Genomic DNA, 169,830 nt, shown 5'->3' on the forward strand with positions numbered 1-169,830 from the left:
CAGGCTTCGTTAGTGCCAATATCGCTAATATAAAAATTAACTCGCGCATATTGAAAATCACCTTTATTAACCACTTTTAAGCGATCGTAAAAGCCATCGTACGACATTACAAACTCTCTAGCAGAGGCATTTAATGCGGTAACACTCAGTAGTGTTAACGACAGTGCTGTCATTATATTTAATACACTTTTATTCATCAAAGTAGGCTCTATTTTGGTTAATCATAGTGTTTAGCTCTTCTATATACGCTTCACCACGCTCTGAATACGACATTAAACCCTGAGTTAATAATGTTGCTGCTATGGGTTGTTGTTCTAAGCGTAGGTTTTCGCGAATAGATCGCAGCTCTTTATAAGCATTATGGGTGTTTATATTTTTAAAGTAAGAACTAACCGCAGCACGCACCGACTTAAACGCAGCCACTTCATGTGCAGCACCGGTATCGCGTCTACCAGGGACCATACCGCAGCCTTTTGAATAACACCACTGGCCAAAAAAGTTCAGGCCAATACGTGCAAATCGCGATGTTCCCCACGCAGACTCATTAGCAGCTTGCATTAGGGCTAGTTCTTTAGGGATCACGTCTACACGGCGAAGTGCTTGTTTAAGCGTAAAGCTATCTATTGTTGTGGGTAGGTCGTACGACTTTAATATTTTAACAATATCATTGCTTTGTTTTTCATCTAACGGTAAGTCGTTTTCAAGCATCATTCGAGCAATTTCTAAATTAGCGCGTTGTTGTAAAATCTTTTTATTTTCGGCTTCTACATGCGGTTTAATAAAGTTAAAAAATGCCCGCTTTTTATCTTTTACATCCGCAAACTCAGAAAACTTTGGTAGCGTTACACTGTGCAGCGGTTTTTCTTTTTTCTTTTGCTTTTTAGATTGCTCTGAACTTGTTTGCTCATCTGAACCACTCTCGTCACTTTGTAAAAAAGGAAACGCCAGTGCCCAAATAAAAAGTGCGGCTAATATAAACTTTATAATGTTTTTTAACATGTACTCTCTCAATAAAACTTTAAATTATGTATGGGTAATGCACATACATACGAAGCGTTATTATACCTAAGCCACTTTATAAAGGCGAACTTTCACTAACTGCGCAAATACCGTACAACGTGTGCACTCGCAATTTATAGTTCATGGGTATATTCTAACGTTATTAACTAATTACGAGTCAGTAGTATGGACAAACAGTGGCAAAGCCGAATTATAGAACAATATAAACACCGCCCTAATGATAATCGCTCACCGTGGCAGGTTGATCGCTCACGTATTATTCATGCTGCTGCGTTTAGGCGTCTGCAAGCTAAAACCCAAATTATGGGTATTGGCTTAAACGACTTTTACCGTACTCGCCTTACTCACTCATTAGAAGTGTCGCAAATTGGCACCGGCATACTGCGCCATTTAAAAGTACAACACAGCGACTTTAGCCATTTTCCGTCAACCGGATTACTAGAAACCCTATGCTTAGCCCACGACATTGGCCACCCGCCGTTTGGTCATGGCGGCGAAATTGCACTTAATTATATGATGCGCGATCACGGTGGTTTTGAAGGCAACGCGCAAACGCTGCGTATTGTTGCCAAGCTTGAACCATACAGCGACGGCCATGGTATGAACCTTACCCGCCGCACCTTATTGGGCTTTATAAAATACCCTGCATTTATAAATAAGCTTTGGCACACTATTCCTAAAGTAAACCCTGAGCGTGCATTTATTAAAGCAGACGATTGGCGACCAGCTAAAGGCTTATATAACGACGATGCGGCTATATTCAATTGGATAGTAGAGCCCTTGAGTCAAAACGATAAAAGCTTGTTAAGTAACCACACGGTAATAGATAAGTACCGCGCTAAAACCAGCTATAAGTCGCTCGATAGCGCCATAATGGAGCACGCCGACGATATAGCCTATGCGGTACACGACCTAGAAGATGCCATAGCCACCAAAGTACTTACTCTTGATGATTGGCAAACCCATGCTTTACCACAACTGCAGGCGCTTAACTTTAGCTGGTTAAACGATATGCTTGAATCACTCACTTTACGACTGTTTTCAAAGCATGATTTTGAGCGCAAAGATGCCATAGGCGAACTGGTTAATACCTTTATCATTCATATTCATTTAGATGTGCAAAACGAAGCGTTCGAATGCCCTATTTTAAAATACACAGCCAAGCTAGAAACTCAGTACGAGAGTGTACTGCAAATACTTAAACACTTTGTGTTTCAGCGCTTAATTCGCAACCCTAAAATGCAACAAATTGAGTTTAAAGGGCAAAACCTACTGATTGAATTATTTACCGCTTTTGCCAGCGATCCGCTGCGGTTATTACCCGAAACCACGCAAGCCCAGTACATAGAGGCGCAAAAACAAAACCAAGGTATGCGTATTATTTGCGATTACCTCAGTGGTATGAGTGATGAATACGCCTATAAAACCTATCAACGGCTGTTTTCACCCGTTCAATAATGAGTGGCTTTTAAACGATTAATAAAAAACCGAGTAAGTTTATTTACTCGGTTTTTTTGTGGTTACTTCACTTTGAAAAAGTCGTAATTAAAGAGACTTAACTCCCATGTTATAAAGCGTAAAGCCATACATATCGGCGTACAAATCAATAATTTTACTCGTTGGTGTGCCTGCACCATGTCCGGCGTTTGTTTCAATACGAATAAGCGTAGGGTTTGTACCCGCTTGTTTAGCTTGTAACTGCGCAGCAAATTTAAATGAGTGCGAAGGCACTACCCTATCGTCATGATCTCCTGTTGTTATCATAGTCGCAGGGTATTCTATGCCCGCTTTTACATTATGCAGCGGTGAGTAGTTTTTTATGTAAGTAAACATTTCTTTGCTTTGCTCACTGGTTCCATAATCGTACGCCCAGCCTGCGCCTGCAGTAAATGTATGGTAACGCAGCATATCGAGTACGCCTACAGCCGGCAGCGCCACTTGAAATAAATCAGGTCGCTGGGTCATAACTGCGCCTACCAATAAGCCACCATTTGAGCCGCCACGCAGAGCTAAGCGCTGTTTAGATGTGTACTTTTTGCTTTGTAAATACTCAGCTGCGGCAATAAAGTCATCAAATACATTTTGTTTTTGTAATTTAGTGCCCGCATTGTGCCACTCTTTCCCGTACTCACCACCACCGCGAATATTGGCCACCGCATACACACCACCTTGTTCAAGCCAAGCGGCAGTGGTTGGGCTAAAGCTTGGCGTTAAGCTAATATTAAAACCACCATAACCATATAAAATAGTTGGGTTTGAACCATCTAACTTTATACCGTTTTTGTAGGTAATTATCATAGGTACTTTAGTGCCGTCTTTTGAGTTATAAAACACTTGCTCAGAGGTGTAATCGTCACTATTAAAATCAACGCCAGATTTACGATAAACACCCGACTCCCCTGTAGTTACATCAAACGTATAGGTCGTTCCTGGGGTTTTGTAATTGGTAAAAGAGTAATACAGCGTTGTTTGCTCTTTTTTGCCACTAAAGCCACCCGCTGTGCCCACACCCGGCAAGGTAATATCGCGAATTAGCTCTCCCTTTTTGTTGTACTGTTTCACTTTTGAAATAGCATCAACCATGTAATTTGCAAAAAAGGTATCACCGCCTTTAGTAAGCTTTAATACATTTTCGGTTTCGGGAATAAAGTCCTGCCAGTTTTGCGGACCAGGATCAGCTGCATCTACCGTTACTACTTTTTGATTTGGGGCATTTAAGTTAGTCACTAAAAACAGCTTACTGCCTTCGTTATCAATAACCGATGTATCTGAGTCTGTGTTTCCTACAATAGTCACAAACTCGCTATTTTTTTGAGTTAAGTCTTTAATAAATAGCTTATTACCCGAAGTAGAAGTACTGGCAGAAATAAGTAAAAAACGGCCATCATGCGTTACATCTGCTCCTACATAACGATGTTTTTGCTCATCGGTTGCGCCAAATACCAGCTTATCGGTTGCTTGATCTGATCCTAAGGTGTGATAGTACACTTTATGTTGATCGGTTTTAGCCGACAACTCACTGCCTTCAGGTTTATCGTAGCTAGAATAATAAAAACCCTCGTTGCCTAACCAATCTATGCCACTAAATTTCACATCAACTAAAGCCTGTTCCACTTGCTCTTTAGTTTGCGTGTCTATAATAATAATTTTGCGCCAATCACTGCCGCCTTCCGATATTTGATACGCCAGTAATGAGCCATCTTTTGAAAACGACAGCCCCGACATAGACGTAGTGCCATCGTCGCTAAATTTGTTTGGATCTAAAAACACCTCAACGTCACCGCCCTCTTTACTGCGGTATAAAACATACTGGTTTTGCAGGCCATCGTTTTTATAAAAGTAAGTGTAATCGCCCTCGGTAAAGGGAGCGCCTATTTTTTCGTAGTTCATTAACTTTTCAAGACGCTGCTTTAACTTATCGCGATAAGGAATTTGCTCTAAATACGAAAAGGTTACCTTGTTTTGTGCTTTAACCCAATTGGCAGTCTCTGCGCTCATATCATCTTCTAACCAGCGATATGGGTCGGCCAGTGTTTCGCCAAAGTAGTTATCTACTACATCACCCTTTTTAGTTACAGGGTAGTTTACTGAATTTGCTTGGCTCATGGGTGCTTTAGCTTCTTTATTAGTTGCGGTATTTGTTGGCTCTGAGCAGCCGCTAAGTGCTACAAGAACAGCACATGCTAGGGTTTGTTTAAACATTTATCTCTCCATTATTATTGGTTTTTAATAGTAGGCCTAAGTTATTAACTTTAAGCAAGTTTGTCTAGCTAGATACGTTCAATACCACTTGTCGCTGTAAACAAGTGTAAATTTAGGCTTTAATAAGATTACGCAGCATAAATAAGAGCAATACATGCCCAGCCATAAATTTAATAGCTTTAAAGCATTTTACCCCTACTACTTAACAGAGCACCGCAACATTACGTGCCGACGCTTGCACTTTATTGGCAGCACTTTAGTGCTTTTTGTTATTGGCGTAGCGGTGCTTAAATCGCAATACCGTTTATTGTGGTTGTTACCAGTAATTGGCTATGGTTTTGCCTGGGTTGGGCATTTCTTTTTTGAAAAAAACAGACCCGCTACCTTCAAGCACCCTTTTTACAGTTTGTGGGGCGACTGGGTTATGTTTAAAGATATGCTCATTGGAAAAATAAAGTGGTGAACTATAGCTAACTTAAACTCTAGATAATAAATTCCTATTATTAATCCCTCACTTTCAAGTAAACATTATGTTTATTGAATGTTATTCAATTGACTGCCTTTGCTGCTTAGGTATATGTTAAAAGCTGTAATTTTAATTAGCTCAGTTGTTACTGCAAATTTAACTGAACTAATTTACTGCGTTTTTGAATGAGGGAATCAACATGAATAATAAATTATTATTAAAACTGCAAAAATCAACGCCACTGACTGTGTGTGCGCTAAGCGTATCGGCGGCATTACTGGGCTCTATGTACGCATCTGCTGCTGAGCAAGACACCCAAGCCGAGGCAAATATTGAACAAATTAGTGTTATTGGCTCGCGCCGACTAGGCCGAACTGTAGAGGACAGCCCAGTTCCAATTGATATTATTGGTGCCGATTCGCTTAAAAACTCAGGTCAAACCGAAACCAACGCCCTGCTTAGTAGCTTACTGCCTAGCTTTAACTTTCCGCAAGCATCACTTACCGATGGTAGTGACCATGTGCGCCCAGCTCAACTGCGTGGTTTAGCACCCGATCATACCTTAGTCCTTGTTAATGGTAAGCGCCGCCATAGTAATGCACTACTTAATTTAAATGGCTCAACGGGTCGAGGCTCATCATCGGTTGATTTAAATGCTATTCCGGCCAATGCTATTGCCCGAATTGAGGTACTGCGTGATGGCGCTGCTGCGCAGTATGGATCCGACGCAATAGCCGGGGTTATTAATATTGTACTTAAAAGTGCCAGTAGTGGCGGTTCTGTATCGGCTATATATGGCGCAAACATGACCGAAATGGATGGCGTGCCTGAACTTAAATCGGTATCAGAAGATGCCAATGGTAATTTAGCCTTTAACGAAGGGAGCGACCGTTCATTAACCGATGGTCAAACGTTAACACTGCAAGGCAATATGGGATTTGAGCTAGGCGATAACGGTTTTTTAAATATATCTACCGAATATCGCGATCGTCATTCAACCAATCGCTCTGACTACGACCAACGTGAAAACTACGCTCGTTTAGATGATGGCTCCGTAAATGGCGCACTCGATCCACGCGAGTTAACCTGGGATCGCTACAATCATAATTTTGGTAATGGTAATGTAGAAGACTTTTCTGTTTTTTATAACTCAGGATATGAGCTAACAAATAACGCTGAACTGTATTCTTTTGGCTCTTATAGTAAACGCGAAGGCGAAGGTGGAGGTTTTTACCGCCTCGCACAAGATGATCGTAACGTCACCGATATTTACCCCGACGGCTTTTTACCGGTTATCACCTCTGATATAAATGACTTTTCTCTCGCATTGGGTGTTAAAGGCTTTGTGAGTGAGTGGAATTACGATGTATCTGCCGTATACGGGCTAGATGACTTTGAATTTGGTGTAATAGATAGCGTAAATACCTCGTATGGGCCAAGCAGCCAAACACGTTTTGATGCCGGTACACTTACCTACGACCAACTTACGCTTAATGTTGATTTTAGCCGCGAGGTTGATGTCGACTTTTTAGCCAGCGGCTTAAACATTGCTGTAGGTGCTGAGTACCGCCGCGAAGGCTACGAAATTCAAGCAGGCGAAGAAGCCTCTTATGCCCAAGGCACATTTGGCCCTGGTGGTGCAGTAACCGATCCAGTGAACGGCCCATTTGGTTCAGCAGGCTCGCAAGTGTTCCCTGGCTTTACCCCTGAATCGGCAAGCGATAACAGCCGCCATAATGTAAGCTTATACGTAGATTTAGAAGCCTACATTACCGACAACTGGAACTTAAGCGTTGCAGCGCGTTACGAAGATTACTCTGACTTTGGTGATACCTTAAACGGTAAAATTGCCACACGTTATACACTAACCGAAGATTTAGCGCTGCGCGCCTCAGTATCAACCGGTTTTAGAGCGCCTTCGCTACAGCAACAACATTTTACTTCAGTTGCTACTGTATTTGTTGATGGTGAACCCACACAAACCGGTACTTTTGCACCCAGCAGTAACGTTGCAAAAGCACTCGGATCACCTGGCCTAGATGCCGAAGAAGCCACCAACTATGGAATAGGCTTTACTTGGTCAACCGACTTTAATTTCAGCTTATCGGTAGATTACTATCAAATACTTATTGATGACCGTATTGTACTGTCGAATAACTTATCTGGCGCTGCTATTGCCGATTTACTCGAAGGTACAGGGGCTAATCAAGGACGATTTTTCTTAAACGCTATTGATAGTAAAACTCGCGGTGTTGATGTGGTTGCTTCATATAACCTAATTACAGATAACTACGGCGATGTAGCATTTAATTTAGGCTTTAACTATGGCAAAAACCAAGTAACAGACATTATTGCCCCACCTGCAGAGCTGCAAGGCGCTGGGTTTGATCAAGACAACTTATTTTCTGGTAACGAACTACGTCGCTTTGAAGTAAGTACCCCGCGTAATAAATATAACTTAAGCGCGGTTTGGACTATGGATGATTGGCGCGCCACCTTACGAAATACTCGCTACGGCGAAACCCAAGATCCATCGGATATTGCACAGCGTAACGAAGTTTTAAAACCTAAATGGATCACCGATTTAGATGTAGCCTACGCAGTAACTGACAATGTATCGGTAAGCTTAGGTGCTAATAATATTTTTGATGTATACCCAGATCCAACCCGCGACCTAGTTGATGACGTAACTACATTCTCACGCTTATTTTCGTACTCAAGCTTTTCGCCATTTGGTTTTAATGGCCGCTACGTTTACGGCAAAATAGAAATGAGATTTTAATCCGCTAAGGTGTAAAGCTATTTAACCTAAGCGCTAATTAAATAGCAAAAATACAAAAGCCACCTAATTAAAGTTAATTAGGTGGCTTTTTAGTGGGTTAAATTAAAAACTAAATTTTAGTTAACCAACCGTGTGTATCTGCAGTTTTACCCCATTGAATATCGTTCAATGCTTGGCGCAGGCGCGCCGTAGTTGGGCCAGCTTCGCCGTTACCAACTTGGTATTCTTTATCATTATGAATAAACGTGCCCACTGGTGTTAATACTGCCGCAGTACCCGAAAGTGCTGCTTCAGTGCCCGGTTTAGCTGCGCGCTCTAAAAGCTCAGTAACGCTAAAGTTGCGCTCGCTTACCGTCATACCTAAGTCTTTAGCTATGGTTAAAATACTATTACGGGTAACGCCATGTAAAAACGTGCTATCGAGCGCTTTAGTAATAATTTCGTTGCCATCAATTAAAATAAAGTTAGCTGCACCGGTTTCTTGTACGTCGCCGCCTGGACAAAATAAAATTTGATCAGCCTGATGCTTAGTACGTGCTGCTGAAATTGGTCCTAGTGCACTGGCGTAGTTGCCACCACTTTTTATCATGCCCATGTGCGGCGCACAGCGCATACCATCTTCTTCAAGTAATACGCGCAGTGCCGTTGCACCGCCACTAAAGTAATCACCTACTGGCGATAACAAGGTATATAGCAATGAGCTCATTGAAGGCGCAGCGGCTTTACCAATTGCGGCCTCAGTACCAATATGCGTTGGGCGAATATACATAGAGCCCGGTGGTAAAGGCGTTTCATCTGCATATTGGCGCACAATATCAATAATCATGGTTTTTAGCATCTCGCCATCAACACTTGGTAAACTAAGCAATTCTGAACTCTGCTGCATGCGCGCAATGTTTGCATCCATTCTAAAAATATAGACTGAGCCATCTTCATGGCGAAAGGCTTTTAAGCCTTCAAAACATGTGCTTGAATAATGTAAAACGTGAGCGCCAGGATGCAGTTCAAGCTTATCAGAAGGGACAATTGAGCTTTCGCTCCATTTATTATCAGAAAAACGAGCTTGAATCATCTGCGGCATAAACACAGTACCAAATGCGGCCATTTTAATCTCTCTTGTGTGGTCTATTTTTCTCCATTGTATGACAACCAACTACTACTTAACCATAGCAAAACAGCCTGTTTTTAAATTAATTAGAAGAGTTTTTTGCATGTAGTGGTGGTTATTTAATCAAAAAAGCCATTTACAACACTTTAATGCAATAATCAGCTAACGCCTTTACGCTAACCGATTATTTAATGCAGGCATTACCGTTACAGCTACTTTATTAATCATTATTTAAAAGAATACCGAAATATACGCTTTAACACCGAGGCATATTGACTAAAAAACCCTCCCGTATTGTAGGCAATGCCTTGTTTTTGCAATACTGCTTGTACTTGCGGTGCCACTTCTTGATAACGCGACGAAGGCATATCTGGAAACAAGTGATGCTCAATTTGAAAACTCAAATGCCCGGTTAATACATGAAACCAACGCGGCCCTTTAATATTTGACGAGCCCAATACTTGGCGGTAATACCACTGCCCTTGGCTTTCGTTTACACAGTCTTGTTCTTTAAAGGTTTCGGTTTGCTCAGTAAAGTGACCACAAAATATTATGGTCGACGTCCATAAGTTACGGATTAAATTTGCCACTAAGTTACCCGTTAATACCCACAAAAATAATGGTCCAGCAAGTAGCGGAAATATCACATAGTCTTTAATTAATTGGCGCGCGCCTTTACTAAAAAAGCGCTGTTTTAAGGTGCTATGCAACACGGCACCATCGCGGTGTGGCTTCTTTTTACCTATAAACACGCGCTCGCCTGCCAGTTCGTGATACGACACTCCCCATTGAAACAACACACTTAAATTTAAATAGGTTATAAATTGCCACGTGTTTTTTAAACGCCATTTAAAATCGTCACTTAACCTTAATAAGCCATAACCAAAATCGCGGTCTTTACCTATAATATTGGTGTATGTGTGGTGCTCAAAGTTATGCACTCGGTGCCAACTTTGTCCATCGCAGGCTATGTCCCATTCATAGTTTTGTGAATTAAGTTGCTTGTCGTTCATCCAATCGTACTGGCCATGCATTACATTGTGGCCAATTTCCATATTATCTAAAATTTTAGCAAGGGCGAGTAACAGCACACCCACAACCCACAGTAATGGCACAATAAAACCAAGCATAAGTAAAATACGCCCGCTCCATTCGCATACTCGCTGTTTACGTACAACAGCGCGAATATAATCAGCATCTTGCTGGCCTACTTTGCCAAGAGTATCCATTTTTATGGCATTTAATTCTTTTTCTAATTGCTCAAAGTTAATGGTTTTCATAATTGTAGCTCCAAATCACTTACCGCTTGGCTTACGCAAAGTTGAATTAACTGCTCGCCGCTATCACTTAATTCACCGGTTTTTAAATTGCGTACCACGCCCGACTTTTTAATACATTGGCACTGATGGCAAATACCAATGCCGCAACCACGTTTAACGGGTAGCTTTTTTTCTTCAAACTGAGTTAGCAAAACATCGTTGCCCAATACCACATGCGCGCCACTGTTAATTTTTACATTAAATTGGCTGTCGTCTTTTAAGCTTGGCAACGCTAAACCAAATGCCTCTTGGTAGTAATTTAAATCATGCTTTTTAGCAAAGTCACTCACCGTTTGCATAAAGGCTGCAGGGCCACAGCAATAAATATCGGGGTTTTCCCATGGTTTAATATTGCAGGTTATATCGCTTGATTGCTCGCGCGTTAATAATAAAAACGAAAAATGCGCAAACTGCGCCGCCAGTTCACTCAGCTCATCAACACATTGATGCTCAGTTACTTTTGCGTAATACACTAACAACACCTTTTGCGTGGTTTGGCTTAGGTAATCATCAAGCATAGCCAGCATGGGGGTAATGCCCGACCCACCAGCAATAAAAGTGGCCGGTGTATGTGTGTTTTTAAATACAAAGTCGCCATTTGGCGCAGAAATACTGCACCACAAACCCGCTTTTAAGGTGTTATTTAGTAAGCCTGTAAAGCGCCCTTGTGGATTCGTTTTGATTAGTAAACGCACTAAGCCTGTGTTTTTAAATTGCTGAGCGCTTGAAGCCACAGTAAAAACACGCGTTAATAATCGCCCGTTAATTTCAAGGGTTAAACTTATATGCTGCCCAGCAGTATGCTTAGGCCATTGCTTACTTGGTTTAAGTTGCACACTTAAAAAATTGCCATTAAGGGTAACTGCGTCAACTACTTGGGCTCTATATTGCCCTGCGCGCCATGCGGGTTTAAACACCTGCATAATTGGCTCTATATAACTGGCAAAACTTTGATGGTGTAAAAACCATTTTGAAAATTGATCTAATATTTGCATGATCATAAGCACTTAATTCTCTATTGCGATTCAAAACACTTTAGGCTTACACGTGTGCGCCCAAACTTTCAGCGCACAAGTGTACGCTCAATATTTGTGATTTCAACCCTGTTAGAGTAATTATTCAATATTTAGCTGCAGGACTAATTTATACTTTAATAATCGATTTTCCACGCGGTATCGTATGTATACTCAATCAAGCAAATACATTAAAAGTAATTAAGAGAGTAAGCATGTTTTCGATATTTAAACCAGATCCAAGCAAAAAACTACGCAAAGAGTACGACGCAAAATTAGAGCAAGGCATGCAGGCACAGCGTAAAGGCGATATTAAAAGCTACGCTATGTTAAGCGCCGAGGCCGAAAAAATTTGGAGTGAAATAGAAAAAACAAACGCTAAAAAGTAATATACTTCTTAGCGTTGAAGAAAGATTATTACAAATCGTTTTTAGGCTGTTTTAGCTGCTTGTCGTGTACTTTAGAAAGCACTAACAGCGAGCAAATAGCACCTAATAGTGCTAATCCCATATCTGATTGGGTATCCCACACGTAACCTTGGGTGCCTAAAAACGCTTCGGCATTTTCGCTGCTCAACAATGCCACCCACCACTCTAGTAGCTCATAAAAAGCACTAAAGGCTAAGCATATCGAAATAATAAACGTAATGAGCCACCCTTTGCCATTAACTGCATTTTTACGCAGTAAAATTTCGCGTGCTAATAATGCAGGTACAAAGCCCTGAAAAAAATGCCCTACTTTGTCGTAGTTATTGCGCTCACTGCCAAATAAATTATCGAATAGCGGTACTTCAGCATAGGTGTAATGGCCGCCTACCATCAACACAATACAATGCGCTAGAATAAACCAATATAAAATAGGGGTTAACTTAAATTGTTTATAGGTGCCAAGCATAATTACCACACCAATAATGGCTGGTAGCACTTCTAAAAACCAAGTAAATTGATCTTTTGGGTTTATGCCCGACCAGATCAGCACGCTAAAAAATAATCCGAGCCATATATACTTTATTATCATTTTTATACTCAACTATAGCTTTCTTGAATTTTGGTATTATTTAAAGTTAACTTTAGCTGTTAAACGGTTAAATAAACGCGGAAAAAAGCGTTTAATGGTAGGAGCCCAACCACTTAAGCCTTGGCCAACAATCACTTCATCTTTTTTGCTATTAATAGCGTTAATCATTTTTGATGCGGCTACTTTAACATCCATGCCATTTTCTATAGCTTGCTCAGATTTATTTTGTGCAACACCTTGCGGGTTTAATGAGTTGTGCGCAATCGCGGTTTTTATAAAACCTGGGCAAATTGTTAAACAATGAATGTTATGCTCTTTTACTTCTGCGCGCAGGCAATCCATAAACCCCACCACAGCAAATTTAGTGCCTGAGTAACCGGTTCTTAGTTTAGAGCCTACCTTTCCTGCCACACTACTTATAGCTACAACCGAGCCACTTTTTCTTGCAACCATAGAGGGCAGTACCGCTTTAGTTAATGCCACTAAACCAAAATAGTTAACCTCCATTAATTGGCGGTACACTTTAAAGTCGTTTTCTAAAAATAAGCTACGCTGCGATATGCCACCGTTATTAATTAAAATATCGATTGCGGGCAACTCATTTATTGCCGCGGTAACTTTACTTAATACTTCTTCGGGCTTTGCTAAATCGAGTGGCAATATTAAATGCCCTTCTCCTTTTAGTTCAGCCTTAAGCGCTGTCAGTTTTTCAACATTACGCGCCGATAAAATAACGCTAGCACCTAGCTCTGCAAACTGTATTGCCAGCTCCTTACCTATGCCCGATGACGCACCGGTGATCCACACTGTTTTATTATTATAATTCATACTTTGTTACCGTATTTTTATGCTTTAGTTACAGCACGTTAGTTATTGTGTTTATGGCTTGGTTGGGCCAGCAATGTCGGTTACTTGCTGCTCTAGCTTTTTATAACAGCCCAACATAAATAATAGCTCTGCAGTTACATACAAAGGGCCAATAATAAGCCCCGATATATCATCTATAAACGCGGGTTTTTTACCTTCAAAATAGTGGCCAGCAAACTGTAAAATCCAACCAAATACAAACAGCCCTACACTAATCGTTAACCAAGGAGTAAATGCCATGGCTGCAATAGGTTGCGCGCCCACAAGTAATATAGTTAATAGCACAGCCATAATAAGGCCCAACGACACACTCAACATTAAATAATACACAACTGATACAAATACAATAAGTTGTCCGCCATCTATAACAAGGCCTCCCAACGGAATCTGAATGCGCGTCAATAAACACAATACGGCAAATACAATGAGCGGAATGCCTAACAGGTGGGTGAGTACATTGCGTTTTGAGCGGTGATAAAGCCCGTAGTTACCTAGTTGCTGCTGCAGGGTTTTCATTAGTAATCCTTGTTTATTTTTGTTATAAGTTTTACCTTAGCAAAAGTAAGCACAATAACAATGTAAACTATTCAATATTATGTAAATTAAATAAGTGCAGAAATTATTTTTCCCGGCTCATGCTGAGGTTTCATATCCATTCGATCGCGCCCTTGTTGGTATTCTTGCTCAAGCATTTTTTCAAGTTCGTTAATTTTATCTGCAATTACATCAAGATCAGCGCCTTGCGCTTGTAACTCTTTAGTCAGCTCCTCTATTGCCGCTTTTAGCTCGTCTATTTTGTCTTTATTTACACCTAAACGCTGATAAACAAGCGCTTCTTGGGCTTTTTCTAAAAATGATTGCTCTTTAGGGGCTGAGTTTATGCCTTTAACATCACTTGTTTTTTCATCAATGGGGGGATTGATTGCCGCAACTTCGCTTGGGCTTGCCGCTTTATTTACACTAGGGGAATTATAGTTACTGTATTGATTTTTAAACGTTATTGTTGTCATTAGCTCAAACCCATTGTTGCGTTACAAGCTATGCAGCAATTTTAGTTCCAACTAAGTAAAAAAGCCCTAACAAAATCTAAACTTAAACCTTACTTAGCTTTATTTAAAATAAAAGCAAAATAATAAATAGTTAGAGCTAAGTATTATGGGTGTTTTTATAACCATGTATTGATAGCAATATAACTATTATAAGTAGTTATATTGCAACATAACGACTGCTTATTTAATTTAAGTTTTAGGTTCTAAATGTAATCTATGGAGTTCATTACGCACCCATTTTGTATCAAGGTAGTGCTCTAAATTAGCTTGGGCAAACTTTAAAAAGCTGCGCGCTGCGTGCGAAATGTGTCTGTCGGTACGCATTACAAAGTACCATTGGCTGGCTATATCGGTGTCGATCACATGCAGTTTTGTATAGCTATTATCACCTTTTGGTAAAACATGATGCGACAGCAAGCTAATTCCCATACCCGACGACACTGCAACCCGTATGGCTTCGTTACTCGCCATTTTAACGCCGTCGCTAAGTACTAAGCCCCTACTTTGTAGCTCACTTTCAAATAGCATACGTGTGGCAGAACCATTTTCACGCAGTAAAAATCGATATGGCATTAAGTCCGCCAACGTTACGTTTTTTTTATTCAATAGAGGATGATTATTAGGCACTATAAATTCTAATGGATTATGTAAAAACCGAGCAGCTTGGGCTTGCTCTAACGATGGTGGGTGGCTAAAAACGTAAATGTCGTCTTCTCCACGCTCAAAGCGAGCTAATACCTCTTCGCGATTGCCAATTTCCAGCGGTAACTCTACATGCGGATGCAAATTACTATAAGGGCCGAGTAATTTAGGCAAAATATATTGCGCCGTATTTACCATGGCAATTTTACATCTCCCTCGCTCGCCTCCACGTAATTCAGCTAAAAAATCTTGGTAATCTTCAAAATGAGCAAACACCTGCTTGCAGGTTCTAAATAGCTCAAGGCCAGCCTCGGTTACCTGTAACTTTTGCTGTTGCATAGTTATTAGTGGCTCTCCTATTTCTTCTTGTAAGCGTTTTATTTGCAGTGAAACAGTAGGTTGCGTTAAATAAAGCTGCCTTGCTGTTTCACTTAACGAACGGGTTTTTACTACACTCATAAACACTTCTAGTAATCTAAACGATATATGCCTTAAATCCATACCCACCTCATAGATAGTTATCTATATATAACCACTGTTCATTTTATTATTTACTATACAAAGTTTTCTCTACAATAGCGCCACTTAATTTTACAGCTAGGAAACACCGTGCCCGATATTGTTGTTATGTTTTTTATATTAGGTTTAATCGCCGGACTTATACACTCTGATCTTGCTATACCCAAAGCCACTTACGAAACCCTAAGCTTACTGCTAATGCTTACTATTGGTTTAAAAGGCGGTATGGTTTTACACGGTAATTTAAATTGGCAGCTACTCCCAGAAATGGGGGCAATTATGCTGCTTGGGGGGCTTATTCCTTTAATGCTATACCCTATTTTAAAGTACGTTATTACACTTTCTCATGCTAATAGTGCCAGTATTGCGGCGCATTATGGCTCTGTTAGTGCGGGTACATTTGCTGTTGCGCTTGCCTACGCAGAATCGTCTAGTTTGGTTGTAGGCGCTGAAGTAACTTTATATTTAGTGATGCTAGAACTGCCGGCTATTATTGTTGGCCTGCTAATATATAGAAAATTTAATAAAGAAAGTGCGCCAACTAAAAAGCTGTCTTTAAAAGCGGTTTGGCACGAAGCACTAACCAATAAAAGCGTTATTTTACTCGTTGGCGGTGTAATTATTGGCATAATGTACGGCACGCAACAAGGTAGCCAAGTTACCAGCTTATTAACTAACGGCTTTAAGGTTGTACTGGCATTATTTTTACTTGAAATGGGTTTAACCGCCGCGCAAACTTTGCGCCCTGTGCCTTGGCATCATTGGAAGTTAGCTTTATTTGCTATTATTACCCCTTTATTTTTGGGCACGCTTGGCGTAGCAGTCGGTACACTTTTACACCTTGAAATGGGCTCAATTGTAGTTTTAGGTAGCCTAGTTGCCAGTGCCTCATACATTGCAGCGCCTGCAGCAATAAAAGCCGCCATTCCAGAAGCCAATATTGGCCTTGCTATGCTCTGCTCTTTAGGTATTACTTTTCCGTTTAATGTTTTAATAGGTATTGGTTTGTATCATCAATTAGCGCTGCTAATGCAGTAATCAAAGGTTTAATTTTAAACTCACCTGCATAAATTAAAACCGCTCATTTACAACACATAAAAGTAATCGTTTTAACGGCTGTTACTTTTATTTGTTGTGCCGCCACTGTTTAAAACTTAAAAACACTTACTAACAGTTTGCTCAATGGCTTAAATTTATTGCTCTTATCGCATTAAACCAAACAAATAAAATAACAAAAATCATACAATTTAAATACGTTTAAAACACAAACACGCCGCAATTGTGCGCTTATTTTACGTAATTGTGCAGTTAAAAATTTATTTTCATTGATTAATAAAAAATCACTTTACTTCCTTTCAAAAGAGTCCTACATTCGCCGCAAAATCAACCAACAATAAATAATCGCCTTAAAACAGAGTCGGTAAACAGCGTTTATTTATGACCTTAAAATCGGATAATTCTAATGATAGAATTCGTTGCTACTAGCAAGTCAAATAACCCGTTAGCACCTGTTATCGGTTTGTCTTTTTTTGCTATAGCTTCTGGCTTTTTAATGAGCCTGATCCCGCTATCGCTATCGGCATTTAAACTCGATGTAGATCTTGCCCCATGGCTAGCGAGTGTATTTTATTTTGGCTTACTTATTGGCGCTACATGCATTGAACGCATAGTAGTAAAAATAGGCCACAGGTTTGCTTTTATTTTATTTCTTAGTTTATTAATTTTAAGTGTTCTTGCTCAGCTAGTTATGCCTAAAGCTGGGGTTTGGTTAATGGCGCGTTTTGTTGCCGGTATGGCCGTTGCAGGTGTATTTGTGGTGGTTGAATCGTGGTTATTAATGACCAACACGCCTAAAGCTCGTGCTAAACGTTTAGGCCTTTACATGACCTCGCTTTATGGCGGCAGCGCAGTAGGCCAACTTGCTATAGCACCGCTAGGCACGGTAGGTGCTGTGCCCTACTTATTTGTAGTTGGTTTATTATTGCTAGCAATTTTAGCACCGTTATTAATTACATCAGGCCAACCAGATAGCCAAGAACTACAAAAACTGCCATTAAAAGAAATTAAAACCCTTAGCCGCCCAGCAATATTAGGTTGCTTAGCGTCGGGGCTATTACTGGGGCCAATTTACGGATTAATGCCTGTATATATCGCAGCACAAAGCGAGCAAGCTCAATATACAGGTTTGTTAATGGCAATTATTATTCTTGGCGGCATGTTAGTACAGCCACTTGTAAGTTACTTATCTACTCGTATGGGTAAAAACTTACTCATGGCAATGTTTTGCTTTTTAGGTGCAGCAAGCGTGTTAGGTATATTGCAAACAACCAGCTTTAGCGGCTTAGTTGTTAGCTATTTAGTGTTAGGGGCAGCAAGTTTTGCACTTTACCCTATTGCCATTACGCTCGCCTGCGACTCTTTGCCTATGGCTAAAATTGTATCAGCAACCGAAATCATGCTTTTAAGCTACAGCCTAGGCTCTGTGCTAGGCCCAATGCTTGCAGCTAACTTCTCTGATGCAAGCGATGGTATTTTACTTTATTTAGGCGGCTGCTTAGCCACCACCTGTATTTACATGCTAATTAAAAGCATGAAAGACATTCCAACAGGCAGTACACCCGTTGCAGGCTAAGCTAGCAACCACATAAATTAGTAATACAAAAATGCCGCTCAGTAAAATGAGCGGCATTTTTTGTTGTTCACAATTAATAATAATACTTTATAAAGGCATCGCCCTTTTTAATCTTTGCTATTTAATGCTTCTTATAAAGATAGCTCTTGTTTAGCGCGCGTTAAGTTATGTGATACAAGTGCGTTTTTATTAAGCTGCACTGCCTCGTATAAATCAGCGATTGCAGCAGTCTCGTTATTTGCTTTTAAACGTGCAACACCACGGTTACTTAACGCGTACGATGTAAGCTGGCGTAGTTTAAATTTAGAGCCTTGTGCATTATTTAATAGTGCTATTGCTTGTGTACATACGGCTTCAGCTTCTGCGTAATTTTTTGACTTAACGTTAAGCGCACAGCTGTTAAACGACTGTTCTAATTGCTGTGGTGCAGTTGCGGTTTCAATAACCATTAATTTGTAATCACTTTGCTCAGCCATTGCAGCAGCTGAACATGTAAGTAGTGAGCTAAGAGCGATAGTTTTGATAAGTGTTAATTTCATGGTCATAGTCCTATTAGTTAAGTCGTGCTTATTGCCGACAACTGAACTTTAGAGAATTAACACAAAATCGACAAACGATTAAAATAAACTCAATAGGTGAATAAAACTAACCTATAGACTTTAGTCTAGTGATGATTCATTAATTTACTCTCATATAATTTATCTAGTTGTCGTAGCCCCTCTACTTACTTTTTGCTTCACTTATGCTTAAAAAGCAAGCACATCATTTTTCACCCAAAACTATAAACTCCCCCGCCCATATGCCATAATCTAAATAATTCATAATTTTAGTAACTTGGCGCTATTTTTTGCGCTTTAAAGTTAACTACTCAAGGTTTTACGCATGGCATATCAAGAGCAAAATCAAGCAACAATCTATTGGCACGACTACGAGACTTGGGGGGCTAGTCCGCAAAAGGATAAGCCGAGCCAGTTTGCGGGTGTTCGTACCGATCTTGATTTGAATATTATTGGTGAGCCGCTTATTGAATACTGTAAACCGCAGGCGGATTACTTGCCGCATCCTGAGGCGTGTTTAATTACCGGTATTACGCCACAAGTGGCGATGAAAAAAGGCTTGGTTGAGGCTGAATTTATAGCAAAAATTCATGCACAATTTAGTGTGCCAAATACCTGTGTTGCCGGTTATAACAGTATTCGCTTTGATGACGAAGTAAGCCGTTATAGCTTTTATCGTAACTTTTACGACCCGTACGAGCGCGAATATAAAAACAACAATAGTCGCTGGGACATTATTGATTTAGTGCGTGCTTGTTATGCACTGCGCCCAGAGGGCATTGAATGGCCGTTAAAAGAAGACGGTAGCCCAAGCTTTAAGTTAGAGCATTTAACCGTTGCCAACGGTATTGAACACGCTGCGGCGCACGATGCACTGTCCGATGTAACCGCTACTATTGCACTGGCTAAACTAATAAAAGACAAGCAGCCAAAGCTGTATAACTTCTTTTTTAGTTTACGTGGTAAAAAAGCCTTAGCTGAGTTGGTTGATGTATTTAACATGACCCCGCTTGTACATACCAGCTCACGCATTCCAGCAACGCAAGGCTGTACTAGCTGGGTTGCACCTATGAGCTTTCATCCGGTAAATAAAAATGCCGTAATTTGTTTTGATTTAACCCAAAGCCCACAAGTACTTATTGATTTAAGTGTTGAGCAATTACGTAAACGTTTATATACCAAGCGTATTGATTTAGCTGAAGACGAATTACCCGTAGGGTTAAAACTAGTGCATTTAAACAAGTGCCCTATTTTAGCACCTGCTAAAACGTTATTACCTGAAAATGCAGCGCGTTTAGGCATTGACCGCGAGCAATGTTTAAAAAACTTGGCGGTGTTAAAAGCCAATAGCGAGTTGCGCGATAAAGTAACTGAGGTGTTTAACGAACAAGGCGATTACAGCGCCACAACTAACGTTGACTATTTACTTTACGATGGGTTTACTAGCCATGCTGATAAAGCTAAATTTGCGATTATTCGCGATGCAAAACCCGAAGACTTAGCCGATTTAAAACTCGATTTTGAAAATAAAAAGTTTAATACTTTATTGTTTAGATACCGCGCTCGTAACTGGCCGCAAACGCTTAACCAGCAAGAGCTGGATCAATGGCGTCAGTATTGTCAAAACAAGTTAATGCACGGGGAAGATCAACCCTCAATTAACGCTCAAGACTTTATGATCACACTTGAAAATTTAGCCCATGAGCACGACGACAGTGAAAAAAACCTAACCATTTTAAAAGCCTTATATAACTACGCACAAAGCATGTAGCTTGCTTTAAGTTTATTGGTACAAGGCATACAAAAACGCGACGCTTTATAACTAAAGCGTCGCGTTTTTTGTTTTAAGTAAATGAGAAGACATAAAACCAACAATGATCTTTTTAGATCTATCACTTCCTCTAAAAGCGCAGCGCCTCTTAACCTCTTGGTGAATAAATCACTTTACGGGCTTTGCACATCACGCAAGCTTGGCGTCTACAACGATATACTCAAGGTAAACGTTATTTTTTATGCTGTGCTTCAATGCGTGCAAGTAAGCTTGATGTATCGTAGCGGCCACCGCCTAATGCTTGCACGTCGGCGTAGTACCCATCTACTGTGGCTGTCATTGCTAGCGTTGCGCCGTTATTTTTAGCCTCATTAAGCGCTATGCCTAAGTCTTTACGCATCCAATCAACTGCAAAACCAAAGTCGTATTCCCCTGCCCACATGGTTTTGTAACGGTTTTCCATTTGCCACGAACCGGCTGCGCCTTTAGAAATAGTTTCTATTACTTTTTCACCATCAAGCCCTGCTTGTTTTGCAAAATGTAAGCCTTCGGCTAAGCCCTGTACTGCACCCGCAATACAAATTTGATTAACCATTTTACATAATTGCCCTGAGCCTACGCCACCTAACAATTGGCTAAAACGACTAAATGCCGTCATAACAGGCTGCACTTTGGCAAATACAGCTTCGCTGCCACCAGCCATTACCGTAAGCACGCCATTTTCGGCGCCAGCTTGGCCACCCGATACTGGCGCGTCAATAAAGTCGACTTTTAATAACGCTGCTTTTGCTGCCACTTCGCGTGCCACAGTTGCTGAAGTAGTAGTATGATCGACCAAAATACTGCCCGCTTTAATACCGGCTAATACCCCATTTTCGCCATATACTACCGAGCGTAAATCGTCGTCGTTACCCACACACATAAATACAATGTCGGCATCGTTTACAGCTTCGCGTGGAGAGGCTGCAAAGCTGCCGCTAAATTCGTTAGCCCACTTTTGAGCTTTAGCTTGAGTACGGTTATAAACGCACACACTGTGCCCTGCTTTTGCTAAATGCCCCGCCATTGGGTAACCCATTACGCCTAAACCTATAAATGCTACTTTCATTGACATAAAAATGACCTATTAAACTGATAACTTAAAAACCATGCCTGATTATGTCAATCGGTTGATAAAAAAGCGAATGAAGTCTTTATAAAGTTTATTTAATAGGAATTTAAGTAGGTGATCTATGGATAGTATTTATCAATTTAATGCAGAATGCTGTAACAAGGCGCTTTTTTCTTTTAAGCAGTTAAAAGGCAAAACGCTACTTATTGTAAATATTGCCAGTGAATGTCATTTTTCGGCGCAGTTAACCGCTTTAGAAAAACTGTATCAGCAGTATAAAAGCAGTGGATTTACCATTTTAGCGTTTCCGTGCAATCAATTTGGCCAAAAGGAGCCGCTTGATAATTTAGCCATTAACAGCTTTTATCAAGCGCAATTTAATACTACATTTGAAATATTTGCCAAAGTAATGGTAAACGGCCCAGAAGCTCACCCCTTGTTTAATTACTTAAAACTGCACACCAGAGGTATTTCGCAAGGACGAGTAATAAAGTGGAACTTCACTAAATTTTTAATTAATTCGCAAGGCCAACTTGTTTCTCGTTATGCGCCGCGCACCAAGCCAGAAACATTAAAGCAGGCAATTGAAAATCAGTTATTGCTAACAGCTAAATAACAAAGCAAAACGAGAGCAAAAGCTCCCGTTTTATTTATAACGTGCAGTAATGCTTAACTACTAAATGCCACATTGGCAAATACCAAGGTCATTAATATTGGGCAAACAAAACGTATGTACTGAGCAAACCAGTAATGCGCGCCGCTAGTTGCTTGGTGTAATTTGTTACCGCGCTGCCATAACCAGCCCACTGTAACAAAGTAAAACAGCCCCATTAACGGTAATTGGTACTGGGTAAATACCATAATAACCAAGCCAAATAACCAATCAAAATTAAGTATTATTAAGCTGGCAAACACTAGCACTACGCCACTAACCAGCCACGTAGCTTTAGTGCGATCAACGCCGTGGTTTTCGACTAAAAACGCCACCGGAATTTCGGTGGTTGATATAGTAGAAGTAACCGAGGCTATCGACATTAATACAAAAAACAATAAACCAACCAATAAGCCAATATCGCCCATGGTGCTGAATAACGCTGGTAAAATGGCAAAAATAAGCTGCCCTTCGCCAATTAATTTACCGTTACTAAACACTTCTACGCCGTTGTGCTGCGCCACATAAATAGCAGGCACAATAAGTAAACCAGCTAAAAAGGCCACACTGGTATCGAGTAGTGCTACGCTGGCAGTCAGTTTTGGTAAGTTAGCACCGGGTTTTAAATACGAGCCGTAAATCATCATACAGCCCACACCTAGCGATAAGGAGAAAAAGGCTTGCCCCATAGCTGCAATAATTAAGTTAGGGTCGAGTATTTGGCTAAAATCAGGTATTAAATACGCTGCAAAGCCATCACTTGCACCATCTAGCGTTGCAATATAAATAATTAAACCAATTAGCAATACTAGTAGCACCGGCATTAAACGCCGTGACCAGGTTTCAATACCCGATTTAACCCCTTTTAAAATAATACTCGCGGTTAAAATAAGCATAAGTGGGGTAAACACAAAATTACGCAGCGCAGAGTCGCTGTGTAAAAATTCGCTAGCGCCGCTAAAGCCTAAAAATGTAGTTACGGGTTCAATAGCATACGACAGCATCCACCCCGCCACTATTGAATAAAAGCTAAGCATTACAATAGCGCCGCCAAGGCCAATATAACCTGCAGCCGCGCCTACTTTAGGGGCTTTATTTTGCCATGCTTGCCTAAGTGCTTTTACCGGATTAGCTTGGGCGTAATACCCTAAATACAGCTCGGTATATAAAGCCGGCAAAGCAAGTAAAAATATAACAATAAAGTAAACCAGTAAAAAAGCACCGCCACCATGATTAGCAGCCTGCGTAGGAAAACCCCATATATTACCTAGACCTACCGCTGCGCCAGCGGCGGCCAATACAAAACCAAGTCGACTTTGAAAACCATCACGCACTTGTGTCATACACCTACAAATCTGTTATTATTTTAGCTGTTGTGAATTAAACCATATTTCATCGCGCCTTAGTAATAAAAATGTACCTAGCGCGCACAACAACTAACAACCGCTCACTATATGTTCAGCTTATGCATACAAGCAGGTAATCGGTATTAAATTTATTATTATTTTGAGCGTTTATGAGTTCACTTTACTTTAAAAACACCCTGCAAATTAATCAGCCTTTTAGTAACAATAAAAGCCCTATTTTATTGTTTGACGCTAAAACGCTCGATATAAGCCAATATAATTTGCCTGATTATTTAAGCCCTTTTGAGCTACAAATAATAAACCGCCGTAAAAGTGTATCGGCCAAGCAAGAATATTTAGCCACGCGATTATTACTTAAGTATTTAGTTATAACCTCGCACCCTAATATGGCGGGCATTAAGCCGTGTAATATAAGTTCAGAGTTTAACCTACAAACAAGTAAATTAGCGCTACACATTAATAACAGCCACACCGTTATTAATACCTGTATATCGCATTCTAATGGTTTTGTTGGCGCTGCACTTAACCCTACAAAAGCCCAGTTTGGTTTCGATATTGAAAAAATAAGCACAAAGCGCCCATTTGAAAAGCTCGCAAAGCATTTTTATCATACCGATGAAATTGCGCTGATCACCAAGCCTGCTAATGCAGAGGATCAAGCTAAACACTTTTTTAGAATTTGGACCTTAAAAGAAGCGCTCGCTAAAGCCACTAGCCGCCCTATTGCCAAGTTGCTAAGCCCTAATGTGTTTACTGAATTAACTTGCGCGCAGCTTAATGCCAGCAGTGCTGTGGTGGGTAAGTTTGATATAAGTGTAGTGAGCGAAAAAAGCACTGACTGGCAGTGCTCTCTTATTAATTTAGCTGTATTAGGCCGCGCAATCGCTCTCTAATAGTCGGCTATGAATAGCTTGCACTACGTTGTCGGATTCGCCTTGCTCGACCAAAAAGCACAAGTTATGCTTACTTGCACCGTGGCAAATTAGCCGTATATTAAAGTCACTTAATACCTGCATTAAGTTCATTTCATGCTGACGTAACTGTATTTCTGAGCCAATAAGCGCCACTAAAGTTAAGTTATTTTCTACCGATACATGGCAAAACTCAGCAAGTTTATCTAAACACCCCTGATCAAGCTCTGGGCGCGATGCATTAGGCGCGTTATCAAGCGTTATTGCTACGCTAATTTCAGAGGTGGTCACTAAATCTACCGAAATATTAAACTCACTTAAAATAGTAAATACTCGTGCTAAAAAGCCACTAGCTAATAGCATTTCTGGGCTTTTAAGAGTAAGTAATATTTGGTTTTTGCGTTGTGTTACTGCGCGGATTCCTGGCAGTTGCGACTTTTCACGCTCAATCCAAGTACCACCACGCTCAGGTTCACGGCTCGACCCTACAAACACATTAATATGGCTGCGGCTGGCGGGTAAAATAGTTGCCGGATGCAATACTTTTGCACCAAAGGTAGCCATTTCGGCAGCTTCATCAAAACTGAGGCGTGCAATAGGCGTGGCTTTTACGCATAAACGCGGATCGGTACTAAAAATACCCACTACGTCAGTCCAAATATGTACACTTTTGGCATGAATAGCCTCGGCCAATAATGCCGCGCTGTAGTCTGATCCACCGCGCCCTAAAGTGGTCGTTTGGCCGTGCTCGTCGCTGCCAATAAAGCCCTGTGTAACAATTACTTGATCGTCTAACAGCGGAATAAGTAATGCGCTTGCTGCTTGTGCAGTAGCTGCAACATTAGGAGTTGCTTTACCAAATTGACTGTCGGTTTTAAGCACTTGACGCACGTCAAAGCGTATTGCATTTAAACCTTTTGAGCGCAGCACTTGGGTAAATAAATAAGTTGATAATCGCTCGCCAAAACTTAATAGCTCGTCATGTAGCGCTTTTGTTTGTAACGTTTGGCTGGCTAGTTTTTCAAATGCCGCTAACGTCTGGGCAAAGCCCTGCTCTAAATCGGTATCTAAACTCAATTCAGCTAAAATAGCCTGCTGAATCGCTAGCACACCGTTAATATGCGCTTGGCGCTCATCTTCGCTAAGGCTGCTATTGCACAGCTCAACTAAATGATTAGTGACTCCTGCGCTGGCGCTTAGTGCAACAATACGCACGCTTTTATCTGCTACTATTATTTTACTACTGTGATCCATAGCTGCAAAGTTAGCTACGCTGGTGCCGCCAAATTTAGCAACGGTATAATTTGATTTGTTGCCTAATACTACATGTGGCACTGATTGGGTTGTCATTTCGTCTCCTTTCACGGCATCCAAACCGTAATAAAACAAGAAGAACTTGGCAGCAAATATAAGGTAAGAAAATTCACTGCCAGAAGCTCTCCACCTATATTGGTGACAGTTTTGAGGATTCAGCCCCATAAACCGAAAAACAACGACGACGACGTGTTATTTTTCTCGGCGAGTACTTCCCTCTTTAATGCTCAACGGCGTTCGTCACCTCACATTAAATACCTAAGTATCGCACCTCTTCTGAATGTTGTATTAATGGCTATTTCAGCAATCACTAATAAAACAAAACCCCAGCAATATATTGAAAAGCTCAATACTTTACTGGGGCTTTGAAAGTTATCGTTTAGACATCTAGCTGTCAAGCACTTTAATAACTAATATTAAACAAAACCAGCCATAAAATAGGAGCCGGTATAGCCTACGGTGTAACAAATTAATAAATAAAACGACAAACGTAAGTAGTTCATAAAGGTCAGTTCTTTAACTTTACTCATGGCAATAATACCCGCCGCTGAGCCTATAATTAACATAGAGCCCCCTACGCCTGTGGCATAGGTAAACGACAGCCAATGCTGTTGTGTCATTACTATATCTGCTTTTAATAACGCGGCTGTAAGTGGTACGTTATCAACGCCTGCCGACAATATACCCATTAAATAGTTTGCGTATTCAGGTGCCATTATTGTGTACAGGTCGCTAAAGTGGCTTAACATACCAACTTCTTTTAGCGCTCCTACCAGTAATAATACACCTACAAAAAACAACAAGGTGTCGTATTCTATTTCACGAATGAAATCTATCATGTCTTTGTTTATGTCTTTTTTGCGCATTAAAAATTGCGCTACTAAAAACATCATAGACAAACCAAACAAAAAGGTAAGCAATGGCGGTACACTGTATAAAACACTCAGTGTTAAGGTAGCAATAACCGTAGATAAGAAGATAACTGCAATTGTAATATCGGTTTTTTCAATGCGTTTTTGCTTCGTTTTAGTAAAGTCGAGCTGGCCATTTAAGCCAATTGACAACAGTGCGGCTAACAGCATCACACTTACAAATGCTGGCCCAATTAACAATAACAAATTGCTAATAGTTACTTTGCCATCTAAAAATATCATTAACGTGGTTACATCGCCGGTAATTAACGACACACCACCGGAGTTAACCGCAAAGATAATCAGCGTGGCGTATCTAATTAGCTTTTTGGCTTCAAGTTTTAATGATAAAACCACCGCTAAAGATATAAGCGTAGCGGTTACGTTATCGGAAATAGAAGAGAATATAAATGCAAAAACACCAACCAAAAACATTAACTTACGTTCGCTAATTCGTTTTGGCATAATCCGGTTAACAATATTTTCGATAAACCCTTTTGAGTTTAAATAGGCAACAAAGGTCATTGCCGCCATTAAAAACAACCATAAGGAGGCAATTTCTAAAATATTATGATTAAGGAGTGATTGAATCGTATCAGGGCTTTGCCCATTAATAGGGAAGATAAAAGAGATAATCCAGCAGAGCGTACCAAAAAAAAGTGTCGTTTTAGCTTTGTTTACGTGGATTATATCCTCAATAACGATCAGCAAAAATGCAATCGCTATTAAAGTCAGGATAATAGAGGAAACCATGATAATTGAACAACCTTTGGAATAATGTAAAAATTGAACCTATGAAGAAAATAGAGCCGCACATTTCGTGTGCCTATTTTCGGTGCGGATGTTATCACTATGACCTGGTAAAAACTATTATTAAATCGTTGTAAAAACGAATACCATATAGCTATCAGCGCTATTAAAATTACGAATAACTAGCTTATTTAGCTACTTATTTAACAACATACTAGGATGTATAAACGCCTTATGATCCCAGCTAAAAAGCTATTAAATACCCTTAGCGAACATTGGGGGGTGCTAGAGCTATTATTTAAACGTTTTAAAATGGCCGACTTTAGTATTAAAGATTTGCAAAATGCCATTAAACAAAAACAACCTACATGGCATAACGAGCGTATTTATAAAGAAACTAATCGCTTGTTAAATCAAGATATTATAATTCCTTTAGCGAAATCTTCGCAGCTTGAAATAAACCGTGCCATTGCCGACTTTGCTACATTTTTACTGCAAGAAGAACATTTAGGTTTAGCACAAGAAATTAGCGTATTAGTAGAGGATTTAGCCCGCCTTGGCGATCGCTTAGCTAACGCGGGCGAAGTGGAAGACTTTGACGACTTACGCCGTTTTAGCCGTATTATGGATGATCGGGTGCGCAAAATAATGAAACTGTACGCACACAACGAAAACGCCATTTTAAATATTGTTGAGCAAGCTAAATCTAATAACGCGGTGCAATCGCTGCAAAAGCGTTATAAAGCGGTAATAGAAGCGTTTGACGAATACATAGAGCCAATGCTAGAAATGGTTGATATTCGAGGCGATTTTCATGCCTGCTTTAACCTTATAGAGCAGCAAATTAGTACACAAATACAACATATTGAGCAATCGGGTAAAGCATATACCGACAAACGCATGCTAGAGCAATTACGTACCCGTATTCTCGAAATGCATTTAATCGGCCGCGAAAGCCTGCGTAAAAGTGCCGACATGCTTATGCCACTGCGTGAAGAACTACGCCGTAATAACTTAATTACCCGCCAAGCTGCAAAAGTGCTTGGGTTAGTGCGTAAAAATGGCGTAGACAACATGCTAACTGCGGTGCAACCGCATTTTGTGAGCGACGCACAGCGTTACTCGCTGGGGCAACAACGCCATATAGTTGCCTATATGGCAAGTTTGGTTGAGTTTGAGCATCAAGAATATCAATTGCCTGATCAGCAAGATGTACCGCCTTTTCAAACGCCAAATATTCCCGATTACAACGATGTTAAAAGCAGCTTTGCAAAACGCTTCAATACAAAACGTAAAAAGCCGCAACCATTGCTGCAATTTTTAGACGAAAGTTACCCCGATTTAGATGCCGAAGAAATGCTGTTTTTGTATCAAAAATTAGTAAGTGACAACGAGCTTGAAAAAAGCCAAAGCGATGAAAAAGCGCGCTTTAAAATTGCCGGTCAGTATTTTTCTCTTTATCCCTATAATTCACAGCCGCAAACACCTAGTAAGGCAGATGAGTAATCACCATGACACAAATAAACTTAAACGAGCTTACCCACTTACAAGCAATTAATAAAAAATTAGTGGCGGGTTATCATATTTGCGAACAAGACAACCTAATGTGGCAAGAGCTGGATCAAAACATAGACGCGTACAGCGCGCTATTTAGCGCCCTAGGTAATGAGCTAAAACACGACAGCCGTGGCTTTTATTACTTTAGCAGCGACGAAAGTACACCCAATATGGGCAAAATATCCCGTGCTATTGCGCTCACTATTTATATTTTAATTGAGCACTACGCCAACACCGGCAAAGACCCAATGCGCGCCTTGTTCGACGAAGTAAACGATTTAGAGTTAATGCAAACCTTAGTGCAAATTAACAAACACTTGTTTGATCAACTAGAGATATTTTCGGGTTCAGATCTGCGCAAAGACGTGTACCTGCGCATGGTACGCTTAGGTTTGGCACGCGAAGTAGAAGCAGGCTTTATGCTACAAGCCCCTATCCATCGCTATATAGATGCCTTAATGGAAGTAAACGAAGAAACCTACCTAACAGAGGACGAGGAATGAAAAATTTATACGGACTAAGTAAACTCGCCCTACTCAATACCGCAGGTTACGCAAAGTGTGTGATCCCGCTGGATAAAAGCAGCTCTATTTGCGCGCCCAACAATACGGGTAAAAGCTCAGTAATAAATGCCCTGCAATTTCCGCTTATTAACGATTTACGCCTAACCGAATGGGATGGCCACGATTTAGACGAAACCCGAAAGTTTTATTTTTCGTCAGATCAATCCTACATTTTGCTTGAAGCAAATTTGCCCCATGGCTCAGTAGTGATTGGTGTAGCGGGTTTGGGGAAAATTGCCGGTTATGCGCATCAATATTTTTGCTACCAAGGCAAGCTTGATTTAGAGCAGTACACCCAAGGTAAAACCATTATTAAATACACTAAGCTGTTCAGCCATTTAAAACAGCTTGGTTACAACCCCATAGAGCTAAAAGCGCAAGAACTAAACGCCCTACTCACCGGCGGCGCAACCCCGTTTGACGACGAGATCAACTTAAAAATGATCCCGCTTAATAACGTTCAAGATTCGACTATTTATAAAGAAATATTTCGCCGTATTCTTAACTTACATAAACTCGGTGCCGCCGATGTAAAACGCTTTATGCTACGTGTATTTGAGCGCCACATGTCTAACTCTAAGGTCGACTTTTATGAAGTGTGGCGTCGCTCGTTCGATAAAGTAAACCGCAGTAAACGTGAATTGCACGCCCTTGAATCGATGCAAGAGCCCATAGCGGCGCTTGAGTCGATGCTAGAGAACCAAACCGTTCTAAAAGGTAAATTAGCGGCTTATGCTCCAAAAATTGACCAAGCACTCATTGATTTTGACAACTACCAAGAGTCGCAACTAGAAGAGCTAGCAATAGCACTTGAAAACATAGAACACGAAAAACACGAGTTTGAACAAAAGCAAAGTTTGTACGTACAGCAGTCGCGCGATATAGAGCGCAGGCAAACGCAAATAGAGCAATGGTTTTTAGATTTTAACGCACTTAAAAACGAATTTGAACTGGTTAACAAAGCCACGCTTAAAACGAGCCTTACCCAGTTAAAGCAAGACTACGAGTCGCTTTCACACTCTATTACCAGCGCACAAGGGCAAAGCCTGCATACACTTGACTACCGTATTAGCGAAACCCAAAAACAAATTAAGAGCTTAAAGCTACAACTTAAAAACTTGGAGTTTAATTTATTTACCCGCATGCGCGAAGAGCTGTCGTTAAAAGAAGTGGAAGAAATTTCGCGCATTTTAAACCCCGACATGCTCTCGTTTGCAACCACCAGCAATGGCGACATAAGCATTGATGACGAAGACGCATTTAGTGCGTTTTTATCGCACTTAAGCGAAAACGTAAAAGGCGGCGTGCTTAGCTTACCTGGCGCGAGTATTAAGCTTAAAAAGCTCTCCCCTGTACAAATGCAAAGCGGCGAAAATAAAGAGCAGCTAACCGCTCAATTAAGTGCCCTTGAGCATGCTTTAAAAGAGTTTAAGCAACAGCACGATGTAGCTGCAAATGTGGCCGATAAGCAAAAAGAAAAAGACACCTTGTACGATGAACTAATGAGCGCCGAGGCCGCCCTTAAACGTTTAGAGCAGTTTGACACTATGCTGCAATCGGCTGAAGCACAAACCATGCTAAAAGAGCAGTTGTTAGCTGAGCGCGATCAGGTTGACGACTACCTACAAGACATTCAAAAAAATAGCGGCTCAATTAGCGACAGACGCTCAATTATTAAATCAAAACAGGCGCAAATTAATCGCCAATCAGATCGTCTGCGCCAAGTGAAAAGCGAACGAATTGATCACACGCTTGATTTATACAGCGGCAAAGTTACCCCTTACATGATAGAGGTAACAATAGACTTTGATAATTTAAGCGACCTAGTGCACCACTTTAATAAAGACTGCCAAGAGCTGCGTAACTTTGAGATAAACGTACGCAATACCTATTTGCATATTTATAATGCCGGTATTACCAAGTTTGATAACGAAAACGATGAGTTTAGTAAGTATCAAAAACTCATTAGTGCGTTTCATAACATTGATAACGAACGCGATGCCGTTGAGCGTCAAGGCCGTGTGGCCCTAACAGAAGTAGCCGCAACCATTAAAGGCCTACGCGAAGATTTAGACCGCCTGCGCCGCGAAATGAACAGCTTTAATAAAGGCATTAGCCAGCATCGTATTTCGAACCTGCAAGCATTTAAAATTAATGTAATACCGCGCAAAATGTTAGTTGATAGTATAGATACTATAATTAGTACCTCGCATCAGTTTGAGCAAGGGGACACGCTGGATTTACTCAGCCAAGAACCGTATAGCGAAAGCGCAGTAAACGAGGCGAAAGATCATTTAATTAAGCTCGCCTCCGACAAAGCTGGCCTTACCCTCACCGATTTATTTGATATTCGTTTTGAAGTAGTCAATCGCGCAGGCGATACCGAACACTTTGACAAAATAGACTCGGCGGGTTCAAACGGTACGCGCATAACTATTAAGTTATTATGTGGTATGTTGTTTATTCGCTATTTGTTAAGCTCACAAGAACAAAATTTATACCGTATACCTATATACATAGATGAAGCCGCCGACATTGATCCGCAAAATCAAAAGGCAATTATTGAAACCGCACTTAGCTTTGGCTTCGTCCCTATATTTGCCTCAGTTAAACCACAAACAAGCTGCGATTATATTGTGCCAATTCGCTCAGTTAAAGACGGTGCACAAAACTGGGTAGACGAAAAAGACTGGATAGAAGTTGAACATTAAGTAATTAATCAATGGTTCAGCTATAGCAGCTAAACTGTTGTTAAGCGCTTAAATATCACACTGCCTAACAATGTGTGTTATTTTATAAAAAAGATTAGGAGTAAACTGTATGAAAAATATTTTTATTGTAGCCGCACTTGCGTTTTTAACTGCTTGTACGCAAACCGCAGATTGGGATTACGACAAGTCAGCAAACTTTGCTAACTATAAAACGTTTGCGTGGGTAGAAAATGCAGATTTAACAAAAGACACCAATAATTATCAAATTAATGCGTTAATGGAAAAACGTGTACGCAGCGCAATAAGCAGTGAGCTTAATCAAAAAATGGGCATGAGCTTAGCCGATCCTGCTCAAGCAGACGTGCTGGTAAACTACCATGCATCGGTAGATAAAGAGCTAGACGTAAGTTCTTTTAATATTGGCTACGGCGCTCGTTGGAGCTCGTGGGGTTTAGGGTATCAAAACGATATATCTGCTCGTGAATACGAAGTAGGTACTTTAGTTATTGATATTATTGACCGTGAATCAAACCAGTTAGTATGGCGCGGCGCTGAAGATGGTCGATTAAAGAAAAACCAATCTCCTGAGCAACGTGAACTGTCGGTTAGAAAAACAGTCGCTAAAATTTTAAATAACTTCCCGCCACAAAAGTAGCGGCAGGTTTTAAAGCACATAAAAAGCTCACAATTTGTGAGCTTTTTTGTGGCTGAATGTTTTTTATTAAAGTTTTACTATAGCCACAGAGCTTACTGATGAGAGAAACAGTTGCTCTTAGCATAATTGATATAGCAGACTTTAACTTTATTTCGATTTATATTTATGTAATAACTCAGGTGGGATATGACAATAGTCATCGGGAAAATTAGTTAACCGGTCTTGGTGCTCTGCATCGCTGGGAACATAATTGGTTAGCAACTGAACTTGTACCACTATTTTATCTGCATCAGCGCGTTGATTTATATAGTCGTTTGCAATTGTTAAGTGACATTGCTGTTTACTATAAATAGCACTACGGTATTTTAAACCAACATCGTTACCCTGCTTATTAACACTGTAAGGGTCAATAATCTCAAAAAAGTATTCAATCAGTTTATAGAGTGTCACGGCTGTTATATCAAAGGTTACTTTCACGCACTCGGCATAACCGTCGTATTCACCTTGTGTATTATTATTTGTGCCATTAGCTCGCCCAGCCTCAGTGGTAACAACGCCGGGTAAGTACTTAATAAACTCTTGTACCCCCCAAAGGCAGCCTCCGGCAAAGTAAATACTTTCTAGATGCAAATTTTCGCTTGTTTGTACTGTGCTCATAAAATCAATTACCCTACTTTACGAATGATTATCAAATGCAATTTTTTAAGATTAATATACAATACCAAGCCAAATTACAATTATTTGACTACTTTATCACGCCTTAACAGGCGTGTTTCGGATTTAATTGTTAGCACAATTACATATACAAAAATGAGAAAAACATGAATCGTGCCCCGCGCCTTATATTACCCGTATTATTACCTACATTGCTATGCAGTGTTACTGACTTTGCCTACGCTGAAGTGCAAACTAAAAATGCCACTGCAATAGAGCAAATAACGGTTGAAGCCTCCCCTACTGCAAATAAAGAACCCGTGGGCACTTTCGACTCACCGGTTTCTAATTTAGAGTATGATCCGCGTGTTGATGTGCAATCGCGTAATATGGCCGAAGCACAAGCAGATGTAACCATTCGTGGTGGTATTTTCGAAAATACTGGTTTTAGGGTTGGCAGCGCCACTTTGTTCGATCCGCAGTCGGGACATTATTTTGCCGAAATTCCTATAGCGCCGCAAATGCTACGTGGCCCAGCTATATTCACCGCAGCAGATAATGCACTTTATGGCGTTAACAGTTCAGTTGGTACAGTATCGTTTGCTTGGAAGCCAATTAGTACAGGTGGTAGCGTGTCACTTGGGGTTGGTAGCAATGATTTTAATTTACAAAGCCTGCATGCGGGCGTGAATATACCATTGGATGGTATTACCAATTGGCAGCTGGGTGTGGAAGGCGAGTTTTCTCACTCACAAAGTGATGGCTCTATTGATTATGGCGATCATGACTTTACCCGCGCCTCAAGCCGTGTTCAATTAGTGGGGCCAGACTCACAAACCGATCTGTTTTTTGGCTCTCAAGAAAAATTTTTTGGTTGGCCAAATTTGTATACTCCTTTTGGGGTTAACGAAACTGAAGATCTTAAAACTCAGCTATTTATGCTCAACCATAAGCAAAACTATAGCGCCGAGAGCTCGTTTGAAGTATCTACATATTATCGTAAACACGAGGATCACTATGTGTATTCTCGTGAAAACCCAATGTCGTTCGAAGCGTTTCATCAAACCGACGTTAAATCACTAGCACTTTCAGGGCGCCATGCGTACAGCACGTCTTTTGCTCTCAATTATTCTGCGCAATTTATTAATGATTCGATTGAATCGACCACGCTTGAAAATAATTTTACCTCACGTAATTATTATAAAGTAAGTGTGCTGCCAGAGTACCAAATGGCACTTGAGAGCGATCAACACCTTACTATTCGCCTTGGTGCGGCTTTTGACGATACCAATCGTGACGATTCTGAAATTTCACTTATTGGTGATATAACTTTAAATACACAAAATAGCGACGGCACTGAGCGCACTGTTTATTTATCGTATGCACAGGCAAGCCAAGTAGCAGGCTATACCGCAATTGGCGGCAGTGACACTGGCGGTTTGTTTAGAAGTAACTATAACCTTGAGCGCGAAAGTACTAAAAACCTCGAGCTGGGCTTATTATTAGAACGACAAAGTTGGCGCTTTAACTCTGCTGTTTTTTATCGCCAAGATGATAACTTAACCGATTGGACTTATAGTTTTGATGCCACTTCTGCCCGCTTTGCCAATCCGGTAGATATTAATACCTCGGGGGTTGAGTTTCTTGCAACTAAGCATTTTGATAACGCAGAAATTATTGCCAGTTATAGCTTTTTAAAAAAATCAGAGAATTATGGCGCAGCCGATATAGATGCCAGCTTTTACGCATTAAACTACCCAGACCATAGGCTAACCCTTGCGGCTATTTGGAACCCAACAGATATTTTAGAGTTTCGTATAGATAACGAGTGGCGCAAACAACATGAAAATACGCTGCGCAGTGGCGATGATGATGCGTTATTTACTCATTTAACCTTAAAAATAATGCCGCCGCAGATTAAAAACTTATTTATTACATTGGCCGCAGATAACCTGTGGAATGAATCGTTTCAAGAGATCCCGGGCACTCCTGGACGTGGCGAGCAATATACGCTAAGCGCAACGTATAGCTGGTAGCCCACTTCACAAGCAAGCTTATTATTTACCAGGTGGTTGTAGATGATAGGCTTGCTCAGGTCAACTCCTCAAGCTCAGTAATAAGCGCTAAAGCCTGCGCATTAGTTGTACCGCATACATCTAATGTGGCGCTAAAATCGCTGCATACTTTTGGCCGACTGGCGTCGCCAAATAACTTACATAAATTACGCTCATCTAGCTGAATACAACGCTCTCCGGCCTTTTTACCGTTTGGCATTCCTGGAATGGGCGAGCTAATACTTGGCGCAATACAACATGCCCCACAGCCTAACCGACACGCCATAGGCTGTGTTTTCATAATAACCTCTGTTTAAATGCATTTGCTTATTAGTAATCTAGTTGATGCTACACACACGATATTAACGCTTAGCGTTTTGTAAAATTAAAGCCCAGCCTAGCTCACTAAAATATTGATTTTTTAACGGGCTAATATTTTAACACGAATTACGATAAATAATGGCGCTACTCATTTAATTAAAACTTTGCAGCAACCCGTTACATCAAACAATTAAGGCACATACTAATAACACAACACACTTAGTGACATAGCAGCGACTATGTTATTATATTGGCTAATTATCTTGTTAAAAACTTCATTATTATATTGCCCATGCCAAATATTGCTACTTGCTTTACGCCATTTTCAGCGCCTGTAAATCACATGGCGCTGCCAGAAAAATTTACTTTTCCTTTTTACTATGAGCCTAAAGCAATTGCTGTAGCAGCAACCGAGCAGTTGCAACAACAGCTCGAAACACAGTTAGAGTACTTGGCAAACCCAGCTAATAATGAAGAGTCGGGTAAAATGTTTGGCGTACTCGTGGTGCAAAATAATCAGCAACAGCTTGGTTATTTAGCCGCTTACTCGGGGCAACTTGAGGGCGTAAGCAGTAAAATTAACTTTGTACCTGCCGTGGCCGATATGCAGCTACACGATGCTGAGTATTTAGCACAAAGCAGCATTATTAATAATATTAACGCCCAAATTGAGCAGCTAGAAAATAGTGAGCAATTTAGCACTCTTAATAACGCATTTAACCAAGCCAATGCCACTTATCAGCAGCAGTTAGAAGCGCAGCAAGCGGTAATGCAAGTTAGCCGCCGAATGCGTAAACAACAACGCACTGATGCAAGCACTCAGTTATCCCCAACTGACTTTGAGCAGCTAAAAATTCAGTTAGCGGGGCAAAGTATTGTCGAAAAAAAGCAACTACAAGCACTAAAGCAGCAATGGCAAAGTAAACTCGACACCCTGCAGCAAGCTCTAAATAATATTACTGATGAAATTGCACACTTAAAAAAACGTCGTAAAACACTTTCTAAAAGCTTACAAAAAAAGCTGTTTGCGCAATACCAATTTTTAAATGCTAATAACGAAACTAAAGATCTAAACGCTATTTTTGCACCCTTGCCTGAGCATACGCCACCAGCAGGCGCAGGAGATTGCGCCGCGCCTAAGTTATTGCAATATGCGTATCAACATAATTTAAAACCTTTAGCTTTGGCAGAATTTTGGTGGGGCGCTGCGCCTAAATCAGCTATTAGGCATCATAAACATTACTATCCGTCTTGTTATAGTAAATGCCAACCCATTTTAGGGCATATGCTCAAAGGCTTACATGTAGAAGAAAATCCATTATTGATCAACCCTGCTATTGGTAAAGATTTAACTATTATTTACCAAGATCAGGACATATTAGTGATCAATAAACCTGCTGAATTTTTGTCCGTTCCTGGGGTTAATATTGAAGACTCGGTTTATTTGCGCATTAAAACACAATTTCCACACGCTACCGGCCCGCTCATTGTGCATCGCTTAGATATGTCAACGTCAGGGTTATTAATTATTGCACTCAATAAAAGAGCGCATAAAGCCCTGCAAAAACAGTTTATAGAGCGTACCATAGAAAAACGTTACGTTGCTTTAGTTGCCGGAAATGTAGTTCAAAACAGTGGCACAATTGATTTACCTCTGCGCTTAGATTTTGATGACAAACCGCGCCAATTAGTGTGTTATCAACACGGTAAAGCATCCCTTACTACTTGGCAGGTGTTAGAGCGAAAAGATAATATTACCCGTTTGCACCTTTACCCTAAAACGGGGCGTACGCACCAGCTAAGAGTACATTGCGCGCACAAGTTAGGCTTAAATATGCCCATAGTTGGTGATGATCACTACGGTGAAAAAGCTAATAGATTACATTTACATGCCGAGTACTTATCGTTTTGCCACCCGATTAATCATCAGCAGTTAGAGTTTGAAGTAGCGCCCGACTTTTAAAAATGGTCGAGCCTAGGCCCATTGACTTCTTATTGTTTAAATTTGCTCTCAGGGTGTTTTGTTTAAACGCCTTGGGAGAATACCTGCAGCGTAATTTCTTTCACCACAGGTGCTACCGATAAAACCAGTAACGCCGACATAGTATAATTAAAGTAGCGTCTATAACGTTCAGACTTTAATACTTGCTTTAATAATGTACCAAAAAACAACCATACTCCTGCACACGGAAAAGCAACCAACAAAAACGTCAGCGCTAATGTAAAACTTTGCCCGTAATAACCTGCGCCAACGGTTGTAAACGCCGCAATAGCACCAGTGGCTACAACCCATGCTTTACCATTTACCCACTGAAATAGTGCTCCTTTTATAAAAGTAAGCGGCTTGGTTTGACTGTTTGTTGAGTTTACACTGCCAGATTTAGCAATAAGCCATGCTAAATACAGCAAGTACAGTGTTCCTAAGCACTTAATAATTAAATGCAAATTAGGGAACAACGCAAATAATTGCCCAAAGCCTAAGCCTATCAGTAGTATCATTAAGGCAAAACCAATACAGATCCCCGTAAGTAAAGGTAGGCTTTTTCGCACGCCAAAATTTACCCCTGAGGTCATAAGCATGATGTTATTTGGCCCAGGAGTGACCGAAGCTGATACAGCAAAAAATACGGTTGCAACTAAATAATCCATAAGCACACCTTATTAAAAGTCCTTTATTTAAATTTAACTGCCCGACTTAATATTTACCACCTTAAGCTAAAGCCTTATATTTATACCCTACACTTAAAATTATCAAGCGTAAATAAATGGCTAGTCCAATACACTTTTATCAATAATACCTTTGGCAATTAACTGTTTTAAAATTGTGCGGCATTTTTCACGGCACACATCGCGCAGTAAACGCACCGCGGGAGTAATCGACTGCCTGCTTGGGCAAATAAGCCATAACTCACCGCTAACATGTTGATAATTTGGCATCACCGTAACCACCCTATCGGCCAGTAAATCATCTGCTATATCGAGCGCTGACTTAACCGCCAGCCCCTTACCTGCAACGCACCAGCGCCTAACTAAATCGCCATCGTTAGAGGCACGCTTACCTTGCATTTTAACTTTAAACTTACTTTGCCCGTCGGTAAATTCCCAGCTGTTATTTATAATGTCTTGTAGTTGATAAAACATGCCCTGATGACGATTCAATTCGTCTGGGTGATTGGGGCTACCATGTGCTATTAAGTATTCTTTAGTGGCGCAAAGGAGCCGTGGTACATTACAAATTTTAAAACCATACATATTAGTATCGCTCGGAGATCCATAACGCAGCGCTATATCGACCGAATCACGATAAAAATCAACGTTACTGTCGCTTATATGCGTTCTTAAACTGAGTTTAGGATAATTATCCATAAGCTCATCAATCCAGGGGATCACTAAATTACGCCCAAAATCTGATGATAGTGCAACGCGCAGCTCTCCCTCAATTTCATCATGTTCGCCTTTGAGGTTTTGTTTTGCTTGCTCTAGCACTGCAAGTGCTTGCTCACACTGAGGAATGTAACGCTCACCCGCTGCCGAAAGGCGTAAGTGGCGTGTTGTTCTTATAAACAGCTCACTGCCAAGGGCTAACTCTACACGTTTAATGGCAGCACTCGCGGTTGCGGTGCGCATATCGCATTTTGCTGCGGCTAAAGTAATGCTTCTAAATTCTGCAACTTTTAAAATAAGTTTAAGATCGTCTATCTGCATATTATCTATTTTTATTTGATAATGTTTCAATTATTATGCTGTTTATTTTTCACAAAGCAAAGCGTATATTAGCTGCCATTCGCACTAAGCACTTATTACTCTAACCAATCGTTAATTTTTATCTGTTAAGTATGATTGTTTTAAAGTTAAATTTACCCGGAGAAAACCATGACTCACCCTATTATTAGCGATTTAGAAAAACGCCACACGGCCAAACATTATGATGCAGCTAAACGTATTAGCGATCACGACCTTAACGTAATTTATGAAGCTATGCGTTTATCGCCTTCATCAATTAACTCACAACCGTGGAAGTTTATTGTTATTGAGTCTGATCAAGCTAAGCAACGTTTTCATGACAGCTTTGCAAATATGTTTCAGTTTAATCAAAAGCACGCAAAAACAGCATCGCATATTGTGCTTTTTGCTCACAAAACTAACTATACCCGTGATGATTACGCACACGTTATAGACACAGATATTAAAAATGGTCGCACGCAAAGCGAAAACCGTGAACAAGCTTTTGGCGCGTTTGCGTTTGTAGATATGAATACCGATGAGCAAGGCAATAATGCAACTTGGACTAAAGCGCAAACTTACATTGCACTTGGTAATACCATGCACGCAGCTGCTCGTTTAGGCATTGACTCTACCCCAATGGAAGGCGTAGATGCGCAGTTACTTGGTGAAATTTTTGCGAAAGAATTAGATGGTTACGTATGTGATGTCGCATTAGCGCTGGGCTATCACGATAGCGCTGAGGACTATAATGCTAAGTTACCTAAATCGCGTTTAGACGCTGAGCAAGTAATTCAGGTTTTATAATCGCGTTCATCGCCCGTTTTTAATAATTTAAACCCCTGTTTAATTAAATTAAACAGGGGTTTTTTATTGCAGTTAACTTACTTTTTGTTGTGCAATTTGAATGTACTGCACTAAATCCTCTATCGATACCACTGGCATATTATGCTTATTTGCATAACCGCTCACCTCAGGTAAACGCGCCATTGAGCCATCGGGGTTAGTTAGCTCGCAAATAACGCCGAACGGCTTTAAACCCGCAAGTTGCATTAAATCTACAGATGCTTCGGTATGACCACGGCGTACCAGTACTCCACCCGTTTTAGCTTTTAAGCCAAATACATGCCCTGGGCGCGATAAATCCTCAGGTTTAGCATTGTCGGCTGTGGCGGCTTTAATCGTTGTAACTCTATCGGCTGCAGAAACGCCAGTAGTTACGCCCTCTTTGGCCTCAATGGTTATGGTGTAAGCGGTATTGTTTTGACTGGTGTTATGAGTAACCATTTGCGGTAGGTCGAGCTGTTTTATGCGCTCCTCCCCCATGCATAAACACACAATGCCGCTGCCTTCGCGGATCATCTCAGCCATTTGGGCGGTGGTTAAATGCTCGGCTGAAAATACAAAGTCACCTTCGTTTTCACGGTTTTCGTCATCAACAACCAATACGCCTTGGCCTTGCTGTAGTGCGGTAATGGCATTTTCGACGCGCGTTAACGGCTCGCCAAATTGAGTAAGTAGAGACTGAATCATCATTATATTCCTGATTAAAAATAAATAGATTCAGGACACTGAAAGGATCGATAAAATAAACTCTAAAAGCATTAAAGTATAAGTACCAACAATAACTTAAATTAAAAAACATAAATAGCACACAGCCAAAAACCACGCACTATTAACGCTATATTAAGCCATATTCTCTTTCATCCGGACTGTAACCGTCGGCTCTGGCATCTCACCAGATCTGCTGACCTTTGATATTATATAAAACAACAAAGCGCTCGCGGGCTTATTTAAACACTACAAATGTAATTAAAATAGTGAATTAAACATACCGCCGGTGGGGAATTTCGCCCCGCCCTGAGAATGTACTTAAATAACGAATTATAAAAGCCAGCTTATTATACCCCTGTACCGGCACGTTATTCAAAGCCAATTAAGAGAGCGACGTATTTAATGACGCTTTTATTACTCTGCCTTCGTTTATATCGGCAATTAATGTGCAAGTAGCACCGTTAATTAAATTTAAGTTAGGTGCAATATGGCCTATATCTGCATCTATAATAACCGGAAACATACAGCCCCCAAGCGCTACATTTAATGCGTGGCGATAGTCAAATTCGGGGTTTTTGCCTTGTGTAATTTCACTGCGGCCGATAATTATGCCGTTAATGTCGTCAAATATACCGGCTAGTTTTAACGACAGTAAAAATCGCGCTACAGTAGTGGGGGTTAACTCTGAATTTTCTAAGTATAAAATTAGCCCTTCGGGCGCGCTGTGCTTTTTAAATTCATGCAGGTCTAAAAATGGTGAATCGAGTAATAAACCCACGGTATCTAGGCAGCCTCCAAATAAACGCCCCGACATTTCGATTGTACGCTGATCAAAGTAATTTAAGCATTGCCACTGAGTCGTCTCGGTATAATTAAATAAAGCTTCTGGGTGCTGTGCATAATCGGGGGCTACTTTTTGATAATGTGTTGATGGTGCCTGTGTAAACTCACTATTTGCTTCATAACTTAGGGTTTCAAATATTTGTAAGCAATACGGGCTTTTTTCGTTTGGGTGCAATTGCATTAAATTGGCACTATGCAGCGTTGCCCATTGGCATTTAGCAGTGAGTGCACAGGCTACAGTACTCACATCTGAAAACCCCACAAGCCATTTGGGTTTAGCCTGTTTAATAGCATTAAAATCAAGTTGCGGCAGTATTTCCATCGCAAGTTCGCCACCAAAGGGAGGCATAATTGCATCAATACTATCGTCAACTAAAAAGCCCATTAACTGCTCTGCATGGGCTTTGGTAGCTAATTCTGCTGTTGCTTCGCTGCGCCGTAAAAACGCCCCCTCAATTACTTCATAGCCACGCTGTTTTAAACCGTTTATTACACTCTCTAAACGAGCATGATATTTAGCCGCGATCCCTTCTGAAAGCGAACACACCGCAATTTTAGAACCTACTTTTAAAGGTGCCGGGTAAAGTATATTAGCCATTATTTATCCTTATTTGAGAGGACGTTAAACCGTATTGCTCCATATCAGCATAGATCAAATTGATGGCAGATGAATAACCTAAAGAAATTTTAGTTAAAAGTAATTGGTAGAGGGGGAAATGTGCAAGAATAAATTCAAACTAAGTTTTGCGCTAATTACTGAGTGTTAAGTGATTAGCGCAAAACATATAAACCTAAAATTTTTGATTTAACCAATTTCTAAAAAATAGTTAACTACGGTAAAGTAAATCCACATCCCCGATATATCAACAATTGATGCCAATACAGGGCTCACTAATACCGCGGGGTCTAGCTTAAGTGCCCGCGCTAAAATAGGTAATAACCCCCCTAGCGTAGTAGAAATAGTTACCTGAATAAACAATGCCACTGCGATGGCCATCGCAATTATATTTAAATCGAACCCACCGGCAGATTTAACATCGCTAAAAAATAAGATGCGAATAACCATTACGCCCGCCACCGCTAACGCAAGACACACTGCAATTTGGCTTTCTTTAAGAAACACAGCAAACCATTGTCTTTTTTTCAGCTCGCCTGTTGCTAACGCCCGTATTACCAAAGTAGCCGCTTGTGAGCCTGTGTTACCGCCCGCAGCCGCAATAACCGGCATGTACACTGCCAACAATACTAACTGGCTTAATGTGTCTTCGTATTGAGTAATAATTAACCCAGACACTATACCTAATAACGCTAATACTATGATCCAGCCAATACGCTGCTGCACATGCCCCAGTGCCGAGGTATTTAAATAACTTTGCGCTGTTTCAACTTCTGAGTGAATAAAACCCAACTGATGCGCATAGTGTCGAGCGAGTTTGTCGTAACCGTCTTTTTCTAAACGACTTATTAAGTCTTGTACATAAGTAATTGAACAGTGCTGTAAAATAGCAACCGCTTCTTCAACATCCATTATTGTTAATAAGTGCACTTGTTTATTATAGCTGTGCGCTAAAAACACTTTTCTAGCCGCCCCTATTTCTGCTTGAGAAAAGTGTGGGTTATTTTCTACGTAGTTTTTGCTCATTACCGTCATGGCGAATCTCCCGATTGGCTAATGCTAGGCTAATTGTATTTTATTTAAATTAATAACATGGCGTTCAAACAGTTAAAACTACTGCTTAGCTAATAGCCATTAATTAGGAGTAAAACACATTAGCATAAGGTAACGACCATCAAATAATGAAACTATATGACTGATTAAAATACCAGCGTACTAGTAACTATAATCAGCACTTTAATAAGGCTAATTTCATTATTTATATCTAGGTGTCTGAGAGAAGAAAAATAGGAAAGAATAAAATTACTCTACCGCTTAGGTAGATTTATAGAAGATAAATACCAATACGGGTTATTTTTCTGCCCTCAATCTAGAGGGATGGTCGGTATCGTTCATAAATATCTCCGAGTAAACTGCTTAATTTGCAGCCTGTATATGGTAACAAAGTAAAATTTTTAAGGCCAATTTATAAGGGCTGTTTTAACACTTTTAAACACTTTAAAACAAAAAAGCCAGTGTATTAATACACTGGCTTTTATTTACACGTAAAGTGAGTTATTAAATATACTCAACCTCGATGATTTCGTATTCAACAGTGCCTTTAGGGGTTTCAATGTTCACAGCATCATCTGCTTGCTTACCAATTAAACCTCGTGCGATCGGTGAATTAACCGAAATACGATTATCTTTAATACTTGCTTCGTCATCACCAACAATCTGGTATTTAACTTCAACATCAGTTTCAACGTTGACAATAGTAACTGTTGTACCAAAAATAACTTTGCCGGTATTAGGCATTTTAGTTACATCAATTATTTGTACATTTGAAAGCTTAGCTTCAATTTCTTGAATTCGGCCTTCACAAAAACCCTGTTGCTCACGCGCAGCGTGATACTCAGCATTCTCTTTTAAGTCACCATGCTCTCGTGCAACTGCAATATCGCTGACGATTTTAGGACGGGTAACTGTTTTTAATTCGGTAAGTTCTTTGCGCAGTAAATCTGCACCACGAACTGTCATCGGAATTGTTTGCATACTTTTTCTCACTTAATCCCAAGGCCGCAATTTAACGGCCTTGGCACATTTCCTTAGTTCAATCGCAGGTGTAGTTCTTGAACTGACGTCACCTTCCCACGGTCATCTGCTTGGTTTGCTGTACAGTTTGCAAACGCCGCATTTAAGGTCGTAGTATAGTTGGTTTTGTGCTGTAAAGCACCACGACGTAACACCTTCGAATCTTCAATCGCTTGGCGACCTTCTGTGGTATTAACAATATAGCTATACTCGCCACTTTTGATTCTATCAAGAATGTGCGGGCGCCCTTCAAATACTTTATTTACACGGCGAACCGCAATGTCAGCATTTTCAAGTGCAGCAGCTGTACCACCTGTTGCATCTATTTCAAAACCAAGGTCTGTCATGATTTTAGCTAGTTCAACAATACGTGGCTTATCGCTATCACGCACGGATAATAGCGCGCGACCACCGCGTGGTAAAGTATTGCTTGCACCTAATTGTGCTTTTGCGAACGCTTCGGCGAAAGTATCACCAACACCCATCACTTCACCGGTTGAACGCATCTCAGGGCCACGGATTGGATCCACACCTTGAAACTTAGCAAATGGTAAAACAACTTCTTTTACGCTGTAATATGGAGGAATAACTTCTTTAGTTATACCTTGGCTTGCCAAAGACTGACCCGCCATACAACGTGCAGCTACTTTTGCAAGTGCAACACCGGTTGCTTTTGATACAAACGGTACGGTACGTGCAGCACGTGGGTTAACTTCAATTAAATACACTAAGCCATCTTTTACAGCAAACTGAGTATTCATTAAACCAACAACACCAAGTTCAAGTGCCATATCAGTAACTTGCTTGCGCATTACATCTTGTACTTCTTGCGATAGCGTGTGAGCCGGTAATGAACATGCTGAGTCACCTGAGTGAACACCCGCTTGCTCTATGTGCTCCATAATACCGCCAATAATTACTTGCTCGCCGTCGCAAATTGCGTCAACGTCAACTTCAATCGCGTTATCTAAAAAGCGGTCTAGTAATACTGGTGCTTCGTTTGAGGCTTGTACTGCTTCGGTCATGTAGCGACGTAAGTCTTGCTCGTCGTATACAATTTCCATGGCGCGACCACCTAGTACATACGATGGACGTACTACTAATGGAAAGCCAATTTCAACTGATTTTAAAATTGCTTCTTCAGTTGATGTTACCGTAGCGTTTTCTGGTTGCAGTAGATTTAAACGCTCGACTAATTGTTGAAAACGTTCGCGGTCTTCTGCACGGTCTATTGCATCTGGCGATGTACCAATAACTGGCACGCCATTCGCTTCAAGTTCACGCGCTAATTTAAGCGGTGTTTGACCACCGTACTGCACAATTACACCCACTGGCTTTTCAACACGTACAATTTCTAGTACGTCTTCAAGGGTAATTGGTTCAAAGTATAAACGATCTGAGGTGTCGTAATCGGTAGATACCGTTTCAGGGTTACAGTTAACCATAATGGTTTCATAACCGTCTTCACGCAGTGCAAGCGAAGCGTGTACACAACAGTAATCAAACTCAATGCCTTGACCAATGCGGTTAGGACCGCCACCAATCACCATGATTTTGTCACGGGTTGTTGGGTTGGCTTCACACTCTTCATCGTAAGTTGAGTACATGTAAGCTGTGTCTGAACTAAACTCTGCAGCACAGGTATCAACACGCTTGTATACTGGTAGAATGTTTAGTAAATGACGCTTTTTACGAATTTCAGCTTCTGATACGCCTGCAATTTCTGCAATACGTGGGTCAGCAAAACCTTTACGCTTTAACTTGCGTAGGAAGTCGGCATTTAAGCCTGCCATGCCTACGTCGCTAATTTTTGCTTCGTCTTTTAAAATGTCTTCTATTTGTACTAAGAACCAGCGGTTAATTTTTGTCAGCTCGTAAACATCCTCAACACTCATACCATGGCGCATTGCATCGGCAATATACCAAATACGCTCTGCACCTGGCTCGCGTAGTTCACGAATGATAATTTCTTTTGCTTTAGGGTCGTCAAGCGCCACAATTGGGTTAAAACCAGTTGCACCCACTTCAAGGCCACGTAATGCTTTTTGTAATGACTCTTGTTGGTTACGACCAATCGCCATTACTTCGCCTACTGATTTCATTTGCGTGGTTAAACGGTCGTTCGCACCGGCAAATTTTTCAAAGTTAAAGCGAGGTATTTTTGTAACTACATAGTCAATTGCCGGCTCAAACGACGCGGGTGTTTTACCGCCAGTAATATCATTTTGTAGCTCGTCAAGTGTGTAGCCTACGGCTAATTTTGCAGCAATTTTAGCAATTGGGAAACCCGTTGCTTTTGACGCTAATGCTGATGAGCGTGATACGCGTGGGTTCATCTCGATGATAACCATACGGCCATCTTCAGGATTAATACCGAACTGTACGTTAGAACCGCCTGTTTCAACACCAATTTCACGTAATACCGCCATAGAGGCGTTACGCATAATTTGGTATTCTTTGTCGGTTAATGTTTGCGCTGGTGCAACGGTGATCGAATCACCCGTGTGCACACCCATAGGGTCAAAGTTTTCAATGGTACAAACAATAATACAGTTGTCGTTTTTATCACGTACAACTTCTGTTTCGTATTCTTTCCAACCAATCAGTGATTCATCAATTAGCAATTCGTTCGTTGGCGATAAGTCTAAGCCACGCTCACAAATTTCTTCAAACTCTTCTAAGTTATACGCTACACCACCACCGGTGCCGCCCATAGTAAAAGAAGGCCTGATAATACACGGTAAGCCAATGCGAGTAATGATGTCTCTTGCTTCATCCATTGAATGAGCAATTTCAGCACGTGGGCATTCTAAACCAATGTTTTTCATTGCTGTATCGAAACGTTCGCGGTTTTCTGCTTTGTCGATTGCATCTGCTGTTGCGCCAATTAACTCAACGCCGTGCTTAGCCAATACGCCGTGCTTGTCTAATTCAAGCGCACAGTTTAATGCTGTTTGCCCACCCATAGTCGGTAGGATTGCATCTGGCTTTTCTTTTTCGATAATTTTTTCTACAACTTCCCAGTGAATTGGTTCGATGTACGTCGCATCTGCCATATCAGGGTCAGTCATAATTGTTGCTGGGTTTGAGTTAACTAATATAACTCGATAGCCTTCTTCTCTCAGTGCTTTACACGCTTGTGCACCAGAGTAGTCAAATTCACAAGCCTGACCAATAACAATTGGGCCTGCGCCTAAGATAAGAATGCTTTTTATGTCGGTACGTTTTGGCATTATTACTCCGGTTAAATTAGTGTTTACGCGCTTGCATCAAATCGATGAAGTGATCAAATAATGGGGCGGCATCGTGCGGGCCTGGGCTTGCTTCAGGGTGACCTTGGAAGCTAAACGCTGGCTTATCTGTACGATGAATACCTTGCAAAGTACCGTCAAATAACGATGTGTGCGTAGCACGCAGGTTATCAGGTAGCGTAGTTTCATCGGCAGCAAAACCATGGTTTTGTGCGGTGATCATCACTACATCACGTTCTAAATCTTTAACTGGGTGGTTGGCACCATGATGGCCAAACTTCATTTTGACTGTTTTAGCACCTGAGGCAAGCGCTAATAATTGATGGCCTAAACAAATACCAAAAATAGGGATTTCGGTTTCTAAAAGGGTTTTAATTGCATCAATGGCATAAGTACACGGTGCTGGATCGCCCGGGCCATTAGATAAAAAGATACCATCTGGGTTTAATGCTAGTACGTCAGCGGCAGAGGTTTGCGCTGGTACTACAGTCAATTTACAACCACGATCTACAAGCATACGTAAAATATTACGCTTAACACCGAAGTCGTAGGCAACAACATGAAACTTTTCATCAGCCGCGTTTAAGGTTTTAAAACCTTCGCCTAATGTCCAGCTTGATTCGCGCCACTCAAACATTTCCTTGGTTGAGACTACTTTTGCTAAATCCATACCTTTTAAGCCTGGGAAGGCTTGCGCGGCTTGAAGCGCTTTGTTTTCGTCTAATTCGTCACCGGCTATAATACACCCGTTTTGAGCGCCTTTATCACGCAAAATACGCGTTAGCTTTCTCGTGTCGATGTCCGCAATACCTAAAATATTACGTTGTTTTAAGTAATCATCTAACGATTGCTCGCTACGAAAATTACTTGCTAGCAGTGGCAAATCACGGATCACTAGGCCTTTGGCCCATATTTGATTCGCTTCTTCGTCTTCGCTATTAGTACCCGTATTACCTATATGTGGGTACGTCAAAGTTACGATTTGTTCCGCGTATGATGGGTCAGTCAAAATTTCTTGATAACCAGTCATAGACGTATTGAATACTACTTCACCTACTGACATGCCGTCAGCGCCGATTGCAGTACCGCGAAACACTGTGCCGTCTTCTAGGACTAACAGAGCGGATTTAGTCAAATTAACCTCCTAACAGTAAAAAACGAGGCTAAGCAAAATGCTTAACGCCCCGCCAATACCCAGGCGATTGTTAAAGCGAGTTTTGTGGATAAAGTAATTTTATAAACAGTGTTAAATGACGCCGATAACGAGCTTTAAACCTTAATCATTTTTTCTTGCCTTTAAACGACTTTATTCCCACTGAACCCTGCTTTTTTCAAGCCACTTGGGTATAATTGGAAACACGCGATTATTAATTTTTGGCAAATTGGCTGCATTTTACATTAAGTTTTCTTTTAGATCTAACGCTATTTAGTAAATTATAATAAATAACTGCTTGTACCTTTATTCAGACCCAAACAGCCGAAAGAACAACTTAACTACTTCAAATCTAGTACATCTTGCATATCATAAAGTCCTGCTGGTTTATTTACTAACCAGCCTGCAGCTCTTATAGCACCTAATGCAAAGGTCATTCTTGAGCTTGCTTTGTGGGTTAATTCGAGTCTTTCGCCCATTGTTGCGAAGTATGCGGTGTGTTCACCTACTATGTCGCCGCCTCTGAGCACCGAGTAACCAATTTCATTTTGCGACTTAGCCTGCTCAACTTTGCTGCGGTCGTATACGGCAACTTTGTCGTGATCCCAGCCTTTTGCATCTGCAATGGCTTCGCCAATGGCCAGCGCAGTACCCGACGGCGCATCTATTTTATGGCGATGATGCGCTTCAAAAATTTCAATATCCATATCATCGCCAAACTTTGTAGCGGCTGTTTGCACTAAATTAAGTAATACATTTACCCCCACACTATAATTGCGCGCAAATACGATAGGAATATGGTTTGCAGCCTCGTGTAGCAATGTCATATCGGCTTCGTTTAGCCCGGTGGTACCAATTACCATAGGGACACCTTGCTTAACCGCTGTTTGTAAATGTGTGCGCATGCCGGCTGGCAAAGTAAAATCAATTAATACATCAACATTCGTAATATTAGCTTCATCGCTAAAGGTTACTGTTTTATCTGCAGCACTGTTGAGTTGATTAACATTAATGCCTAATAACGGTGAACTACTGCGTACATAAGCGGCTGCAAGTTCACTATGCTCTTTTGTACTTGCTGCTTCTAATAAGGCTGAGCCCATTCTGCCGTTGGCACCAAAAACACCGATTTTATTTTTTGTCATTACCTTACCTAATATTTTAATTTGCAGCACCTTGTGGCTCGCGCGAAGATACTATTGGTCAATTAACACTATTTACTAGGCTAGATATTACCTAAATAGCATGTAATAGTCAGGTCACACTTTTAATTTAAGTAATAATACCAGTTTACTTTAGCCGTCTATACATTTAAACTTCTTTTCAGCGTCGATTTGGTCTTTGGCTTGCGGGCGCAGTGGTCTCCTAGTTTAAGTACAGTGGAGGATTCGCTAAACACAGCTAAAAGAGGAGTTTTTGGCTGTGATCTTTTTTCAATAATACGAGGAATATGATGCAGCCATCATTTAACAAAAATAAAGCAATACTTTCTTTGCTTCCCCTACTTACCTTTGTAGCGATATTTTTAGGCTCAGGCTTATATTTACAATCACAAGGGGTTGATTACGCTTTTTATCAATTACCTGCACCTGTTGCTATTTTACCCGCCATTATTCTGGCTTTCATTTTAAATAAAACCTCAATAAACCAAAGCGTCGAAACCTTTATTAAAGGCGTAGGTAATAACAACATAATTACCATGTGTTTAATTTACTTATTAGCGGGTGCGTTTTCTGCTGTTGCCGGTGCCACAGGTGGCGTTGATGCGGTTGTTAACGCTGGTTTGTCAATTATTCCACCTTCTTTATTGCTCCCTGGATTATTTTTAATTGCCGCCGTAATTTCCACCGCCATGGGTACTTCAATGGGAACTATTGGTGCCATTGGCCCTATAGCGTATGCAGTGTCGGTTAAAACCGGCATAGATCCAGCACTCATGGCCGGTACTATAGTATCGGGCGCGATGTTTGGTGATAACTTATCGATTATTTCAGATACCACTATTGCGGCCACCCGTACTCAGGGTTGTGAAATGAAAGATAAGTTTAAAGAAAACCTTAAAATAGCTATTCCGGCCGCCATTGTTACAATTGCGTTGTTGTTATATTTAACACCCGCTGCACAAGTTGTTGAAACCAAAGATTACGACATTTTATTAGTGTTGCCTTATGCCTTTATTTTAGTGCTTGCGGTAATGGGCTTTAACGTATTTGTAGTTTTGCTTAGCGGTATTGGTTTTGCTGCACTTATGGGCTTTACTGGTAGCTATGAAGGCGCCAGCTTTGTAAAAGATATTTATAAAGGCTTTACCGACATGCAAGAAATATTTTTGCTGTCGATGTTTATAGGTGGTCTTTCTGAGTTTATTCGCCTTAATGGTGGCCTGGATTACATAGCGCAAAAAATCCAAGCAATTACTAAAGTGATTGCTAAGTGGCATCGAAAAGTGGCTGACCAACTCGGTATAGCGGCGTTAGTAATGGCCAGCAATATGTGTATTGCTAATAATACCGTGTCTATTATTGTTACCGGCCCAATTGCTAAAAAACTTGCTGATGATGGTAATATTACTGGTAAACGCTCGGCTAGTTTGCTCGATATATTTGCCTGCGTAACGCAAGGGACCCTGCCTTATGGCGCGCAAGCATTGCTACTTGGAGCTACATTTAAAATTAGCCCATGGGAAGTATCAACTTCTTCTTATTACTGTTTTATATTAGCTTTTAGTGCTATTGCGGTTATTTGTCTGCGCAGAAATAAAGCATAAATTAACGTTACTGTGTTGTAGCTTAGTGATTAAGCTACAACACAGTAATATAATAATTAACAAACCACTCCCCTTTGCTTATAATAGCGCTCCCGCGTGTCACACTAATTAGTATTATGAAACTAAAAAAATTACTTCCCGCTTTATGTTTAAGCACTTGCGCTTTATCTACCTCTGCTATTGCTGCTAACTGGAGCAGTACTGCTCTACACATTAATTATGGCGAGCAAACAAATCCATTCACAGAGCAAGAGTCAGATACCGCTGTGTATTCAATTCAGCACGCATCTGGTTATGATTACGGCGATAATTTTTTCTTTATTGATTACAGTAAAGACGACCTTGAAGACGGTTTTCAAGACCGTGATTTTTATGGCGAATGGTATTCAACCGTTAGCCTATCAGCTATTACCGGCCAACAGATTGGTTCAGGCGCGTTAATTGATGTTGGTTTAACCGCCGGTATTAACGTAGCAGGAGACGCCAAGGTAATGAAATATTTACCGGGTGTTAAATTAAGCTGGGATGTACCTGGTTTTAACTTTTTTCAGACATTGGTAACTGCCTACATTGATGACAGTGAAGGCGTAGCAAAAGGTGGTGCACCTATAGAAACTAATAGCTGGATGTTTGATGTTGCGTTTGATTACCCTTTTATGATCGGCACGCAAAAGTTTAATGTAAAGGGCCATGTTGAGTACATTGCTGAGCGTGAAAATGAATTTGGTCAAGATGTGCGTGCGTGGTTTTTAGCGCAGCCTATTATTACCTGGGATTTAGGCCATGCCCTTGAAATGAAAGAAAACACTCTGTTGCTAGGGATGGAGTGGCAATATTGGCATAACAAATTTGGCACTGATGTTACAGAATCGGTACCACAACTTCATGTTGAGTGGACTTTTTAAGCTTTAACTAGGGTCTTATATGGACTCCCTAATAGCTCTTTACTCAATAAATAAAGATTAGCACTGAATATAAAAACCCTGTAAGTAAATTACTTACAGGGCTTTTATTTGTAGTTAAACTAAATTACAGCTTACATTGTGGGTTTTTACCCTGTGCTCTTGCTGTTTTTTGCTCACCTAAAGCTTGGCTCATTTGTGCTTGCAAGTCTTTAATTCGGCTTGCTGGTGCTGGGTGAGTTGATAAAAACTCAGGTGTTGCGCCACCACCCGCTTTACTCATATTTTGCCATAAAGTAACTGACTCTTTTGGATCAAAACCAGCTTGCGCCATTAAATCCAAGCCGATTTCGTCAGCTTCTGATTCGTGCGAACGACTAAACGGCAATACAACACCGTATTGTGCACCCAAGCCCAAACCCTGCATAATTTCGTTACGATACCCAACATTACCCATTTCAAGAGCTGCACCGCCAATTTGCATGCCGGTTTGTAGCATTGAGCTTTGCGATACACGCTCGTTCGAATGCTCTGCAATTACATGCCCTACTTCATGGCCAAGCACTGTAGCCACTTGGTCTTGGTTAGTAGCCACTTTTAGCAGCCCCGTATGCACACCAATGTAACCGCCTGGCAATGCAAACGCATTCGCTGAGTCGTCTTCAAATACCACTACTTCCCATTTTTGCGAAGCGTACTGCTTAGGTAAAACAGCCACTACTTGCTCGGCAATACAATTTACATACGCGTTAGTTTGTGGGTTTTTATTGATTGGCTGATTTTTTTTCATCTCAGCAAAACTGGCTGTGCCCATTTCACTCATTTGTTGATCAGAATAAAGCGCAATTTGGGTGCGCCCTGTTGGTGATGTTTTACAGCCAGCCAGCACTGCAGTAGCTAATATAGCTATCACGAGTTTTTTCATTATATTCCCTCAAATCATATTTTTTGTTAGCGCTAGAATAGCAAATACCACCGCAGTTTAAAATAATTGCTTTTTAGCAAGTAACAATAAAATTTTGTTGTTTATTTAACCTGAACTCTGGTTAAGAGATTTACTAACGTATTGAATCATCGTTATATTTAATTTTATTTTCTCTAGCCAGAGATTTTCAGTGAAAATAAGGCAAATTTACGCGTCAATAGCTGGCCTATTGCAAGTAAATTCAACGTAGTTAGCGCTGAAAATAGCTGCTCGAGATAGGTTTATTATCCGGATCTCAGGTTATTTACCCATTACAATTAACTTAGCAGGCAAACTAAGTTTATCCAATCAGCATGCCCTGTTACACTATACATCCTGTTTAGTAATGATTGAGTTTATACATGCCTGCATCGGCTTCGTCTTTTAACACCCGTATTTTATTGCCTTTACTAGCTAGTATTGTGGCAATTACGCCTTTAGCTATTGATATGTATTTACCGGCAATGTTAGTTATTGCGGGCGACTTACAAACCAGTATGCCTAACGTACAAATATCGTTAAGTATTTATTTAGCGGGCTATGCATTAGGGATGTTATTTTTTGGCCCTATTGCCGATCAAATTGGTCGCCGTAAATTGGCTAAAATTGGCTTAACTTTATTTGGTATAACGTCATTAGCACTTGCCTTTACTACCGATATATATGCATTTTGGGTCTTGCGTACCGTACAGGCATTTACCGGTGCAGCGGCAACCGTGGTAGTTCCTGGGATAATTAGGCATATTTACCAAAAAAACACCGCCAAAGGTATGTCTTATGTATCGATGATTATGATGGTAGCGCCATTACTTGCACCTTCAATTGGTTCGCTTATTTTAGGGTTTTCTGTTTGGTCTACCATCTTTTTAATTTTAGCGGCCTACAGCTTTATTATTTTAGCTTTTGTGCATGTGTATTTAATCGACATTCCTATTTTTAAAAATGACCTTAAAGGGCTGCCATTATTTTTTAATAGTTATAAAATAATACTGAGTAACAAAGATGCACGTGCCGACATTTTAAGCTCTATGTTTGTATCGTTTGGATTTTTTTGTTTTTTAACCTCAGTACCGTTTGTATATTTAGACTTATTTAAAGTATCAGAGCAGTTATTTGGCATTTTGTTTGCATTTAACGTTATAGCACTCATGTTTGGGAATTTTTTAAATACTCGAATTGTGCCGCGAATTGGCTCTCGTAAAATGCTCTACTACGGATTAATATTTGGCTTACTTTCGGGCGCTGCGTTACTTACTTTTAGTATTATGCAGCTGTCGCTTTACTTTATTGTTGGTGCTATTGCACCACTTATGATGAGCTTAGGCATAATAGCCAGTAATGCTGACTCACTTATTTTAATGAAGTTTGAAGCAAATACAGGCACAGCAACCGCAGTTATTGGTACGTTACGCTTTGGTAGCGGTGCTTTGGTCGGCCCCCTATTAGCTATACTACATGCTAAAAGTGCCGTGCCTTTTTCAAGCTTGATGTTTGGTGCTGTAATACTAACTGTTTTAGTGCAATTGGTTCACTATTTAAATAGCAAAAAAAATGCCTCAAATTGAGGCATTTTTTAAATCATTAATAACAACTTAAGCGTCAGCTGCTTTAGATACCATAACCATAGCTGGGCGCAATAAACGTCCGTTTAAGGTGTAGCCTTTTTGCATTACCGCTAATACTGTATTTGGCGATACATCGTTGCTTGGCTGAATTGACATAGCTTGATGAAATTCTGGATTAAACTGCTCACCCTGTGGATTAACAATTTCAACGCCAAATTTTGCAACAGCATCGTTAAAGCTTTTTACCGTCATGCTAATACCTTCAAGCACAGGCTTTAGCGTTTCGTTTTCTTTATCAGAAAACTCAATTGCGCGCTCTAAGTTATCAATAACCGGGAGTAATTCGTTAGCAAACTTCTCTAGTGCAAATTTATGTGCTTTTTCTACATCTTGTGCTGCACGACGACGCATGTTTTCAACATCAGCAGCGGCGCGAACTACACCGTCTTTTTGATCTGCTATTGTTTGCTTTGCTACTTCAAGCTCTGCATATAACATTGCAATTTCGGCTTCAGGGCTTTGCTCTTGCTCTGCGTGTTCTTCTGCTGCTTGTACTGCGGCTTCAACGTCAGCTTCCATTTTTGCTAGGTCTTCGTTTAGTTCTACTTCTTGTTCTGGGTTTTGTCTCTGCTCAGACATAAATATGTGCTCCAATTCTTTACAACTGCGGTAATTATGGGGATTGAATTAAAAGATTCAAGAGTTAGATGTCTCAATTAATTTAAATTCTTGGATTATTTTTTCGATTGGCGCTGATTTTGGACAAATTACACAAAAACGACTCTGATATTCTTGATTTTGAAAGTACGGCAAGCTAATCACAATCAATTCGTTACACTCTGAAAAAGGTAGGTTTTCAGTATTAAGTACCGACACCCCATTTTTAAATACTAGCTTGTCTTCAACAAAATTTAAAAAAGACACCCCAATGTTTAGGCTTTGCTCGCAATCTATTTGTTTATACAAATAGTTTTCACCAACCACAATACTATTATCAGATCCAAGCTTTTGGCTTAGTTCACGCGTCCATTGGTTTAGTGAATCATGACAGTTACGCGGCGCAGTATTAGCCATTGCCTGCATACGGTACAAGCCTTCTATTAAGGTTTGTTGGCTAAATACCGTATTTAACCACGTGGCAAACTGATAACGCACATTATCACTTGCGTCATCGGGCTTATTAATACAAATGTTATGACTTTGCCCTGCTCTGTCTATTAATAAGATTAACCAATCCGTGGAATCAAAATCGAGCACTTCCACTCTAAATACTTGTTGCGAGCGTACTTGTGGCAAACCAACACAACAACACACCTGATAACGCTGACTTAAACCATGCGCTAATTCAACTAATTGTGTTTGCGCAGGTTGCCAGTAATTAGCTATATCGGCGAGTGCAAAGAACTCCTCAAACCAATAATCAAATCCGTAGTCTGTTGGCACGCGCCCCGCTGATGTGTGAGGTGAATAGAGCAAACCCACTTTTTCTAAACGTGCCATGGCATTACGTACTGTAGCCGAGCAAACTGCCATACCTTTTAGCTTGGCAATTTTTGTTGATGGCACAGGTAAACCCTCACCATTACAATACGTGCTCATTACAGCCGCAAAAATTTGTTGATCTCGTGGGTTTAGTTTCATGGTTACTGCATCTTGTCTCATGTGCTTTATATCGGGGCAGAGCTTCTTAATTTCAAGTGATTAGCTATACGACACCTAAATTAATGAGCTGCAGGATTAATTCATGGCAGTATTGCTAACGATCTGTATTTTCAAACACTTCTGTTTTAGGTTACTCTACAAATATTAAAACTTGCTGTGTATTTATTATGGATTCTCCTTTTCGCACTATCGGCCTTATTGGTAAACCAAATCATCCAGATGCGGCGGCAACCTTGCAACGCCTGCATACATTTTTACTTGCGCTTGGTTTTGCAGTTATTGTAGAAAAACGTACAGGAAGCCAACTTATTGATATACCCAAAAATAAGTTAGTTAAACTGGTCGACTTAGGTGAACAAGCTGATTTAGCCATTGTAGTAGGTGGCGATGGTAATATGCTTGGCGCAGCGCGTGTATTAGCACGCTTTGATATAGCCGTTATAGGTGTAAACCGAGGCAACCTTGGGTTTTTAACCGATTTAAACCCCGAGGGTTTTGAAGCCAGTTTAGAGCAGGTACTCAGCGGCGAGTATATTGAAGAAAAGCGCTTCTTACTTGAAGTAGAAGTGTATCGTCATAACGAGCTTAAAAGTGCTAACTCTGCTGTAAACGAAGCCGTTTTACATGCCGACAAAGTAGCACACATGATTGAGTTTGAAGCCTTTATAAATAACGATTTTGTGTTTTCTCAGCGCTCAGATGGACTTATTGTATCTACCCCTACCGGCTCAACTGCTTATTCACTATCGGGGGGCGGCCCTATCCTTACTCCTGAGCTTAACGCAATAGCGCTAGTGCCTATGTTTCCACATACTTTATCGAGCCGTCCGCTGGTAGTTGATGCCGATAACGAAGTACGCTTAAAACTAAGCCTTGAAAACACCGATAGCTTGCAAGTTAGCTGCGACAGCCATGTGGTGCTCGCCGTTCTACCCGGTGATGAGGTAGTCATTAAAAAAGCCGATAAAAAGCTGCGCCTTATTCATCCTAAAAATTACTCTTATTACAACGTATTACGCCAAAAGCTCAATTGGGGCAGTCGTTTATACTAATTTTATTGCTAAGTATCGTGCTTTAGATCAAAATATATTTTTTATAAAATAGCTAACCAAATCAGGATTGTGCGGCAATGACTTATATTGTTTTTTTTGCTTTATTATTATTAATTACATTATTAGCTAGTTATTTAATTGTTGAAAATAACCGTAAAAAAGCAATCGAAGCGAAAAAAAAGCTTTTTAATGCTCGAGTATCACAAGTTAATACTCGCTTAAAGCTAAAGCTCAATGAGTTACTTGACGCTAAGCTTATCCGACCCAAATACCTGCCACGTATACAAGCCATTGTAAGCAATTTTTTTGTGGTACAAGCTCACACGGATGAAAACCTAAACCAGTTAGAAAGTACTGCCGATTTACTTATTAATATACTGTCGAACGAGTTAATTAAAACTTATCAAAGCAATGTTTCTCAAAATTTAGTCGATAATATCCAGTACTTTGTAGCGGAACTTCCCTTGCAAGGTATTTTATATAACAAGATTTTTTATCAAACTATTTTACCCGCCCTTATTGTTAATATTAAAACAGAAGACATAGAACAACTCGCTGATAATATTAATAATGCTGACGAAACAAGCGAAACTAATAGCCATTCTAAAATTATTCATGATGAAGAAATTGCGTAAGTCATAAAAATTTAATTTGCAAAAAACCAAAACACTGTATAAATTAACAGTCAATTGACTGGATGGATAAACAGTATGTTAATTGGTTTAGAAATTAAAAATTTCGCAATTGTAAGTAATTTAAGTACAGAGTGGCAAAACGGCATGACCGCAATTACCGGTGAAACGGGTGCGGGTAAGTCGATTGCTATTGATGCCCTTTCGTTATGTTTAGGCGAGCGCGCCGAAGCCTCAGCTGTGCGCCCAAACACAGATAAAGCGGAAGTATGCGCGCAATTTGATTTAAGTAATTTACCCCTCGCTCATGCTTTTTTAGAACAAAATATGTTGAGTAACGCCGATAACGAATGTTTATTGCGCCGCGTGGTGTGTAAAAATGGCCGCAGCAAAAGCTACATTAATGGCAGCGCTGTAACAGCAGCGCAACTAAAAGAGCTTGGCCAGTATTTAATTTCGATTCATGGCCAACATGCCCACCAACACTTGTTAAAAGCCGAGCATCAACTGCAGCTACTAGATGCCTATGCCGGACATCATAATTTGGTCAGTGGCGTTAGCCAAAGCTATAAGCAATTTGCTAATTTACAAAAAGAATTTAAACACTTACAACAACAACAGCAGCAGCAAGCTGCGCAAAAACAACTATTAGAATACCAAGTAGCAGAACTTAACGAGTTTGCCCTACAAGAAGGTGAGTTTGAACAAATAGAAGCTGAGCATTACAAGTTAAGTAATAGCCAAACGATTTTAGAAACGTGTCAGCGTGAGTTACAGCATTTATACGAAAGTGATGAGCAAAATGCTTGTTCGTTATTGCAACACAGCGCGCAACAGTTTTCTGAGCTGGCACAATATGACGAAACATTAGCAAGTGTAGCTACATTGCTTGCAGAGGCCGCAGTACAAGTAGAAGAAGCTAGCCGAGAAGTGCGCAGTTACACTGAGCAGGCCGATTTAGATCCTGCTCGCTTGGTGGAGGTAGAAAACAGATTAAGCGGCGCTATGGATTTAGCGCGTAAACACCATATTAAACCACAGGCATTGGTTGAGTTTCATCAAGCTATTAGTCAAGAACTCGAGTCTATTAGCAATAACAGCTCTCGCTTAGAGCAGTTAGAATCTGAAATTGAAAACACACTTAGCCATTATCAACATGCTAGTGAACAGCTAAGCCAAAGCCGCCGTGAGTATGCTAATACACTAAACCGCTTAATTAGTAACAGCATGGCAAACCTGTCAATGGAAAACGGCATATTTGAAATTGCCCTAACTCAAGAAACCGAACGCGCACCAAATAGCTTAGGCTACGACAATGTATCGTTTTTAGTATCAACTAACCCAGGACAACCATTACAACCATTAGCAAAGGTTGCATCGGGTGGTGAGCTGTCGCGTATAAGTTTAGCTATTCAGGTAATTATTGCGCAAAAAGTCACAACACCTACCCTTATTTTTGATGAAGTTGATGTGGGGATCTCCGGCCCAACGGCCTCTGCTGTTGGTAAGTTATTGCGTCAATTAGGTAAGTCTACCCAAGTGATTTGTGTTACCCATTTACCGCAAGTAGCCAGCAGTGCGCATCAACAGTTTTTTGTTGCTAAAGAAATAGCAAATGGAGAAACTTTTACCCATATGCAGCCTTTAAACAAAGATGGCAGAGTTAACGAAATAGCACGCCTATTAGGGGGTGATAATATAAGTAAAACAGCAAAAGCAAATGCTAAAGAGCTAATAATGGCACACGCTTAATATTACTTTTATACGTTTATTTTAATATGTGGTTAGTAGGGTTAAGAGTTAAGGATTAAAATGCAAAATACAGTTGCCTACTTTTGTTTAACTGCGGGCTGGTTAGTGTTAATAGTTAGCCTTGTTTTTCTAATTTTGAGTACCTTTAAACATACTCACTTTAAGCAGATTTTATTGCGCTATTTAAATACAGCATTGGTATGGCAGTTATTGGTCACGCTGGTTTTTATAATGAATAATACAACAGCCACTTTGAACAATTTTATTATTATTTGTGGGGTAATAATTACATTGCAATTACTATGTAATTTAGCCTGTTATTTAAGTGTAAAACGCGCAAAAGCAAAAGGCAGACCCTCATTAGATCATTTTTCTATGGACTAAGTATTACTGTATTTTATTCAAGCAATAAATAAAGTACTTACAGTGGGGTAAAGCGTTTTAATGTGGTGCTTTGATGTTGGCTTTTAGTAGGTATCTTATTGCTGAGCTACTCAACTTTTTAAGTCTAAAAGCTAATGTTGCAGCATTTACGCACGTCTAATTTGGTTTGGCTGGTAAGTTTTTAATGATTAATTTATCGATAAGAAGCGATTAATAAAAAACAATAAAACCACTATAAAAGTGGTTTTATTGTTTTAGCAAAATTTTGTATCAATACACCTTAAAAAGCGTGCTTATCGAGATATTATTCTGCGTCAGCTTCTTTATATTTAGCTGCTGTTTCAGTAATTAATGGTTGTAATTCACCACGCTGAAACATTTCGATGATAATATCACAACCACCAACTAATTCGCCATCTACCCATAACTGTGGGAATGTAGGCCAATTTGCATAAGCAGGAAGCTCAGCACGAATGTCTGGATTAAGTAAAATATCAACATATGCAAATGGTTCACCACATGACATTAACGCTTGCGATGCTTGTGAAGAAAAACCACAGTTAGGCAACTTAGGCGATCCTTTCATGAAAAGGATTATTGGGTTTTCTGAAATTTGCTGTTTAATTTTATCAATGGTTTCCATCTACAACCTCAAAATGACGATAATTTAATATACCTAAGGCCTTGAAAATAACTCAGTGAGACCATAGATCTATAACTTAAAATGGGCAAATAAAGCCGCAATTGAAATAGTCTTTAGCAATAGCATTGCTGTTTGCTAAAACTTGAGTAGAATACTCAACAATTATAGTAACACTATATTCCCGTTTGGTATAGATAACTGGCCTGTTCCAACAGGCATTACGTATTACTAAATGGACTATTAACTAAAAGAAGATGGAGATAAAAAATGGCATTTGAACTACCGTCACTACCATATGCAATTGATGCACTTGAGCCGCATATTTCAAAAGAAACTCTTGAGTTTCATCATGGTAAACATCACAACACTTATGTTGTTAAACTTAATGGTTTGATCCCAGGCACTAAGTTTGAAAACAAATCTCTTGAAGAAATCGTATGTTCATCAGACGGTGGCGTGTTTAACAACGCTGCACAAATCTGGAACCATACGTTCTACTGGAACAGTTTATCGCCAAATGGCGGTGGTGCACCGACTGGCGCGGTTGCTGATGCAATCAATGCTAAATGGGGCTCTTTTGATGCATTTAAAGAAGCATTAAACGACAAAGCAGTTAATAACTTTGGTTCTAGCTGGACTTGGTTAGTTAAACTAGCTGATGGTTCACTAGACATAGTTAACACTTCTAACGCTGCTACACCATTAACTGATGATGGCGTTACTCCAATCCTAACTGTGGACTTATGGGAACACGCTTACTACATCGATTACCGTAACGTTCGTCCAGATTACCTTAAAGGTTTTTGGTCGCTAGTTAACTGGGAATTCGCGAACGCTAACTTCGCTTAATTAGCCCTTAAAAGCTAAATTTAAAAAGACGCTGCGGCGTCTTTTTTTATGCTTGGTAAATTACCATCTCCTTGTACAAGTACCTCTTATATTAAAAAGTCAAGATCATAATTTTTAATATAAATTTTTAATTTTATTGCACAAAAATTCAAAATCGTGACTAGACTTTAAGAAGTTAAGCTATTTTTAAAGTGGGTTTTGGAGGTCTTTATGACGATTTTTGATCATTACCAAGCACGATACGAAGCTGGACAAGAAGAAGAGTACAGTATTGCTGAGTTTTTAGATATTTGTAAAACCGACAAATCTGCCTACGCAAGTGCCCCTGAGCGCCTACTAATGGCAATTGGCGAGCCACAAATGATAGACACAGCAACAGACGCACGCTTAAGTCGATTATTTTCTAATCGTGTAGTAGCACGCTACCCTGCCTTTGCTGATTTTTATGGTATGGAAGATGCCATCGAACAAATTGTTTCTTATTTAAAACACGCCTCTCAAGGCCTAGAAGAATGTAAACAAATTCTTTATTTATTGGGTCCGGTTGGTGGTGGTAAATCATCTATTGCCGAAAAACTGAAATACTTGATGCAACAAGTACCCATTTATTCTATTAAAGGCTCCCCTGTAAACGACCACCCGCTGTCATTATTCGATCCGATTGAAGATGCTAAATTACTTGAACAAGAATACGGCATTAAACCACGCTATTTGAAAACCATTATGTCGCCTTGGGCCGGAAAGCGCTTAAAAGAATTTAACGGCGACATTAGTCAATTTAAAGTGGTTAAGCGCTACCCTTCTATTTTAAATCAAATAGGGATTGCCAAAACTGAGCCTGGGGATGAAAACAACCAAGATATTTCGGCACTAGTGGGTAAAGTAGATATTCGCCAACTAGAACATTTTGCACAAAATGATCCCGATGCTTACGCCTACTCTGGATCTTTATGTTTAGCAAACCAGGGCTTAATGGAGTTTGTTGAGATGTTTAAAGCGCCTATTAAGGTACTGCATCCTCTGCTAACAGCCACCCAAGAGGGTAACTACAACGGTACTGAAGGTATTAGTGCTCTGCCCTTTAACGGCATGATACTAGCCCACTCTAACGAATCTGAGTGGCAAACTTTTAAAAACAATAAAAACAATGAGGCATTCCTAGACCGGGTATATATTGTTAAGGTTCCTTATTGCTTACGTGTTACCGAAGAAATTAAAATTTACGATAAGCTACTTCAACACAGTGAGTTGTACAACGCGCCATGCGCCCCGGGAACACTTAAAATTTTAGCGCAGTTTTCAACGCTATCACGATTAAAAGAGCCTGAAAACTCGAGCCTTTTTTCAAAAATGCGAGTGTATGACGGCGAAACCCTAAAAGACACTGATCCTAAAGCTAAATCGTATCAAGAGTATCGAGACTATGCTGGGGTTGATGAAGGTATGACAGGACTTTCTACCCGTTTTGCTTTTAAAATTTTATCGCGAGTATTTAATTTTGACACCCTAGAGGTTGCTGCGAATCCAGTACATTTATTTTATGTGTTAGAACAACAAATTGAGCGTGAGCAGTTTGCATCTGATACCGAAGAGCGTTATTTGAGCTTTTTAAAAGGCTATTTAATTCCGCAATATGTTGAGTTTATTGGTAAGGAGCTGCAAACCGCATACTTAGAGTCGTACTCTGAATACGGACAAAATATTTTTGACCGTTATGTTATTTACGCCGACTTTTGGATTCAAGATCAAGAATACCGCGACCCCGATACTGGCCAACTATTTGACCGTGATGCCCTTAATGCAGAACTTGAAAAAATAGAAAAGCCAGCGGGTATTTCTAATCCAAAAGATTTTCGTAACGAAATAGTAAACTTTGTGCTTAGGGCTAGAGCGCACCATAATGGTAAAAACCCACTGTGGACCAGCTACGAAAAATTGCGCACCGTGATCGAGAAAAAAATGTTCTCTAATACCGAAGATTTGCTACCCGTTATTTCGTTTAATACCAAAACCTCTGCCGAGGATCAGCAAAAACACGAAGACTTTGTTAATCGTATGGTCGAAAAAGGCTACACACAAAAACAAGTGCGGTTGTTATCTGAATGGTATTTACGGGTTAGAAAATCGCAATAACCTTCATATTGGTAGTTTAGGAGGTAATTAATGGCGCATTTTATAGATAGGCGATTAAACGCAAAGAATAAAAGCACGCTTAATCGCCAGCGCTTTATTAGGCGCTATAAAAAACAAATTAAAGAAGCGGTTTCTGATGCGATTAATAAACGCAGTGTCACCGACGCAAGTTCGGGAGAGAGTATTTCTATTCCGCAACGCGATATTAGCGAACCTACATTTCATCAAGGAAAAGGCGGCAATAGAGAACAAATACATCCAGGGAACGATCAGTTCTCTACTGGCGATAAAGTAGAGCGCCCTAAAGGTGGGCAAGGTGGTGGCGCAGGAGGCGGTGAAGCGAGCGACTCGGGAGAAGGTCAAGACGAATTTGTATTTTCGATTTCAAAGGATGAATATTTAGATTTATTGTTTGAGGATTTAGAGCTGCCAAACTTGCAAGAAAATCAGCTCGACAAACTAGTACAAATGAAAACTCATCGCGCTGGTTTTTGCAGCGATGGTATGCCAAGTAATATTGATATTGTACGTTCACTCAAAGGCTCGTTAGCACGGCGCGTGGCCATGAGCGCAGGTAAAAAGCGTTTATTGGCAGAGCTTGAAGCTCAGTTAGTTATTTTACTTGCACAAGCACATCCTGATGAAGCTGCTATTGTGCTGTTAAACAGTGAAATTGAACTAATTAAAAAGCAAATTAAGGCAGTGCCTTTTATTGATAATTACGACTTACGTTTTCGTAATTACGAAAAGCGCCCTCACCCTACCAGCAAAGCCGTGATGTTTTGTATTATGGATGTGTCTGGCTCTATGGATCAGGCCACAAAAGACATGGCTAAGCGCTTTTATATTTTGCTATATCAGTTTTTAACACGCAGCTATAAAGACATTGAAGTGGTATATATTCGCCATCACACGCAAGCTAAAGAAGTTGACGAACAAGAGTTTTTTTACTCCCAAGAGACCGGTGGCACGATTGTTTCGAGTGCCCTTAAACTCATGGACGAAATAATTAAAGCGCGTTATAACTCTGAACAATGGAATGTGTATGCCGCGCAAGCGTCTGATGGTGATAACTGGGCAGACGACACACCGCAATGTGGACAAATTTTGCGTAATAAATTATTAAACGCAGTGCGCTATTTTGCCTATATAGAAATAACCACACGGGCGCATCAAAGTTTATGGCGCGAGTATCAAGACATAACCCAAAGCCATGCTAATTTTGCCATACAACATATTCAAAGCGTTGAGGATATTTACCCTATTTTTAGAGAGCTATTTAAAAAAGGTCGTCAGCAGCAAGGGGCTGCATAGCCTAAGCGAGGTAGTAAATATGAAGGATAAACATATAAGTGATGGCCCAGATTGGACTTTTGAGTTATTGGCCCAGTACCGTGATGAAATAGCCCGTGTTGCACAGCACTATCGCTTAGACACGTACCCTAATCAAATTGAAGTGATCACCGCTGAGCAGATGATGGATGCCTATTCTAGCGTTGGTATGCCTATAGGCTATAGCCATTGGTCATACGGTAAAAAGTTTATTCAAACTGAGCAAAATTATAAACGCGGTCAAATGGGATTAGCCTACGAAATCGTCATTAACTCCGATCCATGTATTGCCTATTTAATGGAAGAAAACACCCTGCCCATGCAAGCACTGGTTATGGCGCATGCTTGTTATGGGCATAATTCTTTTTTTAAAGGGAATTACTTATTTAAAACCTGGACCGACGCCGGCTCAATTATCGATTACCTACTGTTTGCTAAAAAGTACATTAGCCGCTGCGAAGAAAAATACGGTATTACTGAGGTAGAAACCCTGCTCGACTCTTGTCATGCGCTAATGAATTACGGCGTAGACAGATACAAGCGCCCGCAACGTATTTCATTATTTGAAGAACAAAAGCGCCAGCAAGAACGAATAGACTATCTACAATCACAAGTAAACGAGTTGTGGCGCACTATTCCAGCTCAACAACAAGAAGCTAAAAAGCATGAGCGTCATTTTCCACAAGAGCCACAAGAAAATATTTTATACTTTATTGAAAAAAATGCGCCATTGCTAGAGTCATGGCAGCGTGAAATCATTCGGATTGTACGTAAAATATCGCAATATTTTTATCCGCAAAAACAAACCCAGGTGATGAATGAAGGTTGGGCTACATTTTGGCATTATACTATTTTGAATCACTTATATGACGAAGGAAAATTGACTGATTCATTTATGATGGAGTTTTTACAAAGCCACACTAATGTGATTTATCAACCACCTTATAATAGCCAATATTACTCGGGTATAAACCCTTATGCTCTGGGCTTTAATATGATGGTAGACATTCGCCGTATTTGTGAGCAGCCAACAGAGGAAGATAAACGCTGGTTCCCGCAGTATGCTGGCAGTAATTGGCTCGACACGCTGCACTTTGCTATGCAAAACTTTAAAGATGAAAGTTTTATAAGCCAGTTTTTATCACCTAAACTGATCCGTGACTTTAAATTATTTACTATTGTTGATCATACAAATAACCCTCATTTAGAAATAGGTGCTATTCATGATGATAATGGCTATAAAGCAGTGAGAGAGGCATTATCGGCGCAATATAATTTAAGTAATCACGAGCCTAATATTCAAATCTATAATGTTGATATTAGAGGCGACAGATCTCTTACATTACGTTATGTGCCGCACAATAATATTCCGCTCGCTAACTCACACGATGAAGTACTTAAACATCTTTACCGTTTATGGGGATTTAAAGTAAAGCTAGAACAAGAGTCGAGTAGCGGTGAGGTTTCTATTCTTAGTCAATGTCCAATAGATGATTATCGCCATACCACGGAGTAAATAATCTAGGTTATGGATAATAGATTTATTAAGCAACGCTGCACACTCGCGTTAACTAACCAATATAAAAAATGACGCTTAGGCGTCATTTTTTATATCGTCAAACATAGTAATACTATTCCTACCATTGTGTTTTGAATTATAAAGTGCTTTATCGGCAGCCTCAATCCAGCGTTCATGGTTTTTAAATTCATTACTATAAGAGGCAATGCCAATACTAACCGTCATACTCACTAGCTGATCTTTGTAAGCCACCGGGGTTGCCGCTATTAGTTCACGTAAACGCTCGGCTATTATCATCGCACCTTGTTTATCAGTATCGAGTAAGGTGATAGCAAATTCTTCACCACCGTAGCGCCCTGCTATATCTGTTTCGCGCAATGTGCCTTTTAGTAATTTTGCAATATGACGCAATGCCTCGTCACCACAACTGTGGCCATACTCATCGTTCACTTTTTTAAAGTGGTCAATATCAAACATTAATAAAGTACTGCAACCACCACTGCGTTTAGTACGCAAAAACTCTTGGCGTAACGTATGTTCCCAGTGCCCTCGGTTAGCTAGCTGCGTTAAGCTATCGGTTTGACTAACTTGCTCAAGCTTTTTATTTAACTGTTCGAGTTCTTTTTTATTAACGGCTACATCGGTTACATCGGTTACATCGTAAATAATAATACATATATGCTCAACATCACCACGGGTATTTGTTAGTGGAATAAAGGTGGCATTTTGGTACATATAATCAGCTTTGCCGGTAATTGGCCGATAGTTTTTAAAACGAAAGATATAAGGTTGCTGTTCCCAAATTGTAAACGAGCGGTTTTTTAGTACAAACACGGATTCAGATTTACTTCTAAACCACTTTTCATCTATTGCGGGAAATAAATCAAATAAGTCTTTGTGTTTAACTGCGCTTGGCAGTAATCCAGAATGATTTTCCATAAAACCATTCCACACACACACTTTATATTCTCTGTCGAGCACCACTAGGCCCACATCAACAGTATTAAACATATCCATTAACCAATGGATTTCATTCATATTTAAATCAGCTGACATAATCGTTAATCTTCTAATAGGTAGGCAACTTTGTACTTCAAAGTTTTTAGTGAATCTTCGGTAAATAACAGCATCATATCGCAATTTATATTGTGGTTTTCAATACCGTAACTTATCTCGATTGCTAAGGTACGTTGCCAACGTGGTTTGTTAGATTTAACCAGCTCTGATACATCTCTATGCTGACCCAGTACTATGGGATGCCCTTGGCTAAATGTCATATCAAGTTGTTTAGAGAGCCCAGTTAAAATAGCGCCAATAAGTATATTACTGATATCCATTAACAGCTCTAGCTCTACTTTTTCATTGAGCTCACCGTCGTAGTTCATTAGCGATGCTATTTCTTTAAAGCTCGAGTCATTTAAAAGTAGTAATGCTTCCCCTGATACACCGCCGCCTATAAAGCCTTGGCAGATACCCGAGGTTGAGGTGCTGTTATCAATTGAGCGCAGCGCCATATCAAGCTCATTTACTTCTAGAATATTAACATTAGGTATGGGCAGCTTAACAAATACATTAAGTAACCTTGCGAGTAGGTCGCCTGCTTGCCCCATGGCCACGTTAGTAAGCTCTTGGTATATATCTCGTACATCAGGGTCTACCTGCTCACCTAACGAGTGCGCAAGGCGCTCTCGCATTGCTTTGTCTTTAATGCCATGATGTTCAATAATAGTGGCTAGCTTTTCTGCGGAGCAAGGTTTTTGAATAAAATCAATTGCACCTAGCTCTAATACGCGCTCATGTGCCGCCGGCTGAATATCGCCAGAAACCACCACAGTGAGCACATTAAGACCAAGCTCTCGTATCGCTATGAGTACTTCATAACCATCCATTTCCGGCATATTTAAATCAAGAAAAAGAATTTCTGGCTGTATTTTTTTTATTTGGTTTATACAATCTACACCGTCATGCGCAAATTCAATTTTAATATCCCAATCCACTGGTAAAGATCGAGCTAGTTGGCGTCTAGCTAATTTTGAATCACCACATATTAGTACCGATGTTGACATATTCTCTCTCTATTTTGACCCTGTTATAGGTATCAAACTGCATTAATAAAGGTTTAATTATTGTTTTTTATATACATATTTTTTACATATGTATGTTATATCAAAGTATACCTTGTTTACAATTTTTGATTAATAAATAAAAGCATCTACTTCTTCTGCTTGGTGAGCACTTCGCAGTATAATACACTTAACGCTATTACAGCCTGAATCTAAAAGGAAATACCCTATGTTTCGCTCGTTAATTTTTGCATTAAGTGCATTTAGTTCTGTGGCTTTTGCTGCCGATTATACCGAAAACACGCTTGATGCTGGCAAAGTATCCGCACAAGGTAAACCTGTTACTTTATTAGGTAAGGGAGTTGCTGTAGGCGATAGCGCACCAGAGTTTAAAGTGGTCGACGCTAACTTTACCCCTGTTACATTGAGTGCGTATAAAGGCCAAGCCGTTTTGATTAGCGTAGTACCTAGTTTAGATACCGGTATTTGCAGCCTACAAACTAAACACTTTAACGAAAAAGTAGCACAACAATTTCCAAACATAACCATGTTGACCATTAGTAGCGATTTACCTTTTGCGCAAAAACGTTTTTGCAAAGCTGAGAACATAGATAAGGTAATTGTGCTTTCTGATTCGGTATGGCACGACTTTGGTCAGAAGTATGGATTTATAATTAAAGATATGGGGCTACTAACACGCGCTGTACTTATTTTAGATAAAAACCATAACGTGGTTTATAAGCAATTAGTGAGTAACCTTGCAACTGAACCAGAATACGCCAGCGTGATTGAAAAACTAAAGGCACTTTAAATTAACCTAAACTCTGCACAAAAAAACCGCTAAATTTTACATTAGCGGTTTTTATTTAATAGAGGACTGTAAATTAGCCTAATAGCTCACCTAACTGTTTGCTAATAGCATCAACAGCTTGTGTACCATCTAGCTTATGATACTGGGTGTTACCCGCAGCAGCTTCTGCTTGGTAGTAATCAACCAATGGCATAGTTTGCTCATGGTAAATACCTAAGCGTTTACGTACTGTTTCTTCAGTATCGTCTGCACGAATAATAAGCTCTTCACCTGTTTCGTTGTCTTTATCTGCCACTTTTGGTGGATTATAAACAACGTGATAAACACGACCAGAACCTGGATGAACACGACGTCCACCCATACGCTCAACAATCACTTCATCAGCAACATCAAATTCAATAACGTGATCAACCACTACGCCATTTTCTTTCATCGCATCAGCTTGTGGAATAGTGCGCGGGAAACCGTCTAATAAAAAACCATTTTCGCAATCAGCTTTAGTAATACGCTCTTTTACTAAACCAATGATAATATCGTCAGAAATTAACTGGCCTGCATCCATTACTTTTTTTGCTTCAAGACCCAGTGGAGTGCCTTCTTTAATTGCTGCACGTAACATATCACCAGTCGAAATTTGTGGAATACCGTATTTATCCATCAAGTACTGAGCTTGAGTGCCTTTACCTGCACCCGGCGCGCCCAAAAGAATAATGCGCATATCATTGTCCCTTAGTAATAGTTTGTTTTTTGAAGCCTGAATTCTTCCATAAGCGCCGCCGATACTCAAGCAACTTATACTAATTGATAAGTCATTAGCGGGCTTATAGCGTATAAAAAAGGGAACTTAGGTTCCCTTTTAACTTAATCTTTAATTTTTTAAACTTATTTGCTTAATTCAAGCATAAGTTTATTTAAGCGAGTTACAAACCCTGTAGGGTCTTTAAGTGTGCCACGCTCTGCAAGTAGCGCTTGGTCAAGTAATACATGCGACCACTGTGCAAACTTATCTTCGTCTTGCTCATCATTTAAATGCTTAACAAGTTGATGCTCTGGGTTTAGCTCAAACACAGGTTTTGCTTCAGGAGCGGCTTGACCAACCGATTCCATTAGCTTTTGCATTTGTGAGCTCATGTCGTTGTCATCGCTAACAACACATGCTGGAGAGTCGGTTAAACGATGCGTAAAACGCACTTCTTTAACTTCATCACCTAACGCAGTTTTAATACGCTCTACTAAACCGGCAACTTCTTTTTCAGACTCTTCTTGCGCTTTTTTAGTCTCTTCGTCGTCAAGCTTACCTAAGTCTAAATCACCACGGGTGATTGATTGTAGTTGCTTATCAGCAAATTCTGTTAAGTGGCTCATCATCCACTCATCTACACGGTCACTTAGCAGTAATACTTCAATGCCTTTTTTACGGAAAATCTCTAAATGCGGAGAGTTTTTCGCAGCAGTAAACGTATCAGCCACTACGTAGTATATTTTTTCTTGGCCTTCATTCATGCGCTCAACGTATTGCTCAAGCGATACATCTTGCGTTGCTGAATCGGTATGCGTAGAAGAGAAACGTAATAGTTTACAAATTGCTTCTTTATTAGCTGCATCCTCTGCAGGGCCTTCTTTGATCACTTGACCAAATTCATTCCAAAATACTTGGTAATCGTCCGCTTTGTTTTTAGCCATACGCTCAAGCATTTTAATAATACGCGATGTACACCCTTTACGAATAGCTTGCGTTACTTTGTTGTCTTGTAGAATTTCGCGAGATACGTTAAGTGGTAAATCGTTTGAATCTAACAAGCCTTTTACAAAACGTAAATAACTTGGCATGAATTGTTCAGCGTCATCCATAATAAAAACGCGTTGTACGTACAGTTTTAAACCACTTTGGCGATCACGATTCCATAAGTCGAATGGCGCTTTTTTAGGGATGTATAACAAGCTAGTGTATTCAGTTTTACCTTCTACCTTGTTATGCGCCCAGCTTAGTGGATCTTCCCAATCGTGGCTTACGTGCTTATAAAACTCTTTGTATTCGTCATCTGAAAGCTCTGACTTATCACGAGTCCACAGTGCAGTAGCACGGTTAATACTTTCCCACTCACCTGGTACTGCTGGGATTTTTTCGCCATCTTCCCCTTCAGACTCTGGCACTTCTGCTTTGTACATTTGTACTGGGGTCGAAATATGATCCGAGTATTTAGTCACTATGCTGCGCAGGCGCCACTCATCAGCAAACTCTTTTTCTTCTTCGCGAAGATGTAGAATAATGTCGGTACCACGGTCTTCTTTTTCAATTTCTTGCAGCGTGTACTCGCCTTCGCCTTGAGACTCCCACTCGTAAGCAGTTGTTTCGCCAGCTTTACGGGTGCGAACCGTTACTAAGTCTGCCACGATAAATGCTGAGTAAAAACCAACACCAAACTGACCAATTAACTGCGAGTCTTTACTTTGATCGCCAGTTAAGTTTTTGAAAAATTCAGCAGTACCCGATTTTGCAATCGTCCCTAAAGAGCTTATTACTTCATCGCGGGTCATACCAATACCATTATCTGAAATAGTAATGGTGTTAGCTTCTTTGTCAGCGCTAATACGCACACGTAAGTCAGCGTCGCCTTGGTACAGATCACCTTGTGATAATGCTAAAAAGCGTAACTTGTCTGCTGCATCTGAGGCATTTGACACAAGTTCACGTAAAAATATTTCTTTATTAGAATAAAGAGAATGAATCATTAAGTTTAATAATTGTTTTACTTCTGTTTGAAAGCCTAATGTTTCTTTTTGTGCTGCAGTCATTTATATATCTCCAATTTGCAAAGTGTCTGCGTTATGCACTTAATATGGGGGGAGCTGCTAGAACTTCAAGGGAAAAAATAAAAAAAGTCCTAACCAATATTGTCTTAAAACTAAAACGTACCAGCGCATTGCATATGAATTTGTTCATTGCTTACCGGGTGCTGAAAATACAAATCACTTGCATGAAGCTGTAAGCGCGCTGCCATATGCTCGCTTTGTGCATTGTTATATAAATCGCACCCTAAAATAGGATGCCCTATAAACTGGCTGTGAATACGCAATTGGTGCGTACGCCCTGTAATGGGTGTAAATTGCACTAAGGTTCGCTGTGGTTGCGTTAGGCGCTGCAGCACTTTATATTCACTTACGGCTGTTTTACCTGTGGTTTCACAGATTTTAACCCGCGGAAAAAGCAGTTTATCTTTTGCTATCGACGCACTAATTTGCCCTTCGTCGTCAATTAACCATCCGTGTAACATGGCTACATAGCGCTTTTTAATTGTACGCGCCTGAAACTGTTTATTTAGGTGCTTAGAAGCCGCCGCGTTTAATCCCACAATCATAATGCCTGATGTACCTAAGTCTAACCTATGCGGTAACTTAGCCTCAGGGTACGCAGCCGTAATACCTGTTTGCCCATTTACCAAACGATAATGCACAGAATCCCAATTGAGCGGATTTTTACCCGACAAACTCAACAAACCACTGGGTTTGTTGATCAGTAAAATGTCTTCATCGTGATAAACAATCTGCACGCTCTGATCACACTGCGGCGCAACAAAGTTATCAATAGCGCAGGGGGTTAAGTGATGAAATTCAGACATAGTCTTCCTAATAACACATAGCGCCACCTAGGCGGCATGTGTCTGGTTCAAAGTAAAGTGAGTAAATTACACCGGTAAAGCTGAGCGCTGATTAGCTGCTCTGCTAGGGATAACAATTGATACAGGGCCATTTATTAAAAGCAGATAGTAACATTTGTCGCTGTAAAATAACCCATGAATTGGTTAATCAGTGTGACTTAATAGGCAAAATGCAGCATCGCTTCAACAAAAAAGCTTTGATCTTTTTCTAAATTCGCTCTGTTACTCATATTTATATAGCTGGTAATCAGTTCAAAAGAGATTTTTTTTGTATACAAATACTGTGTTGTTAAGCTACAAGTATCGGCAATTTTAGTGCCTTTTAATTGCTCATTAGCAATAAATAGACTCCTGCCAGGACCAAAAATATCGCCCTGTTCGTTCACTCTAAATAATCGACGCATATCCAAACTAATATCAAATTTATCAGTAAGTTGAGCTTGCAATTTTGCGCCTATATGTTTGATATTTGTGGTAGAAAATATACCTGCCTCAGAATAATACGGCGCTTTTGCATATAAAGATCGAAAATATCCATCTTCATGCCCTGCCTCACCGCCCGTTGCATAACTTAAAGTAGGGCCAAACTTTAAGTTTGCGAAAGAATACAGCCCAGAAAACTGTGCAAACCATGCTTTAGTATGCTCACTCTTTACTATGCCGGTTTGATGAGCCACGTGAAAAGTGCTATTAAAACGGCCTAATTTTTTACGATATTGGGCTTCAATAGTGTGTCTGCTTTCGTTATTTTCTGCCGTGGTATCGCGGTACCACATGCTGTGCAGCAGTAATTCAGCTGTGCTAAAGTACACACCTGTTATTCTTTCAGAAGATAAATGTTTATCATCAAACACGCCTGTTTTGCTAGCCACAGCATAGCCATGGTATGCATTAATTTGCAGCTGGTTAAGGACGTTATTTTGATACATCACGCCATCGAAGCGTCTTCTTACGTTGGTACCTTCGCGCTTACCTAACAACCTTTGGTCTGCAACTGACCAAACTTGTCGACCTAATTTAATAGCATGATTAGGGCTTGTAACACTCAGATAGCCTTGATGCAGATCAAATTCATTATGCTCAAATGAATATTTTCCTTGTGCAAAAGAGGAATCATACGCAGCAATCGTTTCGAGATAAAATAAGCTATTATTACTAAGTGGCAAATCTGCCTTAAGTAGCAGTCGAGCGAAGTTGGTTGATAAATTAGTATCGGAGAGCTCATTATTTTCAATGTGTTGAAACTTAATACGTCCTTCAACGGCAACCTCAGCCAAAACACAACTACTAAGTAAAAGTAATAGTAAAGACAAACCATATCGAGTCATTTAACTTTCTCCGCACGCGACGACTAGCTAAGCTAGCTCATCAGTTAAACCTAAAGAACCACAATAATTGGTTATCTTTATTGTGTAGCTAAACGGATATTAATTTATTCCAGCCAAGCTATTTACGGTATCGGTGTTGTTTACACTAATTTTTTTGCAAACACAGCTGAAATTATAAGTGATTATTAAAAAGATCAATATTATAAAAAATAGCCTGTTACACTCTACTCACGAGAACGTAATGCCATTGTGCGTATAGTTCTTACTCAAACAGTAAATTACTCGAGGTTTTCAGCTAATAAAAGCGAATGACATCCCAGATAGCACCTACCAATAAAGCATTAAACACTGAGCACTCCTAATAGAGCCTTAAGGTATAAAATGATAAAAACGATAGCTTATTAAGTGCAGCAATCGTTGTGGCGTTAGTTTCAGCCACGGCTAATGCGAGCAGCGCATATGGATATGGATATGGATATGGATATGGAGTGAACTACCCAGCGGCTAAAGATCACAGGGTTTTCTCGTTAAGTAATCGATAAAAATGCAGATCGTATTGCAGCAGGAACAAGTTTACTTGGTTACGATGTATATCGTACAAGCGGTATACAGGATAAATCTGATGGGTTTACTAAGATTAATGAGGCAATGATTGCTGCTAAAGGTTTGCAGATTGCCAAAGTGAAAAATCGTCACCATTACGCGTTAACCGATACACTGCTATTAACAGAGAAAGTTATTGAACGTATAGTTCGTCACTCTAGTTATAGTCCAATATCAGCGGTTGCTTAGTCAGCCTATGTAACCTGAGCTCCGGATAATAAACTTAAATATAACTATGATTCAATACATGAGTAAATCTCTTAACCAGAATTTATCCTAAGCGTCTTACGCGGTTATAATGCTGTTAATTAAAGCGAAAATTAATCAGCCCACACAACATAAGTTATGTGGGCTGATTTAGTTATTCAAATAGCCGTGCTAGTTCAGTCTTGTGTTACCGCTCGTCTGCCACTAAAGGCATGCATTAACGTTGTCCCGTCGACTAAGTCAAGCTCACCACCTACCGGTATGCCATGGGCAATACGCGAGGCACCTACTTTGTATTTATGACAAAGCTGGGCAATATAATGTGCGGTGGTTTCGCCTTCAACCGTAGGGTTGGTTGCTAAAATCACCTCACTTATACCGCTTTGAGCCAGCTTTGTCTCTAAAACATCTAGGCCAATTTCTTTAGGGCCAATACCATCAATAGGCGATAAATGCCCCATTAATACAAAGTACAACCCTAAATATTGACCCGTTTGCTCTATAGCAAGTACGTCGCTTGGCGATTCAACAACACATAATATGCCGCTGTCTTGGCGTTTAGTACTTAAACAAATATCGCACTGCGACTGCTCGCAAAAAGTGCGACATGACTCACAATGACCAACCGCCGTCATAGCTTTTGTCAGTGCATTGCCAAGTTGAGTGCCCCCTTTACGGTCGCGCTCTAGCAAGTGAAAAGCAATTCGTTGCGCTGACTTAGGGCCAATGCCCGGCTGACAACGCAATGCTTCTATAAGCTGAGTTAAACTAGCTGAAAGTTGCATATAGGCTTAAAACGGCATTTTCATACCTGGTGGTAATTGCATACCGCCAGTTACTTTACCCATACGCTCTTGTGTTTCGTCTGCTACACGGCGTACAGCATCGTTACATGCAGCTGCAAGTAAGTCTTCAATCATGTCTTTGTCGTCTTGCATTAAGCTCTCATCAAGCTCTACGCGACGAACGTTGTGATTACCTAGCATAGTTACTTTAACTAAACCGGCACCGGCTTCGCCTACAACTTCTAATGTTGCAATTTCGTCTTGGGCTTTTTGCATGCGATCTTGCATTTGCTGCGCCTGCTTCATCATGTTACCCATTCCACCTTTAAACATAACTTTCTCTCTTTCTTTTTTAATACATTAACTAGGTTACTAAATAAGGGCTGTTGTAATAAATTACAATGCCTGAATGCTGTTTTCGTCAATTTCGGCGCTAAATAGCTGCTGAAATTGTACTATATTATCGTCTGAGGTGATCACATCTATTGCTTGCTGATGACGACCTGCATCAATTTTTTGCTGAATTAAGTAAGGCGAATCAATCACCCCTTTAGCAAAATTAATACTCAGTGTTACATTGTGCTCATAAATACTGGATAACGCCGCATCAAGTCTTTGGCGTAGCATGGGCGTATCTAAATGTTTTTGTGATTCATCAACATCTATATGCAAATTATTGCCTTGCTTAGTAAAAATAGAGTGCAACGCAAACTGGCGCATACGCCCGCCTAATCCCATGCGTTTAATTAAATATGCCCACTCGTCTTGCTGATGCGCAAAGCGAATTTCGCTTATTGGGCTCTGAAAATCATCAGGCGCTGGAATGCTAGGCTGCGCTACAACAACTTCGGGTACTTTTTGCGGGTTAATTTGCTCAAGTAACTCAGGGGCTAAATTTTCGGTAATTGTTTGGTGCTTTGCTTTAAAGTCTATTTTTCGCTCAGGCTTTGACTCAAACTGAGCTTGGCTTGCTGCCTTGTTTTGGCTCCCCGCTAGTGGGAGCTGTGGCTTTTTTTCGCTCTCACCTGCGAAATCATTAGGCCACGGCGGCGGATTATCTGCGTGTGTTTGCTGCGCATTATTGTTAGCTCTACTGTGATTAATTGCATCGCTATTTGTTGTAACATTTTGCTCATTGCTGTTACTGCTATTAGCTGTAAAACGACTCGGGCGAGTGTTAGCAGAGCTTAAATTTGCTGTATTTTGCTGCTCCGTCTCTTTTGCATTTGAGAGCTTACCCGCACCCGATATATTTCTATCTCTTAAAATACGTGCAATAGCAGATTGCGCTCGCGCTTCTTGTTCGCTAATTGAGGTGGCTTGGCTTTGCTGAGCTTGCGCTGCCGTATTTGTTGCAGGGTTAAACCCTTGATCAACCGCACTACTAATAACATCATCAAACTGTGCAGCTAATGAGTGCTCTAAATTACTTTGCTGTAAGTAGGCTTCATCTTCGCTTTGACGCTGGGCTTGCTCGTCAGTAACGTCATTTGTATGCTGATGTTGCTGAGTTACTAATTGCTCACTCGCCGCTTCATTTGGCACAGCCGACACAATTGTTGGCTCTACTGCTTGCTCAACTGCTGGTACCGTAGTTGAAACCTGCTGCGTTGTACTAGAGTTATTATTAAGTGGATCGGGCGCTACGTTTTGCGGCTCTGATAGCTTAGCGACCTCAGCTGGTTTTGGCTCAATAATTTGTGGTTGCGTTGTATCATTATTTTGAGCTGTGCTTGGTAGCGGTTTACTTTTATTTAAAATATCACGTAAGGCACTGGCCTTTGTCGTATTACTTTGCACCGGCTGTGTATTTACAGCTACTGGTTGCTGACTTTGTGTATCAATTGGTTGAAACGCTAACAGCCTCAGCATAATCATTTCAAAGCCTAAACGAGGCTCTGGCGCCCATTGTAGATCTTTTTTACCGTTTAACAGTAGCTGATAGTAAATTTGAATTTGCTGTGGATTTGTATTTTGAGCAACATGCGTGATGTAATCGGCATTTGTTTCATCAAGGGCGGCAGCTTCAGGCACTAATTGGCTTAACTGTGTCAAATGCGTTAATGCAATTAAATCATCTAGTAAGGCCACATAATTAGGATTTCTGCTAGCAACATTAGCTACTTCTTTCATTAGCGCTGCGCCATCTTGGGCAAGTAACGCGGCTAGTAAACTTTGGCTATAATGGGTGTCCATTAAACCAAGCATAGTTTGTACAGCTTGGTTGTTAATATCACCATTAGTTTGCGCTATAGCTTGATCGGTTAAGCTAAGTGCATCTCGCATACTACCGTCTGCGGCTTTGGCAATAATACGCAAAGCATCGTCGTCAAAGTTCAGTTTTTCATGCGTCAGTACGTGTTCAAGCTGAGTTTTTATTTCACTTTGCGATAACGCATTTAAGTTAAATTGTAAGCAGCGAGATAATATAGTGACAGGTAGCTTTTGTGGATCGGTAGTCGCAAGTAAAAATTTCACGTGCTCAGGCGGCTCTTCCAACGTTTTTAGTAACGCATTAAAGCTGTGCTTAGAAAGCATGTGAACTTCATCGATTAGGTATACTTTATAACGGCCCCGTGTAGGCGCGTATTGTACGTTATCGAGTATTTCGCGAGTATCTTCTACTTTAGTGCGCGAAGCTGCATCTATTTCGAGTAGGTCAATGTAACGTCCTGCTTCTATATCTTTACAGCTACTACATTGACCACACGGATTTGCCGAAATGCCTTCATCACAATTTAAGCTTTTAGCAAAAATACGCGCTATTGTGGTTTTACCCACACCTCGGGTTCCAGTGAATAAATAAGCGTGGTGCAGTCTATTTTGCGTTAGCGCATTAACCAGCGCTTGTTTAACATGAGACTGTCCAACCAATTCATGAAAGGTTTGTGGACGCCATTTTCTCGCTAGAACCTGATAACTCATCGATTACTCGCCTTCGAATTCAACCAATTTTAGGATTTTAATACCCATTTTTGCGATACGCTTTTCACCACCAAGCTCTGGTAATGAAACAACAAATGCTGCATCAGTGGCTTCGCCACCTAATTTTTGCACTAATTTAATGGTTGCTTCAATAGTACCACCGGTTGCTAGTAAGTCATCCACAAGCAATACTTTGTCACCTGGAACGATAGCATCTACATGCAGTTCTAATGTGTCTTCGCCATATTCAAGTAGGTAGTCTTGACGAACAACTTCACGCGGCAGTTTGCCAGGCTTACGCACTGGAATAAATGGAATACCCAAAGCATAAGACAAGGGTGCACCAAAAATAAAACCTCGTGATTCAGTACCAATAATTTTGGTAAAGCCCTGATCTTTATATGCAGCAATAAAAGCATCGATAGTCGCTTTAAATGCATCTGGGTTTGCCATTAGTGTAGTTACATCGCGAAACATAATGCCCGCTTTAGGGTAATCAGCAATAGTAGTTATGCTGTTTTTGATAATTGCTGGTGTTACTTGAGTCATAATTTTAACTGCTCAATGGTTTATATTACAAAGCAGCTGATTATAACCTTAAGTGACCTTTGATTGCGAGTTTGACGTTATTATAAAAGGTGTTTTAACCGTTTCAGTCGAGGGGAAGTTTTATAAATAAGGCTGTTGGTAACAACAGCCTTGAGATAAATAATTAAGATAACACAGCAAACCAGCCAACAATTGCATTTAAGCAACCAATACCTACAAATATAGCTACGAAGCCAAAAAAGTACGCTGCATTGAACGGATCTTTAAATTCTTTATCATCTGACATTTTTACAACCTTTTATTAAGCACGACACATAAGGGCGTCATAATAAACGATGTAAAATAATCTATAAAGAGCTTAAGCTTGATTTTTTGTCACTATAATCCCAAGCTCAGCCATGGCACGTAAAGTAACAAGTGCGCCTTGGGCAATTTGTGCAGCGCTAAACTGCACAGCATGGCGGGTTACTTGCTCGCAAATAGTATCGAGTATCAAACCATCATGCTCACTTATAATCGATAATAACAAGGCTGTCATAGCATTAGTTGTTAAAAATTGAACTTCATCATCGCCATCGCGATATACAACAAAATAATTTGGCTGTGCTGATGGTTGTTGCGGCTGAAACTGCGTACTTATTGTTTGCACCGCAAATTGGTAACTTAAATTACGTGCTGTACTTGATAAGTACAAACGTGCAGAAGCAACCTGATCAGACGCTATGAGTTGCTCATTTTCAGCCTGCTGTGTAATAGCTACATCTAATTCAATCCATTCATAATGGGCAAGCTCGAGCATAAATGGCGGATCATATTTTTGCATCTCATAATTACTTGATAAATAATTAATGAACTCCCCTGCTATATCTAAAAAATACGGTGAGTGACAATCATATTCACTAAAAAATCGGCGAATAAGCATTTGCCATTGTTTATCGCTGTATAAGGTTTTTAACACCGGAAAACCCGATGAAATAAACCCAACAATATTATTAAAAAATAAATCGCGGTAAATCGCCATGCGTCTATCTTCAATCCCTTGCGGCTTTTTATTTTGGCTGGGTTTGCGAATATGCGCCATAAATTCGTTTTGTATTTCAATAAAGCTCATAACTAAATACTCCTTTTGCAGGCACTCTAGGTTCAGACATGCTTATTAAGCTCGCTGTTTGATTAATGATTTATCAAGGTATTTTGCTTGCAGGTTATGAATAATATCTAGCTCTTTGGTTAATACATTAATGGTCGGTATATTAAAATCTCGCTCGAGCAGCGTCGAAAATACACCGTGAGTTTGGTACGCTTTATCGAGTAACTGCCAAACTGGGTCAATTACATCTGCACCATGAGTATCTACAATTAGATCATCTGCTTCATTGTAATGCCCAGCTACATGGCCGTAAGCAATGCGCTGTGTAGGTAATCCGGTTAAAAAGGCTTCGGCGTCATAACCATGGTTTACTGAGTTCACATAAATATTATTCACATCGAGTAACAGCTTACAATCAGCTTGCTCTAAAATAGCATTAGTAAACGCCAGCTCTGACATTTGCTGCCCAGGGGCTGCGTAATAAGACACATTTTCTATAGCAATTTGGCGCCCTAATATATCTTGTACTTGTTTGATACGCGGCACTACATGAGCAATCGCTTCTAAAGTAAACGGAATAGGCATTAAATCGTACATATGCCCAGTGCCAGAGCAGTAACTTAAGTGCTCGCTGTAAATTTTTACATCATGTTCATCAAAAAACTTTTTAAGTGATTTTACAAATTCAATATCAATTGGCGCAGTTGAGCCAATTGAGAGCGATAAGCCATGACAAGCAAAACTATTAGCACTGGTTAATGCTTTAAATTGTTTTTTAAAACGCCCACCTAATTTCAGCCAATTTTCTGGAGCAACTTCCATAAAATCGACTTGTTTAGGTACATGCATTAGTAACTCGTCAAGCATTTCTCTGCGTAAGCCTAAACCAACCATACCTAAGTCAGTATTTATAATTTGTGTCATAACCACTCCCAACAAAAAGGGCCAACCGGCCCTTTATTCTATATGGTATTAAAGTATTTAACCTGAAGTAAAGTTATTCTACTTTAATAAATTTTAATGACCGCCACACTTACCTTCACCACACTTGCCTTCTTTTTTGGCTTTTGCATCTACGTCACTTTTAGCTTCGCCACATTTGCCTTCTTTTTTAGCTTTTGCATCTGCGCCGCATTTAGCTTCGCCACATTTGCCTTCTTTTTTAGCTTTTGCATCTGCGCCGCATTTAGCTTCGCCACATTTGCCTTCTTTTTTAGCTTTTGCTTCGCCGCCACATTTACCTTCGCCACACTTACCTTCGGTAGCATCTATTTGATAGCCGGTAACCATTTGTTGAAACTCAAAAGGATTGGCTTGCACATCCACAGATACAAAGCTTGCAGAGCCAACAACAACTGCACCTAGTGTTAACGCGATTGAACTTTTTTTGATTGTATTCATTATATGACTCTCTTTTTAATAAGATTGTATAACCAAAGAATTGGAAAATACGAGTATGTATTTAAGTAGACCTGTATAAAAATAAAAAATTTCATTTTAGTTTAATTAATTGTAAACTTTTTGGCTAAAGTAACTATGCGCGGTAATTACGGATTTATCAATTTATGATTAACGGTTACACTACACATCCCTTTATTTAGCCATAATTAATCTTTCTATGAAACTTGTTTTAGCACCGATGGAAGGTGTTGTTGACTTCAAAATGCGCCAACTTCTTACCAATATAGGTGGTTTTGACTTATGTGTGACTGAGTTTGTGCGTGTTGTTGATGCTTGCTTACCTGATAAAGTTTTTTATCGTTACTGTCCTGAACTTAGCAATAATGGCCTCACTAGTGCTGGTACACCGGTACGCATTCAGTTATTAGGTCAAGTTGCAGGTGCGCTTGCAGAAAATGCAGTTAAAGCAATTAGTTTGGGCTCCCATGGCATAGACCTAAATTTTGGCTGCCCTGCAAAAACTGTTAATAAAAGTAAAGGCGGAGCTGTACTGCTTAAAGATCCCGAGCACATGTATGAAATAATTAAAGCGGTAAGAGACGCCGTTGATAGCAAGCATCAAGTGAGTGCAAAAATTCGTCTTGGTTTTGATGATGACAGTAACAGCCAAGAAATAGTAGATGCTGTTGTCAGCGCTGGTGCAAGTAGTATTGCAATTCATGCTCGCACTAAACGTGATGGCTATAACCCACCTGCTTATTGGGAAAAGATCCCACCTTTAATTAAAGATAAAGATATTGCGGTTGTGGCCAATGGCGAAATATGGCAAGTAGCTGATGCTATGTTGTGCCAAAAACGCAGTGGTTGTACCGACTTAATGCTTGGTCGTGGTGCGTTATCTCATCCCGATTTAGCAAAAAAGATTAAAGCGAATATAAATAATGAAGATTATGTAGGGCTCGAGTGGGAGCATATTCTTTATCATTTAATAAATTCTGCTATTCATCACGACCCGGCTAAAGATGAAAAGTACTTTGCATCGCGTACTAAGCAGTGGTTAGGCTACTTAAAGCGTCAGTACCCACAGGCAATAACATTATTTGACGAGATCCGCCGGTTAAAGGCCAAAGAAGATGTCGCAGAGGTACTAAGTAAGTATGCCAAAGCGCCACAGTTTGATGCAAATCATAACGCGTAAGTAAATCTACCTAGATAATACCCCTATTGCTCAATGCTAATTATAAAGGGGTTATACACGATGCAACATCAGCAAAGGTTAATTAATGAAATAGAGGAAGTAAAATTAACTATATTAAACTTACTTTCTCAATCAGCGCATCTATCTCATCAGCATTTATTATCTTTATTAACGCAAACAGTCAATGCAGAGTGGCTCGATTTGGCGGCGCAAAAACTAGGTCCCGAATACGGTGAATATATTCAACGAATGACCACTTTAGAGGCTGCTGTGAGTCAAATTGAGATAGGTCAGTACGGTTATTGCTGTGATTGTGAAGAGCCTATAACCACAGCATTACTCGAATTAGATCCAGCTACACAACGTTGTGAACAGTGCGCTAAATAAAGCGCACATTGAGCAACGTTAAGTCGCTGGAGCAGTTAAAGTAATTGCTGAGCAAAGCTAAATGCCTGCCCAGGGTAAAGCACTATATTTTTAACTAATCTTGTTGCATCTATTTCGCTAATGTTTAAACGCTTTATTAAGTTAACCTTTGCCTGTGGCAAGGTCCACGCATGAATATGCAATCCAACATCAGTTTCCATCATTGCTAACATTAGCGTTTTTTGCTGCGCTAAAAGTGATTTGTTTTCAGCTATAGCGGGTAAGTTTCTAAACCCCGACAACCAATCTAAACCTGGTACCTCTTTATCCCCATTAGTAAATTGCACCAAAAATGACTGTGGATAAATTTGGCTAACCTCCTGATTGGCTGGTTGTGTACTTTCCTCTTTTAACTGCTCATTTATAATAGTAAGCCACTCTAGCGGAGAGTGCACTGTACCACTAAAATAGTTTAGCTTACTTTGATACCACTCACTGCCATTAGCTAAACCATATAGCCCGACACTTCCTCTGGGGCTATATTGCACTAAATAATCTTTTAAAATATTAAGTTGAGCTAATAAGCTATTGGGTATGTTTTTATCGCTTAGTGCACTAAGCACATAATTTTTTATTAAATTGTGTTCAATTTTATTCAACTTTAAATTGCTTAATTGCGCACTTTCTAGTTGTCGCTGCACAAATTCAAGCCAATTACTTATATTTTGATAGTCACTCTCTGAACTTGCTAAGTTAAGTAAATTAACTAAAACATTTGTATGTGCTGGCCAGGCAAAGTAACGTTCAGGAAAACGCTCTGCAATAACAAGATAGTTAACCTGCTCAGTTTGCTGCTTGGTTAGTTGCATTTGCATTAAGCTTTGATAAATAGCGTGGCGTTTTTTTAAATACGCATCTGTAAAAGGCAATTGCTCACTACGCAGCCCTGTGTGTTTACTATTTTTTGGCTGATATAAAGCTAAGTTAAGCGATTTTAATGCGTGCTGCGCTTCATCAAACGATGTGTACTGCTGTGGTTGCTTAGAGCAAGAGGCCAAAAATAGACAAAGTAAAAATGAAAAAATAAGCGTTTTGTTCATGTTCATCCCAATAAAAAAAGCCCCAATGGGGCTTTTTAAAAATTGCTAATATACATTAAAAATTAAATTTTAACACCGTTGCGAGCGGCTTTATCTTTAATATATGTAGCCCAACCTTTTGCAAACTTACGCGTGCGAGGGTCATCCATAGCTTTAGTAATTGCAGCATGTGCTTGCTTATACTTAGCTTGGTAGTAGTACGCTTCAGCTAAATCTGAATAAATAGTGCCCTTTTTATCAGAGCCTAACTCTAGTGCTTTGTTCAAACGAACAACTGCAGCGCTAAAGTTTTCAGATTGTAAAAGTAACGAACCGGCTTTGCGATAAAGCTCAGCATCGTTATCAAATTTTGCAGCTTCTTCGTAATACTTAGCGGCTTTTTCAATATCTTTTGAACGATGGTAGTTACTAGCAATTGCACTGATATTTTGCTTAGTGCGTTGTACTTTTTCTTCTTTAACACCTTTTTCAAGCGTTAATGCTGCTTTATAAGGTATTTCGTTTAAAGAATAAAAGTTAGCTAGTACTTTGTATTCAACTTCGTTCTCAAAGTAACCGTTTTTGTATGCAACTTCCATAGTTGCTAGGCCTTTTTTGTAGTCTTCAGTTTGTAAGTAATACTTACCTAAGCCTACCCAAGATTTTTTATCATCTGGCCATACACGAACGATTTCTTCTGCAACTTGAACCATATTTTGATACTGCTTTTGTTCAAAATATGAAGCTAGCTTAAGTTGATAAGGAGCTTTTGTTGGCTCTTTTTCAAGCTTAATCGCTTTATCTGCAGGTTCTATAACATCCTTAAACTGTTTAAGTTCGTAACTTGCTTGCGCAATACGAGTATAAACTTTCGGATCTTCTTCACCTGTAAAGTCCATCCAATCAGCGTAGGCTTTTTTTGCAGCACTATATTGCTCAGTACCTGCATACATATCACCTAAGGTTTTTAAACCCTGTGCTTGATCGGCAAAGTTTAATACATCTGGTGCAATCGCTGCTTTCATATACTTAATGGCTGTTTTGTATTGCTCTTTTTGAGCATACATACTACCTAAGTAACGATTTACAGTTGCTTTGTCAAAATCGTTAGACGGATCTAACTCTTTAAGTAAAGCAAGTGCACCATCAACATCATCTTCATTATACAAGTCAAACGCTTTAATTACCTTTTTACCAGTACGCTCGCCCATGATTTTAGTTTTTGCTTTTTTACGCTCTTCAATTTTTGCGTAATTTGGCGCCGCTAAAACAGGTGCAGTCAAAGCTGCACCCGACACAGACATAAGAATTGCAAGAGCAGTTACTTTAGATAAATTTCTCATTACTCGCCTCCTTAGTTGCCTTGGTTAAGTTTAAAGTCTAATTGAACTTGTAAACCAACTTGTCTTTGTGGTTTACCGTCAATAATTTTAGGACGGTACTTCCACTTGCGCAATGCACGTTTAGCTTCACGGTCAAAGACACGTTTCGGGTCAGCGTCAATTACATCAACGTCAACCACGCCACCTAACTCATCGATAGTGAACGAAAGTTGAACCCAACCTTCTCTACCATCACGTGCTGCTTGCGTTGGATATTTTGGTTCAATTCGAACGATAGGTGTCGCATCACCATCTCGTCCAAATGCACCCGGACCACTTAGTCCACCTGCCGTGCTTCCCACATCGATGCTTGGCATATTAAATGACAATCCACCAGGATTAGGGTTGTTATTTTCCGGCTGTGGCGGCTGCGGTTTAGGCGGCTGCTTAGGCGGTGGAGGAGGAGGAGGCGGAACACGCCTTCTTTCCTGCACCTTAGATTCAGGCGGATTCGTCATTATTTCGACTATGATCTGCTCTTTTTGTTCAGTATTACGGTCAGCCCCACCAGAGATGAGGAATGCCATGAAGTAGAACAAGCCGAAAGTAACTGCCCCACCTGCAATCAGTGAAAACAGAAAACGAATCATTACTGATCTCCAGCGATTGAAATTCTTAGGTTATCACCCGTCGCTTTAATCTGGTCCATCACTTTAACTACCGTGCCGTGCTTAGCTTCTTTATCAGCTTGTATAATCACAACTTCGGTAGGTTGCTCTGCTAATAAACTTTCAATTTTTGCTGAAATACGTTCAACATCAATTTGTTGTTTATCAACCCAGATTTCGCCGTTACTACGTATAGCAATAAAAATGTTAGCATTTTTTTGCTTAGTAGCTTGGGCAGCTTTTGGTTTATTGACCTCGATACCAGCCTCTTTAACGAACGATGTAGTTACGATAAAGAAAATAAGCATGATAAATACGATGTCAAGCATCGGCGTCATATCGACCGCTGCTTCTTCTTCTTCACGAAAACGTTGTTTACGTGCCATATTTAATTCTCTCTCTAGTGATGAGGCATGTTATCTACAAGTTTGGCTTTCACCATTTTAGCTTTTGTCTCAAGACGTGAGCTAAAAAACACTCCAGATAGTGCCGCAACCATTCCAGCCATTGTTGGGATTGTTGCCATTGAAATACCTGAGGCCATTAATCGTGCATTACCAGTACCTTGACTAGCCATGGTTTCGAAAACCGAAATCATACCCGTAACAGTACCTAACAAACCTATTAAAGGACAAACAGCTACTAATGTTTTAATCAACAACATACGCTGATCTAATTTTTCAGACGCTTCAGAAATCCATGCTTCACGGATTCTGTGTGCGTACCAAGACGTAGTGTCTTGGCGGGCATCCCACTTTGCAATAATTTCTTGCGATAAACGCGGAAACTCTGCAAGTAAGAACCAATAGCGCTCAATCATTAAAACCCACATCAGAAAGAGTGCTATCGCGACCACGTATAAAACCTGGCCGCCTGTGCCAACAAAATCCCTGATAGATTCCCATATCTCCATCAGGACTAGCATTAGGCTTTCTCCTTCTCCGCGTGAGTCGCAACGATACCTGCGCTTTGCTCATCTAGGATGTGTAATACCGACTTACTACGACCAGCTACAAGTGCGTGAAGTAGAATTAGTGGTAGTGCAGCAATTAGACCTAGCGCTGTAGTTACAAGTGCTAGAGAGATATTACCAGCCATGATCTTCGGATCGCCCGTACCGAACAATGTGATTGTTTGGAACGTTAATATCATACCGATTACTGTACCTAGTAGACCAAGTAATGGTGCGATTGCAGCAAGGATCTTGATAATGTTGATACCAGCTTCGATGCGTGGCGTTTCACGAAGAATCGCTTCATCAAGTTTAAGCTCAAGGTTTTCAACATCTTGATTCTTGTTGTCATGGTACACTTTAAGAATACGACCCAATGGGTTATTTGTATTCGGTGTAGCAACATTTTTAAGTTGGCTCTTAATTTTGCTTGTAGTAAGCGTAAGGTCAACAAAACGAATTAGAGTAATTAACATACCTAAAGCTAACAACGCAGTAATTATGTAACCTACTACGCCACCTTGATGGAAGTATTCCATAAGTGTTGCTTTTTGAGTGTTAATACGCAAAATCGCGCCACGTGTTGGATCCACATATACACCAGCATAGTTGTCAGGTGATGTTTTTTCAAGGTCTGCAATACCGTCTAAAATGTAGCTATCAGGCTGCTTACCAAGTGGTTGAATCGACTTTGTTTCTGGTGAATAAATTAAGTAACCGTCATCTGTAACTAAGTTAAAGTTACCAATACGTGTTACTTTTTTCATTGACGGGTTACCGTCAAGACCAGCAACTTCAGTTTCAAAAGTAGAAACTTTAGCAGACTCTGTCATTTCAGTTTGAAGTGAAATCCAAAGCTCTTCTAACTCACGAACTGTAGGAAGCTCTTTAGCCGCAGCTAATGAACGTAATACTTCAGCACGACCTGGCTTTTCAGCACTTACTAATGACGCTTCGATAGAACCGATAGCATCTTGAGCTGCACGACGTACAACACCAAACATTTCACCAAGTGTACCTTGAGCATTTTGTAGTGCTTGCTCTTTCTCAGCTAGCGTGTTTTCGTTTTGTGCATACTCTTTAGTTAAACGATCGCCACGTGACTTTTCAGCAACTAATTGGCTTTTCGCTTTATTAAGTAATGATTGCTTGTCAGCACGTTCTGATAAGAACTCTTGCTCACGTTGCTTATTGATTTTACCTTCAGAGATACGCTCTTGCTTTACTTGCTCAAGAATTTTATCTAATGCATTCGTATTTGCGTGTGCATTAAGCGCGGTACCTGCAGAAACAGTTAGTACTGCTGCAACAGCAAAACCTTTAAATAGTTTCTTCATTATTGATTACTCCGCGCCAAAAATTGGTAGTTTAACAAGTTCTAGTGTCGCTTGCTTACGTGCCATACGGATCACTTCTTTAACAGGTTTTAGGTATTCTTCACCTAATTCTTTCCACTGTTTAGTGTTGTTATCCCAAACCCAAGCATGTTTTAAGTCAAAAGACTGCGCAACATAAGTAATACGACCTAAACGACCGATATCAACGTTAATGCTACGGCCATCAACATCAAGCGTACCTTGTGAAGCATTTACAGCTGAGCTGTATGATGTTTCTACTGTGTAAGCTTCAAGTACTTGACGGAATTTCTCAGACGTTGTTACAGAAGAAGAAGACATGATTTCACGTAATCTTTCAACACGACCTAAGCGCGTTTCAAGATTAAATGGAACGTCCGCTTTGATGAATTGCTCAAGCGTATCGATCATGCGATACATCAGAGGCACAACGTTTTGTTTAGTGTTATCAATAGTTGCTATTTGACGGTCAAACGATTCAATAGACGCGTTTTGGTCATCAACCAAACGTGCTACGTGATCGTTGTACACTTTCATAAGTTCAGTCTCATCAACGATGCTACGGTACTCAGCTATTAGCTCTTGAGTTTGACCATATACATTGTCAATTTTAGTTTGAGACTTAACTGCAGCCTTTTGAATTTGCTGACCTGCTTGTTGCACGTCATTCAAAGGATCTGCAATCACATTGCTGCTTGCAAATGCAAATGCGCCAACCAACGCAGTTGCTACAAGACTCTTTCTGATTTTAACAGACATAGTTCCCAACCAATTAAGTAATGTTACTTTTATAATTTAATTATCAACCTACAAGAGGAAGACAACCCTGATATCTTTTAATAGATATCAACCTTTCAATAATGCTAAATGCAGTAAGTCATGTCAACTTGATGTTTAGCATTACCTATAAATAAATATGCATATGAACTAGTTATTTAATATACCAACCCGATAATATTAACATTATTGCAACCACTTTACCGCAAATACTTTCATGAAACCCTTTTGTAATAACAACATTCATAATTAACAACTTAAAAATAAACATTATTATAACATTTGACGTTAACTATTTAGAGACTAAAAAAAAAATATAAATAACCTTCTATTATTTTATCTTTAACAACTTTTGAGCGTTTTATAGACGAAAACCCATTTGTACCATAGATAATCTACAACCCACTTCATAATAACTATTGTGTATTACATTATAAAAAACTAATCATAAAGGTAGAATTCAAACAATAAATATGGCTTATCCATTTTTTAAAATGCAAAAATAATATAAATCATTACCACCCTATTAGCACAATGTTTATATTCAGTGTTTGCTACTAAAACGGTATCTGTAAGCTTATTTTAGGGTAGTTGATAATTACTACAGACCTTAAGGCAATAATATTAATATACTTAATTAAAAGAGTTGTTTAATGATGAGCTGGTTTCTTGCTCTTAATGAAGGTTTTATATTTTGCTGTTATGAATTATTACTTCGCCACCACTTCTTCCTTATTACGTACGTGTAGTGACTAAAAATAATTTTTAACGCAGCTAATGAGCTTTTAATTCAATAGCCTAATTATTTTTTATTAATTTAAAATGATGTGAATTGATTTAACACTGCATTAAAGCTAAGCCTAAGGAGTGCTTACCCCTTAAACTATGGGCTGATAATCTATCATACCCTGTTGTCACTGTCGCGCCTTAGTACGCTTGCAGCACGTATATACGCATCTTACATGCGTTCAGAAGTTACTTTTAATAACCTTAATGATCTTGTAGCAAACTTCTTAAAGCTGGTTTAAATTCAGTGGGAGTTAAATAGCAAGGGGATTTAAATTAATAGCTGCCCTTTATAAGCTACTTTCAACACAGCGTATAAACTATTTAATAAGCTAGAATGGCCATATTTTAAATTGGGTTAGTATTAGTAATAAACTTTATACCCCATGATTAGCTGTGTTTGTGGTTTTTTAAACGACAAATAGCAAATAGCAAATAGCAAATAGCAAATACAAAAAGGGTGATTTTATTTATTGAGTGATGGTGTTTTTATTAATACGAATTATTAAAATAATATATGACTGCATAGTGTTTAAACTGGTAAGTGATAATTAAAATATTTTGAGGTAATTATTTTAAGGTAATTATTTTGATTTTATTTGAGGGAGTGTGGATTATTTAAAAAGAAAATTATGGTGAAACAGTAGCCTGTTTCACCACGTTGAACGAAGGTTCACATAATAAATTATGCTGCTTCTACGTTCTCAGCTTCAGGGCCTTTTTGACCTTGCTTGATGCTGAATGTCACTGCTTGACCTTCGCTAAGAGTGCGAAAACCAGAACCAGTGATTGCGCTGAAATGTACAAACACGTCAGGACCATTTTCTTGTTCAATGAAACCAAAGCCTTTAGCTTCGTTGAAAAACTTTACTTTACCAGTAACCGACATACTAAATTTTCCTGTAAGTCAATAATTAAAATTCAGCCATATTATTATGGCAATATCCTCCTTGAATCAATGCTCAAAAATATGGAGGTACAGTACAGGAAGAAGTAATAACCAAACCGGTAACCTTAAACGCAGCACAACATCCGTAAATTCATTAGGCAAAAACTCAAAGCAAGTTAAGATTAGCACATTAAATTTTATTTCGCTCTATTAATTAGAAAATATTTATCAATAATGCGTTGTTTCTGATTTTTTTTCTTAAATGGTTAATTTAAAAGCAAATAAATATAAATTTTATCCAGTAATTATCACCTTTCTGGCAATACTATTAAACGCTTTAATATTTCCCGTAGTAACCCAACCATAAATCTAAAGCACTTTTTAAATTACTGACTTATTCTACCTAAGCTTTATACCCCGCTAAAAAAATGAAAAAGCCGCTTAGCTTAGCTAAACGGCTTTAAAATTTTAGGTCCTTTAGGCAACCAAGCTACTTAACTTGCCAGTCAATTGTATCTTCTGCCTTTATAGGTACTACTTGTGAGTCGCCAAGCGTATAACTTGCAGGCACTTGCCACGGGCTTCTTTCTAAAGTAATGGTGTCTTTATTGCGTGCAAGGCCATAAAAGTCTGGGCCAAAAAAGCTTGCAAAGCCTTCTAGCTTGTCTAGTTTACCGGCACCTTCAAATGCCTCTGCGTATAACTCAATTGCAGCATGTGCGGTATAAGCTCCTGCACAACCACACGCAGCTTCTTTTTTATCTTTATAATGAGGCGCAGAGTCTGTACCTAAAAAGAATTTTTTATTACCACTTACTGCAGCAGCCATTAAAGCCTGTTGGTGAATATTACGTTTTAAAATAGGTAAGCAGTAATAATGAGGGCGAATGCCCCCTGCTAGCATATGGTTGCGGTTATAAAGTAAATGATGAGCAGTGATTGTTGCTGCAACATTATCCGGCGCATTAATTACAAACTCTACCGCATCTTTGGTTGTAATATGCTCAAGTACTATTTTTAGCTCAGGAAAGTCAGCTACTACGTCACCTAAAATCGTTTCGATAAATATTTTTTCACGGTCAAAAATATCTATAGACGAATCTGTCACCTCACCGTGTATTAACAGCAGCATGCCTACATCTTGCATTGCAGCTAAAACAGGGGAAATATTTTTAATTGAGGTAACACCTGAATCTGAGTTTGTTGTAGCACCTGCCGGATATAGTTTTGCTGCAACTATTTTGCCGGTAGCTTTCGCTTTTTTTATTTCATCTGGGGTTGTTTTATCTGTAAGGTATAGCACCATTAAAGGCTCAAAATTGCCTTGTGGACCTGCAGCCATTATACGTTCCCTGTAAGCTAATGCCGTATCTGTGCAGGTTGCTGGCGGCATTAAGTTAGGCATAATAATTGCGCGGCCCATATAACGGCTAATATCACGAACCGTGTCTTTTAATTGATCGCCATCACGTAAGTGTACATGCCAATCATCTGGTCTGGTAATAGTGAGTGTTGCTGCAGAGTCTGTATTTTTAACGGTCATGAGTTGGTCCCTAAGCTAAATTTATCCGATCATAGGCATAGGACGTTTTCGAGTAAAGATCTTATTATAAATAATCAACCTGCGTAGCGCTGCAATTAAACTTTACAGTTAGCATAAAGCAATTATCATTTTGTTTTGTAGGAAAGTTAATACCATGTTAAATTAGTGCCCGTATTTATACTTAACTAAGAACCACATTATTTGCTATGCCTAACAAAGTAGATACCACTACAGCGCTCGAAGTTAAAACCGATCAGCTGAGTATAATTAATCAGTTCTCCTCAAGCTTACTGCAATTAGATACGCTTGATGAGCTATTTGAATATGTAACTACCCAAGTAATTAATAGGCTTGGCTTTGTTGATTGTGTTATTTATCTTGCTGATACTGCCAATTTAACGCTTATTCAAGCCGCTTCTATGGGCGTTGCCAGTGAGCGCAAAGAATATCAAGCACAGCGAAAAGTGATCCGCTTTGATGAAGGTATCACAGGCCATGTAGCAACCACAGCTAAAGCAATCATGATTGGCGATGTAACCAAAGATAGCCGCTATATTGCTGATGAGCGCCCTGCTCAATCTGAAATATGTGTCCCGCTTATATACAAGGATCATGTTTTAGGGGTTATAGATTGTGAGCACCCAATTAAAAATTACTTTACTAACTCGCACCTCGAAATACTCACCACGGTTGCTCATTTATTAAGTGCCAAAATAAACCAAGTTAATACGGTAAACAGCTTACAAACAACGGTTTTACAATTAAATAATGCCCAAAAGTTAGAAAATAGCCTGCTGCAAATTGCAAACTTAACTTATAAAGCTAAAAATTTAGACGTTTTTTTTGAATCACTGCATTTAATTATTGATAGTTTACTGCCTGCTGATAACTTTTTTATAGCGCTATACGATAAACAAATTGACGTGTTAGATATTGTTTATATTGTTGAAGAAGGTATTAAAACCAACAGCCATCAAAAAATTTCAAAAGAGCAATTAAAAGACACTGCCTCGTATTACTTACTAGTTACAGAGCAATCTTTACTGCTCACTAATAGTGAGTTTTTACACCATGTAGAACAACAACATTTTAAAATGGTGGGTAGGCGAGCAGAATCTTGGTTGGGTGTCCCATTTAGGGTAAACGATCGCCATAGCGGCGTTATAGTAGTGCAAAGTTACGATAAAGCGTTACATTACAGCCAACACGATAATGCGCTGCTAACCTATGTTAGCCGGCAAATAAGTATGGCGATTGACCGCCAATTAGCTCGCCAAGAATTAGAGCACCGCGCCCTGCACGATGATCTTACTGGCCTAGCTAATCGCTCATTACTTATTGAGCGAATTAAGCATGCTATTTTACGCCTTGCAAGAGTAAAAAAAGGCACTAGTCACGCGTTACTCTATTTAGATTTTGATCGATTTAAAAGTATTAATGACTCACTTGGTCATGAAGTTGGTGATCACTTTTTAATAAAAATATGCCAATTAATTAAAGGCACAGTGCGCAATACCGACACATTTTCACGCTTAGGCGGGGATGAGTTTGCTATTTTTATGGAAAACATCACTCACCGCAATCAGGTAACAGATGCACTCAAACGCATACAACTTGCTCTTTCAAAGCCAATTAATATTGACGGACACCTATTACAAGCATCTACAAGTATTGGCGTAGCATTTAGTGATAACGAAAACGACAAAGCCTATATTTTATTGCAACAAGCTGATGCAGCTATGTACGAAGCTAAATCGACAGGACGCGGACAAGTTAAACTATTTAATAATATTATGCGCAAAAAGCTTAAAACTCATGCCGATATTGAAAACGATTTACAACACGGTATAGAGCACAATGAGTTTGAGCTGTATTTTCAGCCTATATTTACCATTACGACATGTGAAGTGATTGGTTTTGAAGCACTTGTTCGTTGGCATCATCCCAGCAAAGGGTTTGTACCGCCAAATGACTTTATCCCAATTGCTGAAAAAACCGGGCAAATAATTAATTTAGACTTACATTTATTAGATTTAGCCGCACAACAAATTAGCACCTGGCATCAACAAGGACACAGATTTTTAAAAGTCACTGTTAATGTCTCGTCTCGTCACTTTGCTAGTTTAGATTTTGTGGCACAAATTCACGCTATTTATAATAAATATCAGCTCCCACTGGGGTCTTTGTGTTTAGAAATTACAGAGTCGGGATTAATCGAAAATTTAGACTTAGCTACGCAAATAATTGAAGGCTTATCGCCATTAAAAGTAAAGCTTTGCCTTGATGACTTTGGCACAGGTTACTCAGCGCTTGGTTACTTACATCAGCTACCTATTCATATTTTAAAAATAGATAAGAGCTTTATTGATCACTTACATGACTCTGCCAACCCACTCGTTGATGCTATTTTGTCGCTAGCAATATCACTTAATCTTGCAGTGGTTGCTGAGGGGATTGAAACTGCTGAACAGCTCGCTATTTTACAAACTACGCAGTGCAATTACGGGCAAGGCTATTTAAAATCAAAACCGGTAACAGCCCAAGAAGCTATTTTACTAATCGACGCCCCACTATAATAAAAAAGCCAGCTAATTATTGCTGGCTTAATTTTGCGATTATATTTATATAAGTAATATACGTAAGCTACATTTTTATGGTGTAGCTCTAACCTTTAACTCTTCACGCAGCTCCTTGCTTGCTTTAACCATGTTGGTAAGTGCTTGGCGGGTTTATTCCCATGCTCTGGTTTTTAAACCACAACCTGGATTTACCCGCAAACGCGCAACTGGTGCTTTAGCTGCTTTGTGAAGAAGTGCTTTTATCTATGCAATATCAGGCAGATTAGCTGTATTAGTACTCTATACACTTAGCCAATGTCATTCGAGTAATCAACTTTTCAAACCTTTGTAATAAATCCATGTTCGCCCAAAATATTTTTAGTAATTACACCAAAACCCAACCTAGCTGTTTAGATAGTTAAAATCACCTTGTGTTGTGGTATTACACAATTGATAAACCTCAAATCACAACATGAGCTAAACTCATGCAAAATTCATAAAACCTACTTCAAAATGACTTTCATGATTAAAAAACTTAATGTTAAGCATAGAAACTGCTAATAAAACACAATTAACAGCCTTCTAGACGTTGAAACGTTTTTTGTAAAAGCGTAATATGTGCTTACTCTGAGTTAAACTCACCTTTTTCATGAGAATTTTTAAAGATGATTGGTCTTAAACACTTAAAAACCATTGCTACCTTAAAAGAAACGGGATCTTTGGTTAATACCGCACGTGAGTTATTTTTAACGCAATCGGCTTTATCACATCAAATCAAAGATTTAGAAAACAAATTAGACTGCCAATTGTTCGAGAGAAAAACCCAACCAGTACGATTTACCCCCCAAGGTATGCTATTACTTGAATTAGCCCACGAAATATTACCAAAAGTAGAAGCAACCAAGTGCCGCTTAAAAGAAAGTTTAAACCAGCCCATTTCACAAATGCGCTTAAGTGTTGAATGCCATGCGTGCTTTCATTGGTTACTGCCAACAATTAAAGAATTTAATAATTTTTGGCCAGATATAAAAATTGATTACGAACGCGGTTTTAGCTACGACGCCATCCCTGATTTATTAAGTGATGAACTAGACCTAGTGCTCACCTCAGATATACGCGAACCCGACCAGCTAGAATACGCCCATTTATTCGACTTTAAATTAAAGCTCATTGTTGCCCCCGACCATGATCTTGCTAAAAAAGCCTATGTAACGGCACTTGATTTAAAAAACGAAACTATTATTTCCTACCCTATTCCGCGTGAACGCCAAGATATTTTTAAACACTTTATTCAAAATGCCCGTTTTGATGGCACACTTAAAACAGTTGACCAGGGGTTACTTATTTTTCAACTCGTTAGTGCGGGTATGGGCGTGGCTGCATTACCCGACTGGCTGGTTACACCTTACGAAAGCCAAGGATTAATTAAGTCAATTCCGCTAGGAGCATTAGGATTAACTCGCCCTATGTATTTAGCGATGAAAAAAGAAATGAAAGACAACCCTGTTTATCGTCACTTTTTAAATACCTGTAAGTTAAATAACGGTCGATAAACACCTTACACATGAGTAATATAAAGCTAACTTAGCTTTTTATATTACTCATTATGTTTGCCATTAAAAAATTACTGGGTGGTTTATTAATGCCACTGCCTTTATTGGGTCTATTTGCACTTATTATGCTGCTTTTGGCATTTAGAGGTAAAAGGCCTGCTTTGCTTTTATCTTTTATAAGCTTAGCGACGCTGCTTTTACTCAGCACACCGCTGGTTGCTAACCTAATTATAAAAAATAACGAGCCAGCCGCACTGGCATTTAACTCATTAAAACAGCCAAAAATTGATAAAATAGTCGTACTCGGTTGCGACATTAACCCCAACACGGCTTTAAGTGCTAATAACCAACTTGGCAACTGCGCACTTACTCGTTTAGTCGAAGGCATAAAGCTAGCCAAACTCTACCCAAATGCACAACTTATTGTATCGGGCGGCGGATACCAAAAAGTTACTAATAGTAGCTTAATGTACAAAACAGCAATAAGTTTAGGTATTAATAAAAATCGCTTAGTGCAAAACCCAGCTGCTATGGATACCGCAGCCGAAGCAAAGTTATTAGCCCCCATATTAGTTGACTATAAAGTGGCATTGGTTACTTCTGTTTTACATATGCCGCGTGCAAAAGACTTATTTACCGCCCAAGGCGTTGAGGTAATAACAGCGGCAACTGACTATCATAACTTTGCTGTATTGCCTTGGCACAAACAACTCGTACCAAATGCCCAAGCTTTGCATGTAGTAACACAATACAGCCATGAAGTAGTGGGTAAAGCGTGGATCAGCATGCGCCGCTGGATAGACCCAGAAGTACTTTAACGTAAGTGCAGCGCAGTTATTACATAAAGTGTATCAAACCGGATTACTTAAATAGGTGTCCGGTTTTGTTAATTTATAACACTTTTGCCAATAACGTGTGTCGTACATTTTGCCAATGCGCCACATAACATCCCACAAAGTTACACGTGTTAGTGCACTTACCAAAGACAGCTTTGATTACTTTGTTAAGCAACAAGCAGTGACTTTCCATCGCGCTTAGAGTCAAATTAAAAATGCCAAAGCAGGTAAATAGGGCTCTCAATCTAGGCCCTTTTACTGCACAAACAAGTTATAACCGTCATTTTCGGCACCTATAAGTTTTTCTAAAACGCCTTACTTAAAGTCTTTTTCGCAAAAAATGCGATGATAATACCCGGAATAGATAAAACAACGGCGAAGTATACCAAACTCATCGGGGAGTAATTCCCCAGTAGCAGCCCAGCAACAGAAGATGCGATAATAACGGATAAATTAAATACCGATGACTGAACTGAAGTAGCAACATCTTTGGCATTTTTTACCTGCCTGCTAACAGCTGCTTGCATTAAAGTGACTAATGGACCAAACGAAAGACCCCATATAAAAAAAGCAAAATGCCCTACGCCCTTAACTTTGCCAAATATGAGTAACGTGAGCATAGCAATAATAAGTAATGCAAACATGGTGATTGTTAATAGCCGCAGGTATTTATCGATAAGTTTTATAGCTAAAAAAACAGAAATCATCGAACCTACACCAAAAAAAGTAAAGCACTTTCAATCCCACCCGCTAAACCAATTTCCTCAACCAGGCTTGTAATGTACACATAAGCACCATAATGTGCGGTTACACCAAGCAAGGTAAGCACAAGAATAACTAGTACAGCTGGATTTGTTAATACCGCAAAAGGTGAGGAGCTTTTGGTCAACTTTTCACCGGGCGCTGAAGGCAAAGCAAAAAAGCTAATAACTGCAATAGCAATAATAACCAGCCCAAAGCCAGTAAACTCACTTCGCCAACCATATTCATTGCCAATAGTGGTCATTATGGGCATACCAATACTAATTCCCAGCGTGGTGCCTGCCATAATAACCGCAATAGCCTTACCATGATGTTCCTCATCTACCAGTCGCATACCGTAGGCTGCAATCATTGGCCACATCACACCTGCACAAATGCCTCCGATAATCCTAAGAAAAATAATAACGTTATAATTATCAATCAGCCCAACCACAATGTTTGAAACAGCAAAGCCACTCAATAAAAGCAGTAGCAAGTGCTTACGATTAAATTGCATGGTCATTGAAATGAGCGGAATTGCAAATATCGCTGACGCAATGGCGTAGTAACCCACTAAATTACCTGTTTGCATTTCACTAATATTAAGATCGGCCATCATTAAAGGCAGGATACCTGAGGGCATCAACTCCGACAGTATTCCTACAAAGGTCACTGACGACATTAAGATCATAATCAGCCAAGGGAAAAAGCTCGCGTTTTTTTGAGAAATATTTTCAGTGCTCATAGTTTTTATCGGTTCTTACATTTTTTAAATTTATTGGCTTGGATGTGGCCAGATTAAGTGTGTGGTGAAAATAGCTGTTGAGTTGCAGTAAAGCCAATTGTTACTCTATAAACACTACAGTCGCTTACTCTTCAACTCGTGGTTGTTAATTAAACAACCCCATTTGCTTTCATTATCTCATAGTCTCGCCAGAAATCGTTGGTCTGTAAAATAGCAAAACACACCCAGACTTGGTAACTAACAGCTTGTGCCTGCTCGTTTGCTATCCATGAGCCAAAAGTAAATTCGTGTCATTAGCATTTAAAAAACAAACCTAAACTCAGCATTTCCTGCCGCCTAAATTAGTATTTCCGAGGAGTATAAGTTGAAGTTTCTTAGTATAAAACTCGATAGCACCGTCTTAGTTTTCAATGATTAGAGCTACATTTTTAATGTGCGGTTGAACTGATTTAGACCTGATAATTTACGAATATATGCAGTTTTTTTAACTACGCTGTAATTACAAACCCACCACCTCAGATACTGTGTTATACGCTACGTGGAGCAAACATAATGATAGCCATACCCACAAGTGCTACACCTGAACCCACCAGATCCCATGTAGTTGGACGAATACCATCAACAATCCACAACCACAAAATAGCCATGAAAATATACACGCCACCATAAGCGGCATACACCCTACCCGCAGCGGCTGGGTGTAACGACAATAACCAAGCAAATATAGCTAGGCTAAGGGCTGCAGGAACCAGTAACCAAACCGATTTCCCCTCGCGCAACCAAAGGTATGGTAAGTAACAGCCTATTATTTCTGCCAAAGCAGTAATTAAAAAAAGACCAAATATTTTTATTTCGCTCAAAAGTGACTCCTCTCATTACTTATATTCGAGGCTCTGAAGCTTCTAGTTATAAAAAAGCCTTCAAACACTAAGCCCTAAAACGCGATAGCTGCTTAAATATAAAATAGTTTTTAATATTAATAGCTTAATTTTAAACTGTTACTTTGCATGTAGTAAAAACTCCACAGCCGCAACGTTCACTAACACATGTATTAATATGGTTTTTGCGTTATTTACCAAAACCATGGCAGCTAATGATGAGCCTCATCTCTTTATAAATAATTTCTCAATGCATTAGCCATTAGCTAATTAATCACCTAGCTGCTACCTAACTTTATATAGCAGCTAGGTAGCTAATGATGATTCTATATGTATTACATTTTCAACTATTTATACTGGGTTATCTATGTCAATAAATGTGACGTCAAAACCATGCTCTTGAGCGAGCAGCTCGCCTAATGCTTTAATGCCGTAGCGTTCTGTGGCGTGGTGCCCTGCGGCAAAAAAGTCAATATTCTGCTCGCGCGAGCTATGAATAGTTTGCTCCGACGCTTCGCCAGTTAAGTAGGCGTCAAGGCCTTGCTCTGCAGCTAGGTCAATGTAACCTTGCCCGCCACCGGTGCATAACCCAATTGTCTCTATTTTATCGGTTCGTACTAAACTGCTCAGTGGTGATCTGTTTAACACTTGAGCTATTTTATTGGCAAACTCTTCACCCGTTAACGGTGTTTTTAAACGCCCTTTCATTGCTACGCTGTTTGCAACAGGCTCTAAACCCGCTTCAATTTCAATATCTAGCAACAGTGCTAATTGTGCGTTATTACCAAGTACCGGATGTATATCGAGCGGTAAATGATAAGCAAATAAGTTAATGTCATTTGCTAATAACGCACCAATGCGGCGTTTTTTCATACCTGTAATTGGTTGCGATTCGCCTTTCCAAAAATAACCATGGTGCACTAATATTGCATCAGCATTTTTTTCTATTGCAGCATCAATCAGTGCTTGGCTTGCAGTAACACCAGTAATTATGGTTTTAATTTCATTTTTGCCTTCAACTTGTAGGCCATTTGGGCAGAAATCATTAATTGTGTGGGGTTTTAAAATGTCATTTAACAGCTGGTTAAATTCTCGACGTTGCATACAAGTTACCTTACTTAACACTGAATTTTGTGCAAATTTTGGCTGTTTATGGGCTAAAATGGAAGGAAAATCGCAAAAAATTGAAAAACACTTTTAAAATAGGTATAAATAGGACTTCTTTATCTGTGTTAACAACGTATAGGGTCTCTAATGAGCAAACTAGACAAAACAGCAGTGTTATCTGCCTTTGAATCAGCGTATGAAGCTGCCAACGGTAAAAAACCTGAAATCACTACAAAACCAGGCTGGTACAGCATCGATGGCGGCAAAAACTTACGCCTAGCTGATGTAGCAGAGTTAACTAAAAAGTTAACTTCTGGCAAAACTGCTAAAACGAAAAAAACTAAAGTGGCTGCACCTGCTAAAGCACAGAAAAAAGCACCATTTACTGTTGTTACCGAAAATGAAGACGGTTACACAGCTGAAGAGTTTTGGATTGTAGAATTAGCGCGTAAAGAGCACGACTGTCGTTTACCGCGCGGTGTTGTTTAACAACCTAATTTGATTTTAAAATAAACCGCGTTAAGCGGTTTTTTTATGCCTATAAAAAAGCGGCTAACTTAAAACTAAGTTAGCCGCTTTTAAATGTGTTATGGGTTATTTAAACTCTAACTTTAAATGCTATTTGTTGTTTTCAAAATAAAGTGGTTTACGCTGCTTTTTACCCACTTCAACCATAGTTGCGGCATTAAATAAGCGGCCGTTGATCATGGTGTAGTCAATTTTGTCTGAGTCGCGGATATTACTTAGCGGGTCGCCATCAATTACCATTAAATCAGCAAGTTTACCTACTTCAAGCGATCCGACGTTTTTATCTAGCCCTAAGTACTTAGCAGGATCAAGTGTTGAGGCCCTAATTGCTTCAAGTGGGGTCATACCACCTTGGGCAAACATCCACATTTCCCAGTGCGCACCTAAACCTTCACGTTGGCCATGCGCACCTAAGTTAACTAGCACACCTAAGTCTTGCAGCTCAGCAGCTACGCGGGCATTGTTAAAGTGGTTATAGTGATGCTCAGGTGCTTTAACGCGGCGCATTGAGCGTGGTAGTAATTGGTTTTTAGGTACAAATTTACTTAACCGTGGGTGATTCCACACATCCGTTTTATCGTACCAGTAATTTTCGCCCCAAATACCGCCATAGGCTACAACAAGCGTTGGTGTATAACCTACATCACTTTGTGACCACAGCTGTTTTATATCGTCGTAAATATGCTCTATCGGAATTGAATGCTCAATGCCTGTATGCCCATCTACTATCATACTTAAGTTATGCTGTAGTAATGAACCACCTTCAGGCACTACCATCATTTGCAGTTCACGCCCTGCTCCTATTACTTGCTGGCGCTGCTCGCGACGCGGTTGGTTGTACGATTTAACACTAAACGCGCCAACCTTTTTTAAACGCTCTAAATGAAATTTAGCATCATCTAACGAGTCAATATGCGAGGTATACCCTGGCATATTGGCGCCATATAAAATCGAACCGGTAGAGAATATACGCGGGCCAACTATCATGCCTGCTTTTTGCATTTCGCTGGCGGTGAATATTTCAGAGGTGTCGTTTGATGGATCGTGAATTGTGGTTACACCTAATGCAAGCCCTGCAAAGTTTTTCCAGTTTTGTTGTGGAATAATTTCATCACTTGCTTGCGAGCCATGCGCATGAGCATCGACTATCCCAGGCATAATCGTTTTGCCTGTTACATCAACTACTTTAGCGCCTTTAGGAATACTTATATCAGCGGCTGTGCCAATGGCTTTGATATGCTTGCCATCGGTGATTATCACGCCATTCTCAATCACTTTTTCGCCATCCATAGTAATAATTTTAGCGCCAGTTAGGGCTATCATGCCCTTTGGCTCAGCCATTTTTTTACTAAAGCTAATGTTATCGCCACTTTTTACTTTAAAGTCTTTATCGTCAGCTTTGTTAATAGCAAACATACCCTCAAGGCTGGCATGATAAAGCTCAGGACCTAAGGTCCAATACAACTTATTGCTGTTAGCGCTCCAGCTAATATTTTCTCCCGCACGAACAGATAACTGCTCAATAGGAAATTGGTTGTCTGTGGGGCTAATATTAAGCGTTTTACCGCTTTCTACAAACGGTGTTACAAATACTTTAAAGCGCTCCGCAAACGCAAGGTATTGGCCATCTGGCGATACTCTAAATTCGGTGGCATGCTCAGATTCGTAAAGCTTACGCACTTTTTTAGTATCAAGCTCTACTACACTCAGCGTTGGTTTTGGCCACGGGCTCATGATGTACACTCGATCGTTAGCTGCGCCAAACTGTGGCTGATAGCCATTTTTTGAAATTAACTCACTTTTGCCGCCTTTAGTACTTACGCTGTAAACTCCTGGGTTTAGTGACCACTTAGGGTTTAAAATACTGCCACCGGTGGCTTTGCGATAAACCACTGTTTTACCGTCTGGGCTAAAGGTAGGCTCAACGTACTTACCCGGTTGCTCAGTTATGGTGTCACCACGGCCACTGCTCGCAGAAACCACACGTACTTGGCCTTGCTCGTTATCGTCCCATGTGGTGTAAACTATTTTTTTGCCATCACGCGAGTACTGCGCAAATAACTCATAATGATCGGTTTGTTTGGTTAAGCGTTTAATTTTACCTGATTCTAAATCACGTTTATAAATGTGTCCTAACGCTTCAAAAATAGCCGTTTCACCATCTGGGCTAATTTGTACGTTACGCAGCATTTTTACATCAAATTCATCTGTATCGAGGTTTTGTGTAAAACGCACTGCTTTTTGAATTTTTTTAGTGGTTTGTACTTTAAAAGCAATGGTTTCTACCGATTTATCGCTAACATCGAGTTTATGTATTGTGCCACCAGCCCAAAATACCAGTTGTTGATTATCTGGCGTCCAAGCAATCGTGGGGTAAACACCATGAATAGCCCAGGTTTCTTGCATATCGCGTTCTAACTTATCGTACAGTTTAGTGTGCTCACCGCTAGTTAAGTCGTATAAGTACAGGCTAGTTTGAAAGTCGTCACGCTTTATATAAGCAAGCTTTTTACCATCGGGTGAGGGGGTTGGTCTAATCGCGCCCCCCATGCCACTAATCACCGTTTCAATTTCGCCGGTTTCACGGTCGTAACGTTTTATTTTATAAATTCCCGCCACCGAGTCTTTTGAATAGTGAAAGGTTTTACCTGGTGTTGCATCATGTGAAAAGTACACATAACGACCATCGGGCGAAAACATTGGTTCACCCAAATCTTTTTGATCGTCAGCTCGCTTAGTAAGCTGTACTCCTTTGCCACCCGCTTTATGATAAAGCCATACTTCGCCTGCCCCTAATGAGCGACTTGCGGTAAAGTGTTTACGGGCAACTAGGTAGTCGCCATCAGGACTCCATGCAGGGCTGTTTAATAAGCGAAAGGTTTCGTCGGTTACTGCACTTTGGTTTTCGCCGTTTAAATCCATAATCCAAATATTATCGCCGCCACCTTGATCTGAGGTAAAAGCAATGTGTTTACCATTTGGGCTAAAGCGCGGTTGCATTTGCCATGCAATATCTGAGGTAAGTTGTGTGGCACTGCCACCACTTATTGGCATAGTATAAATATCGCCAAGTAAATCAAACACCAGTGTTTTACCATCAGGGCTAATATCTAGGTTCATCCATGTGCCTTGATCAACACTAATGGTGGCATCTACAAATTGCCCTTTAGGTGAATCTACTTGCCATTTTGGCTCATCGTCTTGTTGGGCTTGTGCGTTGCCTAGTGCCAATGACACAGATAAAGCTAGCACCGTTTGCAGCATTTTTTTCATGCAATTCTCACTTATTATTGTTGCTCTATGTAACTCTCTTACATGATTGCAACAAAAACGTCGACAAGTTGCCAGCGTTATAAGATGAAATGCCGTAAATTAATGCCAGACTATAGGGTCAAATTGATAATAGTCCACCAGCAAGCGATAAATTTCAGGGTCATATCGGCGCAGTTCTGCCGGCTTCTCTAAAAAGGTTTCGGTGATCACCGCAAAAAACTCAGCCTCATTAGTCGCACCATAACTATGAATAACATGCTCCATACTATAAGCAACATGACTTTTTAACTGGTTAAAGGCACGACTAAATACACGCCCCCATTCTTTATACTCGGCTGCTGTTTTAAGTAACGGCGTACCGGTTGTTTTGCCGGTTTCTTGATCTAGCTGATGCGCGAATTCATGAAACACTAAATTATGGCCATCACTGGGTAATCTATTCCCCTCTAGTACATCGTGCCAACTAAGTACTAGTGTACCGCCTGGCCACGACTCTCCAAGCCTAACTGCATTATGATAGCTAACTAAGCCAGCACTATCACGCGTTGACTGCGGTGCATAATAAGCACTTGGGTATAGGAGTATTTCTTTTACGTTTTTATACAAAGGCCAAGGCTTATTGAGCACTAGCAGGCAGGCATCTGCAGCAACTATTAACTTCATTGCGCCAGTTAGTTTTAAGCCATCGCACCCCACAAAGCGTTTTTCGCTTAAAAACCACATAATATGGCGCTCTAACTTTGCTCTATCGGCATCGGTCATTTTTTTATAAATAGGCATACAACGCAGTAAAATATCTTTTTGCTGCGAATTAAGCTCAAGAGTTTTATATTTACGTTGCCATAATCTATTTTGAATAGCTGGCCAACGCCAAAAAATAACCACAAAAATAATTAAGATAACAATTAACAATCCATTTATCATGCTGATGCCTTCGCTCAATGTATACTCTCTATATGTGTGCGACTGAGGCACTTTTCAATTACATGATTTCGGTACGATTACGGCCACCGTTTTTTGCTTTGTATAATGCCTGATCGGCTCCCGATAACAGTCGGTCGTAATCGTCTATATTATTGGAGTCAGAAACACCAAAACTTACGGTTACTTGATGCAACCCTTCTGCAATTACTGAAAAATCGTTACTTGCAATATCCTCCCGTAATAGTTCACACATGAGCTTTGCTTCTGCTGCTGTTTTGTTAGGAAATACTAAGGTAAATTCCTCCCCGCCCCAGCGAGCTACTTGTTGCTCTCCTTCACAGCGCGATTTAAGCATTTTGGCTATTTCACAAATAACTTTATCACCAACAATGTGTGACCAGCCATCGTTCACTCGCTTAAAGTGATCTATATCCATGATAGCAATAGCTAATATTTTATTTTCCTGCTTATAAGTGGCAAAATTTGCTGCTAACCAACTATCGAAAGCGCGCCGGTTAGGCATGTCAGTAAGTTGATCGTGAGTGGCTTGATAAGCAAAAGCATTGGCCTGTTCTTGAAGGTCCTGTGTTTGCTTTTCTACTCGTTTAGTTAGCTCTGCCTCTACTTTTTTATAATGATATAAGCGGTATTTATAAATAGCATATATAGTGACCAAAAAAGTAAAAAACAGTGTTAATTTAAAGCTCAGTTTTTGCCAATAATGCGCCTGAATTATAAAGCTAATTTTTTGCTCATTTTGCTGCCATTGAGTATTTGGATACCCGGCGCGCACCTTAAACGTATACTTACCTGCAGGTAAGTTGGTGTATTCTGCACCTGTCATGTGCTGGCGGTTTACCCACTCTTTATTAAAACCTTCTAACTGTGTTTGAAAACTTAAACGCTGCGGCATAATAAAACTCAAACCCGCATACTGAAAAGATAATCTTGAAACATTAGGCGGCAATAATACTGTTTCACCATCTAATGGGAGCGCTGTTGCTCTGCCGTTAACGCTAAAGCTCTCAATCATAGTAGGCAAATCTACTTTGCTTGATGCTTGCAATAACTCAGGTTTTAGCGCGCTTACTCCTTTTGCAGTAGCAAACCAAATGGTGCCATTTTTATGCACTGTTGCTGATGGGGTCGAGCCGCCATTAACTTGTGCACTGAGCATGCCATCGCCCTCGTCATAAAGTTGAAATACGAGTGGAATATTTATATTTTTTTGTTTTTCATCAAGAACATGATTAACGTGCTGGCGATCAACCTGAATAACCCCGCGGTTACTCGATAACCAAAATGAATCTTTATGAGCCACAATTTGAAATAACTTATCGACTGGCAGCCCTTGCTCCCGCCCTAAAATAGCCATTTTGCCCGCACTGTGCTCATAGCGCATTAATCCACGATCTGTCGTCATCCATGTGTAGTCGTCATCGAAATAAAAACCAAATCCATACTCGGCAGCAAATTGCGCTGGAAAGCTTATAGCACTAAATTGCTCAGTTAGTATATTAAACACCACAACCCCATTGCCGGTGCCAATCCAAACATTGCCTTTGTTATCTTCACTGAGTGCTAAAATAAAACCGCTAGGCAGCTCTTTTTCATTGGTAAATTGCACTAATGAGCCATCTTTTTCAACTCGCGTTAACCCCATAGCAGAGCCGATCCATAATCGCTGTTTAGAGTCGAGTAATAGCCCTCTTACTTCGTTACTCCCAAGGCCATTACTACGATTTAAATAAGGCGTTATTTTATTATTACTGACCTTTAATACACCCGATGTATAAGTGCCTATCCATACATCGCCATCCTCGCCCTCCAGTAAACTCAATACCGAATAGGGAGAACCTTCTTTAGCACCTTCTATTTGAGTTACATTATTATTTTTAATTTTGTTAAGGCCGGCACTACTCCCTACCCATAAGCTACCATCGGAGTGCGATAATACCGTTCGCACGTAATCCCCAGCTAAACCCCGCTTAGTAGTCCAGGCGGTAAATGGCGCCTCCCTTAATCTAAACAGCCCGGCATTAGTGCCCACCCAAATACTGTTTTCTCTATCTTGTAATAAAGACAATATTCTATTAGCAGGGAGTCCGCCTTTCGCATCTAATTGCTCAAGCCCAGCCACACTGAGTCGAAAAATACCTTTATTAATAGTGCCAAACCATAAATCACCGTGGTTATCTTCTAATAAACTAGAAATAGACTCGACACTGAGCTGTGGATGGATGGCAGTAAATACTGCGTCTTTGAGAATATAAGCGCCGCGCTCACTGCCAATAATTAATTTCCCTTGGCGAGTAAGTAGTAGAGTATAAACTGCTGCATTGGGTAGCCCGTCATCGGCTGTTATTAAGCTTGCTTGCTGATCAACAATTTTATATAAACCATCGCTAGTAGCAGCCCAAATAACGCCATTGGCATCTTCAAGCACACGATAAGCGCTAACATTATGAACAATGGCCTGATCGTGTTTACTATTAGCCCCGCGGTAAAATACGCCATCGTTTTCTAATGCCAGCCAAAACCCGTCATCGTTACTTTTAATTATGTGATTAACCATAGCTGAGGCACTCGGCTGAGTATTCCACTGTCTATATTGATATAAGCTGATACCACCTCTTGCACCGGCTATTAATAAGCCGCCGTCATCGGTAGGAGTAAGTGCACGAAGCCCTGAGTCGGGAATATTATTTATTTCAGCGCGAGTAAATAGTTTAAATTCTTGGCCATTAAAGCGCGCTAAACCCTCCCATGTTGCTATCCATAAATAACCGTCTTGAGTTTGCGCTAAGCTATTAATACTATTGTGAGGCAGGCCTGAGCGGGTATTCCATGTTTCAAAAAAATAATCACTTAAAGGTAAACGAGTTTGTGACTGCACCTGACACGTGAACATGACGAAAAATACACATAAAATCCCTAAATGCTTCATCACTGCGACCTTTATAATTATTATTGATTAATTAGTATTACCCACCAAATTTAACGCAATCCTAAGTGATTAAAAACCAACCAAAACCAGCTAAACTAAGAAAATACTACCACAGCCTGCAGTAGCATTTCATTAACTAATCTTTACAAAAGTTATCAAATGTATCTTGTAAAATGTTTATAAACTTTGCCACGTGTAAACCATCCATTAAAGAGTGATGTACATCAATGGCTAAGGGCATAGTTTGCTGCTGTTTATTAAGCTGACCAAATACAAATTTAGGGATCCCTAAACATTTCCCTTCACTAAACGCATGCGAAAAAGCACTAAAATTTAGCCAAGGTAACACCGAAATATGAATTAAGTCGGCCTGCCCTTCGGTTTGTGCAAAGGCGTCAGAAAATAAAGGCTGCGATTTAGCATTAAAACTAACTGCGCTGGCATGCACGGCAAACTCAGTAAAGTTGGCCTTATCACTAAAGTAACTAAACCTGAACGAGTCATCTGCTGCCAGCTCAACCACACTAGCGCGGGTGTTACTTAGTAACCATGGCTTATCATTAATAATACGCAGCATAATTGGCGGGTACGCATGGCACGCTTTAAGTGTGGCATAAGTATAGGCCTGAAAAAAAGACAGCTGATGCGCTTTACAGTAATTATATAAGGCCTTCGCGTTTAGCTGTACACACACATTAAAGTAAGGTTGAGAAAAGTGTTTAAACAACTCAAAATGTTGTTTACGGGGCCAGCTATCAAAATCAATAGGCTGCATAGAAACAGGCGAAGAAGACATAGATAAATAAACACATAAAATAAAAAATTAAGTTTAACGTATAAACAAAAAAAAGGCGTGCAATTGCACGCCCTAATATTTACGGTTAACTTATTTAGCCGATTAAAGACCGTTTTTAAGGATCTCTTGTGCAAGCTCATCAGCAATTAAATGCGTAGATTTTTGCTCTTTTTCACTACGCGCAAAAATTTCAGTTAGGGTATCAAAAATACCTTCAACATGTTTATTTGACGCAGCAGCACTGTACCCTTCTGGTAGCGTTTCATAATAAACATTAATAATACCACCGGCGTTAATTACGTAATCTGGTGCATATAAAATACCTTTCTCACGAATAATTTCACCATGGCGCGATTGTGCCAACTGGTTATTGGCACAGCCTGCAATTATAGTAGCTTTAAGGCGCGGTATAGTTGCATCGTTTATAGTTGCACCTAGTGCACAAGGTGCGTACACGTCTACGTCTAAATCGTAAATTTCGTCAATGCCAACGGCTGTAGCACCAAATTCATTAACAACACGGTCAATTGCTGCTTGGTTAATATCAGTAACATATAGCTCAGCGCCTGCCTCTGACAAATGCTTACATAAAGTATAAGCAACAGTCCCTAACCCTTGTACTGCTACTTTAATACCAGCAAAGTTTTGATGACCACGCTGATGGTTTAATGCCGCTTTTATACCTAAAAACGTACCGTATGCTGTAAATGGTGATGGGTTACCACTTTTGCCTTCAAGGCCAAGTACATAACTGGTTTCTTTGTTCATCATTGCAACATCGTCGCAGTTGATATTTACATCTTCAGCTGAATAGTAGCTGCCGTTTAATCGCTCTAATTGACGACCAAAAGCACGGAATAATTGCTCAGATTTAATTTCTTTAGCATTACCAATAATCACAGATTTACCGCCACCAAATGGCAAGCGCGCAACTGCATTTTTATAGGTCATGCCTTTGGATAAACGCAGCACGTCGTAAACTGCATCTTCATCATTTGCATAATCCCACATTCTACATCCGCCCACTGCCGGACCTAGGTTAGTATTATGTACCGCAATGATTGCTTTTAAACCCGACTCTTTATCAGTACAAAAAACCACTTGTTCATGGTTATCAAATTCAACTTGATTAAACACAACCACTTTTAATACTCCGAAATAGTTACCCTTAAAGGGTATGCATGCATGAAATTGCCGAGACTTTATCACTTCGGATAACGCTTCGCTATACCATGAGAGGATAAACCCAAGCGCAAAACGGTATTGAATTAAATAACCAAATAAGAGCAATAAAGCACATAAAAAATACTAAAAAGTAGCGTATTTAAGTTTTAAATGCTAAAAACAACAAATACCACAAAGTTTACGCTTACGTGAACGTAACGCACTAAGTAACTGTAAAGTTTAAATTACACGCAAGCATAATATGCAAACGCTTATGCTGCACAGGTTTGCCTTAAAAGGTGTTGGTTTAGGAGAACTGGTCAGAGCTGTTTACTCTTTTGCTAAGCAAATTAAATTACGGGCAATAGAACAGGTTATTTAACCTGAACTCTGGTTAAGAGATTTACTAACGTATTGAATCATAGTTATATTTATCTTTGTTTTCTCTAGCCAGAGATTTTCAGTGAAAACAAGACGAATTCACGCGTCAATAGCTGGCCTATTGCAAGTGAATTCAACGCAGTTAGCGCTGAAAATAGCTGTTTGAGATAGGTTTATTATCCAGAGATCAGGTTATTTAGTTTAAGTTAAACAAAAAGCGAGCACTGGGCTCGCTTTGTATATTTAGTAAATTAAGTAAGTTAAGTTACTTTAGCTTACTATCTAGCTCTTCAATTTTAGCTTTCCAAATTGCAGGGCCTTGCGTATGCGCATTAGCACCTTCGCTATCAACAGCGACTGTTACCGGCATATCTTCTACTTCAAACTCGTAGATGGCTTCCATACCTAAATCTTCGAAAGCAACAACACGTGCTTTTTTAATTGCTTTAGATACTAAATACGCCGCGCCGCCAACTGCCATTAAGTACACTGACTTATGCTGCTTAATAGACTCAACCGTAGCAGGGCCACGCTCTGCTTTACCTATCATGCCTACAATACCGGTTTTTTCTAGCATCATATCGGTAAATTTATCCATACGCGTAGCCGTTGTCGGACCCGCTGGGCCAACTGCTTCGTCACGTACAGCATCTACTGGGCCTACGTAATAAATAAATTTATTATCAAAATCTACGCCTTTAGGTAAACCTTCGCCTGAGTTGATCATGTCTTGCAAACGCTTATGCGCGGCATCTCGACCCGTTAAAATAGTACCCGAAAGTAAAACAGTTTCACCCATTTTCCATTCTTGCACATCTTTTTTGGTCAAGGTATTTAAATCAACACGACGTGTGCCTTCGCCCACTTCAAAGGTTACTTGTGGCCAATCTTCTAACTTAGGTGCTTTTAGGTTTGCTGGGCCTGAACCATCAAGGGTAAAGTGTACGTGGCGAGTAGCCGCACAGTTAGGGATCATCACGACCGGTTTTGACGCTGCATGCGTTGGTGCTGTTTTAATTTTAACATCAACAACCGTTGTTAAACCGCCTAAGCCTTGTGCGCCAATACCTAATTTATTAGCACGTTCAAATATTTCTAAACGTAGCTTTTCTTCTGTGGTTTCTGCACCGCGTTCCATTAATTCATGAATATCTACCGGATCCATTAACGACTCTTTAGCCATTACTGCCGCTTTTTCAGCCGTACCACCAATACCTATACCTAGCATGCCAGGCGGACACCAGCCTGCGCCCATTGTAGGTAGCGTTTTTTCTACCCATTCTGCCACATCGTCAGATGGGTTTAACATAACCATTTTACTTTTGTTTTCAGAGCCGCCGCCTTTAGCCGCTACCATTACTTCAACCTTACCGCCCGCTACTAAATCTATATGTACAACTGAAGGGGTATTGTCTTTGGTGTTTTTACGAGTACCTGCAGGGTCTGCAACAATAGAGGCGCGCAGCGGGTTGTCTGGATTTAAGTATGCACGGCGTGTGCCTTCATCAACCATTTGTTGAACGGTTAAATCGGTTTTATCCCAGTTAACATCCATACCTACTTTAACAAAACAGGTAATAATACCTGTGTCTTGGCAAAGCGGACGCTTGCCCTCAGCCGACATACGCGAGTTAATTAGAATTTGTGCGATGGCATCTTTTGCTGCTTTACTTTGTTCTTTGTTATAGGCTTTTTCAAGCGCTTGAACAAAATCAAGGGGATGATAGAAGGAAATATACTGCAAAGCATCTTCAATGCTATCTATAAAGTCTTGCTGACGGATTGTACTCATAGTGGTTCCTTAAGTTACCGTTACGCGGTGTCGCGTAAGCTATATCAAACCGGTGACGGTGGTTTGCACTGTTTTTAATTTGGGAAGCAACTAAACGCTGCCAAAAAAATTTGACTTATGATACCCTCCTCGCCCATTTCGAGCCAGTTCTTAAAGGGGTAGTAAATGCTAAACAATAAAAATAATTGTATAAAATTAGCCATAACACAAAGCTGTATTGATGTATTTGCGCATTTTGCCCACTTGCCTTATGCCATTTTACTCGATTCGGCCAATAGTGAGCATGTAGACAGTCGTTTTGATATTATTGCCATCGAGCCCAAAAGCACACTGGAAGTACAAAACAACCTCAGTATTTTAAATAACCAACCCGATGCAAGAAGCTGCTTTGAAATAATGAACAGCGAACTGCTAAAACTTAATAACAACAAAGCGGCCAACAACCTACCCTTTAGTGGTGGCTGGCTGGGTTATTTGGGTTATGACTTAGGCCGCACACTTGAAAACCTCCCAAGTAGCGCTATAAACGATATAGACTTGCCACAAATGGCCGTTGGCTTGTACTTAGATGCACTCATATACGATAAACAACAAAACAGTTGGTTTTATATTGCCCAGCCTAAGGTTAATCGCTTAGCACTTTATCAGCAGTATTTAGCACAACCTGCCATTATGCCTAGCTTTGCACTTAAAACTGCGTGGCAATCTAATATGAGCCGCGCTGATTATGCGCAAAAATTTGCCGTAATTGAAGATTATTTAAAAACAGGCGATTGCTATCAAATAAATTTAGCACAGCGTTTTAGTGCCCAATATGAAGGCTCGCCTTGGGCTGCCTACGTTAAATTAACAGCAGCGAATAAAGCGCCGTTTTCTAGCTTTATAAACCATCCGCAAGGCGCAATTTTGTCTATTTCTCCGGAGCGTTTTATATTAGTAAGCGATAATCAAGTGCAAACTAAGCCGATTAAAGGCACGCTACCGCGAAAAGCGGATCCGCAGCAAGACGCCCAGCAAGCACAATTATTGGCAAACTCTGCCAAAGATCGCGCCGAAAATGTAATGATTGTTGATTTATTACGAAACGATTTAGGTAAAGTAGCCAAACCAGGATCGGTTCAGGTGCCCTCGTTATTTGCTATTGAGAGCTTTCCGGCGGTGCATCATTTAGTTAGTACAGTTACTGCCACATTGGCAGAGGGTAAAACGGCGGTTGATCAACTCGCTGCAGCATTTCCTGGGGGCTCGATTACTGGCGCGCCTAAAGTGAGAGCAATGGAGATTATTGAAGAACTTGAACCGCATCGTCGCAGTATTTATTGTGGTTCAATAGGCTATTTAAGTGCTTGTGGTAACATGGATACCAGCATTACTATTCGTACTTTAGTATGCCACGCTCAACAAATACACTGCTGGGCCGGTGGTGGCATAGTAGCTGATTCTAAAGTTGCATTGGAATATCAAGAAACATACGATAAAGTAAATAAAATACTTCCATTATTATAACAGTAGGTCGCTTTGAATAGTGAACACATTATAGCGCGGTTTCAGTTAAGCCCTACGGCAGCGCCAGATCAAGGAATAGATACCCCTAAAAAGCGTGCCAGCGCAGTCATGTTGCCGCTTATTGATGTAGATGATCATGCGCATATTTTACTGTGTAAGCGCCCTATTTATTTGCACCATCATCCCGGTGAAATTTGCTTGCCCGGTGGTAAGTTTGAAGCAAGTGATATTACGCTTCGCACTACTGCCCTGCGTGAACTACATGAAGAGCTAAATATTACGCCCAGTAATGTTAAAGTATTTGGCCAATTACCTTTGTACTCAACACTCACCGGCTTTAACATTAGCCCTTTTGTTGGCATGCTTAATAAACACACTATTTGGGAGAACGATCATAATGAGGTACAAGCTAGTTTTTTATTACCACTGCGTGATTTAACTAACGAGGCTAATTGGCAGCCCCTGCCTTTTCAGCGTTTTGGTAAAACCATTATTTTATATGGTTACAATACCCCACATGGTTTACTTTGGGGTGCAACTGCAAGCATCATTAAAAACTTTACAAAACAACTCGCCTTACCAGTTTAAATGTTCTTGATTAATGGTTACATAGTCACAATTTAGCGTTACTATACACGACCGTTCAAAAAAGCAGCCTAGTGCTGAGTAAACACAGAAGAGACACATTATGATAAGTGCATTTGATATGTTTAGTATTGGTATTGGCCCTTCTTCGTCACATACCGTTGGCCCAATGCGCGCATCTCGTTTATTTGTTAATGACCTACAAGAAAAACAATTATTAGCAAACGTTACCGACATTAAAGTAGAGCTATATGGCTCGTTAGGTCAAACTGGTATTGGCCACGGCTCGGGTAAAGCTGTAATACTTGGCCTTGCTGGGTATGATCCTGAAACCATCGACGCCGATTTGGTTGATACTATTTTAGCCACAATTGAAAAAGAACAAGTTATTTATTTAAATCAAACGCATAAGGCTAAATTCCCAAAGCAAGGGGCTATTGTTTTTCACCGTCGTAAAACGCTACCTAAGCACTCTAATGCAATGGAAATTATTGCCTCTAATAATGGCGAGAAGGTTTATAGCCAAATTTATTACTCAATTGGCGGTGGCTTTATTGTTACTGACCAAGATTTTGAAAACGAAAAACAAGCAGCGCTTGATATTCGTGAAGAAAACCCTGCACCTTTTCCGTTTGGTAGCGCACAAGAATTACTGGAAATGTGTAAAGAGTCGGGTTTCAGTGTATCTACTTTAATGATGCATAACGAAAAAACACTACGCAGCGAAAACGACATTAAAGACGAGTTATTTAATATTTGGCAGGTAATGAAAGCCTGTATTGAGCGTGGTATGCGTACCGAAGGGATTTTACCAGGCGGTTTAAAAGTAAAACGTCGTGCTCCTAATTTACATTTAAAACTTAATGTTGAAGTAAGTAACGACCCCCTACGTGCTATGGATTGGGTCGACTTATTTGCTTTAGCTGTAAATGAAGAAAACGCCGCTGGCGGGCGTGTTGTAACCGCTCCTACCAATGGCGCAGCGGGTATTTTACCAGCAGTACTTATGTATTATCATACTTTTATAAAAGAAGTTGATCGCGACATAGTTACGCGTTATTTATTAACCGCCGCCGCTATCGGTATTTTATATAAAAAGAACGCCTCTATTTCGGGTGCCGAAGTAGGTTGCCAAGGTGAAGTGGGCGTGGCTTGCTCAATGGCTGCAGGCGCACTTACCGAAATTGTAGGTGGTAATGTAGTGCAAGTAGAAAATGCCGCCGAAATTGGCATGGAGCATAACTTAGGGCTTACGTGTGACCCAGTTGGTGGCTTAGTGCAAGTACCGTGTATTGAACGCAACGCCATGGGCGCGATTAAAGCAATTAATGCGTCACGCCTTGCAATTCGTGGTAGCGGCGAGCAAAAAGTATCACTCGATAAAGTGATTAAAACTATGCTCGAAACCGGTAACGATATGAAAACTAAATATAAAGAAACCGCTCGTGGTGGTTTAGCCGTTAATATAATTGAGTGTTAACACACTTAATTATAATTAAAAAAGGCGCCTGTTTAAAAACAGGCGCCTTTTTTATTAGCTACTTTTAACAGTTAACAGTTAAGTATTAGATACCGAAACAATTATTTAACTGGCAATTCTATATCAGCAAATAACTTATCAACATCTTCTTGGTTGCGTAATAAGTTAGCACGCTCTACTCGCTCTTTTGTTAAGTGTGGTGCAAAGCGTTCAATAAAGTCATACATATAAGTGCGTAAAAAACTGCCTTTTCTAAAACCAATTTTAGTGGTACTCGCTTCAAATAAATGGCTGGCATCAATACACACTAAATCAGTATCACTGACCTGGTCAATCGCCATTGACGCAACCACTCCAACACCTAATCCTAAGCGTACATACGTTTTAATAACGTCGGCATCGGTGGCGGTAAATACTATGTGCGGCTCAAGCCCATGAGCACTAAATGCTTTATCTAGTTCTGAGCGGCCAGTAAAGCCAAATACATAAGTAATAAGCGGATATTTTGCAATATCAGCCACGGTTATACTATTGGCTTTTTTAGCTAATGGGTGGTCTTTTGCCACCACAATACTACGGTTCCAATGATAACAAGGCAGCATAACAAGGTCTGAATATAAGTGTAGCGCTTCTGTTGCAATAGCAAAGTCAGCATCGCCACGTGCAGCTGCATCTGATATTTGCTGCGGTGTACCTTGGTGCATATGAAGTGACACTGCGGGGTATTTTTTCATAAACCCTTTAATAACATTCGGCAATGCGTAACGTGCTTGGGTATGAGTAGTGGCAATATTAAGCTTACCTTGATCAGGTAAAGTATGCTCATGAGCAACCGCTTTAATACCTTCCACTTTTGAGAGGATTTCGCGCGATATATTAATGACTTCTTCACCGGCACTCGTTACATGCGTTAAATGTTTACCACTGCGACCAAAAATTTGAATACCTAACTCATCTTCAAGCATGCGCACTTGCTTAGAAATACCTGGTTGTGAGGTAAATAAACTTTCAGCTGTTGCTGAGACATTTAATTTATGATTTTGAACTTCTACAATATATCTAAGTTGTTGTAATTTCATAGCTATGTATTTTCGTTATTATTCGTTTTTGAGGGGGTAAATACTTTATCTTTAAAAACTGACCACCCGACAAATGGTAGGTTTTAATTGATAATATCGTATTTAATAATTATAGGCTTAGGCTAGCACAATAAATATACTTCAGATAGCAATGATTATCATATAAAGCATTAAGATTTAAACGCTTTCTTAGCCTGCTTTTATAGTTAATTAGCGCAAAGTTTTCCTGTTCTTATATATTTAATGTAAGATTGAGCAATTAGGTTTAGAACCCGAGAACTGTAACATGATCGTCTCTATTATAATTATACTCATTGTTGCTCTTATTGTGATTGCGCTTTGGGTAAGTGCGGTGCAACAGCATAAAGAAAAACAAGAAGCTGATCGCCGTAAAGAACTAACCAAACAAAAAGCTATCATTGAGGAAACCGAGGAAGCGTTAATGAATAACGCTAATATCCCGTTTTCAGATAACACACTACGTGTTTTACAGCGTCGTAATCATGATGCGCTTAGTACCATGGTATCGCTTTCACCTGGTTCTAAAATATTAAAAAACCGTTTAAATGAAGCGAAAGAGCGTTTGAATAACCCAGTTCAAGGAAGCAATAGCGAATCGCTTTCACTGCCAAGTAACGATAAACAACTGGTATCGCTAATACAGGGCATAAAAAAATTACGTATTATTCTACGCTCTGAGCACAATAAAGGTAACCTCGATAGCCAACTATTTGTAATCGAAGACAAACGAATGGAAAAACTGCAGTTACAAATAAATATTGAAAGCCAAATTAAACGTGGTTTATCGGCGCGCTCTGCAGGTATGGTAGGTTCAGCTAGACAATATTTTGAAAAAGCCCATGCCTCACTCAGTGCGGTATCGTATAGCGATCCATATGTAACTGCTAAATATCAAGAAGTAGAAGGCTACTTAGAAGCTATTAGTGTTGAGTTAAGAGCATCGAATGCCGATGCACTTAAAAAGAAAACTGAACAAGAGCAAGATGACCTAGACATATTGTTTGCTCCGAAAAAGAAATGGTAAATTAGTACTATAATTTATAAAAAAAGCCCATACAAAATTGTATGGGCTTTTTTTATTGATAGATAAATAAGTTTTTTAAGATAAAAATGCAAACTTAACAATAAACAATGCCGTTAAAATCCACACACTAATACTTACTTGATCCTTTTTACCGCATAATACCTTAACCGCAGTGTATGAAATAAACCCAAGCGCTATACCGTGAGCAATAGAAAATGTCAGCGGGGTCATTAATAACACCACACTAACAGGAATGGCATCTGTCATGTCGTCCCAGTTTACAAACTTTAAGTTTTGTAGCATAAGTACCGAAACATATAAAATAGCACCGGCAGTGGCATACGCTGGCACCATTTGCGCTAGTGGCGCAAAAAACATCATCAATAAAAAACAAATACCCACAACAACGGCTGTTAAGCCTGTGCGTCCGCCTACAGAAACGCCAGCCACCGACTCTATGTAAGATGTAGTAGTAGATGTACCAAGCATTGCACCAGCAATAGTGGCAGTGCTATCAGCGCTAAGAGCGCGCCCTAAACGTGGCATATTGCCTTTTTCATCTGCAAGCCCTGCTTTTTGCGTGACTGCAACCAGGGTGCCTGAGGTATCAAATAAATCTACAAATAAAAATGCAAAAATAACACTCAACATTGAAAGCTCAAATGCCGCACTAAAATCAAGTTGCATAAAGGTTGGTAAAATTGACGGCGGCATAGACATAACCCCCTGATATTCAACCAAACCAAAAGCCAAAGCAATACCTGTTACCAGTAAAATACTAATTAACACACCACTTTTAAAATCGCGATATAACAATGCCGCAATCACAAAAAAACTTAAAATAGCAAGTAATGGCCCAGGTGCAGTAATATCACCTAGCTGCACTAAGGTTGCAGGGCTAGATACTATGATCCCTGCACTTTTAAGCGCAATTAGCGCCAAAAAAGCACCAATACCGGTCGCTATTGCTTGTTTTAGCACCAGTGGAATGGCATTAATAATCCACTCTCGTACTTTAAATAAACTTAAAAATAAAAATATACAACCCGACATAAACACAGCACCTAATGCCGCTTCCCAGGTATAGCCCATTCCTAAAACAACGCCATAGGTAAAAAAAGCATTTAATCCCATACCCGGCGCTAACGCTAACGGATAATTGGCCCATAGGCCCATAATAAAACAGCCTATTGCAGCTGCAATACATGTAGCTACAAACGCAGCGCCTTGATCCATTCCTGCTTGGGCAAGCATTGCTGGATTAACAAAAACAATATAAACCATAGTAATAAAAGTAGTCATACCGGCAACACATTCACGTTGTACTGAGGAATCATTTGCGCGGATTTTAAATAAGGCTTCGAGCATAACAAACTTAAGGTAGTAAAAAGTGGCGAGATTTTAGCATAAAAATAGCGAAATACCGGACATTTTACCTTGTTATGCATTAAGTTATTGAAGTAGCTGAAATAATAAATATGACACGGTAATACGTATGTACTTCAGGTTTTAAAAATAATAATTACCGTGCTTATATGCTGAGCAATCAGCTTTACTTTAACGTAAATAATAGAGCATAAAGTACTGTATAGGTGCTATTCGCCGCATAACTTTAATAAAAAATATAAATATATACCTAAAATATTAACGCTCTGTTTTTAATAGTTATTTTTGTTTTTTTATCCGTGTAAAAATTTAAAACTGAATGACTGTACAAATAATTAGCAAAAAAACACTTGCACCATAACACTGTATAAACTACTGTATATGGGTACTGTATAAAAACCCAGTGAGTGAGAAATTTATGTTACAGCCTATTACCGTAAGAACCGTTAAAAGTTATCAGCAAGACGATAAAAGTGATTGTGTAAATTTAATTCAAATTGAAGATGAAATTTCAGCAACCTTTGAATTGCTTAAAGTATTACACCAATACAACAGCTTAAATGCATGGACACTGCTGATTGCCCCTGACCATGTACCGAGTAAAGCCTTGCTTGATTCATGCTCCATTGACACCAGCAAATTACTGGTGATCAGGCAAAAACATTTAGTAAACTTAGAGTATGTACTTAGCTCGGCGCTGCACAACGGAAACTTTGCTGCGGTTATTACCTGGACTGATATTATTAATGATCAACAGCTGACACAGCTATCATTAAATTTAAGCACTACAAATACTAAGCTTTACTGTTTTACTAAAAATACTCACAACCTTGAGATACCACTGACTCAATAAGCTTGTTAAACTCGTGTTTTAAACTCTTTATATTAGTATTATGACCTCATTAACGACTTCTCCTTGCTTTTGTGGCAGCCAGCAAAACTATGCTGACTGCTGTGAACCACTTCATTTAGCATCAAAAATAGCTGAAACACCTGAGCAACTTATGCGTGCTCGCTACAGTGCATATGTACTTAAAAATGCAACTTATGTTTATCAAACTTATGCAAGTGAAAAGCAGGCAGAAAACCCTGTAAAAGAGATTAAAGACTTTGCAGATAGCTGCCGCTTTATAAAGCTAACCGTTATCGACACTGAGCACGATGCAAGCGAAGGGTTTGTAACATTTAAAGTAAATTACTTTTACCAAAACCTGTATTGTGAGTTGCACGAAAAATCGTTGTTTATTAAACAAGATGGGCAGTGGCGCTACCTTGATGGCACACTATTTCCGGTAGCCGATATTAAAATAAGCAGAAATGATAACTGTCCTTGCCAAAGTGGCAAAAAATATAAAAAGTGTCATAGCATATAACAAACTGCAACTAACTGTGCGGTGAGTAAAGTAGGTAATTGCAGGCAACTAAACCTTAAATACAAATAGCCATACCTAGTAATCGCTGTTATGAAGCGGTGTATGGCTAAAATTAAACTTTTCTTTTGAGCAACTATTGGCAATTTACATACCTATAGGACTGCGTTAATAACTGCTCTACTGCATATTTTGGTACAGTGCGCTTTAAAAGCACACCTTATTTCGCCCTTGTGCTTTAGCGGCGTACATTTTTTTATCTGCGCGTTGCAAAATATCTATGCTGCCTTCGTCTGATTGCAATAACGTAGCCCCACCTATACTTATAGTGACAAATTCAAACTCTGAGTACTTATGTAAAACACCCAAGCCGGATATGTTATTTTTAATTTTTTCAGCAACACAGCGAGCGCCTTCCTCGTTGGTATGCGGTAGCACAACCACAAATTCTTCGCCGCCATATCGGGCAACAAAATCGCTTGGCCTTTGTAGGCTGTTGGCAATTGTTTGAGCAACTAAGTGTAAAACAGCGTCGCCTTCTACGTGTCCATAAATATCGTTGTATTGCTTAAAGTAATCAATATCCATAAGTAATAAAGCATATTCTGCATTCTCTCTTAATGCACTCAATTGTATTTTATTAATATGAGTATCAAAATAACGACGGTTAAATACTTTAGTTAAGTCATCAAGAAACACTTTTTGGCTTAATAAGTCATGTTGCAGCTTAATAGTTAAGTGCGCTCTTACTCTTCTGCATAAGGTTTCTGGGTTAATCGGTTTTTGAATAAAGTCTACCGCGCCCGCTTCCCAGCAGTCCTCTTCTTGATTTTCAAAGGAGGTAACAAATATAACGGGAATATCTTGGGTTTGTGTCGTCGTTTTAAGTTTTAAACAGGTTTCTATACCGCATATGCCGTCCATTGAAATATCAAGCAGTACGATATCGGGAGTATTTGATTTACATATTTCAACTGCTTCTTCACCGCTGTTGGCGGTATTAACAATAAAGTGCTTTGATAGTATTTTTTTCAGTACAATTAAGCTGAGTAACTGATCATCTACAATGAGGACTTTTGAGGCTTTAAGGCTAAGTTTTAAATCGCTATCGGCATAATTTAATGGCATAAATACTACTGTTTTCTATAATTATCAACTATCACAGTATAATACAGCCTTATGTTATGCAAATGTAATAAAGTTAAGGCTTTTTAATCAAACTTACAACCAACGCCTAAATATAAAAATGGCGATACTGAGTTGTTATTAATTGTTTTAGAAAGTCACCAGCCATAATTTTCAGGGAAATACGAAGAGTAAGCACTGCTTATAAACAGCTTGCACTTGAGTGCTCAAGTTTTAAATCGCGTTTGTATAAACGTACAAACAAAAAATGGGCCAATAGGCCCATTTTAAAAATTACGCAAATTACTTTATAAGCGTCTTATTCGTCGTCATCCAAATCTGGTTGTTGACGTTGAGCTGGGCGCGCTAATATTTCTACATAAAAAGAAGTTAAGCTTTGCTTTTCTATTTCGCTTATATGATTACTAAGCTCTGCAACGTGCACTACTTGTGCATCTTCAGCGGTATTACCAAACTTACAATCAAACGCCCAGTAATCAGCATCGAGTGGTAGAGTTTTATTACGCTCTCTTTTCAAATATTTTTTCACTTCATGCTTTGCGGCGTCAACCATACGAGGATATTTGATTTTCTCGTGATTTAGCGTGAATATTTTCTTCATTACGTTCCTAATTACCTTGGTTTAATGATAACGGCATTTAATGTCATACCATTTGAGCCTATTATAGCAATTGCATTTAATTTTTGGATGCTTTTTTTATATTAAATCAATTATTAATCCATTAATAAAATAAAGTATCGCTAAAATGCGCTTAAGTGTAGAGAGTTAGCGGCTTTATATTACAGACAAGTAATTTAATAGTTAGAGTGATGACGCAATCGTTTGCCAAGTTCTATTAATATAATTGGTTATTGCAATATCAAAGCAGTTACAGCGTACGCTTTATAATTAAGCGCTTACTAAATGTAATGGGTGGTGAAGCGCATCATTATTTAGGCTTTCGTAAAAGGCAGCAGCATCGAGTTGCGGGTTAGATAGTTGCGTTTGTGTGTTATTTATACGCCTGCGCACTGCTAATTCACAATTATCACGCACCTGAAGCGGAATATGGCTTACATCATCTCTTATAAACAATGGTTCAGGGTTTAAACAGTGATTTAATTTAATATCGCTCATTCCAGCGCGTTCCCCTGCTTGCATTAATAGTGAGGCGTTAAACTGCCCTATCAAGATATCAAACTTATCTGGCGCTAAAAGTTGCTTTGGACCTGCTCCTATTTGTTTGCGAAGGGTATCTTCGCCAACAGTTGAATCTTCAATTTCTGTTTTTGGTAAATGGAATTGGCTAAAATCGAGTGCATCATGAGATAGCATAGCGAGTAAAAGCGCAAACTCTCCTCGGCGCTTTTCATGCACACTTTTATTAAGTCGAGTGTTGAGCTGACTCTCTGTGATTAACAAATCACCGATTTGCATAGACTTTAGCCGATTGAAGTAAGTAATACCTATTTATCGGCTTTATTTCATTTTTCTTTAGCTTTTTTCTTTACTTAAATACGATGTTTGCTATTATCAGCGCCGTTGCATTGGAGGGGTTCCCGAGCGGCCAAAGGGATCAGACTGTAAATCTGACGGCTCAGCCTTCGCTGGTTCGAATCCAGCTCCCTCCACCACTTTTCTTACCGCTAAGTTAAGTGGGGCCAAATGTAACAAAATTAGTGTGGAGGGGTTCCCGAGCGGCCAAAGGGATCAGACTGTAAATCTGACGGCTCAGCCTTCGCTGGTTCGAATCCAGCTCCCTCCACCACTTTTCTACTTATTTTCTACTTATATAGTTACTACATTCCTTGTTAGTAATCTCCGTGTTTTTTCTTAGTAAAACATTAAAATACCCATTGTAAACTCATACCATATTGTTTTAGCCATAACGTACTTGCTTTATAGTCGGGACAAAATTGTGCTACGCGCTGCCAAAATGCTTTGCTATGATTTAAATGTCGTAAATGCGCCAGCTCATGCACTATTACATAATCAATAATGCTATGTGGTGCACCAATCAATAATAAGTTAAATGTTAACGCCCTTTTACTATTACAACTTCCCCATTTGCGTTTATAAACTGCAATATTTAAATCGTTAGGCAGCGCTTCTTGCATCAGCGTGCAAAAGTCATTAAGTCGCATTTCAATGTATGCGGTTAACTGCTCTTTTAAATACGCCTCTAAAAGTAATTGGTACTTTTGCTGCTGATGCTTAACACGAGCAGAAACGGTAATAAGCAGGCCATCTTGTTGGCGCTCCACTGTAGAGGTATTGCCTTGCTGAAACGTTAAATTAATTGCTTCTGAAAAAACCCAGATCTTTTTGTCCTTAAGTGGATACTGTTTTGTATCAACCAAAGTAAGCTGTTTTTGCAGCTGCGCCTCAACCCATGATTTTTTTTCTAATAACCAGTTATCGAGCACTTTTTTTTGTACGTGATGGGGGGCATATACCGTCACATTTTGATTATGCACTTTAATAGCAACGGTCTTTCGTCGGGTACTTTTTTTTAGTTGGTAGGCAAACAAATTAATCTCTCACACTATACTAGCTAGGGGCTACTTTTCGTCTAATGGTTAGTTAATGCCGTGTTGTTTATTTATAGCTTAATAAGCAATCATAAAATTAACGGTTTATTAATTAATTAATTCTATTAAACTACACGATTAAAATGCCTATTTAGAGCCGCCATGTTATCAGCTTTCTTTATTACTGACCAAGATCCTAGTTTAATTATAAACGGGGTTTACGATCCCCTTTTGGTTTCTCTTTCAGTTTTAATAGTCATATTTGCCGCTTTTTTTACTACAAAACTCATTGATTTAGCTAAAAAAACTACTTTCCCAAGCTATCAACGTTTAGCTACTGTAACCGCTGCAGCTGTTTTTTCTGCGGGTATTTGGAGCATGCATTTTATTGGTATGTTGGCTTTTTCTTTGTGTACTAACATTAAATATAACCCAACTATTACCTTACTCTCTTTTATACCGGCATTTTTAGCGTGCCAATACGCTGTATCTATACTGGTAAAAAGTAATGGTAACTTTAAAGTATTAGCTGTTTGCTCGGTATTATTAGGCTCAGGTATTGGCACTATGCATTACAGTGGTATGGCAGCGATGGAGCTTGCGCCTATGCTACGGTATGACCCAGTTATGTTTGGGTTGTCTATTTTAGTGGCCGTTGCCCTATCCTTTATAGCTTTATATAGCCACTTTAACCTTGAAAGAATTTTCCCTCGGTTAACACAGTTACAAACTCGTTCAATCAGCGCCGTTATATTAGGCTTTGCCGTTACTGGGATGCATTATATGGGTATGGCAGCAACCCGTTTTGTAGCAACTTCCCCACTAATTTACGCAGACGAAAATGCGTCTGCTGGGCTTACATTTGTTGCAATTGCGGTTGCCACTGCAACTGTTGCAATAACCAGCTTGGTTGCTGTAATTAATGGCATGGTACGCTATAAACTGCTACTTGAAGAAAAGTCAGCCGACGAGTCGCGGTTAAACGCTATATTAGAAACAGCAATAGATGGCATTGTGACTATTGATCATCAAGGTATTATTTTAAGCTTTAATGAAGCAGCAAGTAAGATTTTAGGTTGGCGAGAACATGAGTTACAAGGTAAAAGTGTACAGATTCTTTTAAATGATAATAACGCTCTAAACAATGCGTCATCATCTGGTGATATGACTCTTGATCTAAGCGCTATTATAGGCATAAACCGCGATACTTTTGCTAAACATAAAGATAACCATTTGATCCCTGTGCGCCTTGGTATTGGACAAGTGACGCAAACTGGGCAACCGCCTTTGTATGTTGGCTTTATTACTGACTTAACGCAGCAACGAGCGCTACAAAAAACGGTTGTTGAAAATGAGCAAAAATATCGCTCATTAATGCAAAATATGCCAGGCGTTGCCTTTAGATGTAAATTCGATACTAACTACACCATGCTATTTGTTAGCCCAAGTATATTGGATTTAACTGGCTATACACCAGATGAATTTATTGAGCAACACATTGAGTTTACAGACCTGATTTTAAAGTCTGATCAACAAATGATTATTACCACGCTCACTAATGCCGTTACCGAAAAGCGTCAATACTCTGTTGAATATAGAATTCGCCATCGCAACGGCGCAACTGTATGGGTATTAGAGAAAGGTAGTTTTGACTTTAATAATACCGATGTTGCACAGTGGATTGATGGTGTACTTGTTGATATTACTGAGCGCAAAGAGTATGAAGCAAAATTAGAGCACGCTAAACTGCAAGCAGAAGAAGCTGCCAATGCTAAGCAATCTTTTATGGCAAATATGAGCCATGAAATACGCACCCCTATGAATGCAATTATTGGCTTTAGCGATCTGCTAATGGATACACCGCTAAGTAAAGAGCAGCAAAAGCACCTTGTTACGGTTAATAGCGCAGCACGCTCTTTGCTGCGGCTGCTTAATGAGATTCTCGACTCTGCAAAGTTAGAACGAGGAAAGCTAACCATTGAGCCTGTGCATTTTAATTTAAAGCCCGTTATCGACAGTATTATTTCAACTTTTTGGTTAGAAGCTAAAAAGAAAAACCTTAATTTAACGCTTAATATTAATAAATCAGTTAGCACCGCATACTACGGTGATCCCGACCGCCTTAGGCAAATACTTACAAACCTTATTGGTAACGCTATTAAATTTACTGAGCAAGGCGCTGTTACTGTTACCGTAAGTACCACACAAAATAATCACCTATTTTTTGAAGTACAAGATACAGGCATTGGTATTGCTAAAGATCGTATTAAAGCGGTTTTTCAGCCTTTTGTGCAAGCCGATGGCACGACCACACGTCGATTTGGTGGCACAGGTTTAGGCACAACAATAAGTAAACAATTAGTAGAGCTTATGCATGGCTCAATTGATTTAGTGAGTGAAGTTGATAAAGGCAGCTGCTTTTACTTCTCATTACCTTTTACTGTTGGTGATGAAAATAAAATAGATTATTTTGAAGGCCTACATACCGAACTACCTCCGCTTAGAATATTAGTGGTTGATGATATAGAACAAAATACAGAGCTACTTTCTATATTACTTTCGCGAGATCAACACACAGTAACCACTGCAAGTAATGGTTTAGAAGCCATTGAGGCGTTTAATCAGCAAGACTTTGATGTCATTTTAATGGACATTCACATGCCTGAATGTGACGGTATTGAGGCCACCATTAAAATTCGTACATTGGAGCAACTAAAACAAATAAAATTTACGCCTATTATTGCATTAACAGCCAGCGTGTTACAGCAAGATAAACTAACCGCTAAAAATGCAGGCATGAATGGGTTTGCTAATAAGCCGGTTGATATCAACCAACTGAATCAAGAAATAGCACTGGTGCTTGGACTTGGCTTAGCAAAAGAAACATTAATTGCGCAAACCGACCCCGATGCCAAGCACATAGATTTTGAAAAAGGGTTAGCTTTGTGGGGCTCTAAATGTAAACAGCTTACCGAAATTACTAAATTTGTTAATACCAACGAAAAGCAATTTATAAGCTTATTTAAGCTGCAACTAAGCGATATTAAAAGTGTTTATACGCTTATTCACACTTTAAAAGGCGTGGCTGGTAATTTAGGGTTATTAACCTTAATGACACTGTTAACGCGTTTAGAGAACGCAGACGATGAAGCTGCGCTAACCAGCGTTTTGGCAGATATAAAAACTGAATTGGCGCTTATCGGCCAATTATTAGCAAGCACTATATGTAAAGAGCCCGCCAAACTTATCGACAATGCTGAGCCGTTATCAACAGCTGAGCTAATAGAAATTTGCCAAGAACTCTATGCTGATGCACAAAATGCCGAACTTAATGATGATCTTCTCGATCAGTTACAACGTAAATGTATAGCATCAGTACAAGTAGATATAGATGAAATAGCCAGTGCCTTTGATGAATTCGACTTTGATAACGCGCAAGTTAAATTAGCAAATTTACTTAAAAAGTTAACCCTAAAGGAGAATTAATTAATGGATTTTATTCTAGATAAGCCCCGCATATTAATTGTTGACGACGAGCCTGCAAACTTAAAAGTAATGCGCGAGGTGCTTGGTAATCAATATAGAATGTCGTTTGCTAAATCGGGCGCTGCCGCTATAGCATTACTTGAAAAAGAACTACCAAAGCTAATTTTACTCGATATTATGATGCCTGATATGAATGGCTTTGAAGTATGCCAAATTGTTAAAGCTAACCCTGCAACATCGCATATCCCTATTATTTTTGTTACTGCGCTAAGTGATGAAAGTGATGAATTTAAAGGTTTTGAACTAGGCGCTGTAGACTATATAACCAAACCCATTAGCCCTGCTATTGTACGGGCACGTGTTAAAACTCACCTGTCGTTAGTGCAAGCTGAGCAGCTAAAACAAGCTCATGTCGATTTAGTACAGCGTTTAGGTCGTGCTGCAGAATATAAAGACACCGATACCGGTGAGCATATTATACGTATGAGTCAATACAGCAAAGTACTTGCATTGGCGCTGGGTATGGATGAGCAACACGCCGAATTATTACGCCAAGCAGCCCCTATGCACGATGTAGGTAAAATAGGTATTCCGGATGCCATTTTGCTAAAACCCGGAAAGTTAACTGCCGATGAGTTTACCCACATGAAAGAGCACGCTTTAATTGGTGCACAAATTTTAGCAAATTCATCATCGCCACTATTACAACTGGCGCATGTGCTGGCAATTGAACATCATGAAAAGTGGGATGGTACTGGCTACCCCAATGGCCTAAAAGGAGAAGCCATATCGCTGGAAGGCCGTATTGTTGCCATTGCCGATGTATTTGATGCACTTACCTCAAAACGCCCCTATAAAGAGCCTTGGAGCATAGAGCAAACTATAGAACATATGCAACAACAAGCCGGTAAACACTTCGACCCGCAATTGGTTGAGCTATTTATTGGCAAAATTGACGATATTATTGCCATAAAAAATGCTCATCAGGAGCGATTTTAATTTAGCTCTTTTTGGCTGTATGCGAGCCTAATAATACCTGCGGATACACAGTTTTAATCTGCGTATAGTCATGAGAGGTAATTTCATGGCTATTTCCGCTGTTATCTTTAAAATAAATTGAAAACGTAACGCCGTGATCAGCTAATACTGTTTTAATATTTAGGTGTTCAAAATGCTCAAGCCATGCAATAAATTGCTCCCCAGTGGCTAAAAAAGCAATGCCTTTACTACGTCCCTGTGCAGTAAATAACGCTAAACGCGTGGTAGCATTTGCATCTTCAAGGGTTAATGGCCCTTTGCCATCTTCATTCCAAAAGGCGAGCGCTTCAACCACACTAAAGCCTAAAACACGCTCATACCATTTAACCGCTTGCGCTAAATCATCCACATTTAAATGACAATGATCAATCCCAGCTAGCTTAGGTATACTCACGCTGCTCTCCTATTTCAGACTTTAGTTGCTCTAAAAAGTCATGCATATACTCAGTACGTCTTAGTGCTTCGGCCTTAGCCGAGGGAGTATTCATGCTTTGAGCTATGTGTAATAACTTAATAAAAAAATGATCAAGCGTGTATTTTTTATCATCTGCTTCGCGTTGTAGGCAAAATGGGTCATCCGGGTTATATAGTAATCGACTTATTGAGCCACCTACTTTCATGCAGCGGCTTATACCAATCGCGCCTAGTGCATCCATTCTGTCTGCGTCTTGCACTATTTGTGCTTCTACTGAGTTCACTTTAATATTGGCGCTAAAGCTATGCGCCGCTATTGCATGATGAATTTGAGTAAATAATTGCGCGTCGTAATTAATAGAAGCTAAAAAAGCAATCGCTTTATCGGCGGCCATAGTAGAGGCTTTAGCCCTATCTGGATGGTTTTTGGCCACGGCTACACAGTCGTGTAACCATGCAGCCGGGAGCACTACCTTCATATTAGCTTGCTCTGCATCGCACAATTTAATAGCAACCCGAACTACGCGTTCAATATGGGTTATATCATGCGCCACATCGGCATGAATTAGTGTGGTAATAAAGGCTCTGCACTGTAAATTGAGCTGCTGCAGCTCAGGGCTTAACATTATGTCTGTCACAACGTGTTCCAAATACCTAATTAACATATTGAATTAGCCATACTTTACCGCGATTTATGGGCTCCATGCAAAACATTCATTGTATGTTGCCCTTGCCTTGACTAAAATACAGCGCTTATTTATTACTACTGAGAAGCTTTATGACATCTGCCGTTTACCTGCAAGCTGGCCGCGATAAATCATTAAAAAGAAAACACCCTTGGTTATTTTCCAAAGCCATCAAAAAAATTAAAGGTAAACCAGGCCTAGGTGACACAGTTACTATTCACGACAGTGAAGGTAAATTTTTAGCAACAGCAGCTTATAGCCCACATTCACAAATTCGTGCCCGTGTTTGGAGCTTTGACGAAAAAGAAGTTATTGATCAACACTTTTTTGAACGCCGCCTACGTCGTGCACTAGAAGCCCGTAGCCAAGTAATTGAAGAAGGTGGTTTAACTGGCTTTAGACTCTGCGCCGCAGAATCAGATTTTTTACCCGGCGTTACCATAGATAAGTTTGACAACGTATTAGTGTGTCAATTACTTAGCGCGGGTGCTGAGCGTCATAAAGGTGAAATTGTTGGCGCGTTAATGGCTATATTCCCTGGTATGAGCATTTACGAGCGCTCAGACGTAGAAGTGCGTACCAAAGAAGGCCTTGAGCCAATTAAAGGGGCATTATGGGGCAATGAACCAACTGCCCCAGTACTCATTGCAGAAAATGGCTTTAAAATTGAAGTTGATATTATTGATGGCCATAAAACCGGCTTTTATTTAGATCAACGCGATAGCCGCGCTGCACTTGAACGCTTTTCTAAAGACAAAACCGTATTAAACTGCTTTAGCTACACGGGTACATTTTCGTTGTATGCCCTACGTGGCGGCTGTAAACACGTAACTAATGTGGATGTATCGCAGCCAGCCCTCGATACAGCTAAGCGCAATGTTGAGCATAACAACCTTGATTTAGATAAGGTTGATTTTGTCAAACAAGATGTATTTAAGTTACTGCGTCAATACCGCGAAGACGGTGTATTGTTTGACACTATAGTAATGGATCCGCCAAAGTTTGCCGACAACAAAGCACAACTTACTGGTGCGTGTCGTGGCTATAAAGACATAAACATGATTGCTATGCAAATATTAAAACCAGGTGGCACCTTATTAACCTTCTCGTGTTCGGGCTTAATGGAGCAAAACTTGTTTCAAAAAGTGGTGGCTGATGCAGCCCTTGATGCTGGTAAAGACTTACTTATTATGGAGCGTTTAAACCAAGCCGCCGATCACCCTATTGCGGGTAGTTACCCTGAAGGTTTTTACTTAAAAGGCTTAATTTGTAAGGTTTACTAACGCCTAGGCTTGATTAGGGTCTGTTGACCTTTGCGGATTGAAATTTGTTCAAACTAGGGGCGATTTAATCACGGCGCGAGGTTTGTAACCTAGTGGGCTAAGTAAAAACCGAGCAAAGCTTCCGCGTCCTGCTCACGCCCCTTACCTACATCCATGTAGGCAACAAAGAGTCAATCGCCCCTAGGCAGAACCCTTCGGGCAGTGCCTGTTTGGCATTGATGCTACGTTATCGCCTATTTATGGGGAATAACCACACCACATAGGCTCTGCCTTGCCTAAATACCAAACACACTGCTGCAAATTCAACCTTGAAAGATCAACAGACCCTAGTATTTATACGTAGTTATTACCTATTTATATGGGCAATAACCACGCTACCTAAGCTAATTAAACTGTATTATCTCAAGTCCGGCAGTTATTGTACCGTCATCTTCTTTGCTGGCGCGTATCACCTTAGCCGTTGCGTCTAAAGGCGCAATACTCGGATGAGTTGAGTCTATATGTACCAATAAAATAGTGTTTGGCTCAAGTAACTCATCTAAATGCAACGACAACCCAGTTGCACTCAAATCTACACATTCTGCATTATAATTTAAGCCAGCAATCGGCTCTATTGTGGTTAGCTTTGCTGGTGTATTGATCTGCATACGTCGAAAATTTCGCTTATCATCTGTAAACATAATTTTTCCTATACTATTTTATTAATTTGCTCTAACAACAGTGGTACAGAAAACGGCTTAACAACATAAGCATCACAGCCCGCGTCAAACCCAGCTTGCTTTTCAAGCGGTGACTCCAGCCCTGACACCATAACAATAGGGATGTTTTTTGTCTCAGGTGTATGTTTAAGCATTCTACACGTATCGTAACCATCCAGCCCTGGCATACATACATCAAGTAAAATAATATCGGGCGGATTAGCAATAGCAGAGGCTAAACAGCTTGTTCCAGAATCGGCATAATTAACATCAAACTTTGCGCTAAGTGCTGCTTTGAGTATTTCATAATTAAAATACTCGTCATCTACCACTAGTAGTTGTTGTTGTACTTTATGTTCTATTGATGAGGACATGGCTATGTCGTTTCCTTCTCAAAACAAAAAATAAGTTCTACTATTAAGTACTTAAGCTTAATAGTAGATACACCTTTTACTCTATTTCTTTTATTGCATTTAACACACGTTTTGCCGAAATTGGATACGGAGTACCCAAGGTCTGTGCAAATAAAGACACTCTCAACTCTTGCTGCATCCAAAAGATAGCTTCTACCTCTTTTGGAATTGGCATCCCTTTAGGGGTTTTGTTTGCTTGCTTTTTATACTCTTGAGCCACTTTATCAAGCTCAAGTACACATAATCTATCGCGATTTGGATCTATGGGTAACTTTTCTAAACGTTTTTGAATCGCTTTTAAATAACGGATTAAGTCACTTAGCTTAGTTGCCCCATGTTGGCTTACAAAGCCTTTAAAAACAAGAGACTCTAATTGCGATTTAATATCTCCATGCGCAGTGATCATGGTTAAATCTACCCGTCCTTTCATTTTTTTATGTAAGGCATGGGCTATACTTAACACTTGCTCTACTTGCGTGGCAATTTCAACTACAGCGTCACCAAGCTCACCACGTATATGCTCTTTTACATTTTCAAACGCGTCGCTGGTGCGAATGTCACCGTACTTTAATAATAAGCTATCAACACCGGCGGCAATGCAGTCATCAATTAAATCGGCTATTTTACCAAAAGGATTAAAATACAATCCAAGCTTAGCCTTATTTGGTAAGTTTTGCTGCAAATACTTTATTGGTGAAGGCACATTTAATAATACTAATCGGCGCAGCCCTTGTTGATGGGCAACCTGTGCTTTTACTTCGTTATCGAAAAGCTCAATAGCAGCAGTTGATTTTTTATCCACCAGCGCCGGATACGCTTTAATTTCGTATTGCCCTTGTTTTTTTACATATGAATTAGGTAGCTCGCCAAAATCCCACTGCGTTAAGTCTGCTTTTTCTATGCCTTTATCGGCTACTTTGGATAATGTTTGCGTTACTTCGCCTTGTAGCTGCGCTTTAAGTTTGGCTAAATCTAGGCCACGCGCGAGTAACTTATCGTTATCGCCACGTACTTCAAACTGCAAACGTAAATGCGCTGCCAAGGCACTTAAATCCCAGGCATCAGGGTCAACTCGCACCCCTGTCATTTTTAATAGTCGATTACTAAGTGCGTCAATTAAACTCCCCTGCAATGGCTCAATAGCCGCCAAAACAGCATCGGCGTAGTTAGGCGCAGGTACAAAATTACGGCGCAGTGACTTAGGCAATGATTTAATTAAACCACTTATTAACTCATGTCGAAACGCAGGTATATGCCAGTCAAAGCCGCTTTCTTGCACTTGGTTTAATAGCGCAACCGGTATTTGTACCGCCACACCATCAACCGCTTGACCGGGATCGAAATGATACGCTAAAGGTAAAATTAAATTATCTTGCTGCCAAGTATCTGGGTAGTCAAACTCGGTAATACTGCTTGCACCATGCTGCATTAAGTCATCGCGGCTCATTTGCAAATAGTGTTTATTTTGTTGTTTTTGCGTTTTATACCATTTTAAAAATGCTGCACGATTATTAATTTCTTTTGGAATTTTTTTATCGTAAAACTCAAATAAAGTTTGCTCATCAACTAAAATATCGCGCCTGCGTGACTTGTTTTCAAGCACTTGAATATCTTCAATCAGCTCGCGGTTAAACTCTAAAAAGCTTTCGTTTAACCCCAGTTCTTGCTCAACTAATGCGGTGCGAATAAACAGCTCACGGCTCACTTTAGGATCAATATTGCTATACACGCAGCGGCGCTTATTGACGATTAGCAGGCCATATAAGGTTTGTTGCTCAAAGGCGATTACCGCACCGGGTTTTTTCTCCCAATGTGGCTCTGTATAACTGCGCTTAACCAAATGCTGCGCCAGTGGCTCAACCCAGTTAATGTCTATTTTGGCGTTAGTGCGGGCATATAATTTACTGGTTTCTACCAGCTCTGCCGACATTAGCCATTTTGGGCTCTTTTTAAATAACCCCGACCCCGGAAAAATATGAAACTGGCTATTACGCGCGCCTTTATAAATTTGTTTTTCATCTTTAAAGCCAATATGGCTAAGCATACCGCTCAGTAATGCTTTGTGAACTTGCTCACCGTCGGCAGCATTCGATGTGGCTTTCATACCCATTTCGTTGCATACGGTACTTATTTGATAAACAATATCTTGCCACTCACGAAGGCGCATATAAGCGAGGAAGTCTTTTTGGCAGAGTTTTCTAAACTGGCTATTAGTCAGTTCGCTTTGTTGCTCTTCTAAATAATTCCACAAGTTTAAAAATGCAATAAAGTCTGAATCAGGATCATCAAAACGGCCGTGTTTTTCGTTTGCCGCAGCACGTTTTTCTTGCGGGCGCTCACGGGGGTCTTGAATAGACAGTGCCGCCACTATAATAATTACTTCACGTAGCGCACCGAGCTTATGTGCGGTTAACACCATTTTAGCTAAACGCGGATCGACCGGTAAACGGCTTAATTCTCGGCCTGACTGGGTAAGCGCTGTTTTGTCGTTACGTTTAGTGGGATGTACTGCTTGGAGTTCCTCAAGCAAGGTTAAACCATCGCTAATATTACGACTATCTGGGGCTTGCACAAACGGAAACTGCGCCATGTCGCCTAAACCCAGCGCTAGCATTTGTAAAATAACCGAAGCTAAGTTAGTACGTAGTATTTCAGGATCGGTAAACTCTGGGCGCGATAAAAAGTCATCCTCAGCGTATAAACGAATACAAATACCCGCCTCTACGCGGCCACAACGTCCCATTCGCTGATTTGCACTGGCTTGCGATATTGGCTCTATAGGCAGGCGCTGTACCTTGGTGCGGTAACTATAACGGCTAATACGCGCCGTACCCGGATCAATTACATAACGAATCCCCGGTACGGTTAACGATGTTTCGGCCACGTTGGTCGATAAAATAATATGGCGGCGCGAGTGCGGTGCAAATATACGGTTTTGCTCGGCGTTTGATAGTCGCGAATAAAGCGGTAATATATCAGTGTGTTTTAAATTACGTTTACTGAGAGCATCGGCGGTATCGCGTATTTCACGCTCACCATTTAAAAATATTAAAATGTCGCCAGGGCCTTCTGCACACAGTTCATCTACAGCATCAAAAATACCTTGCAGTTGGTCGCCTTCGGCTTCCATATCCTCTTTATTTATCTCAGTAACTGGGTTGTAACGTACATCAACCGGGAAGGTTCGCCCTGATACTTCTATAATTGGCGCATCATCAAAGTGCTTTGAAAAACGCTCTGGATCGATCGTTGCTGAGGTAATTATTATTTTTAAATCGGGGCGCTTAGGGAGTAAATTTTTTAAATAACCTAAAATAAAGTCAATGTTTAAGCTACGTTCGTGCGCTTCATCAATAATAATGGTGTCGTATTGATTTAAAAATCGATCTTGTTGAATTTCGGCAAGTAAAATCCCGTCGGTCATTAGTTTAATATAGGTATTATTCGAGACCTGATCACTAAAGCGTATTTTAAAACCAACTTGTTGGCCAAGTTCACACTGCATTTCTTCTGCAATACGATTAGCCACCGTTCGTGCTGCTAGTCGCCTTGGTTGGGTGTGGCCAATTAAGCCATCAACCCCACGCCCTAGCTCTAAACACATTTTAGGAATTTGCGTGGTTTTACCTGAACCGGTTTCACCTGCAATAATAACCACTTGGTTATTAGCAATGGCGTTTTTAATCACATCCTTTTTTTGACTCACCGGTAATTGCTCTGGGTAAGTCACTTTAGGCAGAGCCGCTAAACGCTGCGCGCGCAGTGCTTGGCTACGGGTAATGTCGGCCGCTATTTTTTCAAGCGCGTTGGCATGCTTATTCTCATCGGTTATTTTTTTTACGCCATGTAAGCGTTTTTTAAAAATGAATTGATCTTTTTTCAAGCACGTCTTTAGCTCGCCAAACAACTGACCTAGGTTTACCACCCGCATACCTTATAAAATTAGTAAAAGAGCCGCAATTGTAGCAAATTAAATGGCTGGGGTTAATCCTACAAAGTGCATAACGCTTAGTAGTTTGTTATATAAGCCACCAGCCAAACAAATAAAGCGCTTATTCGCCTTTAAAAATGCCTACATAAGTGGCTTGGGTATTTGATTTACTGGCTCTGTACATACCTGAGGTATTAAACGGCAAACTAATATTACCTTTAGTATCCACTATAATAACACCGCCCGTACCGCCTATTGGTGCAAGTACCCCATTAATCACTTCGTCCCCTGCTTGCGTTATGGTTTTACCTTGGTATTTAACGCGCGCACAAATATCGCTGGCTACATTGTAACGAATAAAATACTCACCATGGCCGGTAGCCGATACCGCACACGATTCATTTTCCGCAAACGTTCCTGCACCAATTACCGGCGCATCACCAATACGGCCATAGCGTTTGGCGGTCATACCGCCGGTTGATGTACCAGCTGCTAAATTGCCATTTTTATCCAGTGCTACCGCACCAACCGTGCCCATTTTATAGTTATTTGGCAAGGCTTTATGCGCCGCTTGATAATCTTTACTGGTTGCTTTGGCTTTATCTAATTTTTGCTTTGCTTTTAATAATGCTTTATAGCGGTGCTCGGTATCAAATAAGTTATTTTCGATTAAGGGAATACCTTGCTCTTTAGCAAATTCTTCAGCGCCTTGCCCACTGAGCATGACGTGTACTGAATTATCCATAACCAAACGTGCTAAATTAATTGGGCTCTCTACATGCTTAACACCTGCAACTGCGCCCGCCTGACGATTACGACCATCCATAATTGATGCATCGAGCTCATGGCTGCCATCGTAAGTATAAACCGCGCCACGCCCTGCATTAAAATAAGTAGACTGCTCCATCACTTGAATCGCTGCCGTTATGGCATCTAAGCTTTCGCCGCCTTGCTCAAGTACTTTATAACCGGCCTCTACCGCTTGGGTTAATTTAGCACGATAAGCTTGCTCTTCTTTGGGCGTAAATTTACTTTTTTCAATCGTGCCCGCACCGCCATGAATGGCAATAGCAAAAGGTACTTCTGCGCTTAAGGCGTTATTGCTTACGCTAATAAAACTAGTGGCGATAAGCGCCATTAAAAGTGATTTTTTCATAATGAGCTCTTATAAACTTCAGTGAAACCAATGTGGATGGTCGCTAACTATTTATCAAGTAAAGTAAGTTTAAACACATAAAAAAAGCGCCCAAAGGCGCTTTTTTTTGCTGGTTTAAATTATTACGCTTGTTGCGCTTTTAAACGAGCTAAACGTGCTACTTGATGCGTAGACGTTAAAAAAGAATAAATTGGTGCTAAATAACCACGTTTACGTAGCTCTAAAAAGTCAGCATCACTTAATTCATTAAGTTTTTTCTCATCGATAAGGTAAATACCGTTGATGTCTTTTTTCTCGCCTTTAATATCAACTGTTAGCGTTTGCGCTACTAAAAGCTCTTTATCGGCTAAAAACTTCGTAAAAGCATCTGTGATCTGTGAAAACTCAATAAACGATACTAATGCTTCTTTACGACGCTTTAAGTAGTCAGTTTCTTCGCCGTTTTCAAACAACGCATTACCTTCTTCTTCGCCAACTAATGGGCTCGCTTCGTCAATAACAATACCGTATTGATCTTGATCTGGGTGTTTTACTAAACCTAGTGGGTAGCGCGTCGTAGCCATTGGTGCAAATGCTGCCGTCCACTTATCGCCTTCAACAAACAAGTTTTCGCCTGGCTCAAGGCCAAACATAGCAACTGCTTGAAAAGTGCCTGTTTCGTTATTTTTAACGAAAGACATTGGAAATTCATTCGCTATACGCGCAAATTCATGTGCAACTACTGGCACTAAATGTTGCGTTTTCATAAATTCTACATTGATGCCGTTTTTAATTTTAGTATTGGCATGTTTTTCGTTGTGTAAAGGCTGTACTTGTTGCTCCGCCATGTTACTGCTCCGTTTATTTTTAATTTGTATGTTTCTTTGTTAATACCTTTAGGCTAATGCTTTTGAGCAAAAAAAGGAAGGGAAACTTTTATGACAACCGTTTTGATAAAATAAAATTTAAATAAATCTGAACCTTGCCAAAAAACGTACACATAACAAGGGTTAAATCTGCTTAAAAAGCACACACAGCAAGGCTATTTAACATACAGGCTTGTTTTTAATGTTAACCTGTTTTAACAAAATCACGTTACTAACCACGTTATTTTGGATAATAATTACACAAATAAAAAGGCAGCTAGTTATAGCTGCCTTTTTATTTGTTCATTCGCACTCATTTTAAATTACGGCGCCCAATAAACCTCAATATTAATACTTGGGTGATTTAGCACTGCGCGCAGTGGCATGTCGTTTACATCTCCGCCCGCTTTGGCTTGCTTATACACAGCGAGTTTTTCATCACCGCTAATAAGTAGCTTAACCACTTTAGATTGCGCTATCGCGTTTAATGTAAGTGTCATACGCTCAGTTATACTGCCAGTTACATCACTTTCAATGGCATTAATTGCACACACCAGTTGATCCGAGTTTAGGCCTATTTCTAAACCCTCTGCATGTGGGAATAATGACGCAGTATGACCATCTGGCCCCATACCTAAAATAGTCACATCATACGGGCGTTTTAACGCAGCATAAGCAGCTTCACACACTGCAGTGCCTTGCTGCGCTGTCTCGGCGCTATTTTTCATCGTGACAAAGTTAGCCGCAGCACCATAGTTTTGTAATAACGTGCTGTTAATAAATGCTTCGTTACTTTTTTCGTGGCTCGCATCTACCCAACGCTCGTCAACCATAGCAACATCAACATGTTGCCAATTTAAATCAAGGGTTGATAAATGCTTATACGCCGCAGCAGGGGATGAACCGCCCGATACCATTAATACTGCACGGCCATCATTGCTTATGCCATCACGTAATGATTGTTCAAGTGTTGCTGACAGCTCTGCTGTAAGCGCCTCTTTACTATCAAAAAACTTTTCAATTATTGTTGCCATTATGCTCCCTTATCACCGGTGTTAAACCATACATGGTTGTTCTCTGCTAATAATTCGTCAGCATCTTCTGGGCCCCAGCTACCTGCACGATAAAGCGCCGGTTTGCCTTTTTCTTGCCAGCGGTCGATGATTGGATCAATCCACTTCCATGCTTGGCGTACTTCATCACGATGGATAAATAACGAAGGATTATTAGCGGCTGCATCTAGCATTAAGCGCTTGTAGGCATCTGAGTGAAAACCATTGCTATAGGCTTGTGAAAGCTCAATATTCATCGTTACTGGCTCAAGCTGCATTTCAAGGTTATCTAAGCGTTTAGACATCAATGTTAGCTGAATAGTTTCCTCTGGTTGTAGGCGAATCACCAAGCGGTTTGGCTCTATTTCGCCTACGCTGTCTTCGTATACATTGTGTGATACTTTTTTATATTGCACTACAATTTCAGCACAGCGTTTAGCCATGCGTTTACCAGTGCGCAAATAAAATGGCACACCTGCCCAACGCCAGTTATCAATATGCGCTCGAATACCTACAAAGGTTTCGGTTTTACTTGAACCTTCATTAAGCTCTTCTAAGTAACCTGGTACAATTTTACCGTTTAGATCACCTGGTACATATTGGCCACGAATAATATTTTTATCTACGTCGCTGCCAATAAGTGGACGCAGCGCTTCCAATACTTTGAGCTTTTCGTTGCGAATACTATTGGCATTAAGTTTATGGGGTGATTCCATTGCTACTAAACATAACAGTTGTAACAAGTGGTTTTGAACCATATCACGCAGCGCACCGGCTTTGTCGTAAAAGCCTGCACGGGTTTCAAGGCCCACAGTTTCTGAAATGCTAATTTGAATATTATCGATTGATTTAGCATCCCACATGTTTTCAAACAACGAGTTTGAAAAACGCAGTGCCATTAAGTTTTGAACAGTTTCTTTACCTAAGTAATGATCAATTCGGAAAATTTGCTCTTCGCTAAAATACTCTGCGATTTTTCCATTGATAGCCTCAGCAGATTCACCACAATAACCAATAGGCTTTTCAACCACTACACGTGAAGTAGGCGTTATTAAGTTTTTAACAGATAATATTTCACAGCAAGTGCCGTACACAGCAGGTGGTAGTGATAAATAAAATACGCGAGATTTAGTGCTGTCGTGCTCATCTAAAATACCTTTTAGCACATCCCAGTTATCGTCAGGGGCTGTTACATTGCTAACAACAGGTACTAAAAAAGTAGCAAAGGCTTTCCAATCTTTAGCATTAAACTCATCCTTTGCTAAAAACTCTTTTAAGGCTTTGTGTGCTGTTTCTATGTACTCAGCACGTTGGGTTTCTTCGCGTACCGTTGGCAAAATACGTGAGCCTTCAGGTAAATTACCTTCTTGATATGCTCGATACATTGCAGGTAGTAATTTGCGTAACGCAAGGTCACCACCGCCCCCAAAAATTATAATATCAAAAGGATTAAGCATAGTTACTCTCTACGTTTGTGCTACCTGGCACTACCCGTTAGGTAATCAGATATAGCGGTTTATTGCTTGAATGATGTCGGTTTTTATAAATATATTTGCACAAAAACCTGCTTTGTTATGCTGTGATGATGATGTTTTTTATTTAACCACACTGCTGGCTATTTATTATTAATTTTATCATCTGCGCTTAAAAATGGGCCTTAGGGAACTGTAATTCCTCTCACAAAAATACAGTCCCTAAGTACACCAGCGCTACCCGTTCAAAGGTATTTGGTTGCTTATGTTACTAAGCTAAATTTTTACTGCGTACGATGTTGCTTATAATACGCCATTAAGCCATTAGTTGAACTATCATGAGCATATTTAACGCGCTCATCAACTAACTCGGCTTCTATTTTTGATGCTAATCCTTTACCTAGCTCAACACCCCATTGATCAAATGAGCAAATTTCTAAAATAATGCCTTGGCAAAAAATCTTATGCTCATACAACGCAATTAAGCGCCCTACCGTTTTAGCGTCTACGCTATCTAGTAACATAGAGGTAGTTGGGCGGTTGCCTTGATGAATTTTGTGCTTTAGTAACTCATCTATTTGTGCCTGAGATTTACCCTTAGCGGTTAAATCTGCGGTGATCTCTTGCTCATCTACGCCATTCATTAGTGCTTCTGTTTGCGCAAAAAAGTTCGATAATAAAATATCGTGATGTTTATCAACGTTTACTTGCGGCTTAATTGAGGCAATAAAATCAGCCGGTACAATAACATTACCTTGATGCAAACATTGGTAAAATGCGTGTTGCCCGTTAATCCCGGTCATACCCCAAATAATTGGCACTGTTGTATAAGGCACAGTTTCACCCGCAAAGTTAACATGCTTGCCGTTACTTTCCATTTCACCTTGTTGTAAGTACGCAGGCAGCATGTGCAGCGCTTGGTCATAAGGTAAAATAGCTTGCGAGGTGTAACCTAAAAAGCTGGTATTCCACACACTTAATAATGCCATAATAAGCGGAATATTTTGCTCTAGTGGTGCGTTTTTAAAGTGCTCATCAACTTCGTATGCACCCTCTAAAATTGCTTCAAAAGCGTCATATCCTGCATATAATGCAATCGGTAAACCAATAGCGCTCCATAATGAAAAGCGACCACCAACCCAATCCCACATCGTAAATACGTTGTCGTTACTAATGCCAAACTCGGCTGTTTTTTCTAAATTAGTGCTCACCGCAACAAAATGCTTAGCAATAGCGGCGTTATCTTTAGCTGTTTGTAAAAACCAATCAACCGCTGTTTTAGCGTTGGTCATTGTCTCTGACGTGGTAAACGTTTTTGATGCAATAACAAACAAGGTTGTTTCAGCATCAATATTTTTTAATACCGAGGCAATTTGTACCCCGTCAGCATTCGACACATAATGTACATTTAAGGTATCGTCACTTAATGCTTTTAATGCTTCGGTTGCCATTTGCGGGCCAAGGTTTGAACCACCTACACCTATACTTACTACATCTTTTACTGGCTTACCACTGTAGCCTAACCACTTACCACTGCGTACTTTTTCAACAAACAGTTTAATTTTAGCAAGTTCGTTATCAACCAACTCAGTTACATTTTCACCATCAACAATAAGTGGCGTATGAGCGCGGTTACGTAATGCTGTGTGTAACACTGCTCGGTTTTCGGTGATATTAATTTTTTCACCGTTAAACATTTTTTCACGCCAAGCGCTAATGTCACACTCTTTAGCTAATGCAATTAACTGCGTAAAAACATCTTTATCAACACGTTGTTTTGAGTAATCAAATAATAATCCAGGGATTTGCGTAGAAAACTGAGAAAAACGCGCGTCATCTTTAGCAAATAAATCCCTAAGATGGCTTTGTTTCATCTTGGTTGCACTTTTTTCAAGCGCTTGCCAACTTGCTAATTGCGAACGGTTAGTCATGTAAACATCCCCTAAAATATTAATCTATTGATTTAAATGTATTTATTATATAAAACTTAGTTAATTAACATATATAGCAAAGTTAAAAATGAGCTGTTTTTATATTTTATGCTGTGAATGATAACGTAATTTTTTGCTTTTGACACCGGTATCATAAAATTAATATATTAATTTAACAACCCATTCAGAGGCGACTCAGTTAGCTTAATTTGGCAAATAAATAAAAAGGCCGACAAATGCCGGCCTTAATTATATTTATTTGCTAACTAATTTTAACTTCCCAGTGCCAAACCGCCATTTAAATTATAAACCGAGGTATAACCTAGCTCAATTAAATTAGCTGCTGCCAACTTTGAGCGGTTACCACTGCGGCACACTAAAATATATTGATTATTTTTATCTAGCTGCTGCTCTACTATTGCGTTTGCCATACGACTAAGCGGAATATTTAAGGTTTTAGCTGTAGCAACATTTAACAGCGATGAAATATTATTAGCGCCATGCTCATAGGGTTCGCGCGTATCAATTAAATATACATTGCCGTGGCTGAGCATTTCTTTTGCCTGTGAATAACTCAATTGCTGTGTATTTGTATCTGGTTGCGCATTTACATAACCACAAAGCTGGTTGTTATTATCTGTTTGTTTTTGCTCATCGTGCTGCTGCTTTTTAGCAGCAAATTCATCTTTCGTTATTTGCTTAGATAATAATGCGCTCAATAAAGGAGTTTGCTGTTGTTGCACCGCCCAGTTCATAGCAAAACACTGTTGGTAATCGTGTCCTGAGCAAATAACCGCCTCTGGGGTTAACTGCTGCGCTAATAATATTAACGAGTCAGCCATTTGCTCTGCACTACCACCAAGCAAATGAGTATTACCCAGCCCCGCTGGTAAAATGAGATCACCACAAAAACAATAGCGAACCTCACCCGAGGCTTCTTTTAATAAGTAACTCACACTGTCTTGGCTATGCCCAGGTGTGGCAAGTTTTTCTAGGCGTTGCCCATTTAAATTAATCACCGTTTGGTTAACTGGCCAACCCAATTGATCAACTTCTCCTGCTACTAAACGTGCTGCTAACACACTGCGTAATAGGGTAATTGCACTATTACGCTCTTGGTGAGCATGGGTGTCTAAAATAGCGGCTATGGTTAAATTTTGCGTATTGGCTATTTTTTCAAAGCGCGGTATTAACTCTATAATAGGGTCGATGATCACCGCTTGGTTGTTGCTATTAACATATAACCAGCTGCACGCGCCTTGGTGCCTAAATTGGGTTAAGCCTAGTGCACATAATTCCTGCGTAGGTGTAGCGCTGTCAGATACTACCAGGCAATTTGCTTGTAATACTTGTTTAAGGGCGCGAATTCGCTCACAGGCATGGTCAATATCTTGTTGCGTGGCGGCAGGTCCAAACGATAAACGTATGGCGTTTTCACTTTGCCACTGGCTTGCACCCATTGCATCTAGTACAAAACTTTGTGAAGCACCAGTACTACACGCAGAGCCGCCGCTCACGCGTATGCCGGCAGCATCAAATAAATCAATAACTTCTTTACTGGTTAAGTCGTTAACCGCAAAATTAAGCGTGGTGGGCACTGAGTATGCAAAATCATGGTTAAAGGTAATGGCACCAAATGTATCGCTTATTGCATTGTGTAATTGGCTGCGATATTGCGCAAGCACAGCACTTGATTTAAACGTGCCATCGGTTTTATCTAATAACAAACTAAATAACTTATTAAGTCCTGCAATACCAGGGAGATTTTCAGTACCTGAGCGCATACCACTTTCTTGCCCGCCACCGGCTATAAATGCCGTATAAGCACTGCCTTGACGAATATATAATAAGCCAATGCCTTTGGGAGCGTAGAGTTTATGGCCCGAAAACGGTGCGTAATCTATTGTTGTTTCGCTCAACATAAGCTGCTGCTTACCTAATGCTTGAACGCAATCGACCATCCAAGACACGCTGCTATTGCGATTACGAATAACCTGCTCTATTGCCGCTAGATCTTGGTATACACCGGTTTCATTATTAACCGCCATAGTGCAAATCATCAGCGCATCATCAATATGCTGAGCAATAAAATCTAAGTCTAAAATACCGTTACTATCAACCGGAATAGCAAGTACTTGAGCGTTAATCTCTAGCACTTGATTCCAATGTTTTAGGGTATTTGGTACTGCTTTGTGCTCTGTAGCGCCATAAAGTAACACCGGATTTTTTTTATTATGGGTTTTAGCATTTATCAGCGTAGACACTACAGCCGTTTGAATACCTTCGGTTGCCCCTGAGGTAAATAAAATATCACCATTATTAGCGCCAATTACCGCGCGTGCTTTTTGTCGAGTTTGCTCCAATAAGTGCTTAGCTTGAATACCCGTTATGTGTGGGCTAGAAGGATTACCAAAACAGGTTTGCATTGCATGGCACACCACATCAACTATGCATGGCAACACAGGGGTCGTTGCATTTGCATCAAGGTAAACTTGTTTTACTGGCTCATCGGGTAATAAATACTCAGACATTAAAAAACGCACCTTATTACTAATAAATATATCTTATACCAATATTACATAGTTTTGGCTGCAATAGATAATAATCAATTAGTTTTAAAGATGCGTTTTCTATGCTTTTTTATACTTAAAGCGGTGTTAACTTTTAGCTCAGCTCTTTAATGATTTCTTCTTGAGTAGATGACCACGCATTGATCAGCGCTTTGACTAATGACGCCAGTGGAATGGCAAAAAATACGCCCCAAAAACCCCACAAGCCACCAAAAAACAATACCGCTACAATAATAAATACCGGATTTAAATCAACCGCTTCAGAGAACAATAAAGGCACTAGTACATTGCCATCAAGCGCTTGAATAATACCGTAAATAATTAAAATGGTCCAAAATTGGGTTTCAATTCCAAACTGAAACAACGCCACTGCCGCCACCGGAATGGTTACCAATGCCGCACCCACAAAAGGGATCAACACCGAAAAGCCCACTAATACTCCCAATAACGCAGCATAGCGTAAATCAAGTACCGTAAAGGCAATAAACGACACCGAGCCAACAATCAGTATTTCAAACACTTTACCGCGAATGTAGTTCATTATTTGCTGATTCATTTCATTCCACACCTGCATTATTAAGCGTCGTTGTTGCGGAATAAGTTTAGCAATACTGTGGCTAAGCTCTAGTTTGTCTTTAAGCATAAAAAACACTAACAAGGGCACTAAAATTAAGTAAATTAACCACGCAACCGCATCTTTTAAAGACGTGAGCGACACCGACAGCACTACTTGACCAAATTCAATTACTTTAGTCTCTACTGTTAATACAATTGTTTGTACTTGTTCTGCAGTAATTAAACTAGGGTACTGCGCAGGCAAGGCCAATAAAAACGATTTTCCTTGCTCTACCATATGCGGTGTTTCTTGAAATAAATTACTGGTTTGCTGCCACAGCACAGGGCCAATAACTAAAATAAGTGTCAGCATAATACCTGTAAATATAAGCATAACAATTACTGTAGCGGTAAAACGCCTTAACCCAAAACGCTCTAAGTGCAGTACCGGCCAATCGAGTAAATAGGCAATAATAAGTGCCACCAATACCGGCACTATCAAAGATCCAATAAAATATAATAAGGCTACTAACGCCAATAATAAAAATAATAAAGTAACTGAATGAGGATCAGAAAACTTTTTTTCGTACCACGCTTTTATATATTCAAACACGTAATGGCTCCACTAATAACATTCCTTGGCGCTTATTTAAGGTATAACAATATGCATGCTTTTGTAAAAATCGTTCAATGTCGTTTATATTTTCTGCATTATTAAAACTAAAAGTAATACTTTGTTGTAACGACACGGCTTTACGCAGCCCAAGTTTAAATTGAATAAACTGCTGTGGGCATTTATAAGCTGATAAATTTTGCTCTAGCATACTCGTTTCACCTTGAGTTCACATCAATAATAAGTCCCATAGTCACCACCTAAAAATGTATTAAGTGTGAACATGCATAACTTTTCCTTAAAACAACCTCGGCAATAGTTTATCCTTAGGGCATAATTAGCAGTAAGGATAGGTTAATGCCTGGCACGCATAATAAAGCGCAATTACCCAGTAATCCAACACTCAAAGAGATTAATTGGTATAAAAAACAAATAAATTGGGGCGAATTACCACCTTTTTATCACCTTGTTGCCTCATCGGTCAGCGAAGCTGAAGGTATTTTAGAACATGGGTTTGATAATGCAGTAAAAAGCCTTTTAGACAAACGTAATTGGAACCTTGATCTACTTGACGGCTACGAAACCGAGCTAGGCGAAATTCAATGTAATAAAAAGCCACGCATTGCACTGCATCAAGTATTTACCGATCGTGGTTTTGAGCTTTGGGCTCAACCGTACGCTAAAGATGTTATTATTGATCAATACGTTAAAAATAATCGTTTTATGGAATTTAAAGTATGGGATCCACTTTCCATGAAGTGCTTAATTAGAATAAATCAATTACATACATTTATTGGCTTTTATTTTGAACGTGGAGACAAAGCCGATAAAGCTATTATTTTACACGCACACAAGGTAGTGCATAAAATTATTACTTTTTTACAAATACAATTGAACGTAGTAAAGCTAGATGGGGTCACAATAAAAGCGCTTTATCAATTATGTGAAAAAGACAGCCGTGCATGCAGTGACGAAATAAACATTGCCAAAATTGCTCTTGGTGAACCAATTAACAGGGAATAAAATGCAGCTAAAATCAGCCTTTATCACTTTATGTAGTGCCGCGCTTACATTTAGCCTATTAGTAAGTGAGCCTTTAAAGGCGCAAACAAACTTTAAATTGCCAGATTTAGGTACCTCAGCCTTACAAGTGCTGCCGCTCGAAAAAGAACAAGCGATTGGCGAAGTAATGATGATGCAAATTAGAGGCTCGTCGCCAATAATTAACGACCCTGTGCTTGATGAGTACTTAACCACAGTGGGCCGTAAACTTGTGGCTAGCGCCAATGATGTGCGGTTTCCGTTTTCATTTTTTTGGTTAAATAACTCTGAAATAAACGCCTTTGCATTTTATGGCGGCCATGTTGGCGTACACACCGGATTAATTGCGCAAGCTGATGATGAAAGTCAATTTGCATCGGTACTTGGCCATGAAATTGCCCACGTTACCCAGCGCCATTTAGCACGGCGCCTACAGCAGCAACAAGACAACAGCGCAATGACTATAGCCGGAATGATTGCCGGTATTTTAGCCGCTGTCGTCGTGCCCGATGCTGGTATTGCTATTATTTCAGCAAGCCAAACACAATCGGCATTTAGCCAACTAACGCATAGCCGCTCAGCAGAGCAAGAAGCCGACCGTATTGGTATGCAAACGCTTAATAATGCAGGCTTTGATCCGCGTGCATCAAGTGAATTTTTAACTAAACTCGCTGCGCAAATTCGTTATAAATATAAGCCACCTGCGTTTTTACTTACTCACCCGCTTCCTGAGAGCCGTGTGTCTGATGTAAGATTGCGTGCGCAGCAATACCCTAAACGCCAAGTAAACCCGAGCCTTGAGTTTAACTTAGCAAAGAGTCGCGTGCTGGCAAGATACGACAATAAACCAGAAGCAGCAGAATCGCTGTTTAGAAAATTAATTCGCGAAAATAGCTACAATAATGCCGCCCTAAAATATGGCTTAGGCATTAGTTTGCTGGATCAAAAAAAGCTTGATGAAGCGCAGCCTATTTTAGATGAACTACTAAAAAGCGATCCTAAAAACTTATTTTATATAGATACCTATACCGATTTATTAATAGCGCAAAAAAAGGCCGCTGAAGCCGTTACCTATTTAGCAGAATTAAACAATTACCGCCCTAACAATCAGGTAATTACGCTAAACTATGCCAACGCAGCCCTAGAAGCAAAGCAATACGAGCTTGCCGAAAACATCTTAAAAAGCTTTTTACTAGAAAAACCAGATCACAGCTTAGGTAAGCAACTATTAACCGACGCCTATAAAAAGCAAGAAAAACTCGCCGCCTATCACGAAGCCAATGCCGATGTATTATCGCAATACGGCGCTTATTTAAAAGCTGCCGACGAAATACAAAAAGCACTCAACTTTATTGAGCCAAACGAGCTAGTTAAACAACAAAGGTTAAAAGCGCTACTTACACAATACCGACTTTTACAAAAAGAGCTTGCTAGGCTTTAAGTCTACAAGCGCTTGGCCTAAAATGGCCGCAACTCATTTATTGGAAGCATTTTATGTCTGTAACTATTTATCATAATCCGCGCTGCTCTAAATCGCGCGAGACCCTAGCTTTATTACAAAGCAAAGCTATTGAGCCAAGTATAGTTGAATACTTAAATACGCCTTTAAGTAGCGAGCAGCTAACTACATTAGTTAAGCAGCTGGGTTTTACATCTGCACGCGAGTTAATGCGCACCAAAGAAGACATTTACAAAACGCTAAACTTAAAAGATGAAACCAGTGAAGCTGCACTTATTAATGCTATGGTACAAAATCCAAAACTAATTGAGCGCCCTATTGTGGTTAACAATGATAAAGCTGCTGTTGGTCGCCCTCCAGAAAACGTATTAAGCGTTTTATAATGAGCACGACCATAGTGGTACTTTACCATTCAAGCCATGGCTCAGTTGAAGCTATGGCCCATGAAATTGCCGAGTCTATAGAGCAACAAGGGGCCAGCGCTTTGCTGCGCACTTTTGTTGCTAAAAACCCACACGACATTATTATCACTAAAGACGATTTAATAAACTGTGATGGCCTTGCCTTTGGCACACCTACTCGCTTTGGTATGATGGCCTCTCAAGCAAAAATGTTTTGGGAAACCACCAGCGAATTATGGTTAAAAGGGCAATTAATTGACAAGCCAGCCTGTGTTTTTTCGTCGTCAAGCAGTATGCATGGCGGCAACGAAGCCACATTACTGAACTTATCGCTACCGTTACTGCACCATGGCATGATGTTACTCGGTGTACCTTACGATGTACCCGAATTGCTGGCAACACAAACCGGTGGCACGCCCTATGGTGCAACACATGTTGCTGGTAGTAGTAATAGTACTGAATTAAGTAAAGACGAAATTAAAATATGCCAAAGTGTTGGCAAACGCCTCACTCAAATTGCGAGAAAACTTCAATGAAAACAGCTGAAATTCCAGCTAAAAAGCCAATTACTATTAAATTTCAACGTACCGCGATTTTTGGTTATGTCGGTTTATTAATTTTAATGCCGTTATGGATGTTTGTATTTGCACCGAGAGAAGGCCACAGCAATGGCTTTATTTTTGCCGTGTACATACTGCCATTATTATTTCCTCTTAAAGGCATAATTCAAGACAAAGCGTATACGTATGCATGGGCAAACTTTATTGTTATGCTTTACTTTATTCATGGCCTTACATTGCTTTGGGTAGCGCAAGATGAGCTGGTATGGGTATTGTTAGAGCTACTATTTGCCTCTGCTATGTTTATTGGCTGTACCTACTATGCTAGGCATCGTGGGCAAGAACTTGGCTTAAAAATTCGTAAATTAAAAGACGATCTCGCCGAAGAAAAAGCAGCGCACGAGCACGAAAAAACAGATTAAATTATAATTTAAACACAAAAAACGCGCTAATTAGCGCGTTTTTTATTTATGCATCGTTATCGCCTATTTATGGGGAACAGCCACACTACATAGGCTCTGCCTTGCCTAACGGCCAAACACATTGCTGCAAATTTAACCTCGAAAGATAAACTTGTAAATATTTAAACTAAAGAACTTAATGCGGCAAGGGTTACAATAGCGGCTAAACCTAACTGCCCTACTAGGCTAACTAAAGAAAAGCCTCTTAATACAAATAATCCCCACGGGTGTTTAATGTGCGGGTACAGCGCGCAGCGCTTTAAAGTAGCCGCAAAAAAGAAACACACCGCCGCAATCATAGTTAGAGTTAATGTTAATTCGCTTTTTATGGTTATTGTTTCATCAAAAAAGAAAAACAATTGCACCGGCAATAATAAAGTAACCAGAGCATGCAGCGCATGCACTTTTTTAATGCGATCAAACTGCCCTTCAGGCGACAACTCTTTAATACCAAAGTCGCGCTCAAGGCACTTTACTAAGTTACTCGCTTTTATACTCACTGCTAAGCGATAACAGCTAAGCCCTTCGTTATTACGCACTCTAAAGTCATACCCCGCCTTTAGCAGCAATACCATAAGCGATTCGTTTTTAGAGAGCACAGCATAATGCAAGGCAGTATTCCCCTTATCATCAACTGCTTTTTTATCTTGTTGGCTCAGCAGGGTTTCAACTACATTTACGTAGCCTTTTTCAGCAGCCCACATAAAGGCCGTTTTATTGTGCTCATCGGCAAGCGTACCTGTTGCGCCTTGCTCAATAAAGCGCATGGCCATCATTTGCTTAGCGGTTTTTTTATTTAAATGAGCAAGCAAAGCTTTTTCAAGTAGTACCACAGAATCTACATCCGGCGATACTTGAGTGAGTAAAGTAAAGTAGTCTTTGCCTTTAGCCACTTTTTCACTTGCCAGTTCAGTTAAATGCTCAAGATCGGCAATTGAACCTGGAATATAAGCACTCAAACGTTCTCTAAAATCAACTTCTTGCCACAGAGCTAGCGTGTCAACCGCCGATAATTTACTGCGATTATTTAACGCATGCTCAATTAAAGTAAAGTAGCGTTTAGAAAAAAATAAACTAAATAACGACTGCGGTGTATCAATCTCATTTTGCGCTGATACATTCGCGTATTTTTCGAGCCGTTGGCAAAGCATAAGTACTAAGCTTTCGGGGGTATATTCGTTATCAAAATAATGTTCTTTTACCGCGCTTATATACGTTTGTGCACTTTCATCATACTCGCAAATATGCTGAAAATAACACTCTTCAAAAGGCTCTAGCGGAGTAAACCACGCTAAATAAAATATGGGCGGTAAAACAGTAGTACATACACCATCATCTTCATGGGTAGAACGACAGGCAGGCCAAGCTTCTAAAGCATCTAAAATAAAGGCACCATTTTGTTCTACAAGTCCTTTGATAAGTAATGGGTATTCCTTTGGCCAAATCAGTACATTTTCCATTAAAACAACACAACTCCAGTGTAGCTTGGGACAGTGGTCAGTTATAGCAGCTTTTAGCTGACACCACGCTTAATCGACGAGCCGATATTCTAGCACACCTTGATCACCACGCTAGCGCAAAGTAACGCAATACTTATAAAATAAAAAAGCAGCCAACTACATAACTAGTTGGCTGCTTATTTGGTTGGAGCTGGACTTAATCAGGGTCACATAATCTACTATTAGTTGCTTTTTAATTCGCTAATAACGCTCTCTATACCTACATCAGAAATACGTTGTATAATTTCTTTTTGCTTGGCGCTGAGCAATGAAATGCCTTCTGCAACTATATCGTATACTTTCCATTGTTCATCTTTCCCTAAGCGCAATTTAAAATGTAAATTTATAGTAGGCGCATTTGCTTCTATTATCTGGGTTTTAACCGTTGCGTACTGTGAGTCGCTCAATGCGTTATCTTGCTCAAAAACGACTTTTTGCCCTGTGTACTTCATTAATGCGCCGGCATAAGTACCTGTTAAATAATGATCTACTGCACCAATAAAATTAACTGCTTGCTCGCGCTCAATGCCCTTTATATGTTTGCCTAATAATTTAAATGCTACAAATTTTATATCAATATGCGGCATTAAGCGCTGCTCAACAATGTTAAACATGTCTTCTTTACTTGCATCGCCTTTGGCATTAACTTGGGCTATATCGGCAAATAAAGTATCGGCTACGCTTTTAAGGAGTTGTTGTGGAGATTGTTGCGTTTGAGCAAAAAGTGAGCCGCTAAAGAATACAGCTACAACGAGAAACAGTTTTAAAAACTTCATAATAAATTATTGTCTGTGTGATTAAGATGACGCTAATTTACGCGATAATTACACCTTTAAATAGACTTAAATAAGCAACTTATTAATGCCCATTTAGCACCAATAAAACAAAGTAAATAAATTCAATTAGTTAATCAACCTCGGTTAACACCCTATATACAAGCGTATTTTTGTCCCATTGAAAACACCCATGTTGCGCCCTTACTATTTAGTCACTATTTAACTCAGGCACAGCACTGACACCTATGAAAACGTCATTTTTATCATTATTTATATTTGTTTTATTATTCACGAGTCAACATGCATTCGCACAATCGCAGCACGGCTACGCAATTGATCTGCTCAAGGGAGAAGGTGGCGTAAATGGCTTTAAACTAGCCCATCAATATTATCCTACAGGGTTGCAGTCTTTACTTGGCGATACGCGCTTTTATTTCGAAACCAGTGTAAACCTTTGGCAATATAACCATGGCGATAAAACACAGTCTAATGTAGTGCTTGCCATGTCGCCTGTGCTGTTGTTCCCAGCATTTAGCATTAACAATACCCCCATATATGTAGAAGCGGGTATTGGTATTTCATTGGTTGATGAAACCTATTTTGCGGGTAAAAACATTAGCACTCACTATCAGTTTGAAGACAGAATTGGCTTAGTTGCTGATTTTGGCGAAACCAACGTGGCGCTAAGAATTATTCATTACTCTAATGCGGGCTTTAAAGATCCTAACCCCGGGCTAAATTTTTTAACTCTATCGGTAGCAAAACGCTTTTAAATACTGCATTAGCACCATTTTTTAAGTCACTTTATTGCTGTTTTAAACTAAAGCGCTCACACTTATACTTTGCTTATAATTAACGGACGTTGCTATGCAAACTTGGCACATGGTTGTTATTGTTATCATTGTATTTGCTATTATTATTGGTAATCTTGCACTGCTAAAGCACTCGGCAAATTTACCCTTTAAAAAAACAAAGCCCGATAAAACTAACTCTACAGATACAAAAAAGCCCTGAATATCAGGGCTTTTTACTGCTTAATTTTTATAACCAACTAACCAACTAACCAACTAACCAACTAACCAGTGCGCCATTAAGGCAATAACTGGTAAAGTGATTAAGGTTCTAAGAATAAAAATAATAAACAATTCAAAAATATTAACCGGTATTTTACTGCCTAGTAAAAGTGCACCCACTTCCGACATATAAATAAGTTGCGTTACACTCATTGCCGCAATAATAAAACGGGTTACGTCGCTCTCAATTGTGCCCGCTGCTAATATTGAAGGAATAAACATATCAGCAAAACCAACCATAATCGTTTGTGAAGCAAGTTCAGCTTCAGGTATTCGTAGCAGCTCTAAAAATGGAATAAACGGCATACCTAAATACTGAAAAACAGGGGTATATGTGGCAATGATTAACGCAAATGTACCTACCGCCATTACGACAGGTAATACAGCAAACACCATATCAAATGCATTGTGTAAGCCTTCTTTTAACGTGCCTTTAAACCCTGGCGATCTATGCGCTTTAGCTAACGCAACATCTAAAGAATGCCCAAACAAGGTTTTACCACTTGGTACAGACTCAGCATGCTCATCGCGTTTACTGCCATCTATAAAGCTATCTTTTTTGAAGCGTAACGGCGGTAAGCGCGGCACAATAATCGCAGCAACCACACCGGCTAAACACACAGTTAAATAAAACGGTGCAAAGTGACTCTCTAAGCCCACTTGTTCAATAACCACTAAGCTAAAGGTAATCGAAACTGCCGAAAACGTAGTACCAATTATGGCCGCTTCACGCTCAGTGTAATGTTTTTCTTCGTACTGACGCGCAGTCATTAAAATACCTACGCTGCCATCACCTAACCACGACGCCGCACAGTCAACAGCACTGCGCCCCGGCACACCAAATAACGGACGCATAAGTTTAGTAAACAAGGTGCCCACTAGCTCTAACAAACCAAAATTTAATAACAGCGGCAGTAATAACCCCGCTAAAACAAATACCGAAAACAAAATAGGCAATAAATCGTTTAAAACCAAGCCGCCCGTATCTGCCGAGGTAATAGCATTAAATACCGGTAATAAAAACGCAGGAAGCGCCGAGCTCACGTCTGCGCCGGTTTGACTAATAAAGGTCAAAACAATAAACAGCATACCCAGTAAGCGAATACCTAGCCAAATCCAGTTAACATCAAATAAGTGTTTTAGTATAAAAGACTTTTTAATAAAGCTAGGCTTAACAACTTTAGCTAATAGCGAAAGCACACCCGTTACACAAATAATGAATGTAAGCAGCTCAATCATAACAGAGCTAATTCCCTCTTTAATTGCTTTAGCCATTAATGCAATGGGAATGGTCATACCATCAGCAATAGGGATTGGTGTCATAAATAAAAACAAACCAATTAGCGAAGGAACTAAAAAGGTAAGCCAAGTACGCATATTATATTGCGACGAAGTGGGTAACTGAGACATATTTTTAACCTATAAAAACCACAAAAAGAGCAAAGTGCTCTTTTTGTGGTAAAAACTTATTATTATTAAATATTAATACCGCGCTGAATGAGTGCAGCCACTAATGCTTGCTGTAAACCATTCATAGTACCTGGCTCAAGCGTATCGCCTTGTTCATCCATCCAGGTCAGACTAGTGCCGCCTTGTTTGGTTTTACTTACTAATATTTGATATTGACCTTCATCAATAGGTAATTGGGTTACTTCGTCACCCCAAATAGAATCCCATACACTTGACTCTGGTTTTTTATAATCTGCCGTAATTAAGCCTGTATCTGGGTTAATTTCAACAATAGTGAACGACAAGCGCTCTAAAAACCCTGAAAAACGGTCAAATACAGCTTCATACGACTGCTCAGTTACAAGTGCTGCATTACCTTTGTTATCAAAGCCCATTTCTAAAGAAATAATACCTTGGCGTTTGCGCATATCAACTTCAAGTTGACGATAACGATAATCAAACTCGCTAATAACTTGGTTAAGTGCACGCACTTCTAACTGTTGCTTAAATAAATCACTTAAAGGCTCATCACCTTTAAAGTCAATAAGTTCAGCACTTAATGAAGCCGTACGCTGATGCGACTTTTCTTCAATTGTAAATTTAAAGCGTTCTAAATCAACACTTTCGTCGCTATTCCATAACCAGCTTTCTTCTGGCTTAATAATAGCGTACCAATCTGTTTCTATAATGCCTAGTAGCTTGTCTGCTTTAGTCGCTTGCGTGTTATTGTCGGCTAAAACCGCATTAATAGACTCCCAAATAAACTCATCTAGGTCATCAATACCATCGTTTTTATCAAAATAAACACGGGCGTTTTTATCTGTTTCTTCAACCCAACTACCCTTTGCTACTGTAAGTACTTGAGCAGGCGGACGGTAATTTGTAGCATCTGGATTATTACTATATTGGCCTACATCCATTTTATATGTTGGATCTTGAGCGGGTTGTGATAACGATGCAGGCACTTTTACTGCTTCATGAGCGCGATAATTACGCTCGTCATGTGCATCATTAGTAAATACACTACATCCTGATAAACTTACCAATACACTTACTGTTAGTGCTTTTGGGATCCAATACTGCACAGATATTTCTCCTTAGCATACCCTTTAATTGTTTTAACAAGTATATGAGTGGGTAATGCCGATTTGGTTCAGTGTAAAATCAATATTAACTTTACAGTTATAATTTGGCTGTCTGGTTGCTTAATACTCACCTCTGTTAACAAAAGTAAGCAACAAATAGACACATTTGGGCTATGGTACTTTCCCATGCTTGTAAAAACAAGAAACACTGTACTTTTAAACTGCTAAATTAGCAGCCTGTGTAGTTTAAACACGTTTTTGTGTTAAACTTCGCCGCCACGCAACTTTATGTGTTTACTTTTTGTGTTGCCAACTGCGCTGTTGTAATTCAAGTAACTTAGGTATTTAAACCCATGACTGCACACTCAAATCATCAAATTGTTTTAACAGCTATTGGCGAAGACAGGTCTGGCATAGTTAGTGAGTTAACTCAGCTAGTAAGCGATTGCCACTGTAATATAATAGATAGCCGCATTGCTATTTTAGGTAACGAATTTACATTTATCATGCTACTTAGCGGTGACATGTCGGCCATTAGCCGCATAGAACACACCCTGCCTACCAAAGCGATGGAACTGGGTTTGCTCACTATGATGAAGCGCACAGCAAGTCATAACCAAGGAGCGTTTCGCGCCGGTTACACACTAGAGTACACAGGCACCGACACCCCCGGCACTTTGAGTAAAGTTACGCGCTTTTTTGCAGACAACAATATTATTATTTGCTCACTAAAGTCAGACACTTATGATGACGAAGAAGCAGTAATGAGAATGCGCTGTGAACTAGAATTTAATATTCCTGTTGAAGTAGATGTAGACCAATTTAAAATTAGTTTTGAAAAACTTTCTCACCTTCTCAACGTAGACTATATATTTAGACGTATTCGTTAAATTAAGGAGCAAGCATGAACAAAATCAGCCCATTACAAGCCGGCGATAACGCCCCCGCTTTTAGCTTACAAAACCAAAACGACGAAACAATCACCTTAAGCGAGTTGTTAAAACAGCAACAAGTACTGGTTTATTTTTACCCTAAGGCGTCAACACCTGGCTGTACCGTACAAGCCGAAAACCTACGCGACCAGCAAGCAGAGCTGGCAAAATTTAACACCCGCGTAGTAGGCATAAGCCCAGATCCAATTAAACGCCTTAAAAACTTCGAAACTAAAAAAGAACTTAACTTCGATTTACTCTCAGATGAAGATCACGCCATTGCAGATGCATTTGGAATTTGGGGCTACAAAAAATTTATGGGCAAAGAATACGATGGCATACACCGCCTGACGTTCTTAATCGGTCAAGACGGCAAAATTAAACACCTGTTCGATAAGTTTAAAACCAAAGATCACCATCAGGTAGTGTTGGATTATCTCGCAGCAGAATAAGTTACTCGCTGTTAGAAATTAGACACAAAAAAGCGTTGCTCAAGGGCAACGCTTTTTTGTGGGTGTTGATTAAATTATACTTTTCATCGAAAGGTAAACTCACAGCGACTATCAAACGCTCAATGATGATAATGTCTGAAGTCAAGATTAATTAACGACTGATCTCCAATCGTACGACAACGATAAATGCTGATAATAATTGGCAAGATATTTTGCTGTGTCGGATGGCGCTTCGCTTATCCGACCTACGTTTTCAAATATATAATGCGGGTTTATTAGGCGGTGGGTATTCGTTGCGTTTCGCTACGCTCTACCCAACCTACGTCGTTTGTCTTAAATTTTTACGCAAGCAAAAATAGCATTGCCCGAATTACCATTCCACGGGGTTATTTGCTCATAGTTATGCTCAAATATATGGATTTCGAAATAAGGCTGCAAAACTGCTTTTAGCTCAGTGAAGCTAAGCGCCACCATGGGGTGTTCATCATTCCAGATGAATGTTTCATCGCTTGTGGTTTTTTCAATACGCAGTTTTAGCGACTGTTTTTCGCCCGTGCCACTGTAATGCCAGCCAGAGCTGAAGGTAAATAAACTATTTTCACTAGTTGCTGTATGTTTTACAAATGAATCGTTATTTATAGTATTTTTATCAACTGCGTTAAAACACAACATGCCATCGGCTTTTAGTGCGTTATGTACGCTGATGATACATGCTTTTAATTTTTCAATGCCATCACAGTAGTGAATTGAATACAAAAAACAGGTAATTAAATCTTGCTGCTGCGCTACGGTAAACTCGCTCATATTTTGCAATGTAAATTGTGCTTCTGGGCAGCGAATAGCGGCTCTATCTAGCATAGGTTGATTAATGTCGAGGCCACTGCTTGTATAGCCAAAATTAATAAAATGCCGTACATGCGGGCCTGTGCCACACGCTAAATCTAGGTGTGTATTTGCGCCATTACCAAAAATTTGGTGTAACCGTTTAATAAAATGGCTTTGAGCTTGATAATCTATATCAGCGCACATTAAGTCATAGTAACCAGAGAGATCTGTGTATAAAGCATTTGCGGACATATTAGCCTAGTTATTAAAGGGTAAGTAATTTGGGTGGCGCATAGTAAACTAGTTATTAGTATTAGCGAAGTAAGCTTTAGGGTAGATGTAATTAAGGGTGTCGGATGGCGCTTCGCTTATCTGACCTACGTAATATAAATTAACGCCGAGCTGGTATTAGCTCACAGCTAATCACTTAAAACCCGGCTTAATTATTAGCTAATCCCTAAATACTTATGCACTTGAATTGATAAACGCCAGTTTTTAGCAATACAGGTTTTAATAGCCAGTTTAGTTGCAGACTCTTTTTGGCTAATAGGCTGTAAATAAACCAATTTAGGATTAACACCCGTTTTAACAAACAGCTCTTCTAGCTCCTCTACATGCTTTTGCATGGCAACGGGGTGTTTAATTTCGTTGGCGCGCTGCATGGCGGTTGTAAGTACCTCAAAACCGCCGCGCATATTAATTTTTGGCGATACAGTAACCCAAGTTTGCGCTGGGGCAAGTATTTCAAAGGTGCCGCTGGTTTCTATTTGCGTACTGAAGCCGTTTTCGTGCAATAAATTACACACTGGGTTTAAGTCGTACATGCAAGGCTCGCCACCTGTGATCACCACATGCTTTGCGGTATAACCACGTGATTGAAATAACGCTAATATGTTTGCTGCGCTGGCTTGTGCCCAATGATCTGAATCGGCCTTTTTTTCTACTGTTTCGTCAAGCGACACTTTGTACACATTATCAACATCCCATGTTTGTTTTGTATCGCACCAAGAGCACCCTACTGGGCAACCTTGCAAACGCAAAAATATAGATGGTGTACCAGTATAACTAGCTTCACCTTGGATGGTTTCAAACACTTCATTTATTTTGTACAAAAGAGAACTCACTTACGATCAAGCAGCAAAATTGCTACCATTAAGGACTAAATAGCGCAGCGCAAAAATTGTTATTTATGCCGTGGGCATGTAGTATATCGTGCCCTGATATAAACCTCTATTAAAACTAAAGAGCAAAACCAGATATGACGCAAAAAGTAGTAGTTATTTATTCCGGCGGTATGGATTCATTTACCGTATTAAATAAGGCCCTGCAACAAGGACATGATGTTTATGCCTTATCGTTTGACTATGGTCAGCGTCATGTAAAAGAACTTAAGGTGGCAGCCCAGGTATGTAAGCAATTAAATGTGCCACACAAAATTGTTGATATTTCGGCTATTAATCAAATTATTGGCGGCTCATCTTTAACTGATGATATTGACGTGCCAGAAGGCCATTACGAAGAAGACAGCATGAAAAGCACAATAGTGCCAAACCGTAATATGATTTTACTGTCTTTAGCGGTAGGTTATGCAGTGTCGCTTAAAGCGAGCCAGGTTTATTATGGTGCCCACTCTGGGGATCATGCGATTTACCCTGATTGTCGTCCTGAATTTGTGCAAAAAATGGATGATGTGTGCCGCATTGCCAACTACGATGCCGTAGAAATTTTTAGCCCGTATTTAAACAATACAAAAATTGATATTTTAACCGATGGTATTGCAATGGGCTTAGATTACAGCCAAACATGGACCTGTTATAACGGCCGTGAAAAAGCCTGTGGTAAATGTGGGGCATGCCAAGAGCGCTTAGAAGCATTTGAGGTCAATAACTTAACCGACCCGCTAGAATACGAATAAACAATTTATTAAGGCTATCATCGATAGCCTTTTTTATGGGTGCTTGTTTATAGCCAGCGTTTTACTTTGTTTTTGTATTGGATGTAATCCTCACCAAAGAGCTGAGTAAGCGCCCGCTCTTCAGGAGTAATTTGAAACAGTGTTAAGTAGGCAATAAAACCCGCCACACACAAAAGTGCCCATAACGAGCTTAACCAAATACCCCACCCTAGTAGTATAAATACAAAACCCACATACATAGGGTTACGAGAAAACCTATAAACGCCACTGGTAACTAAATTTGTCGCTTGCTCTGGTTTACTTGGGTTTACTGTGGTGTTAGCCAAACGAAAACTAACCAATCCGGCAATACAAAATACGCAGCCTATAGTTACTAAACTCACCGTTAAATATAAAATAAAGGCACTAAAATCAATCACACTATAATGTGCAATTAAGGCCATTATTAATGCAAAAAAAAGCACAACAACAAGTGGAGGAATTTTATTATTTAACATAGCAGCTCACTTAATTAGTTAATAAAAGGGGCAAACTCTTTGCTTAATCATTACACAATATAGCCAATGTATAAACTACCAGCACACCGGCAATCAACATTTAGAAAAATAAAGTTACAATTAGGCGCTTTATCGTAAATGTATTACGGTTATACTTTAACCAAAGTAATTAACAGGAAGCGGTTATGTCGGGCACTACCATGATTGTATTAATTGTACTTATATCTGTTGGCTCTGGAGTTATATACGATATGTACAAAAAACATTTAGAATTTAAACACCGTATGCAAAATAATAATAGCGATGCTAATAAGCACCTTGCTGAAGTAAGTGCGCAAGTTCAAGCATTAAAAGAGCGTGTGCAAACCCTTGAAACCATAGTTACCGATTCAAGCTTTGACGTAAAACAAGAAATAAATAAACTATAAATAATTTTCATATAAATGGGCGTTTTCTGGCTGCTCAATACCGTGGGCAGCTAAAAAACCACCAATAACCTGACCACAGCCCTGTGGTGCTCGGGTGCTGTCTATTTCAAAGTTTAATTGATTAGCGTGCTGCTTGCCCATAGAGCACAAGCCTAGCGCGTCTGGCGAACGTATAGCTACACTTAACTCCCCTATTTGCTCGGCCATTACCTGTTTGCTAAAGCGTGCAAAATTTTTATATTTAAAGTGCTCGCTTACATACTCGTTACTAATGGCTACAAGCGCTGTAATAAAGCCATGTAAAAAGCTATTTGCCGACGTATCTGTTATTAAAAATGCCATGGTTTTATTATTAAACTCATTTAATTGGCAATCACTACAATTAAGCTCAAGCGTATATAAGTGCTGCTTACTGGTTATTACTTGATGGTTTTTAATTACTATGCTCATACCGGCAAATATCAGCCGTTTAGCTATCGATTGAGCGCTCGCTTGATCAGTGCTATTACTTACCAACTCAGGGTTTTGCGCCATTAATGACAAGTCGTGGTGGTTATTAAATGGCGTACTTGTTGCCCCTTTATGCGTTAATTGCAGCAGCTCTCGCACTTCGTGCTCTCGTGCTATTTTAAGTGCTAAAAACGCAGTTTGAATAAGCTCTGAGGTTGGTAGGTTTTTTTCTACTAGCCAGCGCCTGCCAAATAATAATTTTTTTGCGCGAGTGTGATTTTTGTTAGCTGCGCTATTTTTCTCGCAGTTTGAATTATTTGAATAGTTGTCTGGGCTAAGCACTGCCACTTGTAAGTAAAGCTGTTCATTTTGCTGGGCAGCAACCACTCTAAAGTGCGCCGAAAAGTCGATATTTTCAAGCACTGTATTAACACTTTCAAGTGTGTGTTGGTAGCGTAAAAAATGCTGTGGAACAACCCAATTATTATTCTTTAATTGCACCAAAGGGGCAAACGAAATTGGCTGCTCGTAACTGTATTGCCATTTTTTATTATTGACGAGAGGTATACGGTGGCTGTTTTTATTTGGCATAAATTAGTTCGCACATGGCAATGTATTGTCTGTAGCTATTTACGTTATTAGCGGCAATATTAGATCACATTTATGTGCAATTCTAAGTGGCTAATATTTAATTAATTAAGCTCTGCGTTTGTGATGATCGGGTGCAGGAATGCCTGCCTTAAAAGTAAAATTACCTATTACCCCCATAAACACTACTTTAGGTAAATAGCGCCTTAGTAATAAAAATGGCGCATGTATTATAAACATTGCGCCACGGCTCATTTTTTACTGGTAACTAATAACTAAAAACTGGTTATTAATTAAGAGTCATAATTTAAATTAGGCTACTGTTTGCGATGTTTTATAAACAAGCGCTTTTAAGCTTCTGTCACGATCTACTTCAATAAAACGCTCTGTAGCAGCTAACCGTTCAACAAACTCAATAGCGCCCTCTGTGTGCTCTGTAATTAAGGCTTTAAAAGCCTCTTCACTAAGCTCTGGGCTGTTAGCGCAAAGTAATAACTGGGTTGTATCGCTTAATAGCTCAGGTAATCTGCGCAGTACTTTTTGATAGTCTTTCGTTAAAATAAAGCTGCCTTTTTGAAAGCTTGGCGGATCAACAATAATGAGATCAAACGGCGATGCTTTTTTTAATTTACCAAACGACTTTAAAATATCATGCGGTAAAAAGCTCACCCCTTTATTAAAGCCATTGAGCTGATGATTTTGTTTACCCACCCTAAGCACGCCTTTGCTCATATCCATGTTCATTACATGATCGGCTCCGCCTTGCATTGCCGCCAGCGAAAACCCACAGGTATACGAAAATAAGTTAAGTACTTTTGCCTGTTTACTGTTTGCTTGCACAAACTCACGGCCGCTGCGCATATCAGGAAATATTCCAGTATTTTGGCGGCTGGTTAAATCAACTAAAAAGCCAATACCGTTTTCTTTTACCACATGTTGGCTAGGCAATTGCCCATAAACCAGAGTATTTTGGCTTTGTACACCCGCGCGCTGCTGATACACAAGCGCAGTAATAAGCTCAGGGTGATGTTGCTGCGCCCATTGCCACAGCACACTGGTTAGTTCGCTCAGCGTTGGCTCATCTATTTCATCATAAGACACTAAAAACAAACTAGGTGGGTAAAAGTCTAAGTTAATATGGCTTAGCGCTTCTACGCTATGGCCGCGGCCATGAAACACGCGGCACAGCTCATTTTTTAATAAAGGGGCATCGGCTAATGCGTCAATAAGTGGAGTAAAATTAGGGGTCATAGTTAATTTATCAACTGTTTTTGGAGTTCGTGTATTTCATCACGCACTGAGGCTGCTTTTTCAAATTCTAGATCACTGGCGTAAGCGTGCATTTTACTGTCGAGTTGCTTAATTTGCACTGTGATTTCTTTAGCACTAAGGACTTTTTTAGACTCTTTACGAATGAGTCTAAGGTTATCTTTTGGCCCTGCTTCTTCGCCTACGTCCATCGAATCTAGAATCTTTTTGGCTAACGAATGTGGTTCAATACCGTGTTCAATATTATAAGCATGCTGAATTTCGCGCCTACGTGCGGTTTCGTCCATCGCCTTAGCCATCGATTTTGTAATTCGGTCACCGTATAAAATTGCGCGCCCTTCTAAATGACGTGCGGCGCGGCCTACGGTTTGAATAATAGAGCGCGCTGAGCGTAAAAAGCCTTCTTTATCGGCATCAAGAATTGCCACCAGTGCTACTTCTGGCATATCGAGGCCTTCACGCAGTAAGTTAATGCCTACTAACACATCAAATACTCCAGCGCGTAAATCGCGAATAATTTCGACTCGCTCTACGGTGTCTATATCTGAGTGAAGGTAGCGCACTTTTACATTGTGCTCACTTAAGTAGTCGGTTAAATCCTCCGACATACGTTTGGTTAGCGTGGTAACCAGTACCCGCTCACCTTTCTCAACACTTTTATAAATTTCTGAAAGCAAGTCGTCAACCTGGTCCCCCACTGGGCGCACTTCAATAAGTGGATCAAGCAGTCCTGTTGGTCGAATTACTTGCTCTGCAATTGCGCCTACGCAGCGATCTAATTCAAAATCGCCTGGGGTTGCCGACACATAAATTGTTTGTGGCGAAATAGCTTCAAATTCTTCAAAGCGCAGTGGGCGGTTATCCATAGCCGATGGCATTCTAAAACCATATTCAACCAGGTTTTCTTTGCGGCTTCTGTCGCCTTTGTACATAGCGCCAATTTGCGACACTGTTACATGCGATTCATCAATAATCATTAATGCATCGTCGGGTAAATAGTCAAGTAAAGTTGGCGGCGGATCGCCCGGTGTACGCCCCGATAAGTAACGGCTGTAGTTTTCTATGCCCGAGCAATAACCAAGCTCGCGCATCATTTCAATGTCGTACTGCGTACGCTGTGTTACGCGCTGCTCTTCTACCAATTTATTGGCACTTAATAGCTGTGCTCGGCGATCTTTTAGCTCTTCTTGTATTTTTTCGATAGCACCAAGAATTTTTTCACGCGGGGTTACATAGTGTGTTTTAGGGTAAATAGTGGTGCGCACTATGTGTTTTTCAATTGCGCCTGTGAGGGGGTCAAAAATACTTAAGCGTTCTATTTCGTCATCAAACATTTCTACACGTATCGCAAATGTGCTTGATTCTGCAGGAAATATATCAACCACTTCGCCACGTACTCGGTACGTGCCGCGGCTAAAGTCTACATCATTACGGGTATATTGTATTTCGGCTAAGCGGCGTAGCATATCGCGCTGATCCACTTTTTCGCCCACTTTTAAAAGTAGCATCATTTTCATGTATGATTTTGGATCGCCCAAACCATAAATGGCCGACACTGAGGCTACAATTATAGTATCGCGGCGCTCAAGCAGTGCCTTTGTAGCACTTAAGCGCATTTGCTCAATGTGTTCGTTAATAGATGCGTCTTTTTCTATAAACGTATCACTAGAAACCACATAGGCTTCTGGCTGGTAATAATCGTAATAAGAAACAAAATATTCAACTGCGTTTTTAGGAAAAAACTCTTTCATTTCCCCGTAAAGTTGCGCGGCTAAGGTTTTGTTATGTGCCATTATTATCGTTGGACGGTTTAAGTCGTTAATAATGTTAGCCATGGTAAAGGTTTTACCTGTGCCGGTAGCACCTAGCAAGGTTTGATGAGCAAGCCCGGCCTCAAGTCCTTCGCATAACTGCGCAATCGCGGTGGGCTGATCTCCCGCAGGCTTAAAGTGTGACTTTAGTTGAAAATGATCGCTCAATGACTGCACTCCTGTAACGATTGGTTACTTAATGTTTCAAGCTCTTTCATAAACCATTTATAGGCCACCAAAGCGGTAAACAAGTTACCCACAGTAGCGCCAATAAATAACCCCAATAAGCCAGCAAGTTCGTTGCCTATATACGCAAAGGGTAAATAAAAAATAAATAAACGAATAATACTTAAAAACAATGCGTTCATCGGTTTATGTAAAGCATTAAACGATGAGTTTGATAATATGATCACCCCTTGCAAGCCGTAGCTTAATGGAATGGTGTAAATAAATAGTTTTATAACATCAATAACGGCTTGTTCTTTGCCAAATAACTGGCTTAACACGCCTGCACTAGCAATTAGTAATATATAAATAATAAACTGCCAAACCATTACAAATTTTAAGGTGCCGGTGTAGGCGTCTTTCACTCTTGACAATTTACTAGCACCAAAGTTTTGGCTTATAAATGGGGGTAATGTCATCGAAAGCGCTAATACTAACAAGCTGGCAATAGATTCTATTTTACTCCCTACCCCAAATGCAGCAACCGCTTCGGGTCCATGGTGAGCCACTAATGCGGTCATTACTGCCATTGCAACTGGCGTAAGCATATTTGCCCCTGCCGCAGGCAAACCAATTTTTAATATTTTACTAATAGAGCCAATAACCGTTTGTTTACCTACTTTTAAACTCAATAAACGTTTTTTTAGTAATATATATAAAATAACCACTACCGCTACTGACCAGGCAATAACACTGGAAATAGCAGCGCCTTCAATACCTAATGCCGGAATAGGTCCAAAGCCAAAAATAAGTATAGGATCGCAAATGGCATTTATTAGCCCTGCCCCGCCCATCACAAAGCTAGGCGTTTTGGTGTCGCCGCTGGCACGTAATACCGAGTTGCCAATCATAGGTGTTATTAAACACACGCTGCCTAAAAACCATACATTCATATACTGATGTATTAGCGGTAATACGTTTTCACCAGCCCCTAGTAAAGTAAATATGGGGTCAATAAACACATAACCAAAAAAAGATAATATAAGTACCAAAATCACAGCCACCAATAAAGAAATACTGGCATCAAAACGCGCTTCATTTACTTTGTGGCTGCCCAAGGCTTTTGCAATAACCGCAGAAGTGCCTATGCCCAAACCAATGGCTAAGCTTATTACCATAAAAGTAACCGGAAATGTAAAGCTCACGGCTGCTAATGGCTCTGTTCCTAATAAGCTAATAAAAAACGTATCAACAATGTTAAACATCATCAACGACACCAGGCCAAATATCATTGGAATGGTCATTTTTTTTAGTGTTGGCGAGATAGGATCATTGAGTAAATCAGGGCGAGTATGTTTTTCTGAAATTACGCGCATAGAATAAGTTAGCCTCTTTTTACTGAGCTAAACATTTTAAAGCATCTGGGCAATTCAAGCCATGCTTTATTGAGTATAGAGGGCTAAATACCTAACTAAGGAGTAAAGCTTTGTTTTCAAGCCTTAGCGTATAAATTCACCTTGAGAGCACCAAAAAACAAATATAGATCATTTAAATTACTTTTATAACAGTTAACGCTTCATAAATGGTGCATTATCACACAACATATTTTTTACTTTATCGTCACGAAAAGTTTTACTTATCGTTAGAGTCGCTTTCAGCATCAATTCGTAACACACTGTTTTTTAATGATTTAAAAAAACATTCTTAAAGACTTGAAATCGTTGCAGCCCCTTAAAATACTGGGGGTACTGAAGTTCATAAAGTTTAATAAACAGAGTTATCCACAGAAACCGTGGATAACTCATTCAAAGCCGCATTTATAAAGGGGTTACAGCGGATCAAATAAAATGCCGTATTAAACTTATCCACGTTACCAATATGAAAACTTTCTTGGGCTTTAATGTAAAGCTTGCTGTTAGCTGCAATCACCACCTTATTGAGCAACCTAAAGGTGTAAATAAAATTATTTAAGCTATTGATTGTGTTGTTTTTGTACAAACCTTTGCGATTGGCTAATTATTAACTAATAAGTAATTAAATAAAGATATTTTTAGTTTTTGCCGTATTCGTTTTTTATGGAATTTAAGTATTAAATCGATTTTAAGCGTTAAATTTTAAAAACCACTCTGCCTGTGTAAGCTCTTTACGGTAATGTTTTTGTAATATTGAGCGCTATTTTTAGGTGTAATGGCTGTTTTTTATATTTTAAATTAAGTAAATACGCCCTTTAATTTAATAATTTTTAAAACCAAAAGTACTTTTTCATAAAAATGACGCGCTTTAATTTTGGCATTTGTGCTATAAAACGTGCAGATCGAACACAAAAACAACGAATAGAGTTCTTTTTTGTATTTATGATCTTTTATGTGTTGACACTTTGCGGCTGGATCATTAATATTTCGCCCCGTTGAAAGGCAAGACGCTTCCCCCTTAGCTCAGTTGGTTAGAGCGACGGACTGTTAATCCGCAGGTCCCCCGTTCGAGTCGGGGAGGGGGAGCC

Annotated in this window: 147 protein-coding genes, 3 tRNA genes and 2 riboswitches (1 of these 152 only partly in view); of the genes, 56 read left to right on the forward strand and 94 right to left on the reverse strand. The window is 39.9% G+C overall.

What is annotated here, in order from left to right; translation table 11 throughout:
- On the reverse strand, nt 1-197 hold the start of the coding sequence (locus AAEZ22_RS00315; protein WP_041454402.1) for a DUF2987 domain-containing protein. It extends 472 nt beyond the left edge of the window; the window shows 197 of its 669 coding nt (coding positions 1-197); it begins with the start codon at nt 195-197; its stop codon lies beyond the left edge, outside the window.
- The gene (locus AAEZ22_RS00320) at nt 190-999 is read right to left on the reverse strand and encodes a glucosaminidase domain-containing protein (protein WP_089368164.1); all 810 of its coding nucleotides are present in this window, start codon (nt 997-999) and stop codon (nt 190-192) included. Before AAEZ22_RS00320 ends, AAEZ22_RS00315 begins: the two co-directional genes overlap by 8 nt.
- A gap of 186 nt (nt 1,000-1,185) precedes the next feature.
- Between AAEZ22_RS00320 and AAEZ22_RS00325 the strand changes: the two genes are divergently transcribed.
- On the forward strand, nt 1,186-2,478 hold the full coding sequence (locus tag AAEZ22_RS00325; RefSeq protein WP_341255448.1) for an anti-phage deoxyguanosine triphosphatase: 1,293 nt from the start codon (nt 1,186-1,188) through the stop codon (nt 2,476-2,478).
- An 87-nt stretch (nt 2,479-2,565) separates the two neighbouring features.
- Here AAEZ22_RS00325 and AAEZ22_RS00330 read toward each other — a convergent pair whose 3' ends face one another.
- Nucleotides 2,566-4,722 (reverse strand): prolyl oligopeptidase family serine peptidase, encoded by a 2,157-nt coding sequence (locus AAEZ22_RS00330; protein ID WP_352295709.1) that lies wholly within the window; start codon nt 4,720-4,722, stop codon nt 2,566-2,568.
- 154 nt (nt 4,723-4,876) lie between these two features.
- Here AAEZ22_RS00330 and AAEZ22_RS00335 point away from each other — a divergent pair, with 154 nt between their 5' ends.
- Nucleotides 4,877-5,185: an Mpo1-like protein gene (locus tag AAEZ22_RS00335; protein WP_086994214.1), complete on the forward strand. Its 309-nt coding sequence runs from the start codon at nt 4,877-4,879 to the stop codon at nt 5,183-5,185.
- Nucleotides 5,186-5,387: 202 nt separating this feature from the next.
- Nucleotides 5,388-7,970, forward strand: a complete 2,583-nt coding sequence (locus AAEZ22_RS00340) for a TonB-dependent receptor plug domain-containing protein (RefSeq protein WP_352295712.1) — start codon at nt 5,388-5,390, stop codon at nt 7,968-7,970.
- A 109-nt stretch (nt 7,971-8,079) separates the two neighbouring features.
- Here the strand turns inward: AAEZ22_RS00340 and AAEZ22_RS00345 are convergent, their stop codons facing one another.
- The 3 genes from AAEZ22_RS00345 to AAEZ22_RS00355 all read right to left on the reverse strand — a co-directional run bounded on the left by AAEZ22_RS00345 (nt 8,080) and on the right by AAEZ22_RS00355 (nt 11,398).
- A complete protein-coding gene (locus tag AAEZ22_RS00345) occupies nt 8,080-9,081 on the reverse strand; it encodes a branched-chain amino acid aminotransferase (protein ID WP_254910712.1) in 1,002 nt (333 codons plus the stop codon).
- A 224-nt stretch (nt 9,082-9,305) separates the two neighbouring features.
- Nucleotides 9,306-10,358, reverse strand: coding sequence for a fatty acid desaturase family protein (locus tag AAEZ22_RS00350; protein ID WP_208834041.1), 1,053 nt, complete (start codon nt 10,356-10,358; stop codon nt 9,306-9,308).
- Complete coding sequence (locus AAEZ22_RS00355; protein ID WP_352295715.1) at nt 10,355-11,398, reverse strand: flavin reductase family protein; 1,044 nt, start codon at nt 11,396-11,398, stop codon at nt 10,355-10,357. Before AAEZ22_RS00355 ends, AAEZ22_RS00350 begins: the two co-directional genes overlap by 4 nt.
- A 227-nt stretch (nt 11,399-11,625) precedes the next feature.
- Here AAEZ22_RS00355 and AAEZ22_RS00360 point away from each other — a divergent pair, with 227 nt between their 5' ends.
- On the forward strand, nt 11,626-11,799 hold the full coding sequence (locus AAEZ22_RS00360) for a DUF6435 family protein (RefSeq protein WP_352295718.1): 174 nt from the start codon (nt 11,626-11,628) through the stop codon (nt 11,797-11,799).
- 28 nt (nt 11,800-11,827) lie between these two features.
- Here the strand turns inward: AAEZ22_RS00360 and AAEZ22_RS00365 are convergent, their stop codons facing one another.
- The 5 genes from AAEZ22_RS00365 to AAEZ22_RS00385 all read right to left on the reverse strand — a co-directional run bounded on the left by AAEZ22_RS00365 (nt 11,828) and on the right by AAEZ22_RS00385 (nt 15,486).
- Nucleotides 11,828-12,421: a DUF2238 domain-containing protein gene (locus AAEZ22_RS00365; protein WP_352295813.1), complete on the reverse strand. Its 594-nt coding sequence runs from the start codon at nt 12,419-12,421 to the stop codon at nt 11,828-11,830.
- 42 nt (nt 12,422-12,463) lie between these two features.
- The gene (locus tag AAEZ22_RS00370; RefSeq protein ID WP_089368159.1) at nt 12,464-13,255 is read right to left on the reverse strand and encodes an SDR family oxidoreductase; all 792 of its coding nucleotides are present in this window, start codon (nt 13,253-13,255) and stop codon (nt 12,464-12,466) included.
- Between the two features lie 51 nt (nt 13,256-13,306).
- A complete protein-coding gene (locus AAEZ22_RS00375; RefSeq protein ID WP_352295721.1) occupies nt 13,307-13,810 on the reverse strand; it encodes an Mpo1 family 2-hydroxy fatty acid dioxygenase in 504 nt (167 codons plus the stop codon).
- Between the two features lie 86 nt (nt 13,811-13,896).
- Complete coding sequence (locus tag AAEZ22_RS00380; protein WP_352295724.1) at nt 13,897-14,304, reverse strand: hypothetical protein; 408 nt, start codon at nt 14,302-14,304, stop codon at nt 13,897-13,899.
- A gap of 228 nt (nt 14,305-14,532) precedes the next feature.
- On the reverse strand, nt 14,533-15,486 hold the full coding sequence (locus AAEZ22_RS00385; protein WP_089368156.1) for a LysR substrate-binding domain-containing protein: 954 nt from the start codon (nt 15,484-15,486) through the stop codon (nt 14,533-14,535).
- Between the two features lie 108 nt (nt 15,487-15,594).
- Between AAEZ22_RS00385 and AAEZ22_RS00390 the strand changes: the two genes are divergently transcribed.
- Nucleotides 15,595-16,542, forward strand: coding sequence for a sodium-dependent bicarbonate transport family permease (locus tag AAEZ22_RS00390; protein WP_179806674.1), 948 nt, complete (start codon nt 15,595-15,597; stop codon nt 16,540-16,542).
- Between the two features lie 424 nt (nt 16,543-16,966).
- On the forward strand, nt 16,967-18,136 hold the full coding sequence (locus AAEZ22_RS00395; protein ID WP_089368155.1) for an MFS transporter: 1,170 nt from the start codon (nt 16,967-16,969) through the stop codon (nt 18,134-18,136).
- 131 nt (nt 18,137-18,267) lie between these two features.
- Here the strand turns inward: AAEZ22_RS00395 and AAEZ22_RS00400 are convergent, their stop codons facing one another.
- Nucleotides 18,268-18,675, reverse strand: a complete 408-nt coding sequence (locus tag AAEZ22_RS00400; protein WP_011327941.1) for a hypothetical protein — start codon at nt 18,673-18,675, stop codon at nt 18,268-18,270.
- A 343-nt stretch (nt 18,676-19,018) separates the two neighbouring features.
- Here AAEZ22_RS00400 and sbcB point away from each other — a divergent pair, with 343 nt between their 5' ends.
- The gene (gene sbcB, locus AAEZ22_RS00405; RefSeq protein ID WP_011327938.1) at nt 19,019-20,464 is read left to right on the forward strand and encodes an exodeoxyribonuclease I; all 1,446 of its coding nucleotides are present in this window, start codon (nt 19,019-19,021) and stop codon (nt 20,462-20,464) included.
- A gap of 232 nt (nt 20,465-20,696) precedes the next feature.
- Here sbcB and AAEZ22_RS00410 read toward each other — a convergent pair whose 3' ends face one another.
- Nucleotides 20,697-21,578 (reverse strand): NAD(P)-dependent oxidoreductase, encoded by an 882-nt coding sequence (locus AAEZ22_RS00410; RefSeq protein WP_182683253.1) that lies wholly within the window; start codon nt 21,576-21,578, stop codon nt 20,697-20,699.
- A gap of 118 nt (nt 21,579-21,696) precedes the next feature.
- Between AAEZ22_RS00410 and AAEZ22_RS00415 the strand changes: the two genes are divergently transcribed.
- Nucleotides 21,697-22,191 carry a glutathione peroxidase gene (locus AAEZ22_RS00415; protein ID WP_192531459.1) on the forward strand — a complete coding sequence of 165 codons (495 nt, stop codon included), beginning with the start codon at nt 21,697-21,699 and terminating at the stop codon, nt 22,189-22,191.
- 53 nt (nt 22,192-22,244) lie between these two features.
- On the opposite strand, the gene AAEZ22_RS00420 is transcribed toward AAEZ22_RS00415, so the two are convergent.
- Entirely contained in the window at nt 22,245-23,570 is a 1,326-nt protein-coding gene (locus tag AAEZ22_RS00420; protein ID WP_011327935.1) for a sodium-dependent transporter, read from the reverse strand.
- 173 nt (nt 23,571-23,743) lie between these two features.
- Here AAEZ22_RS00420 and AAEZ22_RS00425 point away from each other — a divergent pair, with 173 nt between their 5' ends.
- Entirely contained in the window at nt 23,744-24,487 is a 744-nt protein-coding gene (locus AAEZ22_RS00425; protein WP_182683252.1) for a 4'-phosphopantetheinyl transferase family protein, read from the forward strand.
- Here the strand turns inward: AAEZ22_RS00425 and lysC are convergent.
- Nucleotides 24,464-25,855 (reverse strand): lysine-sensitive aspartokinase 3, encoded by a 1,392-nt coding sequence (gene lysC, locus AAEZ22_RS00430; protein WP_181949559.1) that lies wholly within the window; start codon nt 25,853-25,855, stop codon nt 24,464-24,466. The genes AAEZ22_RS00425 and lysC overlap by 24 nt on opposite strands.
- Nucleotides 25,856-25,930: 75 nt before the next feature.
- A riboswitch (Lysine riboswitch) is annotated at nt 25,931-26,103 on the reverse strand.
- Nucleotides 26,104-26,235: 132 nt separating this feature from the next.
- Nucleotides 26,236-27,483, reverse strand: a complete 1,248-nt coding sequence (nhaD, locus tag AAEZ22_RS00435) for a sodium:proton antiporter NhaD (RefSeq protein WP_182677040.1) — start codon at nt 27,481-27,483, stop codon at nt 26,236-26,238.
- 231 nt (nt 27,484-27,714) lie between these two features.
- Here nhaD and AAEZ22_RS00440 point away from each other — a divergent pair, with 231 nt between their 5' ends.
- From AAEZ22_RS00440 to AAEZ22_RS00455, 4 genes are all read left to right on the forward strand, one after another.
- Nucleotides 27,715-28,986 (forward strand): MksB family condensin complex protein, encoded by a 1,272-nt coding sequence (locus AAEZ22_RS00440; protein ID WP_352295816.1) that lies wholly within the window; start codon nt 27,715-27,717, stop codon nt 28,984-28,986.
- 5 nt (nt 28,987-28,991) lie between these two features.
- Nucleotides 28,992-29,540 (forward strand): condensin complex protein MksE, encoded by a 549-nt coding sequence (locus AAEZ22_RS00445; protein WP_011327929.1) that lies wholly within the window; start codon nt 28,992-28,994, stop codon nt 29,538-29,540.
- Nucleotides 29,537-32,311, forward strand: coding sequence for an Mks condensin complex protein MksF (locus AAEZ22_RS00450; RefSeq protein ID WP_182677038.1), 2,775 nt, complete (start codon nt 29,537-29,539; stop codon nt 32,309-32,311). The genes AAEZ22_RS00445 and AAEZ22_RS00450 overlap by 4 nt, the downstream gene beginning before the upstream one ends.
- 109 nt (nt 32,312-32,420) lie before the next feature.
- On the forward strand, nt 32,421-32,966 hold the full coding sequence (locus AAEZ22_RS00455; RefSeq protein WP_011327927.1) for a DUF4136 domain-containing protein: 546 nt from the start codon (nt 32,421-32,423) through the stop codon (nt 32,964-32,966).
- Nucleotides 32,967-33,113: 147 nt separating this feature from the next.
- Here AAEZ22_RS00455 and AAEZ22_RS00460 read toward each other — a convergent pair whose 3' ends face one another.
- Nucleotides 33,114-33,623, reverse strand: a complete 510-nt coding sequence (locus AAEZ22_RS00460; protein WP_011327926.1) for a peptide-methionine (S)-S-oxide reductase — start codon at nt 33,621-33,623, stop codon at nt 33,114-33,116.
- Nucleotides 33,624-33,787: 164 nt separating this feature from the next.
- On the opposite strand from AAEZ22_RS00460, the gene AAEZ22_RS00465 reads away from it, so the two are divergent.
- Nucleotides 33,788-35,656 carry a TonB-dependent receptor plug domain-containing protein gene (locus tag AAEZ22_RS00465; protein WP_182677036.1) on the forward strand — a complete coding sequence of 623 codons (1,869 nt, stop codon included), beginning with the start codon at nt 33,788-33,790 and terminating at the stop codon, nt 35,654-35,656.
- A 55-nt stretch (nt 35,657-35,711) separates the two neighbouring features.
- Here AAEZ22_RS00465 and AAEZ22_RS00470 read toward each other — a convergent pair whose 3' ends face one another.
- Complete coding sequence (locus AAEZ22_RS00470) at nt 35,712-35,975, reverse strand: YkgJ family cysteine cluster protein (protein WP_011327924.1); 264 nt, start codon at nt 35,973-35,975, stop codon at nt 35,712-35,714.
- 312 nt (nt 35,976-36,287) lie between these two features.
- Here AAEZ22_RS00470 and AAEZ22_RS00475 point away from each other — a divergent pair, with 312 nt between their 5' ends.
- A complete protein-coding gene (locus AAEZ22_RS00475) occupies nt 36,288-37,958 on the forward strand; it encodes an RluA family pseudouridine synthase (RefSeq protein WP_182677125.1) in 1,671 nt (556 codons plus the stop codon).
- A 62-nt stretch (nt 37,959-38,020) separates the two neighbouring features.
- On the opposite strand, the gene AAEZ22_RS00480 is transcribed toward AAEZ22_RS00475, so the two are convergent.
- A complete protein-coding gene (locus AAEZ22_RS00480) occupies nt 38,021-38,644 on the reverse strand; it encodes a LysE family translocator (RefSeq protein WP_011327920.1) in 624 nt (207 codons plus the stop codon).
- A 120-nt stretch (nt 38,645-38,764) separates the two neighbouring features.
- Nucleotides 38,765-39,700, reverse strand: a complete 936-nt coding sequence (locus AAEZ22_RS00485) for a LysR family transcriptional regulator (RefSeq protein WP_089368947.1) — start codon at nt 39,698-39,700, stop codon at nt 38,765-38,767.
- A 168-nt stretch (nt 39,701-39,868) separates the two neighbouring features.
- On the opposite strand from AAEZ22_RS00485, the gene AAEZ22_RS00490 reads away from it, so the two are divergent.
- Nucleotides 39,869-40,525: a nitroreductase family protein gene (locus tag AAEZ22_RS00490; protein ID WP_086993412.1), complete on the forward strand. Its 657-nt coding sequence runs from the start codon at nt 39,869-39,871 to the stop codon at nt 40,523-40,525.
- Nucleotides 40,526-40,597: 72 nt separating this feature from the next.
- Here AAEZ22_RS00490 and ribB read toward each other — a convergent pair whose 3' ends face one another.
- The 7 genes from ribB to dapB all read right to left on the reverse strand — a co-directional run bounded on the left by ribB (nt 40,598) and on the right by dapB (nt 50,353).
- The gene (ribB, locus tag AAEZ22_RS00495) at nt 40,598-41,251 is read right to left on the reverse strand and encodes a 3,4-dihydroxy-2-butanone-4-phosphate synthase (protein WP_011327916.1); all 654 of its coding nucleotides are present in this window, start codon (nt 41,249-41,251) and stop codon (nt 40,598-40,600) included.
- Between the two features lie 158 nt (nt 41,252-41,409).
- A riboswitch (FMN riboswitch) is annotated at nt 41,410-41,590 on the reverse strand.
- A 64-nt stretch (nt 41,591-41,654) separates the two neighbouring features.
- Nucleotides 41,655-42,713, reverse strand: coding sequence for a S66 family peptidase (locus AAEZ22_RS00500; protein WP_352295733.1), 1,059 nt, complete (start codon nt 42,711-42,713; stop codon nt 41,655-41,657).
- Nucleotides 42,714-42,920: 207 nt separating this feature from the next.
- Nucleotides 42,921-43,766: a magnesium transporter gene (locus AAEZ22_RS00505; protein WP_011327914.1), complete on the reverse strand. Its 846-nt coding sequence runs from the start codon at nt 43,764-43,766 to the stop codon at nt 42,921-42,923.
- Nucleotides 43,767-44,288: 522 nt separating this feature from the next.
- Complete coding sequence (greA, locus tag AAEZ22_RS00510; protein WP_011327913.1) at nt 44,289-44,765, reverse strand: transcription elongation factor GreA; 477 nt, start codon at nt 44,763-44,765, stop codon at nt 44,289-44,291.
- Nucleotides 44,766-44,818: 53 nt separating this feature from the next.
- Nucleotides 44,819-48,037, reverse strand: coding sequence for a carbamoyl-phosphate synthase large subunit (gene carB, locus AAEZ22_RS00515; RefSeq protein WP_086993409.1), 3,219 nt, complete (start codon nt 48,035-48,037; stop codon nt 44,819-44,821).
- Between the two features lie 16 nt (nt 48,038-48,053).
- Nucleotides 48,054-49,190 (reverse strand): glutamine-hydrolyzing carbamoyl-phosphate synthase small subunit, encoded by a 1,137-nt coding sequence (gene carA / locus AAEZ22_RS00520; protein WP_041454397.1) that lies wholly within the window; start codon nt 49,188-49,190, stop codon nt 48,054-48,056.
- 359 nt (nt 49,191-49,549) lie between these two features.
- Nucleotides 49,550-50,353: a 4-hydroxy-tetrahydrodipicolinate reductase gene (dapB, locus tag AAEZ22_RS00525; RefSeq protein WP_352295736.1), complete on the reverse strand. Its 804-nt coding sequence runs from the start codon at nt 50,351-50,353 to the stop codon at nt 49,550-49,552.
- Nucleotides 50,354-50,661: 308 nt separating this feature from the next.
- Here dapB and AAEZ22_RS00530 point away from each other — a divergent pair, with 308 nt between their 5' ends.
- Together AAEZ22_RS00530 and AAEZ22_RS00535 are read left to right on the forward strand one after the other, a co-directional pair.
- Nucleotides 50,662-51,975 carry a Na+/H+ antiporter NhaC family protein gene (locus AAEZ22_RS00530; protein ID WP_352295819.1) on the forward strand — a complete coding sequence of 438 codons (1,314 nt, stop codon included), beginning with the start codon at nt 50,662-50,664 and terminating at the stop codon, nt 51,973-51,975.
- 116 nt (nt 51,976-52,091) lie between these two features.
- A complete protein-coding gene (locus tag AAEZ22_RS00535; protein ID WP_182683246.1) occupies nt 52,092-52,880 on the forward strand; it encodes a nucleoside-binding protein in 789 nt (262 codons plus the stop codon).
- 124 nt (nt 52,881-53,004) lie between these two features.
- On the opposite strand, the gene AAEZ22_RS00540 is transcribed toward AAEZ22_RS00535, so the two are convergent.
- Nucleotides 53,005-53,802, reverse strand: coding sequence for a M48 family metallopeptidase (locus tag AAEZ22_RS00540; protein WP_011327907.1), 798 nt, complete (start codon nt 53,800-53,802; stop codon nt 53,005-53,007).
- A 401-nt stretch (nt 53,803-54,203) separates the two neighbouring features.
- On the opposite strand from AAEZ22_RS00540, the gene AAEZ22_RS00545 reads away from it, so the two are divergent.
- Nucleotides 54,204-55,406: a Bcr/CflA family efflux MFS transporter gene (locus AAEZ22_RS00545; protein ID WP_182677029.1), complete on the forward strand. Its 1,203-nt coding sequence runs from the start codon at nt 54,204-54,206 to the stop codon at nt 55,404-55,406.
- 27 nt (nt 55,407-55,433) lie between these two features.
- Here AAEZ22_RS00545 and grpE read toward each other — a convergent pair whose 3' ends face one another.
- A complete protein-coding gene (grpE, locus tag AAEZ22_RS00550) occupies nt 55,434-56,045 on the reverse strand; it encodes a nucleotide exchange factor GrpE (protein ID WP_011327905.1) in 612 nt (203 codons plus the stop codon).
- 57 nt (nt 56,046-56,102) lie between these two features.
- The gene (locus AAEZ22_RS00555) at nt 56,103-57,068 is read right to left on the reverse strand and encodes an HrcA family transcriptional regulator (protein WP_352295739.1); all 966 of its coding nucleotides are present in this window, start codon (nt 57,066-57,068) and stop codon (nt 56,103-56,105) included.
- Between the two features lie 167 nt (nt 57,069-57,235).
- Here AAEZ22_RS00555 and nadK point away from each other — a divergent pair, with 167 nt between their 5' ends.
- From nadK to recN, 3 genes are all read left to right on the forward strand, one after another.
- The gene (nadK, locus tag AAEZ22_RS00560; RefSeq protein WP_058373139.1) at nt 57,236-58,120 is read left to right on the forward strand and encodes an NAD(+) kinase; all 885 of its coding nucleotides are present in this window, start codon (nt 57,236-57,238) and stop codon (nt 58,118-58,120) included.
- Nucleotides 58,121-58,197: 77 nt separating this feature from the next.
- A complete protein-coding gene (locus AAEZ22_RS00565) occupies nt 58,198-58,755 on the forward strand; it encodes a hypothetical protein (RefSeq protein WP_352295742.1) in 558 nt (185 codons plus the stop codon).
- A gap of 75 nt (nt 58,756-58,830) precedes the next feature.
- The gene (gene recN / locus AAEZ22_RS00570) at nt 58,831-60,504 is read left to right on the forward strand and encodes a DNA repair protein RecN (RefSeq protein ID WP_011327901.1); all 1,674 of its coding nucleotides are present in this window, start codon (nt 58,831-58,833) and stop codon (nt 60,502-60,504) included.
- A gap of 688 nt (nt 60,505-61,192) precedes the next feature.
- Here the strand turns inward: recN and AAEZ22_RS00575 are convergent.
- The gene (locus AAEZ22_RS00575; RefSeq protein ID WP_004335359.1) at nt 61,193-61,531 is read right to left on the reverse strand and encodes a Grx4 family monothiol glutaredoxin; all 339 of its coding nucleotides are present in this window, start codon (nt 61,529-61,531) and stop codon (nt 61,193-61,195) included.
- A gap of 267 nt (nt 61,532-61,798) precedes the next feature.
- On the opposite strand from AAEZ22_RS00575, the gene AAEZ22_RS00580 reads away from it, so the two are divergent.
- The 4 genes from AAEZ22_RS00580 (at nt 61,799) to AAEZ22_RS00595 (ending at nt 67,361) form a co-directional block, all read left to right on the forward strand.
- Nucleotides 61,799-62,380: a superoxide dismutase gene (locus AAEZ22_RS00580; RefSeq protein ID WP_011327899.1), complete on the forward strand. Its 582-nt coding sequence runs from the start codon at nt 61,799-61,801 to the stop codon at nt 62,378-62,380.
- Nucleotides 62,381-62,590: 210 nt separating this feature from the next.
- Nucleotides 62,591-64,513, forward strand: a complete 1,923-nt coding sequence (locus AAEZ22_RS00585) for a PrkA family serine protein kinase (RefSeq protein ID WP_011327898.1) — start codon at nt 62,591-62,593, stop codon at nt 64,511-64,513.
- A gap of 30 nt (nt 64,514-64,543) precedes the next feature.
- Nucleotides 64,544-65,827, forward strand: coding sequence for a YeaH/YhbH family protein (locus tag AAEZ22_RS00590; protein ID WP_309217029.1), 1,284 nt, complete (start codon nt 64,544-64,546; stop codon nt 65,825-65,827).
- A 19-nt stretch (nt 65,828-65,846) separates the two neighbouring features.
- Complete coding sequence (locus tag AAEZ22_RS00595) at nt 65,847-67,361, forward strand: SpoVR family protein (RefSeq protein ID WP_352295745.1); 1,515 nt, start codon at nt 65,847-65,849, stop codon at nt 67,359-67,361.
- 78 nt (nt 67,362-67,439) lie between these two features.
- Here AAEZ22_RS00595 and AAEZ22_RS00600 read toward each other — a convergent pair whose 3' ends face one another.
- Complete coding sequence (locus AAEZ22_RS00600) at nt 67,440-68,420, reverse strand: sensor domain-containing diguanylate cyclase (protein WP_352295748.1); 981 nt, start codon at nt 68,418-68,420, stop codon at nt 67,440-67,442.
- Nucleotides 68,421-68,425: 5 nt separating this feature from the next.
- Entirely contained in the window at nt 68,426-69,430 is a 1,005-nt protein-coding gene (locus AAEZ22_RS00605; RefSeq protein WP_352295751.1) for a response regulator, read from the reverse strand.
- A 226-nt stretch (nt 69,431-69,656) separates the two neighbouring features.
- On the opposite strand from AAEZ22_RS00605, the gene tpx reads away from it, so the two are divergent.
- Nucleotides 69,657-70,238, forward strand: a complete 582-nt coding sequence (tpx, locus tag AAEZ22_RS00610; RefSeq protein WP_011327893.1) for a thiol peroxidase — start codon at nt 69,657-69,659, stop codon at nt 70,236-70,238.
- A gap of 73 nt (nt 70,239-70,311) precedes the next feature.
- On the opposite strand, the gene adk is transcribed toward tpx, so the two are convergent.
- From adk to AAEZ22_RS00670, 12 genes are all read right to left on the reverse strand, one after another.
- On the reverse strand, nt 70,312-70,956 hold the full coding sequence (gene adk / locus AAEZ22_RS00615; RefSeq protein ID WP_011327892.1) for an adenylate kinase: 645 nt from the start codon (nt 70,954-70,956) through the stop codon (nt 70,312-70,314).
- A gap of 164 nt (nt 70,957-71,120) precedes the next feature.
- On the reverse strand, nt 71,121-73,034 hold the full coding sequence (gene htpG / locus AAEZ22_RS00620) for a molecular chaperone HtpG (RefSeq protein WP_352295754.1): 1,914 nt from the start codon (nt 73,032-73,034) through the stop codon (nt 71,121-71,123).
- Nucleotides 73,035-73,144: 110 nt separating this feature from the next.
- Nucleotides 73,145-73,858: an RluA family pseudouridine synthase gene (locus tag AAEZ22_RS00625; RefSeq protein ID WP_011327890.1), complete on the reverse strand. Its 714-nt coding sequence runs from the start codon at nt 73,856-73,858 to the stop codon at nt 73,145-73,147.
- Between the two features lie 197 nt (nt 73,859-74,055).
- Nucleotides 74,056-75,225, reverse strand: a complete 1,170-nt coding sequence (locus AAEZ22_RS00630; RefSeq protein WP_352295757.1) for an alginate export family protein — start codon at nt 75,223-75,225, stop codon at nt 74,056-74,058.
- A gap of 986 nt (nt 75,226-76,211) precedes the next feature.
- Complete coding sequence (recR, locus tag AAEZ22_RS00635) at nt 76,212-76,820, reverse strand: recombination mediator RecR (protein ID WP_011327887.1); 609 nt, start codon at nt 76,818-76,820, stop codon at nt 76,212-76,214.
- Nucleotides 76,821-76,826: 6 nt separating this feature from the next.
- Entirely contained in the window at nt 76,827-77,153 is a 327-nt protein-coding gene (locus AAEZ22_RS00640; protein WP_011327886.1) for a YbaB/EbfC family nucleoid-associated protein, read from the reverse strand.
- 63 nt (nt 77,154-77,216) lie between these two features.
- Complete coding sequence (gene dnaX, locus AAEZ22_RS00645) at nt 77,217-79,745, reverse strand: DNA polymerase III subunit gamma/tau (protein WP_182679202.1); 2,529 nt, start codon at nt 79,743-79,745, stop codon at nt 77,217-77,219.
- 3 nt (nt 79,746-79,748) lie between these two features.
- Nucleotides 79,749-80,294: an adenine phosphoribosyltransferase gene (gene apt / locus AAEZ22_RS00650; protein ID WP_011327884.1), complete on the reverse strand. Its 546-nt coding sequence runs from the start codon at nt 80,292-80,294 to the stop codon at nt 79,749-79,751.
- 163 nt (nt 80,295-80,457) lie between these two features.
- On the reverse strand, nt 80,458-80,580 hold the full coding sequence (locus AAEZ22_RS00655; RefSeq protein WP_011327883.1) for a hypothetical protein: 123 nt from the start codon (nt 80,578-80,580) through the stop codon (nt 80,458-80,460).
- Nucleotides 80,581-80,652: 72 nt separating this feature from the next.
- Entirely contained in the window at nt 80,653-81,405 is a 753-nt protein-coding gene (locus tag AAEZ22_RS00660; protein ID WP_011327882.1) for an HvfC family RiPP maturation protein, read from the reverse strand.
- A gap of 45 nt (nt 81,406-81,450) precedes the next feature.
- Nucleotides 81,451-82,308 (reverse strand): HvfB family MNIO-type RiPP peptide maturase, encoded by an 858-nt coding sequence (locus tag AAEZ22_RS00665; RefSeq protein WP_011327881.1) that lies wholly within the window; start codon nt 82,306-82,308, stop codon nt 81,451-81,453.
- 93 nt (nt 82,309-82,401) lie between these two features.
- Complete coding sequence (locus AAEZ22_RS00670; RefSeq protein ID WP_147207646.1) at nt 82,402-82,785, reverse strand: HvfA family oxazolone/thioamide-modified RiPP metallophore; 384 nt, start codon at nt 82,783-82,785, stop codon at nt 82,402-82,404.
- A 217-nt stretch (nt 82,786-83,002) separates the two neighbouring features.
- Here AAEZ22_RS00670 and AAEZ22_RS00675 point away from each other — a divergent pair, with 217 nt between their 5' ends.
- Together AAEZ22_RS00675 and AAEZ22_RS00680 are read left to right on the forward strand one after the other, a co-directional pair.
- On the forward strand, nt 83,003-83,983 hold the full coding sequence (locus AAEZ22_RS00675; protein WP_089368029.1) for a tRNA-dihydrouridine synthase: 981 nt from the start codon (nt 83,003-83,005) through the stop codon (nt 83,981-83,983).
- Between the two features lie 60 nt (nt 83,984-84,043).
- Entirely contained in the window at nt 84,044-84,370 is a 327-nt protein-coding gene (locus tag AAEZ22_RS00680; protein WP_089368028.1) for a conjugal transfer protein TraR, read from the forward strand.
- Between the two features lie 35 nt (nt 84,371-84,405).
- On the opposite strand, the gene AAEZ22_RS00685 is transcribed toward AAEZ22_RS00680, so the two are convergent.
- From AAEZ22_RS00685 to pyrC, 9 genes are all read right to left on the reverse strand, one after another.
- A complete protein-coding gene (locus AAEZ22_RS00685; RefSeq protein WP_089368027.1) occupies nt 84,406-85,449 on the reverse strand; it encodes a hypothetical protein in 1,044 nt (347 codons plus the stop codon).
- Nucleotides 85,450-85,511: 62 nt separating this feature from the next.
- Nucleotides 85,512-86,771, reverse strand: a complete 1,260-nt coding sequence (locus AAEZ22_RS00690; RefSeq protein WP_011327876.1) for a tetratricopeptide repeat protein — start codon at nt 86,769-86,771, stop codon at nt 85,512-85,514.
- Nucleotides 86,772-86,782: 11 nt separating this feature from the next.
- Nucleotides 86,783-87,400 (reverse strand): energy transducer TonB, encoded by a 618-nt coding sequence (locus tag AAEZ22_RS00695; protein ID WP_011327875.1) that lies wholly within the window; start codon nt 87,398-87,400, stop codon nt 86,783-86,785.
- Complete coding sequence (locus tag AAEZ22_RS00700; RefSeq protein WP_007583867.1) at nt 87,400-87,804, reverse strand: ExbD/TolR family protein; 405 nt, start codon at nt 87,802-87,804, stop codon at nt 87,400-87,402. The genes AAEZ22_RS00695 and AAEZ22_RS00700 overlap by 1 nt, the downstream gene beginning before the upstream one ends.
- Nucleotides 87,805-87,818: 14 nt before the next feature.
- Nucleotides 87,819-88,343 carry a MotA/TolQ/ExbB proton channel family protein gene (locus tag AAEZ22_RS00705; RefSeq protein ID WP_011327873.1) on the reverse strand — a complete coding sequence of 175 codons (525 nt, stop codon included), beginning with the start codon at nt 88,341-88,343 and terminating at the stop codon, nt 87,819-87,821.
- Entirely contained in the window at nt 88,343-89,707 is a 1,365-nt protein-coding gene (locus tag AAEZ22_RS00710) for a MotA/TolQ/ExbB proton channel family protein (protein ID WP_011327872.1), read from the reverse strand. Before AAEZ22_RS00710 ends, AAEZ22_RS00705 begins: the two co-directional genes overlap by 1 nt.
- A gap of 6 nt (nt 89,708-89,713) precedes the next feature.
- Entirely contained in the window at nt 89,714-90,484 is a 771-nt protein-coding gene (locus AAEZ22_RS00715; RefSeq protein WP_011327871.1) for a DUF3450 domain-containing protein, read from the reverse strand.
- A 1,489-nt stretch (nt 90,485-91,973) separates the two neighbouring features.
- Nucleotides 91,974-92,177, reverse strand: coding sequence for a cold-shock protein (locus AAEZ22_RS00720; RefSeq protein WP_002961702.1), 204 nt, complete (start codon nt 92,175-92,177; stop codon nt 91,974-91,976).
- 490 nt (nt 92,178-92,667) lie between these two features.
- Entirely contained in the window at nt 92,668-93,720 is a 1,053-nt protein-coding gene (gene pyrC / locus AAEZ22_RS00725; RefSeq protein WP_352295762.1) for a dihydroorotase, read from the reverse strand.
- Nucleotides 93,721-93,926: 206 nt separating this feature from the next.
- Between pyrC and AAEZ22_RS00730 the strand changes: the two genes are divergently transcribed.
- From AAEZ22_RS00730 to AAEZ22_RS00740, 3 genes are all read left to right on the forward strand, one after another.
- The gene (locus AAEZ22_RS00730) at nt 93,927-96,296 is read left to right on the forward strand and encodes an EAL domain-containing protein (RefSeq protein ID WP_352295765.1); all 2,370 of its coding nucleotides are present in this window, start codon (nt 93,927-93,929) and stop codon (nt 96,294-96,296) included.
- Nucleotides 96,297-96,943: 647 nt separating this feature from the next.
- A complete protein-coding gene (locus AAEZ22_RS00735) occupies nt 96,944-97,831 on the forward strand; it encodes a LysR family transcriptional regulator (protein ID WP_011327866.1) in 888 nt (295 codons plus the stop codon).
- Nucleotides 97,832-97,884: 53 nt separating this feature from the next.
- Nucleotides 97,885-98,649, forward strand: coding sequence for a YdcF family protein (locus tag AAEZ22_RS00740; RefSeq protein ID WP_352295767.1), 765 nt, complete (start codon nt 97,885-97,887; stop codon nt 98,647-98,649).
- Between the two features lie 323 nt (nt 98,650-98,972).
- On the opposite strand, the gene AAEZ22_RS00745 is transcribed toward AAEZ22_RS00740, so the two are convergent.
- The 4 genes from AAEZ22_RS00745 to AAEZ22_RS00760 all read right to left on the reverse strand — a co-directional run bounded on the left by AAEZ22_RS00745 (nt 98,973) and on the right by AAEZ22_RS00760 (nt 102,135).
- Nucleotides 98,973-99,374, reverse strand: a complete 402-nt coding sequence (locus tag AAEZ22_RS00745; RefSeq protein ID WP_352295770.1) for an MFS transporter — start codon at nt 99,372-99,374, stop codon at nt 98,973-98,975.
- Between the two features lie 5 nt (nt 99,375-99,379).
- The gene (locus AAEZ22_RS00750) at nt 99,380-100,153 is read right to left on the reverse strand and encodes an MFS transporter (protein WP_352295773.1); all 774 of its coding nucleotides are present in this window, start codon (nt 100,151-100,153) and stop codon (nt 99,380-99,382) included.
- A 527-nt stretch (nt 100,154-100,680) separates the two neighbouring features.
- Entirely contained in the window at nt 100,681-101,013 is a 333-nt protein-coding gene (locus tag AAEZ22_RS00755) for a YnfA family protein (RefSeq protein ID WP_309217017.1), read from the reverse strand.
- A gap of 369 nt (nt 101,014-101,382) precedes the next feature.
- The gene (locus AAEZ22_RS00760; protein WP_352295776.1) at nt 101,383-102,135 is read right to left on the reverse strand and encodes a Nif3-like dinuclear metal center hexameric protein; all 753 of its coding nucleotides are present in this window, start codon (nt 102,133-102,135) and stop codon (nt 101,383-101,385) included.
- 150 nt (nt 102,136-102,285) lie between these two features.
- Here AAEZ22_RS00760 and AAEZ22_RS00765 point away from each other — a divergent pair, with 150 nt between their 5' ends.
- The gene (locus AAEZ22_RS00765; protein WP_011327857.1) at nt 102,286-102,627 is read left to right on the forward strand and encodes a hypothetical protein; all 342 of its coding nucleotides are present in this window, start codon (nt 102,286-102,288) and stop codon (nt 102,625-102,627) included.
- Between the two features lie 129 nt (nt 102,628-102,756).
- On the opposite strand, the gene AAEZ22_RS00770 is transcribed toward AAEZ22_RS00765, so the two are convergent.
- The 6 genes from AAEZ22_RS00770 to AAEZ22_RS00795 all read right to left on the reverse strand — a co-directional run bounded on the left by AAEZ22_RS00770 (nt 102,757) and on the right by AAEZ22_RS00795 (nt 113,943).
- Nucleotides 102,757-105,939, reverse strand: a complete 3,183-nt coding sequence (locus AAEZ22_RS00770) for an amidohydrolase family protein (protein WP_352295779.1) — start codon at nt 105,937-105,939, stop codon at nt 102,757-102,759.
- Nucleotides 105,940-106,038: 99 nt separating this feature from the next.
- Entirely contained in the window at nt 106,039-106,863 is an 825-nt protein-coding gene (locus AAEZ22_RS00775) for a M90 family metallopeptidase (RefSeq protein ID WP_352295782.1), read from the reverse strand.
- Nucleotides 106,864-106,921: 58 nt separating this feature from the next.
- On the reverse strand, nt 106,922-109,759 hold the full coding sequence (locus tag AAEZ22_RS00780; RefSeq protein WP_502935258.1) for a two-component regulator propeller domain-containing protein: 2,838 nt from the start codon (nt 109,757-109,759) through the stop codon (nt 106,922-106,924).
- Nucleotides 109,760-109,946: 187 nt separating this feature from the next.
- Nucleotides 109,947-110,585, reverse strand: a complete 639-nt coding sequence (locus tag AAEZ22_RS00785) for a chloramphenicol acetyltransferase (RefSeq protein WP_080516808.1) — start codon at nt 110,583-110,585, stop codon at nt 109,947-109,949.
- Between the two features lie 123 nt (nt 110,586-110,708).
- Nucleotides 110,709-111,749 carry a Leu/Phe/Val dehydrogenase gene (locus AAEZ22_RS00790; protein ID WP_089368020.1) on the reverse strand — a complete coding sequence of 347 codons (1,041 nt, stop codon included), beginning with the start codon at nt 111,747-111,749 and terminating at the stop codon, nt 110,709-110,711.
- Nucleotides 111,750-112,416: 667 nt separating this feature from the next.
- Nucleotides 112,417-113,943: a fumarate hydratase gene (locus tag AAEZ22_RS00795; protein ID WP_011327851.1), complete on the reverse strand. Its 1,527-nt coding sequence runs from the start codon at nt 113,941-113,943 to the stop codon at nt 112,417-112,419.
- Nucleotides 113,944-114,108: 165 nt separating this feature from the next.
- Here AAEZ22_RS00795 and pabB point away from each other — a divergent pair, with 165 nt between their 5' ends.
- The 3 genes from pabB (at nt 114,109) to AAEZ22_RS00810 (ending at nt 117,514) form a co-directional block, all read left to right on the forward strand.
- Nucleotides 114,109-115,449, forward strand: coding sequence for an aminodeoxychorismate synthase component I (gene pabB / locus AAEZ22_RS00800; protein ID WP_089368018.1), 1,341 nt, complete (start codon nt 114,109-114,111; stop codon nt 115,447-115,449).
- A gap of 12 nt (nt 115,450-115,461) precedes the next feature.
- Nucleotides 115,462-116,037, forward strand: a complete 576-nt coding sequence (locus tag AAEZ22_RS00805; protein ID WP_011327849.1) for an NUDIX hydrolase — start codon at nt 115,462-115,464, stop codon at nt 116,035-116,037.
- Nucleotides 116,038-116,137: 100 nt separating this feature from the next.
- Nucleotides 116,138-117,514: an L-serine ammonia-lyase gene (locus tag AAEZ22_RS00810; RefSeq protein WP_011327848.1), complete on the forward strand. Its 1,377-nt coding sequence runs from the start codon at nt 116,138-116,140 to the stop codon at nt 117,512-117,514.
- A gap of 101 nt (nt 117,515-117,615) precedes the next feature.
- Here the strand turns inward: AAEZ22_RS00810 and cysB are convergent, their stop codons facing one another.
- On the reverse strand, nt 117,616-118,593 hold the full coding sequence (gene cysB / locus AAEZ22_RS00815; RefSeq protein ID WP_011327847.1) for an HTH-type transcriptional regulator CysB: 978 nt from the start codon (nt 118,591-118,593) through the stop codon (nt 117,616-117,618).
- A 286-nt stretch (nt 118,594-118,879) separates the two neighbouring features.
- Between cysB and AAEZ22_RS00820 the strand changes: the two genes are divergently transcribed.
- Nucleotides 118,880-119,638 (forward strand): hypothetical protein, encoded by a 759-nt coding sequence (locus AAEZ22_RS00820; RefSeq protein ID WP_182683239.1) that lies wholly within the window; start codon nt 118,880-118,882, stop codon nt 119,636-119,638.
- 75 nt (nt 119,639-119,713) lie between these two features.
- On the opposite strand, the gene AAEZ22_RS00825 is transcribed toward AAEZ22_RS00820, so the two are convergent.
- The gene (locus AAEZ22_RS00825) at nt 119,714-121,006 is read right to left on the reverse strand and encodes an NCS2 family permease (protein WP_050754470.1); all 1,293 of its coding nucleotides are present in this window, start codon (nt 121,004-121,006) and stop codon (nt 119,714-119,716) included.
- 436 nt (nt 121,007-121,442) lie between these two features.
- On the opposite strand from AAEZ22_RS00825, the gene AAEZ22_RS00830 reads away from it, so the two are divergent.
- Together AAEZ22_RS00830 and AAEZ22_RS00835 are read left to right on the forward strand one after the other, a co-directional pair.
- Nucleotides 121,443-121,877, forward strand: a complete 435-nt coding sequence (locus AAEZ22_RS00830) for a SulA-like leucine-rich domain-containing protein (protein WP_011327844.1) — start codon at nt 121,443-121,445, stop codon at nt 121,875-121,877.
- Nucleotides 121,878-121,917: 40 nt separating this feature from the next.
- Nucleotides 121,918-122,397, forward strand: a complete 480-nt coding sequence (locus tag AAEZ22_RS00835; RefSeq protein WP_352295787.1) for a YchJ family protein — start codon at nt 121,918-121,920, stop codon at nt 122,395-122,397.
- A gap of 204 nt (nt 122,398-122,601) precedes the next feature.
- On the opposite strand, the gene AAEZ22_RS00840 is transcribed toward AAEZ22_RS00835, so the two are convergent.
- The 3 genes from AAEZ22_RS00840 to AAEZ22_RS00850 form a co-directional block, all read right to left on the reverse strand.
- Nucleotides 122,602-123,522 (reverse strand): GGDEF domain-containing response regulator, encoded by a 921-nt coding sequence (locus tag AAEZ22_RS00840; RefSeq protein ID WP_352295790.1) that lies wholly within the window; start codon nt 123,520-123,522, stop codon nt 122,602-122,604.
- Nucleotides 123,523-123,838: 316 nt separating this feature from the next.
- On the reverse strand, nt 123,839-124,141 hold the full coding sequence (locus AAEZ22_RS00845; protein WP_011327840.1) for a DUF6172 family protein: 303 nt from the start codon (nt 124,139-124,141) through the stop codon (nt 123,839-123,841).
- A 288-nt stretch (nt 124,142-124,429) separates the two neighbouring features.
- Entirely contained in the window at nt 124,430-124,957 is a 528-nt protein-coding gene (locus AAEZ22_RS00850) for a VC2046/SO_2500 family protein (protein WP_011327839.1), read from the reverse strand.
- 112 nt (nt 124,958-125,069) lie between these two features.
- On the opposite strand from AAEZ22_RS00850, the gene AAEZ22_RS00855 reads away from it, so the two are divergent.
- Nucleotides 125,070-125,154: transfer RNA gene (locus tag AAEZ22_RS00855), tRNA-Tyr, on the forward strand.
- A 49-nt stretch (nt 125,155-125,203) separates the two neighbouring features.
- Nucleotides 125,204-125,288: transfer RNA gene (locus tag AAEZ22_RS00860), tRNA-Tyr, on the forward strand.
- A gap of 76 nt (nt 125,289-125,364) precedes the next feature.
- On the opposite strand, the gene AAEZ22_RS00865 is transcribed toward AAEZ22_RS00860, so the two are convergent.
- Nucleotides 125,365-126,051 carry a M48 family metallopeptidase gene (locus AAEZ22_RS00865; RefSeq protein WP_089368016.1) on the reverse strand — a complete coding sequence of 229 codons (687 nt, stop codon included), beginning with the start codon at nt 126,049-126,051 and terminating at the stop codon, nt 125,365-125,367.
- 162 nt (nt 126,052-126,213) lie between these two features.
- On the opposite strand from AAEZ22_RS00865, the gene AAEZ22_RS00870 reads away from it, so the two are divergent.
- On the forward strand, nt 126,214-129,537 hold the full coding sequence (locus AAEZ22_RS00870) for an MHYT domain-containing protein (RefSeq protein WP_182678457.1): 3,324 nt from the start codon (nt 126,214-126,216) through the stop codon (nt 129,535-129,537).
- A 3-nt stretch (nt 129,538-129,540) separates the two neighbouring features.
- Nucleotides 129,541-130,536 carry a response regulator gene (locus tag AAEZ22_RS00875; RefSeq protein ID WP_179806739.1) on the forward strand — a complete coding sequence of 332 codons (996 nt, stop codon included), beginning with the start codon at nt 129,541-129,543 and terminating at the stop codon, nt 130,534-130,536.
- Between the two features lies 1 nt (nt 130,537).
- Here the strand turns inward: AAEZ22_RS00875 and AAEZ22_RS00880 are convergent, their stop codons facing one another.
- Together AAEZ22_RS00880 and AAEZ22_RS00885 are read right to left on the reverse strand one after the other, a co-directional pair.
- Nucleotides 130,538-130,969, reverse strand: a complete 432-nt coding sequence (locus tag AAEZ22_RS00880) for a VOC family protein (RefSeq protein WP_086993303.1) — start codon at nt 130,967-130,969, stop codon at nt 130,538-130,540.
- Nucleotides 130,956-131,615, reverse strand: a complete 660-nt coding sequence (locus AAEZ22_RS00885) for an HD domain-containing protein (protein ID WP_011327834.1) — start codon at nt 131,613-131,615, stop codon at nt 130,956-130,958. The genes AAEZ22_RS00880 and AAEZ22_RS00885 overlap by 14 nt, the downstream gene beginning before the upstream one ends.
- A gap of 152 nt (nt 131,616-131,767) precedes the next feature.
- Between AAEZ22_RS00885 and AAEZ22_RS00890 the strand changes: the two genes are divergently transcribed.
- On the forward strand, nt 131,768-132,958 hold the full coding sequence (locus tag AAEZ22_RS00890) for a class I SAM-dependent methyltransferase (RefSeq protein ID WP_011327833.1): 1,191 nt from the start codon (nt 131,768-131,770) through the stop codon (nt 132,956-132,958).
- A 383-nt stretch (nt 132,959-133,341) separates the two neighbouring features.
- On the opposite strand, the gene AAEZ22_RS00895 is transcribed toward AAEZ22_RS00890, so the two are convergent.
- The 11 genes from AAEZ22_RS00895 to AAEZ22_RS00945 form a co-directional block, all read right to left on the reverse strand.
- Nucleotides 133,342-133,638, reverse strand: a complete 297-nt coding sequence (locus AAEZ22_RS00895) for a PilZ domain-containing protein (RefSeq protein ID WP_086998101.1) — start codon at nt 133,636-133,638, stop codon at nt 133,342-133,344.
- A gap of 8 nt (nt 133,639-133,646) precedes the next feature.
- Complete coding sequence (locus AAEZ22_RS00900; protein WP_011327831.1) at nt 133,647-134,030, reverse strand: response regulator; 384 nt, start codon at nt 134,028-134,030, stop codon at nt 133,647-133,649.
- Nucleotides 134,031-134,106: 76 nt separating this feature from the next.
- Complete coding sequence (gene hrpA / locus AAEZ22_RS00905; protein WP_182676876.1) at nt 134,107-137,994, reverse strand: ATP-dependent RNA helicase HrpA; 3,888 nt, start codon at nt 137,992-137,994, stop codon at nt 134,107-134,109.
- A gap of 127 nt (nt 137,995-138,121) precedes the next feature.
- A complete protein-coding gene (locus AAEZ22_RS00910) occupies nt 138,122-139,156 on the reverse strand; it encodes an isoaspartyl peptidase/L-asparaginase family protein (protein ID WP_089368012.1) in 1,035 nt (344 codons plus the stop codon).
- A 122-nt stretch (nt 139,157-139,278) separates the two neighbouring features.
- The gene (locus AAEZ22_RS00915; RefSeq protein WP_011327828.1) at nt 139,279-139,983 is read right to left on the reverse strand and encodes a SapC family protein; all 705 of its coding nucleotides are present in this window, start codon (nt 139,981-139,983) and stop codon (nt 139,279-139,281) included.
- Nucleotides 139,984-140,324: 341 nt separating this feature from the next.
- Nucleotides 140,325-141,035, reverse strand: coding sequence for a 6-phosphogluconolactonase (gene pgl, locus AAEZ22_RS00920; protein ID WP_182676874.1), 711 nt, complete (start codon nt 141,033-141,035; stop codon nt 140,325-140,327).
- Nucleotides 141,035-142,510, reverse strand: a complete 1,476-nt coding sequence (zwf, locus tag AAEZ22_RS00925) for a glucose-6-phosphate dehydrogenase (RefSeq protein WP_011327826.1) — start codon at nt 142,508-142,510, stop codon at nt 141,035-141,037. Before zwf ends, pgl begins: the two co-directional genes overlap by 1 nt.
- A gap of 299 nt (nt 142,511-142,809) precedes the next feature.
- Nucleotides 142,810-144,456: a glucose-6-phosphate isomerase gene (gene pgi / locus AAEZ22_RS00930; RefSeq protein WP_182676872.1), complete on the reverse strand. Its 1,647-nt coding sequence runs from the start codon at nt 144,454-144,456 to the stop codon at nt 142,810-142,812.
- Nucleotides 144,457-144,728: 272 nt separating this feature from the next.
- Nucleotides 144,729-146,987, reverse strand: a complete 2,259-nt coding sequence (locus AAEZ22_RS00935; protein ID WP_182676870.1) for an aminotransferase class V-fold PLP-dependent enzyme — start codon at nt 146,985-146,987, stop codon at nt 144,729-144,731.
- A 133-nt stretch (nt 146,988-147,120) separates the two neighbouring features.
- Nucleotides 147,121-148,194 carry an AI-2E family transporter gene (locus AAEZ22_RS00940; RefSeq protein ID WP_011327823.1) on the reverse strand — a complete coding sequence of 358 codons (1,074 nt, stop codon included), beginning with the start codon at nt 148,192-148,194 and terminating at the stop codon, nt 147,121-147,123.
- Nucleotides 148,187-148,405, reverse strand: a complete 219-nt coding sequence (locus tag AAEZ22_RS00945) for a hypothetical protein (RefSeq protein WP_011327822.1) — start codon at nt 148,403-148,405, stop codon at nt 148,187-148,189. The genes AAEZ22_RS00940 and AAEZ22_RS00945 overlap by 8 nt, the downstream gene beginning before the upstream one ends.
- A gap of 146 nt (nt 148,406-148,551) precedes the next feature.
- Here AAEZ22_RS00945 and AAEZ22_RS00950 point away from each other — a divergent pair, with 146 nt between their 5' ends.
- The 5 genes from AAEZ22_RS00950 to AAEZ22_RS00970 are packed head-to-tail and all read left to right on the forward strand — an operon-like array spanning nt 148,552 to nt 152,077.
- Complete coding sequence (locus AAEZ22_RS00950) at nt 148,552-149,217, forward strand: hypothetical protein (RefSeq protein ID WP_089368010.1); 666 nt, start codon at nt 148,552-148,554, stop codon at nt 149,215-149,217.
- Nucleotide 149,218: 1 nt separating this feature from the next.
- A complete protein-coding gene (bepA, locus tag AAEZ22_RS00955; RefSeq protein WP_011327820.1) occupies nt 149,219-150,676 on the forward strand; it encodes a beta-barrel assembly-enhancing protease in 1,458 nt (485 codons plus the stop codon).
- Nucleotides 150,677-150,729: 53 nt separating this feature from the next.
- Entirely contained in the window at nt 150,730-151,077 is a 348-nt protein-coding gene (gene arsC, locus AAEZ22_RS00960) for an arsenate reductase (glutaredoxin) (RefSeq protein ID WP_011327819.1), read from the forward strand.
- Complete coding sequence (wrbA, locus tag AAEZ22_RS00965; RefSeq protein ID WP_011327818.1) at nt 151,077-151,631, forward strand: NAD(P)H:quinone oxidoreductase; 555 nt, start codon at nt 151,077-151,079, stop codon at nt 151,629-151,631. Before arsC ends, wrbA begins: the two co-directional genes overlap by 1 nt.
- Nucleotides 151,628-152,077: a DUF2069 domain-containing protein gene (locus tag AAEZ22_RS00970; protein WP_011327817.1), complete on the forward strand. Its 450-nt coding sequence runs from the start codon at nt 151,628-151,630 to the stop codon at nt 152,075-152,077. Before wrbA ends, AAEZ22_RS00970 begins: the two co-directional genes overlap by 4 nt.
- A 161-nt stretch (nt 152,078-152,238) precedes the next feature.
- Here AAEZ22_RS00970 and AAEZ22_RS00975 read toward each other — a convergent pair whose 3' ends face one another.
- Together AAEZ22_RS00975 and AAEZ22_RS00980 are read right to left on the reverse strand one after the other, a co-directional pair.
- Nucleotides 152,239-153,576 carry an ankyrin repeat domain-containing protein gene (locus tag AAEZ22_RS00975; protein ID WP_182676869.1) on the reverse strand — a complete coding sequence of 446 codons (1,338 nt, stop codon included), beginning with the start codon at nt 153,574-153,576 and terminating at the stop codon, nt 152,239-152,241.
- Between the two features lie 221 nt (nt 153,577-153,797).
- Complete coding sequence (locus tag AAEZ22_RS00980) at nt 153,798-154,391, reverse strand: MlaC/ttg2D family ABC transporter substrate-binding protein (protein ID WP_058373015.1); 594 nt, start codon at nt 154,389-154,391, stop codon at nt 153,798-153,800.
- Between the two features lie 245 nt (nt 154,392-154,636).
- On the opposite strand from AAEZ22_RS00980, the gene AAEZ22_RS00985 reads away from it, so the two are divergent.
- Complete coding sequence (locus AAEZ22_RS00985; protein ID WP_011327814.1) at nt 154,637-155,164, forward strand: acyloxyacyl hydrolase; 528 nt, start codon at nt 154,637-154,639, stop codon at nt 155,162-155,164.
- A 94-nt stretch (nt 155,165-155,258) separates the two neighbouring features.
- Complete coding sequence (locus tag AAEZ22_RS00990; RefSeq protein WP_011327813.1) at nt 155,259-155,405, forward strand: DUF2897 family protein; 147 nt, start codon at nt 155,259-155,261, stop codon at nt 155,403-155,405.
- Nucleotides 155,406-155,458: 53 nt separating this feature from the next.
- Here AAEZ22_RS00990 and AAEZ22_RS00995 read toward each other — a convergent pair whose 3' ends face one another.
- Together AAEZ22_RS00995 and bamC are read right to left on the reverse strand one after the other, a co-directional pair.
- On the reverse strand, nt 155,459-156,874 hold the full coding sequence (locus AAEZ22_RS00995; RefSeq protein WP_182676867.1) for a YjiH family protein: 1,416 nt from the start codon (nt 156,872-156,874) through the stop codon (nt 155,459-155,461).
- A 65-nt stretch (nt 156,875-156,939) separates the two neighbouring features.
- Nucleotides 156,940-157,998 (reverse strand): NlpB/DapX family lipoprotein, encoded by a 1,059-nt coding sequence (gene bamC, locus AAEZ22_RS01000; RefSeq protein ID WP_011327811.1) that lies wholly within the window; start codon nt 157,996-157,998, stop codon nt 156,940-156,942.
- Nucleotides 157,999-158,351: 353 nt separating this feature from the next.
- On the opposite strand from bamC, the gene AAEZ22_RS01005 reads away from it, so the two are divergent.
- Both AAEZ22_RS01005 and bcp read left to right on the forward strand, forming a co-directional pair.
- Nucleotides 158,352-158,888 (forward strand): glycine cleavage system transcriptional repressor, encoded by a 537-nt coding sequence (locus AAEZ22_RS01005; RefSeq protein ID WP_011327809.1) that lies wholly within the window; start codon nt 158,352-158,354, stop codon nt 158,886-158,888.
- Between the two features lie 14 nt (nt 158,889-158,902).
- Nucleotides 158,903-159,382: a thioredoxin-dependent thiol peroxidase gene (bcp, locus tag AAEZ22_RS01010; protein WP_058373011.1), complete on the forward strand. Its 480-nt coding sequence runs from the start codon at nt 158,903-158,905 to the stop codon at nt 159,380-159,382.
- 333 nt (nt 159,383-159,715) lie between these two features.
- Here bcp and AAEZ22_RS01015 read toward each other — a convergent pair whose 3' ends face one another.
- Together AAEZ22_RS01015 and queE are read right to left on the reverse strand one after the other, a co-directional pair.
- Entirely contained in the window at nt 159,716-160,459 is a 744-nt protein-coding gene (locus AAEZ22_RS01015; RefSeq protein ID WP_352295798.1) for a class I SAM-dependent DNA methyltransferase, read from the reverse strand.
- Nucleotides 160,460-160,653: 194 nt separating this feature from the next.
- Nucleotides 160,654-161,319, reverse strand: a complete 666-nt coding sequence (queE, locus tag AAEZ22_RS01020) for a 7-carboxy-7-deazaguanine synthase QueE (RefSeq protein WP_041454388.1) — start codon at nt 161,317-161,319, stop codon at nt 160,654-160,656.
- Between the two features lie 146 nt (nt 161,320-161,465).
- Between queE and queC the strand changes: the two genes are divergently transcribed.
- A complete protein-coding gene (gene queC, locus AAEZ22_RS01025) occupies nt 161,466-162,122 on the forward strand; it encodes a 7-cyano-7-deazaguanine synthase QueC (protein WP_011327802.1) in 657 nt (218 codons plus the stop codon).
- A 47-nt stretch (nt 162,123-162,169) separates the two neighbouring features.
- On the opposite strand, the gene AAEZ22_RS01030 is transcribed toward queC, so the two are convergent.
- Nucleotides 162,170-162,619, reverse strand: coding sequence for a methyltransferase family protein (locus tag AAEZ22_RS01030; RefSeq protein ID WP_352295801.1), 450 nt, complete (start codon nt 162,617-162,619; stop codon nt 162,170-162,172).
- 185 nt (nt 162,620-162,804) lie between these two features.
- On the opposite strand from AAEZ22_RS01030, the gene AAEZ22_RS01035 reads away from it, so the two are divergent.
- On the forward strand, nt 162,805-163,047 hold the full coding sequence (locus AAEZ22_RS01035; protein ID WP_011327800.1) for a hypothetical protein: 243 nt from the start codon (nt 162,805-162,807) through the stop codon (nt 163,045-163,047).
- On the opposite strand, the gene AAEZ22_RS01040 is transcribed toward AAEZ22_RS01035, so the two are convergent.
- The 4 genes from AAEZ22_RS01040 to AAEZ22_RS01055 form a co-directional block, all read right to left on the reverse strand.
- Nucleotides 163,042-164,088: a hypothetical protein gene (locus AAEZ22_RS01040; protein WP_089368002.1), complete on the reverse strand. Its 1,047-nt coding sequence runs from the start codon at nt 164,086-164,088 to the stop codon at nt 163,042-163,044. The two genes, AAEZ22_RS01035 and AAEZ22_RS01040, sit on opposite strands and share 6 nt — an antisense overlap.
- A 309-nt stretch (nt 164,089-164,397) precedes the next feature.
- Complete coding sequence (locus AAEZ22_RS01045) at nt 164,398-165,336, reverse strand: class I SAM-dependent methyltransferase (protein ID WP_352295804.1); 939 nt, start codon at nt 165,334-165,336, stop codon at nt 164,398-164,400.
- A gap of 2 nt (nt 165,337-165,338) precedes the next feature.
- Nucleotides 165,339-167,333, reverse strand: coding sequence for an excinuclease ABC subunit UvrB (uvrB, locus tag AAEZ22_RS01050; protein WP_352295807.1), 1,995 nt, complete (start codon nt 167,331-167,333; stop codon nt 165,339-165,341).
- A complete protein-coding gene (locus AAEZ22_RS01055) occupies nt 167,330-168,706 on the reverse strand; it encodes an MATE family efflux transporter (protein WP_352295810.1) in 1,377 nt (458 codons plus the stop codon). The genes uvrB and AAEZ22_RS01055 overlap by 4 nt, the downstream gene beginning before the upstream one ends.
- Before the next feature lie 1,048 nt (nt 168,707-169,754).
- Between AAEZ22_RS01055 and AAEZ22_RS01060 the strand changes: the two genes are divergently transcribed.
- Nucleotides 169,755-169,828 (forward strand) — tRNA-Asn (locus AAEZ22_RS01060).
- Nucleotides 169,829-169,830 lie beyond the last annotated feature (2 nt).

The organism is Pseudoalteromonas sp. 20-MNA-CIBAN-0454 (assembly GCF_040308685.1).
GTDB classification, from domain to species: Bacteria; Pseudomonadota; Gammaproteobacteria; order Enterobacterales; family Alteromonadaceae; genus Pseudoalteromonas; species Pseudoalteromonas nigrifaciens.

What these genes read in the sequence shown, in the direction of transcription:
- AAEZ22_RS00400 (WP_011327941.1), bottom strand. Translation starts at nt 18,675, where the DNA reads ATGAAATTAACACTTATCAAAACTATCGCTCTTAGCTCACTACTTACA.
- AAEZ22_RS00735 (WP_011327866.1), top strand. Translation starts at nt 96,944, where the DNA reads ATGATTGGTCTTAAACACTTAAAAACCATTGCTACCTTAAAAGAAACG.
- recR (WP_011327887.1), bottom strand. Translation starts at nt 76,820, where the DNA reads ATGCAACTTTCAGCTAGTTTAACTCAGCTTATAGAAGCATTGCGTTGT.
- AAEZ22_RS00795 (WP_011327851.1), bottom strand. Translation starts at nt 113,943, where the DNA reads ATGAGTACAATCCGTCAGCAAGACTTTATAGATAGCATTGAAGATGCT.
- AAEZ22_RS00895 (WP_086998101.1), bottom strand. Translation starts at nt 133,638, where the DNA reads ATGTTTACAGATGATAAGCGAAATTTTCGACGTATGCAGATCAATACA.
- AAEZ22_RS01005 (WP_011327809.1), top strand. Translation starts at nt 158,352, where the DNA reads ATGACTGCACACTCAAATCATCAAATTGTTTTAACAGCTATTGGCGAA.
- AAEZ22_RS00410 (WP_182683253.1), bottom strand. Translation starts at nt 21,578, where the DNA reads ATGTCAATGAAAGTAGCATTTATAGGTTTAGGCGTAATGGGTTACCCA.
- pyrC (WP_352295762.1), bottom strand. Translation starts at nt 93,720, where the DNA reads ATGACCGTTAAAAATACAGACTCTGCAGCAACACTCACTATTACCAGA.
- AAEZ22_RS00455 (WP_011327927.1), top strand. Translation starts at nt 32,421, where the DNA reads ATGAAAAATATTTTTATTGTAGCCGCACTTGCGTTTTTAACTGCTTGT.
- ribB (WP_011327916.1), bottom strand. Translation starts at nt 41,251, where the DNA reads ATGATTCAGTCTCTACTTACTCAATTTGGCGAGCCGTTAACGCGCGTC.
- AAEZ22_RS00745 (WP_352295770.1), bottom strand. Translation starts at nt 99,374, where the DNA reads ATGATTTCTGTTTTTTTAGCTATAAAACTTATCGATAAATACCTGCGG.
- apt (WP_011327884.1), bottom strand. Translation starts at nt 80,294, where the DNA reads ATGACTCAAGTAACACCAGCAATTATCAAAAACAGCATAACTACTATT.
- AAEZ22_RS00325 (WP_341255448.1), top strand. Translation starts at nt 1,186, where the DNA reads ATGGACAAACAGTGGCAAAGCCGAATTATAGAACAATATAAACACCGC.
- AAEZ22_RS00385 (WP_089368156.1), bottom strand. Translation starts at nt 15,486, where the DNA reads ATGGATTTAAGGCATATATCGTTTAGATTACTAGAAGTGTTTATGAGT.
- cysB (WP_011327847.1), bottom strand. Translation starts at nt 118,593, where the DNA reads ATGAAATTACAACAACTTAGATATATTGTAGAAGTTCAAAATCATAAA.
- wrbA (WP_011327818.1), top strand. Translation starts at nt 151,077, where the DNA reads ATGAGCACGACCATAGTGGTACTTTACCATTCAAGCCATGGCTCAGTT.
- AAEZ22_RS01040 (WP_089368002.1), bottom strand. Translation starts at nt 164,088, where the DNA reads ATGCCAAATAAAAACAGCCACCGTATACCTCTCGTCAATAATAAAAAA.
- AAEZ22_RS00785 (WP_080516808.1), bottom strand. Translation starts at nt 110,585, where the DNA reads ATGCAGCCTATTGATTTTGATAGCTGGCCCCGTAAACAACATTTTGAG.
- AAEZ22_RS00590 (WP_309217029.1), top strand. Translation starts at nt 64,544, where the DNA reads ATGGCGCATTTTATAGATAGGCGATTAAACGCAAAGAATAAAAGCACG.
- AAEZ22_RS00885 (WP_011327834.1), bottom strand. Translation starts at nt 131,615, where the DNA reads ATGTTAAGCCCTGAGCTGCAGCAGCTCAATTTACAGTGCAGAGCCTTT.
- AAEZ22_RS00500 (WP_352295733.1), bottom strand. Translation starts at nt 42,713, where the DNA reads ATGGCTAATATACTTTACCCGGCACCTTTAAAAGTAGGTTCTAAAATT.
- AAEZ22_RS00810 (WP_011327848.1), top strand. Translation starts at nt 116,138, where the DNA reads ATGATAAGTGCATTTGATATGTTTAGTATTGGTATTGGCCCTTCTTCG.
- nhaD (WP_182677040.1), bottom strand. Translation starts at nt 27,483, where the DNA reads ATGGTTTCCTCTATTATCCTGACTTTAATAGCGATTGCATTTTTGCTG.
- bcp (WP_058373011.1), top strand. Translation starts at nt 158,903, where the DNA reads ATGAACAAAATCAGCCCATTACAAGCCGGCGATAACGCCCCCGCTTTT.
- AAEZ22_RS01015 (WP_352295798.1), bottom strand. Translation starts at nt 160,459, where the DNA reads ATGTCCGCAAATGCTTTATACACAGATCTCTCTGGTTACTATGACTTA.
- zwf (WP_011327826.1), bottom strand. Translation starts at nt 142,510, where the DNA reads ATGCTTAATCCTTTTGATATTATAATTTTTGGGGGCGGTGGTGACCTT.
- AAEZ22_RS00425 (WP_182683252.1), top strand. Translation starts at nt 23,744, where the DNA reads ATGAGTTCACTTTACTTTAAAAACACCCTGCAAATTAATCAGCCTTTT.
- AAEZ22_RS00355 (WP_352295715.1), bottom strand. Translation starts at nt 11,398, where the DNA reads ATGATCATGCAAATATTAGATCAATTTTCAAAATGGTTTTTACACCAT.
- AAEZ22_RS00330 (WP_352295709.1), bottom strand. Translation starts at nt 4,722, where the DNA reads ATGTTTAAACAAACCCTAGCATGTGCTGTTCTTGTAGCACTTAGCGGC.
- AAEZ22_RS01045 (WP_352295804.1), bottom strand. Translation starts at nt 165,336, where the DNA reads ATGACCCCTAATTTTACTCCACTTATTGACGCATTAGCCGATGCCCCT.
- AAEZ22_RS00730 (WP_352295765.1), top strand. Translation starts at nt 93,927, where the DNA reads ATGCCTAACAAAGTAGATACCACTACAGCGCTCGAAGTTAAAACCGAT.
- AAEZ22_RS00420 (WP_011327935.1), bottom strand. Translation starts at nt 23,570, where the DNA reads ATGACACAAGTGCGTGATGGTTTTCAAAGTCGACTTGGTTTTGTATTG.
- dnaX (WP_182679202.1), bottom strand. Translation starts at nt 79,745, where the DNA reads ATGAGTTATCAGGTTCTAGCGAGAAAATGGCGTCCACAAACCTTTCAT.
- AAEZ22_RS00675 (WP_089368029.1), top strand. Translation starts at nt 83,003, where the DNA reads ATGAAACTTGTTTTAGCACCGATGGAAGGTGTTGTTGACTTCAAAATG.
- AAEZ22_RS00770 (WP_352295779.1), bottom strand. Translation starts at nt 105,939, where the DNA reads ATGAAAAAAATGCTGCAAACGGTGCTAGCTTTATCTGTGTCATTGGCA.
- AAEZ22_RS00440 (WP_352295816.1), top strand. Translation starts at nt 27,715, where the DNA reads ATGATCCCAGCTAAAAAGCTATTAAATACCCTTAGCGAACATTGGGGG.
- AAEZ22_RS00670 (WP_147207646.1), bottom strand. Translation starts at nt 82,785, where the DNA reads ATGAATACAATCAAAAAAAGTTCAATCGCGTTAACACTAGGTGCAGTT.
- AAEZ22_RS00630 (WP_352295757.1), bottom strand. Translation starts at nt 75,225, where the DNA reads ATGACTCGATATGGTTTGTCTTTACTATTACTTTTACTTAGTAGTTGT.
- AAEZ22_RS00980 (WP_058373015.1), bottom strand. Translation starts at nt 154,391, where the DNA reads ATGAAGTTTTTAAAACTGTTTCTCGTTGTAGCTGTATTCTTTAGCGGC.
- AAEZ22_RS01035 (WP_011327800.1), top strand. Translation starts at nt 162,805, where the DNA reads ATGTCGGGCACTACCATGATTGTATTAATTGTACTTATATCTGTTGGC.
- AAEZ22_RS00505 (WP_011327914.1), bottom strand. Translation starts at nt 43,766, where the DNA reads ATGACGGTAATGAGCAAAAACTACGTAGAAAATAACCCACACTTTTCT.
- arsC (WP_011327819.1), top strand. Translation starts at nt 150,730, where the DNA reads ATGTCTGTAACTATTTATCATAATCCGCGCTGCTCTAAATCGCGCGAG.
- AAEZ22_RS00380 (WP_352295724.1), bottom strand. Translation starts at nt 14,304, where the DNA reads ATGACAACAATAACGTTTAAAAATCAATACAGTAACTATAATTCCCCT.
- lysC (WP_181949559.1), bottom strand. Translation starts at nt 25,855, where the DNA reads ATGACAACCCAATCAGTGCCACATGTAGTATTAGGCAACAAATCAAAT.
- AAEZ22_RS00750 (WP_352295773.1), bottom strand. Translation starts at nt 100,153, where the DNA reads ATGAGCACTGAAAATATTTCTCAAAAAAACGCGAGCTTTTTCCCTTGG.
- AAEZ22_RS00660 (WP_011327882.1), bottom strand. Translation starts at nt 81,405, where the DNA reads ATGAGCTTTATTGAAATACAAAACGAATTTATGGCGCATATTCGCAAA.
- AAEZ22_RS00655 (WP_011327883.1), bottom strand. Translation starts at nt 80,580, where the DNA reads ATGTCAGATGATAAAGAATTTAAAGATCCGTTCAATGCAGCGTACTTT.
- AAEZ22_RS00985 (WP_011327814.1), top strand. Translation starts at nt 154,637, where the DNA reads ATGAAAACGTCATTTTTATCATTATTTATATTTGTTTTATTATTCACG.
- adk (WP_011327892.1), bottom strand. Translation starts at nt 70,956, where the DNA reads ATGCGCATTATTCTTTTGGGCGCGCCGGGTGCAGGTAAAGGCACTCAA.
- sbcB (WP_011327938.1), top strand. Translation starts at nt 19,019, where the DNA reads ATGGCATATCAAGAGCAAAATCAAGCAACAATCTATTGGCACGACTAC.
- AAEZ22_RS00665 (WP_011327881.1), bottom strand. Translation starts at nt 82,308, where the DNA reads ATGACACAAATTATAAATACTGACTTAGGTATGGTTGGTTTAGGCTTA.
- dapB (WP_352295736.1), bottom strand. Translation starts at nt 50,353, where the DNA reads ATGACAAAAAATAAAATCGGTGTTTTTGGTGCCAACGGCAGAATGGGC.
- AAEZ22_RS00870 (WP_182678457.1), top strand. Translation starts at nt 126,214, where the DNA reads ATGTTATCAGCTTTCTTTATTACTGACCAAGATCCTAGTTTAATTATA.
- AAEZ22_RS00720 (WP_002961702.1), bottom strand. Translation starts at nt 92,177, where the DNA reads ATGTCGGTTACTGGTAAAGTAAAGTTTTTCAACGAAGCTAAAGGCTTT.
- AAEZ22_RS00765 (WP_011327857.1), top strand. Translation starts at nt 102,286, where the DNA reads ATGAGCAAACTAGACAAAACAGCAGTGTTATCTGCCTTTGAATCAGCG.
- AAEZ22_RS00850 (WP_011327839.1), bottom strand. Translation starts at nt 124,957, where the DNA reads ATGCAAATCGGTGATTTGTTAATCACAGAGAGTCAGCTCAACACTCGA.
- AAEZ22_RS00695 (WP_011327875.1), bottom strand. Translation starts at nt 87,400, where the DNA reads ATGATTCGTTTTCTGTTTTCACTGATTGCAGGTGGGGCAGTTACTTTC.
- AAEZ22_RS00475 (WP_182677125.1), top strand. Translation starts at nt 36,288, where the DNA reads ATGCCAAATATTGCTACTTGCTTTACGCCATTTTCAGCGCCTGTAAAT.
- AAEZ22_RS00935 (WP_182676870.1), bottom strand. Translation starts at nt 146,987, where the DNA reads ATGTCTGAGTATTTATTACCCGATGAGCCAGTAAAACAAGTTTACCTT.
- AAEZ22_RS00890 (WP_011327833.1), top strand. Translation starts at nt 131,768, where the DNA reads ATGACATCTGCCGTTTACCTGCAAGCTGGCCGCGATAAATCATTAAAA.
- AAEZ22_RS00760 (WP_352295776.1), bottom strand. Translation starts at nt 102,135, where the DNA reads ATGCAACGTCGAGAATTTAACCAGCTGTTAAATGACATTTTAAAACCC.
- AAEZ22_RS00715 (WP_011327871.1), bottom strand. Translation starts at nt 90,484, where the DNA reads ATGTCTGTTAAAATCAGAAAGAGTCTTGTAGCAACTGCGTTGGTTGGC.
- AAEZ22_RS00395 (WP_089368155.1), top strand. Translation starts at nt 16,967, where the DNA reads ATGATAGAATTCGTTGCTACTAGCAAGTCAAATAACCCGTTAGCACCT.
- nadK (WP_058373139.1), top strand. Translation starts at nt 57,236, where the DNA reads ATGGATTCTCCTTTTCGCACTATCGGCCTTATTGGTAAACCAAATCAT.
- htpG (WP_352295754.1), bottom strand. Translation starts at nt 73,034, where the DNA reads ATGACTGCAGCACAAAAAGAAACATTAGGCTTTCAAACAGAAGTAAAA.
- AAEZ22_RS00335 (WP_086994214.1), top strand. Translation starts at nt 4,877, where the DNA reads ATGCCCAGCCATAAATTTAATAGCTTTAAAGCATTTTACCCCTACTAC.
- AAEZ22_RS00490 (WP_086993412.1), top strand. Translation starts at nt 39,869, where the DNA reads ATGACTCACCCTATTATTAGCGATTTAGAAAAACGCCACACGGCCAAA.
- AAEZ22_RS00465 (WP_182677036.1), top strand. Translation starts at nt 33,788, where the DNA reads ATGAATCGTGCCCCGCGCCTTATATTACCCGTATTATTACCTACATTG.
- AAEZ22_RS00600 (WP_352295748.1), bottom strand. Translation starts at nt 68,420, where the DNA reads ATGTCAGCTGATTTAAATATGAATGAAATCCATTGGTTAATGGATATG.
- AAEZ22_RS00450 (WP_182677038.1), top strand. Translation starts at nt 29,537, where the DNA reads ATGAAAAATTTATACGGACTAAGTAAACTCGCCCTACTCAATACCGCA.
- AAEZ22_RS00995 (WP_182676867.1), bottom strand. Translation starts at nt 156,874, where the DNA reads ATGTCTCAGTTACCCACTTCGTCGCAATATAATATGCGTACTTGGCTT.
- AAEZ22_RS00830 (WP_011327844.1), top strand. Translation starts at nt 121,443, where the DNA reads ATGTTACAGCCTATTACCGTAAGAACCGTTAAAAGTTATCAGCAAGAC.
- queC (WP_011327802.1), top strand. Translation starts at nt 161,466, where the DNA reads ATGACGCAAAAAGTAGTAGTTATTTATTCCGGCGGTATGGATTCATTT.
- tpx (WP_011327893.1), top strand. Translation starts at nt 69,657, where the DNA reads ATGTTTCGCTCGTTAATTTTTGCATTAAGTGCATTTAGTTCTGTGGCT.
- AAEZ22_RS00445 (WP_011327929.1), top strand. Translation starts at nt 28,992, where the DNA reads ATGACACAAATAAACTTAAACGAGCTTACCCACTTACAAGCAATTAAT.
- bepA (WP_011327820.1), top strand. Translation starts at nt 149,219, where the DNA reads ATGCAGCTAAAATCAGCCTTTATCACTTTATGTAGTGCCGCGCTTACA.
- AAEZ22_RS00350 (WP_208834041.1), bottom strand. Translation starts at nt 10,358, where the DNA reads ATGAAAACCATTAACTTTGAGCAATTAGAAAAAGAATTAAATGCCATA.
- AAEZ22_RS00485 (WP_089368947.1), bottom strand. Translation starts at nt 39,700, where the DNA reads ATGCAGATAGACGATCTTAAACTTATTTTAAAAGTTGCAGAATTTAGA.
- AAEZ22_RS00840 (WP_352295790.1), bottom strand. Translation starts at nt 123,522, where the DNA reads ATGCCATTAAATTATGCCGATAGCGATTTAAAACTTAGCCTTAAAGCC.
- pgl (WP_182676874.1), bottom strand. Translation starts at nt 141,035, where the DNA reads ATGGCAACAATAATTGAAAAGTTTTTTGATAGTAAAGAGGCGCTTACA.
- AAEZ22_RS00415 (WP_192531459.1), top strand. Translation starts at nt 21,697, where the DNA reads ATGGATAGTATTTATCAATTTAATGCAGAATGCTGTAACAAGGCGCTT.
- AAEZ22_RS00820 (WP_182683239.1), top strand. Translation starts at nt 118,880, where the DNA reads ATGATCGTCTCTATTATAATTATACTCATTGTTGCTCTTATTGTGATT.
- carB (WP_086993409.1), bottom strand. Translation starts at nt 48,037, where the DNA reads ATGCCAAAACGTACCGACATAAAAAGCATTCTTATCTTAGGCGCAGGC.
- AAEZ22_RS00530 (WP_352295819.1), top strand. Translation starts at nt 50,662, where the DNA reads ATGCAGCCATCATTTAACAAAAATAAAGCAATACTTTCTTTGCTTCCC.
- AAEZ22_RS00370 (WP_089368159.1), bottom strand. Translation starts at nt 13,255, where the DNA reads ATGAATTATAATAATAAAACAGTGTGGATCACCGGTGCGTCATCGGGC.
- AAEZ22_RS00640 (WP_011327886.1), bottom strand. Translation starts at nt 77,153, where the DNA reads ATGTTTAAAGGTGGAATGGGTAACATGATGAAGCAGGCGCAGCAAATG.
- AAEZ22_RS00970 (WP_011327817.1), top strand. Translation starts at nt 151,628, where the DNA reads ATGAAAACAGCTGAAATTCCAGCTAAAAAGCCAATTACTATTAAATTT.
- AAEZ22_RS00835 (WP_352295787.1), top strand. Translation starts at nt 121,918, where the DNA reads ATGACCTCATTAACGACTTCTCCTTGCTTTTGTGGCAGCCAGCAAAAC.
- AAEZ22_RS00545 (WP_182677029.1), top strand. Translation starts at nt 54,204, where the DNA reads ATGCCTGCATCGGCTTCGTCTTTTAACACCCGTATTTTATTGCCTTTA.
- AAEZ22_RS00915 (WP_011327828.1), bottom strand. Translation starts at nt 139,983, where the DNA reads ATGGCGGAGCAACAAGTACAGCCTTTACACAACGAAAAACATGCCAAT.
- AAEZ22_RS00540 (WP_011327907.1), bottom strand. Translation starts at nt 53,802, where the DNA reads ATGAAAAAACTCGTGATAGCTATATTAGCTACTGCAGTGCTGGCTGGC.
- AAEZ22_RS00340 (WP_352295712.1), top strand. Translation starts at nt 5,388, where the DNA reads ATGAATAATAAATTATTATTAAAACTGCAAAAATCAACGCCACTGACT.
- recN (WP_011327901.1), top strand. Translation starts at nt 58,831, where the DNA reads ATGTTAATTGGTTTAGAAATTAAAAATTTCGCAATTGTAAGTAATTTA.
- AAEZ22_RS00535 (WP_182683246.1), top strand. Translation starts at nt 52,092, where the DNA reads ATGAAACTAAAAAAATTACTTCCCGCTTTATGTTTAAGCACTTGCGCT.
- AAEZ22_RS01030 (WP_352295801.1), bottom strand. Translation starts at nt 162,619, where the DNA reads ATGTTAAATAATAAAATTCCTCCACTTGTTGTTGTGCTTTTTTTTGCA.
- pabB (WP_089368018.1), top strand. Translation starts at nt 114,109, where the DNA reads ATGCTAAACAATAAAAATAATTGTATAAAATTAGCCATAACACAAAGC.
- AAEZ22_RS00910 (WP_089368012.1), bottom strand. Translation starts at nt 139,156, where the DNA reads ATGAAAAAATCACTTTTAATGGCGCTTATCGCCACTAGTTTTATTAGC.
- AAEZ22_RS00585 (WP_011327898.1), top strand. Translation starts at nt 62,591, where the DNA reads ATGACGATTTTTGATCATTACCAAGCACGATACGAAGCTGGACAAGAA.
- AAEZ22_RS00680 (WP_089368028.1), top strand. Translation starts at nt 84,044, where the DNA reads ATGCAACATCAGCAAAGGTTAATTAATGAAATAGAGGAAGTAAAATTA.
- AAEZ22_RS00975 (WP_182676869.1), bottom strand. Translation starts at nt 153,576, where the DNA reads ATGGAAAATGTACTGATTTGGCCAAAGGAATACCCATTACTTATCAAA.
- AAEZ22_RS00460 (WP_011327926.1), bottom strand. Translation starts at nt 33,623, where the DNA reads ATGAGCACAGTACAAACAAGCGAAAATTTGCATCTAGAAAGTATTTAC.
- AAEZ22_RS00845 (WP_011327840.1), bottom strand. Translation starts at nt 124,141, where the DNA reads ATGAAGAAAATATTCACGCTAAATCACGAGAAAATCAAATATCCTCGT.
- AAEZ22_RS00740 (WP_352295767.1), top strand. Translation starts at nt 97,885, where the DNA reads ATGTTTGCCATTAAAAAATTACTGGGTGGTTTATTAATGCCACTGCCT.
- AAEZ22_RS00555 (WP_352295739.1), bottom strand. Translation starts at nt 57,068, where the DNA reads ATGAGACAAGATGCAGTAACCATGAAACTAAACCCACGAGATCAACAA.
- AAEZ22_RS00565 (WP_352295742.1), top strand. Translation starts at nt 58,198, where the DNA reads ATGACTTATATTGTTTTTTTTGCTTTATTATTATTAATTACATTATTA.
- grpE (WP_011327905.1), bottom strand. Translation starts at nt 56,045, where the DNA reads ATGTCTGAGCAGAGACAAAACCCAGAACAAGAAGTAGAACTAAACGAA.
- AAEZ22_RS00875 (WP_179806739.1), top strand. Translation starts at nt 129,541, where the DNA reads ATGGATTTTATTCTAGATAAGCCCCGCATATTAATTGTTGACGACGAG.
- AAEZ22_RS00685 (WP_089368027.1), bottom strand. Translation starts at nt 85,449, where the DNA reads ATGAACAAAACGCTTATTTTTTCATTTTTACTTTGTCTATTTTTGGCC.
- AAEZ22_RS00625 (WP_011327890.1), bottom strand. Translation starts at nt 73,858, where the DNA reads ATGTCTGAATTTCATCACTTAACCCCCTGCGCTATTGATAACTTTGTT.
- AAEZ22_RS00580 (WP_011327899.1), top strand. Translation starts at nt 61,799, where the DNA reads ATGGCATTTGAACTACCGTCACTACCATATGCAATTGATGCACTTGAG.
- AAEZ22_RS00470 (WP_011327924.1), bottom strand. Translation starts at nt 35,975, where the DNA reads ATGAAAACACAGCCTATGGCGTGTCGGTTAGGCTGTGGGGCATGTTGT.
- AAEZ22_RS00900 (WP_011327831.1), bottom strand. Translation starts at nt 134,030, where the DNA reads ATGTCCTCATCAATAGAACATAAAGTACAACAACAACTACTAGTGGTA.
- AAEZ22_RS00605 (WP_352295751.1), bottom strand. Translation starts at nt 69,430, where the DNA reads ATGTCAACATCGGTACTAATATGTGGTGATTCAAAATTAGCTAGACGC.
- AAEZ22_RS01055 (WP_352295810.1), bottom strand. Translation starts at nt 168,706, where the DNA reads ATGCGCGTAATTTCAGAAAAACATACTCGCCCTGATTTACTCAATGAT.
- AAEZ22_RS00775 (WP_352295782.1), bottom strand. Translation starts at nt 106,863, where the DNA reads ATGATAAATGGATTGTTAATTGTTATCTTAATTATTTTTGTGGTTATT.
- AAEZ22_RS00990 (WP_011327813.1), top strand. Translation starts at nt 155,259, where the DNA reads ATGCAAACTTGGCACATGGTTGTTATTGTTATCATTGTATTTGCTATT.
- AAEZ22_RS00320 (WP_089368164.1), bottom strand. Translation starts at nt 999, where the DNA reads ATGTTAAAAAACATTATAAAGTTTATATTAGCCGCACTTTTTATTTGG.
- pgi (WP_182676872.1), bottom strand. Translation starts at nt 144,456, where the DNA reads ATGACTAACCGTTCGCAATTAGCAAGTTGGCAAGCGCTTGAAAAAAGT.
- AAEZ22_RS00595 (WP_352295745.1), top strand. Translation starts at nt 65,847, where the DNA reads ATGAAGGATAAACATATAAGTGATGGCCCAGATTGGACTTTTGAGTTA.
- AAEZ22_RS00375 (WP_352295721.1), bottom strand. Translation starts at nt 13,810, where the DNA reads ATGAAAACCCTGCAGCAGCAACTAGGTAACTACGGGCTTTATCACCGC.
- AAEZ22_RS00360 (WP_352295718.1), top strand. Translation starts at nt 11,626, where the DNA reads ATGTTTTCGATATTTAAACCAGATCCAAGCAAAAAACTACGCAAAGAG.
- AAEZ22_RS00575 (WP_004335359.1), bottom strand. Translation starts at nt 61,531, where the DNA reads ATGGAAACCATTGATAAAATTAAACAGCAAATTTCAGAAAACCCAATA.
- AAEZ22_RS00945 (WP_011327822.1), bottom strand. Translation starts at nt 148,405, where the DNA reads ATGCTAGAGCAAAATTTATCAGCTTATAAATGCCCACAGCAGTTTATT.
- greA (WP_011327913.1), bottom strand. Translation starts at nt 44,765, where the DNA reads ATGCAAACAATTCCGATGACAGTTCGTGGTGCAGATTTACTGCGCAAA.
- AAEZ22_RS00710 (WP_011327872.1), bottom strand. Translation starts at nt 89,707, where the DNA reads ATGAAGAAACTATTTAAAGGTTTTGCTGTTGCAGCAGTACTAACTGTT.
- AAEZ22_RS00950 (WP_089368010.1), top strand. Translation starts at nt 148,552, where the DNA reads ATGCCTGGCACGCATAATAAAGCGCAATTACCCAGTAATCCAACACTC.
- AAEZ22_RS00700 (WP_007583867.1), bottom strand. Translation starts at nt 87,804, where the DNA reads ATGGCACGTAAACAACGTTTTCGTGAAGAAGAAGAAGCAGCGGTCGAT.
- AAEZ22_RS00825 (WP_050754470.1), bottom strand. Translation starts at nt 121,006, where the DNA reads ATGCTCGAAGCCTTATTTAAAATCCGCGCAAATGATTCCTCAGTACAA.
- AAEZ22_RS00480 (WP_011327920.1), bottom strand. Translation starts at nt 38,644, where the DNA reads ATGGATTATTTAGTTGCAACCGTATTTTTTGCTGTATCAGCTTCGGTC.
- AAEZ22_RS00705 (WP_011327873.1), bottom strand. Translation starts at nt 88,343, where the DNA reads ATGCTAGTCCTGATGGAGATATGGGAATCTATCAGGGATTTTGTTGGC.
- AAEZ22_RS00690 (WP_011327876.1), bottom strand. Translation starts at nt 86,771, where the DNA reads ATGAGAAATTTATCTAAAGTAACTGCTCTTGCAATTCTTATGTCTGTG.